At 45.2% G+C, this 230,686-nt stretch carries 185 protein-coding genes, 2 tRNA genes and 3 pseudogenes (1 of these 190 only partly in view); 119 read left to right on the plus strand and 71 right to left on the minus strand.

The window, feature by feature from the left end; translation table 11 throughout:
• The 7 genes from P0M28_RS19580 to P0M28_RS19610 form a co-directional block, all read right to left on the minus strand.
• Positions 1 to 981, minus strand: partial view of an ImmA/IrrE family metallo-endopeptidase gene (locus P0M28_RS19580; RefSeq protein ID WP_302204425.1) — the 5' portion only. 300 nt of this gene lie to the left of the window's left edge; the window shows 981 of its 1,281 coding nt (coding positions 1-981); the start codon lies at positions 979 to 981; its stop codon lies off the left edge, out of view.
• Positions 982 to 1,338: 357 nt separating this feature from the next.
• A complete protein-coding gene (locus P0M28_RS19585) occupies positions 1,339 to 2,604 on the minus strand; it encodes a ribulose-bisphosphate carboxylase large subunit family protein (RefSeq protein WP_302204427.1) in 1,266 nt (421 codons plus the stop codon).
• A gap of 132 nt (positions 2,605 to 2,736) precedes the next feature.
• Positions 2,737 to 3,777, minus strand: a complete 1,041-nt coding sequence (locus P0M28_RS19590) for a Gfo/Idh/MocA family protein (RefSeq protein ID WP_302204429.1) — start codon at positions 3,775 to 3,777, stop codon at positions 2,737 to 2,739.
• Between the two features lie 90 nt (positions 3,778 to 3,867).
• Positions 3,868 to 4,899, minus strand: a complete 1,032-nt coding sequence (locus P0M28_RS19595) for a substrate-binding domain-containing protein (RefSeq protein WP_302204430.1) — start codon at positions 4,897 to 4,899, stop codon at positions 3,868 to 3,870.
• A complete protein-coding gene (locus P0M28_RS19600) occupies positions 4,899 to 6,026 on the minus strand; it encodes a substrate-binding domain-containing protein (protein ID WP_302204432.1) in 1,128 nt (375 codons plus the stop codon). The genes P0M28_RS19595 and P0M28_RS19600 overlap by 1 nt, the downstream gene beginning before the upstream one ends.
• A 1-nt stretch (position 6,027) precedes the next feature.
• Positions 6,028 to 7,044: an ABC transporter permease gene (locus tag P0M28_RS19605; protein WP_302204434.1), complete on the minus strand. Its 1,017-nt coding sequence runs from the start codon at positions 7,042 to 7,044 to the stop codon at positions 6,028 to 6,030.
• Between the two features lie 3 nt (positions 7,045 to 7,047).
• Complete coding sequence (locus P0M28_RS19610) at positions 7,048 to 8,547, minus strand: sugar ABC transporter ATP-binding protein (RefSeq protein ID WP_302204436.1); 1,500 nt, start codon at positions 8,545 to 8,547, stop codon at positions 7,048 to 7,050.
• A 238-nt stretch (positions 8,548 to 8,785) separates the two neighbouring features.
• Between P0M28_RS19610 and P0M28_RS19615 the strand changes: the two genes are divergently transcribed.
• Both P0M28_RS19615 and P0M28_RS19620 read left to right on the plus strand, forming a co-directional pair.
• The gene (locus P0M28_RS19615; protein ID WP_302204437.1) at positions 8,786 to 8,980 is read left to right on the plus strand and encodes a hypothetical protein; all 195 of its coding nucleotides are present in this window, start codon (positions 8,786 to 8,788) and stop codon (positions 8,978 to 8,980) included.
• A gap of 75 nt (positions 8,981 to 9,055) precedes the next feature.
• Positions 9,056 to 9,424 (plus strand): hypothetical protein, encoded by a 369-nt coding sequence (locus tag P0M28_RS19620; protein WP_302204439.1) that lies wholly within the window; start codon positions 9,056 to 9,058, stop codon positions 9,422 to 9,424.
• On the opposite strand, the gene P0M28_RS19625 is transcribed toward P0M28_RS19620, so the two are convergent.
• Positions 9,421 to 9,771 carry a hypothetical protein gene (locus P0M28_RS19625; RefSeq protein ID WP_302204441.1) on the minus strand — a complete coding sequence of 117 codons (351 nt, stop codon included), beginning with the start codon at positions 9,769 to 9,771 and terminating at the stop codon, positions 9,421 to 9,423. The genes P0M28_RS19620 and P0M28_RS19625 overlap by 4 nt on opposite strands.
• A 131-nt stretch (positions 9,772 to 9,902) precedes the next feature.
• On the opposite strand from P0M28_RS19625, the gene P0M28_RS19630 reads away from it, so the two are divergent.
• From P0M28_RS19630 to P0M28_RS19650, 5 genes are all read left to right on the plus strand, one after another.
• Positions 9,903 to 12,083, plus strand: a complete 2,181-nt coding sequence (locus tag P0M28_RS19630) for a TonB-dependent receptor (protein WP_302204443.1) — start codon at positions 9,903 to 9,905, stop codon at positions 12,081 to 12,083.
• 177 nt (positions 12,084 to 12,260) lie between these two features.
• A complete protein-coding gene (locus P0M28_RS19635) occupies positions 12,261 to 12,902 on the plus strand; it encodes a hypothetical protein (protein ID WP_302204445.1) in 642 nt (213 codons plus the stop codon).
• A gap of 89 nt (positions 12,903 to 12,991) precedes the next feature.
• The gene (locus tag P0M28_RS19640; RefSeq protein ID WP_302204446.1) at positions 12,992 to 14,053 is read left to right on the plus strand and encodes a sensor histidine kinase; all 1,062 of its coding nucleotides are present in this window, start codon (positions 12,992 to 12,994) and stop codon (positions 14,051 to 14,053) included.
• 27 nt (positions 14,054 to 14,080) lie between these two features.
• The gene (locus tag P0M28_RS19645; protein ID WP_302204448.1) at positions 14,081 to 14,857 is read left to right on the plus strand and encodes a LytR/AlgR family response regulator transcription factor; all 777 of its coding nucleotides are present in this window, start codon (positions 14,081 to 14,083) and stop codon (positions 14,855 to 14,857) included.
• Positions 14,858 to 15,709: 852 nt separating this feature from the next.
• On the plus strand, positions 15,710 to 17,302 hold the full coding sequence (locus P0M28_RS19650; protein WP_302204450.1) for a glycoside hydrolase family 32 protein: 1,593 nt from the start codon (positions 15,710 to 15,712) through the stop codon (positions 17,300 to 17,302).
• Between the two features lie 80 nt (positions 17,303 to 17,382).
• Here the strand turns inward: P0M28_RS19650 and P0M28_RS19655 are convergent.
• Positions 17,383 to 17,456 (minus strand) — tRNA-Arg (locus P0M28_RS19655).
• A 178-nt stretch (positions 17,457 to 17,634) separates the two neighbouring features.
• On the opposite strand from P0M28_RS19655, the gene P0M28_RS19660 reads away from it, so the two are divergent.
• A complete protein-coding gene (locus P0M28_RS19660) occupies positions 17,635 to 18,348 on the plus strand; it encodes an outer membrane beta-barrel protein (RefSeq protein WP_302204451.1) in 714 nt (237 codons plus the stop codon).
• A gap of 6 nt (positions 18,349 to 18,354) precedes the next feature.
• On the opposite strand, the gene P0M28_RS19665 is transcribed toward P0M28_RS19660, so the two are convergent.
• Positions 18,355 to 18,810: a type I restriction enzyme HsdR N-terminal domain-containing protein gene (locus tag P0M28_RS19665; RefSeq protein WP_302204453.1), complete on the minus strand. Its 456-nt coding sequence runs from the start codon at positions 18,808 to 18,810 to the stop codon at positions 18,355 to 18,357.
• A 178-nt stretch (positions 18,811 to 18,988) separates the two neighbouring features.
• Here P0M28_RS19665 and P0M28_RS19670 point away from each other — a divergent pair, with 178 nt between their 5' ends.
• The 6 genes from P0M28_RS19670 to P0M28_RS19695 all read left to right on the plus strand — a co-directional run bounded on the left by P0M28_RS19670 (position 18,989) and on the right by P0M28_RS19695 (position 28,274).
• Positions 18,989 to 20,782, plus strand: coding sequence for an SLC13 family permease (locus P0M28_RS19670; protein WP_302204454.1), 1,794 nt, complete (start codon positions 18,989 to 18,991; stop codon positions 20,780 to 20,782).
• A gap of 139 nt (positions 20,783 to 20,921) precedes the next feature.
• Complete coding sequence (locus tag P0M28_RS19675; protein WP_302204455.1) at positions 20,922 to 21,551, plus strand: gluconate 2-dehydrogenase subunit 3 family protein; 630 nt, start codon at positions 20,922 to 20,924, stop codon at positions 21,549 to 21,551.
• The gene (locus tag P0M28_RS19680) at positions 21,551 to 23,263 is read left to right on the plus strand and encodes a GMC oxidoreductase (protein WP_302204456.1); all 1,713 of its coding nucleotides are present in this window, start codon (positions 21,551 to 21,553) and stop codon (positions 23,261 to 23,263) included. Before P0M28_RS19675 ends, P0M28_RS19680 begins: the two co-directional genes overlap by 1 nt.
• Positions 23,264 to 23,289: 26 nt before the next feature.
• Complete coding sequence (locus tag P0M28_RS19685; RefSeq protein WP_302204457.1) at positions 23,290 to 24,690, plus strand: 3' terminal RNA ribose 2'-O-methyltransferase Hen1; 1,401 nt, start codon at positions 23,290 to 23,292, stop codon at positions 24,688 to 24,690.
• The gene (locus P0M28_RS19690; protein WP_302204458.1) at positions 24,680 to 25,681 is read left to right on the plus strand and encodes a PDDEXK nuclease domain-containing protein; all 1,002 of its coding nucleotides are present in this window, start codon (positions 24,680 to 24,682) and stop codon (positions 25,679 to 25,681) included. Before P0M28_RS19685 ends, P0M28_RS19690 begins: the two co-directional genes overlap by 11 nt.
• Positions 25,671 to 28,274, plus strand: coding sequence for a polynucleotide kinase-phosphatase (locus P0M28_RS19695; protein ID WP_302204459.1), 2,604 nt, complete (start codon positions 25,671 to 25,673; stop codon positions 28,272 to 28,274). The genes P0M28_RS19690 and P0M28_RS19695 overlap by 11 nt, the downstream gene beginning before the upstream one ends.
• A 159-nt stretch (positions 28,275 to 28,433) precedes the next feature.
• On the opposite strand, the gene mgtE is transcribed toward P0M28_RS19695, so the two are convergent.
• The 7 genes from mgtE to P0M28_RS19730 all read right to left on the minus strand — a co-directional run bounded on the left by mgtE (position 28,434) and on the right by P0M28_RS19730 (position 35,680).
• Complete coding sequence (mgtE, locus tag P0M28_RS19700; protein ID WP_302204460.1) at positions 28,434 to 29,741, minus strand: magnesium transporter; 1,308 nt, start codon at positions 29,739 to 29,741, stop codon at positions 28,434 to 28,436.
• A 12-nt stretch (positions 29,742 to 29,753) separates the two neighbouring features.
• Positions 29,754 to 30,572: a CBS domain-containing protein gene (locus P0M28_RS19705; protein WP_302204461.1), complete on the minus strand. Its 819-nt coding sequence runs from the start codon at positions 30,570 to 30,572 to the stop codon at positions 29,754 to 29,756.
• Positions 30,559 to 31,368: a mechanosensitive ion channel family protein gene (locus P0M28_RS19710; protein WP_302204462.1), complete on the minus strand. Its 810-nt coding sequence runs from the start codon at positions 31,366 to 31,368 to the stop codon at positions 30,559 to 30,561. The genes P0M28_RS19705 and P0M28_RS19710 overlap by 14 nt, the downstream gene beginning before the upstream one ends.
• 373 nt (positions 31,369 to 31,741) lie before the next feature.
• Complete coding sequence (locus P0M28_RS19715; RefSeq protein WP_302204464.1) at positions 31,742 to 33,070, minus strand: amidohydrolase; 1,329 nt, start codon at positions 33,068 to 33,070, stop codon at positions 31,742 to 31,744.
• A 31-nt stretch (positions 33,071 to 33,101) separates the two neighbouring features.
• Positions 33,102 to 34,607: a glycoside hydrolase family 28 protein gene (locus P0M28_RS19720; protein ID WP_302204465.1), complete on the minus strand. Its 1,506-nt coding sequence runs from the start codon at positions 34,605 to 34,607 to the stop codon at positions 33,102 to 33,104.
• Positions 34,608 to 34,673: 66 nt separating this feature from the next.
• Positions 34,674 to 35,348: a pyridoxamine 5'-phosphate oxidase family protein gene (locus tag P0M28_RS19725; protein ID WP_302204466.1), complete on the minus strand. Its 675-nt coding sequence runs from the start codon at positions 35,346 to 35,348 to the stop codon at positions 34,674 to 34,676.
• A 47-nt stretch (positions 35,349 to 35,395) separates the two neighbouring features.
• Complete coding sequence (locus P0M28_RS19730; RefSeq protein WP_302204467.1) at positions 35,396 to 35,680, minus strand: DUF1272 domain-containing protein; 285 nt, start codon at positions 35,678 to 35,680, stop codon at positions 35,396 to 35,398.
• A gap of 78 nt (positions 35,681 to 35,758) precedes the next feature.
• Between P0M28_RS19730 and pdxR the strand changes: the two genes are divergently transcribed.
• The 16 genes and pseudogenes from pdxR to P0M28_RS31285 all read left to right on the plus strand — a co-directional run bounded on the left by pdxR (position 35,759) and on the right by P0M28_RS31285 (position 50,151).
• Entirely contained in the window at positions 35,759 to 37,213 is a 1,455-nt protein-coding gene (pdxR, locus tag P0M28_RS19735) for a MocR-like pyridoxine biosynthesis transcription factor PdxR (protein WP_302204468.1), read from the plus strand.
• A gap of 71 nt (positions 37,214 to 37,284) precedes the next feature.
• Positions 37,285 to 38,271, plus strand: a complete 987-nt coding sequence (locus tag P0M28_RS19740; RefSeq protein ID WP_302204470.1) for a bifunctional helix-turn-helix transcriptional regulator/GNAT family N-acetyltransferase — start codon at positions 37,285 to 37,287, stop codon at positions 38,269 to 38,271.
• 71 nt (positions 38,272 to 38,342) lie between these two features.
• Positions 38,343 to 39,191 (plus strand): methylated-DNA--[protein]-cysteine S-methyltransferase, encoded by an 849-nt coding sequence (locus tag P0M28_RS19745; RefSeq protein WP_302204472.1) that lies wholly within the window; start codon positions 38,343 to 38,345, stop codon positions 39,189 to 39,191.
• Positions 39,192 to 39,234: 43 nt separating this feature from the next.
• Positions 39,235 to 39,486, plus strand: a complete 252-nt coding sequence (locus tag P0M28_RS19750) for an Ada metal-binding domain-containing protein (RefSeq protein ID WP_302204474.1) — start codon at positions 39,235 to 39,237, stop codon at positions 39,484 to 39,486.
• Positions 39,487 to 39,509: 23 nt separating this feature from the next.
• A complete protein-coding gene (locus tag P0M28_RS19755; protein WP_302204476.1) occupies positions 39,510 to 40,982 on the plus strand; it encodes a pyridoxal phosphate-dependent decarboxylase family protein in 1,473 nt (490 codons plus the stop codon).
• A gap of 10 nt (positions 40,983 to 40,992) precedes the next feature.
• Positions 40,993 to 41,601, plus strand: coding sequence for an alpha-ketoglutarate-dependent dioxygenase AlkB family protein (locus P0M28_RS19760; protein ID WP_302204478.1), 609 nt, complete (start codon positions 40,993 to 40,995; stop codon positions 41,599 to 41,601).
• A 111-nt stretch (positions 41,602 to 41,712) separates the two neighbouring features.
• On the plus strand, positions 41,713 to 41,925 hold the full coding sequence (locus P0M28_RS19765; protein ID WP_302204480.1) for a hypothetical protein: 213 nt from the start codon (positions 41,713 to 41,715) through the stop codon (positions 41,923 to 41,925).
• Entirely contained in the window at positions 41,922 to 42,329 is a 408-nt protein-coding gene (locus P0M28_RS19770) for a type II toxin-antitoxin system VapC family toxin (RefSeq protein WP_302204482.1), read from the plus strand. The genes P0M28_RS19765 and P0M28_RS19770 overlap by 4 nt, the downstream gene beginning before the upstream one ends.
• 184 nt (positions 42,330 to 42,513) lie before the next feature.
• On the plus strand, positions 42,514 to 42,852 hold the full coding sequence (locus P0M28_RS19775) for a PadR family transcriptional regulator (RefSeq protein WP_302204483.1): 339 nt from the start codon (positions 42,514 to 42,516) through the stop codon (positions 42,850 to 42,852).
• On the plus strand, positions 42,849 to 45,476 hold the full coding sequence (locus P0M28_RS19780) for an ABC transporter permease (protein WP_302204485.1): 2,628 nt from the start codon (positions 42,849 to 42,851) through the stop codon (positions 45,474 to 45,476). The genes P0M28_RS19775 and P0M28_RS19780 overlap by 4 nt, the downstream gene beginning before the upstream one ends.
• 45 nt (positions 45,477 to 45,521) lie before the next feature.
• A pseudogene (locus P0M28_RS31130) lies at positions 45,522 to 45,683 on the plus strand (permease prefix domain 2-containing transporter); the annotation flags it as partial.
• 45 nt (positions 45,684 to 45,728) lie between these two features.
• A complete protein-coding gene (locus P0M28_RS19785; protein ID WP_302204487.1) occupies positions 45,729 to 48,167 on the plus strand; it encodes an ABC transporter permease in 2,439 nt (812 codons plus the stop codon).
• 63 nt (positions 48,168 to 48,230) lie between these two features.
• Complete coding sequence (locus tag P0M28_RS19790) at positions 48,231 to 48,491, plus strand: DUF6364 family protein (protein WP_302204489.1); 261 nt, start codon at positions 48,231 to 48,233, stop codon at positions 48,489 to 48,491.
• A complete protein-coding gene (locus tag P0M28_RS19795; RefSeq protein ID WP_302204490.1) occupies positions 48,488 to 48,910 on the plus strand; it encodes a type II toxin-antitoxin system VapC family toxin in 423 nt (140 codons plus the stop codon). Before P0M28_RS19790 ends, P0M28_RS19795 begins: the two co-directional genes overlap by 4 nt.
• 194 nt (positions 48,911 to 49,104) lie before the next feature.
• Positions 49,105 to 49,833 (plus strand): annotated as a pseudogene (locus P0M28_RS31280) (ATP-binding protein); the annotation flags it as partial.
• An 18-nt stretch (positions 49,834 to 49,851) separates the two neighbouring features.
• Positions 49,852 to 50,151, plus strand: a complete 300-nt coding sequence (locus P0M28_RS31285) for a DUF4143 domain-containing protein (protein WP_496060945.1) — start codon at positions 49,852 to 49,854, stop codon at positions 50,149 to 50,151.
• A gap of 52 nt (positions 50,152 to 50,203) precedes the next feature.
• Here the strand turns inward: P0M28_RS31285 and P0M28_RS19810 are convergent, their stop codons facing one another.
• Positions 50,204 to 51,493, minus strand: coding sequence for an APC family permease (locus P0M28_RS19810; protein WP_302204492.1), 1,290 nt, complete (start codon positions 51,491 to 51,493; stop codon positions 50,204 to 50,206).
• An 847-nt stretch (positions 51,494 to 52,340) separates the two neighbouring features.
• On the opposite strand from P0M28_RS19810, the gene P0M28_RS19815 reads away from it, so the two are divergent.
• The 3 genes from P0M28_RS19815 (at position 52,341) to P0M28_RS19825 (ending at position 57,303) form a co-directional block, all read left to right on the plus strand.
• A complete protein-coding gene (locus P0M28_RS19815; RefSeq protein WP_302204493.1) occupies positions 52,341 to 53,327 on the plus strand; it encodes a sensor histidine kinase in 987 nt (328 codons plus the stop codon).
• A gap of 240 nt (positions 53,328 to 53,567) precedes the next feature.
• Positions 53,568 to 55,007, plus strand: a complete 1,440-nt coding sequence (locus tag P0M28_RS19820) for a pyridoxal phosphate-dependent decarboxylase family protein (RefSeq protein ID WP_302204494.1) — start codon at positions 53,568 to 53,570, stop codon at positions 55,005 to 55,007.
• A gap of 286 nt (positions 55,008 to 55,293) precedes the next feature.
• Positions 55,294 to 57,303, plus strand: a complete 2,010-nt coding sequence (locus P0M28_RS19825; protein WP_302204496.1) for a beta-helix domain-containing protein — start codon at positions 55,294 to 55,296, stop codon at positions 57,301 to 57,303.
• Between the two features lie 140 nt (positions 57,304 to 57,443).
• Here P0M28_RS19825 and P0M28_RS19830 read toward each other — a convergent pair whose 3' ends face one another.
• From P0M28_RS19830 to P0M28_RS19900, 15 genes are all read right to left on the minus strand, one after another.
• Complete coding sequence (locus P0M28_RS19830; protein WP_302204498.1) at positions 57,444 to 58,331, minus strand: hypothetical protein; 888 nt, start codon at positions 58,329 to 58,331, stop codon at positions 57,444 to 57,446.
• A gap of 159 nt (positions 58,332 to 58,490) precedes the next feature.
• The gene (locus P0M28_RS19835; RefSeq protein WP_302204500.1) at positions 58,491 to 58,787 is read right to left on the minus strand and encodes a PAAR domain-containing protein; all 297 of its coding nucleotides are present in this window, start codon (positions 58,785 to 58,787) and stop codon (positions 58,491 to 58,493) included.
• Positions 58,788 to 58,797: 10 nt separating this feature from the next.
• Complete coding sequence (locus P0M28_RS19840; protein ID WP_302204502.1) at positions 58,798 to 59,958, minus strand: hypothetical protein; 1,161 nt, start codon at positions 59,956 to 59,958, stop codon at positions 58,798 to 58,800.
• A gap of 89 nt (positions 59,959 to 60,047) precedes the next feature.
• On the minus strand, positions 60,048 to 60,863 hold the full coding sequence (locus P0M28_RS19845) for a TssN family type VI secretion system protein (RefSeq protein ID WP_302204504.1): 816 nt from the start codon (positions 60,861 to 60,863) through the stop codon (positions 60,048 to 60,050).
• Between the two features lie 3 nt (positions 60,864 to 60,866).
• Positions 60,867 to 61,832: a type VI secretion system baseplate subunit TssG gene (locus tag P0M28_RS19850; protein ID WP_302204505.1), complete on the minus strand. Its 966-nt coding sequence runs from the start codon at positions 61,830 to 61,832 to the stop codon at positions 60,867 to 60,869.
• Positions 61,833 to 61,940: 108 nt separating this feature from the next.
• Positions 61,941 to 63,812, minus strand: a complete 1,872-nt coding sequence (locus tag P0M28_RS19855) for a type VI secretion system baseplate subunit TssF (protein ID WP_302204506.1) — start codon at positions 63,810 to 63,812, stop codon at positions 61,941 to 61,943.
• 20 nt (positions 63,813 to 63,832) lie between these two features.
• Entirely contained in the window at positions 63,833 to 64,270 is a 438-nt protein-coding gene (locus P0M28_RS19860; RefSeq protein ID WP_302204507.1) for a GPW/gp25 family protein, read from the minus strand.
• Positions 64,271 to 64,274: 4 nt separating this feature from the next.
• Positions 64,275 to 66,149: a type VI secretion system Vgr family protein gene (locus tag P0M28_RS19865; protein ID WP_302204509.1), complete on the minus strand. Its 1,875-nt coding sequence runs from the start codon at positions 66,147 to 66,149 to the stop codon at positions 64,275 to 64,277.
• 66 nt (positions 66,150 to 66,215) lie between these two features.
• Entirely contained in the window at positions 66,216 to 66,746 is a 531-nt protein-coding gene (locus tag P0M28_RS19870) for a hypothetical protein (protein ID WP_302204511.1), read from the minus strand.
• A gap of 598 nt (positions 66,747 to 67,344) precedes the next feature.
• Positions 67,345 to 67,755: a type VI secretion system tube protein TssD gene (gene tssD, locus P0M28_RS19875; protein ID WP_302204513.1), complete on the minus strand. Its 411-nt coding sequence runs from the start codon at positions 67,753 to 67,755 to the stop codon at positions 67,345 to 67,347.
• 45 nt (positions 67,756 to 67,800) lie between these two features.
• Positions 67,801 to 68,646 (minus strand): hypothetical protein, encoded by an 846-nt coding sequence (locus tag P0M28_RS19880; RefSeq protein ID WP_302204515.1) that lies wholly within the window; start codon positions 68,644 to 68,646, stop codon positions 67,801 to 67,803.
• A gap of 13 nt (positions 68,647 to 68,659) precedes the next feature.
• On the minus strand, positions 68,660 to 70,024 hold the full coding sequence (locus tag P0M28_RS19885) for a type VI secretion system contractile sheath protein TssC (protein WP_302204516.1): 1,365 nt from the start codon (positions 70,022 to 70,024) through the stop codon (positions 68,660 to 68,662).
• Positions 70,025 to 70,070: 46 nt separating this feature from the next.
• Positions 70,071 to 70,514: a type VI secretion system contractile sheath small subunit gene (locus P0M28_RS19890; RefSeq protein WP_302204518.1), complete on the minus strand. Its 444-nt coding sequence runs from the start codon at positions 70,512 to 70,514 to the stop codon at positions 70,071 to 70,073.
• Positions 70,515 to 70,577: 63 nt separating this feature from the next.
• Positions 70,578 to 73,052, minus strand: coding sequence for an ATP-dependent Clp protease ATP-binding subunit (locus P0M28_RS19895; protein WP_302204520.1), 2,475 nt, complete (start codon positions 73,050 to 73,052; stop codon positions 70,578 to 70,580).
• Positions 73,053 to 73,318: 266 nt separating this feature from the next.
• The gene (locus P0M28_RS19900; RefSeq protein WP_302204522.1) at positions 73,319 to 73,993 is read right to left on the minus strand and encodes a hypothetical protein; all 675 of its coding nucleotides are present in this window, start codon (positions 73,991 to 73,993) and stop codon (positions 73,319 to 73,321) included.
• A 182-nt stretch (positions 73,994 to 74,175) separates the two neighbouring features.
• On the opposite strand from P0M28_RS19900, the gene P0M28_RS19905 reads away from it, so the two are divergent.
• Both P0M28_RS19905 and P0M28_RS19910 read left to right on the plus strand, forming a co-directional pair.
• On the plus strand, positions 74,176 to 75,702 hold the full coding sequence (locus tag P0M28_RS19905) for a sulfatase family protein (RefSeq protein WP_302204523.1): 1,527 nt from the start codon (positions 74,176 to 74,178) through the stop codon (positions 75,700 to 75,702).
• Positions 75,703 to 76,047: 345 nt separating this feature from the next.
• Positions 76,048 to 78,420: an ABC transporter permease gene (locus tag P0M28_RS19910; protein WP_302204525.1), complete on the plus strand. Its 2,373-nt coding sequence runs from the start codon at positions 76,048 to 76,050 to the stop codon at positions 78,418 to 78,420.
• 32 nt (positions 78,421 to 78,452) lie between these two features.
• Here the strand turns inward: P0M28_RS19910 and P0M28_RS19915 are convergent, their stop codons facing one another.
• On the minus strand, positions 78,453 to 79,973 hold the full coding sequence (locus P0M28_RS19915) for a hypothetical protein (RefSeq protein WP_302204527.1): 1,521 nt from the start codon (positions 79,971 to 79,973) through the stop codon (positions 78,453 to 78,455).
• Positions 79,974 to 80,135: 162 nt separating this feature from the next.
• On the opposite strand from P0M28_RS19915, the gene P0M28_RS19920 reads away from it, so the two are divergent.
• The 3 genes from P0M28_RS19920 (at position 80,136) to P0M28_RS19930 (ending at position 87,200) form a co-directional block, all read left to right on the plus strand.
• Entirely contained in the window at positions 80,136 to 81,152 is a 1,017-nt protein-coding gene (locus P0M28_RS19920; RefSeq protein ID WP_302204528.1) for a glycosyltransferase family 9 protein, read from the plus strand.
• A gap of 76 nt (positions 81,153 to 81,228) precedes the next feature.
• Positions 81,229 to 82,638: a Glu/Leu/Phe/Val family dehydrogenase gene (locus tag P0M28_RS19925; RefSeq protein WP_302204530.1), complete on the plus strand. Its 1,410-nt coding sequence runs from the start codon at positions 81,229 to 81,231 to the stop codon at positions 82,636 to 82,638.
• 233 nt (positions 82,639 to 82,871) lie between these two features.
• Entirely contained in the window at positions 82,872 to 87,200 is a 4,329-nt protein-coding gene (locus P0M28_RS19930) for a S8 family serine peptidase (RefSeq protein ID WP_302204532.1), read from the plus strand.
• A gap of 23 nt (positions 87,201 to 87,223) precedes the next feature.
• Here the strand turns inward: P0M28_RS19930 and P0M28_RS19935 are convergent, their stop codons facing one another.
• Positions 87,224 to 87,733 (minus strand): DUF4494 domain-containing protein, encoded by a 510-nt coding sequence (locus P0M28_RS19935; RefSeq protein ID WP_302204533.1) that lies wholly within the window; start codon positions 87,731 to 87,733, stop codon positions 87,224 to 87,226.
• Positions 87,734 to 87,993: 260 nt separating this feature from the next.
• On the opposite strand from P0M28_RS19935, the gene P0M28_RS19940 reads away from it, so the two are divergent.
• The 3 genes and pseudogenes from P0M28_RS19940 (at position 87,994) to P0M28_RS19945 (ending at position 92,056) form a co-directional block, all read left to right on the plus strand.
• Positions 87,994 to 89,163: a THUMP domain-containing class I SAM-dependent RNA methyltransferase gene (locus P0M28_RS19940; protein ID WP_302204534.1), complete on the plus strand. Its 1,170-nt coding sequence runs from the start codon at positions 87,994 to 87,996 to the stop codon at positions 89,161 to 89,163.
• A 178-nt stretch (positions 89,164 to 89,341) separates the two neighbouring features.
• Positions 89,342 to 89,572: pseudogene (locus tag P0M28_RS31135) on the plus strand (four helix bundle protein); the annotation flags it as partial.
• A gap of 135 nt (positions 89,573 to 89,707) precedes the next feature.
• Complete coding sequence (locus P0M28_RS19945; RefSeq protein ID WP_302204536.1) at positions 89,708 to 92,056, plus strand: patatin-like phospholipase domain-containing protein; 2,349 nt, start codon at positions 89,708 to 89,710, stop codon at positions 92,054 to 92,056.
• A 193-nt stretch (positions 92,057 to 92,249) separates the two neighbouring features.
• On the opposite strand, the gene P0M28_RS19950 is transcribed toward P0M28_RS19945, so the two are convergent.
• From P0M28_RS19950 to P0M28_RS19970, 5 genes are all read right to left on the minus strand, one after another.
• Positions 92,250 to 92,513, minus strand: a complete 264-nt coding sequence (locus P0M28_RS19950; protein ID WP_302204538.1) for a hypothetical protein — start codon at positions 92,511 to 92,513, stop codon at positions 92,250 to 92,252.
• Between the two features lie 127 nt (positions 92,514 to 92,640).
• Positions 92,641 to 93,057, minus strand: a complete 417-nt coding sequence (locus P0M28_RS19955; protein WP_302204540.1) for a hypothetical protein — start codon at positions 93,055 to 93,057, stop codon at positions 92,641 to 92,643.
• Between the two features lie 32 nt (positions 93,058 to 93,089).
• A complete protein-coding gene (locus P0M28_RS19960) occupies positions 93,090 to 94,532 on the minus strand; it encodes a SusD/RagB family nutrient-binding outer membrane lipoprotein (RefSeq protein ID WP_302204542.1) in 1,443 nt (480 codons plus the stop codon).
• A gap of 7 nt (positions 94,533 to 94,539) precedes the next feature.
• Positions 94,540 to 97,677: a SusC/RagA family TonB-linked outer membrane protein gene (locus P0M28_RS19965; protein WP_302204543.1), complete on the minus strand. Its 3,138-nt coding sequence runs from the start codon at positions 97,675 to 97,677 to the stop codon at positions 94,540 to 94,542.
• Between the two features lie 271 nt (positions 97,678 to 97,948).
• Positions 97,949 to 98,731 (minus strand): TerC family protein, encoded by a 783-nt coding sequence (locus P0M28_RS19970; RefSeq protein WP_302204545.1) that lies wholly within the window; start codon positions 98,729 to 98,731, stop codon positions 97,949 to 97,951.
• Between the two features lie 157 nt (positions 98,732 to 98,888).
• On the opposite strand from P0M28_RS19970, the gene P0M28_RS19975 reads away from it, so the two are divergent.
• The 25 genes from P0M28_RS19975 to P0M28_RS20095 all read left to right on the plus strand — a co-directional run bounded on the left by P0M28_RS19975 (position 98,889) and on the right by P0M28_RS20095 (position 126,342).
• The gene (locus tag P0M28_RS19975) at positions 98,889 to 99,821 is read left to right on the plus strand and encodes a 1-phosphofructokinase family hexose kinase (RefSeq protein ID WP_302204547.1); all 933 of its coding nucleotides are present in this window, start codon (positions 98,889 to 98,891) and stop codon (positions 99,819 to 99,821) included.
• A complete protein-coding gene (locus tag P0M28_RS19980) occupies positions 99,800 to 100,342 on the plus strand; it encodes a GNAT family N-acetyltransferase (RefSeq protein ID WP_302204549.1) in 543 nt (180 codons plus the stop codon). Before P0M28_RS19975 ends, P0M28_RS19980 begins: the two co-directional genes overlap by 22 nt.
• 299 nt (positions 100,343 to 100,641) lie before the next feature.
• Positions 100,642 to 101,001 carry a hypothetical protein gene (locus P0M28_RS19985; RefSeq protein ID WP_302204551.1) on the plus strand — a complete coding sequence of 120 codons (360 nt, stop codon included), beginning with the start codon at positions 100,642 to 100,644 and terminating at the stop codon, positions 100,999 to 101,001.
• A gap of 30 nt (positions 101,002 to 101,031) precedes the next feature.
• Positions 101,032 to 101,655, plus strand: coding sequence for a TetR/AcrR family transcriptional regulator (locus tag P0M28_RS19990; protein WP_302204553.1), 624 nt, complete (start codon positions 101,032 to 101,034; stop codon positions 101,653 to 101,655).
• A gap of 162 nt (positions 101,656 to 101,817) precedes the next feature.
• Positions 101,818 to 102,777: an NADH-quinone oxidoreductase subunit B family protein gene (locus tag P0M28_RS19995; RefSeq protein ID WP_302204555.1), complete on the plus strand. Its 960-nt coding sequence runs from the start codon at positions 101,818 to 101,820 to the stop codon at positions 102,775 to 102,777.
• Positions 102,778 to 102,796: 19 nt separating this feature from the next.
• Positions 102,797 to 104,389: a nickel-dependent hydrogenase large subunit gene (locus P0M28_RS20000; protein ID WP_302204556.1), complete on the plus strand. Its 1,593-nt coding sequence runs from the start codon at positions 102,797 to 102,799 to the stop codon at positions 104,387 to 104,389.
• Positions 104,390 to 104,436: 47 nt separating this feature from the next.
• Positions 104,437 to 104,934, plus strand: a complete 498-nt coding sequence (locus P0M28_RS20005) for a hydrogenase maturation protease (RefSeq protein ID WP_302204558.1) — start codon at positions 104,437 to 104,439, stop codon at positions 104,932 to 104,934.
• A complete protein-coding gene (locus P0M28_RS20010; protein ID WP_302204559.1) occupies positions 104,916 to 105,230 on the plus strand; it encodes a hypothetical protein in 315 nt (104 codons plus the stop codon). Before P0M28_RS20005 ends, P0M28_RS20010 begins: the two co-directional genes overlap by 19 nt.
• 5 nt (positions 105,231 to 105,235) lie before the next feature.
• Entirely contained in the window at positions 105,236 to 106,735 is a 1,500-nt protein-coding gene (locus P0M28_RS20015; RefSeq protein ID WP_302204560.1) for a hypothetical protein, read from the plus strand.
• On the plus strand, positions 106,728 to 107,096 hold the full coding sequence (locus tag P0M28_RS20020; protein WP_302204562.1) for a hydrogenase maturation nickel metallochaperone HypA/HybF: 369 nt from the start codon (positions 106,728 to 106,730) through the stop codon (positions 107,094 to 107,096). Before P0M28_RS20015 ends, P0M28_RS20020 begins: the two co-directional genes overlap by 8 nt.
• A 78-nt stretch (positions 107,097 to 107,174) precedes the next feature.
• A complete protein-coding gene (gene hypB / locus P0M28_RS20025; RefSeq protein WP_302204564.1) occupies positions 107,175 to 107,897 on the plus strand; it encodes a hydrogenase nickel incorporation protein HypB in 723 nt (240 codons plus the stop codon).
• Between the two features lie 6 nt (positions 107,898 to 107,903).
• Positions 107,904 to 110,264, plus strand: a complete 2,361-nt coding sequence (gene hypF / locus P0M28_RS20030) for a carbamoyltransferase HypF (RefSeq protein ID WP_302204566.1) — start codon at positions 107,904 to 107,906, stop codon at positions 110,262 to 110,264.
• A gap of 106 nt (positions 110,265 to 110,370) precedes the next feature.
• A complete protein-coding gene (locus tag P0M28_RS20035) occupies positions 110,371 to 110,598 on the plus strand; it encodes a hypothetical protein (protein ID WP_302204568.1) in 228 nt (75 codons plus the stop codon).
• Positions 110,595 to 111,017, plus strand: a complete 423-nt coding sequence (locus tag P0M28_RS20040; protein WP_302204570.1) for a PIN domain-containing protein — start codon at positions 110,595 to 110,597, stop codon at positions 111,015 to 111,017. The genes P0M28_RS20035 and P0M28_RS20040 overlap by 4 nt, the downstream gene beginning before the upstream one ends.
• Before the next feature lie 74 nt (positions 111,018 to 111,091).
• Positions 111,092 to 111,346, plus strand: a complete 255-nt coding sequence (locus P0M28_RS20045) for a HypC/HybG/HupF family hydrogenase formation chaperone (protein WP_302204571.1) — start codon at positions 111,092 to 111,094, stop codon at positions 111,344 to 111,346.
• Positions 111,347 to 111,916: 570 nt separating this feature from the next.
• Positions 111,917 to 112,168 (plus strand): hypothetical protein, encoded by a 252-nt coding sequence (locus P0M28_RS20050; RefSeq protein WP_302204572.1) that lies wholly within the window; start codon positions 111,917 to 111,919, stop codon positions 112,166 to 112,168.
• Between the two features lie 12 nt (positions 112,169 to 112,180).
• Positions 112,181 to 113,266 carry a hydrogenase formation protein HypD gene (hypD, locus tag P0M28_RS20055; RefSeq protein WP_302204573.1) on the plus strand — a complete coding sequence of 362 codons (1,086 nt, stop codon included), beginning with the start codon at positions 112,181 to 112,183 and terminating at the stop codon, positions 113,264 to 113,266.
• 2 nt (positions 113,267 to 113,268) lie between these two features.
• Positions 113,269 to 114,318 carry a hydrogenase expression/formation protein HypE gene (gene hypE, locus P0M28_RS20060; RefSeq protein ID WP_302204574.1) on the plus strand — a complete coding sequence of 350 codons (1,050 nt, stop codon included), beginning with the start codon at positions 113,269 to 113,271 and terminating at the stop codon, positions 114,316 to 114,318.
• Between the two features lie 98 nt (positions 114,319 to 114,416).
• A complete protein-coding gene (locus P0M28_RS20065; protein WP_302204576.1) occupies positions 114,417 to 115,547 on the plus strand; it encodes an NHL repeat-containing protein in 1,131 nt (376 codons plus the stop codon).
• Positions 115,548 to 115,646: 99 nt separating this feature from the next.
• The gene (locus P0M28_RS20070; protein ID WP_302204577.1) at positions 115,647 to 116,213 is read left to right on the plus strand and encodes a bifunctional nuclease family protein; all 567 of its coding nucleotides are present in this window, start codon (positions 115,647 to 115,649) and stop codon (positions 116,211 to 116,213) included.
• A 277-nt stretch (positions 116,214 to 116,490) separates the two neighbouring features.
• Positions 116,491 to 118,371 (plus strand): alkaline phosphatase PhoX, encoded by a 1,881-nt coding sequence (locus tag P0M28_RS20075; protein WP_302204579.1) that lies wholly within the window; start codon positions 116,491 to 116,493, stop codon positions 118,369 to 118,371.
• Positions 118,372 to 118,440: 69 nt separating this feature from the next.
• Positions 118,441 to 120,387: a cytochrome c peroxidase gene (locus P0M28_RS20080; RefSeq protein ID WP_302204581.1), complete on the plus strand. Its 1,947-nt coding sequence runs from the start codon at positions 118,441 to 118,443 to the stop codon at positions 120,385 to 120,387.
• A 165-nt stretch (positions 120,388 to 120,552) separates the two neighbouring features.
• On the plus strand, positions 120,553 to 123,837 hold the full coding sequence (gene porU, locus P0M28_RS20085) for a type IX secretion system sortase PorU (RefSeq protein WP_302204583.1): 3,285 nt from the start codon (positions 120,553 to 120,555) through the stop codon (positions 123,835 to 123,837).
• Positions 123,838 to 124,409: 572 nt separating this feature from the next.
• Positions 124,410 to 125,414 carry an SDR family oxidoreductase gene (locus tag P0M28_RS20090; RefSeq protein WP_302204585.1) on the plus strand — a complete coding sequence of 335 codons (1,005 nt, stop codon included), beginning with the start codon at positions 124,410 to 124,412 and terminating at the stop codon, positions 125,412 to 125,414.
• A gap of 169 nt (positions 125,415 to 125,583) precedes the next feature.
• Positions 125,584 to 126,342 (plus strand): PIG-L deacetylase family protein, encoded by a 759-nt coding sequence (locus P0M28_RS20095; protein WP_302204586.1) that lies wholly within the window; start codon positions 125,584 to 125,586, stop codon positions 126,340 to 126,342.
• An 88-nt stretch (positions 126,343 to 126,430) separates the two neighbouring features.
• Here P0M28_RS20095 and P0M28_RS20100 read toward each other — a convergent pair whose 3' ends face one another.
• Positions 126,431 to 127,291: a bacteriorhodopsin gene (locus tag P0M28_RS20100; protein WP_302204587.1), complete on the minus strand. Its 861-nt coding sequence runs from the start codon at positions 127,289 to 127,291 to the stop codon at positions 126,431 to 126,433.
• Between the two features lie 453 nt (positions 127,292 to 127,744).
• On the opposite strand from P0M28_RS20100, the gene P0M28_RS20105 reads away from it, so the two are divergent.
• The 4 genes from P0M28_RS20105 (at position 127,745) to P0M28_RS20120 (ending at position 131,704) form a co-directional block, all read left to right on the plus strand.
• Positions 127,745 to 128,023, plus strand: coding sequence for a hypothetical protein (locus tag P0M28_RS20105; protein ID WP_302204589.1), 279 nt, complete (start codon positions 127,745 to 127,747; stop codon positions 128,021 to 128,023).
• Positions 128,024 to 128,215: 192 nt separating this feature from the next.
• Positions 128,216 to 129,583 (plus strand): alpha-amylase family glycosyl hydrolase, encoded by a 1,368-nt coding sequence (locus tag P0M28_RS20110; protein WP_302204590.1) that lies wholly within the window; start codon positions 128,216 to 128,218, stop codon positions 129,581 to 129,583.
• 16 nt (positions 129,584 to 129,599) lie between these two features.
• Positions 129,600 to 130,136, plus strand: coding sequence for a Crp/Fnr family transcriptional regulator (locus tag P0M28_RS20115; RefSeq protein WP_302204591.1), 537 nt, complete (start codon positions 129,600 to 129,602; stop codon positions 130,134 to 130,136).
• Between the two features lie 104 nt (positions 130,137 to 130,240).
• A complete protein-coding gene (locus tag P0M28_RS20120) occupies positions 130,241 to 131,704 on the plus strand; it encodes an amidase (protein WP_302204592.1) in 1,464 nt (487 codons plus the stop codon).
• Between the two features lie 115 nt (positions 131,705 to 131,819).
• On the opposite strand, the gene P0M28_RS20125 is transcribed toward P0M28_RS20120, so the two are convergent.
• The 6 genes from P0M28_RS20125 to P0M28_RS20150 all read right to left on the minus strand — a co-directional run bounded on the left by P0M28_RS20125 (position 131,820) and on the right by P0M28_RS20150 (position 135,733).
• Positions 131,820 to 132,281, minus strand: a complete 462-nt coding sequence (locus P0M28_RS20125; protein WP_302204593.1) for an ExbD/TolR family protein — start codon at positions 132,279 to 132,281, stop codon at positions 131,820 to 131,822.
• Positions 132,281 to 132,847: an ExbD/TolR family protein gene (locus tag P0M28_RS20130; RefSeq protein WP_302204595.1), complete on the minus strand. Its 567-nt coding sequence runs from the start codon at positions 132,845 to 132,847 to the stop codon at positions 132,281 to 132,283. The genes P0M28_RS20125 and P0M28_RS20130 overlap by 1 nt, the downstream gene beginning before the upstream one ends.
• Before the next feature lies 1 nt (position 132,848).
• A complete protein-coding gene (locus tag P0M28_RS20135) occupies positions 132,849 to 133,181 on the minus strand; it encodes a hypothetical protein (RefSeq protein ID WP_302204597.1) in 333 nt (110 codons plus the stop codon).
• A gap of 33 nt (positions 133,182 to 133,214) precedes the next feature.
• Positions 133,215 to 134,060: a MotA/TolQ/ExbB proton channel family protein gene (locus P0M28_RS20140; protein ID WP_302204599.1), complete on the minus strand. Its 846-nt coding sequence runs from the start codon at positions 134,058 to 134,060 to the stop codon at positions 133,215 to 133,217.
• 75 nt (positions 134,061 to 134,135) lie between these two features.
• A tRNA-Ser gene (locus P0M28_RS20145) sits at positions 134,136 to 134,226 on the minus strand.
• Positions 134,227 to 134,659: 433 nt separating this feature from the next.
• Positions 134,660 to 135,733, minus strand: a complete 1,074-nt coding sequence (locus tag P0M28_RS20150; RefSeq protein ID WP_302210923.1) for an asparaginase — start codon at positions 135,731 to 135,733, stop codon at positions 134,660 to 134,662.
• A 172-nt stretch (positions 135,734 to 135,905) separates the two neighbouring features.
• On the opposite strand from P0M28_RS20150, the gene P0M28_RS20155 reads away from it, so the two are divergent.
• Positions 135,906 to 141,431, plus strand: a complete 5,526-nt coding sequence (locus P0M28_RS20155; protein ID WP_302204600.1) for a T9SS type A sorting domain-containing protein — start codon at positions 135,906 to 135,908, stop codon at positions 141,429 to 141,431.
• A 7-nt stretch (positions 141,432 to 141,438) separates the two neighbouring features.
• Here the strand turns inward: P0M28_RS20155 and P0M28_RS20160 are convergent, their stop codons facing one another.
• The 3 genes from P0M28_RS20160 to P0M28_RS20170 form a co-directional block, all read right to left on the minus strand.
• Positions 141,439 to 142,215, minus strand: coding sequence for a TatD family hydrolase (locus tag P0M28_RS20160; RefSeq protein ID WP_302204601.1), 777 nt, complete (start codon positions 142,213 to 142,215; stop codon positions 141,439 to 141,441).
• 115 nt (positions 142,216 to 142,330) lie between these two features.
• Positions 142,331 to 142,972, minus strand: coding sequence for a polysaccharide deacetylase family protein (locus tag P0M28_RS20165; protein WP_302204602.1), 642 nt, complete (start codon positions 142,970 to 142,972; stop codon positions 142,331 to 142,333).
• An 11-nt stretch (positions 142,973 to 142,983) separates the two neighbouring features.
• Positions 142,984 to 144,246, minus strand: coding sequence for a PP2C family protein-serine/threonine phosphatase (locus tag P0M28_RS20170; RefSeq protein ID WP_302204603.1), 1,263 nt, complete (start codon positions 144,244 to 144,246; stop codon positions 142,984 to 142,986).
• 368 nt (positions 144,247 to 144,614) lie between these two features.
• Here P0M28_RS20170 and P0M28_RS20175 point away from each other — a divergent pair, with 368 nt between their 5' ends.
• On the plus strand, positions 144,615 to 145,031 hold the full coding sequence (locus tag P0M28_RS20175; RefSeq protein ID WP_302204605.1) for a hypothetical protein: 417 nt from the start codon (positions 144,615 to 144,617) through the stop codon (positions 145,029 to 145,031).
• 145 nt (positions 145,032 to 145,176) lie between these two features.
• The gene (locus tag P0M28_RS20180; protein ID WP_302204606.1) at positions 145,177 to 145,716 is read left to right on the plus strand and encodes a DsrE family protein; all 540 of its coding nucleotides are present in this window, start codon (positions 145,177 to 145,179) and stop codon (positions 145,714 to 145,716) included.
• Here P0M28_RS20180 and P0M28_RS20185 read toward each other — a convergent pair.
• Positions 145,713 to 146,972, minus strand: a complete 1,260-nt coding sequence (locus P0M28_RS20185) for a TlpA disulfide reductase family protein (protein WP_302204608.1) — start codon at positions 146,970 to 146,972, stop codon at positions 145,713 to 145,715. The two genes, P0M28_RS20180 and P0M28_RS20185, sit on opposite strands and share 4 nt — an antisense overlap.
• Before the next feature lie 373 nt (positions 146,973 to 147,345).
• Here P0M28_RS20185 and mraZ point away from each other — a divergent pair, with 373 nt between their 5' ends.
• Genes mraZ through ftsZ form a run of 12 tightly spaced genes read left to right on the plus strand, consistent with a single transcriptional unit; the run spans position 147,346 to position 160,243 of the window.
• A complete protein-coding gene (gene mraZ / locus P0M28_RS20190) occupies positions 147,346 to 147,840 on the plus strand; it encodes a division/cell wall cluster transcriptional repressor MraZ (protein ID WP_302204609.1) in 495 nt (164 codons plus the stop codon).
• On the plus strand, positions 147,791 to 148,714 hold the full coding sequence (gene rsmH / locus P0M28_RS20195; protein ID WP_302204610.1) for a 16S rRNA (cytosine(1402)-N(4))-methyltransferase RsmH: 924 nt from the start codon (positions 147,791 to 147,793) through the stop codon (positions 148,712 to 148,714). The genes mraZ and rsmH overlap by 50 nt, the downstream gene beginning before the upstream one ends.
• 10 nt (positions 148,715 to 148,724) lie before the next feature.
• Positions 148,725 to 149,144: an FtsL-like putative cell division protein gene (locus P0M28_RS20200; RefSeq protein WP_302204612.1), complete on the plus strand. Its 420-nt coding sequence runs from the start codon at positions 148,725 to 148,727 to the stop codon at positions 149,142 to 149,144.
• Positions 149,141 to 151,237: a penicillin-binding protein gene (locus P0M28_RS20205; protein ID WP_302204614.1), complete on the plus strand. Its 2,097-nt coding sequence runs from the start codon at positions 149,141 to 149,143 to the stop codon at positions 151,235 to 151,237. Before P0M28_RS20200 ends, P0M28_RS20205 begins: the two co-directional genes overlap by 4 nt.
• Positions 151,238 to 151,290: 53 nt before the next feature.
• Positions 151,291 to 151,644, plus strand: coding sequence for a four helix bundle protein (locus P0M28_RS20210; protein WP_302204616.1), 354 nt, complete (start codon positions 151,291 to 151,293; stop codon positions 151,642 to 151,644).
• 35 nt (positions 151,645 to 151,679) lie between these two features.
• The gene (locus P0M28_RS20215; RefSeq protein WP_302204618.1) at positions 151,680 to 153,161 is read left to right on the plus strand and encodes a UDP-N-acetylmuramoyl-L-alanyl-D-glutamate--2,6-diaminopimelate ligase; all 1,482 of its coding nucleotides are present in this window, start codon (positions 151,680 to 151,682) and stop codon (positions 153,159 to 153,161) included.
• Between the two features lie 15 nt (positions 153,162 to 153,176).
• The gene (gene mraY / locus P0M28_RS20220) at positions 153,177 to 154,430 is read left to right on the plus strand and encodes a phospho-N-acetylmuramoyl-pentapeptide-transferase (RefSeq protein WP_302204620.1); all 1,254 of its coding nucleotides are present in this window, start codon (positions 153,177 to 153,179) and stop codon (positions 154,428 to 154,430) included.
• Positions 154,430 to 155,554: an FtsW/RodA/SpoVE family cell cycle protein gene (locus P0M28_RS20225; protein ID WP_302204621.1), complete on the plus strand. Its 1,125-nt coding sequence runs from the start codon at positions 154,430 to 154,432 to the stop codon at positions 155,552 to 155,554. The genes mraY and P0M28_RS20225 overlap by 1 nt, the downstream gene beginning before the upstream one ends.
• A 10-nt stretch (positions 155,555 to 155,564) precedes the next feature.
• On the plus strand, positions 155,565 to 156,701 hold the full coding sequence (gene murG, locus P0M28_RS20230) for an undecaprenyldiphospho-muramoylpentapeptide beta-N-acetylglucosaminyltransferase (RefSeq protein ID WP_302204622.1): 1,137 nt from the start codon (positions 155,565 to 155,567) through the stop codon (positions 156,699 to 156,701).
• Positions 156,698 to 157,450, plus strand: coding sequence for a cell division protein FtsQ/DivIB (locus P0M28_RS20235; RefSeq protein WP_302204623.1), 753 nt, complete (start codon positions 156,698 to 156,700; stop codon positions 157,448 to 157,450). The genes murG and P0M28_RS20235 overlap by 4 nt, the downstream gene beginning before the upstream one ends.
• Before the next feature lie 11 nt (positions 157,451 to 157,461).
• Entirely contained in the window at positions 157,462 to 158,763 is a 1,302-nt protein-coding gene (ftsA, locus tag P0M28_RS20240; protein WP_302204625.1) for a cell division protein FtsA, read from the plus strand.
• 43 nt (positions 158,764 to 158,806) lie between these two features.
• Positions 158,807 to 160,243, plus strand: a complete 1,437-nt coding sequence (gene ftsZ, locus P0M28_RS20245; protein WP_302204626.1) for a cell division protein FtsZ — start codon at positions 158,807 to 158,809, stop codon at positions 160,241 to 160,243.
• A gap of 118 nt (positions 160,244 to 160,361) precedes the next feature.
• Here the strand turns inward: ftsZ and P0M28_RS20250 are convergent, their stop codons facing one another.
• Together P0M28_RS20250 and P0M28_RS20255 are read right to left on the minus strand one after the other, a co-directional pair.
• Positions 160,362 to 161,492, minus strand: coding sequence for an MBL fold metallo-hydrolase (locus P0M28_RS20250; protein WP_302204627.1), 1,131 nt, complete (start codon positions 161,490 to 161,492; stop codon positions 160,362 to 160,364).
• A gap of 97 nt (positions 161,493 to 161,589) precedes the next feature.
• A complete protein-coding gene (locus P0M28_RS20255) occupies positions 161,590 to 162,135 on the minus strand; it encodes an NADPH-dependent FMN reductase (RefSeq protein ID WP_302204629.1) in 546 nt (181 codons plus the stop codon).
• A gap of 74 nt (positions 162,136 to 162,209) precedes the next feature.
• Between P0M28_RS20255 and P0M28_RS20260 the strand changes: the two genes are divergently transcribed.
• The 4 genes from P0M28_RS20260 to P0M28_RS20275 all read left to right on the plus strand — a co-directional run bounded on the left by P0M28_RS20260 (position 162,210) and on the right by P0M28_RS20275 (position 164,423).
• Positions 162,210 to 162,647 (plus strand): SRPBCC family protein, encoded by a 438-nt coding sequence (locus P0M28_RS20260; protein WP_302204630.1) that lies wholly within the window; start codon positions 162,210 to 162,212, stop codon positions 162,645 to 162,647.
• Between the two features lie 61 nt (positions 162,648 to 162,708).
• The gene (locus P0M28_RS20265) at positions 162,709 to 163,389 is read left to right on the plus strand and encodes a metallophosphoesterase family protein (RefSeq protein ID WP_302204632.1); all 681 of its coding nucleotides are present in this window, start codon (positions 162,709 to 162,711) and stop codon (positions 163,387 to 163,389) included.
• A 58-nt stretch (positions 163,390 to 163,447) separates the two neighbouring features.
• Positions 163,448 to 163,939 carry a DinB family protein gene (locus P0M28_RS20270; protein ID WP_302204634.1) on the plus strand — a complete coding sequence of 164 codons (492 nt, stop codon included), beginning with the start codon at positions 163,448 to 163,450 and terminating at the stop codon, positions 163,937 to 163,939.
• Positions 163,926 to 164,423 (plus strand): ClbS/DfsB family four-helix bundle protein, encoded by a 498-nt coding sequence (locus P0M28_RS20275; RefSeq protein WP_302204636.1) that lies wholly within the window; start codon positions 163,926 to 163,928, stop codon positions 164,421 to 164,423. Before P0M28_RS20270 ends, P0M28_RS20275 begins: the two co-directional genes overlap by 14 nt.
• Positions 164,424 to 164,684: 261 nt before the next feature.
• Here P0M28_RS20275 and P0M28_RS20280 read toward each other — a convergent pair whose 3' ends face one another.
• On the minus strand, positions 164,685 to 165,773 hold the full coding sequence (locus P0M28_RS20280) for an alkene reductase (protein ID WP_302204638.1): 1,089 nt from the start codon (positions 165,771 to 165,773) through the stop codon (positions 164,685 to 164,687).
• 219 nt (positions 165,774 to 165,992) lie between these two features.
• Positions 165,993 to 167,372, minus strand: a complete 1,380-nt coding sequence (locus tag P0M28_RS20285) for an alkaline phosphatase D family protein (RefSeq protein WP_302204640.1) — start codon at positions 167,370 to 167,372, stop codon at positions 165,993 to 165,995.
• A gap of 77 nt (positions 167,373 to 167,449) precedes the next feature.
• On the opposite strand from P0M28_RS20285, the gene P0M28_RS20290 reads away from it, so the two are divergent.
• The 9 genes from P0M28_RS20290 (at position 167,450) to P0M28_RS20330 (ending at position 179,718) form a co-directional block, all read left to right on the plus strand.
• The gene (locus P0M28_RS20290) at positions 167,450 to 168,850 is read left to right on the plus strand and encodes an MBL fold metallo-hydrolase RNA specificity domain-containing protein (RefSeq protein ID WP_302204641.1); all 1,401 of its coding nucleotides are present in this window, start codon (positions 167,450 to 167,452) and stop codon (positions 168,848 to 168,850) included.
• A gap of 920 nt (positions 168,851 to 169,770) precedes the next feature.
• Positions 169,771 to 171,738 carry a PAS domain S-box protein gene (locus P0M28_RS20295; RefSeq protein WP_302204643.1) on the plus strand — a complete coding sequence of 656 codons (1,968 nt, stop codon included), beginning with the start codon at positions 169,771 to 169,773 and terminating at the stop codon, positions 171,736 to 171,738.
• Positions 171,739 to 171,763: 25 nt separating this feature from the next.
• Positions 171,764 to 172,300, plus strand: a complete 537-nt coding sequence (locus P0M28_RS20300) for a chemotaxis protein CheW (protein ID WP_302204644.1) — start codon at positions 171,764 to 171,766, stop codon at positions 172,298 to 172,300.
• A 93-nt stretch (positions 172,301 to 172,393) separates the two neighbouring features.
• A complete protein-coding gene (locus tag P0M28_RS20305) occupies positions 172,394 to 172,750 on the plus strand; it encodes a response regulator (protein ID WP_302204645.1) in 357 nt (118 codons plus the stop codon).
• A gap of 12 nt (positions 172,751 to 172,762) precedes the next feature.
• A complete protein-coding gene (gene cheB / locus P0M28_RS20310) occupies positions 172,763 to 173,803 on the plus strand; it encodes a chemotaxis-specific protein-glutamate methyltransferase CheB (RefSeq protein ID WP_302204646.1) in 1,041 nt (346 codons plus the stop codon).
• A gap of 20 nt (positions 173,804 to 173,823) precedes the next feature.
• Positions 173,824 to 175,758 carry a chemotaxis protein CheA gene (locus tag P0M28_RS20315; protein WP_302204647.1) on the plus strand — a complete coding sequence of 645 codons (1,935 nt, stop codon included), beginning with the start codon at positions 173,824 to 173,826 and terminating at the stop codon, positions 175,756 to 175,758.
• Positions 175,759 to 175,765: 7 nt separating this feature from the next.
• The gene (locus tag P0M28_RS20320; protein ID WP_302204649.1) at positions 175,766 to 176,401 is read left to right on the plus strand and encodes a chemotaxis protein CheC; all 636 of its coding nucleotides are present in this window, start codon (positions 175,766 to 175,768) and stop codon (positions 176,399 to 176,401) included.
• A gap of 11 nt (positions 176,402 to 176,412) precedes the next feature.
• Complete coding sequence (locus P0M28_RS20325; protein WP_302204651.1) at positions 176,413 to 178,890, plus strand: PAS domain S-box protein; 2,478 nt, start codon at positions 176,413 to 176,415, stop codon at positions 178,888 to 178,890.
• Positions 178,891 to 178,896: 6 nt separating this feature from the next.
• Positions 178,897 to 179,718 carry a CheR family methyltransferase gene (locus tag P0M28_RS20330; RefSeq protein WP_302204653.1) on the plus strand — a complete coding sequence of 274 codons (822 nt, stop codon included), beginning with the start codon at positions 178,897 to 178,899 and terminating at the stop codon, positions 179,716 to 179,718.
• Positions 179,719 to 179,854: 136 nt separating this feature from the next.
• Here P0M28_RS20330 and P0M28_RS20335 read toward each other — a convergent pair whose 3' ends face one another.
• The 3 genes from P0M28_RS20335 to P0M28_RS20345 all read right to left on the minus strand — a co-directional run bounded on the left by P0M28_RS20335 (position 179,855) and on the right by P0M28_RS20345 (position 183,583).
• Entirely contained in the window at positions 179,855 to 180,454 is a 600-nt protein-coding gene (locus tag P0M28_RS20335) for a hypothetical protein (RefSeq protein ID WP_302204655.1), read from the minus strand.
• A gap of 183 nt (positions 180,455 to 180,637) precedes the next feature.
• Positions 180,638 to 182,140 (minus strand): sulfatase family protein, encoded by a 1,503-nt coding sequence (locus P0M28_RS20340; RefSeq protein ID WP_302204657.1) that lies wholly within the window; start codon positions 182,138 to 182,140, stop codon positions 180,638 to 180,640.
• Between the two features lie 39 nt (positions 182,141 to 182,179).
• Positions 182,180 to 183,583, minus strand: coding sequence for a TonB-dependent receptor (locus P0M28_RS20345; protein WP_302204659.1), 1,404 nt, complete (start codon positions 183,581 to 183,583; stop codon positions 182,180 to 182,182).
• Between the two features lie 126 nt (positions 183,584 to 183,709).
• Between P0M28_RS20345 and P0M28_RS20350 the strand changes: the two genes are divergently transcribed.
• Entirely contained in the window at positions 183,710 to 184,834 is a 1,125-nt protein-coding gene (locus P0M28_RS20350) for a DUF748 domain-containing protein (RefSeq protein ID WP_302204660.1), read from the plus strand.
• 3 nt (positions 184,835 to 184,837) lie between these two features.
• On the opposite strand, the gene ispG is transcribed toward P0M28_RS20350, so the two are convergent.
• Together ispG and P0M28_RS20360 are read right to left on the minus strand one after the other, a co-directional pair.
• A complete protein-coding gene (ispG, locus tag P0M28_RS20355) occupies positions 184,838 to 186,829 on the minus strand; it encodes a (E)-4-hydroxy-3-methylbut-2-enyl-diphosphate synthase (protein ID WP_302204661.1) in 1,992 nt (663 codons plus the stop codon).
• Positions 186,830 to 186,984: 155 nt separating this feature from the next.
• Positions 186,985 to 187,695, minus strand: coding sequence for an SDR family oxidoreductase (locus tag P0M28_RS20360; RefSeq protein WP_302204663.1), 711 nt, complete (start codon positions 187,693 to 187,695; stop codon positions 186,985 to 186,987).
• 286 nt (positions 187,696 to 187,981) lie between these two features.
• Here P0M28_RS20360 and P0M28_RS20365 point away from each other — a divergent pair, with 286 nt between their 5' ends.
• The 4 genes from P0M28_RS20365 to P0M28_RS20380 all read left to right on the plus strand — a co-directional run bounded on the left by P0M28_RS20365 (position 187,982) and on the right by P0M28_RS20380 (position 191,232).
• The gene (locus P0M28_RS20365) at positions 187,982 to 188,329 is read left to right on the plus strand and encodes a helix-turn-helix domain-containing protein (protein WP_302204664.1); all 348 of its coding nucleotides are present in this window, start codon (positions 187,982 to 187,984) and stop codon (positions 188,327 to 188,329) included.
• A complete protein-coding gene (locus P0M28_RS20370) occupies positions 188,323 to 189,639 on the plus strand; it encodes a type II toxin-antitoxin system HipA family toxin (protein WP_302204665.1) in 1,317 nt (438 codons plus the stop codon). The genes P0M28_RS20365 and P0M28_RS20370 overlap by 7 nt, the downstream gene beginning before the upstream one ends.
• Positions 189,640 to 189,657: 18 nt before the next feature.
• A complete protein-coding gene (locus P0M28_RS20375) occupies positions 189,658 to 190,389 on the plus strand; it encodes an MlaE family ABC transporter permease (protein WP_302204667.1) in 732 nt (243 codons plus the stop codon).
• A 93-nt stretch (positions 190,390 to 190,482) separates the two neighbouring features.
• Positions 190,483 to 191,232, plus strand: coding sequence for an ABC transporter ATP-binding protein (locus tag P0M28_RS20380; protein ID WP_302204668.1), 750 nt, complete (start codon positions 190,483 to 190,485; stop codon positions 191,230 to 191,232).
• A 12-nt stretch (positions 191,233 to 191,244) separates the two neighbouring features.
• On the opposite strand, the gene P0M28_RS20385 is transcribed toward P0M28_RS20380, so the two are convergent.
• The 3 genes from P0M28_RS20385 to P0M28_RS20395 form a co-directional block, all read right to left on the minus strand.
• Entirely contained in the window at positions 191,245 to 192,273 is a 1,029-nt protein-coding gene (locus P0M28_RS20385; protein ID WP_302204669.1) for a serine hydrolase domain-containing protein, read from the minus strand.
• Positions 192,274 to 192,377: 104 nt separating this feature from the next.
• On the minus strand, positions 192,378 to 193,643 hold the full coding sequence (locus tag P0M28_RS20390; RefSeq protein ID WP_302204671.1) for a gluzincin family metallopeptidase: 1,266 nt from the start codon (positions 193,641 to 193,643) through the stop codon (positions 192,378 to 192,380).
• Between the two features lie 22 nt (positions 193,644 to 193,665).
• Positions 193,666 to 194,778 carry a glycoside hydrolase family 5 protein gene (locus P0M28_RS20395; protein WP_302204672.1) on the minus strand — a complete coding sequence of 371 codons (1,113 nt, stop codon included), beginning with the start codon at positions 194,776 to 194,778 and terminating at the stop codon, positions 193,666 to 193,668.
• A 136-nt stretch (positions 194,779 to 194,914) separates the two neighbouring features.
• On the opposite strand from P0M28_RS20395, the gene P0M28_RS20400 reads away from it, so the two are divergent.
• The 8 genes from P0M28_RS20400 (at position 194,915) to P0M28_RS20435 (ending at position 205,582) form a co-directional block, all read left to right on the plus strand.
• Entirely contained in the window at positions 194,915 to 195,922 is a 1,008-nt protein-coding gene (locus tag P0M28_RS20400; protein WP_302204673.1) for a glycosyltransferase family 2 protein, read from the plus strand.
• Between the two features lie 174 nt (positions 195,923 to 196,096).
• Positions 196,097 to 197,671 carry a solute:sodium symporter family transporter gene (locus P0M28_RS20405; RefSeq protein ID WP_302204674.1) on the plus strand — a complete coding sequence of 525 codons (1,575 nt, stop codon included), beginning with the start codon at positions 196,097 to 196,099 and terminating at the stop codon, positions 197,669 to 197,671.
• A gap of 93 nt (positions 197,672 to 197,764) precedes the next feature.
• Entirely contained in the window at positions 197,765 to 198,619 is an 855-nt protein-coding gene (locus P0M28_RS20410) for an inositol oxygenase family protein (RefSeq protein WP_302204675.1), read from the plus strand.
• 165 nt (positions 198,620 to 198,784) lie between these two features.
• Positions 198,785 to 199,141 carry a PadR family transcriptional regulator gene (locus P0M28_RS20415; protein ID WP_302204676.1) on the plus strand — a complete coding sequence of 119 codons (357 nt, stop codon included), beginning with the start codon at positions 198,785 to 198,787 and terminating at the stop codon, positions 199,139 to 199,141.
• A gap of 26 nt (positions 199,142 to 199,167) precedes the next feature.
• Positions 199,168 to 199,560: a GxxExxY protein gene (locus tag P0M28_RS20420; RefSeq protein WP_302204678.1), complete on the plus strand. Its 393-nt coding sequence runs from the start codon at positions 199,168 to 199,170 to the stop codon at positions 199,558 to 199,560.
• A 39-nt stretch (positions 199,561 to 199,599) separates the two neighbouring features.
• On the plus strand, positions 199,600 to 202,203 hold the full coding sequence (locus P0M28_RS20425) for an ABC transporter permease (protein ID WP_302204679.1): 2,604 nt from the start codon (positions 199,600 to 199,602) through the stop codon (positions 202,201 to 202,203).
• A gap of 17 nt (positions 202,204 to 202,220) precedes the next feature.
• Positions 202,221 to 204,830 (plus strand): ABC transporter permease, encoded by a 2,610-nt coding sequence (locus tag P0M28_RS20430; protein WP_302204680.1) that lies wholly within the window; start codon positions 202,221 to 202,223, stop codon positions 204,828 to 204,830.
• A gap of 158 nt (positions 204,831 to 204,988) precedes the next feature.
• The gene (locus tag P0M28_RS20435) at positions 204,989 to 205,582 is read left to right on the plus strand and encodes an outer membrane beta-barrel protein (RefSeq protein ID WP_302204681.1); all 594 of its coding nucleotides are present in this window, start codon (positions 204,989 to 204,991) and stop codon (positions 205,580 to 205,582) included.
• 84 nt (positions 205,583 to 205,666) lie between these two features.
• Here P0M28_RS20435 and P0M28_RS20440 read toward each other — a convergent pair whose 3' ends face one another.
• On the minus strand, positions 205,667 to 211,099 hold the full coding sequence (locus P0M28_RS20440; protein WP_302204682.1) for a T9SS type B sorting domain-containing protein: 5,433 nt from the start codon (positions 211,097 to 211,099) through the stop codon (positions 205,667 to 205,669).
• A gap of 361 nt (positions 211,100 to 211,460) precedes the next feature.
• On the opposite strand from P0M28_RS20440, the gene P0M28_RS20445 reads away from it, so the two are divergent.
• The 3 genes from P0M28_RS20445 (at position 211,461) to P0M28_RS20455 (ending at position 216,591) form a co-directional block, all read left to right on the plus strand.
• Positions 211,461 to 212,486, plus strand: a complete 1,026-nt coding sequence (locus tag P0M28_RS20445; RefSeq protein WP_302204684.1) for a PorP/SprF family type IX secretion system membrane protein — start codon at positions 211,461 to 211,463, stop codon at positions 212,484 to 212,486.
• Positions 212,487 to 212,738: 252 nt separating this feature from the next.
• Positions 212,739 to 213,986: a M48 family metallopeptidase gene (locus P0M28_RS20450; RefSeq protein WP_302204686.1), complete on the plus strand. Its 1,248-nt coding sequence runs from the start codon at positions 212,739 to 212,741 to the stop codon at positions 213,984 to 213,986.
• A gap of 226 nt (positions 213,987 to 214,212) precedes the next feature.
• Positions 214,213 to 216,591 (plus strand): OmpA family protein, encoded by a 2,379-nt coding sequence (locus P0M28_RS20455; RefSeq protein ID WP_302204687.1) that lies wholly within the window; start codon positions 214,213 to 214,215, stop codon positions 216,589 to 216,591.
• 148 nt (positions 216,592 to 216,739) lie between these two features.
• Here P0M28_RS20455 and P0M28_RS20460 read toward each other — a convergent pair whose 3' ends face one another.
• Both P0M28_RS20460 and P0M28_RS20465 read right to left on the minus strand, forming a co-directional pair.
• Complete coding sequence (locus P0M28_RS20460; protein ID WP_302204688.1) at positions 216,740 to 217,777, minus strand: NAD(P)H-dependent glycerol-3-phosphate dehydrogenase; 1,038 nt, start codon at positions 217,775 to 217,777, stop codon at positions 216,740 to 216,742.
• On the minus strand, positions 217,764 to 219,515 hold the full coding sequence (locus P0M28_RS20465; RefSeq protein WP_302204690.1) for a 1-acyl-sn-glycerol-3-phosphate acyltransferase: 1,752 nt from the start codon (positions 219,513 to 219,515) through the stop codon (positions 217,764 to 217,766). Before P0M28_RS20465 ends, P0M28_RS20460 begins: the two co-directional genes overlap by 14 nt.
• A gap of 135 nt (positions 219,516 to 219,650) precedes the next feature.
• Between P0M28_RS20465 and tpx the strand changes: the two genes are divergently transcribed.
• Positions 219,651 to 220,154 carry a thiol peroxidase gene (tpx, locus tag P0M28_RS20470; RefSeq protein WP_302204692.1) on the plus strand — a complete coding sequence of 168 codons (504 nt, stop codon included), beginning with the start codon at positions 219,651 to 219,653 and terminating at the stop codon, positions 220,152 to 220,154.
• Positions 220,155 to 220,308: 154 nt separating this feature from the next.
• On the opposite strand, the gene P0M28_RS20475 is transcribed toward tpx, so the two are convergent.
• Positions 220,309 to 220,653, minus strand: coding sequence for a hypothetical protein (locus P0M28_RS20475; protein WP_302204694.1), 345 nt, complete (start codon positions 220,651 to 220,653; stop codon positions 220,309 to 220,311).
• 222 nt (positions 220,654 to 220,875) lie between these two features.
• On the opposite strand from P0M28_RS20475, the gene P0M28_RS20480 reads away from it, so the two are divergent.
• Both P0M28_RS20480 and lolA1 read left to right on the plus strand, forming a co-directional pair.
• A complete protein-coding gene (locus P0M28_RS20480; protein ID WP_302204695.1) occupies positions 220,876 to 223,350 on the plus strand; it encodes an FtsK/SpoIIIE family DNA translocase in 2,475 nt (824 codons plus the stop codon).
• Positions 223,351 to 223,377: 27 nt separating this feature from the next.
• On the plus strand, positions 223,378 to 224,031 hold the full coding sequence (gene lolA1, locus P0M28_RS20485; protein WP_302204697.1) for an outer membrane lipoprotein periplasmic chaperone LolA1: 654 nt from the start codon (positions 223,378 to 223,380) through the stop codon (positions 224,029 to 224,031).
• A gap of 49 nt (positions 224,032 to 224,080) precedes the next feature.
• Here the strand turns inward: lolA1 and P0M28_RS20490 are convergent, their stop codons facing one another.
• The 3 genes from P0M28_RS20490 to P0M28_RS20500 form a co-directional block, all read right to left on the minus strand.
• Positions 224,081 to 224,530, minus strand: a complete 450-nt coding sequence (locus P0M28_RS20490) for a VOC family protein (protein WP_302204699.1) — start codon at positions 224,528 to 224,530, stop codon at positions 224,081 to 224,083.
• Positions 224,531 to 224,607: 77 nt separating this feature from the next.
• Complete coding sequence (locus tag P0M28_RS20495) at positions 224,608 to 225,807, minus strand: THUMP-like domain-containing protein (protein ID WP_302204700.1); 1,200 nt, start codon at positions 225,805 to 225,807, stop codon at positions 224,608 to 224,610.
• A complete protein-coding gene (locus P0M28_RS20500) occupies positions 225,804 to 226,811 on the minus strand; it encodes an aspartate-semialdehyde dehydrogenase (protein ID WP_302204701.1) in 1,008 nt (335 codons plus the stop codon). The genes P0M28_RS20495 and P0M28_RS20500 overlap by 4 nt, the downstream gene beginning before the upstream one ends.
• A 1,266-nt stretch (positions 226,812 to 228,077) precedes the next feature.
• On the opposite strand from P0M28_RS20500, the gene P0M28_RS20505 reads away from it, so the two are divergent.
• Positions 228,078 to 228,782 carry an endonuclease III domain-containing protein gene (locus tag P0M28_RS20505; protein WP_302204702.1) on the plus strand — a complete coding sequence of 235 codons (705 nt, stop codon included), beginning with the start codon at positions 228,078 to 228,080 and terminating at the stop codon, positions 228,780 to 228,782.
• A 39-nt stretch (positions 228,783 to 228,821) separates the two neighbouring features.
• Positions 228,822 to 229,469: a tetratricopeptide repeat protein gene (locus P0M28_RS20510; RefSeq protein WP_302204704.1), complete on the plus strand. Its 648-nt coding sequence runs from the start codon at positions 228,822 to 228,824 to the stop codon at positions 229,467 to 229,469.
• On the opposite strand, the gene P0M28_RS20515 is transcribed toward P0M28_RS20510, so the two are convergent.
• Positions 229,466 to 230,623: a BamA/TamA family outer membrane protein gene (locus tag P0M28_RS20515; protein ID WP_302204705.1), complete on the minus strand. Its 1,158-nt coding sequence runs from the start codon at positions 230,621 to 230,623 to the stop codon at positions 229,466 to 229,468. The two genes, P0M28_RS20510 and P0M28_RS20515, sit on opposite strands and share 4 nt — an antisense overlap.
• Positions 230,624 to 230,686 lie beyond the last annotated feature (63 nt).

Below are 230,686 nucleotides of genomic sequence, written 5' to 3' on the forward strand. Positions count from 1 at the left end.
CCAGTTCTTCGGATTCTGTAAATCATATTTCCCAGTTCTGAAGTTCATTTTTGCATCTTCAAAATTCTCATAAGTTGTTTGTCCTATTTTAAGTTTACTATGTAATATATAATGACCAAATTCGTGAGCAAGAATAAATAATTCTCTTCCGGTACCAACTATTGAGTTGTTGATAGAAATCAGCTGTTTGTCTCTATTGAAGCTACCTAGTAGCTTTGAGCTAGAAGCTATTTCCGTTACTTTTATTTTGTATTGCGAGTCTAAGTACTTTTTTAGTTTGTTAGTGCTTAGAGTTCGGCCTTCCTCCATTATATAAGGATCAATTTTAGGAATTTCCCCCTCTGCTATTTTTGTAATTCTATCACGGCTCAATTTGTCTATATTGTATGAGACGTAATTGCTATTTTCTATTCTTCTAAATGCGCTAAGAATAACAGAGTCTACAAGCTTTTCAAGAGGAATACTATCTTTATTAATAATACTTTCCTCAAGTGAGGATTTTAAGATTGGAATCTTGGCTTCTATTTTATCAAGGCTAGATTTGTGTAAGATGATTTGATAGTTCTCAGATGACTCTCCCTGTACGAACATAATTCCTTCATTTTTGGCAATGTTGTATCCCCCTTCTTGTAAGGGTGCGTTGGTAATAAATATAGCTTTTACATTCAGACCACTGACTTGCTTAACTTTTGATTGAAACTCTTCTATATCATCAACTGGGATAGACTTTCCGTAATTCTTACATTCAATGAAATATGTGAATGAAGCTCTTTGTGAATTAGGAGGCCATACCTCAATGCTTAAATCAAAATATATATTCTTTTCACGGGATTTAGAGTAATATCCTTTTTCTTTTCGCCCGTAAATCCTTATGTATTCACGCAAATGAGGAATTTGAGATTCGTCAATCATACGCTCTACTATTTGCCTAGAACGATTCTCAAAATCGTCTCCTTTCTCTATTGTAGTTCTCTCTGACATCTTCAATTCATAGTAGTGTGACTGCTAATTATTTTATATTGATGTATAGTTAGCAACAGCTCACATTATATGATTCATATTAAGAGCAACTTACGAAATACTCAATCAATCTTCCTAAAGCTTCTCTAGGAAATAGCAACTGAACCATTTAATCAGAAGCGCAATCAGGCATTAGCCGAATTGTACGTCTGGCAGTAGGAGTTTATCCGGGTTGTCAAGATGGCACTCAAAAACGATCCTCAGCTACTGGAAGCTCTTGGTATAGTGGTGGTCAATTAACAATGTGCAGTGAACAGTTAACAATGTGCGACTAAATGCAACCCTCTGATTCTAGGAGAGTTTGCACATTGCACCCTGCTATCGGCTCCCGTATAGTTCGATTGCTTGTTGAATTTCTTCGTGATCGTTCTGTAGATCGTAGATGGTTTTTCCTTGCATCGCCCCCTCCCAAGCCAGTTGAATACTGCGGACTCCGGCAGCTAGCCCACCAGGATGACCGGTAATGCCTCCACCGCAGAGGTACATCAAATCTACGCTTTGAATGGCCTGGTACGTATCATGCGCCTGCTCGGCCCACTGCCCCGACGAGATTACGGGAGTCACCGGATAGCCTCCGCCCTGTGGATTTAGGCAAGCTTTGATAGAGCGAAGCACGGATTCGTCGGTTTCGCAGAATTTGTTGCGGATACCGTTGGTGTGAATATGATCGGCCCCAGCCAGCGAAAAAATCGTTTGGTAGACTGGAAACTCCAACCCAATGGCTTCGGAGCGAGCGTACAATCCCCAACCGTTACGATGCCCGTGAATGGGGAGTTGACTGTGCTGGCGCAGTTTGGCAATTCCGCTAACGCCAACCCAGTTGAGGCTCGCCATCACGCAGGTGCCTCCTTTTTGTAAAACGTAATCGTGGCGACGGAGCATATCGTCTATATCCCCGCTTAGGTTGAAGGCAAACATCGGCTTTTTACCATGCTGGTCGGCGTAACGATTGATTACGTCCATCACCGCATCTACCCGTTGTTCGAAGGGGGAGTGGGGCGAGTCGCCCATTAGTTCATCGTCTTTAATAAAATCTAGTCCCGCTTCAATCAGGGTTTTTACCTGCTGAGCCGTTTGTTCTGGGCTAAGTCCTACACTGGGTTTAATAATGGTTCCGATGATAGGACGATTATCAACACCAATCAGCTTGCGCGTGCCTAGCGTGCCAAATTGCGTACCGGGGTAAGCTTGCTGAAATGCTTCGGGTAAGGTAATATCCAGTAATTTGAGGGCAGAAAAAGGAGCAAGTTCAAACAGGTTACCCGCCACCGTCGCCATTAGGTTAGAAAGGTTGGTACCTACATTCTCTATTGGCCAGGAAAGCGTAATTTTAGCCTGTTGATAAGTAGGATTAGAAACACCTTTGGGTACTCTCGCGCCCAGCAAGGAAGGTTGAGCTGCTTCGCCCACCACTTCAATACTTTCAATGTGAGCCGCGTGCTTCTCCTTCAGCTCATCTGTCTCGCCCGGAGTCTTTACAAAAGTACCCGAAGACTGCTCCCCCGCCATAATCTCCGCCGCCCGCTCCAGTGGAAAAGCAGTTTCAATCAGGTAAGTAGCGTGAATTGGACGAGAAACGTTCATAGTGTTGTAGCGTTATGGTGTTATAGTACTTAGTGTTATAGAGCTTTAGGGTCAGATCTCAAAATTCAGGTTAACGTAACTCAGAACTTTTTAATACTCTAACACTATAACACCAAGCACTATAATACTACTTTAAGAGAATATCGGTTCTTCTAACGTAATGACCTGCTTCATTTTAGCGGAGCGGTAGCATTCGTAGACGAGTTGTAGCGTTCGGTAGTTATCGATAGCGGTGGTTTCGGGTTTAGTGCCGTTCTGTAGGGCAGTTAGAAAGTCTTGATTGATGTTTACCATACTAGAGTGGACTAGGGCGTAGTCGGGGTTAGCCCAATCGTACTTTTTAGGAGTAGCTACTTTGCGATAACTTCTTTCGCGGGTAGTAACCATAATGCGATAGTTATGATCTAGGCGAACGGAACCCTTACTGCCTTCAATCAGCAGTAAGGTGTGAGGAAAAGCTTCTTTTTCCAGTACCGAGGCGTAGGACATCTCCGCGTAGCAATGCACGCCACTGTGCATCTCCAGCAATACGTTGGCTACGTCTTCTCCGGAGATAGTTGGATTTACCCGCTGAGTGAGGCAACGCAGATTAGCCGCTTCGCCAAATAGAAAGCGAACCATATCTAAGGTATGTGAACCAACGTCAGCCAGAATAAACCGATCGAGCTCCGCTAGATTCGGTTGATTATCAAACACTGGAAAAGCCGAAGTAAAAGTGACCCGCCCCTTAAATGCCTGACCAATTTCGCCGGAGTCTAAGATTGCTTTCACTCGGCGGATGGGGGCTTGCCAGCGGAAATTCTCATGAACAAAAAGTGGAACCCCGGCTGCCCGATGAGCCATAATCATCTGCCGGGCGGTATCCATATCAGGCGCAAACGGTTTTTGACAGATAGCTGGCAGTTGATACCGGGCGGCTAGCTGGGTAAACTCAGCGTGAGTATCTATAGTTGTGATAATATCCACAAAATCCAACGACTCCTGCTCCAGCATGTTCTTGGCATCAGTGTAGTAGTTAGAGACACCAAACTTCTTGGCTGTCTGTTGGGCTCTCTCGTCGTCCTGGTCGCACACGGCTACTATTTTGGCTCCTTCCAGTTCCTGCCAAGCTGCAATCTGATACTGGGCCCAAAACCCGCAGCCAATCACTGCAAATGATAACTCCTGACTCATGGCTCAAATATAGTGATAGAATCCAAGAAGAAAGGGAAAAGCCGAGAAATGGAGGAGTAAAATATCCGATAATCGATAAGATATTTCTGTCTAGCGATTTAGAAAAGGCTGCATGTTTTCGGGAGTGATAGCAAAGGTGCCGGTATTGACGGAGTAAGGTACATTGGCAATGCCTATTGCCTGATCGTTTTTGGATAGCTGGTTGGTGCTATGTACCATATCGTAGAGGAACTGGGCTCCGTACCAAGTAAATAGCTCGCGTTTTTGGCAAACCAGTTGCTGAATAGCCCCTTCCTCCATCAAAGTCAACAGCTCGGGTTCGTAGTTAACGGTAGTCACTTTCACTTTACCTATTTTTCCGGCTTCCTTCACCGTTTGGGCGCAGCCAAAGCCACTCATGGGGGTGAAGGCGCAAAACGCTGATAAATCAGGGTTGGCACTCAGCACATCGGCAGCAATCTTCGCTGATACCTCAGCATTCGCCTGATCGTTGTACTTACCAATCAATTCAATATCGGGGTACTGCTTTACTACATCCATTAGGCCGCGGTAGCCGTTTTCCATGTTAGTCATGCCCAGAATACCGAGGTAAACGATCTTGCCCTCACCATCAATGAGCTTCACTACTTCCTCACCCATTAGTACGCCCATCTCATACCAGTCAGTGCCGAGGAAAGCATGTCGTTTGCTCTTAGGAATATCTGAATCGTAGACGACAGTAGGAATCCCGGCTTCTACGGCTTTATCAATTGCGGAAGCAATGGCTGGATCAGTGCCGTTAATTAATAAGCCGGTGGGCTTGGTGCCGATGACTTGCTCGATGACCGAGATTTGTGCTTGTATGTCCCATTCAGAAGGGCCGAGGATAGATGTTTTCACTCCCCGCTGCTGTCCCCATTTCTTAAACGCTGCTTGGTCGTGATTGACGTACATAGGATAATTAACAATGGTAGTAACCATCACGTACTCCTCGTCCGAATTGACTTCCACCGTCTGGCTAGCAGCTTGCTGTTCGCGGTACTTCGCACCCTTTTCAGGATCGCAAGCTAGCAGCAGGAGGTTTATCAGTAGAAAGCTGACGCAAGTTCTGAAATGAGAAAGATATCTACTACTGCTATTCATCAATCAATGAATTGATCTACATTTTCGGGGGTGATGGTGAGTAGTCCGGTATTGACGTGGTAGGGTACGTTGGTGATTCCGGCAGCTTGATCGTCACTCGAGAGCCGGTTGGTTTGGTGTACCATATCGAAGAGAAATTGGGCTCCATACCAGGTGAACAGTTCGCGCTTTTGTCCAACTAGTAAATCGATCACTCCTTCTTGTACCAGTTTTAGATGTTCGGGCTCCCAATCAACGGTGGTTACTTTAATTTTACCCATTTTTCCGGCTTCTTTAATGGCCAAACCGATGCCCGGACCACTGTTGGAATCAAAGCCGCAGACTCCAGCCAAATCGGGATTGGCACTAATCAAATCGGAGGTGATACGCGCTGCTTCTTCCACGTTGGCTTTGTCGTCGTACTTACCGATGAATTCAATATCGGGGTACTCCGCTAGCACATCCTGCAATCCTTGAAAACCGGCTTCCATGTTGGTCATGCCTAGAATACCCATACAGGCTACTTTACCCTTACCGTTGATCAGCTTTGCCATTGCTTCGCCCTGCAAACGTCCCATCTCGTACCAATCAGTACCTAAGAATGCGTGACGTTGGCTCTGGGGAATATCTGAATCGTAGACGACGGTAGGAATTCCGGCTTCCACGGCTTTATTGATGGCCGAAGCAATGGCTGGGTCGGTGCCGTTGATTAGCAAGCCAGTGGGACGCGTGCCAACTACCTGCTCAATGGTGGCTATTTGTGCTTGTACGTCCCACTCAGAGGGGCCGAGAATGGAAGTTTTTACGCCCCGTCGTTGTCCCCACTTCTTAAAGGCGGCCTGATCGTGGTTGACGTACAATGGCATATTTACGGCGGTGGTAACCATCACGTATTCTTCGTCTGAATTGACTTCTACGGCTTGGTTGGCAGCTTGTTGTTCACGGTACTTGGCACCTTTTTCGGGGTCGCAGGCAATCAGGGTGAGAAGAAGCAAGGAAAAGAAATAGATTTGATGATAACTGATTCGGTTAGAGTAGTTAGGCCGGCGATTTACAATCCCCCTAACCCCCTTCACCAAGGGGGTTAGGGGGATTAGACTACTCTTAGATTTTGTTAAATACTCTACTAAATCTAAATAATATCTCATGTTAGGCTTCTACTTGTTTGGGTGATGCTATCGAGGTAGCTTGTTGAACGTATTTTTTAGGAGTGGTTCCGGCTCGCTTTTTCAGTATGATATCAATGGCAACGGCGACAATTAGAATTAGGCCGAGAATAATTTCTTGCCAGTAGCCGGAGACTCGAGCGAGAATCATAATGTTGCTGACTAGCCCCATAAAAAGCGTACCGAGCAAAGCTCCAACGATTTTCCCTTGCCCGCCTAGCAAGCTAGCCCCGCCCAGAATTACGGCGGTGATTACTCGTAGTTCCATTCCGCGTCCAGAGGTAGCCAATGCTGCTCCTAAACGGGAGGCTAATAAAATCCCAGCGATACCCGCCAGGGCAGAAATAATAACAAAACCAATAATCTTCACCCGATCTACTCGGATACCCGAGAGGTTCGCAGCTTTTTCGTTGCCTCCGATGTAGTAGAACTGGCGGAAGAAAACAGTGCGAGCGACCAGAATACTGAATACCGCGACAATAATCAGCATAAACCAGACGGGCGACTGAATACCTAAAATCTTGGTCTGACCGATAGCGTTAAAATCTTCTGGAAGATTTTGGATACCTGCTCCAGCAATCATCAGGGCTAGTCCACGGACAATACCCATCATCGCCAATGTCTGAATCAGCGGGTTGATGCCTACTTTCGCGACCAGCAAACCATTTACCAATCCGATAACGGCAGAAAGCCCAAGTCCCACCAGAATAGCCACCGGAGTGTACATGCCGTAGTAGTACATCAGGTAGGCAGTGATGCTACCGGCAAACGCCACCACCGAACCTACCGACAGATCGAACATCCCTGAAATCAGCAAAAGCATCATACCTACCGCCACAATTGACTCAATGGAGAGATTGAGCAGCACCAGTGAGATATTATCAAAAGTAGGGAATTTGGTTGGCCAGATCAGACTACATACTACGAACATCACTACGATAGTGAGGGTGAGCGTAACGACGCGATCCTGTAATCCTTGAAGTATGCTGGCTCGATTCATAGTTTAGGCGTACATAGTTTTAGTGCCGGAGGCGTAATGCATAATTTCTTCTTCGGTAGCTTGTTCGCGGGTGAGTTCGGCGGTAATGATACCGTTCCACATTACCAGAATTCGGTCACTAAGCAACAGCACTTCCGGCAACTCCGAAGAAATCAATAAGATACTTACTCCCTGTTGGGTAAGCTCGTTCAAGATAGCATAAATCTCGGATTTTGCGCCTACATCTACGCCGTGCGTCGGTTCATCTACGATAAACACTTTAGGCTGACGCATCAACCACTTGGCGAGTACTACTTTTTGCTGATTTCCGCCGCTCAGGTTCAGTACCTTCTGCTGGCTGCTGGGAGTAATAATGCGAAGTTGCCGGATATAATCTTCGGCTTCTTGTTTAATCTGCCGGGGCTTCAAAATACCTCGTTCCGCAACTGTTTCTAAGTTAGCTGCTACCACATTATCAGCTACGCTCATATCCAGAAACAGTCCCTGGGTTTTACGGGACTCGGGCAGATAGCCAATTCCTCGCTGGATAGCGTCTTTTGGATGGTCTATTTTTACAGGTTTTCCCTCTAGCAAAACTTTTCCACCTAAAATAGGATCAGCACCTAAAATAGCGCGGGCTACTTCGGTACGTCCGGCACCCACTAGTCCAGCCAACGCCAGAATTTCACCTTTTCTTAGCTGAAAGCTCACATTACGAAAGCGTTCTCCTTGCAGATCCTTTACTTCCAGCACTACCTCGCCTTGGGTGTGGTTCTGAGTGTCCTGCACCTGTAAATCACGCCCGACCATTTTGCGAATGAGCGTATCTACCGTTACTTCGCCAATAGCAAATGTACCCTGGTGCTGTCCGTCTTTTAAGATTGAAACTCGGTCGGCAATCTCGAAGATTTCGGCCATGCGGTGGGAGATGTAAATGACCGATACATCTTGCTGTTTTAGCCGTTGGATAATGCTGAACAGAATTTTGGTCTCTACTTCAGTGATAGAAGCAGTAGGCTCGTCTAGAATTAGTAATTCCGGTTTTTGGGAGAGAGCTTTAGCAATCTCTACCATCTGTTGCTTAGCAGTAGACAAAGAGCTTATCAAACTTTGCGGACGAATATCTGACAGCCCCAATTGCTTTAGTAGCTCTTGGGTTTTACGGTTAAGCTGAGGGAAATCAATCAGACCGAAGCGGTTGCGAGGCTTGTTGCGGATGAAGATATTTTCAGCTACGCTCAGTGTCTCCACTAAACTTCGTTCCTGATATACAATGGCGATACCGAGTCGTTGAGCTTCAATTGGATCGAGAATCTGCACCTCCTGCCCTTTCCAGCGAATGCTGCCGTTGTTAGGCTGCAAATTCCCCGATAGGACGTTCATCAGCGTGCTTTTTCCCGCTCCGTTCTCACCGCATAGGGCGTGTACTTCGCCCGCTTGTACAGTCAGCGAAACCTGGTCTAGCGCTTTCACGCCAGGAAATTCTTTGGAAATTTGCTGTAACTCTAGGTTGTTGTCGGACACGCCGGGTAATTTTTTCTAAAATAGAAAAATTTGTTAACGGCAGAAACTCAACATTCGCTCGATATCTAAATTATGAACGTATGAAAGCCATACACCAGCATTCGGTAGATGATATTAAAACTATGATTGAATGGGGTGAGGCTCAAGTTTATAAATCAAGGGCGATCTCGATTACAGAATTACCGCCTAGGCTATAAGGCTATGCAAATTCAAAATAAAGTTTATGTAATTTCAAAATATGCGTAAGTTTGCCATATGGCTATTATTCCGCGTCAGTAAGTCATCTCAGACTGTTCTTCCTAAAATGTTTAAGGGGATGGATTACTTCTCATCTATTGCTAAAGGAAAGGTGGAATCACAAACGTTGGTGTACGGTGGAAAAGATATTCAGAACCGCACCCGATACCAGGTGCGACCCTGGAATGAAGTATGAGCAACAGTTGAGATTATCCCGATTTCGGTACTAATTTTGATACTCTTCGGAATAGCAACATAACCTATTCCGATTATGAAATATTTTTTCTGCACCTCATTGCTTTTTATCACCAGCCTAATCGCCTATTCTCAAGATCAACCACTGCGAACTGAGGAATATTGCGAGGTAGATGTAGAATGGAATTTTGGCTCGCCGTTTTGCCACGTGCGCGTGGACTTCGGGCAACCACCCCGGCGGGGGCTGTTAAGTTTAGTAGATAAATTACGCGACCCCGAGACGCGACGTCCGCTGGAGTTTAATTCGGTAGTAGATATCTTAAATTTTATGAATGAGCAAGGATGGGAGTTGGTACAGGCGTATAGTAGCGATAGTTGTGATACCCGCTACCTGATGCGCCGACCGTTGGTAGAAGCGTCAACCTACGAGCCTATTCCTCGCTAGTCTTTAGGAACATTCTGAAATATCGCCGATAGATTAACCTGTTCGTACCAGTGCGATAGTTGATTAACAGTAGGATAGGAGCAGATTTCTTTCACCCGATCGCCCTGCAATCCATCAAAATGCACTTCAATAAATAATTGGCCGTCGTAATAGAGGCACCGAGCGTCCTGTTTTGAACCCTCAATCTCGATGATAAAATCAAGTAATCGGCAGTCGTCATAAATGTACTGGAGCTGCGATTGGGGGGCAAGCTGATTGAACTTGAAACAATTCATATTCAAAGCAACCTCTTTTTGTCGGAAACAAGTAACCGGAATAGCGGTAGAACTTACAGCGTAGTGTTTCATAGTAATTTACTATGCAATGCCGGTAGGTCATCGTTTTTTACGGTTCGTCCGCGAAATTCTACCATTCGGTTAGTTTAATTCGTTAGCATCGGCTCAAATACGCACCTTAGCCTCATCAAAATCACACGGCTATGCGTAATTTCACTTACATTTCTTACGGTTTAATACTCTTAATCCTCATCAATAGCAGCTATTTATGGGGTCAAACCACGTGGTCGGGGGTAGTAACTGACGGTGCTCAGCCCGTAGTGGGGGCCAATGTCTATTTGCAGAATACCTACTCAGGAGCTACTACTGATACTACCGGAGCGTACTCCTTCACTGCTGAGCCGACGGATACATCTTATCTGGTTATTAGCGCGGTTGGTTACCAAACGCAACAGCGACTGGTTATGGCTTCTGACCCTACCGCTTCGCTAAATATTCAACTTCAGGAGGCTAGTCATACGCTACAAGGAGTGACAATCAGTGCTGGGTCATTTGAAGCCGGTGATAAACATCAGGCCATCGCCTTGAAGCCACTCGATATTGTGACTACGGCTGGGGCGATGGGCGATATTGCCGGAGCACTACAAACGTTACCCGGCACCCAAACCGTAGGGGAAGATGGTCGCCTATTTGTTCGGGGTGGGGATGGGCACGAAACGAAAGTGTTTATTGATGGAATGTTATCGCATAGTCCGTTCAATGCTTCGGTTCCGGGAATACCGACGCGGGGAAGGTTCTCACCCTTTCTGTTCAAAGGAACTACGTTCAACACCGGAGGCTATTCGGCTGAATACGGACAAGCTCTATCATCAGCCTTACTACTCAATACTAACGATCTAGCTGAGCAAACTCAAACTGATATATCGCTGATGACGGTAGGTGGAAACGTATCGCATCAGCACCGCTGGGACCAATCGTCAGTTTGGGTAGAAGGTGGCTATACTGACTTAACCGCTTACCAGTGGGCGGTTCCGCAGGATGTTCAGTGGATGACGGCTCCGAAAGCGTGGAGTGGTTCAGCCGCTTACCGCCAAAAAACGTCGGCTACCGGAATGATGAAGCTATACACCCAGGCCAGCCGTAGCCAACTGGCATTGCATCAGCCCAACGTAGAGCAATTGCCCAATACAAATTTAGTATCGCTAGAAAACGATAATCTCTACGCGAATGCATCCTTTCAGGAAGTAATGGGCAAAAAATGGATTTGGAATACAGGAGTATCGTATACTTATGATGAACAACAAGTTACTATTGATCAAGCACCCATGCGGCAGCAACAGCAAAGCGTACACGCCAAATCAGTGGGAACATATGATCTAAACTCCAATGTAGCCATCCGCGTAGGGGCGGAGTACTTCCAAGATCAGTACGACTGGGAAATGCCAACTTCTGAAGGCGTAAGCTCGGCGAACCTATCGTTGGTTGATCGCCGACTATCGCAATTTGTAGAAACTGATGCGTATCTTACTAAGCGTTTGGTATCTCGCCTAGGAGTACGAACCGAATACGCCAAACACACTGACATTTGGAATGCTTCACCCCGGGCTTCGCTCGCTTACAAAACCGGAAAAGATAGTCAGGTCTCTTTATCTTACGGAACCTTCAACCAAAGTTCTCAGCCCGATTATCGCCTTATCAATGCCGACTTAACGGATGAACGGGCGGCGCACTATATTGCCAACTACCAGATTACACAAACCGGTCGTACTTTCCGGGCGGAAGTATACCACAAACAATATCAGCAACTTACGAAGTTTGATCCCGCGCAACCCGGCAATCCGCTCGCTTACAATAACCAGGGTGAGGGCTACGCTCGGGGGCTGGATATTTTCTGGCGCGATCGCCAGTCCGTAAACAATCTGGACTACTGGGTTTCGTATTCGTTATTAGACACTGAGCGTAATTACCAAGATTTTCCAACTGCGGCCGTACCGACCTTTGCTTCCAAGCATAACTTTTCAGCCGTAGGTAAATACTTTATGACCAATTGGCGAACCCAGCTTGGAGCTGCTTATTCCTTCGCTAGCGGACGACCGTATTTCAACCCAGAGCAGCCGGAGTTCCACGCCGACCGAACCAAAGCCTTTCATAGTCTAAGTGTAAATGCCGCTTGGCTGATCAGACAACACATTATCCTTTATGCCGCCGCCACTAATGTTTTAGGGCGCGACAATGTTTTCGGCTACAATTATGCTTCGCAGCCTAACGAGTCTGGTAGCTACCATCGTGTTCCGGTTCGTCCTACGGCTCCTCGCTTTTTCTTTGTCGGCCTGTTTATCACACTGAGCAAAGACAAAATGAAAAATCAGTTGGATACACTGTAAACGGAGGACGGAGACCGGAATCTGGAGACCGGAGATAGCTTGGCATTAAAACAGAGTTGGGAGGTGGTAGTATACACTAGCCTGAAACATACAAACTTGTCACCCAATGACTAATGACAGTTTAACCATTCAACAATTTAGCAATCGAACCATTGAACCATTTAAATTCTAATAATTATGAAACGTTTATTTATTTCAACTATCCTATTTTGGTTTGTTACTTTAAGTTTTGCGGGCAACCCTGCTTACGAAAAAGCGATGCAACAAGCTATTGGTCAACTGGAAACTGCCGAGTCACCCAATGCTTATCAGGCAGCAGCCAATCAGTTTCTTCGTATTGCCCAAGTTGAGCAAAGCGAGTGGCTACCGTTGTACTACGCCAGTTACGCTTACATCATTCAGGGAGCAATGAGCGAGAGTGGTGAACAGAAAGATGAGAGTCTGGATCAGGCTCAGGAATACTTAGATCAGGCGAAGCAACTGACTTCAGATGAATCGGAACTAGTTACTTTACAAGGGTACATCCATATGATTCGGGTAACGGTAGACCCTACCAGTCGGGGACCGGAGCTGGCGGGTAAAGCAACCCAAACGCTGGCGCGAGCCGCTCAGATGAATCCTGATAACCCTCGAGCCTTTTTGCTGCTGGGGCAAATGCAGTACGGCACCGCTCAATTTTTTGGTGGCGATACTTCCGAAGCTTGCGGGCTTATCAACCAAGCAGTGGTAAAGTATGAAAACGGAGAAACTGAAAATACCCTGATGCCTCAGTGGGGAGAAGCTACAGCTCAAGCAGTTCAACAGCGATGCGCTCAGTAGTTACCGGACAATTGGGTACGCTTCATCCGGTGATTAAACTGGCTAGGGGCTATGGAGGCAATTTACTATATTTCGTCAAAAATTGCTTCATGCGCGTATCACTCTATAGGCAAATTGGGTCTTCTTTACGATTCTCAGCACTGGTAGGTACACTGATTATGGTGCCGATTATTGCGCTGCAATCATCAGATTCACTAAGCTGGAGTGAGATTCTGCAACGCCATTGGCCAAGTGTACTGATGTCTATTGCCTACACCTTTTTTCTTGGCGAAGGAAACGGATATTTGAGTAGGTATCTAACCCAATTAGTACCGTGGATTGACCAGCCAATTAAACGGCTAATATTAGGAGTGGTAGTGATGTTTGCTTACTCATTTGTAGCCATTTTGCTAGTGCAATTCGTAGCGGCTAAACTAATCTGGGAACCACGTTGTGATTGTGCAGCTACTTGGGAGGAGTACTATCTGGAAAATATGCTTCTACCGCTGGGCATTACTATTGTAATTATGGTTTTCCTGACTAGCCGAAGCTTTTTACTTAGTTGGCGACAAGCGGCTATTGAAGCTGAGAAGCTGAAAACCGAGCGGGTGGCTTCGCAGTACGAGTCGCTAAAGAATCAGGTGAACCCGCACTTTCTGTTTAACAGCCTCAATGCACTTACCTCACTGGTGTACGAAGATCAAAAGCAGGCAGCTAAGTTTATTAAGAAACTGTCGGACGTGTATCGCTACGTGCTCGACAACCAGCAAAAGGAAGTAGTGCCATTACGTGATGAGCTACAGTTTGTACAAGCCTACGTATTTCTTCAGAAAATTCGATTTGAAAATAATCTTCGAGTTGATATTCAAGTACCGGAAAGCGAAGCGATGGTTTTACCGTTGTCACTACAGATGCTATTGGAAAATGCAGTTAAGCATAATATTGTTTCGGACGACCAGCCACTGCGTGTTCGTATCTACTTAGAAAACAATGATTCATTGGTAATAGAAAATACGCTTCAACCCAAAACTTCGCACGAATACTCATCTGGGTTAGGGCTGAAAAACATCCAGTCGCGTTACGCTCATCTCTCCGGTCGGGAAGTGGAAATAAAAAATGGGCCGGATAAATTTATTGTAAAACTACCGCTGCTAACTCTGGAAATGGCATAAACCTTCCTGAAATTAAAGATTCTCGGAATGAACATTCTAATTATTGAAGACGAAAAAGCTGCTGCAAGGCACATTACCGCACTAATTCGGCAACATGCTCCTGAGGCTGAAATTGTTGCCCAGTTAGACTCAGTAAAGCACTCGGTAGAGTGGTGGCAGAACAATTCTGCTCCTGATTTGGTCTTTATGGATATTCAACTGGCGGATGGACTGAGTTTTGAGATTTTTGAACACGTTCAGATTACGGTTCCGGTTATTTTCACCACAGCCTACGACCAGTACGCCATTCAGGCCTTCAAGGTCAACAGTATTGATTATCTGCTCAAACCCATTGACGAAGAGGAGCTAGAAGCGGCTTTGGACAAATACCGCAGTTATCATCAAAAGCAGGTGGAGACAACTACTTCGGCAGTGCCCGGCCTAACTCAACTTCAGCAAGCGTTGCAGATGCTACAATCGCCAGGGTACAAGAACCGCTTTGTGGTGAAAATAGGTGAGCGTATTAAAGCCATTCCTTCGGAAAAGATACTGTATTTTTTCAGCCAAGCTAAAGTAACTTATTTGCAAACGGTTGAAGGCAAACACTACATTATTGATTACTCACTCGATCAGGTAGAGCAGATGGTTGATCCTGCCCAATTTTTTCGCATCAGCCGTAAATACATTGTCGGCCTTTCGGCTATCGATGATATTATTACCTACTCCAGCAGTCGGCTTAAGCTTCACCTCAGACACAGCAACGATAGCGATGTGCTGGTAAGTCGCGATCGGGTATCAGCCTTCAGAACATGGCTTGATCAGTAGCTTTTTCAATAGTGTGGATTAGTTGCTCGGAATACCCACTGGTGGGGAATTATGTACCCTTTTTTGAGTGATTTTACTTTTTGGCGCAAGACCAAGCAGAAGCAGTTATTGGAAGAGTTGAAATTATAAATAATTGATAATTAGTTGATTACGGTGAGGTGTAAACCATTTTACTAGAAAAATAAGATTTCTGGCAATAGGTTTGTCTATCTATAGGCGAAGTGAGGGTTGGTAGATAGACTCAATTTTTTAAACTTAATTAAGCATATATTACTTTTTTAACTAATCACAGAGTTTATCTTTTTATTTACAATTAACAACAGTTAGTTGATGCGACACAGGTAAAACTGTGTCGCTTTTTTTATTAATTGGCAGAAAATTTATAATATTTGCCCAAAATCAGCACGATAAGACTAACTAACCGAACTCATGGATACTAACACAATTTTACTTATTGGCCTAGCCGTTGTCTTCATTCTCTCCGCAGTAGGTGTTTGGCTGGGTAACCGAGGCAAATAACAAGTTTAGCAAATTTTTACCTCATTCATTTTTTAGAAAAATTAGGTGTAGCATGTAAGTTATGCCCATATTTGACCGAGCATCTCTCAATTATTCATTATAATTTTCGTTTCAGTTTTATGCCCCCAAAGCTATGGAAGTGAACAAGGTATTGCTTTGGGGAGCTGTAAAAAACAGGCTCTTCGTAAAATACTAGCGAGTAATACGTTTTTCCCAGCTACGGCTGGGTTTTTTATTGGCACACCTTCTTTACTGGCTACTAATTGTCTTCTTATATTTGGTTACCGAACATTGGGTACGAATAGGCATTTTACATAACGTAACTTATCACGAATGAACACACTTCTACACATAGCTACCGTAAGGCTACTGGCACTTGTAATAGGCTGCCAACCGACCACTCCAGAAACGGCTAAAGCTGTTAAGGCCGACTCAACCGACTCTGGCGAACAGTATCGGTTGGTGTATCACTTCACTCCACCTCAGCAGTGGATGAACGACCCCAATGGTATGGTATTTTACGATGGCGAGTACCACCTATTCTACCAGCATTACCCCGATAGCAATGTGTGGGGACCCATGCACTGGGGGCACGCTGTGAGCGAAGATCTGGTGCATTGGGAACACTTACCAATTGCTTTGTATCCCGATAGTTTAGGCTACATATTTTCGGGCAGTGCTATAGTAGATCATAATAATACTTCTAGTTTGGGCACAGACGGTAATCCGCCCTTGATTGCGATTTTTACTTATCACGATCCAGCGGATGAGAATGAAGATAACTACCTTCAAACGCAAGGGCTGGCGTACAGTAACGACCGAGGACGAACCTGGGCGAAGTACGAGGGGAATCCGGTAATAGAGAATCCGGGAATCAAAGACTTTCGTGACCCTAAAGTATTTTGGTACGAGGCTGACCAGAATCGAGCCGCCGGGCGGTGGGTGATGGTACTAGCCGTAGACGACCGAATCCACTTGTACGAATCACCAAACCTCACGGAGTGGAGCTATCTGAGCGAATTTGGCGAAAATAGCGGTTCCCACGGCGGAGTGTGGGAGTGTCCCGATTTATTTCGGTTGACCGCCGATAGTGGAGAGCAAAAGTGGGTGTTGTTGCTCAGTATTAATCCGGGTGGGCCGAACGGCGGCTCAGCTACCCAGTACTTTGTCGGTGACTTCGACGGAACGACATTTACTAACGATAACCCTGATGATATGTCGCTCTGGCTGGATTATGGAAAAGATAACTACGCCGGAGTTACCTGGTCAGATATTCCTGAGTCAGATGAACGGCGTATTTTTTTAGGTTGGATGAGCAATTGGCAGTATGGTCAAGAAGTGCCAACCTACACTTGGCGTAGCGCGATGACCGTGCCCCGTACTTTGCATCTGGTAAAAACCGAAGCCGGTCTACGAGTGGCTTCCCAGCCAGTTGATGAATTGTACGTGCTGCGAAAAGACAGCATTGCTCTGGAAGCTACTACGCTGCAAGGAAATCGAAGTATTAGTTCGCAACTCACTCAACCATCGCCCACACTAGAGCTAAAAGTAGAGTTCGATATAAGTGAAGCAACTGCCCGTGAAATAGGAGTAAAATTATCGAACAGTTTAGGTGAGGAGGTAATTATAGGCTACAATCTAGTGGATCAAGAATATTTTGTAGACAGAACCAATGCCGGGGAAACAGATTTTTCTGAGGACTTTTCCGGTCGGTTTACGGCTGATCGGGTAGGGGAAGGAGATATACTTAGTATGCATCTCTTTATTGATGTAGCTTCGGTAGAATTATTTGGCGACGATGGCACCACCATAATGTCTAATATTTTCTTCCCGAACGAAGAGTTCACGCAGGTAGCGTTGTTCGCCAAAGGCGGCAAGGTACAAATAATAGGAGGTGAAATCTATAATTTGAAAGCAAAGGTCTGATCGGTTGCTCCAATAGCTCTCCATTAAAAAAGAAAAACCTCTTACCTCACTGATAATCAATAAGATAAAAGGCTTAAAAGTGACCTTGTTAGGATTCAAACCTAAAACCTCCTGATCCGTAGTCAGGTGCTCTATTCAGTTGAGCTACAAGGCCATCTATATAAATGGAGTGCAAAGATAAGCAATAAATTCATTTCCAGGCAAGAACAATTCAGGAAAGAAAGCTACGTTTTTTAACGAAATGTCGAGCGAAGCCTCTTATCCCTACTAGAATTATTTTACCTTTGCCCGATATATTACTAACTAAGAAGTTTACAGAAAATTAGTTCAACGTGTTAAACTATAAAAGAATTTTAGGAGGGCTAGCCCTTCTCGTGCTCATGGCTACCACTTCGGCTCAGGCGCAAGAGACTAAAACTACTACTGCTCCGGTAGGGGCACAGCCCGATTTACCTGGTATGTTACTGATAGATTTTGGGTTCAATTTTTTGGATAATGCTCCTAGCGAGTTAGACACTCGCACTTGGGGTTCTCGCGGATTTAACGTCTACTATCTCTACCCTTTTCCTATTGGAAAATCTCCTCTTTCATTTCATACTGGACTAGGGTTAGGTTTTGTGAATTACAGTTTTAGAGGGGTCACCTTGAGCGATACGGACTCTACTCGTGTTTTAGAGTTGGATAATACGGTATACCCTAACCTGCAAAAAACCCAACTCACTACACATTATCTGGATATTCCCCTGGAGTTGCGTTTCTTTGCGAAAGACAACTACCGAGGTTTTACGGCAGCGGTAGGTGGCCGAGTAGGCCGTCTAATCAATTCGTTTACCAAAATCAAATTTGAGGATGGTGGAAGAAACCTAGAAGATAAATTCAAGCGACGCTACAACCTCAACCCCTGGCGCTACGGAGCTTACGCTAAAGTAGGCTTCCGAGGTATTACTTTAACGGGGCAGTATATGTTCTCCGAACTATTTACCTCGGGTGACGGCCCTGCTGATATCAATAATTACAAAATAGGGATTACGGTTGCTTTATTTTAGCGATAATCAACCGTAGGTGGGTAGCCGCGACTGAAACTCAAAACGTTGCTGCTGCTGATCAATACGGCAGCAGTAGTGACGTAAGCCATTGGTAATAGCTAAGTAAGGAGCCTGTAACGTATGGTTGTACAATGCAGACTGCTGAAACGTACGTTCGCTTAGTTTCACCTCGTACGATTTACATTCCACCACCAGAAAAGGCTGCGTATCCTTTCCAAAAGCAACAATATCTGCTCGCTTTTTCTGACCATTTACAGCTAAGGCGCATTCTATTTTGAGCCAAGCCTTAGGGTAATGTAGGTGATTGACTAAATAGTGAGCGAAGTGCTGACGAACCCACTCTTCGGGGGTTAGGGCTACATACTTCTTACGGAAAACATCAAAAATCATCTGAACGGCCCCCTCAGCCATCATGCGCGAATCGAAGGGCGGTAAGTTTAAGGAAGGCGGTGGTTGAAGCATAATCTTAGTGTGTGCTGGTGTTGAAGTGCTACCGTGTTAATGTGTTACTGTATTTTTGCTTGCTGAGTTTACCTGATCATCTGCTCACCCTGATACAATAACACCATTGTACCATAACACTTAAACAATTTTATGTGCTAACTTCGCACTCGGAGCAAGGAAATTATCTCAATTCAGTATGCTGCCTCAGTATCTTCAGCAAATTATCACTTTAGGAAGCATTGTGCTATTGTTTGTAGCCATTTACCGTGAGTGGGTGCGCCCGGTAGTCGGCTTTTTGGGAGTGGTATTGGGGCTGGTATTACTAGGAATACTCACTCCGCAGCAGATGCTGATGGGATTTTCTAATGAGTCTATTGCCAGTGTGGTGCTTCTGGTTGTGCTAAGTTCAGCCTTAAGCAAAAACTTTCAGATAGAAAGTATGATTGACCGGATTTATCATCTCGGTAAGCGGGATACTCCGCTGAGCTACCGAAGTTTCTTGCTTCGTATGATGATACAGGTAGCGGCCTTTTCCTCCATCGTGAATAATACTCCAGTAGTGGCACTGATGACTCCCTACGTCTTTAACTGGGGGCGGAAATACAACGTTAGCCCTTCTCGGTTGCTAATTCCGCTGTCTTATGCCACTATTATGGGCGGTATGATTACGTTGGTGGGCACCTCTACTACATTGGTGCTCAATGGTTTCATGACTAATAATGGAGTAGGAGATATTCCCGGATTAAGTCTGCTATTGATTGGCGGAGCGGTTTGCCTGAGTGGTATTTCATTCATCGCCTTGGTAGGTCATCGCTTGCTACCTAACCACCAAGATATTCTGAATACCTTTCAAGAAAATCAACGGGAGTACTTGGTGGAGACGGCACTACAAAATAATTCACCCCTAATTGGTAAGACTATTACCGAAGCAGGCTTGCGAAACCTGAAAGGAATGTACCTGGTGGAGATTATTCGCACTAAAAAAGTAGTTTCACCGGTGAGGCCTGAGGAAAAACTTCAGCGTAACGATGTATTGATTTTTGCAGGAGCAACGGAGTTCATCTTTGACCTGACCAGCAATGGTCGGGGACTGGTGCTACCACAGTACGATGACACTAGAAAAAGAGATGCCGTAAAAGTCATTGAAGCCGTGGTTGGCGCGAATTCTAACCTGATTGGCTACACTGCTAAAGAAATAGATTTTCGTAGACGGTATGATGCAGCCATTGTCGCTATTCACCGCAACGGGGAACGATTAAGTGGTAAGATTGGAGAGATTAAGCTCCGCCAGGGTGACTTGCTGCTGTTGTACGCTGGTCGCGACTTCCGCAATCGAGCTGACTTATACCGGGATATTTTTATTGTTTCTCAGGTAAAGGAATTTTTGCAACCCAAGCGAGAGAATACTTTTCTGTTTATGCTAGTGACCATCGCTTCAATTGCTGCGCTACTGGTTGATTTTATCTCGCTATTCACGGCGTTGCTGGTAATTTTTGCGGCTATGGTGGGGCTACGGATGATTGCCCTATCGGATGTAAAACGGGAAGTAGATATTAATATGGTGGGTATTTTGGTGTTCTCGTTGGCACTGGGTCAGGCGATGATTACTACCGGAAGTGGCGATTTAGTGGCGCAGCAAATTCTGGGAGCTACTGCTTCACTGGGCCCAACTGCGGTGTTAGCTAGTTTGCTAATTATAACGACGCTACTTACTTCCTTTATCACCAACGTTGGGGCAGTTTCTATTATGTTTCCGTTGGCCTACGCTATTAGCAACACCTTGCAAATAGACGGAACGCCACTGTATTTAGGAGTTGCCTACGCGGCCTCATCGGCATTTCTAACTCCTATTGGTTACCAAACCAACCTCATTGTCTACGGTCCCGGTGGCTATAATTTCCGTGATTTCTTCCGAATTGGTCTACCGATAACGGCTATCTATCTGGCTACCGTACTGAGTATGATTAAACTGCTGTATCCGGACTTTTAAATGAATAATGTATGATGATTAATGAATGATGGGCTGAAATGCAATTATTAATCATTTGTCACTAATCATTCGTTATTACCTTACGGGTTTTACAAAATTTTTAGCATCTTACGAGGTATTGAAAATAAACAATAGCCGAATGGATAGACGATCTGCCTTAAAACAAGCAGCTTTATTAGCTGGTGGCCTAGCTTGGCTACCCTCCTGCGACTTCGGACCGCAGCGCGTAGCTGTAGCACTAGATAATTTACAACTTGATGTAAACCTTCAGGATTTACTGGCGAAAGTAGCCGCTACTATCCTTCCTTCAAACAAAGGTGAGTCCGATGAGACATCATCCAGTGACGACTCACCGGGCGACGATTCGCTGGGATCCGAAGAGCTGGATTTGTACCGTTTTATTCTAGTGATGGTAGATGATTGTATAGAAAAAGAAGACCAACAAGCATTTAGCAATGGTCTGCAACAACTCGTGCCCTTCACCAAAGCTCATTTTGAGAAGCCTTTTCCCCGGAAAGAGCAAGCGGAGAATGAAGCGATTCTTACCCAATTGATGGAAATGAAGGATGCGCCCGCAGCAAAGGAAAGTGCTGAGGTTTCTCCCGCCGAGCAGTTGAAAGACATCCAGGCCTTCTTGGGAATCACTAAGCGCTACACCGTTCAGGGCTACATGGCTTCTGAATACTTTATGACCGAAAAATTTCCCTACAAACTCGTACCGGGCCCTTATCAAGCCTGTGTTTCTATCGAAGGATTAACTATAATGTAATGGCAAATTTCGCAATAGATAGTAAAGATAATCGTACCTACGATGCTATCGTAATTGGCTCAGGTATTAGTGGTGGATGGGCTGCCAAAGAATTGTGTGAGAAAGGCTTGAAAACCCTAGTGCTGGAACGCGGGCGTAACGTAGAGCATATTAAAGACTACCCTACCACTAACATGATGCCCTGGGAGTTTGAGCATCGGGGGCAGATTCCGGAAGAAATTCAGCAAGCCAATCCGGTGATTAGCCGCTGCTACGCTTACCACGAAGATACCCAGCATTTCTTCGTGAAAGATACCGAGCACCCTTACGTACAGGATAAGCCCTTTGATTGGATTCGAGGCTATCAGGTCGGCGGAAAATCATTACTGTGGGCACGGCAGGTGCAACGCTGGAGCGACTACGATTTTGAGGGGCCCGCCCGCGATGGTTTTGCCGTAGACTGGCCCATTCGCTACGCTGATCTTGCTCCTTGGTACAGCTACGTAGAAAAGTTCGCCGGAATTTCCGGTAACAAAGATGGTTTGGATAACCTACCGGACGGAGAATTTCTTCCGCCGATGGATTTGAACTGCGTAGAGAAGTATTTTAAAGAAAAGCTAGAAACGCAGTATTCGGGGCGAAATCTGATTGTCGCTCGCTGCGCGCATTTGTCTGAACCTCAGGCGATTCACTTGGAACAGGGGCGGGGGCAATGCATGAACCGTAACCTTTGCCAGCGAGGTTGCCCTTTTGGCGGTTACTTCAGCAGCAACTCATCTACCCTGCCCTGGGCAATGAAGACCGGGAACATGACCTTACGACCGAATGCCGTAGTGCAATCCATCATTTACGATGAAGGAAAGGAGAAAGCCACCGGCGTGCAGGTAATTGATGCTGAGACCAAAGAAAGCATTGAATTCTACGCTCCGCTGATTTTTGTCAACGCTAGCGCACTGCATACCAATACGCTGCTACTTAATTCCAAATCCAACCGCTTCCCTGAAGGATTAGGTAACGATAATGGTCTGCTCGGTAAGTACGTAGCCTTCCATATTTATCGCGGTAAAATATCGGCGGCTTACGATGGAGAGCTGGATAATACTACTGTGGGTCGCCGACCTACTTCCGGCTACATCCCTCGTTTCCGTAACGTGTATAAGCAGGAAACCGACTTCTTGCGGGGTTATGCCTCCGGCTTCGGAGCCCGTCGCCATATCGAGCGAGATTATGATGGCATTGGTCAGTCGCTGAAGGATAATCTGCTGAACCCCAAGTGGGGCAACTGGCGGGTCAACTCCCATATGATGGGTGAAACCATTCCGAAGGAAACCAATACTGTGAGCCTGGACCCAAGCCAGACTGATGAGTGGGGTATGCCGCTACTCAAGATCAACATCGACTACGACGATAACGACGAAAAGATGATCCAGGACTTCTTTGAGCAGTTCACCGAGATGTACGAACGAGCTGGTTTCACTGATATCAAAACCCGCGATACCGGTCAGGCTCCCGGGCTGGACATTCACGAGATGGGTGGGGTACGGATGGGCAAAGACCCGAAAACTTCCTTGCTCAACAAGTGGAACCAACTGCACGCTTGCCCCAACGTCTTCGTGACCGACGGTTCTTCCATGACTTCTACCAGCACTCAAAACCCTTCCCTCACCTACATGGCCTTCGCCGCCCGCGCCGTAGACTATGCCGTGCAGGAGAAGAATAAGCTGAATTTGTAGCGATTATTAATTGAAATGACCAGTTGATGCTACTAACAATAGGTACGACATATCAGCCCGCAACAGATTTAGGCTTTTTATTTCATAAGCATCCTGATAAATTTCAGTCGATAGACTTGTCCATTGGAAAGGCTCATATATTCTATCCTGAAAGTTCGGAGAAGAAAACAACTATCGCACTCCTTCTCGATATTGACCCTATCGACATGGTGAGAGGCGCGAGAAATCTTTCAGGAAAGGGGTTCACGCTTGGACAGTACGTTAATGATCGGCCTTACGTTGCATCATCTTTCATGAGCAGTGCAGTTTCTAAAGCCTTCTCAACGGCCATGAATGGCACATGTAAGGATAGACCTAAATTGGTCAATAAGAAATTACCGTTCGAGGTAAGAATAGTAGTACTCCCTGCACCGAGAGGGGGCGAAACACTAATTAGAAAGCTCTTTGAGCCGTTAGGCTATCAGGTCAATCTTCAAAGACACATTCTTGATGGTAAGTTTAAGGATTGGGGTGAGAGCAAATATTTTACATTAGAGCTATCTAACACCATTACGGCTAAAGAACTGCTTTCCCATTTATACGTCCTTATTCCAGCCCTCGACAATGACAAACACTATTTCGTAAGCCAGAATGAGATTGAAAAACTACTTAAAAAGGGTAAAGGATGGTTGGAAACACATCCTGAAAAGGAGCAAATTACAAGGCGTTACCTCATCAATCTGGGCACGCTGACTCGACAAGCACTGGAACGATTAAGTGATGGTGAAGAACAAGAAACAAAAGGGGAATTGGCACAGGAAGAAATCAAGAAAAAAGAAACGCTTCACCAGCAACGACTTTCACTCGTTCTAGAGCAACTTAAAAAATCAAAAGCCGAAACAGTCATTGACCTTGGTTGTGGAGAGGGAAAATTATTGAGAATGCTGTTAAAGGAAAAACAGTTCTCAAAGATTGCCGGAATGGACGTTTCGTATCATGAGCTGACCAAAGCCAAAGACCGCTTGCATTGGGAAGAAATGGCACCGAAGCAAAAAGACAGAATTGAGCTATTTCAAGGAGCTTTGACTTATAAGGATAAACGGCTCGGGGGTTTTGATGCTGCTGCCATAGTAGAAGTAATTGAGCACTTAGATGAAAACCGATTACAGTCGTTTGAACGGGTCATTTTTAAGCATGCCAAACCAAAAACAGTAGTGGTTACTACTCCTAACGCAGAATACAATGCGTTATTTGAAAATATGGAAGCGGGAACCATGCGCCATACCGACCACCGTTTTGAATGGACAAGAAAAGAATTTGAAGATTGGGCAAACAGAATAGCCGAGAAAAATAATTACAAAGTAGAGTTTCTACCGATTGGACAGGAGGAAGAAAAGGTAGGGGCTCCTTCACAAATGGGAATATTTAAGCTAGCCCATGCACCCTGATATCACCTATATTAAAGAAATACGATCAATCCTGGAACAGGCTCGATCAAAGGCACAGCAGGCAGTCAATTCTGCTATGGTAGAGGCCTACTGGTTAATCGGTAAGCGTATAGTTGAAGAGGAACAACAAGGAAATGCCCGTGCCGAATATGGCGAAGGTATCATTAAGGAGCTTTCAAAAGCCCTGACCGGCGAGTTTGGTAAAGGTTTTTCTGTTGCTAACCTCAAGAATTTCAGGCAATTCTATCTAACTTTCAAAAAAGGCTACGCAGTGCGTAGCAAATTAAGCTGGACACATTATCGTCTGATTATGAGGGTAGAAAGTAAGGAAGCCCGGGATTATTACATTGAACAGGCGGCAAGTGGGCAGTGGAGTACCCGTGAATTGCAATGGAATATCAAAACCCATTTGTACAAAAGGATTACCACTAACAACGATGCTTCCTCAAGTTTACCGTCTGCTCAATTGTCTTTTGACGAATTCAGGCGCGACCCCTATGTTTTCGAGTTTCTCAACATAAAAGAACCTACTTCTGGGCAAGAGTCTAAACTGGAAAAAGCATTACTTTCCCATTTAGAGGACTTCCTCTTGGAGCTTGGAAAAGGGTTTGCCTTTGTTGGGAGGCAGTTTCGTATAAGTTCAGAGACCTCTCATTTTTATATTGACCTAGTATTCTACAATTATATTTTGAAATGCTTTGTGCTTATAGACCTGAAAACTCACAAATTAACCCACAGCGATATTGGCCAGATGGATATGTACGTCCGCATGTTTGATGACCTCAAGAAGACGGCAGAAGACAGTGCAACCGTTGGGATTATTCTTTGCACAGATAAAGACGAAACAGTCGTAAAATACTCTATACTAAATGAAAGCAGACAGGTGTTTGCCTCGAAGTACCTAACGTATCTACCGTCAGAAGAAGAGCTTGTTCAATTAATAGAACACGATAAACTAATAATTGCTCAAAATAAAAAGGATGGAAATTAAAGTACCTGAACTATCATTAGTGCTGCTGATCGGTGCGTCCGGTTCGGGGAAAAGCACATTTGCCAAAAAGCATTTCGGTAAGCATGAAGTCGTTTCTTCAGACGAGTGTAGAGGGATTGTATCCAATGATGAAAACAATCTAGCTGCAACCAATGACGCTTTTGATCTACTGCACTATATCATTGGTAAGCGGCTGAAAAACGGTTACCTGACCGTTGTTGATGCAACCAATGTTCAGCCGGAAGCAAGAAAAGGACTTATTCAACTGGCAAGAGAATACCATACATTGCCTGTGGCGATTATGCTTGATATACCGCAACAAGTATGTGAAGAAAGAAATGAAAAGCGACCTGACCGTGATTTCGGTGGGGCGGCCAACCGAAATCGGGTAATTCGTCAGCAGAAACAACAATTGAGACGCTCTATCAAAGGTTTAAAGCGAGAAGGTTTCCGACAAATCTATGTTCTTAAATCTCCGGAAGAAGTTGATAGTGTTACTGGCATCATCCGCGAAAAACTATACAACGACAAGAAAGATATTAAAGGCCCCTTTGATATTATTGGAGATATTCACGGATGTTATGATGAAACCGTTGAGCTTCTTGAAAAGCTTGGGTATGGCCTCAACACTGTATCGGATGATGGTAAGAACTTTGGCATTGAGGTTACTCATCCGGAAAATCGACAAGTCATTTTCCTGGGCGATTTAGTAGACCGTGGACCGAACTCACCAGCAGTTTTGAAATTGGTTATGAGTATGGTTCACAGCGGAATAGCTTGGTGTGTCCCTGGAAACCATGACCTAAAACTACAAAAGAAGCTCAATGGTAAGAATGTGGCCATCAAACATGGGCTTGCCGAAACATTGGAACAGCTCGATAAAGAATCACCAACCCTCCTCAATGAAGTTAAAGAATTTCTTTATAGTCTCATTAGCCATTATGTTTTTGATGATGGCAAACTGGTCGTAGCTCATGCCGGATTAAAAGAAGAAATGCAAGGCAGAGGTTCAGGAGCGGTTCGATCATTTTGCTTGTATGGGGAAACTACGGGTGAAATTGACGAGTTTGGTTTGCCAGTTCGTTACAATTGGGCATCTGAATACCGAGGACAAGCAAAGGTTGTTTATGGGCACACACCGGTGCCGGAAGCTGAATGGCTCAACAAAACCATTGATATTGACACTGGCTGCGTATTCGGAGGTAAACTAACCGCTTTACGTTATCCGGAAGAAGAGCTAGTTGCTGTTTCCGCCAGAAGAGTTTACTGTGAACCGGTAAAACCGCTTATAGAAGATAACTTCCAGGAAAAGACAAATGGTCAACTTACGCATCAGCAAGAGTATGATGACTTGTTGAACATTGATGACGTTATTGGGAAACGGATTATTCAAACCCGCCTTAGAAATAATTTAACAATTCGGGAAGAAAACTCTATTGTCGCGTTGGAAGTAATGAGCCGTTTTGCAATTAGTCCAAAATGGTTGATCTATTTACCTCCTACCATGTCGCCCTGCGGGACAAGCGAATTACCGGACTTTTTGGAGCATCCCGACCAGGCTATAAACTACTACAAGAAGAGGGGAATTGATAAGATCGTTTGCGAGGAAAAACACATGGGGTCCCGCGCGGTGCTGGTGGTTTGCAAAGATGAAGATGTCGCCGTGGAACGTTTCGGTGTAGTAAATGAAGGTATAGGGACTTGCTACACCCGGACGGGCAGAAATTTTTTTAATGATGCCAACATCGAGAAAGAGTTCTTGGACAGAGTTAACAAGGCTTTGACTGAATCGGATTTCTGGAAGAAACACCGTACTGATTGGGTTTGCCTTGACACCGAGCTAATGCCTTGGTCTGCCAAAGCACAATCCCTACTCAAAGACCAGTATGCTTCGGTAGGTGCAGCAGCGCAAAACTCATTTTCAGAAGTTGAACGAGTATTACAAGGCGCAATTGATCGGGGCATTGACAGTGCTAGACAGCCCTTGGAAAAGTTCAGTTACAAGAGAGAAGCAATTACAAAATATATTCAGGCCTACCGTAATTATTGCTGGGAAATTAAGTCCGTTGAAGACTACAAACTAGCCCCATTTCATATTCTCGCAACCGAAGGAGCCGTGCATATGGATAAGAACCATGAATGGCACATGGAGAATATCAAGGAAATCTGTCTTGCCGATAAAGAAATTTTCCGGGCGACACCCTACATGGTAATTAATACCAAAGATAAACAGAGCGTTACGTCTGCTGTCGACTGGTGGCTCGACCTGACCGGAAAAGGAGGCGAGGGAATGGTAGTTAAACCTTACGAATTCATTGCCTACGGGAAAGAAGGGTTATTACAACCAGCCGTGAAATGCAGGGGCAGCGAGTATCTACGCATCATTTACGGGCCGGAATACGATATGGCTGAGAATTTGGAACGACTGAAAAATAGGGGGCTTTCCAGGAAGCGTTCTTTAGCATTGAGAGAATTTGCTCTTGGTGTAGAAGGGCTTGAACGGTTTATCCGAAAAGAACCACTGAGGCGAGTTCATGAAAGTGTGTTCGGAGTACTAGCTCTAGAAAGCGAGGAAGTTGATCCAAGATTATAGTCCTAAGCTAAGTTTATTTTCGGCTAATTTTCTAGCAGCTCTAGAGCCTCCGCACTCATCGCCCGAATGCCCGTTTTGATGGTAGGTTCGGGAAGTGGGGCTTAGAAAGGAAAGTGTAAGAACGGTAGCTTGGTTCCGGTTTACTTCGTTGGTGTGGTTCTAAAAAATTCCAAGAGCCCCACCCAGAACGGTAGCTAAGCCCAGAAAGCTTAGGAACCCCATAATATCGGTTACGGTAGTCAGGACGATGGAGGAAGACTGGGCAGGGTCTTGACCGAATGCTTTCAGTACGATGGGCACTACCGCCCCCGAGAAGCCGGCAATTACCATCGATAGCACCATTGAGGTACCAATCACCAGGGCAATGCCGAAAGATGAAGCCCAGAAGTAAGCGATCAGAGAGGTGGTAAAAGCAACGGCAATACCGTTGATAAAGCCTACCGCTACTTCCTTTTTGGCTACCCGCCACCATTGGGTGGTTTGAATCTCCCGCAGAGCCAGCCCCCGCATAGTCACAGCCAACGCCTGAGAACCCGTGTTTCCCGACTGACCAGCCACAACAGGTAAGAATACGGCCAGAACCGTAACCTGAGCAATAGTTTCTTCAAATACTCCCACGATAGAAGCCGCGAGAAAGGCCGTAGCCAAATTGATCTGTAACCAGGGTAAACGCTTCTTTACGGCAAACCAAGCACTGGACAGAGCTCGCTCTTCTCTACCCGCCCCAAACATCGCTAGTACATCCTCCGAGGCATCCTTTTGCGTAGCCGCGATCAGGGTTTCACTCCGAATAACCCCCAGTAAGGTATTGTCAAGATCAACTACCGCTAAGTTGATAATCTTTCCTTCTTCAAAAAGATCTACCGCCTCCTCCGCCGGAGACATTACCTGAATGCTTTCGCAGGGCTCCAGTAGTGCTTCTAGGGTAGTTTGCAGCGACGAGATGGCAATATTTTGGATGAACACCTTTCCCAGCAGTGTGCCATGGCTACTGGTCACGTATACGCTTAGCACTTTTCGGTCTCCTATCTTTCGTAATTTTTCCAGTACCTGATCTACCGTAGTAGTAGGGCTAAACGTAATAATCTGCGTGTCCATCAGGTAGCCCGCTGCCTCCGGAGGGTAAGTCAACATCTCCCGAATGATCTTCGCTTTATCTTTGGGAAGGATACTTAGTCTGTGCTCAATAGTTGCCGGGCTTGCCCGGGATAGAAGCTTAGCAGCGGTGTAGGCATCCATCGTTTCCAACACAGTCAAGAACCGACGTTCATCCAGCTCTTCAATTACTTCAGATACTACATCGGGGGCGAGATTCACTAGTATCTCTTGGGCAACATCCACCGGTTGGAACTGGAGGTACTCGAGCACCTCTTCTATGGGTAGCGTATTAAATATACTAGCTGCCTCCTTGGGAAATCGTTGAATATAGGTATTGGCCAATCGGTCTTTAATCTCAGCTATTTCCATGATCGTGATTGTTTAGGTATTGGTAGTTTGGTCAGAGCTTCCTAGTAGGCCAGCTAGTCCGATTAAGTAGAGGTCGCCTAACGCACTACCGGCTTTCACTGCTAATCGGTCAGTGCCAACGCTAGTCACCGCTAGTTTTGATAAGGTACTGCGAGAGACAATTCCTATCAACCGATTTTCTGCGTTTATTACTGGTAAACACACAAAGGAATCATCCCAACTTTTCAGCACATCCTTTACCAGCATGGTAGCCGTGATAGCAGACGGAGCTGGTTTCATAACGGAGCGAACGATCTTTTCCGGGCTATTAGACAGAAGATCACTTACTTCTAGGTATCCAACTAGTAATTTTTTCTTTTCAACCACAAATATATGCGAATGAATGGTTGCTGAGGTTGTTTTAACTTCCGATAGCGCCTTCTCTATGGTGCTGTTTTCAGTCAGTGTAAGAAAGCTAGGTTCCAGATTGGCACCCACCTGATTACGGCTAAGCGTTAAGGAACGCCGGAGGGGTTTATTGACCTCGGGCGGTAACTCCGCTAGTATTTGTTGGCGAAACGGAGGGTCTATCATACGTAGGATGGGTTCGGAGATGTTAGTCGGAAGTGCTTTAAGGACGTTGACGACCGATGTAACCGGTATCCCTTCCAACACTTTCCCTGCCTTATAGGGATTGATTTCGGCCAGGATAATCTTAGCCTTGTCAGGGGATAAGTGTTGTAGCAGAAGAGCAATCTCATCAATTTCCAACGCCTCAACCGCTGCAACTGCTGTATTCCGATGATTGTTGAGAAACTGATCGATAAAACGCTGGTCGTTATGTATTTTCATCTTTAACTATGGTAACATTATGTTCGCTGAACCGCTTAGCGGGAACGACTACTAGCCCCTCCTTCGTTTCTAATGAAATGGCGTGATCCGAAATTTTGACGATGGTACCTTCAATATCTTCTAACCTGATTCGCGTACCCAACCGATGCGTTTTTCTAAAGTAATAAGACCCCAAAATATTACTAACCGAGGTTTTAGCTCCCAACCCGAACGAAAAGGAGGCACCAAAAAGTAAGGAAGCTAGCAGGACGACGAATAAATCTTCAAGAAATACGATATCGATCCCGATCTGATCTATTGCTACTACCAACGTTACAAATAGGATAAGATACTTGACAACGGTACTTAAGTACTTACCGCTGCTGCTTCCGGTTCTTAAGGCTCCTTTCCTGATTAATTTGGCTAGCAATCGACTAAGAGCGATGCCTACCAAAACAATGATAACGGCCGCAATGAGATTGGGGACGTACTCCACAATTCTATCAAACCAGCCCCCCGAGAGGGTCAACCCTAAAATCCGTAGACTAATCAGCAGCGATACGGTAATAGCAATCCAAAAGAAGGCGATTGAGGTGAACGTAGCGGTACTTCTTAAGTCAATGTTTAGTGTTGTGCCCGGCAACCCCCGATTCACGCTACTGTTGAGGTAGAGAATTAATCGTCTGACTGCCCCTTCAATAACCCGGCCTAGTACGTACCCCAATAGAAGAACAGACAAAGCGGTTAGTAACTGGGGGGCAAATTCAATAAATTCTGATAGTAGATTCTCCAGATATACGTAAATATCCTGTTTCATTCTTAGGGTTAGGCTTAGATACTTTTGCTGACGGGATTAATTTAAGTATTTTCCTCGGTAAACGACTTATTGTCGCTAAATACTCTGGGGCGATGCAGCGTTTTATAATTCTTTGAGTGGTATCTGTAACCTTTTTGGAAGATTATGATGTTCTGAGAACTTTTTAGGGGCCATTGAATTTTAGCGTAGAAAGAAGATAGCAGAGTGCGGGGCAGGGCGTAAAGCGTAGCCCTCCGCAATTTACAGGTAGGTTATTTCCTCAATAATAACTTATTAGTTCTCTTTTTAATTTGAATGCCTGCTCAAACTTTTGAAAAAATATGACTTGGTGTAGCTGATGTAGTTTGAGATATGTACTTCACGTAAATCCTTTCTACCTCACCTTATTCAACAACTCCAAAGCTGCTGCGCTCATGGCTCGGATGCCCGTTTTGATGGTAGGTTCAGGTAGTGGGGCGTAGAAGGGGGAGTGTAAAGATGGTAGCTTGGCTCCGGTTTCTTCCGCTTCTTTCACCTTCTGCGGGTCTACGGCACCCAGCCAGAACATGCAGATGGGTACTTTCTTGTCTTGCATCCCGTAACGGCTAAAGTCTTCGCCTACCATATTGGGTGGGGTTTCTACTACTTTATCCTCACCTAGCGTTTCTTTAAATACGGTCACCAGCCGATTGGTAAGCTCAGTATCATTAATGGTAGCGGGAGTTTGTGGGTCGCGAATGCTGATTTTGGGATATTTTTCTTCGGGTAACCGGGCTTGCTGGGCGAGATTTTCAGTAATTCTATGTAGCGCCTCTACAATCTGATTACGAACTTCAGGCGAGTAAGAGCGTAGCGTCAGTTGCAGTTTTACCTCATCGGGAATGATGTTGTGTACGGTACCACCGTGAATAGAACCTACCGTCACCACCGCGGGGTCAATCGGATTGATTTCTCGGCTCACAATCGTCTGAAAAGAAGTAATCATCTGAGCCGCTAGCACAATGGGGTCTTTGGTAGTGTGGGGAGCGGCTCCGTGTCCACCTTCGCCGTAAACCGTAATATCGACCATATCTACACTAGCCATAAACGCCCCCGCCCGGTAGCCGACTGTTCCAGCCGGCAGAGAAGCATTATCGTGCAGGGCAATGGCGTAATCCGGCACCGGTACTTTGTCGTACAAATTAGTTTTAAAGAGTGCATCCGCCCCAAAACCGGTTTCTTCCGCCGACTGAGCCACCATCACCAGCGTACCGCTCCATTGGTCTTTCATTTCTACCATTGTTCGGGCGGTACCCAAAAATACCGTCATATGAATATCGTGCCCGCAGGCGTGCATTACTCCTACGGTTTCTCCGGCAGCGTTGGTACCTTTTGCTGTACTAGCGTAAGGCAATCCGGTTTTTTCTTTTAGTGGTAAGGCATCCATATCGGTACGGATAAGTAGCGTGGGGCCTTCGCCATTTTTCAGTACTCCCGCTAGGTTGTACATACCCAGCTTTTCCTGGACTTCAAAGCCTAAACTGCTAAGCTCATCAGCGATTAGCCGTGCGGTTTGTTCTTCCTGGGAGGAAAGTTCAGGGTGCTGATGGAGATATTTGTATAGTGTGTCTAACGACGGATATTGCTGGTTGACGAAGCTTTGGACTTGGGTATCAAGAGAGTTTTGAGCAGTTAAAGTGCTGTTAACAACAAGTAGTATAAATAAGAAAAGGATGTTTTTCATAGAGCGGAATAATAACTGAAATACATTACTTTTACCGTAAAGAGATTTGAGGCTGAAAGTTTTCGCCGTTGACAGTAACATCTTGCATCAGAATGTCCTCAGCAAACTCAATCTGGCTACTATCCCCGGTTTGGTTAATCGTGATGTCCTGAAGAAAAATTCGTTGAATTGGGGCAGCTTCTACCCCTACGATCTTGAAGGGGCGTTCGTTCACCGTCTTGCATCGGATGTTGCTCACATAAAAATCGTTGAATTGAGTGGGATAGTTATTGCCCCGGTAGCCATGATAATCCATGCGAAAGATGAACATAGCTTCGTCGCAGCTTGCAATTTCTAAATTACGGATATACACTTGCTCTACCTGTCCGCCCCGGTCGAGGTTACATTTAAAGTTCAGGGCATGTTTGCCGTCGCGTAGTTGGCAGTCTTCTACGAATACATTCCGTACTCCGCCCGACATCTCCGAGCCAATGCATACCGCATTTACCCCGGAAGCTAATATGCAGTTACGAATGATCACATTCTCGGTGGGGGACCGATTCCAGGCATCCTGGTCGCGCCCGGCTTTGATAGAAATAGCATCGTCATGGGTATTCACCGTGCAGTCTTCGATCAGTACATCGGTGCAGGAGTCAGGGTCAATCCCATCATCATTAGTCGTTCCAGCCTGTATGTTGAGGCCGCGAATAGTCACATTGGTACAAAATACCGGATGAACCGTCCAGAACGGGCTGCTTTTCAGGGTAACTCCCTCAATCAACACGTTTTCGCACTCGTAGAACTCAATCAGGGTAGGGCGTAAGTAATGGTCTTGGCCATCGCCGTAGCCATCGTCTTGCCCGTCACCATCCAAATCTAAGAAACCGTCACCAAATACGCGCTGCTCTTCGGGAATAGTGTCATTGCCCATTTGGCGTAGCACTTTTTTATCGGCATCTTGGTTTTTGCCATCATTATCGCGCTTCCACAATGCCCAGGTTCCTTCGGTTTGCCCGTCAAGCGTACCTGCGCCAGTCACGGCAATATTTTCCTGCTGATACGCGTAAATTAGCGGCGAATAATTGTAGGCTACGGTTCCTTCCCAGCGAACCTTCACCAAGGGTGTATAATCTTTCGGATTAGTACCAAAAAAGATGTTTGCTCCTTCTTCTAAGTGCAGATTGACATTGCTCAGCAGATGGATAGGCCCATTGCTTAGGTAGGTTCCAGCGGGTACCACTACCCGTCCACCTCCAGCTTCGTGACAGGCCTGTACCGCTTCCTGGAAAGCAGTGTGGGAGTCAAAGGTAGAATCGTTTTTAGCTCCGTAATCCAGCACACTGATCTCCTGTTCTGGAAAGGTAGGTGCCTGGATACAATCCAGAATTCCGATAACTTGCTGCCATCCCTGCTGCTCCTGCGCTTGGGCAAATTCGTAGGTAAATGCATCTGCATCTGCATCTGCATCAGTAGCTTCAACTGACTTTTCACTGGGATTAGAGCAGGCAGTAAGTAGCAGAAATAGGAGACCAAATGGCTTATCAGCAAATTTTGTCATTCTCAATATTCTTTCAGTGCTTCAAGATACGAGAGAACTAAGAAGAATGACAACTCCTGCTGACGATTATAGCACGGATTTGCCAACGGCATTTCCCTGAATATAATTGTTTACACTATCCGGTACAGATAATGCCTGGTTCATCGCTGGGTCGGGGATAGCTTCTCCGGTAGCTACTCGTAAAGGTAGTACTCCCGCCCAGACAGGTAGTTCGTAGTCGGCCTCATCGTCTTTGGGTGCGCCAGTACGAATCTTGGCTGAAGCTTCTTCTATTTCCATGGCCAATACTTTAGTGGCCTTTAGCTCTTGACTGTTAGGAGTGCGAACTTCGTCCCACCGCCCTTTTATAATCTGTTCGGTAATTGCGAAAAGCGCTTGTTCTTTCTGATCGTCCGGCACTAAGCGAGCGGTTCCGAAGAGTACTGCTGACCGATAATTGAAACTATGGTGCATGGCCGAGCGAGCCAGTACAATTCCGTCGGTATGGGTAATAGTAACGCAGACCGGAATACCCTTTTCCAGTTGGTTGAGCATTCGGCTACCAACTGCACCGTGCAAGTAGATCGTATCGCCTTCTCGCCCGTAGGCATTGGGAATCACGTAGGGCTGATCGCCAATAGTGAAGCCTACATGGCAAATATAACCAGCATCAAGAATCTGATAAACCGTTTCTTTGTCATAGTGACCTCGCTTAGGCGAACGTTTAACTATGTTGCGGGATGATTTAGGGTAGTTATTCATGAGTGTTTGAGTGATTAATGATGAATGAATAATGACTGATGAAGTAATTAATCATTATTCATTAATGATCTGTGAATCAGAAGTTGCTGATGTGCTACAACGTTGACTGGTTTCCATACTCTTTTATCTGATGCTGGATGTTTGGCTAGTTGTTCTTGAGGGCGGATGGGGCGAGGAGTAAAACCACCTCCGCAGTTAGGGCACACATTTTTTAGTATCGTTTCTACGCAGTGTTGGCAAAAGGTGCACTCATACGTACAAATCATTGCCTCAGTTGCATCATAGGGCAAGTCCTTATTACAGTGTTCGCAGTTGGGTCGTAAGGCGAGCATACCATTGTTATTTGATTATCGTTAAGCAAAACTATACTTTTGTAGGCCCCGCTATATCCACCAGTTTTTACAATATCGATGGGCCAGTTATATCCCTGGAAAACTAGTATTCCCCTTGATCGCCAAAGCAGCCGACCGCTGTATCTGCAAATTGTGGATGCGCTAATTCGGGAAATAGTATCCGGTCGTTTAGCTTCGGAATACAAAATGCCGGGTACCCGCTACCTAGCTTCATTGCTGGAAGTAAATCGAAAAACACTGGCGATAGCTTACGACGAACTAACTGCTCAAGGTTGGTTAAAGACCGTTCCGGCCAAGGGCACTTTCGTCTCGGACGCTCTTCCCAAACTGCATCCGGTAGCCCCCGAAAACACTCCACCTTCTGCCCACTTGCCGGAAACCGCTTGTTTCGCCATTCGTGGTTCTATTTCACCGTTCAGAACTATGCCCAAATCCCTGCTACGAATCACCGATGGCTCACCCGATGTTCGGTTAGCCCCGACAGAGGAGTTGTACCGTTGGTGCCGACAGGTAGCCAAATCAGCTAATTCATTGCGCTATCAGGATGAGCAAGGTGATCCGTACTTGCGAGAAATACTGGCACAGTATTTACGACAAACTCGGGGCTTGGTATGCCAGCCCGAACAGTTGCTAATTACCCGTGGTAGCCAAATGGGGATTTTTCTGGCTTTTAAAGCTCTACTGAAACCCGGTGATACCGTAATTGTGGGCGAAGTGAGTTATCCCGAAGCCAATCGGGTAATCGAACTGTGCCAGGGGGAACGAATAGAGGTACCAGTAGATGAACAAGGGTTATCCACCGATGCGATTGAAACAATTTGTCAGGGTCAGTCGGTTCGGGCACTCTACATCACTTCCCATCATCATTATCCCACTACCGTCACGCTTAGCATTGATCGTCGGGTGAAGTTGCTAGCATTAGCTCAGCAGTATGGCTTTGCCATTGTAGAAGACGATTATGACTATGATTTTCACTACGCTAGTAGCCCGCTACTGCCTTTGGCCAGTTTGGATACGCAGGGTTGTGTAATTTATCTGGGTTCATTTACCAAGTGCATTGCTCCGGCCATTCGGGTGGGATACCTAGCCGCGCCTACCAATTTTATTCAAACGATTACGCCCTATCGTCGGCTGATTGATCGCCAAGGCGATCCGGTGATGGAACGGGCATTAGCAAATTGGATTGAAGCCGGTGACTTACAGCGCTATATTAAAAAATCACTACGGATTTATCGGGAACGTCGGAATTTTTTAAGCCAGTACCTTCAGGAGCGATTAGGGCAGATCCTTGCGTTTCAAGAACCGGAAGGTGGGATGGCTACTTGGGTACGCTGCAACCCGAAAGTTGATACACTAAAGTTGGCTCACTATACTGCTAACCGAGGCGTTTCGCTAGAGGGAGTAGAACATTGGCAACATTACCGAGGAATACGGCTTGGATTTGCTTCGCTCACTCCAGAAGAGCTAGAGCAGGGAATGGATATTGTTACCAAAGGAATTAATCAGCTTTAAAATAGCTTAAACGCTTGACTATTCTTCAACTTATTTCTAATTATGTAGGTACCTACGTAATTATTATAATCATGAATAAACATGATGTTTTTTTCGAACTCGGGCTGCTCAGTTTGGGTAGCCGACTGAAGCGATTGAGTGATCAGATGATGTATCAGGTAAGTGACATCTACCGCCATCGTGATATTGATTTTGAACCCAGTTGGCTGCCCGTTTTCTCGCTGTTGCAGGACGGAGAGGCTCGAGCAGTTACCGATATTAGTTATACTTTGGGATTAGCCCACCCATCGGTGATTCAGATTACCAATGCGATGATCAAAAAAGGGGTAGCCGTTTCTCAAAAAGACCCGAGCGATTCGCGCCGCCGACTGATTCAATTGACAGAAAGCGGAACAAGTATGTTGAATAACCTAACAGTGGTATGGGATGATATTCGGGAAGCTGTGGGTCGAATTATGGAAGAAGCTAACTGCAATCTGCTACAAGACATTGAAGCAGTAGAAAAGGTAATGACCCATCAGAATTTGTTTCATCGTACCGAAAAACAGCACCAACAACGTGCACTAGCGTCACCTAAAGTAGAAATCGTTCCTTATGAAAATGCTATTCATCGCCAACTCTTTAAAGATTTGAATGTAGCCTGGGTGAAGCGATGGTTTACGATGGAAGCGGCTGATTACGAAGTGTTAGATTATCCGCAGGAGAATATTATTGATCCGGGTGGGGCTATTCTCATGGCAAAATTAGATGGGGAAGTGGTAGGTACGTGCGCCCTTATCAAAGTAAACAGCCATTTGTTTGAATTATCTAAAATGGCGGTAGCCGAGAAAGCCCGAGGAAGCGGGCTTGGTAGACAGTTGGGACAAGCCGCTCTAGAAAAAGCGCAAAAAATGGGCGCGAAAAAAGTGAAGTTATACTCTAACGATATTCTAAAGCCCGCCCTTCGGTTGTACCAAAAACTAGGGTTTCAGCATATGCCTCTCGATACCGAAGCAGAAAAGTACCAACGGTCTAACGTAAAAATGGAGATAGACCTCACCGTAAAAGAAACTATTTAAATGCCGCAACTTTCGGGTATTTTGCCCCGCTATTCATTGCTACTTTTGCTATACACTAATCAAAAAAAGAAATGAACACCCAAGACCGTATCAACTTTGATCGTATTGCCGAGGCAATTGAGTACATCCAAGGTAATTTCAAGATGCAGCCTAGTTTGGATGAGGTAGCCGAGAAAATTCACGTTAGCCCTTTCCATTTTCAGCGTATGTTTTCGGAGTGGGCGGGTACTAGTCCGAAGAAGTTCTTACAGTATATCAGTCTTAATCACGCGAAAAAGTTACTAAAAGAAAATCAGGCTACGTTGTTTGAGACAGCCTATGCAACCGGGCTTTCCGGTACTAGCCGACTGCACGACCTGTTTATCAATATTGAAGGGATGACTCCGGCGGAGTACAAAAACGGCGGTAAAAATCTGGCAATCAACTACAGCTTTGCCGAAAGCCCGTTCGGTAATGTGATTGTGGCATCCACCGCTAAAGGTATTTGCCATCTGGCCTTTTCGGACAATGATGATAAAGCCTTCTCAGCATTACAAAATCAGTTTCCGAAAGCCAATTTTCGTCAGAAAACGGATCTGATTCAGCAGAATGCGCTGTTTATCTTCACCCAGGACTGGCAGAAATTGCCAAAGATAAAGCTACACTTGAAAGGTACGCCCTTTCAACTGAAGGTGTGGGAGGCATTGCTACAAATCCCGCTGGGTCAGTTTTCTACCTACGGAAGCATCGCTCAGCAGATTGAGCACGCCCGAGCATCCCGAGCGGTAGGTTCAGCGGTAGGCAGCAATCCCGTTGCTTTCCTCATTCCCTGCCATCGGGTGATTCAATCTACTGGTCACATTGGACAGTACCACTGGGGTAGTACCCGAAAAACGGCGATCATTGGTTGGGAAGGAGCGAAAACCACAATTGCTAGTTAATTCAGTTAGTCGCTGCGGTGACTACTCTTGAATATTTTCATAAATGATCAACCACACTGAATTAAACTACGCCGAGTTATTCCGATTAATCAAAGGAGGTGCAGCAGGGTTGGCTGGAAACCGGAAACTAAAAATCTACGGCACACTTCACTGTAAGTCGGGGAAGCGAATGAAGCAGGAGAACCGTGTTTTCTTTGTGAACGAACCGGAAGCCCTAGCGCAGGGTTATCGTCCTTGTGGCCATTGTATGAGAACTGCGTATAAAATTTGGAAAGAAGCAAAAGTAGAAAATTAAACATTACAGATTAGTAGCAAAAGATGAATAATGAATCATTAGACCTCAGTTTAGAAGAATTTCAGCAGCTTTTAGCGCAGAGCAGCGAGTTAGTGATCAATCAGTATCAGGAACTGAATGAGAAAAAAGCCTACCATGATTTTACCCAGCCCGAAGTAGAAAGCTGGTTCGATGAACCTCTGCCAGAGGAAGGGAAGAGTAATACCGAGCTGCTGAATGAAGTGCGTAAAAAAGTGCTAGCGACTGCCACGAATAATCTGGGGCCGCATATGTACGGCTATGTGATGTCGGGCGGAAATCAGGTAGCAACGGTGGCGGAGTTACTAGCGACTACCATCAATCAGAATGCTACTAAGTGGCATTTAGCCCCGGCCATGAGCGAGATTGAAAAGCGGGTGATTCGGTGGACAACCGAAATGATTGGCTATGCTCCTAATGCGGGTGGAGTGTTAGTTAGCGGAGGTTCAGCAGCCAACCTGACCGGATTAACCGTAGCTAGAAATATCTTTTTTGAGAATAAAAATATCAAACAGGAAGGCTTATTTGGCCAAAAACCCTTTGTCGTTTATACTTCTGATCAGGTGCATAGCTGCGTTGATAAGAGTGTGCAAATCCTGGGCATCGGCCTGAAGCATTTGAGAAAAATACCTACCGACGATCAATTTAAAATTGACACCCAGGCACTGGAAGAGCAAATTAATCAAGACATAAAGGATGACCTCACTCCTTTTTGCCTGATCGGTACAGCGGGTACGGTGAACACTGGGGCGATTGACGATCTGGCTGAGTTAGCTCGTCTTGCCAAGCAATACAAAATGTGGTACCACATAGATGGTGCTTACGGTGCGTTAGCATCGGTGCTGGATTCTACCAAAGAGGCTTATCAAGGTATGGCGGAAGCTGACTCCATTGCCCTGGATTTCCATAAGTGGCTGTACCAACCCTTTGAAGCTGGCTGTACCCTGGTGCGGGACTGGTCGATGCTAAAAAAGACCTACTTCAATCAGGCGGAATACCTGGATACAGTTCTGGAGACAGACCAAAATCGCTTAGAGTTTAACGAGCACTATTTTCAGCTTTCTCGTAATGCCAAAGCCTTTAAAGTTTGGATGAGCCTTAAGGCCTATGGCTTCAAGAAAATAAAGGCGATGATTCAGAAGGATATTGACTTGACCAATTACTTGATTGAGCAGATAGAAAAATCGTCTGACTTTGAGATAAAAGCCTACGGTTTGGCGGTAGCCTGCTTCCGCTATATAGGCGACTGCCAATCGGAGGATGAAATTGTAGCAATTAATCAACGACTGATTCCCGCACTGGAAAAAGACGGTAGAGTTTTTATTACCAGTACCAAGCTAAAGGGCGAATTGGTCATCCGTGCCTGCTTTATCAATCATCGTAAGACTATTGAAACTACCGATTATTTACTCTCGGTGATTAGGGAAGTGGCTGAGGAATTAACGCTAGTCAAAATTGAAAGCCAAGCGGCTGAATAATTCAAGAAACATGAATCTACTCAATAACGATATTGACGAAACCGCTAATCTGCTGCCCTTCGATGGTACCGTGCATTATTACGGAAAATTGCTATCAAATTCCGAAGCCGATCATTATTTAAATGGCCTGCTAGAAACTATTGCTTGGAAGCACGATGAAGCAGTAATGTTCGGCAAGCATATTATCACCAAACGAAAAGTAGCCTGGTACGGTGATGAAGCATTTAGTTATACCTATTCCAAAAAAACCAAACAAGCATTACCTTGGACTGATGAGCTAAAAACTTTAAAAGATTTAGTGGAACAAAAAACGGAAACCAATTTTAACTCCTGCCTACTCAACCTCTACCACAACGGCGACGAAGGCATGAGCTGGCATAGTGACGATGAAAAAGAGTTGATGGAAAATAGCGCTATCGCTTCACTCAGTCTGGGGGCTGAGCGCAAGTTTTCTTTCCGCCACAAACAATCCAAAGAAACAGTAGCACTAATGCTAGAGCACGGTAGTCTGCTCGTGATGAAAGATACCACCCAAACCCACTGGCACCATCAGTTACCCAAAACTAAAAAAGTAACTATGCCTCGGGTTAATCTGACTTTTAGGAGAATGGTGGAATAGCACTTCATGACGTCTATTCTTTGTCTCCGTAAATTATCGTACCTTTCATCAAGCACAGTGTGTTAGAACTGATTGTTCTAAATTATCGTATTTTGTATTAAAATTTCAGCTATGACGAAAGTCCAGCATATCTTAAGAGAGATCTCTGAATTGGATGCTAACGATCAGGAAACATTGTTGCAAGAAATTCTCAAAAGAGTAGATAGGAAGAAAAGGGCTAAGGCTATTCTTAACAGATATAGAGGAATAGGAAAAGGTATCTGGAACGCCGATGCCCAAGAATATATAAACAGCGAGCGGGCACAAGATCAAGTTAAACTATGAGAGTGTTTGTTGATACTGCTCCGTTTATTTATCTCATCGAAAACCATCCTAAGTATGCAGATAGGGTAGCAGATATAATGGCTACTTCCTTAGCCGAAGGCCATACTTTCATTACCAGTGTAATCACCATTTTAGAGTTCGGCGTAAAACCGGAGAAAGAAAATAAGCATGAGGTGATTACCAGATTTGAGGATCTTTTGAACGAGTTAGAAACTGAAGTTAAAGAGATAGATAGAGGCATTGCAGTAGAAGCTTACCAGTTAAGAGCCAAGTATCAATTCTTAAAAGGTCTAGATACCATTCAGTTAGCCACGGCCATCACTTCCAGTTGCGACAGCTTTGTTACCAATGATACGAAGCTTGAAAAAGTAAAGGAAATAACGGTAACATTAATAGATACCTAGCTATTACTTCGTTTAGCCTAGGTGCCAAACGTAAATTCTCCTTCCGCCACAAACAGTCTAAAGAAACGGCAGTCTGCCCTGAACCTTTTGCCTTATATCCTCAAACCTTGAATATTTTTCAATACTACAATTAGGAAATTGCAATTCTTTTTGCGTAGTTGCAATACTACCAATAAGAAATTGCATGAAGCCCTATCCTTTAGGTGAATTTGAAGAAATTGTCCTACTCACCGTTGGCGTGCTCTACAACGAAGCCTACGGCGTAGCTATTAAAGATGCTATTGAAGAACGAGCCGAACGAAAAGTAAGCGTTGGGGCATTACAGTCGGCCTTGAAACGGCTGGAGAAAAAAGGCTATCTGGAATCTCGTCAAGGGGAAGCTAGCTCTCAGCGCGGCGGTAAGCCTAAGCGATACTATACTATTACCGCCTTCGGGAAACTAGCCCTTCAGCAGAACCGCGATATTCGCAATACTCTCTGGGAATCTATTCCGAAGCTGGCTCTTGACTTCAAATTCTCATGATCAAACACCTAGCTCAACGCTTCTTCCAATGGTTCTGCCATCCTGACTACTTTGACGAGATTCAAGGTGATCTGGAAGAAATTTATCAGCGAAATAAAACGCAAAGTAATCGGGCAGCACAGTGGAAATATCTGGGTCAAGTAATTGTGCTATTTCGCCCTAGTTTAATTCGTTCTCTTTCCCAACCCTATCTAACCCATCCGGCCATGTTTAAACACTATTTTCGTATCAGCACCCGCAACCTACTTCGGCAAAAACTTTTCACCACGATCAATATCGGTGGTTTGGCATTTGGACTGGCTGCGTTTCTACTGATTACTGAGTATCTTCGTTTTGAGGAAAGCTACGACCGTTTCTTTACCGATGCTGATCGAATTTATCGGGTTTCTTTAATTCAGACGGTAAATGGCGAGGTGGTAACCCGTGAGGCAACTAGCTATTATCCTACGGCCAAAGTTCTGAAAGATGAACTACCGGAAGTAGTAGAAGCTACTGTCTCCCATCAGTACGAAAGGCAGATTTTTCGCAAGGGTGAATCAGTAATCAGGGAAAAGGGGGTAGTATCAGCCGATAGTAACTTTCTCAAAATCTTTGATTATAAAGTACTTCAGGGGTCGCCGGAAACGATGCTGACTGAACCCAATTCTTTGGTGTTGACAGAAAGTAAAGCTCGATTTTATTTTGACGACCGGAACCCACTGGGAGAGACGCTCATGATATTGGGTAGGTTTAATCAACCATTCAAGGTGACGGGTGTGATTGAAGATGTTCCGAAGAACACCCAGTACAAGTTTGATATACTTATGTCGGATGCTAGCCTTAACGACCGCGACGATCATGAGGGTTGGCGATTCAGTAACTACTACACATTCGTAAAACTAGTTCCCTCAGCTAATATCACATCACTGACTAGCAAACTGCAAACCCTAACCAAGAAATATCTGGATGAAGATAGCCAGGAATCGTTTAGCCTTATTGCGGTGCCGGATATTCATCTTCAATCTGACTATCAATACGAAGCCGAAATTTCCGGTAGTGCCCGGGCAGTAAGCTTCTTGCGTATCATTGCGTTCTTTATTCTAATCATTGCCTGGATCAATTATGTCAACCTTTCTACCGCCCGAGCGGTGAACCGGGCTAAGGAAGTAGGTCTAAGAAAAGTGATTGGTGCTTACAAAGCACAGTTAATGAATCAGTTTTTGTTAGAGGCAATGCTCGTTAATTTTATAGCCGCTCTAATCGCCCTGTTAATCTCTGAACTATCCTTATCATATTTTCATCAGTTAATTGGTAAAGAAGTTGTTCCTCATGTTTGGAATCACCCTCCCTTCTTGCGGAGCCTAACTATATTCTTTGTCATCGGTACGCTAGTGTCGGGCTTCTATCCAGCGTTGGTACTATCCGGATTTAAACCGGTGGCTGTGCTTAAGGGTAAGTTTGTGAATTCTAAAAGTGGAACTGCGTTACGAAAAGGACTCGTAGTGGTGCAGTTTACGGCTTCCATTATGCTGATTGCCGGAACCCTCATCGTCTATCATCAGCTAGAGTTTATGCGGGGTAGAGACTTAGGTATCTCCACCGATTACGTGGTTGGCTTTCTTAGGCCTGAGGTAGGGCGTGAACAGTGGGAAGAACATACCTCTCAAGTAGAATCTTTTCAGGAAACCCTCCGTCAGCATACAGCGATAGAGAAAGTAGGGGGTACTTCCAACATTCCGGGAGGCGAAGATGGGGATATTAGTTACACTACCACAAAGATTGGTTTGGTAGGATTGTCCGAACCCATGCCTGGATCTACCTACTGGCAGAGTATTGATGAGCATTTTCTAGAAACGGTAGATATGCAGCTACTGGCCGGTAGAAATTTTGACCGAACCCGTATTGCTGATTCGCTGGTAGTGATGGTAAATCAGACGTTTTTAAGAAAGTTTGATATAGCAGATGAAGAGGAGATCGTCCATGAACAGATTCAATTTGGCGAGGATGACGATGGAAGCAAGTACCAGATTATCGGTGTGGTAAAAGATTTTAACCGAACCTCTTTACGGTCGGATGTAGAGCCTACGATTTATTTTCCATCCTATATTCCTCGAGCTTTTGTACTAAAACTAAAATCAGAGAGCTATACGGCGGGTTTAGCGCATCTGAACGAAACCTGGGATAAGTTCTTTCCGGATGCACCACTAGATTATACTTTTCTAGATGACCGCTTCGCTGCACTATACGAACAAGACCAACGTTTCGGTCAGATATTTGGCACCTTTGCTGGCCTGGCAATCTTTATCGCTATGCTGGGTTTGTTCGGTCTGTCTTCCTTCATGGCGGTGCAACGGACGGCCGAAGTAGGCGTACGCAAAGTGTTGGGGGCTACGGTATCGAGCATTATCGGTATTTTTTACAAAGATTTTCTGGTGTTGCTAGGTATCGCCGGATTGGTCAGCCTGCCCTTAGTATACTACGGTATGAACGGCTGGTTGCAGAGCTACGCCTATCGCATTGATTTCCCGTGGCTACTGGCCGGAGCCGCCCTGCTGATTGTCGTAATATTTGCCCTGCTCACGGTAGGCTATCAAATTTATAAAGTAGCAATACTTAACCCAGCCAAAACACTACGGCACGAGTAAATAGGGAAGAAATAGCTGGCCTTCTAACCAATTAAAGATAATATAATCAAACGCTTCGCTCACCGTTTCTTTCGCTGGTTCTGCCATCCGGATTACTTTGACGAGATTCAGGGTGATCTGGAGGAACTATACCAGCGAAATAGAGAGCATGGTAAGAGAGTGGCACAGTGGAAGTATCTGTGTCAGGTACTAGTATTATTTCGTCCTAGCTTAATCCGTTCTTTTCCTCAACTCCTTCTACTAAATCCCGCTATGTTCCGCCATTATTTTAGTATCAGCACTCGCGTTTTACTGCGTCATAAATTCTACTCCGCCATCAACATTCTAGGACTAGCGGTGGGAATGGGAGTCGCACTGCTAATCTATCAGTACGTTCATTTTGAGTTAAGTTACGATCAGTTTCATACTGATTCGGAGGATATTTATCGAGTTACCCGCACTGTGGTTAGAAATGGGGAAGAAATAGGAAAAAGTGCTTACAGTACCTACGCCTTCGGACCCACTGGAAAAGAGAGTATTCCGGAAATAGAACAGACGGTACGAGTTCATCCGCAGGAAATTGGTTTAATCATTATTAATTCGGAAAACGACGAGCGAAATCAAGAAGACCAAATGTGGTACGTGGATAGCACATTTTTACAAATGTTTGATTTTCTGCTAAAGTATGGCGACCGTAAATCAGCACTGAACCGAAAGTCCAATATCGTACTCACTGAGCCGATGGCAGTAAAATATTTTGGTAACTTAAATCCGGTGGGAAAATCGCTACAAGTGAGTGGAGGCGTGCTTAGTGGTGACTTTGTAGTAACGGGTGTCTTAGAACCACTTCCGGCGAATAGTCATATGCAGTTCGACTTTCTGCTATCCATAAACAGAAAAATCGAGAACATGAGTTATTACCAAAAAGATAATGGTTGGGATTGGGAGCATTTCGTAACCTACGTTAAACTTCACAAATCGGTCGATCCAAATGAGGTTAGTGAAAAGTTTGATCAGCTAGTTGTAAAACATACGGGTGAAGAGTTAGCCAAATCAAATACTCGTTGGGAAATTAGGTTGCAACCGCTTACCGATATTCATCTACGGTCTGACTTTCCGAAAGACCTAGCGAGTAATCCGGGGAGTATTCAGAACATCCGATTTTTTGCGCTCATCGCTATTTTTATTCTGCTGATTGCCTGGGTCAACTACATCAACCTTTCTACCGCTCGGGCTATGCATCGGGCGAGAGAAGTAGGTGTTCGTAAATCTATTGGTGCCCTCAAAACTCAGCTCATCGGTCAGTTTTTGGCTGAATCATTTCTGATGAATACGTTGGCGGCTTTACTATCGGTAGGTATTGCCTGGTTGGCTGTACCGCTGCTGAACGGTATTATCGGACAACAGCTTTCATTGTCCGTATTACTGACTACTAAGTTTTGGATTGGATTTTTACTAATCGTTCTGTTAGGAAGTTTACTATCAGGACTTTATCCAGCGTTTGTTTTGTCGTCCTTTCGTCCTACCCAAGTACTCAAGTCAATCCGCATTACTTCTCAACGCAAATTTAGTTTGCAAAAGGGTCTCATCACTTTTCAATTTCTGACTTCGGTGCTGCTCATTTCCGGCACATACTTGGTTTACCAGCAAATTACGTTTATGAAGAATCAGCATTTGGGCTACGATATTGAGAAAGTCCTGGTAGTGAATGGTCCCCGGGTTGTAGTTCAAGAAGGGCGAGAAGTACTGTTTTCTAAATACGGAACCTTTAGAAACGAAGTAGCAAACCACGTTACAGTTTCTAATGTGTCGCTCACCAGCCAAATTCCAGCGCACGGTTACCTCGGCGAATGGAACGTTCGCAAGCTGGGCGAGCCAGAAAGTAGGAATAAAATGGGTTACGTAATTTTTGCCGATACCAGCTTTACCGATACTTACGACATTGAGTTTTTGGCTAAGAAGGAATTTCCGGCAGTGATTAATGACTACGAACGGCTAATTATTAACGAAGCCACGATGAAGATGCTGGAATTAGGTTCGCCTGAAGAGGCAGTAGGCGAACAATTACTAGTTTTTGGTGATACACTAGAAGTACTGGGGGTCGTTCCGAATATTCACTGGAGTTCACTAAAAGAAACGCCACGCCCCATGCTACTATCGTTGGATAATCATTACGGAGCCTACCTTTCTATTAAAATAAATCTATCCAACATTTCTGAAACTATCGCCCACATCAAATCTACTTATCAATCCATATATCCTGACGATCCGTTTCACTATTTCTTTCTGGACGATAGTTTTAATCAGCAGTATCAAGCTGATCTTCAGTTTGGGAATCTATTTTCAGCATTTTCAGGACTAGCTATTTTCATTGCCTGTCTGGGTCTATTCGCCCTAGTGTCGTATTCGGCTACACTACGAATTAAAGAAATTTGCATCCGCAAAGTGTTAGGAGCCAGTATCAGTAATCTCATGCTCCTGCTTTCTCGTGAATATTTGGTATTGCTCCTTATTGCTATCGTGTTAGCCGTTCCAGCTACGATTCTTGGCGGTCGAGCTTGGCTGGACAATTATGCTTACAAAACTGAGATAGGGCTAGATCTATTGCTGATTCCCGGACTGATCTTGTTACTTATCTCGGTGCTAACCGTAAGCTACCGCACGTACAATACGGCTAAAACGAATCCGGCGGAATCATTGAGGGCTGAGTAAACCTTCTAAGATAACTTATTTAAAAGTAATACGTACCTCACAATAAATATTATACGTATTGTTATGGATACTAAGTTAACCCTAAAGCTGGATGCTAAAGTTATTCAACAAGCAAAAGAATACGCCAGTGCCCAACAAAGAAGTCTGTCCAGTATTGTTGAAGCCTACCTAAAATCTCTGACTAGCCAGCCCAAATCAGATTCAGACAGTAGTGAAGTAGAAATTTCCCCCTTCGTGAAAAGTATGGCAAGCGGGGTAAAAATACCCTCCAAAGTTGATGCTAAGGCAACCTACTACGAACATCTGATGGAGAAATACCAATGAAGCCTAAGCTATTTCTGGATACCAATATTATGCTCGATCTGCTGGGCGAACGAGAACCATTTTATCAACCAACTGCAAAATTGGCCTCACTGGTTGATAATGGTTCGTTAGATTTTACGGTCTCAGCACTCTCCTTTGCCACTGTAAACTATTTCCTGGCTAAGTTTGAAGACTCTCAAACTGCTACTGAAAAGCTGCGGAAATTTAGGGTGCTATCGTCGGTTGTAGGGGTAGATGAAGAGATTGTTGACAAGGGACTAAATGCTAATTTCAAGGATTTTGAGGATGCCTTACAATACTTCTGTGCGCTAAAAGCTGACTGCCAAGTGTTAATTACCCGCAATGCAAAAGATTTCAAAGGGGCATCAATACCTGTCATGACAGTTGATGAATATCTCAAAAGTATTGGAAAGTACTGAATTACAAGGGATGGGAAAACTGGAAAAAGCATATTTCCGGATTGCAATCATAAAAAGTTATAACTATTTGTGATTACAATCTGGTTTAGTTAAGATTGTTCATGATTTCCCGAGTTCTGTATCAATCTTTTCAGCAAGAGCTATCCCCGGGTAAAGCACTGTTGGTACTAGAGCCACGTTAGGCCGGAAAGACTACCTTACTGCGAACCTTAGCAGCGGCTCAGTCGGCACCCCTTGTATGGCTAAACTGCGACGAACCGGATGTAAGGAAAACGTTACGAGAACCAACTTCTACTTTATTAAAACAGTTGATCGGCTCGGCCAAACTAGTGATAGTAGATGAAGCTCAACGGGTAAAGAATATCGGACTTACGCTCAAGCTGATTACCGACCAAATGCCTGATGTCAGGCTTATTGCTACCGGATCATCTTCGCTAGAATTGGCTAATGAAATCAACGAACCCCTTACCGGGCGGAAGATAGAGTATCTACTACTGCCATTTTCTACCGAAGAATTAATTCAGCACTACGGACTATTGGATGAACGCCGGTTATTATCGCAGCGACTGGTGTACGGTATGTACCCGGAAGTAGTCACCCGGGTAGGGAAAGAACGGCAAACCCTGCAAAACCTCAGTGGTAGCTATCTGTACAAAGATATTTTTCGCTTTCAGGATGTTCGTAAGCCGGAAATATTGGAAACATTACTGGAAGCATTGGCTCTACAAGTATGTTCCGAAGTTTCTTACCATGAACTAGCCCAAACCGTAGGAGTGGATGCCAACACCGTGCGCCGCTACATTGACTTGCTGGAAAAAGCATTTGTTATCTTTCGGCTTCGTTCCTTCAGTCGAAATCTGCAGAATGAGCTCAGAAAAAGCCGTAAAATCTATTTCTACGATAATGGAATTCGCAACGCTATTATCAACAATTTCCAAACTGTGGACTTACGGGTCGATCAGGGCGCTTTGTGGGAAAACTTCCTGGTTAGCGAACGGCAAAAGCTACTGCACTTTCACGAAATATACACCAATTGCTATTTTTGGCGCACTAAACAGCAGCAAGAAATTGATTATCTGGAAGAGCGCGATGGTCAGTTACGTGCCTACGAATTTAAATGGTTAAGAAAAAAAGGTGATAAGAAAAACCATTTTTCAAAGACTTTTCTAAACGCTTATCCCAACAGTAATACACAAGTGATAACCCCGGAAAACTATATCGATTGGTTGCAGTATAAATAGAGCTTTTATCTTATGGTAAATGGTGCATTCTCTATCTCATATTTCGCCTCTCTCATTTCTCATCCTCTATTTCAGACCTGCTAAAAAAATACGTCACTAATCCAGCCGCAATGATTCCTAGACCAATTAGGCTTTCGGTAGGGCGGTCGTAAAGGGTGTAAGCGAGAATCCAGAGGCTAAATCCAATGAAGAGGTACTGTACATAGGGATAACCCGGACTGCGGAATCCGCTACTATTTTTCACAAATAGTACACTCGCTACCGCTAATGTACTCATAAGCTGTAATACAAATCCGGTGTAAAGCAAAATTTGCTCAAACGTACCAGTCAGCGTCAGGGCGATACTGATAAATACGTGAGCCCACACGGTGCGTACCGGAATGCCCAGCGAGTTAAGCGGACGCATTACCTTCCATAAACTATGTTCTTTCGCCATCGCGTGGGTAACCCGTGAGCCAATCCAGATATAACCACTAATGGTAGCTACCAATTGAATAGCAATAAAAAAGCTGACCCATCGGCTACCGCTTACTCCGAATAAATTGGAAAAGGCGATGGTCGCCACTTCTACTTTGCCTTCTAACTGAGTAAATGATGCGTGCTTCAGAAAAACTAATTGGAGCAACACATAGATCACTGTTACAAATAAAGCTCCGGTAATCAGTACTTTTGGAAGATTTTTTCGTACATCCTGAATTTCTTCTACAATATACGCGGCAGCATTCCAGCCAACGTAGGCGTAGGTTACGTAAATGAGTGATACGGCAAAGCCCGGGGTAGTAAGTTCTTGTTGCCATGAACGTTGGAAGGCGATAGCATTGGTCGGAATATTGGTGCTGTAGGCTAACCCTAGCCCTATCAGTACCAGGACGAATATCACTTTTAGCACCGTGGTGGCGTTCTGAAAGCGTTCGCTCTGTTTGATACTGAATGAATGCATAATACCGATAAGCACAATAATGCCAACGGCTAGCGCATTTGATTCCTGAATGCCAAACGGAGCCAGATACTGCGTCATGGCGATGGCCGCAATGGCTACCGGAGCTGAAAACCCTACGATCAACGAGACCCAACTGGTTAAGTAACCCAGCACCGGATGAAATACCCGCGATAGAAAGATATAATCGCCCCCTGACTCTTTAAAGTGCGTACCCAACTGTGCGTAGCTAAACGCTCCAAACAGTGCCAGTGCTCCACCGATTAGCCACAATAAAATGATACTAATCGTACTCTGTACGTCCAGCAACTGGTAGCCCAGGCTAGTGAAAACTCCAGTGCCTATCATATTGGCTATCACGAGAGCTGTAGCCGTTTTCCAGGAAATTTTAGTAGTAGTTTTCAAACGATAGAAGTAGGTAGATTACGATCAGAAAATTACGTCAGGTTGAATTGATCGCAGTATACGAAGATTTATCATTTTTACTTAGTAGTTCTGGCACGGCTTCTTCATAAAAAGATTGAAGCCTACGCGGTGCGGAACTGAAGAGCTGAAGACCTGAGTAAACGGCCATTATTCAGGTCTTCAGCTCTTCAATTGCTTCATGTCGTCTTACTATATACACCATAACTGAGGAGATGAAAGATCACTGGTTTTATGAAAAGGCTCTGGTAGTTTTGGTGAATGACCTAGTGCAAACAATCATGTTATTGGAGTAGAAGAGTTAGCTACGTTATAAAACAAAAAATTACGTATTGGAAAGATCTGAGGGTAAATGTTATTCGAGTTATCTTAACAATTACGCTGGCTATTAGAGGTATAGAAAAGCCCGAAAGGGCCAAAGAATGCGTGCTGAATTGATACTAAACACTTGGTAAAGATGACCTTCCGGGTATAAAGAAGGTGGAAGAGATTGACGTAGGGTGAAACAAAAGAATCTCAATTGAGAAGACTAAATATCTTGTGTAAGGTTTCGGTTAATTATCGCAAAGTTACCTAAGTAATAAACTGTGTTAATGAATACGTTGCTTCAAAAATAGCCTTTTGACTCAAAAAAAGTGAGTATTGTCCGCAATACGTAAAAAGTTGATTCTATAATAGCTTGTTTTTATGTTTTCCTTACTAAAGTAAGAAATGGGTGATTATTGATAGTATGAAATGGTTTTTTACTTCTACTTTTGTCTGTATTAGTTGTCGACAGTAAGACGTTTTTTTTCCACTAATTCTATTTTTTCACTATAGCCACCCTCCTATGAATTTTGATACACTAAGCACATTTCACAAAACACTTCAGGTTAGTAAGAATTTAATATCGGCCAATAGAAAACTCACCCAAGAAACTATTACTAACACCCGTAGAGGAGAACAAAAAACCAAGAACGTTGCTGTTTCTCTTAGGCGACTAGATTACTCTCGTCAAAATCTTTCGGCTACCATTAACGCTCCTGTAAACCTAGAGCAGGATAATTTAATAAAAGATCAGGATGCTAAGACTATTGCTATGCATATGTTGCTGCACGATGTTCGTAGCCCTATTGATAATATTGTTGGTTTGTCTCAGCTCATTAGGCAAAATAGTGACTTATCTGATGAGAGTTTACAACTTCTGGATTTATTAGAGAAACAGGCTCAAAAAGTTCAGGACCGGACAAAGACTCATGCAATTTATCACCAGTTAGAGTTGGGGGCGTACCAACCTAATCAGGAGTCTTTCGACCTGCTTCAGCTTCTCTGTAAGATTCAGGATAATTTACAACAGAAGCAATTCGCCAACCCGGTTGAGATATGGATAAGTGGACAACCAGCGACTTTAACTCAGCGGTGTATCATTAAGACTGACTTGCTACTGATGGAGCTTATGCTGCAAAATTTAATACAGAATGCAGTAGAAGCTTCACCTAGCCAGGCACGGGTACGAATCGATATTAACTGCGACTCTTCGACCCAACAAAATGAACTGAAGCAACGGGAAAATCTTTCGGCTACCAGTATCTCTATTCACAATCAAGGAGTTATTCCAGCGAGTATGCAAGATCATTTTTTTGAAAAATATGTCACCTACGGCAAAACAAGAGGAACTGGTTTAGGCACATATATCGCTATGCTAATTACTAAATCTTTTGGTGGGCAGATTGCATTTACCACTTCTGAGGAGCGGGGTACCAACTTGAGAGTACGTTTGCCTCAGCTACTTACCATCAGCAATGTACCAGTCTCAGAGCTTGCACTACCTGTATAGCTTCGCCAGCTGATTTGTTCATTGTTCAATTGTTAATTGATTTTTAGTATACAGTCAATAGCACTCGGCACCCGATTGACGATCCATAATTTTAGGTTCTGGAAGTCAATCATTCGCTGTTTATGATCCGCTGTACATTACCCCGCTCCAAGCTTACTGTTCATCGATCATCAATCACTAATCATTAGGCATCAGTAATTAATCATCATTCATTGCTTTATCTTTGAGAAAAGCAATCTCATGAATAACGATATACTACACCAAGCCTACGATCCCGAGCAATTTCGCCAGCAGGGTCACCAGTTGGTCGACCGTCTGGCCGATTATCTCGCTCAAATGCAACAAGGCTCAACTTTGGCGGTGTTGCCCTGGCAATCACCGGAGGATAAACTACATGCTTGGCAAGCCGATTTTGATAATTCTCCCCAGCCAACTATCAATCAGTTTTTTGACCAGGTACTGATGGAATCCATCCATATTCATCATCCACGCTACGTAGGACACCAAGTAGCAACACCCGCGCCCGCAGCGGCTTTGGCCGGACTACTTTCGGCTTTTTTAAACAACGGAATGGCAGTATATGAAATGGGGCCCGTTTCGTCAGCGATTGAACGGCTGGTGATGAAGCAGATTGCCGCTAAGGTGGGATACGATAGTTTGGGGGGCGGAATTATGACTTCCGGAGGAACGCTGGCGAACCTTACTGCTTTACTAGCTGCTCGCCAAGCCAAAACGAATGGAGAAGCCTGGCAGAAAGGTACTCGGGGGCAATTAGCTCTGATGGTTTCCGAAGAAGCGCACTACTGTGTAGACCGCGCTGTAAAGATAATGGGCTGGGGCGAAACGGGCATGATCCGCGTTCCGGTAAATGACTACTACCAAATACGTACTGACCAGCTCACACCCTACTTTCAGCAAGCCCGAAAAGAAGGCAAAAAAGTGATTGCTGTAGTAGCTTCGGCCTGTTCTACTTCTACCGGTTCTTATGATAATTTAGACGAAATCGCCCGCTTCTGTCAGCAGTACGATTTATGGATGCACGTAGATGGAGCACACGGGGCCGCCGCCGCCTTTTCAGATAAATATCGGTCTCAGGTTGCTGGTTTATCCCAAGCTGACTCCATCACGCTAGATTTTCATAAAATGCTAATGACCCCAGCGTTGACCACAGGTTTGTTATTCAAAAATGAGCGTCTTTCGTTTGATACTTTTTCTCAGCGAGCTTCTTATCTGCTTAATGAGGATGAAGAGGACTGGTCAAACTCGGGAAAGCGAACGGTAGAGTGTACCAAACGAATGATGAGCATTCAGGTGTACGCACTGTTACGCACCTACGGCTGGAAACTTTGGGATGAAAACATAACCCGATTGTACGATTTAGCTAATAACTTTGCCAGTATGATCCAACAACATCCAGCGATTGAGTTGGCTATTACACCTCAGGCGAACATTATCTGCTTTCGTTATGCTCCTTTTGGTGTTCCAATGGCTCAGCTTAATACGCTGAATGCTCAAATTAGACAGCAGGTTATAGAAGAGGGAAAGTTTTATATAGTGCAGACCCAACTGAAAGGGGAAGTTTTTTTGCGGGTAACCCTGATGAATCCATTTACAACCGAAGCTATGCTGGAGGAACTGCTGAACGACGTCAGGCAGAAAGGAAACGCCCTCAACTGCTAAGTACGTAGTTGAAACATCTGAGTATATCCGCGCCGGGTAAAACCTACAATAGTACGCTCAGTACTTAACAAGTTCCAGGAACTAGCACTTACGAGTCTAAGTCCGTCGAAAACCTTACCTACAATAAATAATAAGAGTATAACGCTCTACTTACCAACGAGTATTCAATGTAGTACCGAAGCTAAACTATAAAATCTACTATTTCTGTCAGATGTAAGATTTCCTATCAAAGCTACTTCCGGGTTTATGCAATATGAGATTGTTTTGTTTAAAAGTACAAAATATTATGAAAATAAGTCAATATTTAAAAGTGGGGGTGTTAGCATCAACGCTAGCCACCCTTATAAGCTGTACATCAGAAGAGATAGATCCCACCCCTGATACTCAACCCGTAACGTCTGAGGGTTGTATAGAGACAGAAGGGGCATTTGATACAGCTTCTGGTATTACTTTCAAAGTTTCTTGTATTCAGTCCGGCTATTCTTACGAATGGAGCTTTGGTGATGGGCGTACTTCTACATCGACCGATGTTACTCATACCTACGATACGGCCGGAACGTATACCGTTGAACTGAAGATTATTAATGATCAAACCAACGAAGTTGAGCGCACCGTATCTCAAAATATTGCTATTAGTCAGGAAATACCTCTTAGTTCATCAGACTCTTTCACGCACGGGGGCACAATAACCCGGGATGAGTGTTGGGAAGAAGGAACCCATACCGTTAGTGCTGATGTGTACTTGTGGGGGGCGAAGCTTTGCATTAAGCCTGGTGCTATTATAAAGTTCGCTCCAGGTACTGAGTTGATCGCCTCGGCACATATGGAAAAAGAGGCGCAAATTATGGCTGAGGGTACAGTCGAGAAACCTATTCTGTTTACCTCTGGTGCCGAAAATCCACAAGCTGGTGACTATGTTGGCCTAACGCTGACTGACGGTTCAACTGCAACATCAGTATTCAACCATTGTACTTTTGAGTATGGAGGAAAGAATACACGATCAGACACCGATATGAAACCCAAAGGAGGCTTAGTGCGTATGGATGGCCACAATCAGGCTAGTTTTCAAAACTGCACGTTCCAGTATTCGGCAACTTACGGTTTGTACCTAGATCGTTCAGCATTTGCGTCTTTTTCGGATAACCATGTTCACGACGTAGCCGATTACGCTGTTTACTTAGGGGCTGATGACGTACCAAGCATTGGGGCTAACAATCGCTTTGATAGCCAAGGTATAGAAATATGGCCTACGACAGTCAGGCAAAACACCCGATGGGAAAAACAAACCTGCCCGTATGTTGCTTCCTCATTGGTTGTAGGAACCGGGAATGCTTCGGCCCCTACCTTTGAAATTGGTCCTGGAGTAGAGATTCATTTTGAAAACCACGGCATGTTTAGTGTAGGGTCAGAGCGTGTTGGGCTATCAGGTAAAGTAGTAGCCCAAGGTACGGAAGCTGAGCCTATTGTACTCACGGCTAGCGAAGATAGTTGGCGAGGGGTTACTTTTGAGCGTGGTACCTCGCTTACCAGTAGCCTTCAGTACTGTCGGATAGAAAAGGTGAAGTCCTCAGAGGGGAGTGAGCTATCGGGGGTTGTAAATATTTTTGATAGTGAAGTGAGTATGGAGCACTGCACAATCAGCGGAGAAAAATCGCACAGTGTGTACGTAGATGAAACCGGCCACTTCGGGAAGTTTGCCAACAACGAGTTAGGTAATCCTCAGCGGTATTCTATCCGGATGCCCATAGAAAAAATTCCTACCATTGGAGAAGGCAATACATTTAGCGGACAGAAGCGGGTTGAAGTATTTGGGTCTTATGTAACCGAAGATGCCACCTGGCCGGGGTTGGCTGTTCCTTACTATACAGATAGTTGGTTACGAGTAGGATCTGATGCCGGAAACACTCTAACGCTGTCTCCCGGGGTAACTATTGAGTTTGGTAGCTCTTACGGACTAGAGGTGGGTAAAACGCCGAGTGAGTCAAAAGGCACCCTGGTTGCTAATGGTACCGCTGAAAAACCAATCGTACTTACCACTGGTAAGCCAGATGCTAAGTGGGGCGGAGTCCAGTTCGGGACTAATACCGGAGCCAACTCGATCTTAAACCATTGTGAAGTGAAGATGGCCACAATTCCAGTTTATATTGAAGACGTACCCCTGGGTGGTGTACCAGTGCTATCTAATTCCCTGTTTTCTGATGCGAGCAGCTACGGAATTATCATAGATAATTCCTCCCCTACCTTGCGTAATAATACCTTTGCCAATAATTCGTCGGGAGATACCAAAACAAAGTAGCTTCTTTTTGAAAAGAATTATCAGAAGATAGATTAATTTAACCACGTACAGAAAGTTAAACCCTTCTATGCTGCGCAGCTTGTTTCTAAGCAGGGCAACATAGAAGGGTTTATCTCTTTGCGGTTTAGTGCGCAGTGTATTTAGTAGCTACTGATTACTTCAATTTCTTTGGCGGTAAATTGATTTTGTCGTAAGAATTCGGCTAACTGCGGTTCTACCACTACATCTTCGCCTTGGCTTAGAGCCTCAATGGTAGCAGCATATTGATTTGGTGCTAATACTTGCGCTACAAACTGGATAATCTTCTCACTTAGCACATTAGCCGGAAGCGACTGTGCCGGATTTGTCGAGTACAATGAAAGAGAGGTGCTGCCTTCTACCGCGTAGTGAATTCCGTATTGATCAGCTCGGTCTTTCTCCTGTAGGGTAGAAGCTTCTAGGGAATTTTTTAAAGGAATAAAAATATCTCCTCTCATCTGGGACGAAAAGTCAGCGTAGCTGGAGCTGCTGGTTAGGTTACGTGCTTGAAATACTGCAAAATGGCAGTCTTTTGCTTTCAGTAACTGAACAATATCGGTTGGGGATACATCGGTAGTAGGTTCCTGGGCGTGGTTGCCAGCATCACCTACTAGAACTAAGATATTGGTTTCATTGGGGGTTAGGTGGCTAGATTCTAGCGTTCGTTTTAGGCCATAGTAAAGTGCTTCTGGCTCATCCTGATCAAATTTAGACTTAGTATCCAGAGACTGTATCCAGGAAGCTGGAGCGTCGCCAACCATGCTATTGGTCATATAGAGCCATGCTCCTTCGGCGGCGTCTCGGTAGCAGGCGGCCTCAATTTCGGCTTGATAATTCTCTTCAATGGTAGCAGCAGCTTGGGCCACGGCCGGTAGGTGTTCTTCCATGCCTTCGGTGGCATCCACCAAAAATGTAATGTTTACTTGTTGCATCCGATTGGCTAAGCTAGCCAGTCGCTCTTGAACTGCCGCTACCTCAATCGGATCAGCTTCTGCTTCCTTAACAGCCATTGGCGTTGCAATTACGGGTGCAGGTGCTTTCTCACTGGGTATTAGCGAATAAAAGAGAAAAGGAAGGGTTATAAGGCAGATAGACAGTACTAAGAATATCGTGAATTTGGCCCTGGCCGCTTTTCTTTCGGCCTGATTGATTGGTTCCATATAGCTGGTCTACCCAATTAGTACGTTTAGCACCCCTGGTCCTACAATAACTCCCCCGTGAGCGGTTTTGTCACCCACCCGGGCAGCGGGTTTACCACCGATCATCACGCTTAGCGATCCCATTAGAACAACATCGGGAGCCGGGCTAACGCAGGTAGCCTGATCGCCCACTCGGGCGGCTGGTCGTCCACCAATTAGTACGGTAGGGGCACCAGGGGGAAGAAGAGGGCCACCTACGTGCGGTTTAGGGCCGTCAGACATAGGGCAGGTGTGCATGTCGCCAACTACAGCAGCAGGTTTACTCATGACTTGTTAATTAAATTTTCCAGAAGCTACCTTTTTTCTTAGTATCCGCCGAAGGGGCACTTTCTCGGACAAACACATTATTTTTGGGACGCTCCGGCTCTTTTGGCTTGCCAATATAGTCTAGCTCACTAAGTTTAGCGAACAAAACTTCCATTAGCGAGGTAAATTTCTCGGATAGATCGAGTAGCGAATACAGTTGAAGATGGTCGTAATCAGACTCCAAGAGTGCATTCACAGTATTCTCCAGGTTGCCAGGTCGTACTTCCGTCCACTCCTGAATGTAGCTCAACATTTCTTCTCTACCATTATCGCTCATGCAGTCTAAACATACCCGCACCGTACGAGCAAATTTAGTGAATAGTTCAAGCATATGGATAGGAGGCAAGTGCAGCAGGCGAAGTCGGGCAAAATCGAGGTGACCAGCAATAAAGTTCAGCACCTCTTGCGAGAGGGTAAATAGGTTAGCTACTAGTTGAGACTGTTCGCTTTTGAGGCGCATCTTAACAATCACCTGACGGGAGTGACCGCCAGTGTTCACCAGGTAGCCCATAAGCTGGTTGTAGTACGCCACCAAAGTAGGATGAGCCGTAACTCGACTGCTGGGGGGAATAAATTTATCGGATACTTTTACTTCATTACCAATCACCCTGATCTTAGCTAGTATCAGATGATAAGCTCCCAAATCAGTAAGATTGATTTGGTGAGAGGGTACAATCTGTAGCTGATACTTAGGTGTGGTATACGGATGGCGCAGTGGTTCTTCATCAGGGTCAGGGGTGCCAATAGGCTGACGGGAAAAGGGGTTTACTGTAACAAGAATGTCGTAGAGCAGTTGGTCTTCATCCTGCACCAAGTGCTCTGCTTTAATGGGTGCTAATAGCTCATCGCCCGGGGTAGCATTCATTTCAATGCGGGCACCCCCTAAGGTAATGGCACGGCAGCGGGTAAGTTGCACGCTGAGTTTACGACTGCTGGCCAAATCGGCAGTAAGCTCTAGCGAGCTTTGACCGGAAACTCCGTTAAGCAAGCCGTAGTTATACGGAGTGATTTGCAGGGCAGCCACATCACGCAAAGTATCTAGCATCGCATTTTCCTGCTGAATGAAGTGGTCTTTATTGACCTTCATTCCGTCTCGCCAGTTAACAGTATGGTAATTTATGTAGGGTTGCATCTTCTTCAATGATTGATGACTAATGAGTAATAACTAATGATACGTCGTAAGATACTATTCATTAATCATCAATCATTACTCATTATTACTTATTTGCGGATTCGTACAGCATTCACTAAATCGTTGGGTTTTAAATTATTTTCGGCTACCGAAGCATTGGGATCAACCACTTTGAGGGGCTTCCACCACTGATGCGTTTCGCAGTAAAATATCCAGGAAAACGGCGGACGATACGATTGAATAGGACTATCAGTATTATGCTGATTATATTCCTCTAAGAAAGAGTGAAACAAGTCGCCTAGCTGAATATCATTGGGAGCAACCACCGCAAATGTAGTAGAATCAGTATGGTTGATCTCCTTTTCAAAAGTGAATTGCAGAGGGATTGTATTCTGAAAAGTAAGCGTAGGCACTTCTTTTTCGGTAGGGAAGAACCACTTATAAAAATAAGGTGGGGGTACTGCTTGCCACAGTAAAAAGCTCTTATGAATGAAGAACGGCAAAAGAAACGCAGTAGCGGCTCCGGCTAAAAAAGAAACAGAGGCATAATCAGCTAATGCAGTACACAACAAACATAGTAGCAAAGTACCGGTAGCGTACATAAACAGCGTGAGCAATAGCTCCGCTAAGAATAGTTCTTTCTGCACCCAGGCAAACCTTCGGTGTAGTAGCCAAGTGTGTATTATCCCAGCAATTAGACTCAGGCCAAATATTAACCAAAAAAGCAACGAGGGTGAGAGTTTGCCAACAATAGCCAAAACTGCGTACAGCACAAAAGTACCAATAAAGGCTACCGCATAAACTAATACTTTTCCTAGTAGTAGCTCCGGGCGCGCCCGACTACTTAAGAAAAATAGCACGCCAGTAATGGCGGCGAGTACAGCAAGTACGATAACAGTAACCATAAATTATAATTGCGTAGTGTAGCCCAGGTATCCTTCGCCTGGTTCTTCCCCGTGCAGTAAAAAGCCCTCTTCTTCCGGTTGAACAATCTCAACTTTCACCGAAGTATCCGACTGGCAAGGAAGAAAGTAAGCACATAAGCGCAATAGGGTTTTTCGTTTTTTTCCATCGGAAAGATAGCCCGCAATATACTTCTTTTCAATGGGACCTACAATAAGCTGGTAATGAGGATGATAATCTTCAATATAGTTGCCCAGCACACTATCGCGACCCAACTCAAACTCTCCCAAACACGGTAGCTGTACTTCATTGACTTCTTGGGGGGCTATTTGGCAGGTCTCTACCCGAACCGGAGTTTCCATTACCAGGCTCAGCAGGTTTGATGTGGTTTCATGATCGCCAACAACTCGGTGCAGCAACGGAATGATGTGCAGCATCATCATGGTTTGATAGTTGCTCAGCTCTTTAGGTAAATCCCACAGGTTAATCAGGGCGTTGTACTGCTGGCGATTGAGGGAAGCGAGTATAAGCTGGCTCTCCTGCCACTCGGCCAGTAGCTGCAAGCGATAAAATTCTTGCTCCAGAGGTAAGAAGAACTTCCGAACGGCTTTTTCTTCTTGGCGGTGGAGCTCTAGTTCCGCTACTGCTATCTCAGTATCAATTTGGGCATCTTTCTTTAGCGTTTGATGAAATAGTCCCTCGGGGAGGGTATCGTACAAGCCTTCGCGGTTGATATCGATAAAATAGTATGGATTGCCTTGCTTACGCTCTCGCTTCTCTACCGAGAGAAAATCGTGAGTGTACGACCGCTGGAACGTACTTGCTGGCCGAATAAAAACATCTTCTATTTTAATTAGCTTATGACGAATTGCGTTAGCAATAATTACCTCCGGCTTCAGATCAATATCATTGCCTTTGAAGCTCTCTTCCAGCAGTTGTTGTAAGTCTTTATGTTCATTTCCTTCCTGCATAGCTGATGCTTGAATGAGTATAGTATCTTAGTCATTGGTCATTAAGACCGGAGACCGGAATTTATTTTCAATGCATTGTTTTTCCAAACTCGTACCCTGTAAATTTGCTCATTGCTCATTTTTCAAGATTACTTGGATGGGTAGCACCGTAGAAGATCGTTGGTGGATGAATTGCTGCAAATCGCGCTCAGTACTTTCCAGTTCAGCTTCGGTCATTTTAGCATCAGTTGTAAGTCGAATAGTGATATCTAGGGTGCGTTCTAAAGCCTGATTGGAGCGGGGCAGCACTCGAACGCCTTTGCCAAACGTGACGGAATCTATTAAATCACCTAATCGAGCGTAGCAAGCGGCTTTCATATCCTCTTCGGTTACCAAACGATCTCGCGAAAGTAAGGCACTTCGGAACGAATGCACTTTTTCTGTATCGCTAGGCTTATCTCGCCCACCGTGGGAGGGCGTTACCAAAAGTAAGTCGTTAGCCTGAAAATCATTGCTTTTGTAGGGCTGAAGCTTCGTGCCAGAGGGAAGCCGGTTGGCTGTGGCTCCTAGCGTTGACCAAAACTCTACCCAAACGTTTTCGTCTCGCTCCGCATTTAAAGCTAGGTAGTGTTCAACATCCGGATTTTTAGTGCTAGCGGCAATCTGACGCTCTAGCCGAGAAATAAGTTGCTTAATAGCCTTTATATCCTGAACCACTCTACTGCTACCTAATGCCTCAAAAGCAGCGTTTTCGTCGCGGATAAGATCTAACAAATGATTAGAAAACTCAGTGGCATTACGCTGGTCAAAGCGGCTTACTCCTTCTTCCCGGATGGCGTAGGTGTTGGGTTCTAAGGTTTTAAAACGCTGAAAAGGCACATTTCGGTAAGCCACTCCCGAGTCGGTGGTTACCTGACGTATCGTTAGAAAATAATCGGTAGTAGGCAAAGGAATAATATTCAAGAGCTTACCAACTCGGTAAGGACGGTTACTACGGATCAGCCGACGGTTAGTAACGGGTAGGCAGTTAATAGCGCAAACGGTGTTGGATAACACTTCGGCGGGCATGAGTTGTGGGAAGCGAACTTCAATCCAAGTGATTGTCTTGGGTAGGGTTGCTAAACTTTCAGTATCAAAAACGGATGAAAAAACTGTAGGGTATGGCGTGCTGCTGGCCAATCCGGTTAGCTGGTTAACGGTAATGAATGATGTCTGATATGATTGTAGTGCTTGTTGTTCCAGCACCTCGCTAACATTAGGCAGTTGGTCTTGCCACTCGTTTGTATCGGTACGATGGCGGACTTTTACCGGAGCGTAACCCGAGCGGGTTCGGATGGGCTGTCCATCCAGAAACCACTGGGTAGAAGGTAGTAAACTTCGGTAGTAGGCCGCATCGGGCTGGTTTTTCCAATCAAAATAAAAGGTGAGGTCGTCAATGCTACTAAGTTTAGAAGGAAACTCCAGCCCTACCCACAGCGACTGCGTAGGTAAGGCCGAGGCTTTATCGGAAGCACTAAGTAAAACTTCTCGGGGCAAAACTCCGGCAGTTTGCAGCAGCTTTCGTCCAAAAGCCAGGTAGCGCACATCACCGTTAACGAGTGTAGTATTCAGTGCCGGAGAGAAAAAAACATCTTTCTTTTCGGGTTTGGCTAAGTTATCGGGATTTACTACCTCCTGAGAGGCGATAAACTGCTGTTCGGTAGTGATAATCTGCTGCGGTTCCAGCGGGCGCACGTGCAGTACGGCGTGAGCGGGAGTAGGAATAGTGAGTGCTTCGGGCAACAGTAAACTAGCTAATTGCTTTAGTGTTCGGGTTCGGGACTGATGTAGTTCTCGGGCAGTTTTTTCAAATTGTACGGCGCAGGCTCCGAACAAAAGATCAACTAGCGGATCTAGCTCTTCCAGTTCAATTTCGTCGTAACCCCATAGTTCAGCAGCAGTTTTGAGCAGCCGCTGTTTTACCTTATCCCGCTGAAATTGATTTTCCCGATTGAGTTGCATAAATAGTTGAAGTCATAAAGTCAGGCCAAAGATAGCGGGCTAAAAAACATATACTCGGTATGGTGGAAGGCTTGGTTCGTTTTTTTTATAATTCCTTGTACTAAAATAGTAATGCGCTTCCGGTGGCGAATTATTTGCTGGGTTTTCGGATCAAGCATTTCCGGTTCATCGATTGTAATAGCTACCTGCATCTTCGCCAGACGTTTCTCATAGGCATTTAGCGACTGTAGCACCAAATCTTCCAGCTCATCTTTCCATTTAGATACGCTTTGAATGTTATCAAAGTCTTTATCCCACACATAGCAACCATAATTAGCATCAAAGCGATATTCGTGGTAGTGCGTTTTAATAATTAGGTGGATATGCTGGCGGATGGCATCTTCTAAGTTGCAAAGAGCTAACCGCTTTTTCTGCAAAAGGTCGGTAAAGTTCAGGGGTAATTGATAATACGGACGCATACTCTCAGTTAATTTTCACCAAGGCACCCTTCAGGCTGGCCACAGCCCCACCTTCTAGCGATAAGTTGGCTCCACCTTTTACAGTGGTGTTCGCCCCGCCGTCTATTTTCACATCCATCCCGCCCGAAACGGCAACTTTGGTGCTACCGTCAATGGTAACTTCCGTTCCTGCTTTTGTTTCAACCGACTGCTGAGCCGTAGCCGCAATACGCATGGCCTCTTGGGTCAACTCCGATTTAACTGTGGTAACCATATTTTTGCCCACTGAGATTGACAAGTCTTTTCCCGCCGTAATATCAATATCTTCGGCGGCTTCCATTTTAATTGACTTTGCCGCAACAATGTCAATATCACCTTGGGATGTGATTGTGATCTTTCCGTTACCCTCCATTTCCAGGCAAATCTCGTTATGCGGGTTGTCTTCATCTTTATGAAGGATGCGAATCTTCTCAGTATTTTCGTCATCAATCAAGTGAATCTGATTACCGCTCTGGGTTTTTATGACCTTCGTAGAATTATTGTTGTTAGCCCAAAACGAAGGGTTAAAATCTTTGTGGTACAGGCTATTTATGACAAATGGTTTCTCAGGATTGTTGTGCTCAAATCCTACCATCACCTCCGTATCGGTTTCGGGGACAAAGTAAAAACCGTGATTTTTTCCTCCGCCGTAGGCCTGAGATACCCGAATCCAGGGCGTAGAAGGTTCGGAAGCCGATTGCCAGGGAAAAGCTACTCGTACCCGTCCGAGTTTATCAGGGTCATTATTATCGACCACAATAGCCGATTGAGATTCACAAACAGGTTGTTTCACCGTGCTAGGCGGCGGAGATTCTAACTCAGCCGGAATTGCCGTGAAGCTATTCTGATAATCGAGCGAACTGCCTACGTAGTGAGACAAAGAGGTAATAATAAATTCGCCGTAGTCTTGTTCATTCGCGGTTTCACCAGTAATGTTGATGATGCTGCCTACGTTTAAAAAGGGATTATCGCTGGTGCCATTCATAACCACCATACTGTTGGCTGAAGCAGCTTTTTGCTGTTCGGCCAAATCGTTTAGCTCTTGCTGCTCGGCAATAAGCTGCGTGGTAGTGCTGTGAGGCTCTTGGCTAAAGAGCTGTTCTGACTGTTCTAAGGCAAATTTACCGTAATCATCAAGATTATCTACTGCTGAGTTAGCTCCGCTACTTTCGTATACAGTACTGTTGGAATAATCGTAGGAGAATACTTTAAAATTAACCGGCTGCACTTTGAAAGAAAAATCTAGATCGAATAAGTCCTTTACCAATGGTAAATCTATTTTCTTATTTCGGATGGGTTCGCCAAAAACAAGTTGGGTGCCGTCGTAAAAACACCACTCACCAAAGCGGGCTGCCATGCGCTGTAAGAAAGCGTAGTTTGACTCATTGTACTGAACTACGTAGGGTAAGTTTTTATGCTCCTTGGTGGAGTTGGTTTCGGTTGCTAACGATTGGGGAATGGCCTCTAGCGTACTTTCAAATATATCCAACAAATTCATTTCTTGATAAGTACGGCACTGAGGGTACCCCTCTAGCAAGATGGTGGGGCTATAGCCCTGCAAAATTATAGTACGCTGCCCGTTGCTCAGGCGACTCAGCCGTACCTCGGTCACTATTCCAATAAATTCATTTTCCGATTGCTTTTTACCAAATAAATTGGGTGAAAAACGAATGTGGCACTCCTTACCGATATACTTTTTTGACTGCTCCAAAATAGCTCGTCCGGTATCCCGAAATGCATCGGCCGCCAGCGAGATTTCAAAGGTGTGGTGCTGATGTACATCCTGCGAAATACTCACCTCCGACAAAGGAGCTATTGATTCCCCCGCGATTGTTACGTGTAGTTCTACTTGCTGTGCCAAAATGCCTAGTTTTGATTTTTTACTTGTATTTCTTCATACGGCCTGCCAGCTACGATAGATAATTATCTATTGCTTGTTGAAAGTTAGGATAATCCCAATTTTAACAGGTTCAGTGCTTGATAGTCCAATACGCGAAAGATCTATAGTACGATTATCTTCAAACAGCAGTCTAAGTTCGGAGTTGCTAAGATTAGTAATTGTGCGACTTGTAGAATTTGTTCCATCAGTGAGAACTAGCTGATCGCCGTTGGTAGTCCAAGTTCCTTGCCCTATGCTACTAGGGCCATTAGACGCAAAACTACCGTCTGCTCCAAATTCGTAGATTGTACCGTCATCAAAATTCACGTTAAGATCCTGTTCGGCTTGAGCTTCTAACACGTCTAATTCGTCTTCAGAGAGGGTAAGCCCAGCTCGTTGAGCCAAATCTCGGTAGTATTCTCGTATACTTAAATCATTGAATGTGAACTCACCATCAACTTGGCGCCAACTACCTACAATATCACCTTCGGGTACGGCTTCTTCATCATCCTGACAAGAAATTAGTACGGTGAACGAGATAAGAGTGAGGATATAAAAGAGTCGTTTAGTTAAATACATAGCGTTACGTAATTGCTGAATTGATAATATTCAAAGATAAAATTAATCGTTCTTCGTATACTTAAAACCAGGAAGAATTTCACTTCTTCAGACCATCTCAATAATTTGTCACCCTTAGTGTAGTAGATAGCCTTTCTGGGAGGTAGCTTCGCGACAGATCAACGAGAGAATAAAACGACATATGAGTGGCCATCTAGCGATCACCGCACATAATATTATCTTCAAGTGCCCGGCTTATTGCTTCTACGGTTCATATTTCGTCCGTCCAGATAAGCAGGTTTGCGCTGCGTTGAGCACTACCAAAAGCGACGGTAAATACTCTAAAAATAGCCCTGCTTAAGTAACCCACAAAGCCGTGAATAAGCAAACTTGATATGTACTGACCAGGTTGACTCAGCAGGGAATCTAGGATACATCAATGCTCATATATTCTTTCCGCTCTGAAGTTTGAAACTTATGATGCTGCCTCATTACAAAGCTATTGTGAAAGAGTTTGAACTAGCTCATTAACTTAACATCAAGCAAAGTGGTGTACTGGTTTGGCTAACAAGTAACTCCAGAGGCAAGATTTATACTTTCTGGCAGTGCAAAACGGGTTTTACATCGGCCACTCATTCTCATAAACTGCTGGGCCACCGTCGCCTTCAATGGTAATTTCTCGGCAGGAAATGACGAAGGTTTCCATCATATTTTCACCTCCTTGCCAACTGAAGTTTTCGCCGTACTCGACGATGTAGGCATCTTTAAACTTAATCGTTTTGATGGGCTTTTCATCATCGGTATCATCCATGATCTCAATTTGCCCCTCTTTAGTTTTACCTTGGGCCAGGGTCATCCAGGTGGGCAAGAAAGCACTTTTAGTCGATTCAATCGTCATCTGGAGGGTTCCGCCCCGAACAATGCCGGAAGGACGACCGGAAGCATCAATATCACGGCTAAAACTGTAAGAGAAATCAATAACGCGAACATCGTTTAACTTGTCTAAATCGAGTCTTGCACGTACTGCCATAGTTGTTTAAAATTTTAGGTTTAAATTATTATCTATAAAGTTTGACTATTTCTTCACAGGAGTAAAATTTACTTCTTTACTCTTCGACTTGAGAAGATAGGCGTTTACCTCTACTGCTAATACGCTACTAAGTGATGTACCTTCAACAATCATTGCATTTTTTACAATAACTACTGAACCTTGTGGAACGGCAGTACTTATGTTATCATAGTATTTATTTAGTTCTGATAAGTTGGAAAAAGTTTTACCAACCCTATCAGCAATTCTAAACCTTCCTACACTATCCCTATACGCATATAAAGCATGTCCGACCTTTTTTCCATTTGTTTTTGTCCACTTAACCCCAAAAATAATAACAGACTTTTTATTCTGTTTTGTAAGGATCTTTATTACATCTAGCGTTTTTACGTCTTTAGACTCTTTGATAATAACACCTAATTTCTTCAACATAGGAATAAATTCGCTCATGTTCTTTGGCTGGAGTCTTCGGGTTAACCCTATGATATCGCTCGATCTAATAAATAGATTATAACCAGTATGTCTAATAGCTTTAGCCGTAGCAACAGAAGCACACCACCCCCCGCTTGGATTAAATGTCCATTTAGCAAAACCCAACCTACCTAATTTAAAGATTGGCCCTGCAAAAGATAGTAATCTCAGCGAATCCTTGGCATACCCCCAACCTCCCTCTTTTACACCTTCTCCTAGTCGTAAAGTATCAACCAAGCCTGCCCCCAATTCCATTGCAGTACTTACAGCAGTAGCAGTTAGAACTCTTCCGTATCTATCAAGAATAGAATTATTGTTGTTCGCTACCCAATGATTTAACAGTTGTTGCGTTTCCGTATGCTGCTCATCCCACCATAAAGCAATTTTTTCAAATTCTGACATATTGATTATAAGTTTATTGCTCAGCATATTCTGACTGCCACTCCTCGGCGGTATCACCTTTCGTACCTCCAAGCTTCAGTAGGAAGTTTTTGGCGGGGAAGAAAGGGGTGATATGCAGGTCAATATTGATTCGTTTGGTTTCGGGGTCTTGCTCTAGTTTCATCAGTTTGTAGTCTTGAATGATCTTATCGCTACCCATAATGCTCTTGAGGTACTTGGAGATTTCCCGACTCAAATCTTTCTGCACCTTAGGCGTCCAGTTGACAAATGCCTGACGGTTTAAGAAATCGATAATCACTTTACCTACGTAGTCGAATACGCGAACGACCGAGTAGGTTTGCAAGCCAATATCGTTGCCGTTATAGAGCGTTTTGGCCGAGAACGCCATTACCTTTTCCCACTCTTTCACCATGGGTACTAAGCCACGCTTTTCCAACTCAGAAATCTCACTTTTCTTCAATGGGAAAGCTACGCCATCTACTTCGTTCAGGCCACCGTGCATTTTTCCGGCAGTAGGCTGGGCAATCAGGGTGCTGTAGATTTTTCCGGCTAAGGCCGTTGACGGCGGAATGTACATCGGTTCGTCCTCATCCAGGTCTTCGTACTGCTCACGCCCTACCAACCAGTTGCAGGTCATCATTACATTAGAGCGGTGAATCTCGCCTCCGGTCAGGTTGGCCGCGTCAAATTCTTCCACCACTGCATCGGGATCATCCAGATGGCTAAAGTCCGTCACCAGCATAGTTTTGTTCTGGTAGGCAATCTTGGCCCATTTTTCTACTACTTTGTTAGAGCCTAGGTAGCCGGGGATAACCATTAATGAGTAGTTCTCGCGTAAATCTAGCCTATCGTGACGGGCTTTTAGCTCTTCGGTAATTTTGTCGATCACTAAAGTGTTGTCCAGGTCTTTCAAACGGTCAATGTCCGCGTTGAAGATGGTAATGTTGCGAACTTTATCAGTTTCTGTGTTTTTGTAGAACATAGCCAGCGAGCGGTAGTTGCGCTCTAGCTCGGAGGTTTCGCCTAAGGCTTTTTTGAGATTTTCCTTTAGTAATTCCTCAGCTTTCTCTACTTTTTCTTGGCATTGGTCTACCATCGCCGAAATATCATCGTTTTCGCTGAGTAAATCGTGCCAGAGTTGTAACTGCTTCTTAAGCTTCTGCCGCTCCTCTTTTTTAGCTCCTTCGGTGAGGAAGATATTTCGTCGGGCTTTACCCTCGGGGTTCATCACTTTCGCTCCGTCTACCGAGGATTCAATGAGTTCAAACCCGCCGTATTCGATGAGTTCGTCGGAGCTTTCTTCTAAAACTTTTTTGGGGTTATCTAGTGCCACCTCTTTGGTTGCAACTTGGGCGGTTTGTGCTTTTTCTTCTGCCATGGGGGTATGGTTAAGTAGGTGAGTAAAATGGAATAGGTAGCTACTATTATTCGGCCTGCTCTATTTCTTGGATCATTGCCTGTAACGCTTGTAAGTAAGCTTGCTTCGCTTCAGGGTTTTGCAAGGCTGTTTTCAGGATTTTATTAGACTTTAGTTGCTTCATAAATTTGTGGTAGCCATCCTGCTGGGCATGGAGGTCTTTTAAGAACGCACTTTGTTCTACGATACCCTTCTTAGTGAAATCACCTAAGGTAGAAAATTTTAGTTCTTCATCTACCGAAGTGCCGTCTTCGGTGTCAAACGCAACTTTCACATTCGGCTTAAAATGGTCAAACACTTCGTTCACCGTCTTTAGTCCGGTAATCGGTTCGGGTTTGGTAGGTCGCGAACTTAGTTTCTGCACCAACAAAGTACGGTTGGATGAGATTTGCGTAATCGCTTCAAAGGATTGTTGCGGTACTAGTTGACCGCCAATTTCAACTTCATTCATAGGTTAGATATTCTCTAAATTATCAATTTATTAATTAAAGTATGCTATAAAATACCACTTGTCTTATTCGTATTTCCATACTAGTTCCCCCATATCATCCACATCCAATTCAATGACTGAGCCTTTTTTTACGCTTCCGGCGATGATAAGCTTAGAAATAGGTCGGCGCAACTGGTTGCGAATGACTCCGGTGAGCGGTCGTGCTCCGTATTCGGGAGTGTAGCCTGACAGTGCCAACTGCTGCTTGGCTTTATCGGAAATGTTGAGGGCAATTCCTTGTTTACCCAGCAGTGCTAGTAGTTTCTTCACGTGGATGTCAAAAATCTTCACCACATTCTCTTCCTGGATGGGGGCGAAAGGAACAATTTCAGTGACCCGCGCCAGGAACTCCGGACGGAAGCTGCCCCGCATCCGTTCCATCATCTGCTGGGAAGTAGGTAACTCTCCCTCAGCAAAAGTATCCATGATGTACTGACTGCCGATGTTGGAGGTGAACAGCACTACTGCGTTAGAGAAGTCGCCTTCTTTGCCCAGTCGGTCGTGCAGCTTGCCTTCGTCCATAATTTGCAAGAAGATATCAAAGACTGAAGCATGGGCTTTCTCGATTTCGTCAAACAGCACTACGGCGTAAGGCTTCTCTCGGATTTTGTTGACCAGAATGCCGCCTTCTTCGTAGCCCACGTAGCCCGCCGGAGCGCCCAGTAGCACGGCTGCCGAATGTTCTTCCTTGAACTCCGACATATCGAAGCGCAGCAGCGTAGACTCATCATTGAACAGAAATTCGGCCAGCGACTTAGCCAGTTCGGTTTTACCCGTTCCGGTGGGGCCGAGGAAGAAGAACGAACCAATCGGTTGACCGGGCTTAGTTAGACCGGAACGAGACTCTAGTACGGCATCGGAGATCACTTTAATGGCGTGGTCTTGCCCGATTACCCGCTGCTTCAAGTGCTCTTCCATATTCAAGAGCTTCTCCCGCTCTTTGGTCTGAATTTTCCCTAATGGAATGCCCGTTTTGTGGGCGACTACGGCGGCAACATCCGCCTTTTCTACGCTGCCCTTTTTATTTCCGGTCAACTTGAGTAGGGCATCAATGGTAGATTGCAGATAATCGCGCAGTGTCTCAGCTGTATCCAGTTCCTTCTCATCGATATCATCCTCTAGTTGGCTGAATAATATCGGACTGACTTTATCTTTCAGTTCGCGGTGGAACCAGCGCAGTTCAGCCAGCGTATCGCTCACCGCTTCGGTGGCAGAGGCTTTCAGTTTTTCTTCGAGTTGCTGTAGCTCTTTTTCGGAGGTTTCATCTGCCATACGGATAGCAGCCATGGTGCGGTCAAGCAAATCGATGGCTGAGTCGGGCAAACGACGGTCTTTGATGTAGCGTTTGGCGAGTTGCACCGCTTCGCGGGGAGTACCTTTTCCGACGGTGATGGTATGGTGCTGTTCGTAAAGGGGAACTAACGTTCGCACCATACGTTCAGCCACGGTTACATCCGGTTCTTCTACCCGCAGTACTTCAAAGCGACGGCTAAAGGCTTCTTCTTTCTCAATGTATTTGCGGTACTCTTCGTTAGTTGTCGCCCCAATGACGGTAATCTCGCCCCGAGCTAGTTCAGGTTTGAGTAGATTAGCCGCTCCGCTGCCGACTGGGCCAGTGCTATCTAGCATTAGGTGCAACTCATCAATAAAGAGAATCGCCTTTTCAAAGGTCTTAACTTCTTTGATAATATTTTTTAGTCGGTCTTCTACTTCACCTTTGTAAGATGCCCCAGCCACCAATGAACCTAAGTCTAGTTCAAACAATACGGCTGAGGCTAGGTATGCGGGGACTTTCTCGTTCACGATATCCAGGGCAAAACCATCGGCGAGAGCGGTTTTACCGACACCGGGTTCACCCACAATAAGTACATTGGGTTTAGTGCGCCGTCCGAGAATTTCCACCATCATGCGGGTTTCGCGATCACGACCGATGATGGGGTCAATCTTACCTTCGCGGGCTAGTGAGGTTTTGTCGTTGCAGTACTTGAATAAAGCTTTGGTTTTGCTAGGAGTAGATTTTTTGGGTTTAGTCCCGGCTGCAGGGGAAATTGCTTCCTGAATAGCTTCTTCGGCTACGACGGTAGACAGCAGATCATCCGCCGTAAGCGGAAAGGTTTTAAGCTGATCTTTAGTGAAGGCAACATTGGGTTTGCACAGTGCTGCCAAAATTACCAGAGGACTAATATCTTCTTCATTGAGTTTGAGCCGAATCAAATCAGCTTCATTAATCACGGATGAGACCTTTGCATCGCCCGGTGGCTCTTCGGGGATGCGGGTGTTCTTAGAGAGGTTTTCAATGCGGACTTCGGCCCACTCTTGCAGGTACGGAATGTCTTGATCGAGGGATTCTAGCAGCTCGCGTAGCCCTACATCTTTATGCAACAGAGCGTGCAGCAAATGAGCGGGGGTAAACTGAGCGTTTTGATATTCTTTGGCTAACGATTGGGCAATCTGAATAGTCCGCTTGCTCTCATCCGTCAGCGTTAAGGTTGATAACATAGATTAAGATAGTGTAAGTCTAGTTGTTAATCTTTAATGTTAGTGCTCGAGAACGGTAAAATGTAAACTACTCAGGTAGCATTTTTTATGGTACAACAACGAATAATCAACACTCTAATGTAGAAGGACTCTACTAAAAATTCACCTTATAAACCTATTGTTTTTTCTTGGAAAAAGCAAATTTTGCACTACGTAAGTAGATACGAAAAAGTAAAGATCAACAGAAATCGACCTAAAGGTTGGATAAGCGAAGCGAGATTGTAATTTTATTCTTGATCGCGCAGAAACTCAAAACCTACCCGCTTGCCAGTGCGGATGGCCGACAGCCCACTGGCTTGTAGTTTATCTTTTACGCTCAATTGCTTGCTTCCGTCAATGGGGGGAACGAATAAATCGAAGTCTATGGCATGGACTACGGCTGCCTCGGCCATTTGGTGTAGCGTTTTTTCATCGATAGGCTGCTGAGAGAAACTACTGTAGCGAAAAGCAAACTCCCGGCGGCCTTCCACAAAGAAGTGACGGTCTTTGTTGATAAATATTCTCCCAATTAGGTAGCCCACATCCGACAATCGATTGTAACGCAATGAATCTGACAGGAAGTTATAGACCACAATCATTCCGCAGTAGGCACGGGTGGGGTCTTCCTTTACGTAGCCCGATTTGTGGACAAAGTATTCTGGGTTGAACGTAAACACATTGGTGTGCATCATAAATACCAGCATATCACCGGAGAAGCGTAACGATGATTCAAAGTCGCTTTGTGCTTTGTAAGCCACCTCTACCGGACTGTCTTCGCCCATCGCCCCGGCGGTATGCTTGGCAATGCCTTGCAGTACCTCATTAAGTTGTTGAAATACTTCTTTAGTCTGTTGGTAGATTTGTTGCTTAAGTACCCCTTTCTGTTGTAGGGCACTGATAATACGGTCGTTATTTGCTTCCATAGTTGGGTTTGATTCTGTAAGAAGAAGTTTAATTTTAGGGGAAATGTTTTAACAATAGTGTTATAGTGCGGTGGTGTTACGTATGAGTGTATTTCAGTCTAAGAGTCGGATTGTATGACGTTATACGCCCAAACATAACTGTACTATGACATTTAGCACCATAATACCAAAACACCTTTTCTATGCTCCTACGACTATTCCTCTTACTCAGCTTACTTATTGCTGCTTGCCAACCCCGTACTGATTCTTCTGAAGTAGATGATATACCGGATCACCCGCATATTGTCTACATTCTGGCGGATGATTTGGGTTGGGGCGATATATCGGTTCAAAACCCCGACTCTAAAATTTCTACGCCCAATATTGACCGTTTGGCTCAGGAAGGAATACGCTTTACTGATATGCATACTCCCTCTTCGGTTTGTACTCCCACTCGTTATGGTATCCTGACCGGGGAATATGCCTGGCGCAGTCGACTAAAGCGAGGAGTGCTGTTTGGGTATGACTTGCCACTTATTCCTGAAAAGAAAGTAACCGTAGCTGACCTGTTGCAGCGCAATGGCTACTACACCGCCGGGGTAGGGAAGTGGCATTTGGGTTTGCCTTATCAGATTAAAGAAGGCTCGGATTACCGGCAGCGGCACCAGGATTCAATAACAACGCTCGGCACTTCGGGGGATGTGGATATTCTTACAGCTTTTGAAGCGGGTGGTCCGACTGATTTAGGATTTGATGAGTACTACGGTATCCCAGCTTCGCTGGATATGGCTCCCTACGGCTATATTGAGAATAACGGTTGGGAAACACCGCCTACTGACAGTGTAGCAGCCGAAGAGCGTAGTCCCGATTACGCCAAGGGCTTTTGGCGAGGTGGGGAGGCCTCGCCCGATTTTGACCATCGGCAAGTGTTACCCAAGATTACCGAACGAGCCGTACAAGTGATTGAAGAACACGGGCAAACCCGAGGCAATGAACCTTTGCTTCTGTACTTTCCGCTTAACGCCCCGCATACCCCCTGGTTGCCTACTGAAGAGTTCCGGGGAAAGAGTAAGGCGGGTAAGTACGGTGATTTTGTGGTGATGGTGGATGATGTAGTAGGACAAGTGATGCAAGCATTAGATGAGCAAGGAATGACGGACAATACGCTTATCATTTTCACCAGTGATAACGGGGCGCATATAGACCATGTAGGCGAAGAGTACCAGCACGCAGGGAATGCTGACTGGCGGGGGCAGAAAGCTGATATTCACGAAGGTGGACATCGCGTACCTTTTATTGCCCGTTGGCCCAAGCGTATTCCAACAAATCAAACTTCTAGTGCTCTAGGTTGCCTCACCGATCTGATGGCGACGGCTGCTGCCATCATCGGGGATTCGCTGGCGGCGGAGGTTGGGGTAGACAGCTACAATCTGCTACCTGTTATGCTGGGCGAACAGCAAAACTTACACCGCGAAGCCGTAGTGCATCACTCGCTAGACGGCATGTTTTCAGTACGCAAAGGCGATTGGAAGTTGATTTTTGGGCTAGGCACCGGGGGCTTCACCCAGCCCCGCCGAGAGGAAGTTGCCGAAGGCGAACCTACCGGAAAACTATACAACATAGCTGAAGACCCTGGTGAAAAGAATAACCTTTACGTGGAAGAATCGGAGAAGGTGGAAGAGCTGACCACTGTTTTATCTCAATATAAAACTGAGGGAAGGAGCCGTTAATAATCCTTACTCCCTACTTGAGATGTGCCTATCCCCGGACTTGTTCCGGGGTCTCCCATATAGTAAGGTAGGAAATGCTGGAATTCGCTATGCTCATCCGGCAATACGTATTTGCTATTTATACTTTCCCCAGCTGAGGCTCCGCGAATGCCGGGGTCTCCATCATAGTAGGATAGAAACGCCGGAACAGGTCTGGCAATAGGTGAGAATCTGTGTTCGATTCCGAACAAGGGTGACCGTATTCGAACATGACTAAAGCTGCTTAATTGCCTATTTCGCCCACTAAGCCTATTATCGGGGGTGGCATACGAATTGAACTAGGGTGGTTGTAAAAAACTAATACTTATGCTTCGACACACCTTTCTACTCATTTACCGCAACTTCAAACGCTTTCGTAGCACATTCTTCATCAATCTTATCGGCTTATCATCGGGCTTGGCCTGTGCGCTGCTTATTTTCTTGTGGGTAAACGATGAGTTGAAGGTAGATAAGTTCCATGAGAAAGATGCTCGGCTGTATCAGGTGATGGAGGATATGAATCAGGCTGATGGTATCACTACGCAGGAGGGGACGCCGGGCTTACTGGCCGAGTCCTTAGCCGAAGATATGCCGGAAGTGGAATACGCTACGGCGGTTACCCCATCGGTTTGGTTCGGGGATTTTATACTATCGGTCGATGAGAAAAGTGTGAAAGCGCCCGGACAATTTGCCGGAGAAGATTTCTTTACCGTTTTTTCGTACAACTTATTGCAGGGAGAAGAAAGTCAGATGCTAACGGATAAAAATTCAGTGGTTATCTCTGAGGATGTTGCGATTCGTTTGTTCGGGACTACTGAAAATGTAGTGGGCAAAGCGCTGGACTGGCATCTGTTACAATTTACGCAAACAGCTACTATCTCCGGTATATTTGCAAATGTTCCTAGTAATTCCACCGCTCAATTTGATTTTGTCCTGTCGTTTGAGGCATTCAAGGAGATCAACCCGGGGGTGAAGAGTTGGGGGAATAATGGTCCTAATACATTTCTGGTACTTCAGAAGGGTACTGATGTGGCGGCATTTAACCAAAAAATTGAACGTTATATTGACGGTAAGTACCAGGAAAATGATTTTCGTACGCTGTTTGTTCGCCCTTACTCATCGGGCTATTTACACGGAACCTACGAAAACGGAGTACAAACCGGAGGGCGAATTGAGTACGTCCATCTGTTCTCTATCATTGCCATTTTCATTCTGGTGATCGCCTGTATCAATTTCATGAATTTATCTACTGCTAAGGCATCCCGCCGGGTGAAGGAGGTAGGTGTAAAAAAAGCGGTTGGGGCTAGCCGATCTACCTTAGTTGCTCAGTATCTAGGTGAATCTTTTCTGATGTCGTTCCTGTCGCTGCTGACTGCTATTGTATTAGTTGCCTTGTTATTACCCCAGTTCAACATGATTACGGGTAAGCAATTATCACTGGAGTTTACTCCTTCCCTCATTCTGTCTTTACTAGGAATTATCCTCTTCACCGCGCTGATAGCAGGGAGTTATCCGGCTCTGTATCTTTCGGGCTTTAATCCGACGAAGGTGCTCAAGGGAAAATTAGAAAGCTCGGTAGGAGAAATGTGGGCACGTAAGGGACTGGTCGTATTTCAGTTTGCTCTTTCGGTTATATTAATCGTATCTGTCTGGATAGTGTATCAGCAAATTGCGTTTGTACAGAACCGGAATCTAGGGTATGACAAAGAGAATCTAATTACTTTTCCGATGGACGGAAAGATCGCTGAAAACCCAGAAACCTTTTTGTCCGAAATAAAACGGGTTCCCGGAGTGGTGAATGCTTCCAGTATGCAACAAAATGTGGTTGGCAGCGATGCTTCAACGGTTGGACTCAGTTGGGAAGGGAAGAATCCCGACGATGTGGTTGAGTTCTGGAACTTTAGCATGGGCTACGATATGATGGAGACATTGGATCTAGAAATAGTAGATGGACGAAGCTTTTCACGCCAATTTAGCACCGATAGTTCAGCGATTATTTTCAACGAAACTGCCATTGAACTGATGGGGTTATCCAACCCAGTAGGGGCTACGGTAAATCTCTGGGGCCAAGACCGGCAGATTATTGGAGTGGTAAAGGACTTTCACTTTGAATCGTTACACCAATCAGTAAAACCTGCATTTATAAAAGCAGATTTTGAGTTTGCGATGAATATTGTAGCTCGCATAGAAGCCGGTAAGGAACGAGAAACATTAGCTCAGCTTCAGGAGTTTTATCAGGACTTCAATCCTGGCTACTCATTTGATTATCAGTTCGTAGACGCAGACTATCAGGCACTTTATGCGGCTGAGCAGCGGGTGTCCACTTTATCCAAATATTTTGCGGGGTTAGCAATTCTTATCTCCTGCTTAGGTCTTTTTGGTTTAGCAGCTTTCACGGCAGAGCGCCGGTTAAAGGAAATTGGTATCCGCAAAATATTGGGCTCTAGCGATTTTGGCATTGTTCGTTTATTATCGACGGATTTTACCAAAATGGTGTTAGCATCTATTGTTATCGCGCTACCAATAAGCTACTTCATTGCCCAGCAGTGGCTAGAAGGGTTTGCTTTTAGCATTTCACTTCAATGGTGGTATTTTGCCGGAGCGGGATTGGTAGCCTTACTCATTGCCTGGTTTACCGTAGGTCTACAAACCGTGAAAGCCGCCCGAATCAATCCAGCGGATTGCTTGCGGGACGAGTAAAGAAACAGCTAAGAACTCTAAAGTGCGAAAGGCTAATTGTAGGCTACTTTATTGATGAAGAACACTTTGCGAGTGGAGCTTAGGCCGGAGTCAGCAATAGAACGAATATCTTGGGTGCCGTGCACGTAGAAGTATTCATCGTACCACTTTTGAATACCAAATACCTCTTTGTCATTCTTACGCACTTCATCCTCTGGTCGGGGTAAAGCTACTTCGCTGGTAGCTACATCCTGTACTTCGCCGTTATCTTGAATGACCTTAGAAGTAATCTCACCGTCGAAGGAGTACATGAGCACTACTCGGTCTTGCTGGGAGTTTACATGAACCAGTTGCTTGAGCTGCATACTTTTAGCGTTGTCTAGTTTAAACGCATGGTCCCACAGTAGCTCGCCCTTTTTGTCGAAGCATACTGCAATGGCGTGGGTGTAGCGATACCCATCAAAGTACATGTTATTGTCGCGGTATGAGCCGTACCCACCAAAACCGCTGTAGTAATAGCTGTTGTATTTAGGGTAGTAAGCCTCGCCCAGCATGATGTACTTATCACCATCGGCAATAAGCTCGTGTACCACCATTCGGTAGTTGAGGCGAATTTTCCGGCCTTCTTGCTTTTTCTTTTCCAATCGACGTTTTACGCGTTCTTCACGGCGTTCGCGCATGTAACCGAAAAAATTTTCCAGGTCGGCGTAGCTGTAGTAGCGCATCTGCTGCTCCCCATTGGGGCTGAGGGTAGCCACGAACAGCCCTCGGGAGTAGCGGGAGCGTTTAGGGCCGTAGGTACCCGCCAGAAACTGCTTCTGCCCATCAAATTCGGTAACCTGCGCGTCCAGTAGGTTACGCCTACCCTGCGGTTTAAGCGGAGCACTCTGAAGCAGATTGCTGTATTGATCGTAAGCTTTCACTGTAACGGTCTTCACCTTCTCCGGGGTGACCTCGGCAATCAGTACGTCAAAGGTATTGTCGCGCTTATTCGGGATAATATCAATAATTTCTCCGTTTTCGCGGTAGATATCCGGCAGAACCCTAATTTTTCGTAAGAGCATATCGTAGTGCACCACCACCGGGCGGTAGTTAACGTTTCCGCCCAGCACCACAGTCTGACCGATAATCTCAAAGAACTCCAGGTTTACCGGAACAATTCGTCGGATAGAATGATAGGCTGTGTCGCCACTGGCTACTTCCATGTTCATCATTTCCATCGCCTTATCCTGGTATTGCCCCTTCTGAAACAAAATGCATAATTGCCCCCGGTCATAGTCGTAGCCTCGCAACGATAGCAAACTGTTAAGTTCGTAAGAGCGTTTCCACTTTTCGTTGAGATCAGTATCGTAGTAAATAAATTCCCACAAGCGGGTTCCATTTTTCTGTCGCGCCTCGGTTTCTCGGAACAGCATCAATCCTCGTTCTTCGGCCGAGACAACCACGTAATTATCGCTGTTGTTGTCAATCTCAATCTCAATCCGCTCCGGCTGAACAATCTGGCTCATCGACAGTGGGGCAATGCCTAAAAATAGTAGAGTAAAAATGAAGCTAGTATATATCCAGTCTCTCATAAAATCAGGTTGATGAACGGCCTTCGTTAATATGATAACAAAAAAGCCTATAGAAATTTACGGAATTTTAGAAAAAATTAAAAACAACATACTAATGATTAATGTCGGTGAGTATAAATCATTATTCACTAATCATTAATCATCATCGTCTATATTTGCCCTATGGCGAAAAAACTTAAAGTATTGATACTCCGCTTTTCTTCTATCGGAGACATTGTGCTTACCACCCCGGTTCCTCGAACCCTAAAAACCCAATTAGAGGCTGAGGTACACTACGCTACTAAGCAGCAGTATCATTCCCTAATGGCAACGAACCCATATATCGATAAAATCTACTTGTTAGAAAACAAACTATCGTCGCTCATTGCCCAGCTGAGGCTAGAAAAGTACGACTACATTATTGACTTACACAACAATCTTCGCACGCAAATTATCAAGAAACGCTTGGGGATTAAAAGCCATAGCTTTTCCAAACTAAACGTGGAGAAGTGGCTGATGGTTAACTTTAAAATTGATAAGCTGCCCAATGTGCATATTGTAGACCGTTATATGCAAACGGTAGCGCCACTGGGTGTGAAAATGGATAGTTTGGGATTAGACTACTTTATACCGGAGCAAGATGAAGTAGAGCCGGACTGGCTGCCCGAAACCCACCGCGAAGGATTTGTAGCGTACGCCATTGGAGCACAATTTAATACTAAAAAGCTTCCGGTAGATCGGATGATTGAACTGTGTGACCGAATTAATAAACCCATTATTCTTTTGGGCGACAAGAACGACTGGGAAACCGGGGAGCAGGTAGCGCAATTTTTTGCTCGTGATGAAGCTTCGCACGATTATGAAGAGAAATTAGCGGAGCTGGGTAAGAAAGCCCTAATCTGGAATGCCTGCGGAAAGTTTAACCTTAACCAATCGGCTTCTATTGTGCGGCAGGCTCGCTACGTATTTACCCACGATACCGGGCTTATGCATATTGCGGCGGCGTTTAAGAAGAATATTTTTTGCATTTGGGGAAACACTATTCCCGCATTTGGCATGTACCCCTACCGTACCAAATTTACAGTGTTAGAAAACAACCGGGTCAGTTGTCGCCCCTGTTCCAAAATAGGCTATCAGCAGTGCCCCAAAAAACATTTTCGCTGTATGCGCGGTATAACCTTCGACTTTTATTTACCTTAAGCAATAATGATTAATGAATGATGAGTAATGACTAATACATCTTTCTCATCAATCATTAATCATCAATCATTAAATTATGGAAAATTACAGCTTTTTTGACAACGTCAATAAGTTCGTCGGGCAAGCCGCCGGGTACTTAGAGTTACCTCAAGGGCTTCTCGATCAGATCAAACAATGTAATAGTGTTTACCAAATGAACTTTCCAGTAAAGTTGGATAATGGAAACTACGAGGTAATTGAGGCGTACCGAGTGCAACATTCCCACCACCGCCTGCCGGTAAAGGGAGGTATTCGCTACAGCATGGCGGTAAATGAAGATGAAGTGAAAGCATTGGCCGCGCTGATGAGCTACAAGTGCGCCCTAGTAGATGTGCCCTTTGGTGGAGCTAAAGGAGGAGTAAGGATTGATACCCGCAAATACAGCGAAAGCGAATTGGAAAAAATTACCCGACGGTATACGACTGAGCTTATTCGCAAGAACTTTATTAGTCCTGCCCAGGATGTACCTGCCCCTGACTACGGAACCGGAGCCCGGGAGATGGCTTGGATTGCAGATACCTACTCATCAATGAACACTGGTGAGCTTAACGCGCTAGCCTGCGTTACCGGAAAACCCATTTCTTTACACGGAATTCGTGGGCGAACCGAAGCTACCGGACGCGGGGTTTTTTACGGTATTCGTACTGCGGTAGATGTTACGGAAGATATGGAAAGCTTGGGTCTAACTCCGGGTTTGGAGGGCAAACGAATAATTATTCAGGGACTCGGAAACGTAGGATATTACTCTGCCAAATACTTGCAAGAAGGCGGGGCAATTATTACCGGAATTGCCGAGTACAACGGAGGAATCTATGATCCTAATGGCCTAGATGTAGAGGAAGTATATCAGTTAAAGCAGGAGAAAGGCTCCATTCTCGACTATAAGAATGCTAAAAATATTCAGAACTCTATTGAGCTGTTAGAGTACGACTGTGATATTTTGGTGCCAGCTGCTTTAGAAAATCAGATTACCGCCGAAAATGCCCCAGGGGTTAAGGCAAAGATCATTGGCGAAGCAGCCAACGGCCCGGTAACAACCGAAGCAGCCAATATACTTCAGGAGAAGGGATTACGCATATTGCCTGATTTTTACTTAAATGCTGGCGGGGTTACTGTATCGTATTTTGAGTGGTTAAAGAACTTATCGCACGTAGCCTTCGGACGCATGGATAAACGCTACGAAGAGCTGACCAACCGCAGTATGGTAGCGGCTATGGAGGAGATTACGGGGCATCAGCTTTCGGATACGCAACGAAGCTCACTGGTACGAGGGGCGGGTGAGATTGATATTGTGAACTCCGGTCTGGAAGAAACAATGATGAACGCCTATTATACCATTTGGGAAATTATGAAAACCAAAGAAACCGGTAGCCTCCGCATAGCTTCTTTCATTAGCGCGATGGAAAAAATTGCTACCGCCTACGTTGCCCGTGGTATCTTCCCTTGATGAATTCTATTCGTATTGAAGTGTTAAGGTGTTATAGTTCTTGGTACTATGGTATTTATTGCATACTGTTGATGTTTCAGCGTAGAGCTGATAATTTAACACCCTAACACTTTGAACATTCATTTTACCACCAAATGTGTCATGTGTAGTATTTGACGTAAAGAGCCAGATTCGCTAGGCATTACTGACCCAATTTTCGCTAGTAAAGAGGGGAAGCAATGTAGTAGTGGGTCATGATGATTTTTGGGCGAATCGGTTATCAACCATTCATTTTTCTTTTCTTTATTGGTTTTTTTCTAGCGAAGGTCAACGCTACTCAGGCGCAATCCCGAACTTTTCGCTTACCTACCGGAATTTCGGAAGCAGATTATTTGCCGGGTGAAATTGTGCTGAAAATACGCTCTCAGAGTAGTCCCAGCACCCGCACTGCACGGTCATCGTTGTCGGTGCTACGGCAGGTTAGGGAGATTACGCAGACACAGCAAATCACTTCGGTGCTCGACCAACCATCTAGAGTAGCCCCTCTCGCTCGGCAGGAGCCAACGGCTCAAATCTACCGCCTGCATACTGAGCGAGACGTAGTAGCCACTATTAACCAATTGCTGCAACTAGGCGAAGTAGTATACGCCGAACCGTATTACCTGCTAAAACCACTGAACGAATACATTCCTAATGATCCCGAGGCCGCTAAAAATGGGCAGCAACGCTATCTGGAATCAGTGCAGGCCTACGAAGCCTGGGCTATTGAACGCAGTAATTCTGATATGCTCATTGGCTACCTGGACACCGGAGTAGAATTTGGTCACCAAGATTTGACTGATAATCTGTACCGCAACGAAGCAGACCCCATAAACGGCATAGATGACGATGGCGACGGGTATATTGATAATTACGTGGGCTGGGATTTTGCCGACAACGACAACGATCCTACGGCCGATGAGGACCCGCACGGAACAATGGTTACCGGAGTAGGTAGTGCTAGTGCCGACAATCGGGTGGGAATGGCCGGTCTGGGCTTTAATGCTTCGTATATGCCGATTAAAATCTTCCGTTCTAAGGATGGGCGGTTTGGGTTCGGCTACGAGGCTATTGCCTACGCCGCTGACCAGGGTTGTAAGGTGATTAATTTGTCGTGGGGCGGGGCTAATGCGTATTCTGAATTTGGCCAGGATATGATTAACTACGCCGTGCTGGAAAAAGATGCAGTAGTGGTAGCTGCGGCGGGTAATAGCGGTAAGCAGGAGGACTTCTATCCAGCAGCTTTTAACAATGTGCTTTCTGTGGCAATGGCCAACAATGAAGGGGGGCGAGTAGCAAATACCACCTCTAGTTACTTCGTAGACTTAGTCGCTCCGGGCAGTAGTACCTACACTACCAAAAATGATGATGGGTACGGCAGTGGATCAGGTTCCTCGTTTGCCTCCCCAATGGTAGCCGGAGCCGCTGCCCTAGTCCGGTCAAAATACCCCGATTTGAGTGCCCCTCAGGTGATGGAAATCATGCGATTATCAGCCAAAGATGTTAGCGACGTAACCGCAAACCAGGGGTACGATGAAACTTTAGGAGCCGGATTGTTACAAGCCGCTCAGGCCCTAAAACCAATAGAGTCTCCTGCACTACGCATGACAGACTTCGCCTGCCGCAACCATGCGGGGCCGTACGCTTACTACGGCGATACGCTCACCATTCGCGTAGATATGCAGAATCTACTTTCAACATCTACCGCTAACACTCAGATTATTCTGTCGTCAGTTTCCGAGTATGTAACGGTGCTAGATTCAGTATTTCGACCCGGTGCCATTGATTCTTTAGGAACTGTTTCTAATACTACGCAACCGTTTCGGGTGGTGCTTCGCGATGATTTGCCAGCAAGTGAACAACTGTACTTTCGCTTAGGCTTGGAAGATGGCACGTATCAGGATTATCAGTATTTCTTTATTGTTTCTTCGTCGAATTATCCGAGTGTCACCAAAAACGATTTGCAAATCACCGTAGGAAATCAAGGTGAAGTAGCCTTTGATCCCAGTGGTTTCTCCGTAGGCAGTGTTCGCTACCAAAACCAAGCGGTTGCTACCGAAGCCGGACTGCTAATTGGCATTGACTCCGCTTATGTTTCGGATAATTTTATCAATGATTTTACTGAGCTGAACCGTGAGCAAGATTTTCAGGCGGAAGATAATATCCGTTTTACTAAGGCGGCAGTTCCGGCGTACCAACTTCGCTCGGCCTTCTCTGATGCTAATGCAACCAATTCGCTAAGTCTTCGGGTGGAACAAACCTGGCTAGCTGATACCATCAGTACCGAAAATTATATCATATCGGAGTATCGGGTAGTAAATCGGGCCGATAGCACCCTCACTGATGTATCCGTTGGTTTATTCACTAATTGGAATTTAGATGATCGAACTGAGAACCGCACAGGTTGGGATGCTACCTATTCATTAGCCTATTCCTATAGCACCAGCGAAGAAACCTACGCCGGATTAGCTCTGCTGACAAACCAAACGGCTAATCATCAGCCGTTGAATCTGCAAAGTTTAAACGGAAATACTTCGGATATTGGGGCTGATGTTTCGGAACGGGAAAAATACGATTGGGCTGCCCAAGGAGTCAATAGCTCGCAAGCAGGTACAAACGGAGCGGGAAACGATGTAGCTCAGGTGTTAGCTGCTACGGTAGATAGCATTCTGGAGAACCAAGGACAGGTGGTGGCCTTTGCCTGGGTAGCCGGGAGCAGTTTGGCCGAATTGCAATCAGCCGCAACCAAGGCGCAAGCATTTTACGCGGACTACCAGAACGAACCAGCGTTATTAACTACTGTATTGGTTTGTACTGACAGCACCGCTACTATTCAGTTGGCCGATGATCATCGGTTTTATCAGGATGCTTTAGGTGCTACCCTACTTACTGAGGGACAAGAGCTGACAACGACTGCCATTACCCAAGATACCGCACTTTACGCAGCCTCCTTGGCCAAAGGCTACGAAGAACGAATCAAGAAGATCAATGTCTTAATTCGAGAGCCCCGAGCCGCTTTTTCAGTCATTGATAGCCTAAATCCAGGTTGGCAAAACGATACGCTATTTTTAGACGAGACAAAGAACTATGTTCTCAATTTTCAGGATGAAAGCCTGAATGCCGTAGCTTGGGAGTGGAACTTTGGCAACGGCTTTCGTAGTACGCAACAGCATCCGCAGACTACTTACATTCAAACGGGAACCTACACCGTTCAATTGACTGTAACTAGCAGCCCGGGTTGCCGATCTACACTTTCTAAGGAAATTACAGTGGTACAACGGGCTATTATGCCCCAGCTGGAGAATAAGCTCATCTGCCGGGGCGAATCGGTTAGTTTGCAAGCAACGAACACCGCTCTCATCAACGTATTTGCCGATGCTAGTTTAACTGAATTGCTGTTCGAAGGAGAACAATTTACGACTGAAGCAATCAATCAAGATGATACGTTATACGTGGTAAATGCCGCCGAAGAGTTTGATAGCCGTCCGCTACCGGTAATCATTAAGGTGTGGCAACCCGATTTGCAAATTCGCTACGCACTGGATACTATTGATCTTTCTAACAAGTATCGCCTGAACATTAGTCTAACCGGAGATACCCGGGCTATTACCCAGTACACTTGGTTGGTGAACGATATTGAGGTTAGCCAGCAAGCAGCGTTTGCCCACAATTTTTCTGATTCGCCGACAGAAGACTGGCGTTTAACATTGATCTACGAAGTAGACTCGGCAGATTTAAACTGTACGTATACGCTAGAAGAGAACATTATTCGTACCCAGGCTGAAGAGCCGGAGCTGTCGCCCGTTCGTATTTGCCAGGGTGAGGCGGTAACTGTTTCACCCGAAAATGGCGAATTGTTTTACTTTTACCCTGATGCCAGTCTTGCTACTCCAATTTACGCAGGAAGAAGGCTGCTGCTCGATTCGGTGGCCATGAATACCACCATTTACATCACCAATCTGGATGGTTTGATAGAAAGCAAGGCTACTGCGGTAAGCGTAGAAATCAATCGTTTTGCTGATTTTAAAACTTTATCGGATACTATTTATCTATCTGAACCCAATATGGCGGTATTGCAGGCATTTCCCCTGAACGAAAGTGATTCATCAATCAATTGGCAGTGGGACTTAGGCGACGGTAATTTCGCTTATCAAGCTGCTCGGGTCACTCCTCAATTTGACTCAGTTGGTGTATATCCCGTTCGGTTGCTGGCTACCCGTAGCGATGGTTGCACTAATTTAGTAAGCAAAACACTGGTGGTGCGAAACGTAGCCAGTACCCAAATTGACCCTGAAGACCGGGCGTTGAAAATTTATCCTAATCCGGTGCAGAACGTATTTTATCTGGAGAATCTACTTTGGTACCAAAAGAATATCACACTAAGTTTACTTTCCCCGGAAGGCCAGGTGGTGCTGCACCATCAACTGTTCTACGGCGAGTTTCCGTTACCAGTTGATGTACCTCAGCCACTGCGACAAGGTATCTACGTACTTCGCCTTCAGCGTGATAATAAAGTGTTCTACCGGAAATTATTGGTTCACTAGGGATATGATTAATCACGTCCCTACTACACCGACTGATCTTCGTTTACCTCAGAAAGTGGGCGATAATTATCCGGGGCTTCCTGAAATTTGGTGTCTTCTTCTTCGGGAGATTCGTAGGGAAACACTTCCACGATGGGGCTTTCTACAATTTCGGTCACCCGGAAGTCCACCAGCATATTATTCAGGCTTTGGTACATTCGGTCGTAAGCTTCCTTTACATTAGGAGCGGTAAGCAGTACGTAATTGGTGATCTTCTTCTCTGCTCCCTTTCCTTCTTCCTCCAGGGTATACACCATTTTACACCGGTGCCAGAGGTAGCTGTCTTCGTAATTAAACACGTCCGAAATTTTTGCCTTGGCTATGCCAGTCACGTAGAACTCACCTTGAATCAGCGATTCCATTTTTTCGTAAATACGTCGCTCAGCTTCAGTAAACGAAACCGCATCTACCAAATACATTTCCGATACGTTCTTCGCTTTCCCTTTCTCGTCTATTTTTTGATATTTTATCTTGCAGGTAAACCAGGTATTCATGATAATGAGTAATGATGGATGATTAATGAATGATGACTGATGAATATCGGATAGCATTATTCATCAATCATTAATTTGGGGGAAGCAAAACTACAGTTTCCTGGTTAAATCCCCGAGTGCTTTGGGCAAAATTATCAGAGAAGTTTGCTTACGACTGAATCTCAGTGGGTTGCAAGACAATTACTGAGAAGTTTGCATCAATACTAAAAATTAGTGGCGAAAACCGGGAATTCTACTGGAAATTTCCGTAAGTAGAAAGTATGTCTTACACCCGAAAAATCGTCGTTACCTGCGCGCCTCTCATCAGTCCAATCTTAGCCAAAGAAATTGAGGGGCTAAATTTACCCGTCAAGAGTATCAATCGCCTGGATGTAGAAACTGAGGGCACACTCTTAGATGCTATGCGGCTCAACCTACAACTACGAACCGCGCACCGGGTATTGTACCAGCTAAAGTCATTCACGATTAATCAGCCCAACGAGTTATATCAGGAGATTTATAATTACCCCTGGGAAAATCAGATTCCGTTGGACGGCTATTTTTCAGTGCAGTCGTATGTGAAGCACCCTACTATTTCCGACGGGAGGTTTGCCAACTTGAAAGTAAAAGATGCAGTGGTAGATCGTTTTATGAAACGGTTTGGTCGTCGCCCTAACTCCGGACCAATGAACGACCGGGTAGTGCTGTTTCTGTACTGGACGGAAGAAGAAGCTGCCATTTACCTAGATACATCGGGTGAAAGCCTGAGTAAGCGGGGCTACCGGGAAGTTACCGTGGCGGCTCCCATGCAAGAATCGCTGGCGGCGGCTCTACTGCTTTCTACCCAATGGCATCCCTCACAACCACTTATTAATCCAATGTGTGGGAGTGGTACCATTGCTATTGAAGCGGCCCTAATGCAGCAACAAACCTACCCCGGACTACTTCGGGGCAACTACAGTTTTATGCACCTTAAGTCGTACCAGAGCGGTATCTGGCGACGGCTACGGCAAGACTTGAAGCTAGACCAGCAGTCGCGGCGGGATGCCCAGCGAAATATTGTAGCTACTGACAGTAATCCAGACGCAATTGAGGCGGCTAAAAAAAATGCCCGAGCGGCGGGGGTAAGTCACCTTATTCAGTTTCAGCTAAGCGACTTTGCCGAAACTTCGGTGCCTGAGGTCAAAAAGACATCTGCTGGTAATCCGGTTATTGTTATCAACCCACCCTACGGTGCCCGACTTGGCGAAGAACGTAAACTAGAAGTGCTGTACGCCCGAATCGGGGATTTTTTCAAGCAACAAGGGGCAGGCTACTACGGATACGTGTTTACCGCTAATCGGGATCTGGCTAAGAAAATTGGCCTAAAAACCAGCCGTAAGCAAGAATTTCTCAACGGAAAACTACCTTCTCAGCTTTTAGAGTACGAATTGTATACTGGTAGCAAGTAGGGTACAGTTCTTGAAGCTAAAAGTTTAAAGTTGCAGGTTGCAAGCTTATAATTATAGGTTTTGACAGGGATGAAGAAGATTCAGGATTTTGAGGTTTGGCAAAAAGCTTCTTCTATTGCTTCTGTAATTCTTAGCCTGACTAATAAACCGCCGTTAAAAAGCGACTTTACGGTCTGCATTTTCTATCTCAAGCAATATTGCTGAAGGGTTTGAATACGACAACAATCGGGATTTTATCCGTTTTCTGAGATACGCCAAAGGTTCAGCGGGCGAATTACGAAGTCAGTTATATATTTTGCATAGCGTAAAAATGATCAACGTTCGACAGTATGAAGCAATGAGGGAAGAATTGCTTGTCTTATCCCGGCAATTATCAAGTCTGATTAATTATTTAAAGAAATATGTGTGATAAGCCATTCAATCCTCTCAAGCTAAAAATACGTAAACCTAAAACTTATAGCTTGCTAAACCCAAGACCTTTAAACGCAATCAACCAATACCTGAATCGCAGTAGGCACGTTATCAGTACACAGTGAGTAAGTTGATGAAAAATATCGTGGAGCCTTTGTATTACTCTCTTCCGGTGCAGTTGCTAATTTTGCATGTGCGGAAGAATCAATTGCTGTTGCTCTGTTGGGTATTGCTTATCTCCATTGTTATTGGTCAGTTCGGGAAAAGCTTGGGTATTCCCTACCTCTTTCTTGACCCGGAATACCTTGGGCAGGTTAATTTTTTTAGCTTTTTGTGGGTAGGTATGGCCTTTGGCGGATTTACAATGGCTTATCATATTACCTGCTATATTCTGGACGGCCCTGGCTTCGGATTCGTAGGTACCCTATCGCGCCCCTTCGCAAAATTTGCGCTAAACAACAGCCTGATTCCTCTTTTCTTCTTGAGTATTTATCTTCTTTGCCTAATCAACTTTCAGCTAGCCAACGAATACAATAACTTCTTGGGAATTGCCGAAAAGATGGCTGGTTTCTTCGGTGGACTGGTACTGATTGTTCTGTTAACGTTTGAGTATTTCCGGTGGACGAACCAAGACATTGTGCGCCTGTTGGCTTCTACCGTAAACCGAAAACTGAAAAAAGTGCGTTTTTCTCGGGTTCGTATTATGGGTAACTGGAAAGAAACGAAGAAAGGGGGGCGAAGGGTAGATAATTACCTGGATTTAAGACTACAGTTGCGAAAAGCACCAGTGGTTCAACACGATAAATCGCTGGTGCTGCAAGTATTTAACCAGAACCATCTCAATTCGGTAATTATCGAGTTGTTTATTTTTGCGCTGATTCTGGTACTGGGCATCTTCAGTAGTAATCCTCTGGTGCAGATTCCTGCTGCTGCCAGCATTTTGCTGTTCATTACGGTTATTCTGATGATGGCCGGGGCAGTTTCATTCTGGCTGAAGGGGTGGGCTACTACTGCGGTTATTGTTAGTTTTTTCTTACTAAATATATTCGTGCGCTACGAGTGGGGCGAAAATTCGTATCGGGCGTTTGGCTTAGACTATGCCACCGTAGAGACTGAATATTCGCTCAATCGTCTGAAAGCCCTGAACGATACCAGCTACTACCACCAGGACTACCAAGCTACTAAAAAGATTTTAGATACATGGTATGAGCGCATGTACGACCAGTACGCTTACAGTGCCGAATATCGTCCGAAGATGGTGCTGGTGTGTACCAGTGGCGGTGGGCTTCGCTCGGCGATGTGGACCACCGTGGCACTACAGCACGCCGATAGTGTTACTGACGGAAGGTTAATAGATCATACCCGGCTATTTACCGGAGCTTCGGGTGGGCTAATTGGGGCAGCCTATTTCCGGGAGCTGGCGTGGCAAGACCAGCGAAAGCAAGTGAAGCCAAATTTGCCTATTGTGCTAGCTCGTAACAATACGTCGGAACAGCCATCTATTTACGATCCTTACTACGCCCAGCTAATTGCCCAAGACAATCTAAATCCGATTATATTCACCTTGCTGGTGAACGATCTGATGGTGCGTAACCAGACTTTCTCGTACGGAGGGTTTACCTATACTAAAGACCGAGGCTACGCCTTTGAAGAACAATTCAATAAGAATACCCATCATTTGCTGGATAAGCAACTAAGCGATTATCGGGTACCGGAACAAAATGCCGAGATGCCGATGATAATACTCACTCCGGCTATTGTGAACGATGGCCGTAAGCTGTACATCTCGCCTCAGCACGTTTCGTATATGCACATTCGGTTACCTCACGAAAATCGTAGCCACCGGTCAATTATCAAAGGGGTAGATTTTCGCCGATTACTACATCAGCAGCACGCCGATAGCTTACGATTTTTAACCGCTCTACGAATGAATGCGGCATTTCCGTACGTAACTCCCAACGTTACTTTACCCACCTCACCGGCTATTCAAATCATGGATGCGGGCATGACTGATAATTTCGGTATTTCGGATGCGCTACGGTTTATGTTTGTGTTTCGGGAATGGATTAATACTCACACCTCAGGAGTGGTGTTACTGAACATTCGCGATTCGGAAAAGATTGAGGATGTTAAAGCGCCGAACAGTGCCTCACTTATTGAGCGCATGGTAGCTCCGTTCCGCTTCTTCTACGACAATTTATTCAATATTCAGGATATTAGTAACGATGACCGGATTGAACTAGCCCAATCGTGGTTGGATGTAGATATGCACAGTATTTATCTGGAGTATACCTCGGAGGTACCCAAGAGCTGGAAGTTGCTGAACCCTGATCGGAGTACGCTAGAACGCCCCTCGTTAAGCTGGCGACTTACCAGTCGAGAGAAGAATAATATTTTCGAAAATATCGGTCATCCTAAAAATGTAGCAGCACTGAATGAGCTAAAAAAGCTGCTAGCTACCGAAAAAACCAAAAATGAATGAGTGAATGACCCTATTGTTGGGGTTTGGGAGTTAGGGATTAGGTGTTGGAAGTTGGAAACCGGAAACCAGAGCGGTAGCTTCGCCTATTCGATCCCCGCCGGGACCGAAGACCGGAAAAGATAGCATCTTTGTTAACTACTTGTTCTATTAATTATCACTCACTATCCATTATCAATTTTCCATTGTACACTGCTCACTGCCCATTGTTCATTGGCTCTTGCACTACTTTTTGCACTTTCTGTAAATCGGTAGAGGCATCTACCATCAGGTGCCAGCTTACTTGTTTTCCATTTTCCATTGATTCGTAAGCCAGTCCTTTATCGGTAGCAATCACTCGACATTTACCCAAATCGTAGCGTAACGACTGGACTATATCGCCCTCGCTGATAGGATTATTGTTGAGATCCGCCAAAACCGGAGTGTGAGTAGTCTGTTTCTTCTTGAAAAATCCGAACATGAATAAGCACTTGATTAAATGGTTGTTTCTACGGAATACGTTGGTGACAAGTTAGCACCCAACCTGAAAAAGAGAGTGCCAGAGTCATCTGCACTCTCTTCATCAATTATTACCTCTTGTAAGGCATCTATTGTACAGTTAGCTCAACCCGCTCTCGTTGCGGGAACTCTCGCTGAGTACGAAGTAGCATATCTAATGTGACCACTGTGCCACTGTCTAAAGCGGGAACCGTATAACTCACCGTCCGGCTAACCTCACTGCCGGAATTAGCTGATGATTCGTCTAGCTGAGTAAGTGCAGTAAAATCGCCGTTCCCAATTTGTTCTAGTATTTCAATTTGGGTAGCGGGATCGTCTACCGGGTTTACGTAGTTGATAGAGAGAGTAACATTTTCGCCCGGCTGGGGTTCATCGTTGCTCAAGCTGTACTCTACTACGGTGGCAGTAGAAGTCCCTACTGTTTGTAGACCGGGAAGCTCCTCGTTTTCTTCACACGCCATCACTAGAACAAAGAACGTAAGGAGTAAATATGTTATTTCTTTCATGATTATACCAAATTTTAGGTTCATCGTCTATTCTACTGATCCCACCACAAGTTATCAGCCAGCGAAACCTCGGGAACATTTTGCCCATTTCGGGTGATTTCGGAATCGGGGTAGATCAATCGTCGAATAAACTGACTATTGAGTTCGGGGTTGTGGTTCGCCGGAAGTGTCATGCCCTGGTATTGATAATCGTAGCGGCGGGCATCTACCCAAGCCTCTGGGTGCAGAAACATAGCAATATGCTTCTCCTTATAGATAAGCTCTTCTGTCAGATTATCAGCACCCACCGCTACTGCTGGAGTACTTAGGTAAGCTTCAATTGCTTCCTGGCTGATACCCCCATCCTCTTCGTCAATATTAATTTTTGTCATGTGCGCCCGAATACCTTCCAGATAAGCCGAATAAGCCCGCGCCCGGTCACCCGCATCCAGGGCAGCCTCGGCTTCTATGAACTTCTGCTCAAAGTAGGTAAACACCAGTATCGGGGCGGTTTCTTCGGTATAGAATTTTCCGGTGACCAGCGTAGAGCGGGCTCCTTGCTCGGGAGCATCCCCTCGTCCGGCTCCGTTAGGAGTCCCGATGAACTCCCCAGCATCAGTAGTATCGTACATCAGAATCTGACGAGGATCTACGTAGCCGAAGGTCGTACCATCCATTGCTTCCACCATTTGTTCCGAAATCCACCCGCCGAGGATCAGGTTCGCGTTACTATTCGCCACCGACCACCAGGGGTTTCTTTCTTCCTCGAAGTACGCAACCTGAGCATCGTCTCCACTGCTAGCTAATCCCTGATCTATCTGGGCAAGTACTGCTTGGGGGTCGTACTGGTCAGTCTCACTGAGGTGCAATAAGTATCGAGCTTTTAGACCGTGAGCTAGTTTCAGCCAACGATCGGTATCGCCGCCAAAGATAAAGTCATCGTTACCGATCGTCGCAGTTGATCCCTCTCGTTGTAACTCAATAATTCCCTCATCCAGCAATTGTTGAACCTCGGCGTATAAGGTTTGATCATCATCGTAAGCTGGGGTGAGGGTTTCGGCGAAGAAAGCTTCCTCGTAAGGAATATCTCCCCAAGCGTCCAAAGTCATCGCTAGATTTAGTGCTTTCAAGATTTTAGTTGCTCCCAAATATTCGGTAGCCCCAGCTTCTTCCGCTTGCAGTTCTAAGTCGCTTAGGTCGGTCATCACGTTGTACAAGTTAAACCAGGTATTTCCGTAAGACACCTCGTCGTGGATGTCGGTAGAACTAGCCGGGTTAGGCGAAGCCAACTGCTGCACGTAAAACGCGGTAATACCACCTAAATCCTGGACATTATTACCTGTTTCAAAAGTAGTGCTAGTCATCAAACCCGTCAGCGGAGCTACGGTTGGGTTGTTCGGGTCGGTATTAATGTCTAGGTAATCTTCGCAACTACTGACGAAGGCGATCAGCCCAACCAGCAAGCTGCTTTTCAAAATATATTGTAAGTACTTCATCACTATTTTAGAGAGTTAGGTTCAGGGTGAAAATCAAGCTATGTACTCCAGGGTAGCCTAGTCCGGTAAAGCCAGTAGCATTGCCACCTGCTCCGGCACTAAATGACTCGGGATCGAAGCCGTTCCAGGGAGTCCAGAGGATAACATTATTGACCGTCGCTTTGAAACTAGCGGCTGACAGCGGAGTACGGTCTAGCCAATTGGCAGGTAATCGGTAGCCCAACGAAAGGTTGCGGAGCTTGACAAAAGAAGCATCCTGCACAAAATTTTCGGAAACGCCCCGGTAGTAATTGCGGTAGAACCCGGCACTGTAGTTCCGGCCTTCCGGGCCAATCCCCTGCCCCATCCAGACTTCCTGAGTATTGGGCGATCCATCTTCCAGCACTCCATCAAAAACCACCACATCGTTACGGTTTAAGGAATAGTCCAGTTTTCCAAAGGCTGAATAGAAGTTACCGAACTGATTGTACTGATCAACACCTACCCGGGCATCAATCAGAAACGATAAATCCCAGTTTTTGTAACTAAAACTATTCCGAAGTCCACCGAACCAGTCAGGTTGAGAGTTGCCTAAAATCAACTGTTCGCGATTGATCGCGGGAAAGCCCGCATTGTTGCCAGAACTGTTGATAACCAAGGGGCGATCAGCATCTAAGACTTGTAAGTCTTCGGGGGCTCCGTCAGCGTAGTAGCGTTCGTAACTTCGTCCGTACAAATTACCGTAAGCATCCCCCTCGATCAAACGCATAGTCACTGTACTACCTGCGTATCCAAATTGGTCACCCAACACAATGGTTTCAATCCCTTCCCGAATCTCTATTACCCGATTACGGTTACGGGTAAAGTTGACCGATACATCCCATGAGAAATCGGGGGTTTGAATTGGAGTGCCGCTTAGTACCAGCTCAATACCTCGGTTTTCAATTTCCCCAGCATTGGTGGTAAACCGGGTAAAGCCCGTGGCATTAGATACCGGAACCGGAACAATCTGGTCGCGACTGTTTTGTTGATACCAGGTAAAGTCTAGCGAAAGTCGATTGTTCAGAAAGCGTAAATCAGCCCCGAGTTCTACCGAAGCAGTACGCTCAGGTTTCAGGTTAGGGTCACCGAACGCACCATTACGGGTGAACCCTACTTGGCCATCCAGCGGAAAAATTGGTTCGCCCCCGCTGGTAGGTTGCGTATACGTAATTCCGGTAGCGTAAGGAGGGGCATCTTTACCTACCTCAGCATAGGAAGCCCGAAACTTTCCGTAGCTCAGAAAATCAGGAACATCCAGCACTTCGGTGAAAACGACTCCTAAATTAAATGATGGATAAAAAAACGAGCGATTATCTACAGGTAGTGTTGATGACCAGTCATTCCGTCCGGTAATGTTTAAATACAGGAAGTTGTCGTAGTTTAATAACAGGTCACCGTACACTCCCACCAGACGTCTCTGGCTTACGCTGTACTCAGTAACTAACTGGCTGGTGTTGCTTAGATGAAAAAACTGAGGAATGAGAAAGTCATCACCTTGAGAACGAAGCTCATTACTACTTCGGTCAAATACATCATTACCCAACCGTAACGTGGTTTCTAGCTTCTCGGCAAAGGTATGGTTAAATGTAAAGTTTAGCGTGGAGTTAATATCTCGGCTGTTAATTCTTCGTTCTTCAATAAACCCTTGGTCGGACAGAGCTACTTCGCCCTCAATGCCTAACGGCCCTGGTAAAACCTGAGTTCGTTGGTCGCTGTAGTAGTCGGTACCAATACGATATAAAATACTAAACCAATCGGTAGGGCGATAATTTAGGCTAAGGTTTCCGATCGCCCGGTTTACGTTATCCTCGTAAGTAGCGAAGCGGGCATCGTATATCGGGTTATTATTCCCGTAAGTTCGCATGGTTCCGTCGGGATTGATGTAGTCAGTCACATCTTGGGTATTCGCCCAATACATTTGCCGTTCCATAAATCGGTCATGAGGCACCCGGTTACCACCCGAATTGATGTAGTTGATAGAGCCTGTCACATCTAATCGGTCGCCCATATTCACGGACCCCGAAAGTTTGGCCGAAGTTCTTCCCCAATCGCTAAATGGAATTACCCCTTGTTGATCAAGATTAGCGAAAGAAGCATAAAAGGTCGCGTTCTCATTACCACCCGATACGCTGACAGTATTATCAACTTGCAATCCAGTTTCCATTGAGTTCCGGGTGTTGTCGTAGAATCGATGTTCAGGATCAAGTACTTGAACCTCAGAAATGGGGGCACCCCAACTCGGCCAGAAACTGGTGGGTTGATAGTTGCCGGAAAACCCCTGTCCATACTGCTCCTGAAAGTCAGGGTACCGATTGACCTGCTCGAAACCGACGGTACTGTTGAGATTTACCCGCACTCTTCCGGCTTCTCCTTTTTTGGTGGTGATAATTACTGCACCGTTGGCCGCCCGTACTCCGTACAGGGCTGTGGCTGCCGCTCCTTTTAGTACATTGAGTGATTCAATGTCGTTAGGATTTAAATCAGCTACCCGGTTACTAGCTCCTCGGGGTGTGTTTCCTGTTCCAGACTCAATGGTGCTGTTGTCAATCGGTACGCCATCCACTACGAATAGCGGTTGATTGTCTGCGTTAGGATCAAGAGAAGTAATTCCTCGGATGATGATTCGGGAGCTCATTCCAGGGGCTCCGCCCGAGTTGGTGATTTGTACTCCGGCGACCCGACCTTGTAAGGCATTTACCAGATTAGGCTGTTGAGCTTCCTGCAATTCTTCGGCCTGTAACTCCTGCACCGCGTAGCCTAAAGCTTCTTTTTCTTGCTCAATACCAAAAGAGGTTACTACGATTTCATCTAGTTGGGCTACATCAGAGGCTAGGCTCACATTCACTTCAGAACGATTGCCTACGGTTTGCTGCTGAGCTTCGTAGCCGATGAAGGAGAATACTAACATGGCATCGTCAGAGTCTACCGAAATACGGTAGTTTCCCTCAATATCGGTGACCGTACCGGTAGAAGTGCCCTGTAATAGCACGTTCACCCCCGGTAGGGTTTCTCCGGTTTCATCGGCAGTAACGGTGCCGGAAACCGTGCGCGACTGGGCAAAGCTTGAAGCGGAGCAAAGTCCTAGTAAAGCCAGCCCAAAAAGTAAGTAGAAGAATTGTTTCATACAGTACATAAAGGAAGGTTAAACATAAAAGTAGCGTTGATTGAAAGAAAAATGAGAATCTCAAATTTATTGACAATAACTTAGAATACAAGTGATTGTCGGCCTATGAAGTGAATCATTGTGGTTGAATATTACAGGCGAAAAGTAAAATTTGATTCTTGATTAGCCCTTGATGTACCTCAGGGATACATCTGAATATCAATTGATTGAAAACAAAAAAGGAAAACCTCTTGGCTTCCCTTTCACTACTTTTATGAAAACCAAAACAGTATTAGCTTCCCTCAACAACCTTATCTTCTTTGTTTTCAGGTACAGGATGCATTCGCTGACCGCGTAACTGTACGGGATTTCTTTTCTTTCGCAGCTTCATATTAAGCACCTCTACCAGTAGTGAGAAGCCTACGGCGAAGTAGATGTAGCCCTTCGGCACGTGGAAATGTAGTCCCTCAACGATCAGCATAAACCCAATCAGTATCAGGAATGAAAGAGCCAGAATTTGCAAGGTAGGATGCTTATTAATAAAATCGCTGATTTTACCGGCCAGAGTAATCATCACCGTCATGGCAATAACCACCGCGATAATCATAATAAGCACCTCTTCGGTTAACCCTACGGCGGTTAGGATAGAATCAAAAGAAAAAACCATATCGAGTAGAATAATCTGTAGGATGGTACCCGAAAACGATACTTTACGACCTCCACTGCTTTCGGCATGTTCTTCGCCCTCAATCTTATGGTGAATCTCGGTAGTACTTTTAGCTAAGAGAAAAATTCCCCCAGCAATCAGAATCAGATCGCGCCCACTAATCTCAAATCCTAATAAAGTAAACAGTGGTTGGGTAAAACCAATAATCCAGGTAATGCCCAGTAAAAGGCCAATGCGGAAAATTAATGCCAGAATTAGACCCAAGTTGCGGGCTTTAGCCTGTTGCTCAACGGGTAGTTTATTAGATACTATAGAAATGAAAATGATGTTATCTACCCCTAATACAATTTCTAAGAAGGCGAGCGTTAGCAAAGCAATCCAGGCTTCGCCACTGGCAAAAATTTCCATATAGTTTGGTTGGTAAGGTGACTAAAAAATCGGTAGACCCGTATAATAGTACTAGAATTGACCAAATAAGTTTTGATTTCAAAAGAAAGTGATATGTTCACAGAAGACAGAAATTACAACAATCAGCAATTGAGCCATTGAACCAATAAACCACAACATGAACATCTTAACCATCACTTTTAGCCCGGCACTTGATAAGAGTACTCAGGTAAACGGTATTAAGCCAGATTCTAAATTGCGTTGCGAAGCACCTCACTACGACCCCGGTGGCGGGGGAGTAAACGTGTCACGAGCCATTCGAAAATTAGGAGGTAATTCTCGCTGTTTGTACGTAGCCGGAGGGCCTACGGGTGATAAGCTAGAAAATATGCTGACTGAGGCCGGGGTAGAGCAGCACCGAATCCATTGCCAAAGCTGGACCCGCGAAAATTTTGTTGTAGTTGATACTCTGCACGAGCATCAGTATCGCTTCGGGATGCCCGGCGACCCACTGAGCGAAACCGAATGGGAGCAAATACGGAAAGAAATAAAGGCGCAGTTACCTTCGGCAGATTACGTGGTTGTGAGTGGCAGTTTGCCACCCCATTCGCCCGTAACCATTTTTGCCGAAGTAGCCCGTTGGGCGAAAGAGCAAAATGTTCGTTGCATTGTAGATACCTCTGGAGAAGCTTTGCTCAGGGCGGCTGAAGAAGGAGTGTATCTATTAAAGCCAAATCTGGGCGAACTAAGTGCGTTAGCTGGGCAAGAAAAAGTAGTAGGGCTAGAGCAAGAAAAATTAGCTCGACAGCTCATCAACAACGGAAAATGTGAGATAGTAGTGGTTTCGCTCGGGCCTCGGGGGGCAATGCTAGCTACGGCAGATACTATTGAGTACGTGGCCGCTCCCACCGTTCGGAAAAAAAGTACGGTAGGGGCAGGCGATAGCATGGTGGGAGCAATGGTGCTTCAACTATCGCAGGAAGCTTCTTTGTTAGATGTAGTGGGTTACGGCGTGGCGGCCGGAACAGCCGCCACCATGAACGAAGGTACCACCCTCTGCCATCAAGAAGATGTAGAACGACTGTATCAATGGATCAAAAACCGAAGCTAAGTCCGGTTCGCCTGGATTTGGGCGATATTCTATTGCGTCCTTGGCAAGCGGGCGACGAGCCTTCATTGGCTCGACATGGTAATAACTATCAGATTTGGAAAAATGTACGGGATCGATTTCCTCATCCGTATACATTAAAAGACGCCCAGATCTGGGTTCAGATAGCAAATCAAGATCCAATGGCAATCAACTTAGCTATCGTGATTGAGGGACAGGTGATTGGTGCTGTAGGGGTGGTTTTTAAGGATGATGTGTATCGCCGTACGGCTGAGATTGGCTACTGGCTCGGCGAAGCCCACTGGGGGCAGGGAATCACTACCCGCGCCGTGCAAGCTCTTTCGGATTACGTGCTCAAGCATTTTGATGTTTGTCGTTTGTACGCTGGGGTGTTCGAGTATAACCTGGCTTCAGGCCGGGTGCTGAAAAAAGCAGGTTATCATCTGGAAGCTCGCCTTCGCCAAAGTGTAACCAAAGAAGGGCGCACGGTTGATGAACTGATCTACGTTCGTCTGGCAGAGTGAAAAAGCCGGAGACCGGAGGCCGGCCGCTGTGGAACAGAGACCGGAGACCGGAGACCGGAGACCGGAGACCGGAGACCGGAATTTAAAATTGATCTTCTGAAGATCGTAATCTAGTAATGAATAATTTCCAAGCCCCAAGCCCCAAGCCCCAAGCCCCAAGCCCCAAGCCCCAAGCCCCAAGCCCCAAGCCCCAAGCCCTGGTGCAATCAGCCATTCGCTCATTAAGTGATTTGTGAAATAATTCAGAACTCAATTTTATTTCTCTATATTACCCCTTAGGTTAGTAAATCTGTTTTTAGATGAACGGTGATTTTTATTTGGACGGACAAGCGTATCAAGAAATGCTAGATGCCTGCAACAACCTTCACTTTACTGAGATAGTGGGTGGGGTGGTAGACTTTAATCTGTTGTACGATGATTATTGGTTACAAGACTCCGCTGTTATCGAGAATATTAAGTTTAACCGAGGGGAGTGGGAAGTGTACCTTGTATTTGCCCACTACAAAAATCCTTATCGACTAATTAAGCGCAAGATCACCAGTTGCTTTTGTCAGTCTAAGGCCGAAACTTGCGCGTACTATATGAAGCGACTGGCCGCTAAAGACCAGCGGGGAACCCTAAAAGTGGATAAAAGCCTGTTTCAATACAATGGTAACTGATAAAGGAGCCGAATACGATTCTCCAGCTCAATGACTGCTACTAAGCAAAAGATTATTCAGACGGCTACGTTGCTTTATAACGCCCACGGAGTAGCCTCAGTGAGACTTCAGCAAATCGCTGACTCAGCCGAATTAAGCATTGGTAACGTAGCCTATCATTTCAAAAATAAGGATGCTATTACGCTGGCAGTATTTCATTATTTGTCTAATGAAGCAAAAGAAATTCTCAAGCTATTCCGGAAAACCCCTGATCTTTTAGATTTTGATCAGCAGCTAAAGGAGTGGTTTTACTTTCAACGGCATTACGCATTTTACTTTACGGACAACTCGCCTTGGCCCAACCAGGAGTTATTGCACCCCCGAGAGCAATCATTTTCCCGATTAGTGTTTCAAGTTCAAAAGCGGTTCGATTTTCATATCAAACGCGGTATTGTTTGTGCCAACAGCTCTCAACCAAACTATCAGGCGGTAGCAGAAACCATCGCAATGATTATTACCCTCTGGCCTTCGTATCGAGCGTTGCAGGGCAGATCAGTAGACAATGAGCGAGAGTATAAAAGAGACATTTGGAATCAATTTGTCCCCTACTTCACTGCTCGTGGATTAACGGAATACAATGAACTAATCCAACCTCTGTTGGCTCCGTCAGAATAATATGCCCATACTGTTCCTTATTTAGAATTGATATAGACTCTCTGAAAAGATTAGAAAATATTTTCTAATTAATAGTCTTTCCTATATATTATCAATTCGTTAAAAACAGTAGTCAAATCATAACCGCGAATTGCTACCTTTTGTCAACCAACCTACTAAATTATGATTAATGTATTGTGGCTTCAGGGTGGAGCTTGCAGTGGTAACACTATGTCATTCCTCAACGCCGAAGAACCCACTGTAGTGGAACTGGTTACTGACTTCGGCATCAACATCCTCTGGCACCCATCCATCGGCTTAGAAATTGGCGAACAAGTCTCCGATCTTCTCAAAGATTGTATTTCCAAAAAAATCCAGCTCGATATTCTTGTATTTGAAGGGTCAATTGTGCAGGGGCCTAACGGAAAAGGCACCATGAACTACTTTGCTGACCGACCGATGATGAACTGGGTGAAGGAACTCTCAGAAGTTGCCCAATTTACCGTAGCGATTGGCGACTGTGCCACTTGGGGCGGAATTCCCGCCGTACCGCCTAACCCTAGTGAGTCTACCGGAATGCAGTTCCTCAAAAAGGACAAAGGGGGTTTTTTAGGTGCTGACTACAAGTCGCAAGCCGGATTACCCGTAATCAACATTCCCGGCTGCCCGGCTCACCCCGACTGGATTACTCAAATTCTGGTAGGCATTGCCACTGGGCGGGCTAAAGATATTCTGTTGGACGACTACCATCGCCCTAAAACCTTCTTCACTGATTTCGTGCAGGCGGGTTGCCCTAACGTAAATAACTTTGCTCAGAAAGTAGATGGACACTTCGGAAAGCGCGGTGGTTGCTTATTTTACGAAGTAGGGTGCCGAGGGCCGATGACTCACGCCAGTTGCAACCGCATTCTCTGGAATCGGCAATCTAGCAAAACCCGGGCAAATCACCCTTGTTTGGGCTGTACCGAACCGGGTTTTCCCCACCACGATTTGCAGAAGGGTAGTGTCTTCAATACTATGAAGTATCTGGGGGTATTTCCGCAAGACGTACCGACTGGTCAATCGAAGCTACTGTACTACGCCCGGGCGGGTTGGGAGAAAGTATTGCCTACGAACAAAGAGCTTACCGTAACCTCAAAATAAAAACTATCAACCTATACTTATGGAATCAAAAGAATTAAATATTTCGCCCGTAGGTCGGGTAGAGGGTGACTTGGACGTGAAGGTGTACATGGAAGGCGGGGTAGTAACCCGTGCTCATACCCAAGCGGCCATGTTTCGGGGTTTTGAGAAGATTATGCAGGGTAAAGACCCTCAGTCGGGCCTAATCGTCACCCCGCGTATCTGCGGGATTTGCGGTGGCTCTCACCTCTACTGTGCTTCCTCTGCCCTAGATACTGCCTGGAAAACTCAGTTATCTCCTAACGCATTACTACTTAGGGCCATTGGTCAGGCAACCGAAACCATCCAGAGTATCCCTCGCTGGTTTTACGCCATTTTCGCTACTGATATGGCAAATAAGAAGTTTGCCAGCAAGCCTTTGTATCAGGAAGTGGTAAAGCGGTTTGCCGCTTATGTAGGCACGTCCTTCCAGAAGGGAGTAACGGCCAGTGGTCGTCCAGTAGAAGTGTACGCTTTATTTGGTGGACAGTGGCCCCACTCCAGCTACATGGTGCCCGGTGGGGTAATGTGTGCTCCAACGTTGAAAGACATTACGCGGGCACATGCTATTATGAATCAGTTTCGTAATGATTGGCTAGAACCGGTTTGGCTGGGTTGTTCAATCGAGCGGTACCTTCAAGTGAAATCTTGGGATGACCTGATGGCTTGGGTAGATGAAAACGAGTCGCAACGTAATAGTGATTTAGGCTTGTTCATTCGGGCTTCGTTAGAATTTGGATTAGACACCTTCGGTCAGGGAGTAGGCAAGTACTTGGCTTTCGGCACGTATTTGCATAAGGACAGATACAACCGTCCAACAATTGAAGCACGTAACGATGCACTGATTAGCGCGGGTGGTTTCTACGATGGTGAAAATTACCATGCCCTCGATCATATGCAAGTTTCTGAGCACGTACAGCACACTTGGTTTAAAGATCACGCTCCACTACATCCGTGGGAAGAACCTATCCCCACTCCGGTAGAAACGTCTACTATACTAACCGAAACTGATTTCGACGGAAAGTATAGTTGGTCTAAATCGCCCCGGTACATGGAACACGCTGCCGAAGCTGGGCCGCTATCGCGGGTAATTATGGCAGCCAATCCGGCGAACCTGGAGCACCAAAACCGTGATCCATTGTTCGGGGACATTATGAAGGAAAAAGGCCCGAGCGTATTCACTCGTACCTTAGCCCGGATGCACGAAGCACCGCGCATCTACGAGTATATCAACGAATGGCTCGGACAAATTGATCTGGATGCGGAATTCTACATCAAGCCGGAAGAGCGTGACGGCAAAGGCTGGGGAGCTACCGAAGCAGCTCGCGGAGCATTAGCGCACTGGATTGAGATCAAGAATGGTGTAATTGAAAACTACCAAGTAGTAGCCCCTACTACCTGGAACGTAGGTCCGAACGATGGCGAAGGTAAACCTGGCCCGATTGAGGCGGCTTTAGAAGGAACTGAGATCGAAGATGCCCACGATCCGGTAGAAGTTGGCATGGTCGCCCGATCCTTTGATTCTTGTCTGGTGTGTACCGTACACGCCCACGATGCTAAGGACGAAAAAGAGTTGGCTCGTTTTAAACTGTAGTTTTGTAGCGGAAGATTTTCTTTTAACAAGAAGTAGTGAGTATGACTATGACGGGAAGCACCGCTCACCGCATCGCTATCATGGGTTTCGGAAATCCAGTACGGAGCGACGATGCGGTGGGAACTTACGTAATTCAGCAACTTCAGCGTATGCTTTCCGATAGGAAAGACGTTAGCCTGTTTGATATGGGTACCTCCGCTTTTGAGGTGCTCTTTCAATTGAAGGGGCATCAGCAAATTATCTTGGTGGATGCAGTAGTCAATACAGGTGATCCGATAGGAACGCTATACCGGGTTCCGGCCGAGAAAGTTCGAAAGGCACCCCAAGACGATCCTATGGTTTTTCTGCATAGTATCAAGTGGGATCAAGCCCTTTCGTATGCCAAGAAATTAATGCAGGATGAGTACCCAGAAGATATTCAGGTGTATTTGATTGCGATTGACAATACCCGCTTAGAGGTAGGTATGTCCGAAGTAGTGCAGCAAGCGGGCGACCGGGTAGTAGAATATATTTTAGAGGAGGCAACATGGACAGCATCACCCTAAAATCGTCTCATTTGTACATTCCGGGCGAGATTGCTACGAAAGTATTTGGCGATGATCCGCAAGCCTATTTGGCTTATCAAGCGGAGCGCGGTACTCTACTTATTGCCGCGGTTTCTCAACAGTGGTTCTACAAAATGCATAAGCCGAGTCAGCACCTGCTTAAAACTAGAAACTTGCAGGGTGACAAAACCATTGCCTTGCACGAAATCCTGATTGATAATGCGCTGGATAATCAGGATCGTGAGTTGGAGTATACTATGCAAGATACCTCTGGTATTTTGAAGATTAATTTGTAAGAAGCATGATAACTATTTACCTAAATAAAACCCGTCAGGCTGAAGTGGCGCAAATCATCGATGCTGTGCCTCGGCTATCGGAGTTAATAACGATTACTACCGAAGACGCTTTAGTGGCGAATTTGATCGTAGACGAACGAGGTATCATCATGCCGCTAAATTGGGACAACAACGCTCCGCCTTTTCTGATGAGCAGTCCGGTAGCATTTAGTTCTGAAACCCTACTAGGCTACATTTTCATAGCCTTGGGCAACTACGCCGAGGCTCAAAACTACCTTGCAAAGCACCCCAAACTCTACAATGAAGTGATTAGCCTTGGCTGTTTACAGACCAATCAACCGCTACCTAACGAGTTAGCGGATACTCTGGATAAAGAAGGTTGTCGTTCTAATCACAATATAGCGTTGCTTCAACAATATGGCCTTTGGCCTTTGGCAGTAACGTTAGCCGAAGTGCAGCAGATGTATCAGAAAGCGTTGGCAATTGCACCAGACAATGAGCATCATGCTTTCACGCTGAAGCAATATGCTACTTTACTATTAGATACCAACCAGGGTGCCAAAGCAGAAGAATTACTGCAACAGCATCTTTCCCAAGATTTATCTGAGGAAGCTTCCTACGCCCTGAAGTCGGTTCTGATTAGTGCTTGGATGGCGCGTTTGTCAGTGCCCTACGATGAGAATCGGATTAATAGCCTAAAAGATTTGCTTTGGGAGACGCTGACGTATCTGGAGCGACAGGAGCGAATGGCTGAGGTAGGCTTACTACTGATTGATGCTTCCGAAGTAGCCAATATCTCTGAGAGTTATTCGGAATCCTTAGGGTATATCAATCGGGCATTGGATATTTTTCGGGCGCAGGATTTACCTGAACTGGCGGGAAGTAGTCTATTGAGAAAAGGAACCTTGTTGTACACTTGGGCACAGAACGGTAACCCTCAGTTTTACAAACCAGCCATTGATACCTATCAGGAAGCTCTGAAAGTTTTTAAGCGGGATGAGGCTCCCGAAACCTTCGCTCAGATTCACGCGCACTTGGGAGTACTCTACGCGGAAATGTCAGATTTGCAGCAGAAAAAAGGAATCTGGGCGGCGGTATCAGCCACGTCATTTCAGGAAGCATTAGTTTTCTTTACCAAAGAAGCGCATCCGTATGAATACGGACTGGTTTGTAATAACTACGCCAATGCCCTGACGAAGTATCCGACTGCTTTGCGAATTGATAATTACGAAAAAGCATTAGAATATTATAAAGAAGCATTAGCGGTTCGTACCTCGGTATATCCTTACGAGCGGTCAATCACCTTACTCAATTATTTGGAAGCCAGTTGGTTTCTGGATAATGGAGACGATAATTTTAATCAAACTCGGTACCAGGATATGCTCAACAAAGCTCAGGAAGTGAAAACGTTAGTAGATGCACCAGATTTGCTAACTGAAGCTGATCGACATTTGGAGGAGCTAGCCCGATTAGAACAGGAAGCTAAAAGTGAAGGCTATGCATGAGATGTCTCTGGTTCGCAGTATTTTCCGAACGCTGGAAGATGAATTTCCCGCTGATAAAATGAACCGATTGGCACAGGTGAATTTGCAGGTGGGCTTACTCGCTAATGTAGAACCTATTCTAATGCAAAGCGCTTTCCAAGCCTTGACCGAAACCGACAAGCAGTACGAAGCAGTGAAACTAGAGATTGAAACCGTACCCGTAGCCATCTACTGCTCCGCTTGCGATCATAAATCGGAAGTGCATCAGTACAAGTTTGTGTGCGAAGAGTGCGGACAACTGAACAACAATGTAGTCCAGGGAACCGAGTTACTTATTCACCAAGTACATTTTAATGAAAAATTGATAGTGGAAAATGGATAATGAAAAGTGACCGCCGTGCGGTGGAAAATGCAATAATTAATTATCAACTATCAATTGTCACCTTTCAACTAAAAAACTATGGCAATAGAAAAATCAAGCAAGGGAGCGAGAGGAAGCGTACAGTGCGAAAATACCTCGCTTAACCTATTAAAAGCCAACGACTTTGTGGCTGAGAATATTCGCAAGGAGATGCAGCGAAGAAATATTCTGATGATTAATATCACTTCGTCGGCTGGTAGTGGAAAAACGACTTTGTTGCAGGAAACAGCTCGTCGTATTAGCAATCAGGTAAAAATGAAGGTGCTGGTAGGCGATCTAGAAACCGAGCGAGATGCTGCCCGAATCCGAGATGCCGGAGTGGAAGCCTTACAAATTGTAACCGGAGGTATCTGTCATTTAGAAGCTCAGATGGTATGGCAAGCAATGGATCAGGTCGATCTGGATGGAGTAGAACTGCTGATTGTAGAAAATGTAGGTAACCTGGTATGCCCGGCTTCTTTCGATTTGGGCGAAGACTACCGAGTCACCCTAATGGCAACTACCGAAGGAGATGATAAGCCGAAGAAGTATCCCCGGATGTTCCTAACCAGTGATCTGATGCTGGTATCGAAGGCTGACCTACTGCCGTATTTACCTTTCTCGGTAGAAGCAGTCACCCAGGATGCCCGCGAGGTGAATCCCGATATTGAAATGATTCAGGTTTCCAGCACCAGCGGCGAAGGTATTGATGCCTGGTGTGAGTGGTTGCTGGATAAAGTTCGAGAGAAACAAGAAAGTCAGACTCAGGAAGCATCTGTATAATTTCTTTTGCCAACCTATCAAATCCATATTCAAGGGCAAGTGCAGGGGGTGGGATTCCGCCCCTTCATCTATCAGCTTGCCCAGCGATTTAGCCTCACCGGGCAGGTGAGCAACCGTAGTGATGGGGTGCGGGTTTTAGTGAATGCTTCACAACCAGTAGCGCAGCTATTTCTCGAGGCAATCCTTGAGGAGCATCCGCCGATAGCCCGAATCACTAACGATAGTCTTCAAGAAGTAGCTTCCCAAGAGTTTCGTGACTTCTCAATCGTTCACAGCGAAAGTACCCACCATCGGGATGTTTTACTCACGCCGGACTTGGGACTATGCCCTGCTTGTCGATCTGAATTAAATCAGAAAGATAACCGCCGCTACCATTATGCCTTTACTAATTGTACCCACTGCGGCCCCCGCTACTCCATCATCAAGGAATTGCCTTACGACCGCGCTACCACTGCTATGGCTCCATTTGAATTATGTGTGGATTGCCAGCAAGAGTACGATGACCCGACCGACCGACGCTACTATGCCCAGGCCAATACCTGCCCCCAGTGTCCAATTACATTCGCGCTTTATGATGCCCAAGGAAAATTAATCACTAATCATCCCGGAACTGAGTCCGGGACAGGTCAACCATCAATCATTAATCAGGTTGTTGAAAAGTTGCGGGGCGGAGCGATCATTGCCATCAAAGGAGTAGGTGGTTATTTACTGGTCTGCGATGCTACCAACGCTGAAGCAGTAAGTACATTAAGAAAAAGAAAACATCGCCCGACCAAACCCTTTGCAGTCATGTATCCTTCATTGGATCAGCTGCGACAGGATATTCCAGTAAGTAAAGAGGTTAAGAAGTTGCTAACGAGTTCGGTGTCACCAATTGTGCTACTTCCAGTAACTGATGCGGGAAAACAGCGATTAGCATTTAACCGGCTGGCGCTCCAGCAAATAGCTCCCAACTTACAGCAAGTAGGAGTAGTGTTACCTTACGCTCCGCTATTTGAAATTTTGATGCAAGAAGTAGGTAAGCCAGTGGTAGCTACCAGTGCTAATATCAGCGGTTCACCCATTGTTTATACCGAAGAAGCTGCTGAACGCCAACTATCGTCATTAGTTGATTTTCGTCTGACGTATAACCGAGAGATCGTTATTCCCCAAGATGATTCGGTGGTTCGGTTTAATCCAGAGGCTAAACAAAAAATTATACTACGGCGCTCACGAGGAATGGCACCTACATTGGTATTGCCGGAACCACTAACTTCTGATAAAAACATTCTGGCGATGGGCAGTGATCTGAAAAGCACCTTCGCCTATACTCACTGCGGCAACCAGTATGTTAGCCAATATTTGGGTGATTTAGCCAGCTACGATTCGCAGCAAAGCTATCGTAACGTATTATCCCACCTGCTCGAGTTATTTGATGCCCAGCCAGAAGTTATTTTAACCGATCAGCATCCGCAGTATTTCTCTAAGCAATTAGGTAAGCAGTTGGCTAAAGAGTTTCAGGTATCCGTAGAAACCGTTCAGCACCATCAAGCCCATTTTGCAGCAGTGCTGGGTGAGAACCAATTGATTGATGCCGATGAATCTGTGCTGGGAGTGATTTGGGATGGAACTGGTTTAGGCGACGACGGGCAAATTTGGGGTGGCGAATTCTTTATGTATCAAAACTATTCCTTCGAACGAATAGCTCACCTCGAGTATTTCCCACATTTGATGGGAGATAAAATGGCTCATGAGCCTCGCCTATCGGCTTTGTCATTGACCAACGGAAGCTATGTTGTTCAGCAAAAATTTTCTACGACAGAATGGAAGCATTACACCCAACAAGTGAATCGAGCTGATGGATTTAAAACCTCTAGCGTGGGTCGTTTATTTGACGGAGTAGCCAGTATTTTAGGTCTGATTGATCGGGCTACCTACGAAGGTGAAGCTGCGCTGTTACTGGAAACTGTTGCAAATGATTATATTGAACGTTATGGTTATGGGAAACTAACCAGTTACTTCAGTGAGACTGAGATTAGAGAAACGGTTCCTTATCAATCGTTGATAGATGAAATTCTTCGAGATAAGGACGAGCATAGCAATAAATTCATTGCGGCTCGCTTTCACTACTCACTAGCTGATTGTATCCAAAAAGTAGCTCAGCAGCAAGGTACCAAGAAAATAGCGATGAGTGGCGGTGTGTTCCAGAATGCTCTGCTAGTGGATATGGTTCATAAACTAATGGCGGATGACTACGAACTATTTTTCCACCACCAATTATCACCCAACGATGAAAATATATCCTTCGGTCAATTGGCTTACTACCAAATTCAGCAAAAGGCACACGTGCCTACAGTAACAAGAGGCGAATCAATGGAGACTTTGTGAGCGCGTATCAGCAGTAGTGCTTAGTTAGTTATCAGACCAGATGCGCGAGGTAAATACAAAGCCACAAGAAAATAGTAAATTGCAGAAAGGATTTAACTTGAATGATATGATAGAATTTAAGATTCAACTGGAAGAAAGTGTTGTACAGGTGTTTGGACGCAAACAGGTGGAAGACTACTTGCAGGATTTTGTAAAACAGATGTTACTTAAAGCAGCGGCTCAAGACGTGTTAGAAGACCTACAGGATACTGATCTGCAAAACGACCAAGAGTGGCAAACCGCACGTCATTTGGCATGGCAACAAGAGAAGCATAAATACTTCGCAGATAAATGACCGACTTTGTAATTGATGCTAATGTTCTAATGAGCATTCTTATAAGTGGTAAAGTAGGCTACAGACCTATTTTATCCTTCAATAGCTTTATCTTACCAGACTTTGCTTTTGTAGAAGTAGAGAAGTACAAAGACGTTTTAAAGAATAAAACCAAAGTATCTGAAACCCAATTTACTAAGTGGACTTACTTCGTTTTTACTAATCTGACAATCCTTCCTCAGTACGTTTTAGAGAAAAGTATTTTAGACAAATCTGAACAGCTATTAGAAAAGGTTGATTTGAAGGATATCAGTTACGTGGCATTAGCAATGCAGCTAGATTTACCACTTTTGACTCGGGATAAACCTTTGTACAAAGGGTTAAGAAAGCAAGGGTTTAGAAAAGTACAACTGTTTGATGATTATTTAAGAAGTCTGTAACCTGTGATGCAGTAAAAAGACAAAGCAACTATCCATTGTTCATCGGCCGCCGACGCGGTGTCAATTAATAACTTATGTGTCTAGCAATTCCCGGAAAGATCAAATCAATAGAAATGCAGTACGACGGTACGGTGCGAATGGCGCAGGTACTGTTCGGTGGCATCACCAAAGAAGCCACGCTCGAGATGGTTCCTCACGCCCAAGAAGGCGACTACGTGCTGGTTCACGTAGGAGTGGCCATTAGCGTAGTAGACGAAAAAGAAGCGAAAGAAACCTTCCAATATCTTAAGGAAGTTGGTGAACTAGACGAACTAAACCCAGAAGTCTGACCAACGAAAATTACTCTCAAAATGAGTACATTTTGGAAGGCTTTGCTATATATTAATCCGAAGATGGAATGACTTCTCAAAGATGTTACACTTTGCTCGTTCATTTTTGTCTGGGAGACCCCGTCTTGACACAAAAACGAACAGCGCGGCTGCCGCCAAAAAATCAACCGGGTCGCCGGGCGAAAAATTCAATGCTTCTTCGCACAAAAGCTTACACACGCCCGCTGAATTTTCGAGCCGACGCACTAAGTGTTAACGTAAGTTATGAATATAAGAAACATTCTCTTCGTTCAGAAAGGGAAGAATTTGCTGTCTGAGCGTAGCGATCCACCGTGGACGCGGCGGGTTGCCGGTGCAATTTCAAATTCTTCTAGATTTTTGTCTACTTTTCATCGATGGAAAATCGGACCGCCGATGCGGTAGAAGCCCGCCCGGCTCAAGGGCAAGCATTCAGAAATTAGGCGTTTATAGACTGCCACCGATGAAACTTAATATACATGGATCATATAGAATATCAGTTCTTATAAATCTCTCCCAGAAAATCAAACAAACTCTTATTGTACACTAACTATGCAAGATAACAGAATTACCTTCGGTGGTAGAAAGCGTTGGCAAGCAACCGAAAAATATCAACGACAAGTTGCTGAAATAAAAGAAGAGGTAGCTGGTCAATATACTCTCCTTCTGTTAAGCGAGAAAAGTTGGTTAAAACGCTTAATAATAAAGGGTAAACGAAATATTGAAATAAGAAGAAGAATAGCCAAGCTAGATTCTGATAAAAATCTTCATTTGGCTAGTACACCCACGTGGAATAGAATTTAAAAGCAACCTACTATGAAATTCCTAACCGAATACCGCGACCCTGAATTAGCTCAGTCTTATTTGGAAGAAATTCGTAAAACTGTGACTCGCTCGTGGACAATTATGGAAGTATGCGGGGGGCAAACTCATAGCATCGTAAAAAACGGCTTACTGGGTCTGCTTCCCGACGAGATTACGATGGTACACGGTCCCGGTTGTCCGGTCTGCGTCACGCCCCTTCACCTAATCGATAAAGCTGTTTACCTAGCTGAAGAGAAAAACGTGATTCTCTGCTCATTTGGCGACATGCTGCGCGTGCCGGGTTCGGAACGTAGCTTATTGCAAGCGAAAGCTAAAGGGGCTGACGTCCGCATTTTGTATTCTCCGCTAGAGGCAGTTAAGCTAGCTAAGGAAAATCCTGACCGCGAGGTAGTATTTTTTGCAGTAGGATTTGAAACTACGGCTCCGGCCAACGCGCTTTCGGTACTGCATGCGCAACGCGCTGGGTTGACCAACTATTCTATTCTGGCTTCGCACGTATTGGTGCCTCCCGCAATGGAAGCCGTATTGGCTGATGATGAAAACGTGATTCAGGGATTTCTGGCTGCCGGGCACGTTTGCACCATCATGGGCATTGATGCTTACTATCCCATTGCTGAGAAATATCAGATTCCTATCGTAGTAACTGGTTTCGAGCCAGTCGATTTGCTACAAGGTATTCTGATGACGGTTCGGCAGTTGGAGCGTAATCAGTATGAGTTGGAGAATCAGTACAAACGAGTGGTTCGCCCCGAAGGAAATTTAGCCGCACAAAAAGCCATTGAACAGGTATTTCAAATAGCGGATCGAGAGTGGCGCGGAATCGGCACTATTCCGCAGAGTGGCTACGAGGTGCGCCCAGAACTGGCGGCTTTTGATGCCAATAAAAAGTTCTCAGTTAATATTCATCACGCTCAGGAATGTGCAGCATGTATTGCCGGACAGGTATTGAAAGGACTAAAGAAGCCTTTTGAGTGTTCGCAGTTTGGCAAAGCTTGTACGCCTTCTACTCCGCTGGGCGCACCCATGGTTTCTTCCGAAGGAGCTTGTGCCGCGTACTTTCACTATCAAGAAGCCTAGCGATGACTCAATTCCGAATGCAATTAAACTGTCCCCTGCCCGAACTTGATTTCGATGTAATCACGATGGGGCACGGCAGCGGGGGGGTGCTAACCAACAAGCTACTGGACGATGTTATTCTCAACCTGTTTTCTGATGAATTAGAAAATGAGCGTCACGACGGAGCGCAGCTCTCGCTAGAAGGAAATACCGCATTCACTACTGACAGTTTCGTGGTTTCACCACTCTTTTTCCCGGGAGGGAACATCGGTGACTTAGCGGTCAACGGAACGATCAATGACTTAGCCATGTGCGGTGCAATACCGCAGTACCTTTCATTGAGTCTGATTATTGAAGAAGGCCTACCGATGACTGACCTTTGGGAAGTTCTTTTAACTATTCAGCAATGCTGCAAGCAAGCCGAAGTGAAAGTAGTAACCGGAGATACGAAGGTAGTTGAGCGAGGCAAAGGCGATAAACTCTTCATCAACACTGCCGGAATTGGGAAAGTACACCCGCAAGCAGATATTGGTATCAATCGCGTGCAAGCCGGAGATAAAATAATTGTTAGTGGGCCGTTAGCCAATCACGGAATGGCAATTATGTCGGTGCGGGAAGGACTAGAATTCGAAACCGAAATTCAGACAGACTCGGCACCATTGCATCAACCCGTGAAAAACTTACTAGACGAATTTGGCTCATCAGTACATCTGCTACGCGACCCGACTAGGGGTGGAGTAGGTACAGTGCTCAACGAAATTGCTCGCAGTGCTAACTTAGGTGTGAACCTTCGGCAAGTGGATATTCCGGTAGACGAACAGGTAGCCGGAGCTTGCGAACTGCTAGGGTTAGATCCGCTCTACGTTGCCAATGAAGGGCTCTTTTTAGCTATTGTAGCCGAAGACATTTACGAAGCTGCCCTGGGGCAGTTGCGAGAAAATGGTTTTGCCAGATCAGCTTGTATTGGTGAAGTAACTGATGAGCATCTGCGACAAGTGGTGCTAACCAGCGGCATCGGTGGTCGCCGGGTAGTGAATATGCTAGCTGGAGAACAGCTACCCCGAATCTGCTAAATAATGATTGATGACTGATGAGTAATAACTAATGGAAAGTGAAAGTTGTTATTCTAATCTGCAACCTGCCAAACGTGTAACTCAGTGACCAGTGACCTATGCCTATCCATCTTCCTAATACTAACCCTCAACTTCGTATTTTTAAGGGAGCACCCGACAGCCCATTTTTGGCTCCTCGCGGGGTACATTTGCTGGGCAATAAGTTGCTAGTGTCGGACACCGGGCAGAACCGGGTTTTTATCTGGAATCAGTTACCTACTGAAGAGTTTCAGTCTCCCGATGTAATTTTAGGGCAAGGGGAAACAACCGCTACCGGACGTAATCAGGGAAGTGGAGTAAGTGCTTCTACTTTGCAATATCCCTCCGGATTATGGGGTGACGGCCAAGTGCTGACCGTAGCCGATGCTTGGAATCATCGAGTTCTAATCTGGCACGAGTTTCCCACCGAATCTGGCCAACCTGCTGATGTAGTGCTGGGGCAAACGAATTTTGTGAGTAATGAACCTAATCAGAAGGGAGTAGGAAGTTCTCCTTCTGAGCATACGTTGTATTGGCCCTACGGACTCACTTCGGATGGGGAGCATTTGTGGGTAGCTGATACGGGTAACCGTCGCGTTTTGTACTACGATCAAATTCCGATCAAAAACAACGCTCCAGCGGATAAATTAATTGGCAAGGATAATTTTCAGGAGCGGGATTACGACCATACGCAACCCATTTGGCCGTATTCAGTGAAGCTTAGTCCGCAAGGGCAATTAGCTATAACCGATACACAGTACTACCGAGTATTACTGTGGGAAAGCTGGCAGGAGGCTTTTGATCAATCAGCCTCGGTAATTATCGGTCAGCCTGATTGGGAAGCGAACGGGCAAAATCAGTTTGGATTATTTCCTCAGGCGAATACGTTGAATTGGTGTTACGATAGTTGTTTTGATGAAGGTGGTTTATGGGTAGCCGATACCGGCAATAGTCGGTTATTGCGGTTTAATAAGTTACCTCAACAGCATAATCAGTTCGCTGATGGTTTAATCGGCCCCAAGGATTTTGCCACGGGTAGCGAAAACGCGGAGACAATTAACGGAACAGAAGGGGCATTGTACTGGCCGTTCTCAGTATCCGTATACGGAAAAACGATGGCTATTGCTGATACTGGGAATCATCGCATCGTATTGATTAGCGGAGACCGGATACCGGATTCGGGAAACCGGAACTCTGCATCTACCACATAAGTTAATATTCACTGATGCACAAGTTTACAACGTATTTACATATTGCTACTCAAACACCTTTTCCGGTCTCCCGACTCCGGTTTCCATGAAGTACTGGTTATGGAAAAAATAGCTTTAGACGTAGTAGCTCTCACTGATAGCGAATCGCATCCGGGCAACTTCGCGTTGATACTGGAAGAGCGTTCTGGCGGACGACGGTTGCCCATTGTTATTGGGAAAGCTGAAGCTCAGGCGATTGCAATGGCACTGGAAAATATGCAGCCTCAGCGTCCGCTTACTCACGACCTGTTTAAGCAAACACTAGAAGCCCTCCAGGCTACCCTGGAAGAAGTCTTTATTTATAAAATGGAAGAAACTATATTTTATGCTAACCTTCAGCTAAAGAATTCGTCGGGACAGGTGCTTACCATAGAAGCCCGGAGTTCTGATGCCGTAGCCCTGTCGGTACGCTTTGCTTGCCCTATTTACACCACTTCCGAAGTGCTCGATATCGCAGGATTTACCAATGAGTCATCTACAGTAGTAAGTAAAAAGGGGCCTTTCTCCGACTATCCATTGAAAGAGCTAGAAACTTTATTAGCCAAATTACTCGCGAAAGAGGATTACCAAAGTGCGGCTCGTATCCGCGATGTTATTGAGAAGAAAAAGAATAGAAAATCACCATAATTAAATGACTAATGGATACTTGGTTTTTTTAGGCATTCCTGCTCTGAATGAACGCTGGATTACGGAAGGTAAGCTCCATTCTGTTAGCTACTATCTTGTTCCTTATAAATAAAGTTTTGTAAAAAAAATATTTTGTGAAGTTTGTTAGAAAAATAACAATTGCTTAACACAGGTAATAATTCATTCACATAATGGTAAAGTTGAGGTAACTGCCAGAGGCGGGTATAATGCTACTTTTATACCGTTTTCATCAACAGTACAACCTCTAAATTTTATCATGAAAAAGTATTACTTATCTCTGTTAGCAGCCATGTTTTTCTGCTATAATTCTTATGGCCAGTTTTTTTTCGATGTCGAAGTGGACACTGCTTGGCTACCCGAAACCGTGGTGATGCCTCCCTCACCGCTCAAGTATCAAGTTCTGTTTGTTGGTCAGTCCGATAAGGTTCAAACTACGGCTACCTACGGCAATGCGGCTGGTGAAGCCCTGGCGAAGCAGTGGCACGATTTCATCGGGTTTACCCCTGACCCTGATAGTGACGATCTGGGTTGGATCTCGGTCAACCACGAAATGATTTTGGCGAACGATAGCATCGGTGACGGTGGCGGAATGACCATCTTTAAGGTACGCCGCGATCCTAATACCGATACGCTGGAAATTGTTGAGCAAACCCTAGCCGACGGGCGTAGTGGTAAATACTTTAACGTAGACTTCGTGAACACTGTAGGCGAAACTGGTATGAACTGCGGAGGAATTACTTCTCCAGTTGACGGGCGTATCTGGACGGCGGAAGAGTGGTTCCGAACCAGCAACGGGTCAATCTATCGCGACGGTGGTGGCGTTACCGACACATCAGATTTTACAATTACCACTGATCTTCCTGGTGAGTTTGCTGGGTCTACTGTTGCGAAGTACCAGAACTTCAATTATATGGTAGAGATCGACCCCCGCGAAGCAAAAGCGGTTCGCAAGCAGTACAACTGGGGACGCCAACCATTTGAAGGGGGAGCTATCATGCCCGATAATAAAACTGTTTACTTAGGGGCAGATGCTACCCCTGGTCTGTTTACTAAATTTATAGCCGATACTCCGGGCGATTTTACCCGAGGTACCACTTACGTATACAAGCATGACTTGAATGATTCTATCAACGGTAACTGGGTAGAGATGAACAACATGTCTCTAGACGAAATGCTGTACTTCGCTGATTCGGCTCTTATGAGAGGAGCTACTATGTACAATCGTTTAGAGTGGCTTACCCAGTACGATGGAAAAGTATATATGTCAGAGACCGGACGTGATAACATCCGAGATCGCTTCTCAGAGGCAGCGGCAATAGGTGGTACATTAGACTACCACTGGTTGGAGCCAGTACGGGCACGTCACCCCAACTTAGAAGCTAAAACCGATGAGCAAGTGATTGACTTTGTTCGCGCTGGCTTCTTTAACGACTACTACGGGCGTGTCCTGGTGTACGATCCGGCTACTGATAAAGTAGAGACCTACCTAAATGGTGGTCCTTTCTACGAAGAATCCCCTGAGGTAGCTGCTTATCCTAATAAGCATCTGACGAACCCTGATGGGTTAAACGTGATGGTTGTAAATGGCCAGCCGTACATGGTTATCAATGAAGACCTGAATGGTACTTCAAACGCCCGAGTGCCCGCTGGAATTAGCAACCGCACTTGCGAAGCATTCTTACTGGATATGAACAAGTCAAATCCTACGGTAGATGACTTAGTACGTATTTCAATTGTACCTGTAGGGGCTGAAGTAACGGGTGCTCAACCTACTCCTGATGGAAAAACACTGCTACTAAACTCTCAGCACCCATCTACTGACAACCCTTTCCCCTATAATAACTCGCTTACCTACGCTATCACCGGATGGGATGATGCGGTAGCCGCTATCACCTCTATTGACGATCAAGTGACCGAAGTAGAGGGACTAAAATTCTGGGCAGACCATGTTCAGCGCGTACTTCGGACTAATGAGCGTGTAGACATGGCATTGTACGATGTAATGGGTCGTCGTCTACGCGTAGTGCGTAACGTAACTGAAGTAGATGTTCACGACCTACAACCGGGTGCCTACATTATGAGAGCTTACGGCCTTGAATCTCAGAAGGCAGTTGGAGCTAAATTTATCTTGGAATAATATTTCAGACATAGCAAAAGGCTAAAGTGTATTGCGCTTTAGCCTTTTTTCCTCCCAACCCTTTCATCTATGAAACGACTTCTACTCGTATTTTCACTACTACTATTTATCGGAGTAATAATCACCTCATTTCGTCCCGAGAAAAATCAATCGCTGAGTCCGGCGGCTGAAGTAAAAACCCAGTTTCTGGAAGATCTACATACCTTTCAGATAGCTTGCGAGCGATTGCATCATAGCACGTCTCAACTTACCGAAGCTAATCTGAAGGAAGCCCAACAAGCTTTCATCAATGCCCGATATGCCTACAAAACAATTGAATTCTTGGCAGCTTACCTTGATGAAGAATTCATTGGAAACAACATCAATGGGGCACCTTTATTGTCGCTAGAACCTAACGCACCTCAACTAAGTATTCTTGAGCCGGAGGGTTTCCAGATACTAGAAGAGACACTATTCAGTGAGAATCCTTTAGAGGAAAAAGAAGCGATCATAGCCTATACCGCAGCCTTAAGCCGAAGTGCTCAGGAGCTATCGTATTTACGTCAAACGTATCTTACTGATCGCCAAGTGATTGAAGCAGCTCGTATGGCACTGATTCGGGTATTTACCTTAGGTGTTACCGGCTTTGATTCTCCTGTGCTGGCTAACTCATTGCCGGAGGCTTCTCAAGTATTAGTTTCGCTCCAAAAAGCCATTCAACTATATATTCCGCTGGTAGGGGTAAAAAATGCTAATCTTGCTCAAAGGTTAGAAAGTACGGTCGCCGAAGCAGTAGATTATCTGGCAAAAAATCAAGATTTTGATACGTTTGATCGCCTTGGTTTTCTAAAGGGTTATATTAATCCGCTGTACGCCGATTTGCTAGACGCTCAGTTAGCACTGCAAATTGAAACCTACTACGAAACTGCATCGCCCTACCACAAACACGCTATTAATTACTTTGCTAAAAATATTTTCGACGAAGACTTTCTGAATCCGTTTTACTACACGCGGATGTCTTCTCAAAGTTATACTGGTGCCGCCGTGCAGCTAGGGCGAACCCTCTTCTTTGACCCTCTTCTGTCTAATAATAACGAACGCTCCTGCGCCTCTTGTCATCAGCCGGAAAAAGCCTTTACCGATGGTCTGGCTAGGAGCCTGGCAACCAACAGCGAGGGAACCGTAAAACGAAATGCTCCAACTTTGCTCAACGCGGCCTACGCTGATCGTTACTTTTATGATTTGCGTTCTGAAGTGTTAGAAGATCAGATGGATCACGTTGTTTACGATCATCGAGAGTTTCAGACTAGCTATTTGGCGGTTTTTGAAAAAATTCAGCGAAGTGAAGACTACCTAGCTATGTTTTCCGAGGCCTTTCCCGAAATGAAGGATGACCCAGTAAATAAACACACGCTGACGACTGCGCTGGCTACGTATATTGTTTCTCTGAAAAGCTTGTCATCTCCTTTTGATCAGTACGTGCGGGATGAGCAAGAATCGCTGGATGCCTCAGTGAAGCGAGGGTTTAATTTGTTTATGGGTAAAGCGGCTTGTGGCACTTGTCATTTCGCTCCCACTTTCAATGGCTTGGTTCCCCCAATCTACCATGAATCAGAATCGGAAGTGTTGGGAGTACCCAACACGACAGATACCGCAACGATGGTGATAGATGATGATTTGGGACGGGCTTTGGGAGTAATTAAGGAATACGTAGATTTCTACCGACATTCATTCAAAACCACTACCGTACGAAATGTCGCATTGACTGCCCCATATATGCACAACGGAGTGTATGAAACACTGGAGGAAGTGGTTGACTTCTACAACCAAGGTGGCGGAGAAGGTATGGGATTGGATGTGCCCTACCAAACACTGCCGCCGGATCCGCTCAACCTAACTGACCAAGAGCAAGCCGACCTCGTGGCCTTCATGGAGTCCCTGACAGATACGGCTCAGGTAAATCAGGTTCCTCGGGAATTACCTACTTTTGCCGATAACGAAGATTGGAACCAACGTAAAGTTGGTGGTACGTACTAAAAATGAATAAGGTAATTGGGTAGCGCAGGAGATAGTTGCGAATTTCTCAAATCCCCCTTGTCCTCTTTACGAAAGGGGAAGAGTAGCTTGTTGTTTTTTTTCTTCATACCATTACCTTATATCTTTATTCTTCTTTTAGGGCTAACTACCCCGAGTTGGGGGCAGATGCCCGAAGGGGAAGTCTATCAGTTTCAGATTACAGAAAACGGCGTTTATCGGTTCGACTATAAGCTACTGAAGAAGGCCGGGTTAGCAGTTGACCAGTTAAATCCTAATCAGATTCATGTTTATGGTCAACGCGGGGGAGCTTTACCGCAGAGTAATTCAGCGGCAGCCCATCAGCTTACCGAACTGGCTATTCATCCGGTAGGGTTGGCCGATAGTGTGTTCAATCAGGATGATTACCTTCTGGTGTATGCCGAAGGGCCGGATCAAACAGAGTATGACTTGCTCAATAATTTCTACGCAGTAGATCAGAATCCCTACGCCCGAGAAAATTTTCTGTTTGTGACAGTTGAAGATAAGCCACCGAATCTCGTTCCTAAGAAACCAAGTTTAGCTTTCGGTTGGGGGGCACCGATTGAAAACTACGTGGGAATATACCACTACGAGGAGAACAGAACCAATATTGTTCATTCCGGGCGCGAGTGGTTCGGCGAAGCCTTTGAAGAAGAAAATCCTACTCAAACAATTCCCTTTTCAACCGGAGTAATTGTCTCTGGGTTAGAGGCGAAATTACAAACATCGTTGATTTCTATTTCTAGTAGAACTTCTCGCTACGAGGTTTCTCTGAATCAACAATCGGCCGGTACGCTAGAGCTGGGGGCGGCTCAACAAACATTGTACGGCTACCGGGGGCGGTCAGCTACTGAGCTACATACCATTCAGCTTGACCATGAAGGTTCTAATGCCTTATCGGTACAAATTAGTTCAGTAACCGACGGTGGAGCTGGTTATCTGGATTATGTAACGCTCAATGTATCGCAGCCACTTCGCTACCAAGGTCAGCTTACTCATTTCCGAAATCCACTAATGGGTACGCATAGTGTCTCTCAGTTTCGGGTTCAGCAGCCTACTGCCGAAATGTTGATCTGGGATGTTACGGATCCGCTGCGGGTGCAACAGCAGCAGTGGAATTTGGTGAATGCACAAGCCAGATTTCAGGTATTTGCCGATACTGCTCGCGAATATGTGATGTTTGAGCCATCGGCGGTAATAGGGCGACCAACCTTCACTGCACAAGTGAATCACCATAATATTCTCAACGCACAACCTCCTGAACTACTAATTGTCACTACCGAAGCTTTGCAAGGTCAGGCCAAGCGACTGGCTCAGTTTCGGCGAGAGCACGATGGCCTCGTTACTCAGGTTATATTGCTTACGGATATTTATCGCACATTCTCAGCCGGGCGGCAAGATGTAACTGCGATTCGCAATTATATTCGGCATCTCTACCATCAGGGTGATGCTTTGCGCTACGTTATATTATTCGGCGATGCCTCTTACAATTATTTGAATACGGAAGAGAATACCAACGTAGTGCCCACCTATCAGTCGTACGAATCGTTACACAACGTCCATAGTTATGCTTCGGATGACTACTTTGGTTTTCTGGAAGTACAGGAGGGAGAATGGCAGGAGTCTACCCACTCCGTCCCTCATAATCTGGATGTGGCTATTGGACGCATTCCGGTAAACACTTCCGAAGAAGCCGCTATTGTGGTGGATAAACTGATTCATTACGCCTCTAGCCCGAAGACATTCGGAAAGTGGAAGCAACAGTTGCTGTTTGTGGCCGACGATGGGGACGAAAATAAGCACCAAAGCCGTTCTGACTTTCTGGCTTCCCAAACCGAATCACAGACAATGTTCCATGCGGAGCGCCTGTTTATGGATGCTTATCCGCAGGAAGAGCATTCGGCACCGCTTGTTCGCGAAAAATTAGATCAACAGATTGAGAAGGGAGTTTTCTTGGTAGACTTTATTGGACACGGAGGAGAAACCGCTTGGACTGATGAGCGAATTTTAGACTTAGCCATGATTGATGGATGGAGGAATCACGATCGTCTTCCTATCTTCCTGACGGCTACCTGTGAGTTTGGTCGCTACGATGATCCTCGCCGACAATCGGGCGCCGAACGGGCGTTACTACATCCGGAAGGCGGGGCAATTGCGATGCTCACTACCGCCCGTCCGGTATTTACCGGAGCCAACTTCGAGCTGAGCTCAGCCTTCTACGAAGTGTTTACGCAGCATACTGGGCACGAAGCCAGAATGTTCCCGATTCGCTTAGGGGATATTTTTCGGGAAACGAAAAACCGGGGCGTATCGGGCACCTCAAACCGCAACTTTACGCTGCTCGGTGACCCATCTATGGCTCTGGCAATTCCCGAGCGAACGGTCACTATTACCAGTTGGCAAACGTCTCCAGCTTACGGCGACACTTTGCGCCCGTTACAACACGTCACTTTGCAAGGCGAGGTACAACAAAATAGCGGGCATGATAATCAATTTAATGGTATTGTTTATCTGGATTTCTTCGCCCAGCCTGAACAACAATTTACGTTGGGAACAGAAGGCACCGAGGTGCTAGCGTATATCGACCAAAGTGCCCGGCTTTTTCAAGGAAAAGCCACGGTGAAAGATGGCATATTTACGGCTACGTTACGCATCCCAAAAAATTTATCTTCTGAGGTAGGCAGTGGAAATATTCAACTGTACGCAGAAGATATCCAACGACAAGTGGATGCAATGGGGCACTTCGGTCAATTTGCCTTAGGTGGGGAGCCAGTAAATGCTGAGGGGGATGTTTCTCCGCCCCAAATACAATTATTTCTAAACCAAGTTAGCTACCCCACCACAACGACAGTTTATAACCGCCCGACGCTGTTGGTAGAATTGGCTGATCCTAGTGGAATAAATACGTTACCCGGCGAATATGCTATTCGTTTATCCATTGATGGAAATGAAAGCCAAGAAATTCAAGATTGGTACGAAACTGCGTTGGATAACTTTCAAGCCGGTAGCATCACTTTTCCTCTTTCCTATCTACCGCCGGGAAGGCACAGCCTTACGTTACAAGCATCAGACACGTATCTTAATAGCAGTCAGCAAACGCTAGAATTTACTATCGTGGCTGATTCGGTGTTTATTCTAGAAAGTTTTTCAGTGTATCCTAACCCTACGGCTGATGAGGTATCGTTCAATTTTTCGGTAAGTTCAGAAAGTAAACCCAACCGAGTTGAAATTCATTTGTTCTCACCCATTGGAGAGCTAATTGCTAAGTGGCAGGAAGGCTTCGATCAACCTGACCAAAACCTAACCATTCGTTGCTCGTTGGTGACTGATATTCCGGCTACCCTAATGCCGGGTGTATATCCTTTCCGTTTTTATCTCTACGATCAACAAAACCAAGTTGTCAGTCGGTCAGGTAAGTTAGTATTTCAGTAGGAAGTTTGGTAAAACAGTACACTTGCCCTTTTTTATAACTGAAGAAGGTGATAGTGGAATATTGTATTGCGAAAAATTATAATATAAAAATACTACCAAAACGCTAGTATATTAACTTACTTATATCCTATAATACTCCGTAGCCATCCGAATAATATTCTGAATATAGCCTTTTTTAATATTGCACGCAGTATATTATTTTTCTAAACTCACGATAATTCTGCTATTATAGTACAATCTACCCCGAGCTAGATGGCAAGATAATGCAACAATTTCTATTAAACTGCATTATACTATATACTATTAGATAGTTAGTAGGTAGATAATTTTTAGTACAATGGAATGGTTCAATCTGTATAGTTTGAATGATGTGCTGTTATTTTTAGAGTTTCACCAAGATTTTGTACTTCATGTGGTGCCCCTCATTATTTTGATTATGGTGCTCTATAATCTTAGTTTTGTGGAGACTGAAAGTCAAGATCACACTGGCGATACAAACAACAAGTAGAGTATATCTACTTCGCACATTTTTACGTATACTTATTTTTTAAACTTACATAATCTAACTGTTTATGCCAGAAAGTATTGCCTCTTCGGTAGTAGTCATTACCGGAGCTTCCGGCGGAGTAGGTCGCGCTACCGCCCGTGAATTTGCTAAAAACGGATATAAAGTTGCTTTACTCGCTCGGGGAGAAGCTGGTTTGGAAGGAGCCCGCCGTGATGTGGAAGCTCTTGGGGGCGAAGCCTTAGTTATTAAAACTGATGTATCGGATTACGCTCAAGTAGAGCACGCTGCCCAGCAAGTGGAAGACACGTTCGGGCCAATTGATGTTTGGGTAAATAATGCTATGCAAAGTGTTTTTTCCCCGTTTGAGCAGATGACTCCCGAGGAATTTGAACGAGTGGTAGATGTTACCTTTCTGGGTATGGTTTACGGTACCATGGCTGCCCTCAAACGAATGAAACCCCGTAACCGGGGTACTATTGTGTTGGTTGGCTCCGCATTGGCTTACCGAGGTATCCCGCTCCAGTCGGCTTACTGTTCTTCTAAACACGCCACCAACGGTTTTTTTGATTCAGTCCGGTCTGAATTATTTCATGATAATAGTGATGTTCATCTGACGATGGTGCATCTATCGGCGATTAATACCACTCAGTTTAATTGGGTGAAATCTCGCTTGCCGAAGAAGGGTAAGCCAATGGGTAAAATTTATCAACCGGAAGTGCCTGCCCAGGCTATTTATTACGCAGCTCATAATAAGCGGCGTACTGTATTTGTAGGCGCAGGGCCCCTGCAAACCTCATTAGGCAATACCTTTATTCCCGCTGTGCTAGATCGCCTATTGGCTAAAGTGGGCTATTCAGGACAGCAAACCCACCAACCGGAAAATTTCGATCGTCCGCACAATCTGTGGGAGCCTATTGCGGAAGATCGGGGGGCTCACGGTTCTTTCGATGATGAAGCAAAAGAAAGTAGCTTGGAAGTACAGGCGACTACTCACCGCGGAGTAACAGCCGCTGTGGCAGCTGGAGTTGCGTTTAGCGTAGCTGGGTTAGTCTACTTATTCCGTTCTTAGGCAAGAGGGTTCTGACCAAGAAATATCGCGATAAGCGGTAGTTCGCCTAGTGATATCAGAAGCTGTTTTGGTTATTGGTTTGATAGCTCAAAGAAACTAATTGAAACAGCTTCTCCTCTTGCCGACGGAAGCACTATTTCTTGTATATTTGCTTCTCACTATACTACCTATGAAGCAGCTATCCCGTCGAAAATTGCTCAAAACTTCCGGCTCATCTGCTTTAGCTACATTAGGTGTAAGCATATCGGGACTGGCCCAACCTAGAAATTCATCTATTCAAAATAAAAAAGTTTTGGTAGCCGGAGGACATCCTGACGATCCTGAAACAGGCTGTGGCGGATTAATGGCGTTGCTGGCCAAAGAGGGGCACCAAGTAATATCTTGCTATTTAACCCGTGGAGAAGCTGGAATACCCGATACCGCTGCTAATGCTGCGGCTGAAATCAGGACAAAAGAAGCTAAAACTGCTTGTGAAATACTAGGGGCAACCCCGTATTTTCTGGGGCAAGTAGACGGAAGCACTGAGATTAATAACGAGTGGTACCAAAAGGTAACCGACTATCTACAGAAAGAGCAGCCAGATGTAATTTTCACCCACTGGCCAATTGATACGCATCGCGACCACCGGGTGTGTTCATTATTGATCCATGATGCTTGGCTGCAATCGGGGCAAAAAGCAGCACTGTACTACTATGAAGTTGTGTCAGGTATCCAGACCCAGAATTTTTCTCCTACTCATTATTTAGACATAAGCTCAGTACGGGAAAAGAAGCACCAGGCTTGCTTTGCTCATGTGAGTCAAAATATTGAGCAAGAATATTTTAACGATCATGGCAAGATGGAAGAGTTTCGGGGCATGGAGTACGGTTGTGCTTATGCCGAAGCTTTCGTGGCTCATCACCAAAATTCTCGAGAGAATTTTTTGTAGTTATAGCGTAATAGGAATAAAAAAGGTTAGCTGATAAGCGAAGAACTTATTAGCTAACCTCTTAATAGAACAATCGCGTATGGTTAAACTATACGCTAAGTTTTTCTTCGCCCTGGCGTTCGTATACGTACCCTTCAGCCTTACTCAGTTGCTGAGCAGCTACTCCTAGTAGTACTCCGTAAATCACTTTAGATGAAACATCAGCGATGGTGTAAGTAATTTCCCGAGCTACCACTCCGGTTTCGTTAAAAAATGCCCCGTTAATACCCAGCAAGTGTGGCATGAGGTAAGCACCCGGATATAGCATCCAAGAAATCAAAAATAGTACCCAAATGGCACCGAGTGTGCTTTTAGCATCAGCCGGAATTCCCTCTTGTCCTTCGCGGATTACTTTACGCATCAACCAAAGAATATGACCAAAAAATACGGTGGAAATGGCTCCCCAAATGGCGAATTTTACGATATCGGTTACTTCGTAAAATTGGCCAATGTAGCCGGTGACAATCATCAGCGTACCCGATACCCAAAACTGATTACGTACACTGCTAAAGCTACTTTTGGTAAGTGACACTACAAATAAAATCTGGAACAATAGCATAGGGACATCAATCAACCAATTTAAGTAGCGATAGCCATTGTTGAATAGATCTGCGCCAGAAGCCAAGTAGTATTTGCCTCGTTCAATATCAAACTCAAATGCGGTAGTCCAGTTTTGCGCTTGTACGTAGAGCAGTAAAAAAGCTGAAACCATAACCACCACCGAAAGAATGTTTGACATTCGATATTTGGGGGCGACCTGCTTCAGGGTGAGTACAAAGTACAATAATGAAGCTAGCATTACAGCGTACCCTAACGTGAGTACGTGAGCAACCATCTGATACGCCATTTCGGAATAGCCTTGCTCTAGGCCCACGTAATTTTCAAAAGTAGCGTTTCCTAATTCGTTCATGGATAAGAGTGTTAGTTAGATAAAAAAAATTATTGATTCCTATTTTATAAGTAAAGATTGGCCTGATTTGTTACCATATCCAGCGAGGTTTTCCAACTCTCCAGTATAACCCTACCTCTAAATTACCCCCACTAAAAGGTTTCCTACGCTCAGTTGGTTACTAGGCTTACCCTAACTTGACTCCGTGATGGCGCAATTGATATTGCTTAGCAATACTATGCTGTTCTTGGGAAGCTTATAACGTAAAAGTCTACATAAAATATAGTGTATTCGCCCGGTTTTTGAACATAGCTTAGTGAGTAATATCATCCATATCAATATGAACAAAGCAGCAATACTTAGCGGACTAGTTTGCTCTATCAGTCTCCTATTTAGTTAAGGGAAGCTCAGGAGATTACTGATAGCGGTTTTGTAATTCAGTGGGAGGGCGATTCAGCTTATACGCCTTACATATTGACAGTTGCTAATGACGAAATGTTTAGCCAAGTGGTAGAAGGATACAATGCTTTTGAAGCAACCAAAGACTCTATTCTGCTTACGGGGCTGGCCGATCAAACTACCTACTCAGTAAAAGTAGAGGAGGTGACATCGGCTGATCGTTCCGGGGTGGTTACCCAAATAACGTACGCAACTACACTGGAAAGTATCATCACAAGTATTGTAGATCAGTTACCTGTCACAGAAATATGCCCGAACCTTTCCCTTTTTCCACAAAGAGTTATGGGTTATTGAATTGCTGATCGCTTAGCTGTTAGATCTGTTCTGGTGGCGGAGGCCCTGTCGGTAAAGGTGGGTGACTAGATTGCTATTGATCTTTAACTTTTAACGCTGTACACTTCCTACTCTTTCGTATCTCGCATCCCATTAATTCCCCGCAAATATTTATTATTTTGCAGTGCTAATAGGAATTACACTACACCAATTATGAGATTGATGATTATTTCAGGATTATGCCTGACGTTATTGATTGCCGCTTGTCAACCTCAAGCTAGTCCAACCACTGAAGTAGAAACAGACACGGTAACCACTGAGCAATTTCCCGAAAAAGCTTCTGCGCTTACTGTTTACGAAGTCAACATTCGGCAGCATACCGCCGAAGGTACTTTGAGTGCCTTTATTGACGATATGCCTCGCTTGCAAGAAATGGGTATTGGTATTTTGTGGATTATGCCCGTGCAACCTATTGGTAAGAAGAACCGCAAGGGGACGCTTGGTAGCTACTACTCTATTAGCGACTACCGAACGGTAAATCCCGAATTTGGTACTGCTGATGATTTTCAACGCTTGGTAGATACAGCTCACGAAATGGGAATGTACGTGATTCTGGATTGGGTACCGAACCATACTGCCTGGGATCATCCCTGGATTACTGAGCACCCCGATTACTACGCTAAAGATGAAGAAGGCAACATTACCTATGAAGCCGACTGGACCGATATTGCGTTACTCGATCATACTAATTCGCAGACCCGCCGGGAAATGATTGCTGACATGAAGTATTGGGTAGAGAAATTCAATATTGACGGTTTCCGATGCGATCACGCTGGCCACGAGATTCCACTCTACTTTTGGGAAGAAGCCACGGCCGAACTTGATCCGATCAAAGATTTATTCTGGCTCGCCGAGTGGGATGGAGCCCGAATGCACCTAGAGTTTGATGCTACTTACGCTTGGGAGCTGTTGCACTTAACCGATAAAGTAGGGAAGGGCGAGGCCAATGCTGATACGCTAGCTAATTGGATTTTGAAGGACTTACAAGAATATGGTCAGCACCCGCTACGGATGACAATGATTACTAACCACGACGAGAACTCCTGGAACGGAACGGTGTTTGAACGTTACGGCGACGGACACCAGACCTTTGCTGCGTTTATTTTTTCAGCCTACGGCATTCCGATGCTGTACAGTGGGCAGGAAGTGGGGTTAGATAAGCGATTGAAATTCTTTGAAAAAGACACCATCGATTGGAGCGACTCCCAGCAGCTACAACCGTTCTATACTAAGTTAGTAGCACTAAAGAAGGAAAATCCGGCTCTGTGGGCAGGCAAAGTAGGTGGGTTTCCGCAGCGTATTAATGAGGGTCCTGATGTGTACGCCTTTAAACGGCAAAAAGACAATAATTCAGTAATTGGGGTAATGAACTTCTCTGCCCAACCCCAAGAGTTGCAGCTAACAGATGCTAGCGTAGTTGGCACCTACACTGACTACTTTACCGAGCAGTCGTACGAACTGTCAACAGAAGCACCGCTAACCTTAGCCCCTTGGCAGTACTTAATCTTTGCCCAGAACTAGCTATAGCCGAATCGATTTGGAAAAAGTAAGCTACAGTCAGATAGTTGCGGATCTGCAAGCGATCATTCAACGGGAGCACTACCCTCGAAAAGCAATCTTACACCGTGGGCAAACTGTTTGTGATCATTTATTTTTTATTGAGTCTGGCGTTGTCCGAACATTTTATTATAGGGACGGAAAAGATATTACGGCTCATATTGCTACAGACTACGGAGCTATTACCGCAATAGATAGTTTCATTCAAAGAAAAAGAAGTCGCTATACTATTGAGGTGTTGGAAGACTCGCAGTTAATAAAAATTCATTATTACGACCTCTATCAACTTTTGGAAAAGAATCCAGCCCTTGAGCGGACGATAAGGATATTTCTAGAGCATGTTTATATTGATCTGGCCGAGAGAATAGAGGGACTTTTATTTCATACCGCCCGAGAACGCTACGAGCATCTTCTGGCTCAAAACCCTGCTATCATTCAAAGAGTAGACTTGAAGCATATTGCATCGTATCTGGGAATTTCTCAAGAAACACTCAGTAGAGTAAGAGCCAACCAATGAAGCTTTTTTGATAATTATCAAGTACAGTTCATGCTAAAGTCTTTTTCTTTGTAGCACAAAGCCGTATCAGTTACTTCTGGGCGGGAAAAGTGAAAGGAGTAAATATGCAGAGGGAAATCATCTACGCGAGTGCCAGTGAGATTGTTCGGAGAATCCAATCAAAGGAATGTGCAGTGACTGACGTAGTAACCGCTTTTCTGGGACAGATTGAGCAGTACAATCCAGATATCAACGCTATCTTTGATCTTCGTACTCGAGAAGATTTGCTAACGGAAGCTCAGGAAAAAGATCAGGCACTACGTGAAGGTCAACCCGGCCCATTGCATGGTTTGCCAATGACGATTAAGGATAATTTTTGGGTAAAAGGGCTAAAAGTTTCTAATGGTCATCCGCTCTACCGGAATTTCGTGGCCAATGAAGATGCCGAATTGGTAAAAAAGCTAAAAGCTGCGGGCGCAATTATTATGGGAAAGACAAACGTTCCCCTCTTCAGCATAGATTGGCAGGCAACTAATTTTTGGAACGGGCAAACCAATAATCCTTATGACTACCAAAGAGTACCCGGCGGTAGTTCCGGCGGATCCGCTGCCGCCGTAGCTGCTGGGTTTAGCCCAGTTGAACTGGGTGGTGACCAAGGGGGATCAATCCGAGTACCTGCCCATTTCTGCGGAATATGTGGTATTCGGCCTACGGAGCACGCACTCTCTAACCAAGGGCATATTAGGTTTCCTGGTAAGCCTCAAGGACACAGGCAGATTACGGTAGCGGGGCCACTGGCTAAAAACGTAGACGATCTACTGCTAATGATGAAGGTGCTTTGGAATAATTCGACCAATCCCTTAGCTGAAATTCCTCCGGTACCGTTTCAAAATAATAGCTGGGATGGTGAGAAACTGTTAAATATTGCCGTTGCCGAATCACTGAACGATGCTTTGTTGGATCAAGAGTATTTGAATCTATTTCAATTATTTGTAGAAAAAGTGAAAGAAAAGGGGCACCGCGTTGCGTATGATTATCCCGTGTACGATGAAGATGAAGCCTACTATACCTGCGGAAAAATTACGGGTCATGAGTTTGCGATCAACATGCCCCAGTTGCCCTTCGCTAGTAGCTTTCTCTATTGGTTCATTCGACTGAAGTACCGCGATGCCACTTGGTCTCGGGGAATTTCCAAAGGTATTAGGGCTTCTGCCAAAGAGTACGCAGAAACACTCAACTACAAAGATGCTGTTTCTAATATCTACCATCAGTTTTTTCATCAGTACGATGTGTGGATAACTCCCGTAGCCGCTTTGGAAGCGTTTCCGCATCAGAGAGCAGGTATTCCGTTTACTATCAATGGAAACAAAGTGAGTTACACTGATGCTATTGCCTCGTATACATTTACTACCGCGCTTTCGGGTCATCCTATTGTAGTAATTCCTATTGGCCGGAAGAAAAACGGGATGCCTGTTGGCGTTCAACTACACGCCAAAAAATGGTCAGACTACCGCCTGCTTCAAATAGCACAAAGTTTTTCAAAAGTAACCGACGGGTTTGTGCCTCCGCTCAAGACTTTTATTGAGTAGCCTATTGCGCGTACGGTAAAACCGCATACTGCTTCTTTTCATTATTAAGCTCTAAAACAAAAAAGCCTTCTTACCGAAGTAAGAAGGCTAAAATTCTATGATCGACAGATTTACACTACTCCGGAGCTTCGGGGGGAGTGTTGTAAAGTACCTTCAGTGCGTTTGCTTCGCGAAGTTCTTGCTGAACATCAGAAACTAAGCCCATCTTGGCACCATCGTCTACTTTTAATGACATCGTGATCTGGTTGCGTTCGGCTTCACTTAATTTGGTTCGTTCGGCTTCCACAAATTGCACCACATCGTCAGTAGAGATTAGTACATCATTGGTTTGAATCCGGGGCTCACCACCGTAGCGGTCAGTATCCTTTGGTTTACCAATGTAGATATAGCTTACCAAAGATTTCTTCTGCATTTTCCGTAACTGCTCGGCTCTAGGCAAATTTTGTTCTACCAGAATAGTAGTTTCCCGCAGAACGGTAGTTACCATAAAGAAGAAGAGCAGCATGAAAATAATATCGGGCAATGCTGAAGTTGGAATCTCCTGGCTGGCCGATGATTTTTTCTTAAATTTTGACATTAGTTACCTCCCACTTTAGATGGTTCAGCAATAGATATCTGCATAGGAAGCTCTTTCTTTAACTCCTTATACTCGTCCTGAACGCTAGGTTCTTGCTCGTTAATCTCCCGGATTTGCTTAGTAGTCAACTGCATACGTTCGGCATACATATCGTAGTAAGCACCCTGTAGCTCATCCAGTATTTCAATGTAGCGCTCGTAGCTAGTACCGCGGTCGGTCTTAAAAGAAACTACTGCCTTCGTCGGGCTATCGGAAGATTCTGGATCACGCCCATTATTGTTGACAAAGGTTTGCACCATCTCTCTTAGCTGAGAAGCATCGTTCATCGGTTCACCTTCCACCAACATGCGGTCTTGAGAGTTAACCAGCACCTTAAATATATTGCGCTCATTGAACTTAATATCGGGTGGTGGCTCATTGGGGTCCGGCTTAGGCGGAAGCGAAATCGCTAACCCTTTATCGGAAGCAATCGTGGTGGTTACCAGAAAGAAAATAAGGAGTAGGAAGGCAATGTCGGCCATAGAACCGGCACTCACTTCGCCTCCGCTGCGTTTTTTCCTAGCCATATTATTTAAAAACTTTAGTTACTTCGGTAATAACGATTCCGACGATAGCCAAAATAACCATGATATACATCGTTATAATAGCTCCTCCAATTATTTGAGAGGTGGTTCCTTCGGTAACTTTATTATTCATATACACATTGGTTACTTCATCGGAGGCAATAGAGAATCCGATAAAGAAAATCACACCAATGATTACCAGTCCAACTACTGATCCCAATAGCGACTTAGGGTCACTAAATGATTGAATGATCGGTAGTACGATAGCAGCAACTAGGGCGATACCCACTAGAATGTATGCTGCAAATAATCCGTATGTTGAAACAAATTCAGCCATAATAATTCTTCAGAATAATTTAGTCAGTACAATTTACTTAGCACCAGTAGTAAGCTTATGCTTTACTAGCAGGTCTACTAATGCAATGGAAGCGTCTTCCATTTCGTTAACCAAACTATCAATTTTAGAAACGCAGTAGTTGTAGAACAATTGCAGAATAATAGCCACAATCAGACCAGCTACCGTAGTTAGTAGGGCTACTTTAATACCACCCGCAACCAGAGAAGGAGAGATGTCACCTGCTGCTTCAATAGCATCAAACGCGCCGATCATACCAATTACCGTTCCCATGAAACCAAGCATCGGGGCAATAGAGATGAAAAGTGAGATCCAAACGAGTCCTTTTTCCAAACGTCCCATTTCCACTGAACCGTAAGAGATGATAGACTTCTCCACCATATCAATACCTTCGGTCATCCGCATCAGTCCTTGGGTGAAGATAGACGCTACCGGTCCGCGGGTGTTGCGGGTTACATCCAATGCAGCATCAACCCCACCGGAGTTAAGGGCATCTTCTACTTTAACTAACAGCTTTTTGCTGTTGGTAGTGGCTAAGTTTAGCGTAATAATACGCTCAATAGCGATAGCCAACCCCAGAATTAAACACAGAAGTACTGGCGACATAAATTTCCAGTCTCCCTCAATAAACTTCTCCTTTACTGCTTGGTGAAAAGTCTGATCAGAAGCTGGGGGAGCCAAGGGATTGTCAGCAACAGCCGACTCTTGTACTGGTTCTGGTTCCGGCTCAGGTTCTTCCATCATGGTAGAATCTTCGGCCATTGCAGTAGTATCTTCCGCCGCATCTTGAGCTAGTAGTACGTTGGCTTGACCAAGTGCAAGGAAGCCTACCATGAAAATTAGTGCGAATAACTTTTTCATAAGTGTTTAGTAGTCAGTTTTTGTAGTGTTACGAAACGATTAAAAATAGAATTTAATGAAAATTTTGGTAAAATCTGGCGGAGAGGGCGGGATTCGAACCCGCGGTACCCTTTTGGGGTACACTCACTTTCCAGGCGAGCACCTTCAGCCACTCGGCCACCTCTCCCATTCGCAGGCTGATTATCATTAATTTAAGGCACAGCCAAATACAAATAAATCAATAATCTATGCCATATGCAAGTAATCTAGCTAAATCGCTTTGTAATATCACCTGATATGAAATGATATAATAACCTCTGGATATATTGCCATATTTTCTAGTACAAGCGTATATATGCGGTGAATATATTAACAACCAAACGATAAAATGCCGATTTCTTTTCTAAAGTTATAAAAAATTGGCAAAATATTACTTGCTGTACCGGGTGCGACAAGTAGCAGGTGGTTTTACAATGAATTTACAATAAGCTCTATTCCGAAAATTTTGTAAGAAAGGCTACTGTTGCAATTACAGGCGTAAAATTGCTCGCAATATTCACGCTTTTGTAGAACTGTTTACTGCCTCTGAAAGGCGTTTTACAAAAATTGGAATTGTGCTATCAGTATGTTTCGCCTGAAATAGAAAGGGGAAGTTGCTGTCGGATACGTTCCACAGAACTTTCTGTGCCCAATAGAAACATTAATTTGGTTACGGCAGCTTCGGTAGTCATATCTTTTCCGCTGACCACTCCAATATTCTCTAAGCTTTTGCTGGTTTGGTAACGTCCTTGAATTACCCTGCCTCCGGCACACTGCGATATATTTAAAATAGTGAGTCCATGCTCAATGGCATCGCTCAGACTGTCGAGCAAAAAAGCGTCGGTAGGGGCGTTGCCCGAGCCAAAAGTCTCTAATACTACTCCTTTTAAGTCAGGAATCTGTAAAATGCTCTCTACCACCTTCCGGTTAATACCGGGAAAAAGTTTAAGAATGGCTACGTTGGGATCAAGCTGATCGTGGTAAATAAGCTCACTGTCGAGGTTGTAGGGGCGGATGGCCGGAAAATTATAATCGATCAGCACCCCAGCTTCGGCCAAACTTGGGTAGTTTTCGGAAGTAAACGCATCGAAGTGAATGCTCTGCCGTTTACTGCTACGATTCCCCCGGAGTAGATGACTACCAAAGTATACGCATACCTCGGGCACAATAGGGTTACCGTCTATCCGGGCACTGGCAATTTCCAGAGCAGTAATAAAGTTTTCCTGAGCATCGGATCGTTTGGACCCAATGGGTAATTGTGCTCCGGTAAAAATTACGGGTTTGTTAAGCCCCTCTAACATAAAGCTTAAGGCAGAGGCACTATAGGCCATCGTATCGGTGCCGTGTACCACCACAAAGCCATCGTAGCGTTGGTAGTTTTCGTACACAATGTAGGCCATGCTCACCCAGTGCTTGGGGTGAATATTAGACGAATCGACCAGTTGTGGAAAAGAAATAACAGTGAGGTGAAGATCAAATTGGCGCAGGGCCGGTATTTTTTCTACGGTTCGGGAGAAGTTGAACGGAGTTAGTACCCCTGCTTCATCGTAGGTCATTCCCAATGTACCTCCGGTGTAGATAATTAACACCGAAGCTTTGGGTGAAGCTGAAGTAGCAGTGCTAATGTTTACTATTTTGTACTTAGTCTTTTCCATCGCGCAACAACCGTAGGTAGCAGCTACCAAAGGTACACCATTTTAAAAAGTTATCCAGCGAATACTAAATTGTTGCCTATTTTTAGAAAAAGGCTTACGTGTAACTTATGTGTTCTTTCCACTGAGAAAAAAGTGGGTAATAAGAATACCTTGCTGAAAAGCATATTTCAGCATGAAGTATTTAGTACTATCCGCACTGCTGAGTGTACCCTTCTCAGTATCAGCTCAATGTCCTGATTGTTATAACCCAGTACTAAGTTGCTACAATACTCCAGCCTGCGTACTTCAGCGTATGGAGGGTGACCTTAATGGAATACCTATTAACTGCAACGACGGTATTGATAATGATGGCGATGGCTTAACTGATTGTGAAGACCCTTCGTGCAATTGCACTACCAATAACGTGGAAATCTGCAACGATGGAATTGATAACGATGGGGATGGACTGATTGACTGTCAAGATCGAGGTGATTGTGGAGCTTCTGTAGCGTGTGAAACGGATTGTAGTAATGGAATAGACGATGATGGCGATGGTTTCTACGATTACTACGACGGCGATTGCACTGCAGATTCTGGCAATACAAATACCTACATTGTAGCCACTACTGATTGCGAAGTACAACCGACGGGGAACGTATTTAGTATCAGACAGGTCGATGCCTCTGCGAATCAAACCAGTGCGGCAATGGGTATGCCAATGGTAGCTGACACTGACGGAGACGGTACCCCAGAAGCAATTACGACGAACAATCAGACTGGGGATATATACGTACTAAACGGTGCTGATTTATCCGAAATTGAGCGTCAGGTTGGGTTTGGTCAAGGGATTTGGGCGTATCCGGTAGTAGCTGACGTCGATGATGACGGATTAGGCGAAATATTTATCGTAGGTAATGATGGCACCATCAAAGCGTATCAAAATGACTTAACTTCGTACTGGGAAGATAGTCTGCCTACATTTTCCAGTGGAAGAGTTGCTGGCATCGCTGACTTTAATCTGGATGGAACCCCCGAGATGTACCAAATGAACGAAATCCGGGATGCTACCACCGGAAACGTGCTCATCCCCGGAAGCCACGGTACACCTACTTATCCGTCGGCCAACAACTGGCAAAGGGATCTGAACTCGGCTCCGGTTGCCATCGATTTGTTAGATGATAATGCTTGTGCTGACTGCTCCGGGCTGGAGCTGGTTCTTGGTCATATTGTTTACTCAGTAGATTTAGATAATAAGCACTTGACCGAAGTGTTGAATATGGATGATGCTACTACCAAACCAGCTGATTACAAAATAGGGGGCTATCATCCTAAAGACGCTAATTTTGTGAATCAAAACTGGAGTACCACGGCTGTGCTAGACTTCAACTCAGATGGTCATTTGGATGTACTGATGGGTGGAACTACCGGTAATAAAGATGGTGCCACTTCGGTTTTTTTCTGGGATTTGCAGAATAGCGAAGTCAAAATGTTTATTGTGGCTCGCCCAGGCAATACCATCGCAACCAACCGAGGAAACTTTCGGGATCTTAATGGTGGAAGTTGTAATAATAATGGTGAACTATGTACTTGGCGACGAGGATTAGGAGCCTTAAGCGTAGCAAACATTGATACCGACTCTGGCTTAGAGGTAGTTTTTATGTCAGGCTCCAGCTTATACGCATTAGACGAAAACCTTGATCTAGAGTGGGAGAATCATAGTAGCTTCTGGGAGTCTTCTTCCGGGGGCACTGGGGTCTCTACCTTTGATTTTGATAGCGATGGAGCCTCAGAGATTATTTATCGTGACGAAATTAATCTTCACATTGTGGATGGGGCGAACGGGACAATTGTAAGCAATCTGCTGGATGGCTCATTCTGTAGTTCTCAAACCATGATTGAATACCCTATTATAGCCGATGTAAACGGAGACGGGGAGGCTGAAATCGTGGTTTCTTGCGGTCGTGATAGAAACACTTATGGTCAGCCTCCGGCTACTTCATCTACTCGAGTCAACGGTCATATTGCGGTATACAAAGCAGAGGGGCAGTGGCCATCGGCACGTAAGGTCTGGAATCAGTTTTCTTATTTTAACACCAATATCAACGATGATTTGAGTATTCCTCCAGTGGTTCAGCCTCACCACCTGAACTTTGCCCAATCTTGCGCTGATCCGGGTGCCGAAAATAAGTTTCCGCTAAATAAGTTCCTTAGTCAGTCGGCGTACATAAGCTCCTGCGGTAATCCAGTATTTCCCGCCCCTAGACTAGATTTTGTGGCGGATAGTATTGAAATTACTTCACCTACTTGCCCCGATCGGGAATTTGGCATTCGGTTGATTGTGGTGAACAATGGCGACCAGCCTGTGACTGAAGCCATTCCGGTTTCGTTTTATAACCAGAACCCTCAGCAAGCTTACCCCGATACCGACAGCAATCCTCACTTTGCCAAAGTAGACGTATTGCCGCCGAGTAGTTTGATGCCAGGTGAGCAACTTGATACCGTTCTTCAGATCACAGGTACATCGGGTAGTTACCCACTTTTCATTTCTCTCAATGATCGTGGGCCCTACAATGAATCCGGTGCTGAGATAAGTAATACTGTGTTTTACCCGCTTACAGAACTTAACGGTCCTATCCGCGAATGCGATCAAACTCCTACAATCATTTCTAACAATATTGACCCTTTGCCTTTTCAGGTGCAAGCCCAAAAGATCCGAGATAATCGAAAATGCCCGGGCGAAATAGGCGTTGATAACAATGGTGAGGTGCAGGTGCTAGACCAAAGTGGAAATCCGCTACCCGCATCAGAATATGACTTTGTTTGGACAGATATAGCGAGTGGAGCGATCGTTAGTAAGTCGGCTATCGCAACGCAACTGGATTCGGGAAATTACCGAATTGAGGCTACCTACAACAATGGGGGATCAACTTGTTTAGGTACTGCCGACACAGTGCGAGTGGAACGACTAGAAGATTGGCCGGATGAAGAAATAGTTACTGTAGAAATCATACAATCAGTATCCAATTGTACGCCGGGTACTGCCGATGGTCAGGCTCGAGTGTTAATTGATGGCATTTCGCCTGATGAAGCAGTATACCAAGTTAGATGGGAAGATGTGCAAGGCGGTGATACAATGGCTGTGGGGCATACCGCCAACAATCTAACTCCTATTCTTTACAAGGTAATCGTTACAAATTTACTAACTGGCTGCTCAGAATCTCGGGTGATTGATATGAGCCTATCTGCTCCGCGGATTGATGATGTGACGGTACAAAACGTAACTAATTGTGATATTCCGTACGGAAGTATCACCGTGACGATGCTGGGTGGCAATGAAAGCAGTTATCACTATATACTTATCCAAACGAGTCCGTTGGTAGATACGCTCTTAAGTACTACGTCTACAATTGACAATCTGGGTGTAGGTAATTATATGGTGCGGGCGTACGATCCAGCTACCGAGTGCGGAAGATATACGGGTGGTACTAGTATTCAAATAAACGATGTAACTACTAGGCCATTAGTTACTCTGGACTCGGTGAAGGAGCAGACTGCTTGTCAATTTCCTTATAATGGTCAGCTCAGTGTTACTACTCCAAACCCACAAAATATGGAATTTGTGTGGTACCGGGGCAGTGGTAGCTCTAGTGAAATAGTAGCAACCGGAGCTATAACTCCCGATACGCTAAGCACACATATAACCGATGTGTATACGTTAATTACTACCAATACAATTACCGCCTGCTCATCAAGCCATCAATTTCGGTTGCCAGAAAACACGTCGGTAGCACTCAGTTATGCTAAACCTTACTACTATCTGGATGAGGGGAATCCTATCCCAACAATAGAAGGAACAACTGGAGGTACATTTACCTCGAGCAACCCTACTAGTCTATTAGTAAATAGCACTTCGGGTGAAATTGATTTGGCGACTAGCGAACCAGGAGTTTATACCGTTACCTATACCGTAGAAGACTGCTCAGAAAGTGCATCGCAGGAAATAACGATTCTTGAGTTCCCTTCAATTTCGATAGCCCAAGCGAACGTGTGTGCTAATGAGGCAATTTCTCTCTCCGCCACCGGACGACATCCCACTGAGACTTATGAGTGGCAGATTATCCGCTCCGATAATATGCAGTTTGGTTTGCCTGCTTCAGTACGATCTCGCCCATCATTCATTTATAATATAGACGAGCCAGGAGCTTACGAAGCGTGGGTGGTACTTAGTAATGAATACGCAACTGATACGGTGCTAGCTACTAGTTTTAGTGTTAAGGCGATTCCGGAGATTAATTTATCGGAATCTATCAACCTCGTAGCTGATTCATTATCTCTGACCGCAGTTGATGCCGAGCGAAGCGATACTACTTCGCTGACTTTTGAGTGGGTTCAAATAACGAATCAAGATACGGTAATATTGGCTTCGGAAAATACCCTTTGGGTGTACGAACCGAGCCTCTATGAAGTGAAAGTTAAGAACGATCAAGGGTGCTTGGCCACTAGTGAAGTTTTTGTTGTGGATGTTCGTCCCGAAATACAGACAATCACTTTTGATAGCATTCCGGATAAGCGGGTTGATGATCCTCCGTTCCAGTTATCAGCTATAGCTTCATCAGGATTGCCTACGCAGTTTACAATCATTCAAGGCACAGAACACATTAGCTTGAACGGCGATACAGTGAGTTTGCTTAGTGCAGGTCAGGTAGCTATTCAAGCCGAGCAAGCCGGTGATGAACGATACAAGTCGGCTGATCCCGTTTCGCGCGCATTTACCATTCAGAAGGCGGAAAAGTTGCCCCGTGATACACTGTATCGAATTAGGCTGCAACTAAGTATCGAAGCTGACGATTCATCAGTTGAAGTGGTGCTGTACCGAAAGCATAGCCAGGAAGTTCAGATGGTAGAGGAAAAAAGTGCTACTTCGCCCGCCGTAGTTTTTAGTGACTTGGAAGCAGGTGAGTACACGCTGAAAATGAGCACTCAGCTCACTGATTGGGTAACGACTTACACCCAGCAACAGCTACTACTTAGTGAAGCTGATTGGATAATGCTTACTCAGGATACGCTGGTCTTGGGTCAACTTATTCGTACCCCAAATGAATCCGAAGCAGGAATTACCCTACAAGGAAGTTTTGTAGAAGTAGCTTCAGTCAACGGTGGTCGAATTGAACTGACACAGGGTATTTTGGCAGAAGGTACCCCAATTACTAATCTGGCGGTATATTTAGTTAGTGAATTAGATGGGAATTTGGTGGCAGTAGCCACAACTGATGGCAAAGGTGAATTTTCATTCCCCAACATACCCGCCGGAACCTATCGCATTGTTGCCGACTATCAGGGATTACCAGCAGATGAGAACATATTTACCGTAGCTAACCAACCATTAGAACTCACCCTAATAGCTGGCGAACAAATCAGCTTAATCTCAACTGCTGAGGTGAAGGAGGACGACAATACGATAACGGGGGTAGAGGATGCGGTATCATCTAAGGTTGAGCATTACCCTAATCCAGTGAAAGATATGCTTCAGTTAAGGGTTCCATCGGATAAGGTAGGGAGCCAACTAACTATTATGAATGCCAACGGACAGATAATCCTTTCCGAACCGTTAAACCGGAAGTCAGTAGGCATTTCTCTTTCGCATCTTAGTAGTGGTTATTATCAGGTGAAGATCATTCATCGTGGTAAAACTCAGTCTTTCAAAATCCTGAAAGAGTAACGATTAGTTAGCTTTCGGCTTTGCTGAATAAACGGTAGGCATTTTGGTTAGTCTTCTCCGCGATAGTCTCTGGAGTGGTTTTGGTAAATTCAGCTACCTTTTCGCCAATCAAGGGAATGTAGCTAGGTTCGTTCCGTTTGCCCCGGTGCGGAGTAGGAGCCAGGTAAGGGCTGTCGGTTTCTAATACTATTTTATCTACATTGAGGTGCGGAATCACATCGTTCATGCCGGAGTTTTTAAAGGTGCTTACACCGCCTAATCCGAGATAGAAACCAGCGTCAGTAATCCGCTCACCTTCTTCCACGCTACCAGTGAAGCAGTGAAATATTCCGGTGAGATCATCGCTGTTAAGCTCTTCTACAATTTGGATAGCATTCTCAAATGAGTCGCGGGTATGGATCACAATGGGCAATTGGTGCTTCTTTGCCAAGTCTATCTGAATACGAAATGCTTCCTGTTGTTGTTCTTTAAAGGTAGTGTCCCAGTAGTAATCCAGCCCAATTTCGCCTACGGCTACAAACGATCGTTTGCCGAGCCACTCTTCTACCAAATAAAGCTCGCGTTCAAAATCTTTTTTTACACTACACGGATGCAAGCCCATCATCGGAATGCATTGCTCAGGATAACGGTGTTCCAGCTCCAGCATGGCATCAACCGTAGTATGGTCAATATTGGGCATGTAAATACGGTTCACACTAGCTTCCTGGCAGCGGTTCAGCACATCAGCAATATCTTCTGTAAACTGCTCGTCGTAAATATGCGCGTGCGTATCAATCCATTCCATAGGGGTAGTGTTATCGTTTCTGAGTGTTAAAGTTACGGAGTTCTGAGTTCACAGTTCTGGGTTTAAAATTACTGAACTCAGAACTCAAAACTCTGGCTTCAGAACCAATTGGACACTATAACACCCCAAAAGTATACCCCTGTTCGGTGAAATGCTCAATATAGCGAGGTAGCACGTAGGTGAGGTTCTTTTGGGCTTTGTAGTTATCGTGAAAAATAATGATTGTTCCGGGGCGGGTATGCTGAATGCAGCGTTCCAAACAGGCGTCATGATTGAAATCAGCGTCGAAATCACCCGACAAAATATCCCACATAATAATCTGATAGCGAGGTAGCAGTTGCTGTATCTGCTTAAGCTTGATTTTTCCGTAAGGAGGGCGAAACAATTTCTTTTGAGACATATCCGAAGGCGAAAGTAACTCCTCGCATTGAAGAATATTTCTTAGGTAAGAAAAATTTTCGGTATTCCAGCCATTAATATGGTTATACGTATGGTTGCCTACTCGGTGGCCGCCATCTTTTAATGCTTGATATAATTCGGGGTGTTGGTGTATGTTGTTGCCCACGCAGAAAAAGGTGCCATAGACCTGCCAACTTTTGAGTACTTGAAGCACCCAGGGGGTGAGTTCAGGAATGGGACCATCATCAAATGTCAGATAAATCTTTTTGTACTCAGGGCAGTCAGCATCCTGAAATTTATCCCAGACGAGGCTCGGATAAATACGTTTGAGCATTGATGGGGTCTTGAAAAAATTCATAACCCAGTTGGTTAGCCGTTCATTAACCGGGAAGTGTTTACCCGAACCGAAAGAAACGTAATATCATCATCGTACTCCTTACCACCATTAAATTCAGTAAGGCTGTTAAATATTTGCTGGTGCATTGATGGTAAGTTGGTAGAATCTTGCTGGGTAAGTAGTTCTTCCAAGCGTTCAATCCCGAACTCTTCGCCATCTGAATTGAAGGTTTCAGTTAGTCCGTCGGTGTAGGCAAACAGTAAGAAGTCGTCTAGGTCGTAGACCACCCCTTGGTTCAGGAAGGGCAGTGGCTGAAAGCTGCCGAGCATTACGGTACCTTGGTCAAGCTGAGAGACTTGGTTCTGATAAACGAGCAGCGGCGGAATATGTCCGGCGTTGATGTACAGTAGCTTGCGCGACTCTTTATCGAAGATGGCGGCAAAGAAGGTGATAAAATTTTCACCATTGGCACTTTGCATTACTTGGTAGTTCAACTCATTCACAATCTCTTTGAGATTCATGGTCTGTCGGGCAATGGTTCGGAGGGCTGCCTGGAAGTTAGACATAAGCAGGGCTGCCGGAATGCCTTTGCCCGAAACATCAGCAATACACACTAGAAAATAGTTAGCCGTTAGCTGAATGAAATCGTAGTAGTCGCCACCTACCGAGTAATGAGGAACGTAACTGGCTTCTACCGAAAGCCCCGGCTGTTGAGGTAAGTTCTTAGGGAACAAGAATTGCTGCACCTGCTGAGCAATTTCCATTTCCTTACGGATAGCTTCTTGAGCCAACTGCCGTCGAGCAAGCTTTTTATTCTCAATAGCAACGATAATAATGTTGCTCAGGGCTTGAATAAACGTAGTGCCGGTTTGAGTGGAAGAAGCATCAATGTCTTTTTTAAGTCCGCTTACAAAAACCAGAGCCAACACTCGTTCTTTGTGCAATACGGGGATAAGTATGTCGAACTCATCGAAAGAGCTGGGTTCGTTTAGATCATGTACGTAACTGATTTCCTGAATCGGTAGAAAATGCTCGGGAAGTAGCACTTTGTTAAAATCAGTGTTGGTGCCGAAGTTGGTTTTACACTCCCAGCGGTCGGGCTGCCCTTCCTGTTCCTGCAAAACATAAAGCGCCAGCTTCTTAATGCTCAGATTCGCCCGAAGGGTAAAATTATAAATTTTATACAGTGAAGCCTCGGGCAGATTATTATTAATAGCCTGGGTGACTTCTAACAGTGAATTCAATTCCAGCTCTTTGAGCCCAAATTGATTTTGTAATGCATCAGTGATCTTCATAGTAACTCCCGCTGTAGATAAAAAAATGGCGTTGACCAAATATTTTTCCTAAATTAAGGAATATAGATCAAAACAAAATTAGCATTTTCAGTGGATATGTCTAGCCAATGCAGTGTTTTGCGTAAAAGCAATTAAAATACGGTTAGAAATCGAATTGCTATTGCAACGTTTTTTAGCAAAATTGGGTCGGGTAAAGAGGTCAGAGAGCTAAAGGTGTTCATTAAAGAACACTAATGTTTCGTTTGCGGACAGTCATAGTTCATTAGAAATGATACAAAAATTTGATAATCAGTGCTTTATGTTTTAGGCATAGGTTTGGGAATACCAGTACCAAACAACATTACTTAATATCCAAAAAGCAAAAAATTATGAAAAACACCATCAACACCCTCCTTCGAACACTAGTTGCTGCTACTTTCTTACTAACCGTATCGTTTGGTGCTTTTGCCAACAACAATACTGACAAAACGACCCAGCGGGCTCGTGAAGCCGTAGAAAATGCTGCACCCGATGATTGGTACACTCTGGCCAAAGCAGCTGAGAAGTGTATCGCCAAAAAAGTAAACCTGAAGGAAGCTGCCGAGTGGCTAAACAAATCATTAGCTATTCACGAATCGGCCTTCAACCTAAAAGTAAAGGGGGATTACTACGTACACAACCAACTTCCCGAAAAAGCGCTGGAGTATTACAGCAAAAGTATTCGGGTAGGTAAGCTAGAGGATCCGTCGTATATGGATGCTGAAACCCAAGACAAAATTTTAGCCTTAGTTCGACAAATAGGTTAGTAACAAATAAACGAGTGAAAAGGCCTTCCTTCAAAATGTATTTTTAGGAAGGCTTTTTTTATGCTGCTTTCTTAGATAGGCAGAAGCAAAGGTTAAAGCCATTATTTGGTATGTTCGCATTTTGCGAATTAACTTTCACCAAGCTATGGCTCATTTTACATTTATCTTGCTGTTTATTAGCATATCGTATACTTCGCTTTCTCAAGATTTCTCTCCTCAACATCCAATTGTGCCGAAGTTTGGCGGAATCTACGCTATCCCCGAAGTGGAGAAGGGCCCGGATACCACCCTGACCTATCGTGTGGTGATTGACGTAACCCAAGGTGCCGAAAAGTCAGACGAACTTAATCCTGCGCTGAATAATATCGCTCGTATGCTAAACCTGCACGGGCTAGGGGGAGTGCCGAAGGGGCAAATGGAAGTAGTGGCCGTAATCCATTCCCTGGCTACGCCTACAGTATTAACCGATGAAGCCTACCAGGAAAAATTTGGCTGCGATAACCCGAACGGTGAGCTGATTGAGGCACTGACTGATGCTGGAGTGCAGCTATTCGTCTGTGGGCAGTCGTTGCTGGCTCGAGATTTTTACCCTCAGCCGTTGCATCCCGATATTATGGTTTCTATTTCTGCACTCACCATTCTGACTGAGTACCAGCAAAATGGTTTCGCTCTGCTGAAATTCTAGCTAGGTTGTTCTAGCAATGCATCCATTCGCTCATTAAATTCCTGCACAAACGCTTCGTAGTATTCCCCGGTGCCCGGCCCACTAAAGCCGGTATGGATGTTGGCTACTTCGCCGTTTTGGTCAATATAAATCAGCGTTGGGAATGACATTATTCGGTTGAGCATGGGCAGGGTTTCGGCGGCTTGTTCTTTGTCAGATGTTCCGGCAATCAGAAAATCGTATTCTACGCCTAGCTTGTCTACCATCTTCTGTACTCTTTTTTGGGCGTAGCTAAAATCGTCTTTTTGTTCGTAAGCTAGCCCAATAATTTCCACTCCACGGTCTCGGTTTTTGCGGTACCAGTCTGCCAGAAATTTAGTTTCGTCCATGCAGTTGGGGCACCAAGTCCCGAAGATTTGTACGAGCACTACTTTACCGTTGTACTTAGGGTTACTGAGCGAGACACTATCCCCTTGCAAATCAGGAAAAGTGAAGGCCAAACGGTCGTAACCTTCTTTCAAATAAATGAGCGAATTGGCATCGGCTAATGCGGCATTTTCATCCCGCTCGGCAGTCCAGTTAGTGTGGTAATGAGAGCCCGACCAGAAGTCACCTTGTAGCGACCCATCTTCCTGTATTTTTGCCCGGAATAAAAAGGCGTGTTCACCATCGAAAGTACTGAGCAGTAATTCATCATTTACCACGTTGCCTTCGAGGAATCGGTAGTCGCCCGTGGCAGTCAGAAATGACCCAGTAACTCGGTTCCCCTGCTGCTCAAAAATCCCGACCGAAGCAAGGCTGTCGTCGGCAAATTGTACCGCCCATTTTCCGCTAACTTCAGCGGGCGTTTCGGCAGTAGTCAGGGCAAAACGGTAGTCGTCTCCCAGCCGAGCTTCAAAGGGAAGTTGGTAGTCTTCTTCGTAGTTCTTTCTCCAGTATCCTGTCCATCGGTCACCTTCGTTTTTAGCTACAATTTCAGTATCAAAAATATGCATCGGAATTCGCACCGAATCACCCTCCAGATAGACCTCATCTACCCGTAGTTTTTCCTCAGCATTTTCTAAATAAAGTTCGTATATTCGAGAGGTATCTGAGGAAGAATTACCTACTTCCCTTAGGTCGAACGTAAACGGTAAAACCTGACCCGGTAGCTCTAGAGTAGCCCGCCATTTTCCAACGGTGAGTGTGGAGGGAGAAGAAGGCTGTTGACCAGATGATGTGCACGCTGCCAGCGCAATTGCAAGAGCAAAAATAAGAGAATTGGTACGTAGGATCATGGGTTGAGAGATTCAATGAAAACGCGAAGATAAGCTTCGGGGGTCAATAAATGAAACTCCAGTTCATCATCGCCTCAACCTAATTTATTATTTAAATAATATGATGTTATTTATGCTGTTAGTATTCTGCTGCTGGCTGAAATTAAAGAATTAGCGAAACGGTAATATTTGCTACCATTTCACTAGTAAAAGTTAGAGTGGTTAAAGTGTCAAATTGTACTTTTAATAAGTATAGCTCTAAAAAATGCTCAAAAACGCGGGTTAGGTTGTAAGAAAAAGGGATAAATTGGTGGTAAAAAGTGGGAGGAAGTGGAGGAAATTACGTAAACAATTCGTAGCTTTGTTCTACTATGTTGTTTCGGATTATGCTAACATGGCAATCTTCACTGGGGAATATGAGTGCAAAATGGACGCTAAGGGGCGTATACTTATGCCGGCTAAAATTAAGAGCCGGTTGCCCGAATGTTCTAAGCACGAATTCATCCTCTCCCGAGGGTTTGAGCCTTGCCTAACGATCTACACCAAAGAGGAGTACACGAAGGTACACGATAAGTTCGCAACACTAAGCACCTACAATCCGGAGCAACGTCGACTACTACGCACATTTTTTAGGGTGAGTTCGGAAGTGGAGATGGATAACCTGGGACGATTTTTAATTCCTAAGCGCCTATCGCTGTACGCCAAATTAGAACGGGAAATATTGATTGTAGGGGCGGGAGATGTACTGGAAATTTGGAGCCCGGAAGTATACGATAATTACATTATTGACACGCCGGAAGAATACTCAGAATTAGCTCAAAAATACTTGGATGTAAAGCATGATGAATTTAACGGAGATGGTTATGTATCACCAGCCGGTACTGCTTAAAGAAAGCGTAGAAGGGTTGGTCTGGAACCCCGCCGGTACCTACGTGGATCTCACCTTCGGAGGGGGAGGGCATAGCCGAGCTATTCTCGAAAAACTTTCTCCCGAAGGTCGGCTGTTTTCCTTCGATCAAGACCCTGAATCGGCGGTGAATTCTGAGGGCTTAAATCTAACATTTATTGCCGCCAACTTTCGTTTTTTGAAGCGGTATTTGAAGCTACACGGAGTGGCGAAAGTACACGGAATTTTGGGTGACCTGGGAGTCTCTTCTCATCAGTTTGACATTCCCGATCGGGGGTTTTCAACTCGCTTTGAGGGGCCGCTCGATATGCGGATGGATACCACAAAAACAACCACCGCCGCTAGCATTCTCAACAACTACAGCGAGGTTCAGCTCCACCAACTATTTGGTATGTACGGCGAAGTGAAAAATGCCAAGTCGCTAGCGCAAGCTATTGTGGCCGAGCGGGTGCAGAATTCATTGCAAACGGTGGGTGATTTAAAGCAGATTTTAAGTCGCTTTGCGCCAAAAGGTCGAGAGTTTAAATACTACGCCCAGGTGTTTCAAGCGTTACGTATACAGGTGAATGAAGAACTCGATGTGTTAAAAGAGCTACTCGCGCAATGTGCGGAGGTGTTACTACCCCAGGGAAGGTTGGTAATGATCTCCTACCATTCGCTGGAAGATAGGCTCGTTAAAAACCTAATAACGAAAGGGAATTTACACGGGGAGGTGCAACAAGATTTTTTCGGAAATATCCAGCGGCTCTTTCGCCCGATTACCCGAAAGCCGATTGTTCCTTCGCCGGAAGAAATTGCGGATAACAATCGGGCGCGCAGTGCGAAGCTACGGATTGCCGAACGAATAGAAAGCTAAAACAGGTATTATGAAAACTGCCGTAAAGAATAAATATCGAACCAAAAATAGAAAGGCGAAAGCTCCGAGAAATACGCTGCGCCGAACGCAAGCTACTTCATCCAGCCGAAGCTTGTTCACCCGGGTAGAAGATGCAGTTCGGTTCGATACCTCATTTGAGCGCGGGTTGCCCGTGCGCTTCGTTCCCTACATCTTATATTTCACCATTGTTGGCTTGTTTTACATCGGAAACAGTCACTACGCGGAACGGATGATTCGTAAGCGAAACCAACTGGAGCGGGAGGTAGAAGATTTGCGGGCCAATTACACCACCCTGAAGGCGGGATATATGCTGGACAGTAAGCAGTCAGAGGTAGCTAAGCGAGTAAAACATTTGGGGCTGGTAGAAAGCGATACGCCACCTCATAAAATCATTATTACCGAGCCGTGAATATCAAAAACTCCATAGTGCTGCGAGTTCGCATTGCCTTCTTAGCCATCTTGGTAGTGGGCGGGGCACTGGTCTATCGGATTGTAAACCTGCAATCGGAGCAGGGTGATCAGTGGCGGGAACTGGCGAAGAAAGTGACGGTACAGTACCGATCGGTACCGGCTACTCGGGGCAATATCTACGCCCACGACGGCAGCCTGCTGGCTACATCACTGCCTTATTATCGAGTGGCGTTCGACCCGAAGGTAGCGCATGATACGCTGTTCCGAAAGAATGTTGGGCCGTTGAGTAAAAAGCTGGCAGCGTACTTTGGTTCCAGCGCAGCTGAATACGAACGAAAGATAGCTCGAGCCCGGGAAAGTGGTCGGCGGTACATGCGGTTAAGCCAGAAAAAGATCGATCATCTGGAGAAAGAAAAATTAGCTCAGTGGCCCATCTTTCGGGAGGGGCGCTACCGAGGTGGAGTTATTTTTGAGCCGGTGCAGCAACGGTACAAGCCTTTTGGGTTCCTGGGAGCTAGAACTGTCGGTTTCATCAACGGGCAAGGTGAGGGGGCTGGTTTAGAATACAGTTTCAACAAGTACTTAAGTGGTCAAGATGGACAAGGGCTGTTCCAAAAGATGCAGGGTAATCACTGGAAGCCGGTCTACGATGGTTCGGAGATCAAACCAGTAAACGGGTTAAGTATTGAAACCACAATCGATGTAAATCTCCAAGATGTTACCCAGGCTTCGCTGCTGAATGCGTTGTACCAGCACGATGCTGAGTACGGTTGTGCGGTAGTAATGGAAGTGCAGACCGGAGAGATTAAAGCAATCTCTAACTTGACCAAACGTAAGGACGGCAAGTACGCCGAGATTTATAATTATGCGGTAGGTGGACTCACTGAACCCGGTTCTACCTTCAAGCTGCCTTCCGTTATTGCCTTACTGGAGGAAGCCAATCTGCAACTGGAAGACACTATTGCTACGGGTGACGGTTTGTACCGCTTTTACGATCGTACTATGCGGGATTATAAGTGGGGTGGCTTCGGCACCATAACGCTGCGGGAGGCGTTTGCCAAGTCGTCTAACATTGCCATCTCTCGTTGGGTAGACCGCTACTTTAGCATGAAGCCCGACCGCTACCTAGACTATCTTCAGGGAATGGGGTTGACCGAACCACTGGGATTTCAACTGGCGGGAGAAGGTCATCCGTACATTCCTACTCGGGAAGATAAAAACTGGAGCGGAGTAACCCTACCCTGGATGTCGATTGGCTACGGATTGAAATTGACCCCGCTACAGACGCTATCGGTTTACAATGCGATTGCTAACGATGGAAAGTTGATTCAACCGATTTTGGTAAGGAAAGTAACCCAAGTGGGGGAAGCCGAGCAGTCGTTTGAGTCAGCGGTGCTGCGGGAGCAAATCTGTTCTCCGGCTACGTTGAGTAAAGTACAGGCCTTGCTGGAAAGTGTAGTGCAAGAAGGAACCGCCAACAATATCCGTAACGAATACTACCGCGTGGCTGGGAAAACCGGAACCGCTAAGATTTTGGTGAATGGAGAGTACACCAGCAACTACTACACTTCCTTCGCAGGTTATTTTCCAGCGGATCGTCCCAAGTACAGCTGCATCATCGTGATTAACCATCCGAAGGGCTACCAGCAGTACGGCAGCGATGTGGCTGCGCCAGTTTTCAAAGATATTGCCGATAAGATTTATGCTACTGATTTATCACTGCATGAACCGCTGCCTACTCAGTACGCCCGGCAGGCGGGAGTATTTCCGGTAATTCAGGCGGGCTACAGCGACGATTTGCAACAAATTTGCTCGGCACTACATATTAATCAGCTTACCGATAATGACGGTAGCATGGCGGAATGGGTTCAAGCCAAGCCCATTAGTCAGCAAATTCATTGGAAAGAACAGCCAATAAAAGAAAATCAGATGCCCGATGTACAGGGAATGACGTTGCGAGATGCTCTGTACTTACTAGAACAGCAAGGAATAAATGTTGAATATCAGGGAAGCGGGCGAGTTACTAAGCAGTCGCTCGAGCCTAAAGCTTCACTAAAGCGAGGAAATACGGTATGGTTAGAACTGGGATAATGGTAAATAGTCGACGGACGATAGTCCACAGTCCATAGTAAATTAAATAGAAAGTGGCGTTTAAGTTTGAAAAATTAGTAGTCTGGCAAAAAGCATTAGAATCAACGAAAGGTATACATGATATGACAAAAGAGTTTCCTGTGGACGAAAGATATGTACTAACCGACCAGGTGCGACGAGCGGCGGACTCGGTTGCACTTAATATTGCCGAGGGATCAACCGGACAAAGCAACGCTGAGTTTAGTCGTTTCGTAGGGTACGCCATTCGCTCAGCCATAGAGGTAGTCGCCTGCCTACATATCGGATTGAGCAGAAATGTTATTAACCAAGATAGCTTCAATGATATTTACAATCAAACAGAAGAAATCGTAAAGATGCTACAGGCTCTCCGCAAAAAATTAAACTAAATCCCAGTGGACTATCGATCATTGACTGTGGACTAATGAAAACACTTAAAGACATACTGTACGGAGTTTCGCTGAAAGCGGTAGAAGGATCTACTGACCTGCCAGTGAGTGCCGTTCACTTCGACTCCCGACGGGTGGAAGAAGGCAGTGTGTTTGTGGCGGTATCCGGTACGCAGGTAGATGGGCATCAGTATATTCAGACAGCAACAGAAAAAGGAGCTACTTCGGTAGTATGCGAGCAAACGCCTGATGAAAAGCAAACCGGAGTAACCTACGTAGAAGTAGCCAATAGTGCTCAGGCTCTGGGGCAGATAGCGGCTAACTTTTATGATAATCCTTCGGCCAAACTAAAACTAGTAGCGGTGACGGGCACCAACGGAAAAACCACGGTGGTCACGTTGCTTCATCAGCTCTTTATGCGGCTGGGTTATCTTACCGGATTGCTCTCCACGGTGAACAATAAAATTAACGAGGAAGTAATTCCTTCCACCCACACTACGCCCGATGCGGTACAGCTTAATGCTTTACTAGCCGAAATGGTGAAGCAGGGTTGCACTCACGCGTTTATGGAAGCTAGCTCCCACGCTATTGTGCAGCACCGCATGGCCGGACTTAAGGTAGCCGGAGCCATCTTCACCAATATTTCCCACGATCATCTGGACTACCACAAAACCTTTGAAGAATACATCAAAGCCAAGAAGAAATTATTCGACGATCTGCCCAAAAACAGTTTTGCCTTAGTGAATACCGACGACAAGCGAGGTAAGATTATGGTGCAAAATACAGCGGCTCAAGTAAAAACATTCTCGCTGAAAGGTGTCAGCGACTTCAAAGCAAAGGTGCTCACCAACTCCTTGCAGGGGTTAGAGCTAGAGATTAGTGGTGACACCATTACCTCTCAGTCGGTGTGGTTTCCGTTGATCGGTGATTTTAACGCTTACAATCTGCTGGCAACCTTCGGAGCGGCGGTGCTGCTGAACGAAGAACCGGAAGAAGTGCTAACCCAGCTTTCGGGAGTACAGCCCGCGCGGGGTCGGTTTGAGCAAGTTCACTCGGGTAATGGGGTGACTGCTATCGTGGATTATTCTCACACTCCCGATGCTTTGAAGAATGTGCTAAAGACTATTCAAAACGTTCGCACCAAAAATGAAACAGTGATTTGCGTAGTGGGCTGTGGGGGCGACCGAGATAAAGGTAAGCGACCGAAGATGGCCGCAATCGCCGCGGAGTTGAGCGATAAAGCAATTCTCACCTCCGACAATCCGCGTAGTGAAGACCCCGAAGAGATTATTAAAGATATGCAGGCGGGAGTGTCCGCGTCGCATTACAAAAAAGTAATTGCTATTACTAACCGAAGAGAAGCGATCAAAGCGGCTATTATGATGGCCGAAGAAGGTGATATTATTTTGGTAGCGGGTAAAGGGCACGAAACCTACCAGGAGATAAAAGGAGTAAAACACGATTTTGACGATAAGCAAGTATTAAACGAAATTTTTCACCAGCTACGCCAGCGTTAGCACCAAGCGATAACTATGCTGTATTATCTGTTTGATTATCTAGAACGAGAATTTGATGTGCCGGGGGCGGGACTGTTCCAGTTCATCTCGTTCCGGGCAGGCATGGCTACGCTGCTTTCGCTACTCATTACCATCACCTTCGGGAAGCGCTTGATTCAGTACTTACAAAAGAAACAGATTGGGGAAGTAGTGCGCGACTTGGGGCTAGAAGGCCAGTTACAGAAGAAAGGCACCCCCACCATGGGCGGTCTTATTATACTAAGTGCCATTATTATTCCTACTTTGCTATTTGCGAAGCTCGACAATATCTACGTAATCTTAGTACTCGTTGCTACCGTATGGATGGGAACCGTCGGCTTTATTGATGACTACATCAAAACGTTCAAAAAGAATAAAGAAGGACTAGCCGGGCGATTCAAAATTGTGGGGCAGGTTGGGCTAGGATTGATTGTAGGGCTGACGCTCTATTTTCACGAAGATGTACGAGTCCGGCAGTTTGACGAAGAAATGATGGGCAGCATCACCAATGTGGGAGAAGAAATTCAGGAGATGCCTAAAGGAGCCTACGAAGATATTAAGACTACCCAGACCACTATTCCTTTTATAAAGGATAATGAGGCCGATTACAAAAACTTTTTATCGTTTATCACTTTCGGTTTAGTAGAACTACCCGATGCCTGGACGTGGGTGATCTACGTAGCTATCGTTATTTTCATTGTTACTGCCGTTTCCAACGGAGCTAATATCACCGACGGGCTGGATGGATTAGCGGCTGGCACCTCCGCCACCATCGGAATTACCTTGGCTATTTTTGCCTACGTGTCGGGTAACCTGCTTTTCTCGCAGTACCTCAATGTAATGTACATCCCCGATTTAGGAGAATTAGTGGTCTTTGCCACGGCCTTTGTTGGAGCTTGCATGGGCTTTTTGTGGTACAATGCGTTTCCGGCGCAAGTATTTATGGGCGACACTGGTAGTTTGTCCATCGGGGGAATTATCGCCGTTATGGCCTTCGCCGTGCGGAAGGAGATTTTACTGCCTATTATTTGCGGAGTGTTTCTCATAGAAAATTTATCGGTGATGCTCCAGATCGGCTACTTCAAGTACACGAAGAATAAATACGGAACGGGTCGGCGCATCTTCGCGATGGCGCCCCTGCACCACCATTTTCAGAAGAAAAATCTGCACGAAGCCAAAATTGTGAGTCGCTTCTGGCTGATTGGCATTATGCTGGCTATTTTCTCATTGGTAACCCTTAAAATTCGTTAATGATGGTACGCAGTTGGGCTAAACGATATTTAGAAGGCGATTCCATTATTTGGCTGGTCGTGCTCTCCCTGTCAGCTATTGGAGTGTTGGTGGTGTACAGTACGTCTAGTTCACTGGCGTATCGGGAGCGCGGTGGTGATACGGAGTACTACCTCTTCAAACATATTATTTTGCTAGTCTTGAGTCTGGGGGCGATGTGGTTTGTCCATAAAATTAATTATCAATACTTCGCTCGGCTATCCACATTTTTACTGCTATTGTCTATTCCGCTGCTGCTCTACACCTGGAAATTTGGGGCGACCATCAATGAAGCTTCTCGCTGGATTACGTTGCCGGTTATCAACCAAACGTTCCAGCCCTCTGACTTAGCCAAGCTAGCCCTCATTACTCATTTGGCCGGAATGCTGTCTCGTCGCCAGCAGATTGTCAGTAATTTCACGCGCACCGTACTTCCGGTAATGCTCTGGTGCGGTACCATTTGCGGAATCATCGCCATGACTGATATTTCCTCCGCAGCCATGCTATTCTTTACCTGTTTGCTACTAATGTACATTGGGCGAGTTCCGGTGAAACACTTAGCGATGCTGGTAGTAGTGGGCGGATTGCTGGGCTACGCAGCCCTAAGCCTGGGGCAACGAGGTGAAACCGCTCTGAGCCGAGTTGAATCTTTCATGAGCGAAGAGCAGGTAACCTTTCAGAATCAGCAAGCTTACATCGCTATTGCTACCGGTGGAGTATCGGGTAAAGGCATGGGGAAAAGCGAGCAGCGCAATATTTTACCGCTGTCTTATGCCGACTTTATCTACGCTATCATTATTGAAGAATACGGAGTAATTGGAGGAATAGGAGTTATACTGTTGTTTCTGGTTTTACTGTTCCGGGGAATGCGGGCGGTCTCCCGCAGCGAACGGGCGTTTGGTGGATTACTTTCGGCTGGACTGAGTTTTGCTATCGCTATTCAGGCTATGATTAACATGGCGGTAGCAGTAGGACTGGTTCCGGTTACCGGGCTACCGTTGCCCTTGGTGAGTATGGGAGGAACCTCTCTCTTATTTACCAGCATTGCTATCGGCATTATTTTAAGTACAACTAAAGAATTTGAATATCAGAAGGCGACTGCCTAACAAAAGAATATTGGCTGAACGAAAACCATATCGAGTAATTATTAGCGGAGGCGGCACTGGCGGACATATCTATCCGGCCATTGCTATTGCCAATGCGTTGCGGTCTATGCATTCTAAAACTGAAATTTTATTTGTAGGAGCCGACGGGCGCATGGAGATGCAAAAAGTGCCCGAAGCAGGTTATGCAATTGAAGGATTGTGGATTAGCGGACTACAGCGAAAACTGACTGCTGATAACTTGTTATTTCCCGCTAAAGTAATTTCCAGTTCATTCAAAGCGAACCAGATAATCAATGCGTTTAAGCCGCAGGCGGCGGTTGGGGTAGGAGGATTTGCCAGTGGGCCATTGGTATACGTAGCCAGTCTGCGCCGGGTGCCGTCGTTGCTTCAGGAGCAAAACTCTTACGCGGGGCTAACCAATAAAATGCTAGCCAGTCAGGTGAGTAAAATCTGTGTGGCGCATCCGGGTATGGAAAAATTCTTTCCAGCCGAAAAATTGGTCTTTACCGGAAATCCTATCCGAAAGGAAATTGTAGAACTGGCTCAGCAAAAATTGGACGAGAGAAAGGCGGAAGCTATCGAGTATTTTGGGCTGAATCCGCAAAAAAAGACCTTGTTGGTTATTGGTGGAAGCTTGGGAGCAAGAACGCTGAACGAGAGTGTTATCAATAATATTCAAGCATTGGTAGATGCCAATGTGCAGGTAATCTGGCAAAGTGGTAAGTACTACTACCAAAAAATGAAGGAACAACTATCGGCGATTCCCGATCACGATAGTATTCAGTTACGGGAGTTTCTGAACCGGATGGATCTAGCGTATTCGGTGGCTGATGTAGTAATTTCTCGAGCGGGCGCGTTGTCAATTTCTGAATTGGCGTTAGTACAAAAACCCGTTATCTTCGTGCCCTCCCCAAATGTGGCGGAAGACCATCAGCGGAAAAACGCCGAAGCATTGGTACGAGCTAAAGCCGCTCTGATGATTACGGATGCCGAGGCACCTGGTTCACTTGTAGAGCAAACGTTAGCTCTGCTGGCCGACGAAAGTCAGCAGCAACAGCTACAGCAAAATATTCAGCAATGGGCCCGCCCCGAGGCGGCAGAGCACATTGCTCAGGAAGTAGTTAAACTAATTGAGGAGAAGCCATGAAGCGGATAAAGAAATCGGTACATCTGGTCACGATGCTTATCATATTGGTGACTGCAATAGGAGCCACGGAGTATCGTCGTCAGCAGCGGGTGTGTACACAAATTAGTGTAGCTATTGAGCACGATGGTATTGAGTCTTTTGTGAGCGAGAGAGAAATACGTGGTCTGTTGCAGCAAGGCGAAAAATCGATTATCGGGCTGCCCCTAAATGGGTTAGAGTTAAAGCAACTGGAGCATCGAGTACTGGGAAATCCTTACGTAGAGTGGGCAAATGTGCATTACGATTTGGAAGGAAAGGTACATGTTGCCGTACAGCAGAGCCGACCTATTGCCCGCATCATACACCCCAAATTGCCCGATGCTTACGTTAGCACTACTGGAAAGCTATTACCACTTTCGGGGCGACATACGGCGCGGGTAATGCTGGTAGGAGGTACGTTTATTCCAAAATTAATTAAAGGAGACTGGAACCAGGATAGCACCGGAAACCAGCTTCTTTCCTTAGCAAAGTATATTGAACAAGACGATTTCTGGCGGGCGCAAATTGCTCAAATGGATGTGAATCAACAGGGGGAAGTAACGCTTCATCCTCAGGTGGGTAAGCAAACAATTAAATTCGGAAAGCCCGATCAGATTGCTGAAAAGTTCGATAAGTTAGAATTATTTTACCAGCAGATTCTGCCCCGAAAAGGATGGAATTATTATAATGGGGTCAACCTGACCTATGAAAATCAAATTGTGTGTGACTAACCAGTAAAACCATGGACAACGATCAACCCGTAGTTGGACTAGATATCGGTACTACTAAAATCTGCGTTATTGTAGGCCGAAAGAATGAATACGGAAAACTAGAAGTGATGGGCATGGGTAAAGCCGTCTCCGACGGTGTTATCCGAGGCATTGTCAGTAATATTGATAAAACTGTACAGGCAATCCAAAAGGCGGTTCAGCAAGCTGAAGAGCAGTCAGGAGTAGAAATTAATGTGGTGAACGTAGGCATTGCCGGGCAGCATATCCGTAGCTCGGTGCACCACGGTAGCATTACCCGTAACTCTTCCGAAGAGGAGATTACGGTAGGTGATGTAGAGCGGCTAACCCAGGATATGTACCGCATTGTAACCCCGCCCGGTTGCGAAATTATTCATGTAATGCCCCAGCACTACATCGTCGATTATGAGGAGGGGATTATGGATCCAGTAGGCATGTCGGGCGTGAAGCTGGAAGCTGATTTCCATATTATCACCGCTCAGACCAACGCGATTAACAATGTCAATAAGTGCGTTCGTAAAGCGGGATTGGAAATAGATAATCTCATCCTCGAGCCTTTGGCTTCTAGCTTGGCGGTGCTTAGTGAGGAGGAAAAGAAAGCCGGAGTTTGCTTGGTAGATATTGGGGGCGGCACCACTGATATTGCTATTTTCCACGATGGTATTATTCGCCACACAGCCGTTATTCCATTTGGTGGGAATATTATTACGTCTGATATTAAGCAAGGCTGCTCCGTGCTGCACGAGCAAGCCGAACTACTTAAAGTGAAGTTTGGCCGGGCCATTGCCGAGGAAGCTAACATTAACGAAATTGTTTCTATTCGCGGATTGCGCGACCGTCCACCTCGAGAAATCTCGGTGAAGAACCTGGCTTACATTATTGAGGCTCGAGTGCAGGAAGTCTTTGAGTTAGTTCATGCTGAGATTATTTCGTCGGGTTACGAAGATCGCCTGGCAGGAGGCATTGTTGTTACCGGCGGAGGTTCGCAACTGCGCCACATCAAGCAGCTTTGCGAGCTTATGTGCGCCACTGATGGCCGAATTGGTCATCCCAACGAATATCTAGGTAAAGGTAAGCCAGAAATAATTAAATCGCCCATGTACGCAACTGGGGTTGGCTTGGTGCTAGCGGGCTTTAAAGCGATTGACGAACGCAACTCTGAATACCTTCGTCACAAAAGCAGGCAAACCAACCAAGTTGTGCGAAAAGAACGACAAACTGGTTTTTCTTTCAGAGGTATATTGGAAAAGACCAAGAAAATATTGATTGATGACTTTAATGAGAAAGAATATTAATGTAGTTTTGGTATAACCCTAAACTACCCAAATCTCCACCGTTATGAATAAGACATATAGTTTCGATCTACAGCCTCAGAACCCGTCTATCATCAAAGTGATTGGTGTCGGAGGCGGAGGTAGTAATGCTGTAAACCACATGTTTAACCAAGGTATTCGGGATGTAGAGTTTATTGTCTGCAATACCGATGTGCAGGCCTTACAAACCAGCCCGGTTCCTAACAAGCTTCAGATAGGCATAGGACTCACCGAAGGACTGGGAGCGGGAGCGAATCCCGAAAAAGGCAAAGAAGCTGCTATTGAAAGCAAAGAAGATATTCGCGATTTACTAAGCGATAATACCAAGATGCTATTCATCACGGCCGGAATGGGCGGTGGAACCGGAACCGGAGCGGCTCCCGAAATTGCCCGAGTGGCTCGGGAGTTAGGTATTTTAACGGTGGGCATTGTTACCTCTCCGTTTAGCTTCGAGGGGCGTAAGAAAATGCGACTGGCGAACGAAGGGATTGCTGAACTGCGGGAAAGCTGTGATACCGTGCTGGTTATTTTAAACGATAAACTGCGGGAGACCTACAGTAACTTATCGCTGTCTAACGCTTTTGCCCAAGCCGATAATGTGCTGACGACGGCAGCCAAAAGCATTGCGGAAATTATCACCTTACCGGGTGACATTAACGTAGATTTTGAAGATGTAAAGACCGTAATGGCAAATTCCGGCGCAGCGGTGATGGGTTCAGCCAAAGTAGATGGAGACCATCGGGCCAAACGAGCCGCCGAAATGGCCTTGTCTTCTCCCTTGCTCGATAATGTGAATATTACCGGAGCGCAGCGCATTCTGCTATCGATTAAATCGGGTACGGAGAAGGAAATTCAGATGGACGAGCTGACCATTATTACTTCGTATATTCAGGATCAGGCCAGTGAGGAGATGGAGATGATTTTTGGCCATGGGGTTGATGAAACATTAGGCGAAAGCGTAATGGTGACTGTGATTGCCACTGGGTTTGATCAAGAAGATTCAAGCGAGCCAGAGGAGGATAGTAAGCAGATTATTGATCTGGAAACTAATAAGAAGGTACCTGAGAGCAACAATACAAATGAACCGGCTCCCGAGCATCGGTTTGAGCCTCCGGTGCAAAACTTTATAGCGGATGACCCTCAGCCTACCTACGAGTCTATTCAAGATGAACCGGAGGAAGAAGAAGAATTGATGCACGAAATGAGTTCGCAGAAGCGACTGCTGATGGAGGAAGCCTATAAGCGAAAGCTGAAGTTGCAGGGGCGAAAAAGCATTAGCGCGCCCGATAGCGAACAAGATCATTTTAAGAAGGAAGATTTTAACGAACCGGCTTACATGCGCCGTAATGTGCACTTGTACAGTGTCCCTTCTCACCAAGATCGTAATATATCGCGCTACTCGCTGGATGATGACAACAATATCGTCAGCAACAACCGCTTCCTGCACGATAACGTAGACTAATAGTATGAAGAACGGAACGAATCGTGAATAGAAGAATTATTGGCCGAAAGCTTAAAGAAGCAAGACCAGATGACGGTCGCCGTGCGATTGAGCGTCAGGATCGGCATCAAGAACTTTTTTAATTACGATTCCACCAACTAGTAGATGGCAGGTCAGGTGAGTTGACTATAAAAGTTTCGCCGATCTGGGGAGTGGTAACGGGTATTTGTAACTGCTGAGCCTTTACTGTTATCCGCTCTACCGGATCAGTCCAAGCGTGCAGGGCGAGCCGGAACGCTCCCCAGTGGATAGGCATCAGTCGTTTGGCTTGCACATCTACCGCTGCTTGAGCCGATTCTTCGGGCATCATATGAATTTGCGCCCAGCGTTCATCGTACTGTCCACACTCCATCATAGCTAAATCAAACGGGCCGTAGCGTTCACCAACCTCCCTAAAGTGGGGGCCGTAGCCGCCATCGCCACTAAAATATAGATTGTCATTTTTACCCTGAATAATCCATGATCCCCAAAGGGTAGTGTTACGATCGGTGATCCCGCGACCAGAGAAGTGACGCGAGGGAGTAAATACTATCTTTAGATTTTCATGCTGAATTTCATCCCACCAGTTAAGTTCGTGAATAGCGTCTTCAGCTACGCCCCAGCGGCGTAAATGAGCACCCACTCCTAACGGAACGTAGAAATCTTTTACCTTCTCTTTTAGCATCTTTACCGAACCATAGTCCAGATGGTCGTAGTGATCGTGGGAGATGAGCACCGCATCAATCGGGGGAAGTTGCTCGATGCTGATAGGCAATTGCTCATTAAACCGACTGCCACCCAGCCACGGATGCGGAGCGGGAACGTTGCCCAGCATAGGGTCGAGAAAAACTCGCAGCCCATCTATTTCTACCAGCACCGCCGAATGTCCGAACCAGGTAATCTGCGTTGGAGCATCGGCTGGGTCAACTAAGGATAAAGAATCTACCGACTCAACGGGGGGGAGAAAGTCTGGTACCCCGTTAGGAATGCCCTGGATGTAATCTCGTATTACCGAAAGAATATTACCAAAACTCATATCCATTGAGGTAGGAATCAGATTGACGAACGTTCCGTCCTTATAATGATCTAATTGGGTAAATGATTCTTGCTGTTTGGATGTCGGTTTACCCCCGAATTCCGGGCTTAATTTAGTGAACATAAATCCTCCAATAAGTAGTACCAACAGTAGCGCGCCAACGGATAATCCGATCATCTTAAAAACTTTTTTCATAGCCAATAGAATATAAGTTAACCGACGAAGCCGAGACAATTATATTGAGTACAACGACAATTTATTTTGCTTGGCAAGGAAGGAAGTGTAAGTAGCTTCACTGAAAGGTATCACTGGTTTTTTCAGCAGTTAACTTTTCTGCTTGCTGCTCCAGCAGTTGCTGGTAAACTGAGTTTGTAATCTCTTCGTTAGAAAGATGACTATGAATGAACGCTAAGGTGGGCTTCTGGGGCAATACCTGCATTCCTAAGTAGTGCAGTACATCGGTCAAGTGGCTCAGGGCAAGATTCCCGCCGTGCATTCCCGCCGCCACTCCTACTAAGGCAGCCTTTTTTCCGGCCAAGCTACTGGGATAATCTAGCCCATCAATGAAAGCTTTAAGCACGCCTGGGAAGGAACCATTATATTCCGGCACAATAAACACAAAGCGATTGTTATCCTTCAGCACCTGCCGAAAAGCATTGAATTTTTCATTTTGCCCATTGTTTTCGTACAAGGCTGTGGTTAGAAAATCAGCCGGTAGGTCAATCAAATCTAGCATTTGACTGGTTTCCCCTTTATCGCTCAAAAGGCGTTGGTAATAAGCGGCAATGGTTCGAGAGTTGGCATCCCGGCGGTTAGTTCCGACAATAATCACAGTCATACGTTCACAACGATCTTTCTACGGAAGATGTTCGGCTTCAAAACTATCTGCGGGTAGCAGAAGTTACCTCAACTATGCGACTGACTATTCAAACTTCTGTGGAGCAAGATTATCAATCAGTAAAGCGAGGGTTTACGGAAGACTTGTTTTTGAAACTGAATCCGCCTTTCCCTCCGGTACAACTTAAGCGATTCGATGGGTCCAGTGAAGGTGATGTGGTAGAGCTAGAACTTAATTTTTTGCTATTTCGCCAAACCTGGCGTAGCCTGATTACCGAAGATGGAGAAACAGAGCAGGAGTGGTACTTTATTGATGAAGGTGTGAAGCTACCCTTCTTTCTAAAATACTGGAAACACCATCATCGGGTGCTTAAACGAGGTTCGGGGAGTCAGATTGTAGATGATATTCACTTCCGCTCGCCCTTCCTGCTCATGGATTTTCTTCTTTATCCGGTACTGGGGTTGCAGTTTCTGTATCGGAAACCAGCCTATAAGAAGATATTCTCTACTTAACTGAAGGAAAAACTTCTACCTTTAAGAGTAATTTACTACCAAGCAAGGCGTAAGATACCATATGAAGCAATGGGTAATTACTGATATTCATGGCTGTGTTAAAACCTTTGAAGCGTTGCTCCAGCGCATTGGTTTTAACCGTAGTGATGCTCTTTATCTGCTGGGCGACTATGTAGACCGAGGTCCCGATAGCAAAGGCGTATTAGAATTAGTAATGCAGCTTAGCCAGTCTAAGCACAAAGTACACTGTCTACTGGGTAACCACGAGATCATGATGTTGCACGCTGTGCATAATTCTGGAACCAAGGCAGCGCGCCATTGGAAGAAGTATGTGGGGGGTGGCGAAACGCTTCGAAGCTTTCGGGCAGTAAAGCCACACGAAATTAGCGAGCACTACATTGAGTTTATTGCCAACATGGATCATTATTTTGAGGTAGGTAACTACATTTTGGTACACGCCGGACTAAATTTTGCGGTGCCTGATCCGCTGCAAGATAAAGAGGCAATGCTCTGGACGCGCGGACAGACGCATATTAACCATGCTTGGCTCAATGGTCGCATTGTGGTGCACGGTCATACTCCTCAGCCTACGCAGCAGGTAATCCAAAATGTAGAGCGTATGGAGCAAAACCCAGTGGTAGATATTGATTGTGGCTGCGTTTATCCCCGTAATAACATGCATCATTTGTGCGCTTTAGAGCTCATCTCCCGCCAGTTAGTTTTTCAAAAAAATGTAGACTAATAGGACATCTGGGCGGCCTACTTTATCGTAAACAATAGTAGGCAAGAACACCACTCTTATGTCTACCAAGAGTACAGCCCACCACCAGCCTGAGATAGCCGAGCACTTACTTGCTTTGCAAAAGAAAGTGAATGAAGTCATTGCTTTCTACCAGCAGGATTTGAATTTTACTACAATGGTATACGCCCTGTGGTCGGCCAAAGACATTTTGGGACACTTAGTATGCTGGCACGAAAGCTTTGCCCGTAACTTGGCTGATGTATCCGAAGGCCGAAAGCCCAACCCGTTGAAAGGCAAATTATCGGAAGTAAATCAGTTAGGAGTAGAGGCAAACCGTCTGTTTTCTATTGATGAGCTTATTGCTCGATTGAATATTGCCCAGCAGTTGATTGAGGAGCATATTTTTAATACGGAAGTGCAACGTATTCCTTACAAAAGAGGCACCCGCGACTACAGCCGACCGGAGCATTTGGAAATTGTAGTAGCTCATCTAAGACGTCATCTGAAAGACCTCCACAAAATATACCATTTACGCTATGCCGAGACCTAAAACAAAACCGGAACTGCAAAAACAAAGTCAGGAGAATTTTAAAAAACTAAACGATTACGTAGCTGCTTTCTCGTCGGAAGAGCAGCAAGCTGAATTCCCTGGGGGAACCATGAACCGCAACATTCGGGATGTATTAGCTCATTTACACCACTGGCACCTAATGTTTTTAGATTGGTATGAAGTAGGCACAAAAGGTGAGAAACCAGCCATACCTGCCCCGGGCTATACCTGGAAAACTACCCCAGAACTCAATAGAAAAATATGGGAAAAGTACCGGAAAATGGTTCTATCAGAAGTTCAGCAGAAACTGAAACAATCTCATGCAAAGGTGGAAAAAGTAATTGAGCAACATTCGGGCAAAGAGCTTTTTGAGAAAAAGCGGTATAAGTGGACAGGTAGTACTTCGCTGGGAGCGTATTTAATATCGGCCACTGCCAGTCACTACGATTGGGCGTATAAGCTAATCAAGAAATGCAAAAAGTAGCTGCCTATAATCCCGTAAGGTAGCTGTTTTTAATTAGCCTGGAACCGGAATTAAAACTTACCAAAGTAGCTAGCCGAACATTTCCGAAACAGCATCAAACTAGCTTTTTGTGGGGTGCCGGAGTAGAGTGGCGGCCTGAAGCTGAAAGAATGCGTATTTTGGCAACGCCTTATATCCTTAGTAAGGAAAATACCCTGGCGGTTTACGAATAGAAACGTAATTTGTAGGAACCTCATTAATGATGTTCCCATATGATAATAATTATTCAGTCGCTTCGGCTTCTTCTAGCGTCGGATAATCAGTATACCCTTCTGGCCCTGGAGTGTAAAAGGTATCTTGATTAGGCTGCTGTAGTTCGGCACCTTCTTTCATCCGGTGTACCAAATCGGGGTTCGCCAGAAACGGCCGGCCGAAAGCCACCAAGTGGCCCAAACCATCCTGTAGATCCTGCTCAGCTCGTTCGTGGTCGTAGCCTCCGCTAATGATAATAGTTCCACCAAAAGCGTCACGAATTTTCTCTTTAATCGAGCGGGGTACTTCTGGTGCCCCCATCGGCGAATGATCCACAATATGAGTATAGGCTAAGTTTAATTTGCCTAATTCCTGAGCTAAATATTCGTAGGCTTCCTCTATACCCTCAAATGCTCCGGTATCATTGAAAACACCGTAGGGTGATAGTCGAATACCTGTTCGTTCGGCACCGATAGCGTTAATTACGGCTTGGGCTACTTCCAGGGCAAATTTGGAGCGAGCTTCATGAGAACCGTTATAATCATTATCCAGCACGTTTACATTGGCATTCAGAAACTGCTCAATCAAGTAGCCATTGGCTGCGTGTAGTTCTACGCCGTCAAAACCAGCTTCAATAGCGTTTTTCGCGCTGGTCACATACGACTGCATCGCGGCTTGAATGTCTGACTCATTCATCAGTCGGGCAGCGGGGTAAGGCTGCGGGCCTTTTTCATCGGTATACATTTCTCCCTGTACTGGAGTGGTAGTGGTACCTACAACTTCGGCGCCCTCGGGCAAATTATACGGATGGCCTACTCGCCCAGTATGCATTAACTGCATGAACATCTTTGCCCCACCTTGGTGGACTGCTTGCGTAACTTTCTTCCAGCCTTCGGTTTGCTCTGCTGAGAAAGCTCCCGGAATTCTGGGATAGCCCAGGGCATTGGGAGATGGAGCTGTTCCTTCGGTAATAATTAGTCCGGCTCCGCTACGCTGTCCGTAGTATTCCGCCATTAAGTCATTGGGAATATTATTGGTAGCCCGGTTTCGGGTCAAGGGAGCCATTACCGCTCGATTTTGCAATTCAATATTGCCTAGTGTAAAAGATTCAAAAAGCATAAATTCTATAGTTTTAAAAAATTTGTAATAACAACAATTCTATATACTACTTTCAGACCTTTTGGTTATTCATTAGTAAAAGAAAAAGCTTGAAGCAGGGGTGATGACGAATGATTGATGAATAATGACTAATGGAGAACAATAATTATAACCTGGAATTTGCAATTTTTCGTAACCATTTAACAATTGAACCATCGAGCCACTGAACAGTCCCCCCCATCAACTATCCGAAGAAATCGGTAGGCAAAATTGATAGCTAAGCTCCTGTTCGGTGTTGCTTTGTACTACGTTACCGTTTTTATCCTTCGCTGTCCAGGTTAGGCATACTTCATTGCCACCGTTGTCCTCTACTTCAATGGTTCCGTACTGCCCGCTTCTCGATCGATATCCTTTGGAGTAGGGGCCACCCTTGTAGGAACCGTAACGATCAATTGGGGCAGCATGAAATACGGGAATAGGTGCGCCCCCGCCTTCAGCGTAATCGCTGTTAGAACCATCGTCCATTGCTACCATGTGGGCATCTCCGCATATAATGCTGATCGGAATTTGGTGTTCCTTTACAAAGTTAGCAATCGCCTGCCGTTCTTCCGGAAAACCTCCCCAGTCGTCATCTTCGTCGCAATCATAGTTTGGCCCACCTTCGTGGTTAATGTACGGGATGCCCGATAACCATACTACCACCTGCCCGGAGTCTTTAGCCAATAACATCTGATCCTGAAACCATTTCATATGGGCTTCCGACCCGAAATTTGTTCCCACTTTAGTCCGTTCGCAACCGTCGTACTCCGGCTTTACTTTTTGGGAGCGCAAATCAGTTAATATAAAGCGAACCCGGCCCAGCGAGAAAGTCTGGGAGATAGGGGCCTTATCTTCCTGAAAAGCCAAAGGGTAGTGGGGAATGAAATCGCGGTAGGCAGCAATTGCGTCCTGCTGGCAGGCTGACGAAGCGTCGCTATTATTATTGCCGTAGTCGTGGTCATCCCACATGTAGGCAAAAGCCGTGCTGCGGTAGAGTTTAGATTGAGCCGAAGAACTAAATACACGGTAGTAAGCTTGGATGAAGTTAGCTTCGCAGTTGCGGTTAATATTTTCGTAGTGCAAATCGCCGGTGCTGATAAACAGTAATGGGTCTTCGCGAGCAATCTGCTCAAAAATATCGCTATTTGAGCCGGTTACCATGCAGGAGCCAAAAGCCACTTTATACGAAAATGCGCCATCCTTCGGAGTGGTAAATGTACCGCTGTAGCCTTCAAAAGCATCAATTGTATCATTAATTTCCAGGCGATAATAATACTGGGTGTCCGGCTGAAGGCTATCCAGCAGAACTTTACTCGTATTATAATTTTCAGCGATGGTTTCGGTATAAGCTGAATAGTGGGAATTGGCGAAAGTGATGGCTTCGGTACTTACTTGCACCCGTACTTTGGCGGGCCGATAGGTATTGAAAGATACTACCGCACTTCGAGAGGTCAATCCCCCGGCCAGTACGTAAGCCACTTCATCATCCGCTAAATTAGGAGTATAAAATACCCAATAGAGTACACTGATAACTACGATAATCCCCATGATGGATAGGGTAAGTTTACGTTTAGGTTTCATGATAGGTGCTTTACGGCACTTGTTCCAAACACCTAAGAGCGTTTGGGGTTGATAAATAAACAGCTAAAACTACACCAATGAACGTTTCTATCCAATTTCTTGGGGCAGCCCAATCGGTAACTGGCTCCAAGCATTTACTGCACTTTGACGACTTTCAGGTACTGATGGATTGCGGTCTGTTTCAGGGGCTGAAGAAGCTCCGGCAGCGTAACTGGGACCCATTTCCGATGAATGTATCTGAAGTAGAAGCACTCGTGATTTCTCATTCCCACATTGACCACATTGGCTACTTACCTAGGCTGGTGAAAGAAGGGTACGACGGCCCCATCTACTGCACCACGGCTACCGCCGAACTAGCGCGTATTATGCTGCTCGACTCAGCTAAACTTCAGGAAGAAGAAGCTGAGTGGGCAAGAAAAAAGGGATATTCTAAGCATAAGCCACCCCAGCCACTGTACACTACCGAAGATGCAGAGAATACTTTCCGACTGTTTGAACCCCATGAGTTTGACGAGGATATTTATTTGCGTGACGATATCCGGTTGAAGTTTCACAATGCCGGACATATTTTGGGTGCCGGATGGGTAGAACTGAACGTGCGGGGAGAGTCGCAAAGTAAAACGATTATTTTTTCCGGTGACTTAGGGAGGTACAACCAACCTGTGTTGCGCGATCCGGTATCAATGACTCAAACCGATGTTTTGTTGGTAGAATCCACCTACGGCGATCGGGAGAACCTGTCGGAAGATCCTACCGAAGAATTTGCTCAGGTAGTAAACGAAGCAATGGATCGGGGTGGCTGTCTACTAATTCCCGCGTTTGCGGTGGGGCGCACCCAAACGGTTATGTACTATTTAAAGACATTGATGGAAGCGGGCAAAATACCGAAAGTACCCGTGTATCTTGATAGCCCGATGGCGATTAACGTCACTAATCTTTACAAACGTTTCTTTACCTACCACAAACTGCGCGATCAAGACTTACAGTACAGCGAATCTATTTTCGACTACGAGTTTTTTAACTACTATCGCAGTGTTCCTGCATCACAAAGTATTAATGAGATTCGGAAGAATGCCATCATCGTTTCTTCTAGCGGCATGTGTACCGGAGGTCGGGTGCTGCACCACCTAGTTCGTCGTTTAGATCGGCCCGAGGATACTATTCTGTTCGTAGGCTACCAAGCTAAGGGAACCCGAGGCCGACGTATTCTCGACCAGGAAGAAACCATCCGTATTTTCGGGCAAAACGTACCGCTCAAGATGCAGGTGCGCCGCATTGATGGGCTGTCGGCTCACGCGGATAAAAGCGAACTGCTACGTTGGGTGAATACGCTCAAGGAGCATCCTAAGCGAACTTTTCTGGTGCATGGTGAGATAGATAGTGCTCAGGTAATGCAAAAAAGCCTGGAAGATGCCGGGTGGCCCAACGTCCACATTCCTGATTATCAAGAGAGCCATACCTTATTTGCCGGAATTTAAAATCGCTTTTGTACACAGCATCTCCTAATTGTCAGATTTAGTATACCAACTTGGGGGGGTAGTATAAGATGAAACGGGTGCTGTCTTTGCATTACGTAGTTTACCCGTTGAAACCTTACAACCGGGTGCAGTAACTGGGTGGCCTCCTTCTCTGATAGCCGGATGCAGTTTTTATACGGCACTTACTCATAATTATGGTGAAGAATGCGAACGATACCGACAGCGAGTAAGAAGATGGATTTAAACAATTGTTTTTTACGAAGTTAGGAGCGATAATATCTACTCATTTTACTCGGAAAAAGGATAATTAATCCGAACTAGAGCAGATAATATCTCTGTCTAACATTTGCTCCACTTACCATAATTTAAGTAACTAATGTTAGCATTACCACGCTGATCCGCCCTAAAAATAGATATAGCCAGTAAATATTACTTTTAGAGAGCATACCTACCCCATTTTTGGCTTTTCTCGGTAAAGTACTATTGCATTTAGCATGGGTTACGAGTAGAAATTACTCAATGGTCTTCAATTTAGTCATCCAGTAAGAATGGTTGATTAGCATTGCATGCCACTATTCAAACGTATGTATCTGAAAATTAGATACTTATCAGTTAATTTTTATTCCAAATATCTTTTTGTGGTGCTCAATAAGGTAAAAATACCTATTCTCAGAAGGTTACAAATTTCAGAAATCAAAATCGTGCTATCAGATTTAGTAATCACCTTCCTGTTTTATTTAAAAAAACATTTTAAAAGTTATATAAATTGGTCGAGATAAGGTAGAAGATACACAAATCATACAGACTCCATGAAAGTAAGCATTCTCGGTAGGTTGATGAAAACGAAGGTATCATCTTTGGAAAATAGGCATTAGTGTGCTAACAACTTATCGGATAATTACCCTAAACATCACAGGTAAATGAAGACAGCTCAAAAAACTTCTACAACTACTAAGTCTGGTGAAACCCAAACGAATACCGAGCTAGATCAATTAAAAAAGCACAAATCCAAGCTAGAGGCTGATCTGAAAAAAATGACTGAGACCCTGAAAAAAGGTCAGGCAATACAACAAGAGCTGGAACAGGCACAGAAACGGAGCGAAGAGGTGCTGGAACAAGCAGTAGATTCTGTAGTCACAATCAATTCGGATAAAATCGTAACTTTTTACAATAAGGCGGCTGAACAAATGTTTGGTTACAGCCGGGAAGAGGTGCTTGGGCAAAACGTGAAGATGATTGTACCGATGGAGCACCGGGGTAACCACGATCAATACGTAGAGTCTAATATGACTACGGGGGAGAATAAGGTAGTGGGGCAAGGGCGCAACTTGGAGATGGTTCGTAAAGACGGAAGCAAGTTTTGGGGTAACTTATCACTTAGCAAAGTAAAGGTAGGTGACGCACTACAGTACACTGCTTTTATTAAAGATATTACCCAAGAGAAGGTTGCCAAGGAAAAGGCAGAGCAAATACAGCGCGCGGTAGACACTGGGTGGGCGTCTATTGAGTTTGAACTAGATGGCACAATTATTTCCGCTAATGAGAATTTTCTTCGGGCAGTTGGTTACGCTAGTGCCAGCGAAGTTGAAGGTAAGCACCACCGAATTTTTTGTACTCCAGAGTACGCTAATAGCGATGAATACGGAAATTTCTGGAGCGAGTTAAACCAAGGAAACATCAGTGCCGGAGAGTTTGAGCGGGTGCGGAAGGATGGCCAAAGAGTTTGGCTAAGTGCTTCTTATACCCCCGTGAGAGATAATGCGGGGCGGATAGTGAAGGTGATTAAGATTGCCACAGATATTACCAAAGTAAAAGAACCAGTACTTCAGGTTCGGGACTTAATCTCGAGTATGGCTCAAGGTGATCTCACCCAAAAGTTTGAAATAACGGCTGAAGGATACGTTCAGGAAATGGGTGATGCACTCAACGTGGCAATGGAAAATTTGAATGGCCTACTGGGTAGTATTGGCAAAAATGCTGATCGGGTGGGCGAATCAGCCAATAATTTACTGGAGAGAAGTAAAAATATCCGCGACAATACTAGCGAGGTTGCCTCAGCTATTTCCCAGATGTCTAAAGGGGCGCAAGACCAAGCCCAGCGAACCGATGAATCATCTAAGCTGGTAGATCAGGTACTGTCTAGCGCCAATGATATGGAGCAAAAAGCCAATAGCATTTACCAAACGGCCGACCAAGGGCAGCAAAGCTGCGAAAATGGGTTGCTGATTGTAAAGAATTTGGTGGAAAATATGGATGGTATTCGTTCGTCGGCCAACGTGACCACGGAGTCTATCAACGTGCTGACCGAGCGAGCTGAAGAGATTGGGCGTACACTTAACGTCATCTCCGACATCGCTTCCCAAACGAACCTATTGGCGCTCAACGCAGCTATAGAAGCTGCTCGCGCTGGTGATGCCGGACGAGGCTTTGCCGTAGTAGCCGAAGAAATTCGAAAGTTAGCCGAAGACTCCCGACGTTCGGCCATTGATATTGAAAAAATTATCAGCGATGTGCAGAAAGATACGCAGTCGGCCAGTAAGGCGATAGAAACTATGCAGGTAAGTGTGGAAGACGGCAGCGGTGCCACTAAAGAAGCCTCCACCATTTTTTCTGAAATTTCTGATGCCAGTACCAACACGCTTAGCTACGCGAAAGAGATTCAGGAGGCTACTTCCGGTCAGAAATCTTTTATTGACGATGTAGCCAAAAATATTGAGCAAATTGTAGTAGTCGCCGAAGAAACCGCTGCAGGTACCGAAGAAGTAGCTACTTCATCGCAAGACCTGAACGGCAGCGTAGGGGAAATTACTGAGGCTAGTAATCAGCTTTCTAGTGTGGCCGAAGAATTACAAAAAGGAGTAAGCAAGTTCAAGCTTCGTCAATCATAAAATCATTATCTGTAACGAAACCACTATGGAAGCTACGGAATTAGAACCCAGGCAAGCGGAAGAGGCCGTTGATAACGGTGCCCGTCAGCAACTCATTGTTTTCAAATTGGGCGAAGAAGAGTACGGGATTACCATCGATCAGATTAAAGAAGTGGTCTTTACTCCTAATATCACCCCTATGCCTCAGGTACCCTCTTATATTAAAGGGGTGGCCAACATTCGGGGTAATATTCTGGCTATTGTCGATTTAAGAGAAAAATTTGGCTTGCAAACCCAAAAATCTGATGCAGATGAGTCTTCTTCTAACTATACGTTGGTAGTAGCCAGCTCGCAACTGAATGTAGGTATTCTGGTAAAAGAAGTACCTAATACCCTCACCGTATCTACCAGTGATATTGAAGATACCGCTAGCATTATGCAGGGTAGTCAGGAAGGACGGCAGTACATTAAAGGCATTGTTAAGGTAGATAAAAAACTGGTTATCCTGATTGATGTATTTGCGGTAATGCAGGATAAAGAAATTAGCCAAACACTTACTTCTGAAGCAATAACAAACGAATAATGATTGATGACGAATGAGTAATGAAGTCCAATAAGTCATCATTCATTAATCATCATTCACTAATCATTATTATCAATCATTAAACTTAAAATAATGGCAAAGAAAGTACTTATTGTAGACGATTCGTTGTACATGAGAACCCTCATAAAAAACTCAATTGCTGAGGGTGGGTTTGAGGTGGTAGGAGAAGCCGCTAATGGTGAAGAAGCCATTGACCTAGCGCTGGAAATGCAACCCGATATTATCACGCTAGATAATATTCTTCCCGACATGATCGGTACGGATATTCTAAAAGTATACCACGAAGAGGAGCTGCCCTCTCAGGTGGTAATGATTAGTGCGGTAGGGCAAGAGTCAGTAATAGAAGAAGGAATGCGCTTAGGAGCTAAAGAATATATTGTGAAGCCCTTTACCTCAGAAAAGCTGCTTGATGTATTGAATAAACTTTAATTCGCTCGCGGTATGCCTCCTCACAAGACAACTACCTTGCTGATTGAGGACTCGGGGTTCATGCGAATTATCTTAAGCGACCTCTTGAAAAGTGACCCCTCCATCGAGTTACTGGGAACCGCTTCTAATGGCCTCAAAGGTCTTGAAAAGATCCGACAACTTCGGCCCGATGTGATTATTACCGATATGGTAATGCCCGAAAGCGACGGGCTGGCCGTGGTAAAGAATGTAATGCAAAATAATCCTAAGCCCGTAATCTTGTTAAGTTCATTAGAAAAAGAAGACCCCAAAGTATTTGAAGCACTATTGGCGGGAGCTTTTGATTTCCTCAACAAAGAAGAAGTAACCAAGCTGGCCAAACAGCAGCAGTTCCCCCTTAACGAGATGGTGAAGGTTGCAGCAGGAGTGTCGTTAGGCAAACTTGCCGGAGCCCGGGGCGAGAAAAATACGTTTGAGCATAGTTTTGATGAGCAACTGCGCTACGAAGCAATTGCCATTGGAGCTTCTACCGGCGGGCCAGTAGCTATTGAACAATTACTCAACGGCCTACCCGCCAATCTCAATATTCCGGTAATTATTGCCCAGCATATGCCTGAGCAGTTTCTGCGCTCGTTTGCCAAACGCCTCGACCGAGTTATCCCGCTGAGGGTAAAGCTAGCTCAACAAGGAGAGGAGCCAGAAGGGGGCACAGTTTACGTGCTTCCGGGCCATAAGAACAGCCACGTAATCCTGGATTCTCACACCAATCGGCCTATTTTTAGCTTTACTCGGAAAAAGTATCGGGAGTTTAACTTCCCCTCAATAGATGGATTATTTATGTCGCTAGCCGAAGTGTACGGAAAAAAACTGATTGGTATTGTACTCACAGGTATGGGAAGAGATGGTACCAAAGGGCTTCAGGCAATTCAGCAGCAGCGCGGATTCACCATTGCTCAGGATGAAAAGTCTTCGGTGGTATTTGGTATGCCCAAAAGTGCGATAGATCATAAAGTAATCAATCAGGTATTAGCCTTAAAAGAAATCCCCGGCTTCGTAGTAAGCTGTTTGGCATAAGTAGTACTAAACCAGTAGGAATGAGCAAGGAAAACGAGTATAGAGAACTATTTTTGGCAGAAGCCCTCGAAAACCACGAGGAGCTTAACCGACTAATTACCCAACTGGAAAAAAAGCCGGACGATCAATCGGCGATTAATGCTATTTTTCGGATCACCCACACTTTGAAGGGGAATGCTGCCGGAATGGGCTTTGAGCGTATTGCGGAACTGGGGCATACCCTCGAGACACTGTTCGGGGAAGTGAGGGAACAGCGGCTGAAGCTGAATCCTGATATGTTCACCGCGCTCTTTAAGGCTATCGACACCCTGGGCGCACTTATTCGATCATTGAGCGATGGCTCAAAAGTGGCTTACAAAGGCATTAAAACCAAGTTAGAAGTAATCTGTCGGCAGGCGAATGCTTCTCCGGGTGAGGAAGTTAAAGAAAAAAAGGAGGTTGAAGAAAAACCAGAAGAACCAGCCAAGTCAGTAAATCCAGTCGCAGCATCTCCCAAGAAAACCCGAAAACCGCGTAAAAAAAGCACAGCTCAAAACAAGAAAAAGACAGCTACTGCTAGCGAACTAACCAAGGAAGATTCAACCCTCAAAGATGAGGTAGCCACTTCAACATCTGAACCAACGCAAGCGGTAGCGAAAAAGATGGCTTCAAAAACGGCTACTGAGGAAAAGGGGGTGGAGAGCTCAATGCCAGAACCTCAAGAACAACCGACTGAGAATAAAATTGTGTTCTCAGATTTAGTGCAAGTGCCAGTACGCAAACTCGATAATTTGCTCAACCTAGTGGGTGAGCTGATTATTGAGCGCGACCGGATTATTGCCTCGCACGCTGAACTCACCGGAGCCAACGAGTATTCCCGTCTTAATCGCATATCCTCTGACTTACAGTATTCCGTAATGGATGTACGGCTGGTGCAGGTAGGTTTTCTGTTTAACAAATTTCATCGGGTAGTACGCGATGCGGCCACTTCGGAGAAGAAAGAAGTTACCCTCAAACTAGAGGGAACCGATACCGAAATAGATCGAAATATTCTTCAAATTATCAGTGATTCGCTAATTCATCTGGTGCGAAACTGTATTGCCCACGGCATTGAACAACCCGATGCCCGGAAGCAGCTCGGAAAGGAGCCCCAAGGTACAGTGACGCTGAAAGCCAGTAATGAAAACGATGGGGTGGTTATAGAGATTATTGATGATGGCAGTGGAGTAAATGTTGAGAAAGTGCGAGAGCGAGGCATTGAGCGAGGGTTGATCTCATCGGAGCAAGCCGCTACCATGTCTGATGAAGAGATAACCATGCTAATCTTTGAACCGGGCTTTTCTACTAACGAGCAAATTAACGCTATCTCCGGGCGAGGCGTAGGGATGGACGTAGTAAAAAAAGCATTAGACTCAGTAAGCGGTAAAGTTATCGTGCATAGCAAGGCAGGCGAAGGAACCTGTATTCGTTTATCGCTGCCCTCATCAATGGCGGTGAAAGGAACCTTACTGTTTGAGGCCAATCAAACAGAATACGCTATTCCACTGCCTTACACCGAAGCGGTGGTGTCGCTCTATCGCGCTGAGGTGCACAAAGTAGGGCGGGGACTAGCGTTTACCTATCAGGGAAAAACGGTATCGCTGGTTTTTTTAAAAGATATATTGTCTCTGCCTCCGGGGGTGTCGGCTCCCCAACCCGAAGACCTTCGGCAAAGCTGGGAACAGCTTCACGATGAATCGCAACTAGAGATCATTGTCGTTTCGGGAGGCAACCACACCATAGGGTTGGTGGTTGACAAGCTCCTTCAACGAAAAGAGATCGTAGAAAAACCGCTCAACCAACCCGTAGATCAGGTACAATTTATTAGCGGAGTTACTATTCTGGGAAATGGTAATGTTTGTTTGGTCTTACACGTACCGGCTATCATAAGTTTTATCTTTCAAACTGCCCATCGCCAAGCGGGGGCTTTATCCTGAATAGCAAATGTCAATACTTACTCTACCTGAAAAACAGCTAGCCCAAGAAATTATTGAAGCTGGCTACGTAAGTGCTGCCCGGTCATTTTCTGGCGTTGCTCAGCAACAAGTAATGATAGAGACCTCCGGCATAACCATATCAAAATTTACTGAGAAATATTTCTCAATAAAGGAGAAAGGGAACCTCACATTGATTACCACCAAAATTATTGGCGACATACAAGGAGAAAGCTTTTTGTTGCTTACCGAATCAGAGCGCCAAGCTATGTTTAATACTTGTCTTCCTCCGGGCGGCTCACCCGAAGAGCGACACACAATGCAAGAGGCTATTCTAAAAGAGCTGGACAACATAATTTCGGCTGCGGTAATTACGGAGGCATCCAACGTATTGCAAGTAAATATCTACGGTGATGTACCCAAATTAGTAGAGGGCACTGCTGAGGAGATACAACTTACGGTACTCAGTAACTTCACCGATTCAGTGGATAGCAATATCTTCCTGTTCGCCAATACCCGATTCTCGTTTGAGCAAAACACTGCCCTTCAGCCCCGTTTCTTCTGGAAATTCCACCAAAACTTCGTGGATCGTATCAAAGAACAGGTTAATACACTACATCAGTACCGTCGGCTTCCCAATGTTTAGAGATTATCATTATGAAGTTTTTAGTGTCCACTCAAAAATTTAAGTACGTAGCTCTGCTAACCGCTACTATTTGGTTAGTACAAGTCAGTATTTTATTGCTGGAAATTCCTTACAAAGGTCTGTGGGTTGGAGTAAGTGGTGGTGTACTAGTTACCTGTCTTCTACTGATGTTATTTCAACTGCTTCGTCAGCAGGGTGAGTTGCAAAAATCCCTTACTCAGCTAGCCAATGGCCAACCTCCCCTGAGTAGTGCCGATCATCAAGCAATTGGTCAGCAGATGATTGATAAAGTGTATGATAAAATGGAGGAGGCTACAGTTTTTATTAACGCACTAGAAAAAGAAGAAGACACTACTAAACTGATGCATCTTAGCGCGGAGGAGTACCTCGGGCAAGCGCTAGTAAGTGCTCGTACGGCGTTTACTAATTACCGCCAGCAGGAGAAACAGCACCGCTGGGTGGCCGAAGGGCTCGCCCATTTCTCAGAGATACTGCGAGAATACACCGAAGATTTACCGGAACTTAGCTATCAGGTAATTCAGAATCTATCGAAGTACTTGAATGCTAATCAGGGTGGCTTATTTATTCTTAACGAAGAAGAAGAAGACAAGGAGCCTTTTCTGGAATTGCAAGCGTACTATGCCTACCAAAAGAAACGATACGTTGAAAAGAAAGTGGAATTAGGGCATGGGTTAATTGGTCAGTGTGCCCTGGAGCGTAAACCAATTATTCTTACTAAGGTGCCACCAGACTACGTAACCATTACGTCTGGGTTAGGGGAAGCAACTCCGCGAGCAGTAGTAATTTATCCACTGGTGTTTCAGGAAAGAGTAAGGGGCGTAGTTGAGTTGGCCTCGTTTAAACCCTTTGAGGAGCACCAACTGGATTTTTTAGGCAAAGTATGTGAAAGCATGGCATCTACCCTCACTATTGTTCGGGGGAGTGTTCGTACTCAACAGATGCTGGAAAGCTCCCAGAAGCTAGCTGAAGAACTACAGGGCCGCGAGGAAATGATGCGGGACTACTTAGAGGAGCTTTATTCAGCACAGCAAAGAATGCAAGACAAGCAGGCGGAGTTGGAAGGGATTTTTAAGGCGATGGATGCTACGCTGCTGGTCGGTTACTTCTATTTAGACGGTCGGTTGATGACCGCCAATCAGAATTTCACGGAGCTACTTGGCATACACTCGGAAGATCTGGAATATAGGCGTGGAATTTTAGCAAAGGCTGAGCGGGAGAATCCAGAATTGTGGAAAGAGCTGGCTTCGGGCGCAAGTTTGGCCGATGACTTTTTGCTGAAAATGGGCGATCAAGAAGAAAAGTGGATAAATGCCTCTCTTTCTCCAGTACGGTCACCATCGGGCGAAATAGAAAAGATCTTACTGCTAGGCACCGATATCACCAAGAAGAAACTGGTGTTAGAGAAATTGTCGCTAGTGGCGGATAACACCGATAACTCCGTAATTATTGCCAATAAATACGGACAAATAGAATACGTGAATGGTGGCTTTACGAAGCTTACCGGCTATCAGGCAGATGAGGTGATGTGGCTACGGCCCGGGGAAGTATTACAAGGGCCTAATACCGACCAAAAAACAGTAAAGCGTATTGGGAAATTGCTTAGAAGAGGAGTGCCTTTTTACGAAGAAATACTCAACTACACCAAGCAGGGAAAAAGCTACTGGATATCACTCATGATTAACCCAGTAAAAAATAAAGCAGGTGAGGTAGAGCGGTTTATCTCCATTCAGGCGGATGTAACCAAGATTAAAGAGGCTACCTTAGATTACACTTATAAATTGGAGGCGATCAGTAAATCGAATGCGGTAGTTGAGTTTGATCCTCAGGGAAAAATACTGAAAGCTAATGACATGTTTCTGAAGGTAAGTGGGTTCACTAAAAAAGACATAAAAGGACAGTCGTACGAGTTTCTGGTACCAGATGATGAAAAAGGAAAGCCTCAGGTTCAAATGATGTGGGACAACTTAAAGGAGGGGACCTTTTTCTCCGGTGAGTTTCGGCTTAAGGGACAAGATGGTCAGGAATTGTGGCTGAATGGTACTTACAACCCAATATTTAACCTGGAAGGAGACCTGCACCGAATCGTCATGTTTGCCCAGTTTACTACGCATGAGAAAGAAAAGCAACAGGAGCTGGATAGCACAGTGAAGGCTCTCAACAGTGCAGTGTTAACCTTAGAAATGAATAATCAGGGTAAACTAAAGAAAGCCAATCAGCGCTTCTTGGATGCTTTTGGTTACAAGCGCTTGGCTATTTCCCGAAAACACCTGAAAGATTTACTGGCACCTCAGTGCAGCTTACCTTCGCTAGATAATATTCATGAGCACTCTACCCATAATCTAACATTGCTAACCCAGAATGGTGAAGAAAAGCATTTTCAGGGTAGGTTTATTGGGATAAATAACCTAGCGGATAAACAGACTAAAATAATTCTAGTGCTGTTGGAAACCCCAGTCATTGCTAATTAGTAATTTATGCCGGCTACTCAAATTACCGACGAAGAGTTAAAATCATTAACCCAGGCCATATTGCGCCGATACGGTATTGATTTTACTTGTTATGAACCGTCCTCCCTCAAACGAAGAGTAGACCGCTGCATCAGTGTGCTTAAGCTGGAGACAGTGCATAACCTTTGGGTGAAACTACTAAAGGATCAGATGTTTGTGCATCGGTTTATGGATGAAATATCGGTAGGGCTTACTGCTATGTTTCGGGATCCGGTACTGTGGAAAGCACTGAAAAAGGATATTCTGAATAGTCTGGCGACTAAAAACAGAATCAATATATGGCATGCCGGATGCTCCTCGGGTGAAGAGGTGTACTCAATGGGCATTGTACTTCAGGAAAGTAACCTGCTCTCTCAGAGTAAGGCAATAGCTACCGATATTAGCGATGCTGCCATCGCCGGAGCCCAACAAGGCAAGTATCATCATTTAAAGCTGGCGGAATACGAAAAGAATTATCGGGAATATAACCCGCTAGGGACGTTTGAGAAATATTATCAAAAAGATGGTACCGACGGAGCGATGAATAGCGAGCTGATTAAGCACGTAGATTTTCGTCATCATAACCTAATTAGTGAACCACCGCCCGGTCAGTTCGATATTATCTTTTGCCGTAATGTGATGATCTATTTTGACAATCAGGCTAAAATCAACTTGCTTCAGCGCTTCCACCAGCATCTCAACGATGGTGGGTACCTGATTATTGGTTTCTACGATGCGCTGGTACCGCTGATTGATAAAAGCAAGTATCACATTATTGATCTTGATGCTAAAATCTTTCAGAAGATATAGTACTTACTCAAAGTGGCTGATTACTAAGAAAATAGTCCACTGTCCTTAAATTATGAGACCCAGCTTGTTGACTTCGGAAAAGATTGATTTTGAATCCCGGTCTCCGGATTTCTGTTAACTTTCACATCTCACACTTCTACCTTTCCTCTTTTTTAGGCGGATTAATCATAATGTGGGCTCGATGGGTGCCGGGGTCCATAATCCAGGGCATTCCGGGAGCTTCGGGACTGAGGGGTAGGCCAGTGCTGGCGGCAGTCGCGTAAGGAATGTACACCACGTAGCGAAAGTCCGGTTCGGTTACTTCGCCGGTTTCAGCGTTGTAGCGACCTTCTGGGGCACTGAGTACGTATAACGTAGTAGGGTCTGCGGGCATATTGAGACTGCCGGCTTTTACTTCGTTTTCTCGCATATCGAATATTTCTTGGGTAGACTTTCCTTCTTTTCTCAGGTCGCGGCCTCGTTGCATAAAGGGTTCCAAATCGCGGTGATAGCAAGATGCACTGAACCCTTTCCGGCTGGGGTCATCGGCAATACATACCATATCGTTGCTGCCCTCGCGTAGTGTTACGAGATTACCGTCTCCATCAAAGCCGTATACCATTGCCTCTGATCGCAAGTCTTCCGGAGCAGCCAGTACGGCATTTTCAATCTGCAACTCAGCATTGAGAACGGATTCTTGCCCCACGCAGGACAGGGCAATACTGATAAAGAAAAAAATGAGATGGTAGGTTTTCATGAGGTCAAATTTGGTTGGATGGTTCAATGGCTCAATTATTAAATTGCTACTGGTTAATAAGAATTGCAAATTATAAATTTATAAATTGAAGATTACAGGTTATAGTTATCGTCCTCCATTAGTCATTACTCATCAATCATTCGTCATCGCTCTCCGCCCCGCGCTCCTAGATCCAACCTCTTTTCATAACTGACTTTGTAATTGATCGTAGGTTGGCTGTAAATCTAATGTGTCAGCGTACTGTTGTTGTAGGGCCTGTAAATCCTGAAATAAGTTGGTTATCTGATCAGCGTACGCTGAGTCATCAGCTAAGTTAGTCGTTTCGTTGGGGTCTTGTTGGAGATCATACAATAGCACTTGGTTGATGTTGGGGTACACAATTAGTTTCATTCCGTCTTTACGGATCATGCGCTGATAGTTGATATAACTGCCGTAAATAGCCTCGTAGGCACCTATCGTAGATTCACCAGTGGCTAACCCCAAAAAGCTATTAAAATCTACGTAGTCGGGCTTCGGAATATCGGCTAGTTCCAAGCTAGTCGCCATAATATCTTGCAGATATACGTCAGTATCTACCACCTGATTTGCCGGAATGTCGGGGCCAACCAGCATGAGTGGCACCCGAAGGCTATGATCGTACATATTCTGTTTACCTAGCAAGCCGTGCCTTCCTACCGATAAACCGTGGTCGGCCGAGAAGAAGATATAGGTGTTTTCCATTTTTCCGCTCGCTTCCAGTGCATCCAGTATCTTACCAATCTGCTCGTCGAGATGCGTAATTATGGCGTAATACTCCTGCCTATGCACTTTGGTAGCGTATTCGGTACGCGGAAATGGGGCTAGTGCTTCATCGCGTAGTTTGGGGCCTAAGCCAATCCCTTCGTCGTAGGGGTAGCGGGGCATCCAGCTTTCGGGTAGCGAAATGCTATCGAGCGGGTAGCGATTTACAAATGCCTTTGGGGCTTGACGGGGATCGTGTGGGGCATTAAACGCCAGATACATAAAAAACGGATCAGACTTGGCGGTAGCACTATCCAGAAAGTCTAGCGCATCATCCCGTAGTACTTCACTCCAGTGCTGGCCGCCCTCCCAAAAGCCTCCCATTGCCGTATCGTAGGGCGACCAGGATGTGTCTTGCTCGTTTTTAGGGCGATTATACCCTAACGGCATGGTCTCCGGACTGTCAAACGAGCCTTTGCTCCGAAAATCGCCGGGCATACCGGGGCGTACGTGACGTACCGTTTGAAATACCGAATCAGGGTTGGCGGCTACGTGCCATTTACCGGTAAGGTAGGTGCTGTAGCCTTGCTGCTTCATTAAGTTGCCCCAGGTTTGGGCTAATGCCAGCGAGTCGTTTTGTTGCCATCGGTCTTTAAATTGGTTGGCGCGCCAAAGTGATCGCCCCGAGATCATCATACTGCGGGATGCGATACATACCGCCCCATTCCAGCCTCCCATATTATACGTGTGGGTAAAGGTGGTTCCTTGCTGAACCAACCTATCCAAATTAGGGGTCTCTATCTCGGTATTGCCTAGTGCCTGAATGGCGGTATACGTCATATCATCGGCAAACAGAAACACAATGTTGGGAGGAGGGGGTTGAGTCGGCTCTTCACTAGCTGAAGAACAGCCAAACTGTATCAATACAAAAAGCGGAATAGAAAGAATCAGTGAAGAGTGCTTCATTGACAAAACAGGAAGTTAGTGGTAGCGTAGTGCAAAATATCACTTCGCTTCCTGATAATCAAATAGCTCTTTCGTCTTGATCGCTTCAGACACTTCGGGGGGTACCATTTTTTCCCAGCCGGTTTGCCCCGAACGGATCATGGCTAACACATCATCGCTGTAGATAGAAAGGTTGTCTTTGCTCGTGGGCTGCACATCCACAATCCGACTAGTTTCGCACAAGTATTGATAAAGTTTAGTCAACTGCCCAGGAAGTTTTAAGTCGTCAATACACAATAGCTCTTGAGTTTCGGCATGGCAGGCCGGGTATACGTACAGCCGAATGTTGCGCTTAAATAAGGTGCCAAAGGCTTCTAGAATGCCTCCGCTCAAATCGCGGTAGTAATCTTCGTCAAAGAGCTGTTGCAAGCTCTTAATTCCTAACACAATAGCAATCTTGCCCCGGGTAACTTTAGAAATGTAGCTGGCGAGCGAATAGTAACGTTGGTAGTCGGAGATCATTACCTTCTGACCCAGTGAGCTCAGAAGATCTACCCGATGCAGAAAGTCATTATCATCAATTTTAGCATCGTCGGTGAGGCTGTGCAAGGTTAGCTCCGAAATACGGATCAGGTTTTCTTCTTCAATAGGTTCGGTTTCGCGAAAAGCCTGTAAACCAGCGTGAAGCATATCCATATTCACGTGCGTAACCGGGCGAAAGCGTCCCCGAAGAATCATTACGTTCTTTTTATACAGAGCTTCCTGCGGTTGCAATACCTCTCCGTCGGCATCAAACATAGTAGCTCGACTTAAACCGTGTTTTACTAGTTTGAGAGCCATCAGCCGGTTATCCACCGAAGTGAAGTCGGGTCCGGTGAGCCGGAAAAAATCAATCTCTATACGGTCGTTGGCTATGTTATCTACCAACGAGAGCATCATCTCTTGTGAGTCTGACATGGTAGTGCAAGCATATATTAGGTTCACTCCAAGTACCCCCACGGCTTGTTGCTGAAGGCTAGCTTCGTTATCGTGCAACAACACGTGGATGATGCATTCATTCATACCACCCTGTGGCTCGCACTGGAACCGTAAGCCCAGCCAGCCGTGCCCCTGATTGGTTTTGTGGTAGTTGAGTGTTTCTACGGTATTGGCAAAAGCGAAAAACTTAGTAGTTGGAGCGATTTCCGAAAGTCGGGCCCGCACTAGGCGCATCTCGTGCCTAAGCATTCCGGCTAAGCGTTCTTCGCTAACGTAGCGTTTGATCTTTCCGTAAATCTCGTCGCTAAATTTCATGTCGTAGGCCGATATGGTTTTAGCAATAGTCCCTGAGGCTCCGCCTACTTTGAAGAAGTTGGAAGCCGTTTCCTGACCCGCTCCAATCTCGGCTAAGGTTCCGTAGATGCTACGGTCTAAATTGAGGGCTAACGCTTTCTCTTTAGTGGATGGAGTACGGCTGTTGTTCATAGGGACTTTCTTCTAGGATAACATTACTCACCAGATAGGGTTTACCATGTATATCGCATCAGCTAGTCTTATTGTTTTTTACTAGCGCAAATACGGTAGCTGTTTTTTTAACCTGAGCCTAACTTTATGAAAACCTTATTCATCATCCTAACTATTCTCAGTATTTTAATTGTTGCGGCAGTAATTGCGGTTGATCCGGTAGCGGAAACTATTATAAACCGTCAGTTGAGTAAAGCCAAAGCGATTCAAGGAGAGGTTGGTCATGTGGACGTCGATTTATGGAAAGCGGCTATCCATATTGCTGATACGGAGATTTATCGCAGCGATGATCGGGAAGGATCGCCCATGTTCTCAGCCGATACTATTTTTGTGGATTTGCGTTGGAAACCTCTGTTGCAGAAAACGTTGGTGGGCGATGTCTACCTAAAAAATGCTGAGTATAACCACGAAATGAGTGAGGCATCTAATCAATCAGAAAACCCACAGTCCTACTACCATTCAGTGCCTATCCGGCTATTAGCTTCAATGTCAGATTCATCTAAATCTAACAACTCAAGTAAAATTCCTCCCTTTACGGTTGATAGCTTACGCATTGAACAGGGAAAGGTTCACTTTCGGGATGTTTCTACCGACCCGCCGCTTACGGCTTCTTTAACCGATCTTACCATCGACGGGAAAAATATTTCTAATCAACCCCAAAGCGCGCAGCAGTTTCCGGCTTCGTTGCAAGTGGAAGGGACTACCACCGGAAACGGCGAATTTACGTTGGATACTAAGATGGATCTACTCCCAGATCGTCCGGCACTTGTATCTGACTTAGCAATTAAAAGTATTGATTTGCCCGCTTTAAATGATTTTTTTGAAGTTTATACTGGCATCAGCATGAATGAAGGGCAACTGGACATTGCTTCAGAATTGGAGGTGAATAACGGAGTGATTGAAGGCTACGTTCGTCCCGACCTGAAAAACATTGAAGTAGTTGAGTTTGGATCCGGTTCTAACTCTGGTAGCGGACTGTTTGACAAAAGCTGGGAGCTGATTGCCGGTTTGGGTTTACAAATCTTAAAAACGGGTGGCGATCAGTCACTGGGACATATCCCGATTCGCCAAACGTATACTGAGAAGGCTGAGAATCAGCAAAAATCGGTTTTTGAGTCAATCGGTGAAGCTGTTTCGGAGGCATTTGAGAAAGAAATTGATAAACAACAATCACAATCGCCTACGCGAACTTCACCGAGTGGTTCACAGTAACTGCTATTGCACCGGAAGCATCTCAGGTTCAATCCAGTTATCATCTTCCCGAATTAGCTCAATTAGTTCGTCTACGGCTTGCTCGGAGGGAACGTTGCGCTTAACCACATCCTGCCCCCGATACAAAGTGATCTTTCCTTTGCCGGAACCCACGTAGCCGTAATCGGCATCAGCCATTTCACCGGGCCCGTTAACAATGCAGCCCATAATCCCGATTTTGACTCCCTTCAAATGATCGGTGCGTTGACGAATCATAGCGGTGGTTTCCTGAAGATCGAACAGCGTACGTCCGCAGGAAGGGCAGGAGATGTACTCAGTTTTGGACATACGGGTGCGAGCCGCCTGCAAAATACCGAAGGAGATACCGTTGTTTCGTTTTATCTCATTGAGCTGTTCAGCGCGATCATCCGATAGAGCAGTGCTTAGCATAATGCCGTCGCCAAAGCCATCGATCAACAAGCCGCCTACATCGGTGGCCGCGTACAACGGAAGTTGCTCTTCGTTAGCTTCCGTATATTTCCGCAGTACAATCACAGGATTGGATACTTGCGCTTCCAGTAGGTTGAAGAAGAACTTACGCTGCTCGGGCATGGCGTGCTGATTTTCGGTATCCAGCAGTAGCACCAGCGTAGCATCGTCCTTGAGTGTGTGAATGAATGTATCGTTCCAGTCTTCTAACCGAGTGTGCAGAAAATTTAATTGCTGATGACGAGCTTCGTTCTGCTGGTACTCTTTTAGCGATAAAAATAGCGGATATTTATTCTGCTGATCTTCTTGCTGCTGCCACACCGTGAAGTTCTGAATCTCTTTCAATCCGTTGGGCAGCATAAAATCTATGGGGCTTTGTCCGGTGTAGACATAATCACAGCCTTGGTCGTTCATCGTCCACTTGTCTAGTTCCGGCAGGTAAAAATGTCCTACGTGCTTTAGGTCGCGGTACGTCCACTCGGTAACCGCCGACACATCGGCAATTACTCGGGGTACATTATCACCTCCAACATTCGCTACCGATTGGGAGCGACGGCGGGAGTAGCTGTACGGATCAGCCGGAATATTCTCTACGGGAGGAATGGGTTGATGGGGAGTACGATGATCGTAGCGTTTCACCAAATGATAAGCTACCGGAACTTCTTCCTCCGGTTCTTCGGTGAGCGAAACCCGCACGGTATCACCCAATCCATCTTCTAGCAGTGTACCAATGCCTACGGCAGATTTTATGCGTCCGTCTTCGCCATCACCCGCTTCAGTTACGCCCAGGTGCAGTGGGTAGGGCTGCAAGCCTTCTTCGTCTAACTTCTGCACCAGCAAACGGTAGGCCTGCACCATAATCTGGGTGTTGCTGGCCTTCATGGAAAGTACCACCTCGTAGTAGTTCAAATCTTCGCAGATGCGGAGAAACTCTAACGCAGATTCTACCATGCCCAGCGGAGTATCACCGTAGCGACTCATAATCCGATCAGAGAGTGAACCGTGGTTGGTACCAATTCGCATAGCGGTACCGTATTCTTTGCAGATTTTTACCAGGGGAGTAAATCGCTCGCGGATGCGGTCAATTTCAGCTTGGTAGCTGGCATCATCGTACTCAATCGTCTCGAACTTCTTCTTATCTGCGTAGTTTCCCGGATTGATTCGTACTTTTTCTACCAGTCGAGCAGCCAGTTCGGCAGCGTTAGGGGTAAAATGAATATCGGCAATCAGCGGAGTCTCGTGTCCTAACTTTCGCAGTTCCTTCCGAATATTTTCCAGGTTCTTAGCTTCTTTAATGCTAGGTGCCGTAATTCGAATATACTCGCAACCGGCCTCAATCATGCGTAAGCACTGCTCGACCGAACCCTGCGTATCCATAGTATCCACGGTTGTCATGGATTGTACTCGAATGGGATTGGTTCCGCCCATCGGCAAATCGCCAATATTAACCACTCGAGTGGGTCGGCGAACATACTCCGTCAGACTTGGACAGTAGGGTTGGAATGAAGCAATTTCGGAAGTAAGCATTTTGATAGTGTTATGGTGCGATAGTGTTAAGGTGTTATGGTTCAGAGTTGTTTAACACGAAATTAGAACTCAAAATCATAGCTGTAAGTACTCTAGCACTACGGACTATAACACTATACTACTAATATTTGTTGCTATGGCAAATAAATCAAAATTTAGGTAATATCGCCCAACTGGGGGCGCATTAAAATTTCTTCAATTACGGTTCGGTCGGAAAGTTGGTAGGTGCTAAATACTGCTTCGGCTATATCTTCGGGTGGCATGAATCGTTCTTCCGGTAAGTCGCTTCCGGCCCAGCTGTTAGTCAGTGTAGCTCCCGGCAAAACGGAGGTGACTCGAATGTGGTGTGGTTTCATTTCTTCGCGTAGCACTTTACTCATGCCCAGCAGAGCAAACTTACTGATGCAGTACGAACCACCATTGGTGTACGCCGTAATGCTGGCGGTAGAACAGATATTGAAAATATGCCCCCGCTTTGCTTCTATCATGGCCGGAACTAAGGCGCGAGTCAGGTGATAGGCACTGTACAAATTGGTCTCGATCTGCTTTTCCAGTGCACCGTCTTCTTCCTGGTAAATTTGTCCTGGTAAAAATACTCCCGCATTGTTCACCAAAACTTCTACCGGAATGTTGGTTGCCTGAACCATCTGAGCAAAGTCAAGAACGGCTTCTTTTTTGGAAACATCCGTCGGACGAATAAATACCTCAATACCGGGATGCTTTTGGGTAAGTTTGGTTTGTAAAGCCTGCAAGTCAGCTTCGGTACGGGCACAAAGAGCCAGTGAAAACCCTTCGGCGGCAAAGCGTTGAGCGAGAGCTTTGCCAATCCCTTTTCCGGCTCCGCTAATAACGACTAATTTTTTCATGAACGTATATTCTGTTGTTACGTAAAACCATTTGTTGATTACTTGGTAGAATAGCTGGAATTAAGAAAATTATGGTTACCCCGCTTCTACTGAGCATAGTCACGTTGTGCTCTCTTTTTATGTTACAATTGTCTTTAGTATGTATATGGAGTTGGCAATTACTAGCATAGTGCTAATTTTTGACTACGATGTAAGTTTTTACCAACAATAAACGTATGTATTTACTCACTTTTCTTATCTTTGAGCTAGTAAATATCGGCATTACGCGTAGAAAAAGCGATTAAAGATGGTAAATGCTAACATTGAATGGACTGCCTTAAGCGATAAAGCTATAATTTCTCATATTGGTGAATACATAAAACACCAGCGTTTACTTCAAAATAGAACCCAGGCGAAAATTGCGGAAATTGCAGGGATTAATCGCTGGACAATGAGCAAAATTGAAAACGGGGAACCCATATCACTAATCTCATTAATACAGATTCTACGAGCACTCAATTTATTAGATATACTCGAGGTCTTTAAAGTTCAAACTCAGTTTAGTCCTCTTGAACTCGCTAAGTTAGAGAAACAAAAGCGACAAAGGGCGAGCACAATCAAAAATGATGCGGAGCAAAAGGAAAGCGAATGGTAGAGGTGAAGACAGCATTCGTCAAAATTTGGGGGCAAACTGTGGGAGCCGTGGCCTGGGATGAGAATCAGAGGTTGGCGACTTTTGAGTACGAACCGAAGTTTAAAGTAAAGAATGTAGACTTGGCTCCTATCAAAATGCCTATTCAGTCTAACCAGCTAATATTTTCGTTCCCAGAATTAAAGCCTGTAAAAAACAGTGAATACAATACTTTTAAAGGACTGCCGGGCTTATTAGCCGATGTGTTACCGGATAAGTACGGAAACCAATTGATCAATATTTGGTTAGCACAGAATGGTCGCCCGGTAGATAGTATGAACCCCGTAGAACAGTTGTGCTTTATTGGAACAAGAGGTATGGGGGCATTAGAATTTGAACCAGCGCAGTTCAAGTCAACTAAAACACCTTTTCAAGTTGGGATCGATAGCTTAGTTGATATTACCTATCGGATGCTGAACGAACGAGAGAGGTTTGAGGCTAATCTAAAAAAAGAGGAGCAGCGGACGATGACGGAAATACTAAAAATAGGAACATCGGCCGGGGGAGCGAGGCCAAAAGCAATTATAGCCTACAATAAACAAACCGGGCAAGTCCGTTCCGGGCAAACCGACGCACCAAAAGGGTTTGAACATTGGCTGATAAAGCTGGATGGGGTAAGTGACGACCAGTTTGGGGCAAGTAAAGGGTACGGACGCGTTGAAATGGCCTACTATCACATGGCGAAAGACTGTGGTATAGACATGATGGAGTCTACGTTACTAGAAGAAAATGGGCGGGCACATTTTATGACCAAAAGGTTTGATAGAGAAAATGGTGGTACGAAACACCATATTCAAACGTTTTGTGCCATGCAGCACTACGACTTCAATGAAGTTAGGAGTTATAGTTACGAACAATTATTCCAAACGATGAGAATACTTCGCTTGCCGTATCCAGATGCCGAGCAAATGTACCGTAGAATGGTTTTTAACGTTATTGCTAGAAATTGCGACGACCACACCAAGAACTTCTCTTTCCGGCTTAAAGAAGGAAGCGGCTGGGAGTTAGCACCCGCCTACGATGTATGTCATGCCTATCGGCCGGATAGCCTTTGGGTGAGTCAACATGCTTTAAGCATTAATGGAAAAAGGGTAGGAATTGAAAAAAGTGACCTAATAACTTTTGCCAAAGCAATAAATATAAAAAAATCAGAAGCTATAATTTCTGAAATAAATGATAAAGTGCAACATTGGGATAACTATGCTGAGAAGGCAAACGTAGGAGACCAACTACGGGGCTCCATAAAAGCAACATTAATAAATTTTGAGAAATAAGAATTGTAATACTCATTTATGAAAAGCATTGGCTCTTACTTATTGTTTATTGGTACGTTGTTTACCCGAATGGAAGTGTTCAATATTTACGTGAAGCGTACTATTGACGAGGCAGTGAAGATTGGAATTAATTCGTTAACCCTGGTAGCGATTGTTTCTACCTTTATTGGAATGGTATCGACCCTTCAGACGGCTGCCAACCTGGTGAGCGCGTTTATTCCCCGTAGCGTGGTTAGCTTGGTCGTACGTGATATGACGATTCTCGAGCTAGCTCCCACTATTACTTCGGTAGTGTTGGCCGGTAAAGTGGGTTCCAATATTGCGGGTGAACTAGGGACTATGCGAATTTCTGAACAGATTGACGCGCTAGAGGTAATGGGAATCAATTCGGCTTCCTATCTAATTGTGCCGAAGGTACTAGGAGCAATGCTGATGTTTCCACTGCTGGTGATTGTGGCGGGCTTTTTATCGCTGTACGGCGGTTACCTGATCGGCACGTTCATGAACGTAGTTACTGGACAGGAATACGTAGCTGGTCTGCGAACCGAGTTTCAGCAGTATAACGTTTTTGTGGCGTTAGTGAAGTCAGTGGTCTTTGCCTTTTTGATCTCGACGGTTTCTGCTTATCAGGGGTATAACACAAGAGGGGGTGCTTTGGAGGTAGGCCAGGCTAGTACTACCGCCGTGACCAATAGCTGTATTGCGGTGCTTATTGCCGATTACGTGGTAGTTTCAGTTTTAATTCAATGAATGGCTAAGAGCGCGGAGCTAGGGGCTTGGTATTAGAGATATCTGTTTTCTCCTTGTGCCCAGCTCCCTGCCTTTACATCAATCATTAAAGTTATGATCCATATTGAAGATATTAAAAAGGCCTTCGGCGATAAAGAAATACTAAAGGGTATCAGCGGGGTTTTTGAAAAAGGACAGACTAACCTGATTATCGGGGCTAGCGGTACCGGAAAGAGTGTGCTACTCAAGTCTATTGTGGGTTTAGTGCCACCCGATACCGGAACTGTTTACTACAACGACCGAGATTTTACCCACGCCGATAAAGACTTACGAACCGAAATTCGTCGCGAGATTGGAATGCTGTTTCAAGGAGTAGCTCTGTTTGATTCGCTCAATGTGGAAAACAACGTGAAGTTTCCGCTGGATACGCTAACCGATACGCCCGAAGATGAGAAACTTGACCGGGTAAACCACTGCCTGAAGCGAGTAGGACTAGAAGGCTCTAACAAGAAAATGCCCTCCGAACTCAGTGGCGGAATGCAAAAACGGGTCGGTATTGCCCGGGCGATTGTAAACGATATAAAGTATCTGTTCTGCGACGAACCCAACTCCGGCCTCGACCCCCAAACTTCGGTGCTGATTGACGAGCTTATTAAAGAAATTACCGAAGAGTTGGGTACCACCACCATTGTGGTAACTCATGACATGAACTCAGTAATTGGCATTGGCGACCATATTCTGTTCTTGTACAAAGGCCATAAACTATGGGAAGGTAGCAACAAAAATATTATGGATACCGATGTACAGGAGCTACGCGACTTCCTGTTTGCCAATAAATTAATGCGGGCGGGGGCTACTTTTTAGAAACGCTTACCATCAAATATTCCTTTTCATAATCTTATAGATCTCCTCAGATAGTTCGTTCACGTTTCCATGCTTCTGATTGGTTAGAATAGCGATAGTAATTCCTTCTTGCTTGAATCTTCGGACTACGCACTCGTAATTACCGCTAGAACCGTGGTGGAGGTGCTCAATAATTTCGTCATCTTCCCAATCGCAGCGACCTAGTGGTGCCTGAATATTATCACCCGCTTTAGCTTCTTGGGAAAGAAATCTGACCGACTCTTCACTCACGATCTCAAAATATCCTAGTTGCTGAAACCAATTGGCTAGGTCGCGAGCGGTACTACTGAATAGTATTCCACTCACCGCTAGTTTATAATCATCCTCATCGAACTCATCATCGAAAGGTACGGCCATTAATGATCTATCTTCATAAGGGTATTGATCTTTGATGACCGTGCTTGGCATGTCGTAAGGAATGAATATATTTTCAGTTACATATTTATTGAAATTCGTGTTGGTAACATTCTCAACTATTTTGATGAGCAGAATAGGGCTGTTATTGGTATAGAGGTAATCGGTACCTGGTTCAAAGTCAAGGATCTCGATGTTCTTAATTTCGTCCATTATTTCAGCCTCAGTCACGTTGATCCCCTGGCTGAAATACGATCCCCAATCAATTCTGGGTAGCCCACTGGAGTATTGTAATAAATGCTTTATCGTCACTTCCTGTGACCATTTGGGTAATTCAGGAATGTACTTAGCGATATTTTCATCTACCTTGATTTGCCCCTTTTCCACCAACTGCATAATAGCTACCGCTGGGAATTCCTTATAAACCGACCCGATGTTGAAGCGATAATCTTCAGTGAGTAAAGTAGTTTTTGAGCCGTCAGCGTATCCGAATGACTTTTCGTAAACGGTCTCTCCGTCTTTAATCACTAATACATTTCCATTTAGCTTTCCTTCCTGATGTTTCTGAGTAAGATAAGCGTCAATGCTTTCTGGATTCTGACATCCGAAGAATAGCGCGATGAAATGAAGAAGAACGAGGTTGGTCATGCAAATCCTGTTTTTTGTGAACAAATGAACTTGCAAAGTAATACGAAATGATGGTTTAATTAGCAGGTAAGACCAATTGTTTACTGCATTTTTAGGCAGAATTCTTAGAACTTTTGGTCAAACTCTTCCGCTATTTTACTACCAGCTACTTCTTCAACAATCTGAAGGAACTCTTCGTATCGGCTTATCTTCTCTGAGGAGGTTCTTTTCAGAATCGCATAAACTTTTTCTTCTCCTGCCTCATTTAGTAAATCAGCCATTACTAGAGAACCTTTCCAGTATAAATAGAGGTGCCTTTCTTGCAAATTTTGAATATCCCAAGATTTGATGCTCCCTAGCTCTTTGGTTTGCTCTCTGTAGTAATTAGTGAGTGATTGCATATTCTTATCTCCGTATTTTTCATTACGCGCTAACAGCTTAGAAAACTCGGCTAATCCCTCGTTCAAAAAATCATGGTAGGTACCTAGGGTGCCGTGGCGCCACCAGAAATGGGCAATTTCGTGACTCAAAACGTCATACTGTGCATCTGCATTCCGCCCGTTGTTGAGCATAATAAACTTTCCGTTAGCAGAGAAGCCGCCGTTGCTAACGCCCTCGATATCCCGATTAGGAAAGAAAATCTTCATATGATTAGTTTTGCTCTCAACAGCCCCAAACCTTTCATCAAAGAAAGTTAAAAGCTGTTGGGTATATTGCTGTAAACTATCGACCAAAGGATCATCAGGTTCTAAAACGTAAAAATCAACGGTGTATGGAGTTACACTTGTTCGAGTCCGATGCAGTTGATCGGAGAGCATTACGATAATCCTACCCGGAGTTACGAGCTCTTCATGAATTCTCCACTTGGTCTCTTCCTGTTGAATAACCTCTCCGGCTGATATTACTTCGTACTGGGAGGGGGCAGTTAGCGTAATATCGTAAGTAAGCCAAGATTCTTCTAACGATACTGGGTACCACATAGCTCCTACTGATAGTTCCGTCCAAGCTGGAGTAATATTACCACGATCTATGAACTGATCGGCTTGTATAGTTCCTTCGTATGTGAAATGAATCTTGGTTTCACCACCCTCTTTTATTTCGTCCTTAAAACGGATATGGACTTCTGCAACATGAGAAAGAAAGCCTTCTCCGTTTGTGAACCATATAGAGTCCACGTCCTCGCTAGTTACCTCTATAGGTTGAAAGGCACTATTTAGCCAATAAACGATATCTGTAGTAGGTTTATCGGCAATAAAGTCAAGTTTACAATTAACTTTTAAGTACCCTTCGGAGGGCTTCACTGCTACATCAATCCGATAGTGGTTGCTCAGACTCTGAGCATACGTATTGAAGCTTAATGCGAGCAAAATTAGAAGAATAACTTTTTTCATAAGGTTAGGTCTATTTGTAGAGTTACGGACTAGATGCTACAATCTCTACCAAATCTTCATTAGGCTCTCCCTCATTAGTTACTAGGCCGAAATTGCCGCTTTTGTAGTCCCAATTGGCGTAGGCGATACCGTTTTCTTCAAAAATGTCGATCATATCCTGGTACCAGCGCAGGCGGTCTTCCTGAGGGGCAGAGGTGATTACGCCCCACTCACCGCAGTAGAGGGGGAGATTTAATTCTTGAGCTACGCGCATCGGTTTCGCCATCATTTTTTCCAGTGTATCACGGTGGTAAGTGTGCATTCGCTCTTCGACGTAGGCTTTTTGGGTATTAGGTAGTGTATCAAACTCAGCTTCGGTTACGATAGGACCGGGGTAGTGTACCGGACCTTCGTAGTTGGCAATATTGGTCCAACTGGCTTGGTAATGGGTAAGTAAAAATGGTTTGTAAAAATGAAAGCTTAGCAGAATGTTAGGATCATTTTCTGGTACTTTAAGTTCGTCAAAGGTATCAACGCTTTGCCATCGGTTACTACCAATTACAATCACTCGATCTGGTTCCTGCTCCCGAATTACCCGCACTGCCCGGGCTACCAGTTGATTCCAGTTTTCGGGATCATCGGCAACGGGTTCATTCATCAGTTCGTAGGCCAGCATTCCGGTAGGGTAGAAGTTTAATGAATCTGACAGTACTCGCCATAAGTCCATAAATTTTTCCTGGGCAGCAGGTTCAGTCCACAGCGGTTTTTCGTCTTCGTTAAAATGATGGGAGCGCAGAATATGTAGATCAACAATCGCTCGCAGATTCTCTTTCTGGCACCAATCCAGGGCATTTGTTAGTAGCTCAAAGGCTTCGGGTTCAGGGTTACCCGCTTCGTCAAACATTTGCTCTTCGTCAATCGGAATCCGCAGATGATCAAAACCCAGTCCGGCTAGATATTCTACATCATCCTGGGTGAAAAACGCTTGGCGTTCAGTCCCTCTACGGCTACTCTGCGATAACCAGTGGGAAATATTGGTGCCTTTATGCAAGGTGAATTCACCATAATTGCTACCGACTGACTCGTCCGGTTCATCAGTGGTAGCATTCTGGCAGGCGATTAATATTGCGAAAAGAAGATAGTAAGCGACTTTCATAATTTTAGGTTTAGATTGTGAAAGTAGAATAATTGGCGGGAAAATTCAATCTTCGATAGTGTTACAGTGTTTATGTGTTATAGTCCATAGTTTCGCAGCAGAGTTATCAATATTGGTAACTTTAACACCCTAACGCTTGAACACTCGTATTTCCATCCTTATGTCCGTGCGAGACACTGAGCAGTATCTGCCAGCCTGCTTGGATTCTATTGTGGTGCAAACGTATGCTAATTGGGAGTTGGTGGCGGTGAATAACGATTCTTCGGATCGCTCAAAAGAAATACTGATGGAGTATAGCCAAAAAGATTCTCGCATCCGGGTGTATGATACTGATCGAATCGGGCTGATTCCGGCACTGCAAACTTCTTATCGTCACGCTCAAGGAACGCTAGTAACTCGAATGGATTCGGATGATATTATGCCACCTGATAAGCTAGAAGTGATGCATTGCACTTGGCAGCAATACGGCAAGGGAACAGTGGTGGCCGGAGGTACTAAATATTTTATGGATGGTGGCGAGGTAGGCGGTGGCTTTCGGCGGTACGAGCGGTGGCTGAATCAGATTGCGAAAGATCAAACCTATTACGAAGAGATTTACCGCGAGTGTGTGATTCCCTCCCAGTGCTGGCTGGTACACCGGGATGATTTTAACGCAGCGAAAGGCTTTGCACCCGAAGTATACCCAGAGGACTATGATTTGTGTTTTCGATTCTATCAGCAGAAACTGCGCGTGGTGGGAATTGATAAAATTCTGAATTATTGTCGTGATCGCCCGGATCGTACCTCTCGCAACGATGATAACTATCAGGATAATCGTTTCTTTGATCTTAAAATTCGCTACTTCTACGAGCTTGATCGTGATTTTAGTCGCCCATTAGTGCTTTGGGGAGCCGGACGAAAAGGGAAAGATCTGGCTAAGCTGTTGCTAAAGTATGAGAATCACTTTCATTGGGTATGTAATAATTCTCGGAAGATAGGAAAAGAAGTCTATGGGGTAAATCTAGAGCCTACCGAAGTAGTAGCGAAGTTAGACCGTCCGCAAATTCTGGTAGCGGTTACCTCGCCACCAATGCTACCCGAAATACAGAAGCAGTTAACTAGCTGGGGAAAACAGCCAATGCGGGATTTCTGGTTTTTTGCCTAAATTTAAAACAATGAACAGTTAGCAATGAGTAGTTAACAATGTGTAATTAAATGTAACCCTCTGATTGGAGAAGCGTGTGCACATTGCACATTGCACATTGCACATTGCACATTGCACATTGCACATTGCACATTGCACATTGCACATTGCACATTGCACATTGCACATTGATTTATGCAAATTCTACTTTCCTTTTTGGGCTTTACGGCCTTTGTCGCTTTTTATTCTTGGTACCGCCTCCGTAAAGAATCGCTTTCTTCCCGCGACGGCTATTTTCTAGGTGGGCGTAGCCTGACCGGAGTGGTAATTGCCGGATCGATGTTGCTAACTAATATCTCTACCGAGCATCTGATTGGCCTGAACGGGTCAGCCTATAAAAATGGGTTCATCATTATTGCCTGGGAGGTTACTTCCGCTTTAGCGTTAATTGTAGCAGCACTGTTCTTCATTCCTACTTTCTTGAAAATGGGATTGACCACGATTCCTCAGTATCTGGAGGAGCGGTTCGATAGCATGACCCGTACACTGGTAGCCCTGTTTCTGATGGTTTCCTTCGTAGTCACGCTGCTGCCGATTGTGCTATTTACTGGGGCAATTAATCTGGAAAGTATTTTTGATGTATCGGGTGTGTTGGGAGTATCTCAAAACGAAGGGTTGTGGATTACGGTAGTGGTGATTGGATTGATCGGTTCAGGGTACGCTATTTTCGGTGGGTTGAAGGCCGTAGCTTATTCGGATACGATTAATGGAATCGGGTTATTCATCGGCGGTTTAGCCGTTCCAATATTAGCTCTGCTGGATATTGGAGATGGCAATATGTTCACGGGTTTATCTCGGGTTTATGAAAACAGTCCAGAGAAATTCAGTGTGATTGGGTCATCAGACTCAGTATTGCCGTTTAGCACGTTGTTTACGGGTTTAATCATCAATCAGCTCTACTTCTGGGGAATGAATCAAACAATTATTCAGCGGGCCTTTGGAGCTAAAAACTTGAAAGAAGCCCAGAAAGGGTTGTTATACACTGGGGTGCTGAAAACGTTGGTGCCGCTCATCATTGTGCTACCCGGTGTCATTGCTTACTACTATTTCGGTGATCAGTTCTATGACAATCAGGATATTATTTACCCCGAACTCATTAAAAAAGTGCTGCCTCTGAGCTTCGTTGGTTTTTTTGCGGCGGTAGTAATGGGAGCAGTCCTTAGTACTTTTAATAGTGTGCTCAACAGTTCGGCTACAATTTTTAGTGTAGGTATCTATCAACGACTGCTGAATACTTCAGCTACTGATCGGCAGCTTGTTCGGGTGGGGAAGATGTGTTCGGCTTTGTTAGCCTTGGTAGCAATTGTAGCAGCACCGCTAGTAGCACGGGCTCCAGAAGGATTATACCAACTATTGCAACAGTTGAATGGTATTTTCTTCATTCCCATTGCTTCTATCATGCTGGCTGGACTGTTTATTCCCCGTATTTCGGCTACCGGAGCGAAAGCGGCATTGTTTGTAGGACTATTGTTTTACATTCTTACAACGTTTATTTTTCAGGTAGATATTCACTTTGTGCATATCTGGGGTATTGAATTTCTGTTGAATATGGCAGTGATGTTTGGGGTGTCTCATTTTTATCCGAACACCCGCCCGCCTTGGTCATCAGATAAAACTATTTTGGATATACAACCCTGGAAGTACGCAAAACCGTTTAGTATCGTATTAACCATTGTGATTATTGCTTTGTATATTTGGTTAGGACAATAAACAATTAGCAGTGAACAGTGTACCATAGACAGGTGATAATTGACAGTGGATAATGACAATTGAACCATTCAGCCATCGAACAATCGAGAGATTATGAAAGACACAAAACCAACATTAGATATAGAAGAATTGTGGGAAGAAGATTTACGGGAGCGTTATCCCAAAAGCGGAGAGAAGAAAAAGGAAGAGTTTCGCAACTACGATAATCCTGATCGGGACACGGTGCGGGAATTTTACCGTCTTAACCATACTTACCAATCTTACGACTTTGTGCTAGCAAAAGAAGCTGAGTACAAGAAGCTGCAAAAGCGGAAGATGACCCTTTGGGAAGCGGTTGAGTTTTTAAATACACTCATTGACGATTCTGACCCCGATATTGATCTGGATCAGACCCAACATCTGCTGCAAACCTCTGAGGCGATACGAGCCGATGGTCACCCTGACTGGTTTGTACTGACGGGTTTTCTGCACGATCTGGGTAAGATTCTCTGTTTGTTTGGCGAACCCCAGTGGGCGGTAGTGGGCGATACTTTTCCGGTAGGTTGTCAATTTTCCAACAAGATTGTGTATCCTGAATTCTTTCAAGATAATCCTGATATTGATGATGATCGCTACAATACCAAGTACGGAGTGTACGAACCTAACTGCGGGTTAGATAACGTACATATGTCATGGGGGCATGATGAGTATTTGTACACCGCGATGAAAGATTATATGCCGGAGTCCGCACTCTACATTATGCGTTACCACTCGTTCTACGCCCAACATCGGGAAGGAGCTTACGATCATCTGATGAATGAGCACGATCATAAGATGTTTAAGTGGGTAGAAAAATTTAATCCTTACGATCTGTATACCAAATCTCCTCAAGCGCCCAACGTAGCCGAACTACGACCCTACTACGAAGACTTAGCTTCCAAGTATCTTCCTGATACTATCGCTTTCTGATTGCTGAATGATTCAATTGCTAAATGGCTGAATTGTCATTAGTTCCCGGTTCGGGCGTATGGCAACACGTCCCCACTCCTTCATCATCAGTTAATATAATTTGTTACTAAAATGTATAGCAAATGAGTTTTTTATTTCTATATTAGCTCTACAATTTAGTATCGTATGAAAGAATCTCGTCTGGGCGACTTTGAAGAAACAGTTTTACTGTTAGTAGGAATTTTAGGCGAGAGCGCCTATGCCTTCAAGCTAGCCGAAGAATTTGAATCTCAAACTGGTCGCTCGGTTTCCATTGGCGCGGTACATTCTACGCTAAGCCGTTTAGAAGATAAAGGCTTTCTCACTTCTGAAATGGGACAGGCTACTGCCGAACGGGGTGGACGCCGTAAACGCATTTATACCATCACTGCCTACGGTCAGCGTGCCCTAGAAATCTCTCGCGACCTGAAAGTATCACTATGGAGACAGTTTCCACCATTTGCTACTGACTATAATGTCAGAATCAGGATTCAAGAGATTTAAAGATTAGCAGAATTAAATTCGATACAGTGACGGACGAAATTAATGACCCTCTGACATATAAAATTATTGGATGTGCAATGAAAGTACATCGTACTTTAGGCAATGGATTCCAGGAAGTGATTTATCAAAGGTGTTTGGCTATTGAAATGGAGAAGCAGGAGCTAGGGTTTACTCGCGAACTAGAGATGCCTATTTTCTATGAAGACATACAAGTAGGTACAAGAAGGGCTGACTTTGTGGTAGAGAATCAGGTGATAGTTGAACTGAAGGCTATCATACAACTAGAAGACGTTCATCTGGCGCAAGCTCTCAATTATCTGCAAGCTTACAAGATTGATAAAGGGCTACTTATCAATTTTGGAGCAAGAAGCCTCGAGGTTAAGCGTCTATTTAGCAAAGCACATAAAGCAAAGAATTGACCATCCTGAAAGTGAAAATCCTATTAATACCATCATCCCGTGAATCCTGATCCTGACAATTTACCTCCCCAACTCACCCAACGTTTCCTTCGCTGGTTTCTCCGGGAGGAACTAGCTGAGGAGGTGGAGGGGGATTTAGAGGAAAAATTCTACCAAACGTTGGAGGAACACTCGTTAGCCAGAGCCAGGCGGAATTACTGGTACCAAGTCTTTCATTATCTGCGTCCGTTCGCAATAAAGAATTTAACATCATTACACCACCCAACTCAGTATGCTATGTTTAATCATTTCGTGAAAATTTCCTGGAGAAACCTGCTGAAAAATAGAGGATACTCGCTGATCAACATCGGTGGACTGGGAGTAGGAATGGCCGTGGCCTTGCTCATTGGCTTGTGGATACACTACGAAACAAATATTGATTCTTTTCATGAAAACCTAGACCGTATCGGAATTATCAGAAAACATACCCTTTTCAACGATACAAAAGATACGCAATTGTTCGTGCCATTGCCCCTATATGAAGTCTTGGGCAGTGATTATCCTGAAATTAAGCATATCACCCGCTTTAAGGGTGGTTCCGTAAGCCTGATGGCGGAAGAGCGGAAAGTGCGACAAACCGGTCAATACGTAGACCCAGACTTCCTGGACATGTTCTCCTTTCCACTGATACAGGGTAATCGTGCAACCGCTCTGAATGATCCTAAATCTATTATACTGACTGAATCGTTGGCAAAAACTCTCTTTGGCAATGATGATCCAATGGGTAAGATCGTGAGAATCAACAACGAATATGATGCTCAGGTAACCGGAGTAATCAGCGATATACCGGAAAACTCCTTTTTCAGCTACATCACATTTTTAGCCCCGTTTGAATACAACCTAGCCAATAGCTATCTACAAAGGTACCGGGACGATTGGGGCAGTAATGTAATCTGGACATTTTTGGAAATGAACGAAGGCGTATCAATGGACGTGTTCTCGGATAAGATCAGCCTCATCAACCGGGAAAACGACCCTAAGTCGCCGGAACAAAAGCTAAGTATTCAACCCTTTGGTGAATTTCATTTGTACGGTGAATACGAAAACTGGGAGAATGCGGGCGGTAAAATAGCCTATGTGCGCCTGTTTGGCATTATTGGAGTATTGGTACTACTAATCGCTTGTATCAATTTCATGAACCTTTCTACCGCTCGGTCTGAAAAACGGGCGCAGGAAGTGGGTATTCGCAAAGCGATTGGTTCACTCAGAACGCAGCTCATTCTACAGTTTTTCAGTGAATCAGTGATGATTGCCCTGCTGGCCTTTCTGCTATCGATAGGATTGGTGTTCATAGGGCTTCCTTATTTAAGAGATCTTGGCTTTGAACATATCACCTTGGATGTAAGTAGTCGCTTCCTTTGGGTGATTGGATTTGGTATTTGTCTCATCACTGGGCTGATCGCTGGGAGTTATCCAGCCTTGTATCTTTCCTCATTCCAACCCGTCAAGATTCTCAAAGGCACCTTCACGCAGGGCCGGGGGCCAGTGGTATTTCGGAAAGTGTTAGTGGTATTCCAATTTGTCATTTCCGTAGGGTTAATCATTGGTACACTCGTAGTTTTTCACCAGATCAATTACGCAAAAAGCCGCTCTATCGGCTATAATCTGGATAATCTGATCTCTATTCAAGGAAGCGAAGATATTGCCCAAAACTTTGAGGCCTTGAAACAAGCGTTACTAAATACCGGGTACGTGGAGGCGGTAGCCCGAACGTCTAGTCCCATGACCGAAGTGTACAATAAGTGGAGTGACTTTTCCTGGGAAGGCAAAGATCCCAACTCCCGTATTGCTTTGGAAGCCCTGATGACTGGATGGGATTACGAAAATGCGGCGGGACTCACCTTTACGCAGGGCAGGCCTTTTTCACCAGAATTTTCTACTGATTCTAATGCGGTGATTCTCAACGAAACGGCCTTAGATATCATCGGCTACGATGATCCGATTGGCAGAACCATGACCTCAGGTGGCCGGGAGATGACAATTGTGGGAATAGTGGAGGATGTATTAATGCTGAACCCCTTTGAGACGGTAGCGCCGGGAGTCATTATGTTCGTTCCCGACATTGCCAATAATGTGTTGATTAGGATAAAATCGGGGGTGAATGTAAAAGAGGCACTAATAGCTATTCAGCCCGCCTTTGAGACATATAATCCGGCTTTTCCCTTTGAGTATAGTTTTGTGGATGAGGAATTCAATAAAAAATTTGCGATGGAAAGTCAGGTAGGAAAACTGGCTGGTGTCTTTGCCTTACTGACCATATTCATTAGTGCGCTGGGATTATTCGGGTTGGCTTCCTACGTAGCAGAACAGCGTACCAAAGAAATCGGCATCCGAAAAGTACTGGGAGCTTCGGTAGTATCACTGTGGGGAATGCTATCCAAGGATTTTGTGAGATTAGTACTCATTTCCTGTTTTATTGCCATTCCGCTGGCCTACTATGCGATGCAGCATTGGCTTCAGCAATACGACTATCGAATTGAGCTAAGCTGGTGGGTTTTTACTGCGGCAGGCTTAGGAGCTTTGTTACTCACACTAGCCACCGTCAGCTATCAGACGATAAAAGCCGCTTTAGCCAATCCAGTAAAAAGCCTACGAAGTGAGTGATATAAATGTAGAAGGCTGTGAAATCTCTTAATCAATATCCCCCTCAGCTCGCCCAACGTTTCCTCCACTGGTTTCTTCGGGATGAACTCGCCGAGGAAGTGGAGGGAGATTTAGAAGAGAAGTTCTACCAAAATATAGAAGAGCATTCGTTAGCCAGAGCCAGGCGGAATTACTGGTACCAAGTCTTTCATTACCTACGACCGTTTGCCGTACGAAATTTATCAACATTCTATAACCCAACGCACTACGCTATGTATCGTAACTACTTCAAAATCGGCTGGAGAAATATCTTAAAGCACAAAGGCTATTCGTTCATCAACATCAGTGGATTGGCTGTCGGTATGATGGTCGCTATCCTCATAGGTTTGTGGGTACACAATGAACTCTCATTTAATAAATATCACGAGAACTACGACCGTATTGCCTGGGTGATGCAGAATCAGACGTTTGAGGGGGAAATAAAGACGGGGCGAAATCAAGCCTTACAATTGGCACCTGAACTTCGTGAAAACTACGGAACGTACTTTGAGTACGTCGTAATGTCGAGTTTTCAGCAAGGCCGCATATTGCGGAAGGACGACAAGGCATTAACAAAAACGGGTATTTTCATGGAAGCTACTGCGCCTGAAATGCTCACGCTACGGATGCTTAGTGGCACTCGCCAGGGCTTAGTCGAACCTAATACTATTCTTCTTTCGGAGTCCACCGCTCAAGCGTTTTTCGATGATAGTGATCCGATCGATGAGATTATACAAATTGCGGATTGGTTTACGGTAAAAGTTACTGGGGTATACGAAGATTTTCCTCAGAATTCTAGCTTCGCTGGGGCAGAATTTATCGCTCCGTGGGAGCTTTACGAAAGTGGGTTGCCTGAATGGCTAAGTTGGGGTAATAACTGGTTTCAAACGATGGTACAGATCGCGGAGCATACCGAAATGAGCCAAGCTTCGGCAGCGATTACAGATGCAAAAAAGAAACGAGTAACCGAGGACGAAGGTGCCCGATTTAATCCAGAGCTGTTTCTACATCCTATGTCGAGAGTATATCTGCATTCAGATTTTGAACAAGGGGTTAGTGTGGGTGGGCGGATTCAGTACGTATGGTTGTTTGGCATCATTGGAGTATTTGTGCTACTGCTGGCTTGTATCAACTTTATGAATCTGAGTACCGCTCGATCCGAGAAAAGGGCGAAGGAAATTGGAGTTCGCAAGGCTATCGGTTCACTACGTAGTCAATTGATTCATCAGTTCTTCACTGAGTCTATGCTGATCGCAGCCCTGTCGTTTGTGGTTGCCATCTTGCTAGTGTGGCTAATTCTTCCGGCCTTCAATGAGGTGGCTGATAAAGAAATAAGTATACTATGGTCTAATCCTTGGTTTTGGCTAGCGGGGTTAGGCTTTGTTTTGCTCACCGGAATATTAGCCGGAAGCTATCCGGCGCTGTACCTTTCTTCACTAAAAGCCGTGCGAGTGCTAAAAGGAACCTTCCGTACCGGGAGGATGGCAGCGTTGCCCCGCAAAGTGCTAGTAGTGACCCAATTTGCAGTTTCGGTCAGTTTGATTATTGGCACTCTCATCGTTTTCCAGCAAATCCAGTTTGTTAAAAATCGCCCAATTGGTTACGATATTGATCGTCTGTTTACTGTTCCGGCAAGAGGCGAAGTAAATCAACGTTTTAATGCTTTTCGAAACGACTTGCTACAAACGGGAGTAGTAGAGGAAGTGGCCAAATCTGAGTCGCCTATCACCCGGATGGGTACGACCAATAGTGGTCTTGATTGGCGAGGAAAAGTACCGGGTATGCAGGACGAGTTTGTTACTATGCGAATTAGCCATGAATTCGGTGAAACTGTTGACTGGAATATTGTGGAAGGGCGGGATTTCTCCCGCGACTTTGCTACTGATTCTATGGGTTTTGTCATCAACGAAGCCGCCGTTGAATACATGGGTTTTGACGATCCAATTGGAGAGCAAATGGATTGGGGCGAGAACGGAATTTATACCATCATTGGAGTAGTGGAAGATATGATTACCCAGTCGCCCTACGCACCGGTGAGGCAGATGATTTTCTTTATTGACTACGACCGCTCGGACATTCTCAACATCAAACTAAAACCTGATGTAAGCACCCAACAAGCCTTGGCCGATATTGAATCGGTTTACAAAAAGTTTGATCCGGTTAACCCATTTGAGTACAACTTTACTGATGAACAGTACGCTCAAAAATTTAGTACTGAAATTCGGGTAGGTAAGCTATCGGGCTTCTTCGCAATACTTGCCATATTTATCAGCTGTCTGGGTTTGTTTGGACTGGCTTCGTTTGTAGCCGAACGACGAACCAAAGAAATTGGTATTCGTAAAGTGTTGGGAGCCTCGGTTGCCAATTTATGGCAACTACTTTCTAAAGATTTTCTGGGCTTAATTCTGATTGCCTGTCTGCTAGCTATTCCGCTCGCCTACTACTTTGCCCGCGATTGGTTACAGAACTACGAGTACCGTACCGACCTAAACTGGTGGGTATTCGCCACCGCAGCTTTAGGAGCTTTATTGGTTACTTTATTGACCGTAAGTTATCAGACTATTAAAGCTTCTACGGTAAACCCAGTGAAGAGCTTACGGAGCGAGTAGCTATTTCTGTTATAATCTGAGATCACCGGAGTTTTGGATAAAAAAGGAAATTAACTAGCGTTTTTATGCCACATTTTTGGGTGGTGCCATTAACCTTTCGCTAATGACAGGCATAAGTAGTGAAATCAATTAATCACACTACTTAAATCGTTATCATTATGCGACATTTATTCTGTACTCTCCTGCTCTTTGTTTTGGGATTTCAAGTAGCGAACGCCCAGTTGTCGGGTGGAATAAACGTTGGCCCAGCCATTCCTATCGGTAAATACTCAGACTTAGCAGGAACCGGATTCAACTTCACAGTAGAGAGCCGTTACGCTATTTTGGAGAACCTGAATGTAGGACTTAATATTGGCTACGTGCGTAATGGCTACGCCAAAGACTTACGGAGTAATCTGGAAACGGTCAATAACATAGAGCTATCTACCGCTCGTTTCTCGGTGGTTCCGGTAACCGTAGTGGGCGAGTATATTTTTGGCGACGAGGAACTTCGCCCTTTTGCTGGATTAGAGCTGGGAGCGTTTTTTGTTTCCAATAAAATTGCTGTGGGGCAGGCCGAGCAGTCAGAATCTAGTACAGTCTTGGGCGTGGGGCTTACAGGCGGAGTGTTATACGAAATTGCGGATGAGCTAGACGTGATGGCAGCACTTAAATTCAGTCCTACTACCGGAGCTATCGATGTGGGCACCGAAAAGTGGAGCGTCACGCACCTGTCAATCAACTTCGGGGTGCGTTACCGACTGGATTTTTAGACAACCTTTCTTTCCTAACTGAATTAATACATTGATATTTCTCGGGCATATTTGTTAGTAGGAACATAAATATTCATGTTCCTACTATCGTATAATCGTTACTCCGCCCCGTTCTTCCAGAATATCATTGGAGCCATCGGTATCAGATTTGAAAGTAATCACGTAAGGGTAAGAGCCTAACGGGGCCGGCTGACCATTGTACGTACCATCCCAGCGGAAATCCCTATTATTAGATTGGAAGACTAACTCACCCCAGCGGTTATAAATTCGCACTTCAAAATCATCATCAGATACGTAGCGGGGGTACACAAAAAACTCGCTGTTCACCCCATTGGGGCGGAAGGCGTTCGGGGCGACGATAGTCGGAGTGCAATCCTCAATTACTTCTACCGAGTCAATGGTGGTACAGCCAAATTCATTGGTAATCTCCACCACGTAAGTGCCTCCTTGATTAGCCGGAAGAGTTACAGTATTATCAAACGTTCCGAAGGGTGTAGTCCAGAGAATATTCGGGGCGAAGCTTACTTCGAGCAGTACCGAGTTGGCTTCTGGATCCGGGTCACGCGGACAGATGACGAAAGGGCCTTCTCCCAGATTGGTTTCGGGTACCGGGCTGCGAGTAACATCAGCTGAGGTTTCGGCGGTACAACCATCTGCTCCGTCTACCAATTGCGTTACCACCACCCGATACTCACCGGCAGGCATATCCGGACGAAGCAACAGCGTATCACCACTGGCGGGCAAACGAACATTGGCTGAATCGTACCACTCGTAGCGTAGGCTATCGGTGCCATCGGTAGTAACTCGGGCAATGAGCGGAATATCGGTGCCATCGTCGCAGGCACTGCCAAACAAAATAAGCACCGAAAGCGGCTGATTGACGACAACGGGCAGCGGACTGGCGGCACTGGTACAGGTAGCGTTTCCTCCCCGCCGTCGTACATTTACTGAGTAGTCACCGGTTCGGGATATAGTAATGTTTTGCGTAGCCCCAATATTGGTTTGTACCGTACCATCCGGCAGTGCTACCTGCCACTCGTAGATTAAATCGCCAGTATCTACAACTTCGGGGGCAAATTCTACACCTATAACCTTTTCGCCCTCTTCACAACTATTATCTTCCAGCTCTACAATGGCCTGAATAGTCGGTGGAGTTTCAAAAGTGACTTCTACATCTTGCGTAGCCGGGCAACGCGTATCGGCTGGGTCAATGGGCGTAACTTCTACTTCGTACGTACCTGCCTGAGAAATTACTGTTCGGTTCTGAGTAGGATTAGAAAGACCAGCGTTTGCTGTAGCTCCCGGGGTAACATTTGTCCAAGTAAAATTAAATACCAATGGGTCAAGCGGTTCACCTGTATCAGGGTCTAACGCGGCTACTTCGGTAGGCTCGCAGAAAACCCGCAAACCAGGTAAATCAAAATCTACCGAATCCGGCTCGGGAATGGTCAAAGTATCGGCTTGAATACATAAACCAGGAAGACTTTCAAATTCTAACCCAAATGAGCCAGGAGCCAATCCATTACCAGCCGGAGGGTTAGCTTCAGGAATAGTAAAGGTCAGGCCCGAAGAATTTGTTCCGCTAAATGCTACTGCTCCGCCTTCATCCAGTATAGCCCAATTTACTCCGGTAAACGTACTCGGGTCGTCGGGCGTGATGGTAACGAGCAATGTCCCGGTATCATCGCAGCCTTCTTGGGGCTCAACTTCAACGGTAAAATCGGCGTTGGCATCGCTGATAGCGAACTGTTCAGTAGTGGTACATCCGATAGAATTGCTGACCGCTACGGTATACACTCCCGCTGCCAATCCACTAACATCCTCGGTAGTACCTACTTGGTTACCATCCCGGTCAGTCCAAACAAAGGAATAGGTTTCGTTAGGGTCGCTTAGAATATTTAGCTGTATTTCTCCAGAGGGAACACCGCACTCGGAGTTAGTAACAGTTCCTTCAATTTCAGGAGATTCTAGAATGGTTACCACTACCGTATCTTGGTTGAAGCAACCATCGGCGGCATTAACGGTGACGGTGTACTGGTACACTCCGGGGTTAGGAGTTAAGTCGCTCACTTCAACGGCGGGCTCGTCGCTGCTGGTAATCACTTGGTCGTTTTGATCCAAGATGAGCCACTGGTAAGCATCATCATCGGCTGGGTCGGGAATTTCTACGTCCAGCTCCCGCTCTTCGTTTTGGCAGAGCGTAAAATCCTCGCCTAACTCTACCGGCGGACGAATATCCACCACAAATATCTCACCTTCGCTAGTACAACTGTCGGCGTTTATCACCGTGACGGTATACAATCCGGGCTCAGTAGCGGTAATAGTGTTAGTAGGAGGCAAGTTGCCTCCGCCTACCGCGCCCTGTCGAATCCACTGGAAAGTAAGTCCCGATACATCTCCCGAATCAATTGCTGTTATTTCTATTCCATCACCGCACAAGTTGGCGCTTGCATCTTCTTCTAAAGTAACTTCAGGGGCGGTACCCATGGTAAATTGCTGAACTAGTACGGTATCATCCTCACAAGGGTTCGAGAGCGTTACCCGCGCCTCGTAGTTACCCAGCGTATCTATGGCAAACGAGAAGCTCTGCTCTGAGCGCAGTGAGTCAGATAAACCGACAAAGCTTTCGGTGCCGTCTTCGTTCAGGCGAACGATTACCCACTCGTAGGTTTCAATTACATCGTCGCGACCCTGAGCCGAGAACTGGGTTTCGTTGCCTACGCAGGCATCGTCTACAGTAATGTTGGGCTCGGGGAAGGAACTTCCTCCTTGGTCAATATAACTAGGTAGTCCTCGGCCCACCGTAGCTCCCGCCGGAAGTTGCACCTGATCAGCTTGGTAAGTGTAGCTAGACGGATCATTAACATTGCCCGAAACCGTTCCTAATCCGGTGGCTCCCTCCTGGGCTACATACAATTGTCCGTCGGAACCCTGCTGAATAGCTCCGAACACCCCTGAAGCCCCGCTCACGGGTTGAAAGTTTACCGTAGCCCCTTCTTCCAACGGACGTTCTACGCTGGCTACGTAGATACCATTGTCGGTAGAAACGATAACAACAGTATTACCTACCGAGTCAGACTGAAACTCTAAGCCGTAGGGGGTACCCAAACCGTCGAAAGGAACAATAGTTGGGTTACTAAGCTCCAGTGTTTCAGAATCGTAGTTAAAGATTTCTACTCGGTTGTCGGCTACTACTCCCACCACAGTTCCGGTAGAATCGCCCCCAAACTTCATATAGCCCCGGGCATCTTCCGGATTGGTAAGATCGTGGTTAGAACCTACCGAAGAAATAACCGGATTGCCAATACCTTGTTCGGTAATAGGGTAGGAGCGAAATGCATTGTTGCCGTATTCATGAACCAGTAGCGTAGCCGGGCCACCACGCCCGCCCTGAATAGTGATACGTTCGGTGCCGGGAGAGAATAAGATGTTGTTATCAGAAACGATTACCGGGCGAGGTTCCGGAGTGCCTTGAACGCTTCCGTTCAGGTTTACCACCGCGTAGCGCAGTTGGTTGCCTCCGCCCTCTACTGGGGTAGATGTGAAAATGTAGTAAGCAGCATCCGTGCCCGGAACCTGTACCATGCCCACCATCGTAGCTGAGGCTCCAGCGGGTGCCCCTTCGGTTAAATCTACCGGGGCTCCGGTAATGTCCGGTACTTCCGTATGTGTACCTCCGTTCACAAAGTAGAGTGTCCGTCCGTCGGTGTAAAATAGCGGATCACCGCTAGCATCCGAAATAGCTTCCACCCCTTCGGGAGCCGTTGATGCCCCATCGCCTAAGCCCACTACCTGACCATCATTGTCTACTCCGTCACCATTATCGTCAGGATTATTCGGATTATCGTAGAGGTTGTTAAAATCAATGCCCGCACTATTGCCAAAGTACCAAACGTTGTAGGTCTGATTGGGCACCTGGTACTCTTTCACGTTAGATTCAGCGTAAGCAGTACATCCGGTTGATTGGTCAGTGACTAGCACCCAGTAGACTCCGGCTTCATCTACTATAATTTCTGCTTCATCTTCTCCGGTGCTCCACAGATAACTGTAATTTCCTCCAGTTCCACCTCCTGTTCCGGGTTGCCCGCCCCCTTGCCCACTCTCAGGTTCAGCATTTAGTGTGATGGAGTCACCGGGACAAATGGTGGTATCCTGCACAATCGGAATTTGCAGGTCAAGCTCTTGCAATGTCAGGGGTAACTGAGCGATGGCCGAATCATTATCCCAGTAAGCGACCGCAAATACCTGTCCGCTGGCCTCTTCGGGTGTGAAGGTAGGACTGTATCCGGTAAATTCTCCGTTGGGCAGTACCCAAATAATACTGTCGGGAGTAGGGGTACCTTCGGCAAACTCAGGAATGAGCTGCACTGGGTTGTTAGTACACTGCCCAGCCTGGGTGATGGTAAAGCTCAGATCGCCTTGCGTGGCAAAAGCTACTTGCGAAAACTGCTGCCCCACAAAGTCAGTTCCACCGAGTAAGCCATCTTCGTACGTCACCAACGCAGCCGCACTATCAGCCATGCTGATTACTCCCAGCTGAACCCCGTTGGGAGTTTGGTATAAATGATAAACGCTACCATCGGGTCCAGTTTGTAAGCCGTAGTTAGCGGTGCCGCCCACTCCGGCCAGAACGGTGGGGTTGCCGGTGGTAAAATCGTGCTGAAAAACGCTGCCCCCTATTCCGGTGCTGTAGTACAGCTTCGACCCATCGGGCGACCAGGCCACGTCGAACACATTTTGTCCGGTTCCCACTGTTTCATTGAACGTAAGTCCACCAACCCCATCGGATGCTAGTACGTGTACCCCACCGTTGAAGGCTACAGCTAATTGTCCGGTAGCCGGATTGTACTCCATATTGGTAGCGGTAATATTTCCCGGAATACCAGGGGAGACTACAGTAGCCGTGGTAGGGTCAGTTGCTACATCAATTACAAAAAAATCGGCTGTGCCTGCCTGCTGGGCAACCACGTAGTATGTACTACCATCGGCACTAGGTACTACGGTCATTGCTTGGGAGCTTCCTAGGGCACTGCCGAGTGGGCCGTTGGCGGTACTGACGGTTACAGTAGGGTAATTATCCGGCGAAGTAGTGACCGTTGCCGTGTGCTGGTAGATTTGACTACCCACATTAACGTATAAAAAGTATTCCCTTACCCCGTCGGAAATATCATCATTAGGGTCAGGAACAATTACTACGGGTTGGCTACCAGTTCCGTTACCATTCAAGCCGCCCGGAACTGCAATTGGGTTGCCTTGCCCATCAAATATTTGATTGCCATCGGTGTAGAAGTAGATATCCCCGGTGTTCGGATCAGCGGCTACAGCACTTCCCTGGTTGCCTAGTGCTGCTGTTTCAATAGTATTATCGGTTAGCGAATCGTCACCTAACCCGAACTGTAATCCTTGGCCACTTCCGCCGAAAATCCAGAAATTATCCGAGCGGCCCTGCCCGGCTACTTCACCGAGGGTTAGGAATAAAAATAGACTGATAAAAAGAATTTTGTTGTGGTTTCCCATAATCGCCCATGCTTGGTACGCGAATATATATTTACGAGAGTAACGAAAAAAGCATTCGTTTCATGTCTAATGTAAGCAATTAACGTGCTTTCTACGTTTTAGTGTGTTTCGTTGCACTAAGAGAGGTTCGCTATAGTATAAAAGTGAGAAAGAAACATGATTTTTCGGTAAAAGAATTCGGTCAACTAAAAAAACAATAGCGATCTTTCGCTGTACTGTATACAGAATAACGCGGGTATTCGAGCCAATCCGATGCCTTATCTTTGATGCACAGGAAATATTGTAGATTTAACAATAATTTCGCTAATTAAACGCTTTTACTGAAAAATAGGTGCTTAGTTATTATATTGAATTAAGGGGAATGCGACGGGCAGTTATACTTCTTTTAGGATTTTTCGGGTTAGTCTCTCACTACGGACAGGCGCAAGATCCGCAGTTTTCGCAGTTTTACGCTGCGCCCTTGTACCTAAACCCGGCCTTTGCAGGTTCTACGGAGCTAACCCGGGTAGGGCTTAATTTCCGCAGTCAGTGGCCTTCGCTAGAAGCTAATTTCAATACGGCTTCGGTGTACTTTGATCATTTCTTTGAAGACTACAATAGTGGAGTAGGAGCCATTATTACCGGAGATCGGCAAGGTTTGCAAGGTTTACAGTCGATTAGTATTGGTTTGCAGTATGCCTACCAATTACGCCTTACCGAGAAACTCACCTTTCGGCCTGGAGTGCAAGGAGCATTTTATAACCGGGATGTAAATTATAGCAATCTGATTTTCGGCGATCAACTCAATGAAACGGGATTGATTTCCCCCAATACAGGAGAAAACCTCAACGGTGGTTTAAGTCGCTCCTTTTTCGACCTTACGTTGGGTGGGGTACTCTACACCGAAAATTTATACCTTGGTTACTCGGCTGGGCATGTGACTACTCCCAATCAATCATTAACGGGCGATGTGAGTCCGCTGCCCATGAAGCACTCTATTCACGGTGGTTACCGTATTTTACTTCCTTTGGGCTTTGGTAGGGTTGGTGAAGATGAAAAGGGGCGGGAGCGTAGTGTCACTCCTACCTTTCAGTATAAGCGGCAAGGTAATTTTGACCAACTAGACATAGGGGCCTATCTTACCTACGAACCACTGGTGGTAGGATTGTGGTACCGCGGCATTCCGGTGCCCCAGCTAGAAAGTTTTCCCAATAGCGAGTCAATAATCTTGCTAGCCGGATTTATACTAGAAGATTTTAACATCGGGTACAGCTTTGATTACACCATCTCTGGTTTAGGAATTCAGAGTGGCGGTGCTCACGAAATCTCAGTAGTGTATCATTTCTCACTGCGCGACCCTCGCAAACCACCCCGTAGTATCATGAAAATCCCTTGTCCGAAGTTTTAGATGTGTGCAAGTGTTAAGGTGTTATGGTACTGTATTGTACAGTTTTGAGTTTAGGGTTCTGGTTTTTAAGTTCAAAGTTCTGAGTTCGCTCTTGCCGAACTTAAAAGCCAAAACCAGGTAACGGTAGACGTCCCAGCGAGGAGCCGCACGCGGTTGCTCATCATTTTTACACTATAACACTTGAATACTTGAACACCATAACACTCTAGTACTTAGAACTATTCTTCGTAGATTTAGGGTTTGTTTGATACTATGGAAGCCCAACTCATCCTTTTTATTATTCTGACTATTATTACGGTTAACTTCGTTATTGAACGGGTATTGGATTACCTTAATCGACAAAATAAGAAGCACGACTTACCGGAGGAATTACAGGGAGTGTACGATGAGCGACGGTACCAGAGATCGTTAGAGTACCAGCAGGCCAATGATCGGTTTAGTGCTATTACCGCCACGTTTGGCTTCGCGGTGTCGGTAGTGCTACTGCTGGGAGGCTTTTTCGGCTGGCTCGACATACAACTGCGGGACTGGATTACCCAGCCAATTATTTTATCGCTGGTCTATTTTGCCGTACTCTTTGTTGCATCTGATATACTAAATTTACCTTTTCAGCTTTACCATACGTTTATGATTGAGGAGCGATTTGGCTTTAATAAAATGACCCCCCGCCTGTTCTTCATAGATAAACTGAAGGGCTACGCACTTACTGCTGTCCTGGGCGGATTGGTTGTGGGAGTGTTTCTGTACTTAGTGATGGAGCTAGGGCAATCGTTTTGGTTGTACTTCTGGGGGGTGGCTACCGCGATTATGATACTGCTGAACGTATTTTATACCAGCGTTTTTGTGCCACTCTTCAATAAACTCACTCCACTGGAAGATGGCTCCCTTAAAAACGCTATTACGGCGTATGCCCGCAAAGTGAATTTTCCAATCACTAACGTGTACGTTATTGACGGCTCAAAGCGATCGAGCAAGTCGAACGCCTTTTTTTCTGGCATGGGGAGTAAGAAAAAAGTAGTGCTATACGATACGTTGATTGAACAGCATAGCGAAGAGGAACTGATCGCCATTATTGCCCATGAGGTAGGACACTATAAGAAGAAACACATCATTTCTGGCCTGTTTCTTTCTATTGCTCAGATTGGGTTTACGTTGTACATTCTATCGCTACTCATCTTTAACGAGGCTCTCTCCCTAGCGTTAGGCGGGCAACAATTATCCATTCATTTAAACTTAATTGCCTTCGGCATTTTGTATTCACCCATTAGTACACTCACCGGGCTGATGATGAACGTAGTTAGCCGTAAAAATGAGTTTGAGGCTGATGCTTACGCTACCCAAACGTACGGGGGGAACCCGTTGCAAAAAGCCCTGAAGAAGCTATCGGCGCATAACATGAGCAACCTGCTGCCCCACGCCTGGTACGTATTCTTTCATTATTCCCATCCACCGTTGTTAGATCGACTTCGAGCCATTCGGCGCAAAGCGATAGCCTCTTAGGGGTGTGTTTAGGTGTTAAAGTGTTATAGTGCGTAGTGTTAAAGTTCATGGTTCAGTAAATTAACACCCTAACACTTGAGCACCTCCTAGTGTATTATACCTTGAAAAATTACATACCTGCGTTTTTGTAAAAAAAGGCTTTTCCTACCCTAGACATTCTCCCTAGCTTTCGGGCTAGTAAGCAGGTAGGCGTTATTTGCCAGTATGCTCATAAATTTTTGAATATATGATTGTAGGAATTGATCGTAAGCCATTAAACATGCTATATACCCTAATCCGCCTCAAAGGCTGGTCGCTGGTACCTCGGTGTGGAATACTAGCAATAGCGTTGTTAACTTGGTTAACTACCTTATCTGTGGCGCAAGGTTCAGACGGTGCGTTGGTCGATCGGGCTAATAAATTTTTTCTTTTAGCAAAAAATTACGAGGCTGCGCTTCCGCTTTATCAGCAGGCAGTAGATAACGGTGTGTCAGAGCCGCTGGTGCACTATCGGTTGGGGGTATGTTACGCTGAGGCTAATGAACTTCAGAGCCAACTGAAAGCACTCTCGTATCTGAACTACGCGCAGAAACAGCAGGCAACCGCTGGTATTCCGAACGAGCTAAATTACTACCTCGGTAAAACGTACCATCGCGATATTCAGATTCAGGAAGCAATTAAAGCGTACGAACGCTACAAGAAAGAGCTGAAAGCAGACGATAAGCAGAAGCTGGACGACGTAAATCGTCAGCTTGAAATTTGTACCAATGCTTTGTTTCTGATTGGCGAGAAGAAGAGCATGGTTATTAATAGCTTTGAGACCATAAACAGCGAGTATACGGAATATAATCCGCTTATTACAGCAGACGAGGGGATGTTGGCCTACACGGCGGTGCGTGAGAAGAAGGGAAAGATTACGGAGCAGATTTTTACTGCTAGAAAAAGTAATGGGCAGTGGAGTACCCCACAGCCTCTATCAATTAAAGCAAATGCCCCACTAGGTACGGCGGGTATTTCTCCCGATGGACAAGAAATGTTGGTATTTATTGGGGGCGATAACAATTCAGGAAGTATTTATCGCATTGAGCAGACCTCAAAAGGCTGGTCTAACCCAGTTACTCTGGGTAAAAATATCAACTCTCGCTACTTAGAATCGACTGCTAGCATCACTCCTAACCGGAAAACGATTTATTTTGCCAGTAACCGGAAAGGCGGTTACGGTGGTATGGATATTTACAAAGCCGAACGCCAGCCGGATGGTGAATGGGGCAAACCCGAAAATCTGGGGCCCACCGTAAATACTGAGTACAACGAAGACGCTCCGTTTATTCATCCTGATAGTAGAACGCTATTCTTCACTTCGGATGGGCATGGTACAATGGGCGGCAACGATATATTCAAAACACACTTTTTGGCGGGAGAATGGCAAGAACCAGAAAATATGGGCTACCCAATTAATACTCCTACCGACGATAATTATTTTACGCTAACGGCCAACGGTAAGATGGGCTACTTTTCTTCAGAACGTAAAGGGGGGAAAGGCGGACAAGATATTTATTACTTTGAGATGCCCGAGCACGAAGCTAATATTCCGCTTACGCTCATAAAGGGACGTATTTTGGCCGGAGAGACCGATCCGAAACCCATTCCTACAGAGATTAAAGTAGTAGACGTAGAAGCCAAGCAGCAGCTTGACTACGTGTATAGTCCGAGTGCCGGTAGCGGTAATTATTTAATTATTCTACCTCCTGGCAGAAACTACGACCTTATCATTGAGTCGGAAGGATACTTGCCATACACTGTGAACGTAAACATTCCTAATCAGAATAATTTTTACGAACTGTACCAAGAGATCATCCTCAAACCGATCAAACAGTTTGACGTGGTGGTAGGGCAAGAGATCTCAGTGAAAAACGCCTTCTTCGATACGAAGAACACCAAAGAAAAATCGGTGCGGGTGGCCAACGAGGCTATGTTGGTGCAAAACGATAGCCTGGATTTATTTGATATGATGGAAGCAATTATTGCTTCTAACGACGGTGAAGCTTACGACTACCTTCTGGGCTTAATGTACAAAACAAACCCTATTGAAGATGTAGATTTTGATGCGCTTGACTCGGAAAAGCTGGAGGCAGCCGGAGTCTCATACTACTACGATGAAACGGGGGAAGACAATCTGATAGCGAAAAAAGTGGGGAACGAAACCGTGTATACTCTGCCTACTTTCTTTGTGACGGAAGAAGCTATTAAGCAAAAGGGGCAAAAAGTAGCTGCCTCTGGTTATGATCCTTCTTTACTGAAAGAAACGTATAAAATTTATTTCTCCATTGGCGAGAGCCAGATAGAAGAATCATATAGCGAAATACTGGCAAAGGTTTTAGAACCGCTCAAGAAGTATCAGGATTTGGGTATTGAAATTACCGGCTACGCTTCTCCTGACGGTGATGCGGAGACCAACAAAAAGCTCTCGAATGAGCGGGCTATTGAAGTGCTCAATTTCTTTAATCAACGGGGGGTAGTGCGGAGGCGTATTCTAGCCCGAGGCCAAGGTGCTACTGAAGCAGTCAAAGTAAGTGCCGAAGAAAGTCGCCGGGTAGAGATCCGTTTGGTTGATTTGAATGACTAATTATTGAGTGTTAAGGTGTCATAGTGTTAGTGTGTTTTGGTGTTAGAGTACAACGTTTTGCGTTTTGAGGCTACTTTTATAGACTATAAACTCAGAACCTTTATTTTTCAAACACTGTAACACCTCGCACCATAACACTATAATACCCTCACAACACATTCACATCTTCGCCTTCGCCCAGTGGAATCTTCATTAGGCCTTGTAGGGCGCGTTGGGCGGGTAGGTCTTCAAACAGCATCCGGTAGAGCATTCGGGTAATGGGAGCTGGAATCTGGTGGTAATCGGCTAATTGTTTTACAATACGAGTGGTGTTTACTCCTTCGGCTACTTCTTCCATATCCCGAACAACTTCCCCTAGGGTTTCTCCTTGCGCTAAGCGGTAGCCAACGGTATAGTTTCGGCTATGCGTACTTGAGCAGGTAGCTACCAGGTCGCCAACACCAGCTACTCCCATAAAAGCTTCAGTATTACCTCCTAAAGCCTTCCCAATTGTTATCATCTCCAGCAGCCCTCGGCTGACCAACAAGGCTCGGGCATTTTCCCCTAGCGACAAACCACTCAATGCTCCCGAGGCAATGGCAATAATATTTTTCAGAATACCACACAACTCAATACCGATCAAATCGTCGCTACCGTACACCTGAAACAGGTCGTTACGCAGCAAGCGTTGCCCGGTCTGAATTACCTCATCAAAGCGACTGGCAACTACCGTAGCTCCGGGTTGCCCTTCGCCTAACTCATGTGCCAAGTTAGGACCAGCCAAGCAGCCAATCCGCACCGCAACGGTTTCTTCGCGGATTACTTCGCTCATGGTTTTTATTTGCTTACGCGTAATGGGAGCCGAAGAAGCCGAAGACGGTAGCGCATCGAGTCCCTTCGTTCCGTGAATAACGATATGGTAAGGACGAAGAAAAGCAGATAAGCTACGCATCGTTTCCCGAAAGCCGGAGGAAGCTACAATGGGAAACAATACCGAACACTCTGATAACGTAGATTCAGCATCGTTAGTAGCGCGAACTCGCGGATGAAGAGCGTATCCGGCACTTTGCCTCTCCTGATTGATTTGCGCTACTACTTCAGGTCGACGGGCGTACAGTAGTACGTCGCTATTTTCGGCCAGTAAGTTAGCGACTACTGTACCGAAGCTTCCGGCACCAATAACACCTACGGGACTATTCTGTGGCACTAGCAAATACTTTTTCTGAGTGATGAATAATTCGGTGTAAATTGTACCCTAATAGGCGATTATGGTAGTAGTAAAGTGTGTTGATATCCGGTGTTTCAATATCCCCCGCTTTGTTTCTTAGCAAAGGTCGCTTAGCGTGGTACATACCTACATTGGACAATCCGTGATCGATTACCTCGCTGATAGGTTGGTTGAGTTGCGCCTCGATATCAACCTTACCCTGACGATGTAGCTCAAAGATCTGCTGCCGTACTTGTTCGCAATACTTCTGAAAGAGGTTGTAAGGAATGATTAAGTCTTCGTCGGGCAAACGAAGCAAATTAAATAGGTCTAAAGAGGGATGGTTCTTTTTGATAAGCTCAAAGGCAACAAATGCTACCAAATGGCTAGAGAAAACCTGGTTAATTCGGTAGTACTCCCGCAAAATAGCTTCGCCCAGCATCTGAGTGTATTCGCTCTCTCGCTGCTCGTCGCGCGTAATTTGGTCACCGGTACAAAAGTATTCCCGCATACTGATTGGCCGATCCAGTTTATCCAGACTGTGCCCATTATCATCTACAAAGTTACCCAGTAAATCCATCCCCCGGCCAATACTCACCGAAATATCGGAACCTTTACGGAAGAACTTTAGCAGAAACTTTACAATTTTGGCTGACTGTGAATACTCATCGGTTTCAATGTAGTAACGCTCTTGTCCCTCTCGTTGGAGGTGATCGCGAATGAGGCTAGGAGCTTCTAGCACAAAGTGGTAGTTGAGTACCACCGGAAATACAAAAATTTTTTCGGCAGGCTCCCCAGTTTTCTGGCTGCGAATATAGTTAATACGCTGCGCTTCCATTGCGGTACCCAGCAAGCCTAATTTTAGTTTGTTCTCAATACGACCGGAGCGGGATCGGGTGCCCCCCGGAAAAAATAAGCTATCGATACCCCACTGCATAGCTAGGCTAGAGTACGCTTTTAGCGTTTCAATGTAGAGAGCATTTTTCTTACGCCGATCAACTTTGTACGCTCCCAGACTATTCATAAAGTAGGCAAAAATGCCAATATTAAATAAGTTAAGTCCGGCTCCGTAAATAAAGGGCGGTAGACCCAACTCGCTAATTACCCAACCGATCAGAATAGAATCTAAGTTGCTAAAGTGGGTAGGAACCATTACAATAGTACCTTGCTGAGCCAAACTTCGTAGATGTTCAATTTCGCCAGTAATTTTTATTTTGTCTTGTAGGGAGTACTGGTTGCTGAATAATGACCCAAAACCTTTTACGCGGGATGCATTGAGCAGACGAGAGAACCCGAAGGTAACCACATTGCGGGCAAAGTGATGATAAGAAGGGCGGAAGTTGCTGGCAATTTCGTTCGCATAGCGAGTAATAATTTCCTCTAACAACGAATGAGCTTTCTGGTTGGCATCTGAATCTAGGTCATCGGTTTGAAGATTAGAAATCTCAACTAATTGCTTTTTTACCGAACTCCAGAAGGCATAATCATCATCAGGGTCTACTGCCCAAGGATTTTCTTTAATGCGGTATTTTTCTTTATACAGTGTAGTTTCCAGTTCATCGACCAATAAGTCCACCGTGGGGGCAATCTCTCGCAGCTTGTTCACACTATTTTGCACTACTGTATCTACAAATTGCTTTCGCTGACGGCTCAGCTGTACCACAGGCCATTCCTTTCGCTTGGGTAGAATAGGTTCGTACCACTTAGGCTTTGGTGGAGGTGTAGCTCGGTTGTTCATAATGTACCCCTTAAACTAGGATTTTTATGGTAGAATTATGCCATTCTTTTTAGAATAACTGTAAAAGCGTAAGAAGGGTTAAACAAACCAAGGGTACTGTCGTATAATTGTACTTAATCTATAAATCTCTACACTATGGCTTCTGTAACATTAGGCGGCAATCCTGTTTCAATTAAAGGCGATATTCCTACATCTGGCGTGGCACCTGATTTCGCGTTTGTGCAAGACGATATGAGCGAAAATAAATTATCTGACTTATCTGGGGTAAAGGTACTCATCGCTGTTCCTAGTCTAGATACTTCGGTGTGTGCTACCGAAACCCGACAGTTTAATCAGCAACTAGGTGGAAAAAGCGGGGCAACCGGACTGGTTATTTCCAAAGACCTACCATTTGCTATGAAGCGTTTTTGCGAAACTGCGGGCGTTGAGAGTATCGTAAATGCATCAGACTTCCGTTACGGAGAGTTTGGCGAGAAGTATAATACTGAAATTACCGAAGGGCCTTTTAAAGGATTATCGGCTCGGGCGGTGTTTGTCGTAGATCAGAATAATGAAATTGTTTACGCTGAGTTGGTACCAGAAGTGGGGGAAGAACCGAATTACGATAAAGCGATGGAAGCAGTGGATAAGTTGTTATAGTGCGATTATGTTCAGGTATTCGTGTGTTAATATTTTAGAGTACGAAGTTCTGAGTTCACACTGATCAAATCGAAAATCGAGCGACGGTGGTCATCCTGGGAACTGTACATGGTTACTTAGCACTATAATACCTGAACACTCAAACACGATAATACTAATTTGTGCGCGAGCGCTCTGTGCGAAATGCCAACCAATGGTGCACTTTCATCATGGCTACTGCCTCTAAGAGCAATTGCATCAGTTGTTCCAGTTCAGATTGGGTAACCCACGTGCTAAAGTCCATGAGAGGGAGTTGAAGTAAGGTAAACGCTTCTGCCGATCCTAAAAACCAATCTTGCTCATTAAGTAGCTCTAGTTCGTCCTTCAGTTGATGAATCTGGCTAGCAGTTAACAATAAATAGACATTCTTAAACGTAAGTTCATAGGCGACACCTGGGTTAAGTGCAGTGATTTCGCCCACGCGATTTCTGCACAATACTGATTTGTCTATATGTTCCATATGCTAAAAATTATTTTACCTTGTTCAGTATCTGATTTAGGGTATTGTGGTATTTGATTGGTCAACACAATTTCCGAAAAAATCATTGGTAAGACCTGGTAAAAAATTTTAAAAAGGATACATCTGTCAGGAATAGCACCATTTAAGCGAGTAGACTTTTTCTGGTATTTATGTAACTTATGGCTAATTGTGTAGCTTTGGCGTAGCTGATATTTAGAGCTTATGGCTAAAAAACCGAAGAGAACTAACCGGATTAAACCAACGTCCGCGAAGACAAAACAGAGGGCAAAGTCCCGGGATTTTAAGCCTATTTGGCGCGATCCACGCTTCCATTTGGCGCTGGGTTTTTTCTTGATTGTGACCTCGCTTTACCTGTTCATTGCCCAGGTATCGTACCTACTCACGGGGGCGGCTGACCAAAGTGTAGTTGAGTCGGTACTAGAAAATAATTGGAAGTCTGCGGGGCAAGAAACGGAAAACTGGCTGGGGTTGGTCGGGGCGATTGTCTCGTATTTATGGGTGTATCGTTGGTTTGGTATTGCTTCATTACTAATTCCTCCCTTGCTGTTTGCAGCGGGAGTACAACTTGTGTTTCGGCGTACATTGCTGCCACTGTATCGAGCGGCTATGGCCGTGGCCTTCTTTCTGATCTGGATAAGCTGGCTACTCGGGTACTGGATTTATCACCAAGAAAACTTCTCCGAATGGAGTATGCTCAGCGGGGGAGTAGGGTATGAGTTAGCCATCATCACCGATAGCCTCATTGGTTGGGGTACTTTGTTGGTATTAGCCTTTGCCTTAATTGTGTTTATTATATATTTCTTTGGACTAACATCCCCACTTCCTTTTCCGCAGGCCGCAGCCTCTTTTGAGCGAAGCTCAACCCCGAAATCTGAGTCGTTTAATGATGGCTTTTCGCAGTCGCCTTTTGCTGAAGAGGAGGAGGTAGCTTGGGAGCAACCTACGGTCTCGCCTTTTTCAGAAGAGGAAAATCCTACCGAAGATGAAGCTCCCGAGGAACAACTATTCGTTCAGGAGTCAGAACCAAAGTCAAAGAAAGAAAAATCAGCAGCACCCTCATTATCACTAGACATTGAAGACCCTGAATTACCTTCGCGCGATAGTGAGCCTGAATATGCTTTGGAGGTTGAAGAACATACCGAAGAGGCTAAGAAAGTACTAAAATCAGAAAATTATGATCCTACGCTGGATTTACCGCAGTACCGTTATCCCGAGCCAGGGTTGCTGGATAGCAGTCACTCCGGGCGGGTGCAGGTAACGAAGGAAGAACTGGAAGATAACAAAGACCGAATTGTTGAGACGCTGATTAACTTTAAAATCGGTATTCAATCCATTAAAGCGACTATTGGCCCTACCGTTACGCTCTACGAAATTGTGCCCGAAGCCGGAGTAAAAATTTCTAAAATCAAGAATCTGGAAGACGACATTGCGCTGAATTTGGCAGCTTTAGGCATTCGTATCATTGCCCCAATTCCGGGTAAGGGCACCATCGGTATTGAAGTGCCTAACAAGAATCGGGAGACCGTAAGTATGCACTCGGTGGTGACTACTGAGAAATTCATGCACAGCAACAAGGAGCTGCCAATTATTCTGGGGAAAACCGTGGCTAACGAACTATTTGTGGCTGATTTGGCAAAAATGCCACACCTGCTCATTGCCGGAGCTACCGGACAGGGAAAGTCAGTGGGGCTAAACGTACTCATCAGTTCACTGATTTATAAACGGCATCCGTCTCAGCTTAAATTTGTGATGGTTGATCCGAAAAAGGTGGAACTATCGCTATTCAATAAGCTAGAACGGCACTTTCTCGCCAAAATTCCGAATAGCGAAGATGCGATTATCACCGAAACGAAGAATGTGATCTACACGCTCAATTCGCTCTGTATTGAGATGGATAACCGCTATAATCTACTAAAGGATGCTACTTGCCGAAACATTCGGGAGTACAATAAGAAATTTGTTGGCCGAAAGCTGAACCCCGAAGAAGGCCACCGCTTTTTGCCCTACATTGTGCTAATTATTGATGAGTTAGCTGATCTAATGATGACCGCTGGGAAAGAGGTAGAAACTCCTATTGCTCGTCTGGCGCAACTGGCTCGGGCCATTGGTATTCATTTGGTAGTGGCTACTCAGCGCCCTTCGGTAAATGTGATTACGGGTATTATTAAAGCGAACTTTCCGGTGCGTTTGTCGTATCGGGTTACTTCCAAAGTAGATTCGCGCACTATTTTAGATACGGGCGGAGCCGAGCAATTGGTAGGTATGGGCGATATGCTGCTTTCGGTTAATTCGGACATTATCCGCTTGCAGTGCCCGTTTGTAGATACGCCCGAAGTAGATAGTATTTGTGAATTTATTGGTTCGCAGCGAGGTTACGAGTCGGCTTACGTACTGCCTGAGTATTTGGGCGACGAGGGAGATAGCAGTGTGTTGGAGGTAGACTTAAAACAACGAGACGATTTATTCGACGATGCAGCTCGGGTAATTGTGCATCATCAGCAGGGAAGCACCTCACTTATTCAGCGTAAGCTGAAGCTAGGCTACAATCGGGCTGGTCGGCTAATCGACCAACTGGAAGCGGCAGGCATTGTGGGGCCGTTCGAGGGCAGCAAGGCTCGTGAAGTATTGATTAGTGATGAATACAGTTTGGAACAGTTATTGAACAGTTTGGACTGACATTATAACTATCCTAACAGTTTTTGTATGAAGAAATATTTATCAATTGCCGTACTAGCACTAATCATTTTTTCTCAGTCTTCTACGGCATACGCTCAATACGATCCTAAAGCCCGGGAAATACTAGATGCCATGAGTGAGGCTTATCGACAGATTGGCGCATTTGAGTCGGGTTTTTCTTATTCTATGGAAAATACCGATCAGTCAATTAGCGAAGATTTTGAGGGTGAAATTGCCGTGAAGGGCGATAAGTATCGCTTACGAATGGGCGGACAAGAGATTATCAACGACGGAAGCACCGTTTGGACGTACCTGGAAGAAGTAAACGAGGTAAATATTGACGATTACGACCCTGATGAGGGGGATATTTCTCCTACTCAAATTTACAATGCTTACAAGCGTGGCTTTAAGTATAATTACTTGGAGGATGAAACAATAGACGGAAAAACGTATCAGGTAGTTGATTTGGTACCAGAAAATAAGGATAATCAGTTTTTCAAAATTCAGCTTCACATTGCTGAGGATGACCGAACCCTGAAAAAGTGGCGTATTTTTGATAAAAATGGCACTCACTACACCTACGAGATTGATAATTTTAATCCGCAGGCTAGCGTAACCGACGAGCTTTTCAGTTTCGATACCAGCAAATATGATGGGGTTGAAATAGTAGACTTACGATAGATTCAATCTGATAAAATGCTGAAAGCCGATGGGAAACGATCGGCTTTTTTTATGACCAATGCTGAATTTCCAGAATATTCTCTTCCGGGTCAGTCATGTAAACAAATGTCAGCTTTCCTACACCCGCTACGTTAGCTTCGGTAAGCTTGCCTAGTTCTTTCCCGCCCTGCTGTAGAATTTTCTCCCTTACAGAGGATACGTCGTCTACCAGAAAGGCTAAATGGCCCAACCCCTGGCGATTGGGAGCCGAGACTGGTTTTTCTTCCATATGCTCGTACTGATATATTTCCAAAGTAGGTCCGCTATCGCCGTAACCAGGTAGACGAAGATGAACGCCTTCCAGCGAAGCATTCGGCACTCCCGTTCCCTGGGCTAGCCACTGGTCAGATTGTTTCCGAACCGGGGGGACGGGTACGCAACCAAATACTTGCTCGTAAAACTTGGCTAACGCTCGCCAGTCGGCGGCAATAATGTTGGTGTGGGTGTATTTGATTTTCAAAATGTTATTAAACCTTATTCTGATAAACTTCTAAGGTTCGTGTCGTCACGAACCTTAGAAGTTTATTAGAGTATTCTCTATGAGTTACTAGTTTTTTGAGTAATCAAAACAATGCGTTCTTTGGTCATGGTTCGGGTAGCAAAAAGGTACGTATTGCCACCTTCCTTCAACCCAAGCTTCTTCCGCACTGTCGCTACTGAGTCGCTAAAATTACGGGTGGTAATATTGGCTTTTTTGCCTGGAATGTGTGCCTGAACTGCTTTTTTCTGGTAGGGAAGTACGGTTTCTAGCCGAAAAGAACGCCCGGGAAAATCAGGAACCAATTTTTCAGAAGTGTACAGATGTGTATTGGGGTGAAGTTTGGCCACGTTCCACCGTTGGGCTACTGTACGAAAGGCACCCGCCTTTAAAATGGCGGCATTTGGCTCGTAGATAAATTGCTGGGGTTCCGCCAAGGCAGCAGTAGCTTCAGCTTCTTCCTGATGAGTGAAAATTAGCGGGGAAGCACTTGAAGTAAGGTCAATTGCCGTAATCTGGGATGGCTGGTTCACTTCCCTGGAAAGCAGATACAGCACTTCTTTACATTCATTGTTTACCACTACTATGTGCACCTCCTGTACTGAACCCAAATCCTGCGTAGCCTGATTAATATCCAGCATGGGTGAGGTTTTAATCATCACCTGCTTCGCCTTTTTCAGAAGCTGAGGAAGTAGTTGGATTACGTTGGGTGAACAATCGGATAGCCGAAATACTTTTTGGTTGGTATAATCGCGCCGAGCCGGATCTAAGTAGATTAAATCAACCGGATTCGCTGATGAGAGAAAGGTTTTGGCATCGCCGATATGCGTTTGGATAGTGGAGGTGCCTAACTGGCTAAAATTATGTTGAGCAATAGCCGCCAGATCTGGATTCTGTTCTACGTAGTCTGCTCGCTCAAACGATTGGCTCAGATAGTAGGTGTCAACCCCGGCACCACCCGTTAGGTCAACCGCCGTTTTACCACTAACCAAACTACTCTTGTACTCAGCCGTAGCTTGGGAAGAGCACTGTTCCATTGCCAGCCGAGAAGGAAAAATAATTCCTTGGGTCTGGTACCACTCCGACAGTTTGCTTTTGGCCTTTTGCCGAGCCTGAATCTGTTGAGCAACCAACTGAACTGGAATGTTGGGATGCTTTTTTGCCTGAAGAGCCAGTTGGTACGAATCTTTCCCTTCGTGTTCCTGAATAAATTGTTGAACGATAGGTTGGCGTAAAGCCGTCCAGTCGTCAGTCATCATCCCATCACTGCTGATTTTATCAAATTATTTTCTACCAAATACTCGGCGATTTGCACGGCGTTAGTTGCTGCGCCTTTACGTAGATTATCCGATACCACCCACATATTGAGGGTGTTAGGCTGGGTTTCATCCCGGCGTAATCGCCCGACAAATACTTCATCTTTTTGGTGCGCCCAAATCGGCATGGGGTAGACATTATTCTTTACATCATCCTGCACCACTACTCCGGGAGTATTTGCTAATAGTTCCCGTACTTCGTCTAGGTCGAAATCCTGGGCAAATTCTACATTGACTGCTTCGGAGTGCCCGCCTACCGCTGGAACCCGTACCGCCGTAGCCGTTACCTGAATGCTATCGTCACCAAAGATTTTCTTGGTCTCGTTCACCATTTTCATTTCTTCTTTGGTGTAGCCATTATCAAAGAACACATCGATATGGGGAAGAACGTTCATATCAATAGGATGTGGATAGACTTTATCACCTTCTTGCTCGGATCGCTCATTCATGAGTTGGTCGACGGCTGCTTTTCCGCTACCGGTTACCGATTGGTACGTAGAAACCACCACCCGCTTTACTTGATACTTCTGATGTAATGGAGCTAAAGCCACTACCATTTGAATGGTAGAGCAATTGGGGTTCGCAATAATTTTATCTTCTTCCGTCAGTACGCGGGCGTTAATCTCAGGCACTACCAGTTTATTAGCGGGATTCATGCGCCAGGCCGAAGAATTGTCTACGACAAACGTGCCGACTTCAGCAAATTTAGGTGCATATTCCAGAGAGGTTGAACCTCCCGCTGAGAAGATGGCAACATCAGGCTGAGCCGCAATAGCATCTTCCATGCTGATAATCGGGTAGGCTTTCCCCTTAAATTCTATCGTTTTTCCTACCGACCGAGCCGAGGCCACGGGGAGTAGTTCGTCAAATGGAAAATCGCGTTGGGCTAATACATTCAGCATTTCGGTACCGACCAGTCCGGTGGCACCCACTACGGCTAATTTCATAACAGTTCAATTAAACAGAATCGCAAATATCTATATTTGTAGGCAATATAAAAGTGATACACGAGTAAAATGGTTTGAGAAACGTAAAACGTCACCAAATAACGGTATTAGATACGGTGGTAATAGGTTTGGCGGTAGTGATAGGTGTCGCGTTGCTGCTGTACGCTAATTACTGTAGGTTAGGATTCACGGCCGATTCTCATATCTATATTGACATTAGCGAGCGATTGGCCAGGGAGGGAATAATAGATGGACTGCGAAACATAGATCTGCGGCTAAAGCCACCCTTGTACCCACTGTTATTAGCTATTGTTTACCGTGGAGATTACACGCTTTGGTTAAATATTTCGTGTTACGCTACAACGATAACGATCCACGGATGGTTAGCAACCCAGCTTTTACACCTCAGCGCATTCAGGTATCTGTATTTACTACTACTAGTATCTGGAACTTCTCTACTATTGATTCATAGTTTCGTTTGGAGTGAGCCACCTTTTGTAGCTCTGTTTAGTATAGTATTGGGTGTGTTATTTCACTATTGTAGAGAGCAAAAAGATGCCTACTTAGCCATTATTGGATTTCTATGCATTTTACTGTTTGGTTTGAGGCACGCCAGTGTGTTTATAGTATCGGGGTTGATCGCTTCGTTTCTCATTTTTCCTTCTTCACTTTCTAAGCGAGCAATACTTTGGTTGTCGGCTGGTATTTTTCTTTTTATAGCTTGGGCGGTGCTTAAATTAGAAGAATTTGTTCGCCTTTATCAACTAATAGTAGTGCCTTTGACCGAGGGTGACTTCAGTAGATACTCAAGCAATGTACTGTCCTTTGCAAATGGTTTCAGCGTGTGGTTTTTACCTAATCCTGTTCCGATAGTATATCGAGCTTTGCTCCTACTTCTTTTAATCGGTATGCTAGGATACCTGTATTACAAGACGTATTCAAGTACAGATCATCAGTTTTGGAGGCGTATACTACTGACATTTGGTCTTTACTACGTAGCCATACATACTGTATTTACACTTAACTATTATTCTTCCGATGCCGAACGCTATCTGACTCCTTTTTACCCAATTTTACTGCTTTTTGCGTTATCAACGTTAGAGAAGCAAAGCAAATACCGGAAGTTGATTGTAGTGATTTTATGCTTATTCTGCCTATATCCGATTAGTCGCACGCTTCGCAATGCTCATTTTTGGCACGAGCAACGGTGCAGTGATACCAAAAAAAATATTTCAAACTACCCGTCTACTTCAGAGTTAGGTTATTGTGGAGGCTCAGGAATATATCGTAACGGAGAAAATAAACGTCGCTATTAATCGATTGGAGGCGAGATTTGGACGGCAAAAGCGATTCTCCAGCAAACCACCGATTGACCAACTTATCTCTACAATTTTATCGCAACGAACCAATTATGCCAACGAGCGTAAAGCATTTGAGCAAATGCGAGAACAGTTTGGCTCCTGGGAAAAGATTATGAACGCTCCGGTTGAAGAGCTTACCAAGGCCATTGCCACCTCGAACTATCCTGAAGTAAAAGCTCCTCGGATTAAAGCGACGCTTCAACGGATTTACGAAGAACGAGGTGATTTTGATCTGAGCTTTCTGGCGGGTCTTTCGGTGAAAGAAGCAATGGACTGGCTGATGCAGTTTGAGGGAGTCGGCCACAAAACTACCACGTTTTTATTGCTATTCACCTTCCGAAAACCCGTCCTTCCCGTAGATACCCACGTACATCGGGTCTCACAACGGTTGGGGATTATTAATCAGAAAACTAATCAGGCGAAAGCGCATACGGTGCTACTTGATTTACTACCCGAAGATGCGGACGAACTATTAAATTACCACAAGCTATTTTTCAAGCACGGCCAGCGCGTATGCACCTGGAGCTACCCGCGCTGCCGAGAGTGTATTTTGACTGACATTTGTGATTATTATCAGGTTCATTTTAAATCAACTGTAAAAAGAGTGTAGGCTGAACCACTCGGCTTCCTTCTAGCGTTAATCAACAAGATGAAACCTTGGATAGTCTTTTTGATTAGCACCGTGCTCCTATCCTGTACCAAGAAGACAGAGCAAGAACTGTTCGTCGAGCGGGCGGCGCAGATATATGATCTATACGATGAGGAAGGCAATCTGGTAGACTACGACGAAGCCATGGCACGCTTTCATAACTACGCCCGCTCGTATAATGAACGTGGCGTATCTATGTTTAAGGAGCAACTGTACGGTCAGGCAATAGAAGATTTTACGCAAGCGCTAAAGTATGATAAGAACTACGCTGCCGCTTACTGTAACCGAGGCTACGTATATGCCAAGCGAGAGGAGTATAAGTTGGCATTAGGTGATCTAAATAGAGCTTTAAAGATCAATCCGAAGTACGCTAAAGCCTACCAACACCGGGCGTGGGTAAAGCAGAAGCTAGGCTATCCGTTGGAAGCAGTGAAAGATGCCAGTCGCGCACTCAATATTACCCCGCGCAACGATGAATTGTACTTGCTACGAGCTGCTAATCACTATCAGTTAGAGAATTATCTGGAAGCCTTTACCGATGCACTGATTGCCCGTCGCCTGAAAAATAAAAACGCCCAAAAGCTGATTGATCGCATCTCTGAGGAACATCCTAAAATTCCCCAAGCGATTTTCTCCGCTCATCGCTAAAACGCCTCGCCAATAAAGAAATAAAACCCTGGCCCTTCTTCGGTGAAAGCTACGTCCAATCGAGTGAATATATCTTTGCTGGGAAAGATCAGGAAGCGGACTCCGGCCCCACCAGATACTACCCAATCACCCAGATTAATCTCCTGGGGTGAAGGAGATACCGTTCCGGTGCTGACAAAAGCCGCGGCACCCCACCGTTTGCTGAACGGGAATGGTAAAAAGCGATACTCTACTTGTGTAGCCAGTAGGTTTCGATCCCGATAACGCCCCAAGTAGTATCCTCGCATCATGCTTTCGCCTCCCATTAGCGATAGTTGGTTGAACGGAACCTCTCCCCAGGTACTGTTCGCTACTACTTGAGCTGCTAGCACCTGATTGCGCGTAGTGGGGTAGAAGTAGCGGGCATCAAGAAAAAACTGCGTAAACGGGAAGTCACTACCCCAGGCATCGTCGTAGTGCAGAAAGCCCGTTTCGCCAAAGAAACCCTCGCGCACGTTTAGTACATTATGCCGATTGTCGTAAACTACCCCCAACCCAATCCCAAAGTTGGTTGAGCCATTACTACCTCGGGGGAAATCAATTGGTTCATTGGTAAGCGTGTTGAAATCTACGCTACTTAGTCGTTGATAATCGAACCACGTACCCAAGTACAGATTACCACCAATATTACGCAACACTCGTTCTCGCAGAGCGATACTATTGGCATCTACTCGAGCAATCTCTTCTTCGGGAGTATTGGGGCCAATACCGTAGTACAGCAGTGGAAACCGCTGCAAACGTAACCTCCCTAAAAAGAACCATTTGCTTTCATCGGAATATAGTGCGTGGTCGAGCCACAGGCCGTACTGGCTTTCTAAAGTTAAGAATGTAAAAGCATTAATCTCACTTAGGCGGTTGCTGGTATCCTGCTTGGCGTAGTAGACGTAAAGGGCACTCACCCCAAACTCCCAGCGGGTTTCGGGTGAATATGCCAAGGTAGGGTAGGCGATTAACTTGGGTCGTTCGGAAGAGACTGTATCGTTAAACACGCTATTGAACACACGCTTCGAGAAGTCCCACACCTGAGCCTGCCCAGGAAGAGTAAGTAGCGAAAAAAAGAGGATTAAGCCGTAACGCATCGGAAAAATAGAGAGGGGCTGGAAAATAAAAAACACATACCCGTGTAGTAACGGAATTTTTAGAGAGAGGATGTATACATGTTATTTAGAATAATAGCC

Origin of the sequence: Tunicatimonas pelagia (assembly GCF_030506325.1) — a bacterium.
Classification (GTDB): domain Bacteria; phylum Bacteroidota; class Bacteroidia; order Cytophagales; family Cyclobacteriaceae; genus Tunicatimonas; species Tunicatimonas pelagia.

Bases quoted from the DNA above. Each gene is read 5' to 3' on its own strand.
- P0M28_RS19585 (WP_302204427.1), bottom strand. From the start codon at position 2,604: ATGAACGTTTCTCGTCCAATTCACGCTACTTACCTGATTGAAACTGCT.
- P0M28_RS19590 (WP_302204429.1), bottom strand. From the start codon at position 3,777: ATGAGTCAGGAGTTATCATTTGCAGTGATTGGCTGCGGGTTTTGGGCC.
- P0M28_RS19595 (WP_302204430.1), bottom strand. From the start codon at position 4,899: ATGAATAGCAGTAGTAGATATCTTTCTCATTTCAGAACTTGCGTCAGC.
- P0M28_RS19600 (WP_302204432.1), bottom strand. From the start codon at position 6,026: ATGAGATATTATTTAGATTTAGTAGAGTATTTAACAAAATCTAAGAGT.
- P0M28_RS19605 (WP_302204434.1), bottom strand. From the start codon at position 7,044: ATGAATCGAGCCAGCATACTTCAAGGATTACAGGATCGCGTCGTTACG.
- P0M28_RS19615 (WP_302204437.1), top strand. From the start codon at position 8,786: ATGCGTAAGTTTGCCATATGGCTATTATTCCGCGTCAGTAAGTCATCT.
- P0M28_RS19620 (WP_302204439.1), top strand. From the start codon at position 9,056: ATGAAATATTTTTTCTGCACCTCATTGCTTTTTATCACCAGCCTAATC.
- P0M28_RS19625 (WP_302204441.1), bottom strand. From the start codon at position 9,771: ATGAAACACTACGCTGTAAGTTCTACCGCTATTCCGGTTACTTGTTTC.
- P0M28_RS19630 (WP_302204443.1), top strand. From the start codon at position 9,903: ATGCGTAATTTCACTTACATTTCTTACGGTTTAATACTCTTAATCCTC.
- P0M28_RS19635 (WP_302204445.1), top strand. From the start codon at position 12,261: ATGAAACGTTTATTTATTTCAACTATCCTATTTTGGTTTGTTACTTTA.
- P0M28_RS19640 (WP_302204446.1), top strand. From the start codon at position 12,992: ATGCGCGTATCACTCTATAGGCAAATTGGGTCTTCTTTACGATTCTCA.
- P0M28_RS19645 (WP_302204448.1), top strand. From the start codon at position 14,081: ATGAACATTCTAATTATTGAAGACGAAAAAGCTGCTGCAAGGCACATT.
- P0M28_RS19650 (WP_302204450.1), top strand. From the start codon at position 15,710: ATGAACACACTTCTACACATAGCTACCGTAAGGCTACTGGCACTTGTA.
- P0M28_RS19665 (WP_302204453.1), bottom strand. From the start codon at position 18,810: ATGCTTCAACCACCGCCTTCCTTAAACTTACCGCCCTTCGATTCGCGC.
- P0M28_RS19670 (WP_302204454.1), top strand. From the start codon at position 18,989: ATGCTGCCTCAGTATCTTCAGCAAATTATCACTTTAGGAAGCATTGTG.
- P0M28_RS19675 (WP_302204455.1), top strand. From the start codon at position 20,922: ATGGATAGACGATCTGCCTTAAAACAAGCAGCTTTATTAGCTGGTGGC.
- P0M28_RS19680 (WP_302204456.1), top strand. From the start codon at position 21,551: ATGGCAAATTTCGCAATAGATAGTAAAGATAATCGTACCTACGATGCT.
- P0M28_RS19685 (WP_302204457.1), top strand. From the start codon at position 23,290: ATGCTACTAACAATAGGTACGACATATCAGCCCGCAACAGATTTAGGC.
- P0M28_RS19690 (WP_302204458.1), top strand. From the start codon at position 24,680: ATGCACCCTGATATCACCTATATTAAAGAAATACGATCAATCCTGGAA.
- P0M28_RS19695 (WP_302204459.1), top strand. From the start codon at position 25,671: ATGGAAATTAAAGTACCTGAACTATCATTAGTGCTGCTGATCGGTGCG.
- mgtE (WP_302204460.1), bottom strand. From the start codon at position 29,741: ATGGAAATAGCTGAGATTAAAGACCGATTGGCCAATACCTATATTCAA.
- P0M28_RS19705 (WP_302204461.1), bottom strand. From the start codon at position 30,572: ATGAAAATACATAACGACCAGCGTTTTATCGATCAGTTTCTCAACAAT.
- P0M28_RS19710 (WP_302204462.1), bottom strand. From the start codon at position 31,368: ATGAAACAGGATATTTACGTATATCTGGAGAATCTACTATCAGAATTT.
- P0M28_RS19715 (WP_302204464.1), bottom strand. From the start codon at position 33,070: ATGAAAAACATCCTTTTCTTATTTATACTACTTGTTGTTAACAGCACT.
- P0M28_RS19720 (WP_302204465.1), bottom strand. From the start codon at position 34,607: ATGACAAAATTTGCTGATAAGCCATTTGGTCTCCTATTTCTGCTACTT.
- P0M28_RS19725 (WP_302204466.1), bottom strand. From the start codon at position 35,348: ATGAATAACTACCCTAAATCATCCCGCAACATAGTTAAACGTTCGCCT.
- P0M28_RS19730 (WP_302204467.1), bottom strand. From the start codon at position 35,680: ATGCTCGCCTTACGACCCAACTGCGAACACTGTAATAAGGACTTGCCC.
- pdxR (WP_302204468.1), top strand. From the start codon at position 35,759: ATGGGCCAGTTATATCCCTGGAAAACTAGTATTCCCCTTGATCGCCAA.
- P0M28_RS19740 (WP_302204470.1), top strand. From the start codon at position 37,285: ATGAATAAACATGATGTTTTTTTCGAACTCGGGCTGCTCAGTTTGGGT.
- P0M28_RS19745 (WP_302204472.1), top strand. From the start codon at position 38,343: ATGAACACCCAAGACCGTATCAACTTTGATCGTATTGCCGAGGCAATT.
- P0M28_RS19750 (WP_302204474.1), top strand. From the start codon at position 39,235: ATGATCAACCACACTGAATTAAACTACGCCGAGTTATTCCGATTAATC.
- P0M28_RS19755 (WP_302204476.1), top strand. From the start codon at position 39,510: ATGAATAATGAATCATTAGACCTCAGTTTAGAAGAATTTCAGCAGCTT.
- P0M28_RS19760 (WP_302204478.1), top strand. From the start codon at position 40,993: ATGAATCTACTCAATAACGATATTGACGAAACCGCTAATCTGCTGCCC.
- P0M28_RS19765 (WP_302204480.1), top strand. From the start codon at position 41,713: ATGACGAAAGTCCAGCATATCTTAAGAGAGATCTCTGAATTGGATGCT.
- P0M28_RS19770 (WP_302204482.1), top strand. From the start codon at position 41,922: ATGAGAGTGTTTGTTGATACTGCTCCGTTTATTTATCTCATCGAAAAC.
- P0M28_RS19775 (WP_302204483.1), top strand. From the start codon at position 42,514: ATGAAGCCCTATCCTTTAGGTGAATTTGAAGAAATTGTCCTACTCACC.
- P0M28_RS19780 (WP_302204485.1), top strand. From the start codon at position 42,849: ATGATCAAACACCTAGCTCAACGCTTCTTCCAATGGTTCTGCCATCCT.
- P0M28_RS19785 (WP_302204487.1), top strand. From the start codon at position 45,729: ATGTTCCGCCATTATTTTAGTATCAGCACTCGCGTTTTACTGCGTCAT.
- P0M28_RS19790 (WP_302204489.1), top strand. From the start codon at position 48,231: ATGGATACTAAGTTAACCCTAAAGCTGGATGCTAAAGTTATTCAACAA.
- P0M28_RS19795 (WP_302204490.1), top strand. From the start codon at position 48,488: ATGAAGCCTAAGCTATTTCTGGATACCAATATTATGCTCGATCTGCTG.
- P0M28_RS19815 (WP_302204493.1), top strand. From the start codon at position 52,341: ATGAATTTTGATACACTAAGCACATTTCACAAAACACTTCAGGTTAGT.
- P0M28_RS19820 (WP_302204494.1), top strand. From the start codon at position 53,568: ATGAATAACGATATACTACACCAAGCCTACGATCCCGAGCAATTTCGC.
- P0M28_RS19825 (WP_302204496.1), top strand. From the start codon at position 55,294: ATGAAAATAAGTCAATATTTAAAAGTGGGGGTGTTAGCATCAACGCTA.
- P0M28_RS19830 (WP_302204498.1), bottom strand. From the start codon at position 58,331: ATGGCTGTTAAGGAAGCAGAAGCTGATCCGATTGAGGTAGCGGCAGTT.
- P0M28_RS19835 (WP_302204500.1), bottom strand. From the start codon at position 58,787: ATGAGTAAACCTGCTGCTGTAGTTGGCGACATGCACACCTGCCCTATG.
- P0M28_RS19840 (WP_302204502.1), bottom strand. From the start codon at position 59,958: ATGCAACCCTACATAAATTACCATACTGTTAACTGGCGAGACGGAATG.
- P0M28_RS19845 (WP_302204504.1), bottom strand. From the start codon at position 60,863: ATGGTTACTGTTATCGTACTTGCTGTACTCGCCGCCATTACTGGCGTG.
- P0M28_RS19850 (WP_302204505.1), bottom strand. From the start codon at position 61,832: ATGCAGGAAGGAAATGAACATAAAGACTTACAACAACTGCTGGAAGAG.
- P0M28_RS19855 (WP_302204506.1), bottom strand. From the start codon at position 63,812: ATGCAACTCAATCGGGAAAATCAATTTCAGCGGGATAAGGTAAAACAG.
- P0M28_RS19860 (WP_302204507.1), bottom strand. From the start codon at position 64,270: ATGCGTCCGTATTATCAATTACCCCTGAACTTTACCGACCTTTTGCAG.
- P0M28_RS19870 (WP_302204511.1), bottom strand. From the start codon at position 66,746: ATGTATTTAACTAAACGACTCTTTTATATCCTCACTCTTATCTCGTTC.
- tssD (WP_302204513.1), bottom strand. From the start codon at position 67,755: ATGGCAGTACGTGCAAGACTCGATTTAGACAAGTTAAACGATGTTCGC.
- P0M28_RS19880 (WP_302204515.1), bottom strand. From the start codon at position 68,646: ATGTCAGAATTTGAAAAAATTGCTTTATGGTGGGATGAGCAGCATACG.
- P0M28_RS19885 (WP_302204516.1), bottom strand. From the start codon at position 70,024: ATGGCAGAAGAAAAAGCACAAACCGCCCAAGTTGCAACCAAAGAGGTG.
- P0M28_RS19890 (WP_302204518.1), bottom strand. From the start codon at position 70,514: ATGAATGAAGTTGAAATTGGCGGTCAACTAGTACCGCAACAATCCTTT.
- P0M28_RS19895 (WP_302204520.1), bottom strand. From the start codon at position 73,052: ATGTTATCAACCTTAACGCTGACGGATGAGAGCAAGCGGACTATTCAG.
- P0M28_RS19900 (WP_302204522.1), bottom strand. From the start codon at position 73,993: ATGGAAGCAAATAACGACCGTATTATCAGTGCCCTACAACAGAAAGGG.
- P0M28_RS19905 (WP_302204523.1), top strand. From the start codon at position 74,176: ATGCTCCTACGACTATTCCTCTTACTCAGCTTACTTATTGCTGCTTGC.
- P0M28_RS19910 (WP_302204525.1), top strand. From the start codon at position 76,048: ATGCTTCGACACACCTTTCTACTCATTTACCGCAACTTCAAACGCTTT.
- P0M28_RS19915 (WP_302204527.1), bottom strand. From the start codon at position 79,973: ATGAGAGACTGGATATATACTAGCTTCATTTTTACTCTACTATTTTTA.
- P0M28_RS19920 (WP_302204528.1), top strand. From the start codon at position 80,136: ATGGCGAAAAAACTTAAAGTATTGATACTCCGCTTTTCTTCTATCGGA.
- P0M28_RS19925 (WP_302204530.1), top strand. From the start codon at position 81,229: ATGGAAAATTACAGCTTTTTTGACAACGTCAATAAGTTCGTCGGGCAA.
- P0M28_RS19930 (WP_302204532.1), top strand. From the start codon at position 82,872: ATGATGATTTTTGGGCGAATCGGTTATCAACCATTCATTTTTCTTTTC.
- P0M28_RS19935 (WP_302204533.1), bottom strand. From the start codon at position 87,733: ATGAATACCTGGTTTACCTGCAAGATAAAATATCAAAAAATAGACGAG.
- P0M28_RS19940 (WP_302204534.1), top strand. From the start codon at position 87,994: ATGTCTTACACCCGAAAAATCGTCGTTACCTGCGCGCCTCTCATCAGT.
- P0M28_RS19945 (WP_302204536.1), top strand. From the start codon at position 89,708: ATGAAAAATATCGTGGAGCCTTTGTATTACTCTCTTCCGGTGCAGTTG.
- P0M28_RS19950 (WP_302204538.1), bottom strand. From the start codon at position 92,513: ATGTTCGGATTTTTCAAGAAGAAACAGACTACTCACACTCCGGTTTTG.
- P0M28_RS19955 (WP_302204540.1), bottom strand. From the start codon at position 93,057: ATGAAAGAAATAACATATTTACTCCTTACGTTCTTTGTTCTAGTGATG.
- P0M28_RS19960 (WP_302204542.1), bottom strand. From the start codon at position 94,532: ATGAAGTACTTACAATATATTTTGAAAAGCAGCTTGCTGGTTGGGCTG.
- P0M28_RS19965 (WP_302204543.1), bottom strand. From the start codon at position 97,677: ATGAAACAATTCTTCTACTTACTTTTTGGGCTGGCTTTACTAGGACTT.
- P0M28_RS19970 (WP_302204545.1), bottom strand. From the start codon at position 98,731: ATGGAAATTTTTGCCAGTGGCGAAGCCTGGATTGCTTTGCTAACGCTC.
- P0M28_RS19975 (WP_302204547.1), top strand. From the start codon at position 98,889: ATGAACATCTTAACCATCACTTTTAGCCCGGCACTTGATAAGAGTACT.
- P0M28_RS19980 (WP_302204549.1), top strand. From the start codon at position 99,800: ATGGATCAAAAACCGAAGCTAAGTCCGGTTCGCCTGGATTTGGGCGAT.
- P0M28_RS19985 (WP_302204551.1), top strand. From the start codon at position 100,642: ATGAACGGTGATTTTTATTTGGACGGACAAGCGTATCAAGAAATGCTA.
- P0M28_RS19990 (WP_302204553.1), top strand. From the start codon at position 101,032: ATGACTGCTACTAAGCAAAAGATTATTCAGACGGCTACGTTGCTTTAT.
- P0M28_RS19995 (WP_302204555.1), top strand. From the start codon at position 101,818: ATGATTAATGTATTGTGGCTTCAGGGTGGAGCTTGCAGTGGTAACACT.
- P0M28_RS20000 (WP_302204556.1), top strand. From the start codon at position 102,797: ATGGAATCAAAAGAATTAAATATTTCGCCCGTAGGTCGGGTAGAGGGT.
- P0M28_RS20005 (WP_302204558.1), top strand. From the start codon at position 104,437: ATGACGGGAAGCACCGCTCACCGCATCGCTATCATGGGTTTCGGAAAT.
- P0M28_RS20010 (WP_302204559.1), top strand. From the start codon at position 104,916: ATGGACAGCATCACCCTAAAATCGTCTCATTTGTACATTCCGGGCGAG.
- P0M28_RS20015 (WP_302204560.1), top strand. From the start codon at position 105,236: ATGATAACTATTTACCTAAATAAAACCCGTCAGGCTGAAGTGGCGCAA.
- P0M28_RS20020 (WP_302204562.1), top strand. From the start codon at position 106,728: ATGCATGAGATGTCTCTGGTTCGCAGTATTTTCCGAACGCTGGAAGAT.
- hypB (WP_302204564.1), top strand. From the start codon at position 107,175: ATGGCAATAGAAAAATCAAGCAAGGGAGCGAGAGGAAGCGTACAGTGC.
- P0M28_RS20035 (WP_302204568.1), top strand. From the start codon at position 110,371: ATGATAGAATTTAAGATTCAACTGGAAGAAAGTGTTGTACAGGTGTTT.
- P0M28_RS20040 (WP_302204570.1), top strand. From the start codon at position 110,595: ATGACCGACTTTGTAATTGATGCTAATGTTCTAATGAGCATTCTTATA.
- P0M28_RS20045 (WP_302204571.1), top strand. From the start codon at position 111,092: ATGTGTCTAGCAATTCCCGGAAAGATCAAATCAATAGAAATGCAGTAC.
- P0M28_RS20050 (WP_302204572.1), top strand. From the start codon at position 111,917: ATGCAAGATAACAGAATTACCTTCGGTGGTAGAAAGCGTTGGCAAGCA.
- hypD (WP_302204573.1), top strand. From the start codon at position 112,181: ATGAAATTCCTAACCGAATACCGCGACCCTGAATTAGCTCAGTCTTAT.
- hypE (WP_302204574.1), top strand. From the start codon at position 113,269: ATGACTCAATTCCGAATGCAATTAAACTGTCCCCTGCCCGAACTTGAT.
- P0M28_RS20065 (WP_302204576.1), top strand. From the start codon at position 114,417: ATGCCTATCCATCTTCCTAATACTAACCCTCAACTTCGTATTTTTAAG.
- P0M28_RS20070 (WP_302204577.1), top strand. From the start codon at position 115,647: ATGGAAAAAATAGCTTTAGACGTAGTAGCTCTCACTGATAGCGAATCG.
- P0M28_RS20075 (WP_302204579.1), top strand. From the start codon at position 116,491: ATGAAAAAGTATTACTTATCTCTGTTAGCAGCCATGTTTTTCTGCTAT.
- P0M28_RS20080 (WP_302204581.1), top strand. From the start codon at position 118,441: ATGAAACGACTTCTACTCGTATTTTCACTACTACTATTTATCGGAGTA.
- porU (WP_302204583.1), top strand. From the start codon at position 120,553: ATGCCCGAAGGGGAAGTCTATCAGTTTCAGATTACAGAAAACGGCGTT.
- P0M28_RS20090 (WP_302204585.1), top strand. From the start codon at position 124,410: ATGCCAGAAAGTATTGCCTCTTCGGTAGTAGTCATTACCGGAGCTTCC.
- P0M28_RS20095 (WP_302204586.1), top strand. From the start codon at position 125,584: ATGAAGCAGCTATCCCGTCGAAAATTGCTCAAAACTTCCGGCTCATCT.
- P0M28_RS20100 (WP_302204587.1), bottom strand. From the start codon at position 127,291: ATGAACGAATTAGGAAACGCTACTTTTGAAAATTACGTGGGCCTAGAG.
- P0M28_RS20110 (WP_302204590.1), top strand. From the start codon at position 128,216: ATGAGATTGATGATTATTTCAGGATTATGCCTGACGTTATTGATTGCC.
- P0M28_RS20120 (WP_302204592.1), top strand. From the start codon at position 130,241: ATGCAGAGGGAAATCATCTACGCGAGTGCCAGTGAGATTGTTCGGAGA.
- P0M28_RS20125 (WP_302204593.1), bottom strand. From the start codon at position 132,281: ATGTCAAAATTTAAGAAAAAATCATCGGCCAGCCAGGAGATTCCAACT.
- P0M28_RS20130 (WP_302204595.1), bottom strand. From the start codon at position 132,847: ATGGCTAGGAAAAAACGCAGCGGAGGCGAAGTGAGTGCCGGTTCTATG.
- P0M28_RS20135 (WP_302204597.1), bottom strand. From the start codon at position 133,181: ATGGCTGAATTTGTTTCAACATACGGATTATTTGCAGCATACATTCTA.
- P0M28_RS20140 (WP_302204599.1), bottom strand. From the start codon at position 134,060: ATGAAAAAGTTATTCGCACTAATTTTCATGGTAGGCTTCCTTGCACTT.
- P0M28_RS20150 (WP_302210923.1), bottom strand. From the start codon at position 135,733: ATGGAAAAGACTAAGTACAAAATAGTAAACATTAGCACTGCTACTTCA.
- P0M28_RS20155 (WP_302204600.1), top strand. From the start codon at position 135,906: ATGAAGTATTTAGTACTATCCGCACTGCTGAGTGTACCCTTCTCAGTA.
- P0M28_RS20160 (WP_302204601.1), bottom strand. From the start codon at position 142,215: ATGGAATGGATTGATACGCACGCGCATATTTACGACGAGCAGTTTACA.
- P0M28_RS20165 (WP_302204602.1), bottom strand. From the start codon at position 142,972: ATGAATTTTTTCAAGACCCCATCAATGCTCAAACGTATTTATCCGAGC.
- P0M28_RS20170 (WP_302204603.1), bottom strand. From the start codon at position 144,246: ATGAAGATCACTGATGCATTACAAAATCAATTTGGGCTCAAAGAGCTG.
- P0M28_RS20175 (WP_302204605.1), top strand. From the start codon at position 144,615: ATGAAAAACACCATCAACACCCTCCTTCGAACACTAGTTGCTGCTACT.
- P0M28_RS20180 (WP_302204606.1), top strand. From the start codon at position 145,177: ATGGCTCATTTTACATTTATCTTGCTGTTTATTAGCATATCGTATACT.
- P0M28_RS20185 (WP_302204608.1), bottom strand. From the start codon at position 146,972: ATGATCCTACGTACCAATTCTCTTATTTTTGCTCTTGCAATTGCGCTG.
- mraZ (WP_302204609.1), top strand. From the start codon at position 147,346: ATGGCAATCTTCACTGGGGAATATGAGTGCAAAATGGACGCTAAGGGG.
- rsmH (WP_302204610.1), top strand. From the start codon at position 147,791: ATGATGAATTTAACGGAGATGGTTATGTATCACCAGCCGGTACTGCTT.
- P0M28_RS20200 (WP_302204612.1), top strand. From the start codon at position 148,725: ATGAAAACTGCCGTAAAGAATAAATATCGAACCAAAAATAGAAAGGCG.
- P0M28_RS20215 (WP_302204618.1), top strand. From the start codon at position 151,680: ATGAAAACACTTAAAGACATACTGTACGGAGTTTCGCTGAAAGCGGTA.
- mraY (WP_302204620.1), top strand. From the start codon at position 153,177: ATGCTGTATTATCTGTTTGATTATCTAGAACGAGAATTTGATGTGCCG.
- P0M28_RS20225 (WP_302204621.1), top strand. From the start codon at position 154,430: ATGATGGTACGCAGTTGGGCTAAACGATATTTAGAAGGCGATTCCATT.
- P0M28_RS20235 (WP_302204623.1), top strand. From the start codon at position 156,698: ATGAAGCGGATAAAGAAATCGGTACATCTGGTCACGATGCTTATCATA.
- ftsA (WP_302204625.1), top strand. From the start codon at position 157,462: ATGGACAACGATCAACCCGTAGTTGGACTAGATATCGGTACTACTAAA.
- ftsZ (WP_302204626.1), top strand. From the start codon at position 158,807: ATGAATAAGACATATAGTTTCGATCTACAGCCTCAGAACCCGTCTATC.
- P0M28_RS20250 (WP_302204627.1), bottom strand. From the start codon at position 161,492: ATGAAAAAAGTTTTTAAGATGATCGGATTATCCGTTGGCGCGCTACTG.
- P0M28_RS20255 (WP_302204629.1), bottom strand. From the start codon at position 162,135: ATGACTGTGATTATTGTCGGAACTAACCGCCGGGATGCCAACTCTCGA.
- P0M28_RS20260 (WP_302204630.1), top strand. From the start codon at position 162,210: ATGCGACTGACTATTCAAACTTCTGTGGAGCAAGATTATCAATCAGTA.
- P0M28_RS20265 (WP_302204632.1), top strand. From the start codon at position 162,709: ATGAAGCAATGGGTAATTACTGATATTCATGGCTGTGTTAAAACCTTT.
- P0M28_RS20270 (WP_302204634.1), top strand. From the start codon at position 163,448: ATGTCTACCAAGAGTACAGCCCACCACCAGCCTGAGATAGCCGAGCAC.
- P0M28_RS20275 (WP_302204636.1), top strand. From the start codon at position 163,926: ATGCCGAGACCTAAAACAAAACCGGAACTGCAAAAACAAAGTCAGGAG.
- P0M28_RS20280 (WP_302204638.1), bottom strand. From the start codon at position 165,773: ATGCTTTTTGAATCTTTTACACTAGGCAATATTGAATTGCAAAATCGA.
- P0M28_RS20285 (WP_302204640.1), bottom strand. From the start codon at position 167,372: ATGAAACCTAAACGTAAACTTACCCTATCCATCATGGGGATTATCGTA.
- P0M28_RS20290 (WP_302204641.1), top strand. From the start codon at position 167,450: ATGAACGTTTCTATCCAATTTCTTGGGGCAGCCCAATCGGTAACTGGC.
- P0M28_RS20295 (WP_302204643.1), top strand. From the start codon at position 169,771: ATGAAGACAGCTCAAAAAACTTCTACAACTACTAAGTCTGGTGAAACC.
- P0M28_RS20300 (WP_302204644.1), top strand. From the start codon at position 171,764: ATGGAAGCTACGGAATTAGAACCCAGGCAAGCGGAAGAGGCCGTTGAT.
- P0M28_RS20305 (WP_302204645.1), top strand. From the start codon at position 172,394: ATGGCAAAGAAAGTACTTATTGTAGACGATTCGTTGTACATGAGAACC.
- cheB (WP_302204646.1), top strand. From the start codon at position 172,763: ATGCCTCCTCACAAGACAACTACCTTGCTGATTGAGGACTCGGGGTTC.
- P0M28_RS20315 (WP_302204647.1), top strand. From the start codon at position 173,824: ATGAGCAAGGAAAACGAGTATAGAGAACTATTTTTGGCAGAAGCCCTC.
- P0M28_RS20320 (WP_302204649.1), top strand. From the start codon at position 175,766: ATGTCAATACTTACTCTACCTGAAAAACAGCTAGCCCAAGAAATTATT.
- P0M28_RS20325 (WP_302204651.1), top strand. From the start codon at position 176,413: ATGAAGTTTTTAGTGTCCACTCAAAAATTTAAGTACGTAGCTCTGCTA.
- P0M28_RS20330 (WP_302204653.1), top strand. From the start codon at position 178,897: ATGCCGGCTACTCAAATTACCGACGAAGAGTTAAAATCATTAACCCAG.
- P0M28_RS20335 (WP_302204655.1), bottom strand. From the start codon at position 180,454: ATGAAAACCTACCATCTCATTTTTTTCTTTATCAGTATTGCCCTGTCC.
- P0M28_RS20340 (WP_302204657.1), bottom strand. From the start codon at position 182,140: ATGAAGCACTCTTCACTGATTCTTTCTATTCCGCTTTTTGTATTGATA.
- P0M28_RS20345 (WP_302204659.1), bottom strand. From the start codon at position 183,583: ATGAACAACAGCCGTACTCCATCCACTAAAGAGAAAGCGTTAGCCCTC.
- P0M28_RS20350 (WP_302204660.1), top strand. From the start codon at position 183,710: ATGAAAACCTTATTCATCATCCTAACTATTCTCAGTATTTTAATTGTT.
- ispG (WP_302204661.1), bottom strand. From the start codon at position 186,829: ATGCTTACTTCCGAAATTGCTTCATTCCAACCCTACTGTCCAAGTCTG.
- P0M28_RS20360 (WP_302204663.1), bottom strand. From the start codon at position 187,695: ATGAAAAAATTAGTCGTTATTAGCGGAGCCGGAAAAGGGATTGGCAAA.
- P0M28_RS20365 (WP_302204664.1), top strand. From the start codon at position 187,982: ATGGTAAATGCTAACATTGAATGGACTGCCTTAAGCGATAAAGCTATA.
- P0M28_RS20370 (WP_302204665.1), top strand. From the start codon at position 188,323: ATGGTAGAGGTGAAGACAGCATTCGTCAAAATTTGGGGGCAAACTGTG.
- P0M28_RS20375 (WP_302204667.1), top strand. From the start codon at position 189,658: ATGAAAAGCATTGGCTCTTACTTATTGTTTATTGGTACGTTGTTTACC.
- P0M28_RS20380 (WP_302204668.1), top strand. From the start codon at position 190,483: ATGATCCATATTGAAGATATTAAAAAGGCCTTCGGCGATAAAGAAATA.
- P0M28_RS20385 (WP_302204669.1), bottom strand. From the start codon at position 192,273: ATGACCAACCTCGTTCTTCTTCATTTCATCGCGCTATTCTTCGGATGT.
- P0M28_RS20390 (WP_302204671.1), bottom strand. From the start codon at position 193,643: ATGAAAAAAGTTATTCTTCTAATTTTGCTCGCATTAAGCTTCAATACG.
- P0M28_RS20395 (WP_302204672.1), bottom strand. From the start codon at position 194,778: ATGAAAGTCGCTTACTATCTTCTTTTCGCAATATTAATCGCCTGCCAG.
- P0M28_RS20405 (WP_302204674.1), top strand. From the start codon at position 196,097: ATGCAAATTCTACTTTCCTTTTTGGGCTTTACGGCCTTTGTCGCTTTT.
- P0M28_RS20410 (WP_302204675.1), top strand. From the start codon at position 197,765: ATGAAAGACACAAAACCAACATTAGATATAGAAGAATTGTGGGAAGAA.
- P0M28_RS20415 (WP_302204676.1), top strand. From the start codon at position 198,785: ATGAAAGAATCTCGTCTGGGCGACTTTGAAGAAACAGTTTTACTGTTA.
- P0M28_RS20435 (WP_302204681.1), top strand. From the start codon at position 204,989: ATGCGACATTTATTCTGTACTCTCCTGCTCTTTGTTTTGGGATTTCAA.
- P0M28_RS20440 (WP_302204682.1), bottom strand. From the start codon at position 211,099: ATGGGAAACCACAACAAAATTCTTTTTATCAGTCTATTTTTATTCCTA.
- P0M28_RS20445 (WP_302204684.1), top strand. From the start codon at position 211,461: ATGCGACGGGCAGTTATACTTCTTTTAGGATTTTTCGGGTTAGTCTCT.
- P0M28_RS20450 (WP_302204686.1), top strand. From the start codon at position 212,739: ATGGAAGCCCAACTCATCCTTTTTATTATTCTGACTATTATTACGGTT.
- P0M28_RS20455 (WP_302204687.1), top strand. From the start codon at position 214,213: ATGATTGTAGGAATTGATCGTAAGCCATTAAACATGCTATATACCCTA.
- P0M28_RS20465 (WP_302204690.1), bottom strand. From the start codon at position 219,515: ATGAACAACCGAGCTACACCTCCACCAAAGCCTAAGTGGTACGAACCT.
- tpx (WP_302204692.1), top strand. From the start codon at position 219,651: ATGGCTTCTGTAACATTAGGCGGCAATCCTGTTTCAATTAAAGGCGAT.
- P0M28_RS20475 (WP_302204694.1), bottom strand. From the start codon at position 220,653: ATGGAACATATAGACAAATCAGTATTGTGCAGAAATCGCGTGGGCGAA.
- P0M28_RS20480 (WP_302204695.1), top strand. From the start codon at position 220,876: ATGGCTAAAAAACCGAAGAGAACTAACCGGATTAAACCAACGTCCGCG.
- lolA1 (WP_302204697.1), top strand. From the start codon at position 223,378: ATGAAGAAATATTTATCAATTGCCGTACTAGCACTAATCATTTTTTCT.
- P0M28_RS20495 (WP_302204700.1), bottom strand. From the start codon at position 225,807: ATGATGACTGACGACTGGACGGCTTTACGCCAACCTATCGTTCAACAA.
- P0M28_RS20500 (WP_302204701.1), bottom strand. From the start codon at position 226,811: ATGAAATTAGCCGTAGTGGGTGCCACCGGACTGGTCGGTACCGAAATG.
- P0M28_RS20510 (WP_302204704.1), top strand. From the start codon at position 228,822: ATGAAACCTTGGATAGTCTTTTTGATTAGCACCGTGCTCCTATCCTGT.